General features: G+C 69.4%; 225 protein-coding genes and 2 riboswitches (2 of these 227 only partly in view). Of the genes, 115 read left to right on the top strand and 110 right to left on the bottom strand.

The genetic code is table 11. The features are described from left to right. A protein-coding gene (locus tag ND450_RS30220) for an AfsR/SARP family transcriptional regulator (protein WP_253321862.1) crosses the window boundary here: on the top strand, positions 1-1,344 show its final stretch. 1,419 nt of this gene lie to the left of the window's left edge; only the last 1,344 of its 2,763 coding nucleotides appear in the window; its start codon lies off the left edge, out of view; it ends in the stop codon at positions 1,342-1,344. A gap of 143 nt (positions 1,345-1,487) precedes the next feature. Here the strand turns inward: ND450_RS30220 and ND450_RS30215 are convergent, their stop codons facing one another. Then, positions 1,488-2,273, bottom strand: coding sequence for an SGNH/GDSL hydrolase family protein (locus tag ND450_RS30215; protein ID WP_253321861.1), 786 nt, complete (start codon positions 2,271-2,273; stop codon positions 1,488-1,490). 220 nt (positions 2,274-2,493) lie between these two features. Between ND450_RS30215 and ND450_RS30210 the strand changes: the two genes are divergently transcribed. Continuing rightward, on the top strand, positions 2,494-2,901 hold the full coding sequence (locus ND450_RS30210) for a hypothetical protein (protein WP_253321860.1): 408 nt from the start codon (positions 2,494-2,496) through the stop codon (positions 2,899-2,901). A gap of 206 nt (positions 2,902-3,107) precedes the next feature. Here the strand turns inward: ND450_RS30210 and ND450_RS30205 are convergent, their stop codons facing one another. Continuing rightward, positions 3,108-4,118, bottom strand: coding sequence for an N-acetylglucosamine kinase (locus tag ND450_RS30205; RefSeq protein WP_253321859.1), 1,011 nt, complete (start codon positions 4,116-4,118; stop codon positions 3,108-3,110). Between the two features lie 5 nt (positions 4,119-4,123). Further along, on the bottom strand, positions 4,124-5,392 hold the full coding sequence (locus ND450_RS30200; RefSeq protein WP_253321858.1) for a 6-phospho-beta-glucosidase: 1,269 nt from the start codon (positions 5,390-5,392) through the stop codon (positions 4,124-4,126). Positions 5,393-5,457: 65 nt separating this feature from the next. Here ND450_RS30200 and ND450_RS30195 point away from each other — a divergent pair, with 65 nt between their 5' ends. Continuing rightward, on the top strand, positions 5,458-6,690 hold the full coding sequence (locus tag ND450_RS30195; RefSeq protein WP_253321857.1) for a transposase: 1,233 nt from the start codon (positions 5,458-5,460) through the stop codon (positions 6,688-6,690). Here ND450_RS30195 and ND450_RS30190 read toward each other — a convergent pair. Genes ND450_RS30190 through ND450_RS30175 form a run of 4 tightly spaced genes read right to left on the bottom strand, consistent with a single transcriptional unit; the run spans position 6,680 to position 11,109 of the window. Continuing rightward, the gene (locus ND450_RS30190; RefSeq protein WP_089908478.1) at positions 6,680-7,573 is read right to left on the bottom strand and encodes a carbohydrate ABC transporter permease; all 894 of its coding nucleotides are present in this window, start codon (positions 7,571-7,573) and stop codon (positions 6,680-6,682) included. The genes ND450_RS30195 and ND450_RS30190 overlap by 11 nt on opposite strands. Beyond that, entirely contained in the window at positions 7,570-8,544 is a 975-nt protein-coding gene (locus tag ND450_RS30185; RefSeq protein WP_253321856.1) for a carbohydrate ABC transporter permease, read from the bottom strand. Before ND450_RS30185 ends, ND450_RS30190 begins: the two co-directional genes overlap by 4 nt. 11 nt (positions 8,545-8,555) lie before the next feature. After that, complete coding sequence (locus ND450_RS30180; RefSeq protein WP_253321855.1) at positions 8,556-9,881, bottom strand: ABC transporter substrate-binding protein; 1,326 nt, start codon at positions 9,879-9,881, stop codon at positions 8,556-8,558. A gap of 16 nt (positions 9,882-9,897) precedes the next feature. Continuing rightward, positions 9,898-11,109, bottom strand: coding sequence for an ROK family protein (locus ND450_RS30175; protein ID WP_089908484.1), 1,212 nt, complete (start codon positions 11,107-11,109; stop codon positions 9,898-9,900). Positions 11,110-11,236: 127 nt separating this feature from the next. Between ND450_RS30175 and ND450_RS30170 the strand changes: the two genes are divergently transcribed. Further along, the gene (locus tag ND450_RS30170; RefSeq protein WP_253321854.1) at positions 11,237-11,884 is read left to right on the top strand and encodes a DUF3159 domain-containing protein; all 648 of its coding nucleotides are present in this window, start codon (positions 11,237-11,239) and stop codon (positions 11,882-11,884) included. Position 11,885: 1 nt separating this feature from the next. On the opposite strand, the gene ND450_RS30165 is transcribed toward ND450_RS30170, so the two are convergent. The 9 genes from ND450_RS30165 to ND450_RS30125 form a co-directional block, all read right to left on the bottom strand. After that, entirely contained in the window at positions 11,886-13,079 is a 1,194-nt protein-coding gene (locus ND450_RS30165) for a hypothetical protein (protein WP_253321853.1), read from the bottom strand. Further along, positions 13,076-14,167 (bottom strand): hypothetical protein, encoded by a 1,092-nt coding sequence (locus ND450_RS30160; RefSeq protein ID WP_253321852.1) that lies wholly within the window; start codon positions 14,165-14,167, stop codon positions 13,076-13,078. The genes ND450_RS30165 and ND450_RS30160 overlap by 4 nt, the downstream gene beginning before the upstream one ends. 209 nt (positions 14,168-14,376) lie before the next feature. Next, positions 14,377-14,703, bottom strand: coding sequence for a hypothetical protein (locus ND450_RS30155; RefSeq protein WP_143091413.1), 327 nt, complete (start codon positions 14,701-14,703; stop codon positions 14,377-14,379). Then, positions 14,703-15,221 carry a YbaB/EbfC family nucleoid-associated protein gene (locus tag ND450_RS30150; protein ID WP_253321851.1) on the bottom strand — a complete coding sequence of 173 codons (519 nt, stop codon included), beginning with the start codon at positions 15,219-15,221 and terminating at the stop codon, positions 14,703-14,705. Before ND450_RS30150 ends, ND450_RS30155 begins: the two co-directional genes overlap by 1 nt. 42 nt (positions 15,222-15,263) lie before the next feature. Then, on the bottom strand, positions 15,264-15,434 hold the full coding sequence (locus ND450_RS30145) for a DUF397 domain-containing protein (protein ID WP_253321850.1): 171 nt from the start codon (positions 15,432-15,434) through the stop codon (positions 15,264-15,266). Next, a complete protein-coding gene (locus ND450_RS30140; RefSeq protein ID WP_253321849.1) occupies positions 15,431-16,267 on the bottom strand; it encodes a helix-turn-helix transcriptional regulator in 837 nt (278 codons plus the stop codon). Before ND450_RS30140 ends, ND450_RS30145 begins: the two co-directional genes overlap by 4 nt. Before the next feature lie 23 nt (positions 16,268-16,290). After that, entirely contained in the window at positions 16,291-17,676 is a 1,386-nt protein-coding gene (locus tag ND450_RS30135; RefSeq protein WP_253321848.1) for a class I adenylate-forming enzyme family protein, read from the bottom strand. A 1-nt stretch (position 17,677) separates the two neighbouring features. After that, positions 17,678-18,751, bottom strand: a complete 1,074-nt coding sequence (locus tag ND450_RS30130; RefSeq protein ID WP_253321847.1) for a 3-dehydroquinate synthase II — start codon at positions 18,749-18,751, stop codon at positions 17,678-17,680. After that, positions 18,748-19,542, bottom strand: coding sequence for a 2-amino-3,7-dideoxy-D-threo-hept-6-ulosonate synthase (locus tag ND450_RS30125; protein WP_089908513.1), 795 nt, complete (start codon positions 19,540-19,542; stop codon positions 18,748-18,750). The genes ND450_RS30130 and ND450_RS30125 overlap by 4 nt, the downstream gene beginning before the upstream one ends. Before the next feature lie 205 nt (positions 19,543-19,747). On the opposite strand from ND450_RS30125, the gene ND450_RS30120 reads away from it, so the two are divergent. Beyond that, on the top strand, positions 19,748-20,656 hold the full coding sequence (locus tag ND450_RS30120; protein WP_253328035.1) for a LysR family transcriptional regulator: 909 nt from the start codon (positions 19,748-19,750) through the stop codon (positions 20,654-20,656). An 18-nt stretch (positions 20,657-20,674) separates the two neighbouring features. Here ND450_RS30120 and ND450_RS30115 read toward each other — a convergent pair whose 3' ends face one another. Continuing rightward, entirely contained in the window at positions 20,675-21,598 is a 924-nt protein-coding gene (locus ND450_RS30115) for an N-acetylglucosamine kinase (protein ID WP_253321846.1), read from the bottom strand. Between the two features lie 49 nt (positions 21,599-21,647). Next, the gene (locus ND450_RS30110; RefSeq protein ID WP_305885182.1) at positions 21,648-24,464 is read right to left on the bottom strand and encodes a S8 family serine peptidase; all 2,817 of its coding nucleotides are present in this window, start codon (positions 24,462-24,464) and stop codon (positions 21,648-21,650) included. A gap of 112 nt (positions 24,465-24,576) precedes the next feature. Between ND450_RS30110 and ND450_RS30105 the strand changes: the two genes are divergently transcribed. Genes ND450_RS30105 through ND450_RS30065 form a run of 9 tightly spaced genes read left to right on the top strand, consistent with a single transcriptional unit; the run spans position 24,577 to position 33,112 of the window. Next, positions 24,577-25,431 carry a fumarylacetoacetate hydrolase family protein gene (locus ND450_RS30105; RefSeq protein WP_089908524.1) on the top strand — a complete coding sequence of 285 codons (855 nt, stop codon included), beginning with the start codon at positions 24,577-24,579 and terminating at the stop codon, positions 25,429-25,431. After that, a complete protein-coding gene (locus ND450_RS30100; protein WP_253321845.1) occupies positions 25,431-26,741 on the top strand; it encodes an enolase C-terminal domain-like protein in 1,311 nt (436 codons plus the stop codon). The genes ND450_RS30105 and ND450_RS30100 overlap by 1 nt, the downstream gene beginning before the upstream one ends. Continuing rightward, entirely contained in the window at positions 26,734-27,483 is a 750-nt protein-coding gene (locus ND450_RS30095; protein WP_253321844.1) for an SDR family NAD(P)-dependent oxidoreductase, read from the top strand. The genes ND450_RS30100 and ND450_RS30095 overlap by 8 nt, the downstream gene beginning before the upstream one ends. A 17-nt stretch (positions 27,484-27,500) precedes the next feature. Beyond that, positions 27,501-28,535 carry a sugar ABC transporter substrate-binding protein gene (locus ND450_RS30090; protein WP_253321843.1) on the top strand — a complete coding sequence of 345 codons (1,035 nt, stop codon included), beginning with the start codon at positions 27,501-27,503 and terminating at the stop codon, positions 28,533-28,535. Beyond that, positions 28,535-30,004, top strand: coding sequence for a sugar ABC transporter ATP-binding protein (locus ND450_RS30085; RefSeq protein ID WP_253321842.1), 1,470 nt, complete (start codon positions 28,535-28,537; stop codon positions 30,002-30,004). The genes ND450_RS30090 and ND450_RS30085 overlap by 1 nt, the downstream gene beginning before the upstream one ends. After that, positions 30,001-31,017, top strand: a complete 1,017-nt coding sequence (locus ND450_RS30080) for an ABC transporter permease (RefSeq protein ID WP_253321841.1) — start codon at positions 30,001-30,003, stop codon at positions 31,015-31,017. The genes ND450_RS30085 and ND450_RS30080 overlap by 4 nt, the downstream gene beginning before the upstream one ends. 12 nt (positions 31,018-31,029) lie before the next feature. Further along, positions 31,030-31,332, top strand: a complete 303-nt coding sequence (locus ND450_RS30075) for an L-rhamnose mutarotase (protein WP_253328034.1) — start codon at positions 31,030-31,032, stop codon at positions 31,330-31,332. Continuing rightward, complete coding sequence (locus ND450_RS30070; RefSeq protein WP_253321840.1) at positions 31,329-32,285, top strand: aldo/keto reductase; 957 nt, start codon at positions 31,329-31,331, stop codon at positions 32,283-32,285. Before ND450_RS30075 ends, ND450_RS30070 begins: the two co-directional genes overlap by 4 nt. Then, positions 32,282-33,112 (top strand): amidohydrolase, encoded by an 831-nt coding sequence (locus ND450_RS30065; RefSeq protein WP_253321839.1) that lies wholly within the window; start codon positions 32,282-32,284, stop codon positions 33,110-33,112. The genes ND450_RS30070 and ND450_RS30065 overlap by 4 nt, the downstream gene beginning before the upstream one ends. On the opposite strand, the gene dapA is transcribed toward ND450_RS30065, so the two are convergent. Then, positions 33,109-33,966, bottom strand: coding sequence for a 4-hydroxy-tetrahydrodipicolinate synthase (gene dapA / locus ND450_RS30060; RefSeq protein WP_253321838.1), 858 nt, complete (start codon positions 33,964-33,966; stop codon positions 33,109-33,111). The two genes, ND450_RS30065 and dapA, sit on opposite strands and share 4 nt — an antisense overlap. A 71-nt stretch (positions 33,967-34,037) precedes the next feature. Here dapA and ND450_RS30055 point away from each other — a divergent pair, with 71 nt between their 5' ends. Genes ND450_RS30055 through ND450_RS30040 form a run of 4 tightly spaced genes read left to right on the top strand, consistent with a single transcriptional unit; the run spans position 34,038 to position 35,965 of the window. Beyond that, complete coding sequence (locus ND450_RS30055; protein WP_089908548.1) at positions 34,038-34,916, top strand: LysR family transcriptional regulator; 879 nt, start codon at positions 34,038-34,040, stop codon at positions 34,914-34,916. Positions 34,917-34,964: 48 nt separating this feature from the next. Then, positions 34,965-35,105 carry a helix-turn-helix transcriptional regulator gene (locus tag ND450_RS30050; RefSeq protein WP_253321837.1) on the top strand — a complete coding sequence of 47 codons (141 nt, stop codon included), beginning with the start codon at positions 34,965-34,967 and terminating at the stop codon, positions 35,103-35,105. Beyond that, entirely contained in the window at positions 35,106-35,777 is a 672-nt protein-coding gene (locus tag ND450_RS30045; RefSeq protein ID WP_253321836.1) for a DUF5753 domain-containing protein, read from the top strand. It abuts the gene before it with no gap. A gap of 8 nt (positions 35,778-35,785) precedes the next feature. Next, a complete protein-coding gene (locus tag ND450_RS30040; RefSeq protein WP_371927440.1) occupies positions 35,786-35,965 on the top strand; it encodes a DUF397 domain-containing protein in 180 nt (59 codons plus the stop codon). Here ND450_RS30040 and ND450_RS30035 read toward each other — a convergent pair. Beyond that, positions 35,962-36,636, bottom strand: coding sequence for a FadR/GntR family transcriptional regulator (locus ND450_RS30035; RefSeq protein ID WP_253321835.1), 675 nt, complete (start codon positions 36,634-36,636; stop codon positions 35,962-35,964). The genes ND450_RS30040 and ND450_RS30035 overlap by 4 nt on opposite strands. Positions 36,637-36,825: 189 nt before the next feature. Between ND450_RS30035 and nagA the strand changes: the two genes are divergently transcribed. The 3 genes from nagA to ND450_RS30020 all read left to right on the top strand — a co-directional run bounded on the left by nagA (position 36,826) and on the right by ND450_RS30020 (position 39,941). Beyond that, positions 36,826-38,028, top strand: a complete 1,203-nt coding sequence (gene nagA, locus ND450_RS30030) for an N-acetylglucosamine-6-phosphate deacetylase (RefSeq protein WP_089908560.1) — start codon at positions 36,826-36,828, stop codon at positions 38,026-38,028. A gap of 247 nt (positions 38,029-38,275) precedes the next feature. Further along, a complete protein-coding gene (locus ND450_RS30025) occupies positions 38,276-38,875 on the top strand; it encodes a DUF4097 family beta strand repeat-containing protein (RefSeq protein ID WP_253321834.1) in 600 nt (199 codons plus the stop codon). A 31-nt stretch (positions 38,876-38,906) separates the two neighbouring features. Further along, positions 38,907-39,941, top strand: a complete 1,035-nt coding sequence (locus ND450_RS30020) for a serine hydrolase (RefSeq protein WP_253321833.1) — start codon at positions 38,907-38,909, stop codon at positions 39,939-39,941. A 56-nt stretch (positions 39,942-39,997) separates the two neighbouring features. On the opposite strand, the gene ND450_RS30015 is transcribed toward ND450_RS30020, so the two are convergent. From ND450_RS30015 to ND450_RS29995, 5 genes are read right to left on the bottom strand one after another with little or no spacing between them, the layout of a single operon-like run. Further along, positions 39,998-41,014 carry an SIS domain-containing protein gene (locus tag ND450_RS30015; protein WP_371927438.1) on the bottom strand — a complete coding sequence of 339 codons (1,017 nt, stop codon included), beginning with the start codon at positions 41,012-41,014 and terminating at the stop codon, positions 39,998-40,000. A 17-nt stretch (positions 41,015-41,031) separates the two neighbouring features. Continuing rightward, positions 41,032-42,450: a glycoside hydrolase family 3 protein gene (locus ND450_RS30010; protein WP_253321831.1), complete on the bottom strand. Its 1,419-nt coding sequence runs from the start codon at positions 42,448-42,450 to the stop codon at positions 41,032-41,034. 3 nt (positions 42,451-42,453) lie between these two features. Beyond that, positions 42,454-43,272 carry a carbohydrate ABC transporter permease gene (locus ND450_RS30005; RefSeq protein ID WP_253321830.1) on the bottom strand — a complete coding sequence of 273 codons (819 nt, stop codon included), beginning with the start codon at positions 43,270-43,272 and terminating at the stop codon, positions 42,454-42,456. Then, positions 43,272-44,270 carry a carbohydrate ABC transporter permease gene (locus ND450_RS30000; protein ID WP_089908576.1) on the bottom strand — a complete coding sequence of 333 codons (999 nt, stop codon included), beginning with the start codon at positions 44,268-44,270 and terminating at the stop codon, positions 43,272-43,274. Before ND450_RS30000 ends, ND450_RS30005 begins: the two co-directional genes overlap by 1 nt. 10 nt (positions 44,271-44,280) lie before the next feature. Continuing rightward, a complete protein-coding gene (locus tag ND450_RS29995; RefSeq protein ID WP_089908579.1) occupies positions 44,281-45,555 on the bottom strand; it encodes a sugar ABC transporter substrate-binding protein in 1,275 nt (424 codons plus the stop codon). 223 nt (positions 45,556-45,778) lie between these two features. Between ND450_RS29995 and ND450_RS29990 the strand changes: the two genes are divergently transcribed. Next, a complete protein-coding gene (locus tag ND450_RS29990; RefSeq protein WP_089910302.1) occupies positions 45,779-46,534 on the top strand; it encodes a GntR family transcriptional regulator in 756 nt (251 codons plus the stop codon). Continuing rightward, positions 46,531-47,991, top strand: a complete 1,461-nt coding sequence (locus ND450_RS29985; RefSeq protein WP_256557318.1) for an MFS transporter — start codon at positions 46,531-46,533, stop codon at positions 47,989-47,991. The genes ND450_RS29990 and ND450_RS29985 overlap by 4 nt, the downstream gene beginning before the upstream one ends. Before the next feature lie 77 nt (positions 47,992-48,068). Here the strand turns inward: ND450_RS29985 and ND450_RS29980 are convergent, their stop codons facing one another. After that, positions 48,069-48,983, bottom strand: a complete 915-nt coding sequence (locus tag ND450_RS29980; RefSeq protein ID WP_253321829.1) for a threonine/serine dehydratase — start codon at positions 48,981-48,983, stop codon at positions 48,069-48,071. Beyond that, positions 48,980-49,909 carry a threonine/serine dehydratase gene (locus ND450_RS29975; protein WP_089908585.1) on the bottom strand — a complete coding sequence of 310 codons (930 nt, stop codon included), beginning with the start codon at positions 49,907-49,909 and terminating at the stop codon, positions 48,980-48,982. The genes ND450_RS29980 and ND450_RS29975 overlap by 4 nt, the downstream gene beginning before the upstream one ends. 63 nt (positions 49,910-49,972) lie before the next feature. On the opposite strand from ND450_RS29975, the gene ND450_RS29970 reads away from it, so the two are divergent. Continuing rightward, the gene (locus tag ND450_RS29970) at positions 49,973-50,461 is read left to right on the top strand and encodes a hypothetical protein (protein WP_253321828.1); all 489 of its coding nucleotides are present in this window, start codon (positions 49,973-49,975) and stop codon (positions 50,459-50,461) included. A gap of 526 nt (positions 50,462-50,987) precedes the next feature. Then, entirely contained in the window at positions 50,988-51,971 is a 984-nt protein-coding gene (locus ND450_RS29965) for a S1 family peptidase (protein ID WP_371927437.1), read from the top strand. A gap of 51 nt (positions 51,972-52,022) precedes the next feature. Here the strand turns inward: ND450_RS29965 and ND450_RS29960 are convergent, their stop codons facing one another. Then, positions 52,023-52,943, bottom strand: a complete 921-nt coding sequence (locus ND450_RS29960; RefSeq protein ID WP_253321826.1) for an NADP-dependent oxidoreductase — start codon at positions 52,941-52,943, stop codon at positions 52,023-52,025. 49 nt (positions 52,944-52,992) lie between these two features. Between ND450_RS29960 and ND450_RS29955 the strand changes: the two genes are divergently transcribed. Beyond that, on the top strand, positions 52,993-53,556 hold the full coding sequence (locus ND450_RS29955; protein WP_253321825.1) for a TetR/AcrR family transcriptional regulator: 564 nt from the start codon (positions 52,993-52,995) through the stop codon (positions 53,554-53,556). On the opposite strand, the gene ND450_RS29950 is transcribed toward ND450_RS29955, so the two are convergent. Together ND450_RS29950 and thiE are read right to left on the bottom strand one after the other, a co-directional pair. Beyond that, positions 53,539-54,300, bottom strand: coding sequence for a dioxygenase (locus tag ND450_RS29950; protein ID WP_253321824.1), 762 nt, complete (start codon positions 54,298-54,300; stop codon positions 53,539-53,541). The two genes, ND450_RS29955 and ND450_RS29950, sit on opposite strands and share 18 nt — an antisense overlap. Positions 54,301-54,331: 31 nt before the next feature. After that, positions 54,332-54,970 (bottom strand): thiamine phosphate synthase, encoded by a 639-nt coding sequence (thiE, locus tag ND450_RS29945; RefSeq protein ID WP_253321823.1) that lies wholly within the window; start codon positions 54,968-54,970, stop codon positions 54,332-54,334. Between the two features lie 26 nt (positions 54,971-54,996). Further along, a riboswitch (TPP riboswitch) is annotated at positions 54,997-55,108 on the top strand. Between thiE and ND450_RS29940 the strand changes: the two genes are divergently transcribed. The 5 genes from ND450_RS29940 to ND450_RS29920 all read left to right on the top strand — a co-directional run bounded on the left by ND450_RS29940 (position 55,103) and on the right by ND450_RS29920 (position 57,988). Continuing rightward, positions 55,103-56,059 (top strand): FAD-dependent oxidoreductase, encoded by a 957-nt coding sequence (locus ND450_RS29940; protein ID WP_253321822.1) that lies wholly within the window; start codon positions 55,103-55,105, stop codon positions 56,057-56,059. It overlaps the preceding riboswitch by 6 nt. Then, entirely contained in the window at positions 56,056-56,256 is a 201-nt protein-coding gene (gene thiS / locus ND450_RS29935) for a sulfur carrier protein ThiS (RefSeq protein ID WP_253321821.1), read from the top strand. Before ND450_RS29940 ends, thiS begins: the two co-directional genes overlap by 4 nt. A 1-nt stretch (position 56,257) precedes the next feature. Then, positions 56,258-57,013, top strand: a complete 756-nt coding sequence (locus tag ND450_RS29930) for a thiazole synthase (RefSeq protein ID WP_089908617.1) — start codon at positions 56,258-56,260, stop codon at positions 57,011-57,013. Between the two features lie 76 nt (positions 57,014-57,089). Next, entirely contained in the window at positions 57,090-57,533 is a 444-nt protein-coding gene (locus ND450_RS29925) for a MarR family winged helix-turn-helix transcriptional regulator (RefSeq protein ID WP_245785840.1), read from the top strand. A 2-nt stretch (positions 57,534-57,535) separates the two neighbouring features. After that, a complete protein-coding gene (locus tag ND450_RS29920; RefSeq protein WP_253321820.1) occupies positions 57,536-57,988 on the top strand; it encodes a VOC family protein in 453 nt (150 codons plus the stop codon). Here ND450_RS29920 and thiD read toward each other — a convergent pair. From thiD to ND450_RS29905, 3 genes are all read right to left on the bottom strand, one after another. Further along, positions 57,931-58,746 carry a bifunctional hydroxymethylpyrimidine kinase/phosphomethylpyrimidine kinase gene (gene thiD, locus ND450_RS29915; protein ID WP_253321819.1) on the bottom strand — a complete coding sequence of 272 codons (816 nt, stop codon included), beginning with the start codon at positions 58,744-58,746 and terminating at the stop codon, positions 57,931-57,933. The genes ND450_RS29920 and thiD overlap by 58 nt on opposite strands. Beyond that, positions 58,743-60,383, bottom strand: coding sequence for a phosphomethylpyrimidine synthase ThiC (gene thiC / locus ND450_RS29910; RefSeq protein WP_253321818.1), 1,641 nt, complete (start codon positions 60,381-60,383; stop codon positions 58,743-58,745). The genes thiD and thiC overlap by 4 nt, the downstream gene beginning before the upstream one ends. After that, positions 60,375-60,498, bottom strand: a riboswitch (TPP riboswitch). It overlaps the preceding gene by 9 nt. 710 nt (positions 60,499-61,208) lie before the next feature. Beyond that, positions 61,209-61,811, bottom strand: a complete 603-nt coding sequence (locus ND450_RS29905; protein ID WP_253321817.1) for a LysE family translocator — start codon at positions 61,809-61,811, stop codon at positions 61,209-61,211. Positions 61,812-61,883: 72 nt separating this feature from the next. On the opposite strand from ND450_RS29905, the gene ND450_RS29900 reads away from it, so the two are divergent. Beyond that, positions 61,884-62,819, top strand: a complete 936-nt coding sequence (locus tag ND450_RS29900) for an aldo/keto reductase (protein ID WP_253321816.1) — start codon at positions 61,884-61,886, stop codon at positions 62,817-62,819. Here ND450_RS29900 and ND450_RS29895 read toward each other — a convergent pair. Next, positions 62,816-63,394 (bottom strand): peptide deformylase, encoded by a 579-nt coding sequence (locus ND450_RS29895; RefSeq protein WP_253321815.1) that lies wholly within the window; start codon positions 63,392-63,394, stop codon positions 62,816-62,818. The genes ND450_RS29900 and ND450_RS29895 overlap by 4 nt on opposite strands. 108 nt (positions 63,395-63,502) lie before the next feature. Between ND450_RS29895 and ND450_RS29890 the strand changes: the two genes are divergently transcribed. After that, a complete protein-coding gene (locus ND450_RS29890) occupies positions 63,503-63,781 on the top strand; it encodes a DUF3263 domain-containing protein (RefSeq protein WP_089910320.1) in 279 nt (92 codons plus the stop codon). Further along, positions 63,781-64,389, top strand: a complete 609-nt coding sequence (locus ND450_RS29885; protein WP_253321814.1) for a LytR C-terminal domain-containing protein — start codon at positions 63,781-63,783, stop codon at positions 64,387-64,389. The genes ND450_RS29890 and ND450_RS29885 overlap by 1 nt, the downstream gene beginning before the upstream one ends. Positions 64,390-64,656: 267 nt before the next feature. Here ND450_RS29885 and ND450_RS29880 read toward each other — a convergent pair whose 3' ends face one another. The 5 genes from ND450_RS29880 to glp form a co-directional block, all read right to left on the bottom strand. After that, positions 64,657-66,810 carry an AAA family ATPase gene (locus ND450_RS29880; protein ID WP_253321813.1) on the bottom strand — a complete coding sequence of 718 codons (2,154 nt, stop codon included), beginning with the start codon at positions 66,808-66,810 and terminating at the stop codon, positions 64,657-64,659. A 117-nt stretch (positions 66,811-66,927) separates the two neighbouring features. Next, positions 66,928-67,887, bottom strand: coding sequence for a CDP-diacylglycerol--serine O-phosphatidyltransferase (gene pssA, locus ND450_RS29875; protein ID WP_089908644.1), 960 nt, complete (start codon positions 67,885-67,887; stop codon positions 66,928-66,930). Next, a complete protein-coding gene (locus ND450_RS29870; RefSeq protein WP_089908648.1) occupies positions 67,888-68,583 on the bottom strand; it encodes a phosphatidylserine decarboxylase in 696 nt (231 codons plus the stop codon). 205 nt (positions 68,584-68,788) lie between these two features. Then, positions 68,789-70,213, bottom strand: a complete 1,425-nt coding sequence (locus tag ND450_RS29865; RefSeq protein ID WP_253321812.1) for a M48 family metallopeptidase — start codon at positions 70,211-70,213, stop codon at positions 68,789-68,791. Positions 70,214-70,240: 27 nt separating this feature from the next. After that, positions 70,241-71,437 (bottom strand): gephyrin-like molybdotransferase Glp, encoded by a 1,197-nt coding sequence (glp, locus tag ND450_RS29860; RefSeq protein ID WP_256557317.1) that lies wholly within the window; start codon positions 71,435-71,437, stop codon positions 70,241-70,243. A 29-nt stretch (positions 71,438-71,466) separates the two neighbouring features. Here glp and ND450_RS29855 point away from each other — a divergent pair, with 29 nt between their 5' ends. The 4 genes from ND450_RS29855 (at position 71,467) to groL (ending at position 75,589) form a co-directional block, all read left to right on the top strand. After that, the gene (locus ND450_RS29855; RefSeq protein WP_371927436.1) at positions 71,467-72,150 is read left to right on the top strand and encodes an AIM24 family protein; all 684 of its coding nucleotides are present in this window, start codon (positions 71,467-71,469) and stop codon (positions 72,148-72,150) included. 88 nt (positions 72,151-72,238) lie between these two features. Beyond that, positions 72,239-72,445 carry a cold-shock protein gene (locus ND450_RS29850; RefSeq protein WP_030470913.1) on the top strand — a complete coding sequence of 69 codons (207 nt, stop codon included), beginning with the start codon at positions 72,239-72,241 and terminating at the stop codon, positions 72,443-72,445. 92 nt (positions 72,446-72,537) lie between these two features. Next, entirely contained in the window at positions 72,538-73,761 is a 1,224-nt protein-coding gene (locus ND450_RS29845) for a serine/threonine-protein kinase (protein ID WP_253321811.1), read from the top strand. Between the two features lie 208 nt (positions 73,762-73,969). Continuing rightward, positions 73,970-75,589, top strand: a complete 1,620-nt coding sequence (gene groL, locus ND450_RS29840) for a chaperonin GroEL (protein ID WP_253321810.1) — start codon at positions 73,970-73,972, stop codon at positions 75,587-75,589. Positions 75,590-76,237: 648 nt separating this feature from the next. Here groL and ND450_RS29835 read toward each other — a convergent pair. Next, entirely contained in the window at positions 76,238-76,714 is a 477-nt protein-coding gene (locus tag ND450_RS29835; RefSeq protein WP_169746023.1) for a carboxypeptidase regulatory-like domain-containing protein, read from the bottom strand. 5 nt (positions 76,715-76,719) lie between these two features. Further along, positions 76,720-77,325 carry an RNA polymerase sigma factor gene (locus ND450_RS29830; protein ID WP_253321809.1) on the bottom strand — a complete coding sequence of 202 codons (606 nt, stop codon included), beginning with the start codon at positions 77,323-77,325 and terminating at the stop codon, positions 76,720-76,722. A gap of 345 nt (positions 77,326-77,670) precedes the next feature. Between ND450_RS29830 and ND450_RS29825 the strand changes: the two genes are divergently transcribed. The 5 genes from ND450_RS29825 (at position 77,671) to ND450_RS29805 (ending at position 82,774) form a co-directional block, all read left to right on the top strand. Next, positions 77,671-78,330 carry a copper homeostasis protein CutC gene (locus ND450_RS29825; RefSeq protein WP_253321808.1) on the top strand — a complete coding sequence of 220 codons (660 nt, stop codon included), beginning with the start codon at positions 77,671-77,673 and terminating at the stop codon, positions 78,328-78,330. A gap of 82 nt (positions 78,331-78,412) precedes the next feature. Beyond that, positions 78,413-79,690, top strand: a complete 1,278-nt coding sequence (locus ND450_RS29820) for an extracellular solute-binding protein (protein WP_253321807.1) — start codon at positions 78,413-78,415, stop codon at positions 79,688-79,690. Positions 79,691-79,692: 2 nt separating this feature from the next. Then, on the top strand, positions 79,693-80,577 hold the full coding sequence (locus tag ND450_RS29815) for a carbohydrate ABC transporter permease (protein ID WP_089908666.1): 885 nt from the start codon (positions 79,693-79,695) through the stop codon (positions 80,575-80,577). Continuing rightward, on the top strand, positions 80,574-81,407 hold the full coding sequence (locus ND450_RS29810) for a carbohydrate ABC transporter permease (protein WP_245785841.1): 834 nt from the start codon (positions 80,574-80,576) through the stop codon (positions 81,405-81,407). Before ND450_RS29815 ends, ND450_RS29810 begins: the two co-directional genes overlap by 4 nt. After that, entirely contained in the window at positions 81,404-82,774 is a 1,371-nt protein-coding gene (locus tag ND450_RS29805; RefSeq protein ID WP_253321806.1) for a beta-N-acetylhexosaminidase, read from the top strand. Before ND450_RS29810 ends, ND450_RS29805 begins: the two co-directional genes overlap by 4 nt. Here ND450_RS29805 and ND450_RS29800 read toward each other — a convergent pair whose 3' ends face one another. Next, entirely contained in the window at positions 82,775-83,005 is a 231-nt protein-coding gene (locus tag ND450_RS29800) for a PspC domain-containing protein (protein WP_253321805.1), read from the bottom strand. Here ND450_RS29800 and ND450_RS29795 point away from each other — a divergent pair. From ND450_RS29795 to ND450_RS29755, 9 genes are all read left to right on the top strand, one after another. After that, on the top strand, positions 83,004-83,915 hold the full coding sequence (locus ND450_RS29795) for a MoxR family ATPase (RefSeq protein ID WP_253321804.1): 912 nt from the start codon (positions 83,004-83,006) through the stop codon (positions 83,913-83,915). The genes ND450_RS29800 and ND450_RS29795 overlap by 2 nt on opposite strands. Continuing rightward, positions 83,912-84,886 (top strand): VWA domain-containing protein, encoded by a 975-nt coding sequence (locus ND450_RS29790; protein WP_253321803.1) that lies wholly within the window; start codon positions 83,912-83,914, stop codon positions 84,884-84,886. The genes ND450_RS29795 and ND450_RS29790 overlap by 4 nt, the downstream gene beginning before the upstream one ends. After that, on the top strand, positions 84,879-85,970 hold the full coding sequence (locus ND450_RS29785) for an XdhC/CoxI family protein (protein ID WP_089908680.1): 1,092 nt from the start codon (positions 84,879-84,881) through the stop codon (positions 85,968-85,970). The genes ND450_RS29790 and ND450_RS29785 overlap by 8 nt, the downstream gene beginning before the upstream one ends. Before the next feature lie 81 nt (positions 85,971-86,051). Continuing rightward, positions 86,052-86,585, top strand: coding sequence for a (2Fe-2S)-binding protein (locus tag ND450_RS29780; protein WP_253321802.1), 534 nt, complete (start codon positions 86,052-86,054; stop codon positions 86,583-86,585). Continuing rightward, positions 86,582-89,008 (top strand): xanthine dehydrogenase family protein molybdopterin-binding subunit, encoded by a 2,427-nt coding sequence (locus tag ND450_RS29775; protein ID WP_253321801.1) that lies wholly within the window; start codon positions 86,582-86,584, stop codon positions 89,006-89,008. Before ND450_RS29780 ends, ND450_RS29775 begins: the two co-directional genes overlap by 4 nt. Then, positions 89,005-89,829 (top strand): xanthine dehydrogenase family protein subunit M, encoded by an 825-nt coding sequence (locus ND450_RS29770; RefSeq protein WP_253321800.1) that lies wholly within the window; start codon positions 89,005-89,007, stop codon positions 89,827-89,829. Before ND450_RS29775 ends, ND450_RS29770 begins: the two co-directional genes overlap by 4 nt. Further along, positions 89,826-90,419 (top strand): SRPBCC family protein, encoded by a 594-nt coding sequence (locus ND450_RS29765; protein ID WP_253321799.1) that lies wholly within the window; start codon positions 89,826-89,828, stop codon positions 90,417-90,419. Before ND450_RS29770 ends, ND450_RS29765 begins: the two co-directional genes overlap by 4 nt. Positions 90,420-90,445: 26 nt before the next feature. Further along, positions 90,446-91,537, top strand: a complete 1,092-nt coding sequence (locus ND450_RS29760) for a CapA family protein (protein WP_253321798.1) — start codon at positions 90,446-90,448, stop codon at positions 91,535-91,537. A 78-nt stretch (positions 91,538-91,615) separates the two neighbouring features. Continuing rightward, positions 91,616-92,221, top strand: coding sequence for a Uma2 family endonuclease (locus ND450_RS29755; protein WP_253321797.1), 606 nt, complete (start codon positions 91,616-91,618; stop codon positions 92,219-92,221). Here ND450_RS29755 and ND450_RS29750 read toward each other — a convergent pair. From ND450_RS29750 to ND450_RS29725, 6 genes are all read right to left on the bottom strand, one after another. Further along, positions 92,211-93,143, bottom strand: a complete 933-nt coding sequence (locus tag ND450_RS29750) for an o-succinylbenzoate synthase (protein ID WP_253328029.1) — start codon at positions 93,141-93,143, stop codon at positions 92,211-92,213. The genes ND450_RS29755 and ND450_RS29750 overlap by 11 nt on opposite strands. Positions 93,144-93,151: 8 nt before the next feature. Continuing rightward, positions 93,152-93,709, bottom strand: a complete 558-nt coding sequence (locus ND450_RS29745; RefSeq protein ID WP_253321796.1) for a hypothetical protein — start codon at positions 93,707-93,709, stop codon at positions 93,152-93,154. Further along, positions 93,706-95,082 (bottom strand): HAMP domain-containing sensor histidine kinase, encoded by a 1,377-nt coding sequence (locus ND450_RS29740; RefSeq protein ID WP_253321795.1) that lies wholly within the window; start codon positions 95,080-95,082, stop codon positions 93,706-93,708. Before ND450_RS29740 ends, ND450_RS29745 begins: the two co-directional genes overlap by 4 nt. Beyond that, positions 95,079-95,759, bottom strand: a complete 681-nt coding sequence (locus ND450_RS29735) for a response regulator transcription factor (RefSeq protein ID WP_253321794.1) — start codon at positions 95,757-95,759, stop codon at positions 95,079-95,081. The genes ND450_RS29740 and ND450_RS29735 overlap by 4 nt, the downstream gene beginning before the upstream one ends. An 85-nt stretch (positions 95,760-95,844) precedes the next feature. Continuing rightward, entirely contained in the window at positions 95,845-96,273 is a 429-nt protein-coding gene (locus ND450_RS29730; RefSeq protein WP_253321793.1) for a hypothetical protein, read from the bottom strand. Next, positions 96,270-97,910, bottom strand: coding sequence for a DNA repair helicase XPB (locus ND450_RS29725; RefSeq protein ID WP_089908730.1), 1,641 nt, complete (start codon positions 97,908-97,910; stop codon positions 96,270-96,272). Before ND450_RS29725 ends, ND450_RS29730 begins: the two co-directional genes overlap by 4 nt. A 109-nt stretch (positions 97,911-98,019) precedes the next feature. On the opposite strand from ND450_RS29725, the gene ND450_RS29720 reads away from it, so the two are divergent. From ND450_RS29720 to ND450_RS29705, 4 genes are all read left to right on the top strand, one after another. Further along, entirely contained in the window at positions 98,020-98,604 is a 585-nt protein-coding gene (locus ND450_RS29720; RefSeq protein ID WP_253321792.1) for a hypothetical protein, read from the top strand. 50 nt (positions 98,605-98,654) lie between these two features. Next, positions 98,655-99,137, top strand: coding sequence for a hypothetical protein (locus ND450_RS29715; RefSeq protein ID WP_089908736.1), 483 nt, complete (start codon positions 98,655-98,657; stop codon positions 99,135-99,137). 141 nt (positions 99,138-99,278) lie between these two features. Beyond that, entirely contained in the window at positions 99,279-99,836 is a 558-nt protein-coding gene (locus ND450_RS29710; protein ID WP_253321791.1) for a hypothetical protein, read from the top strand. A gap of 86 nt (positions 99,837-99,922) precedes the next feature. Beyond that, a complete protein-coding gene (locus ND450_RS29705) occupies positions 99,923-100,792 on the top strand; it encodes a hypothetical protein (protein ID WP_253321790.1) in 870 nt (289 codons plus the stop codon). Between the two features lie 58 nt (positions 100,793-100,850). Here the strand turns inward: ND450_RS29705 and ND450_RS29700 are convergent, their stop codons facing one another. Further along, on the bottom strand, positions 100,851-101,828 hold the full coding sequence (locus ND450_RS29700) for an ABC transporter substrate-binding protein (RefSeq protein ID WP_253321789.1): 978 nt from the start codon (positions 101,826-101,828) through the stop codon (positions 100,851-100,853). Positions 101,829-102,311: 483 nt separating this feature from the next. On the opposite strand from ND450_RS29700, the gene ND450_RS29695 reads away from it, so the two are divergent. The 4 genes from ND450_RS29695 (at position 102,312) to ND450_RS29680 (ending at position 107,450) form a co-directional block, all read left to right on the top strand. Continuing rightward, entirely contained in the window at positions 102,312-105,647 is a 3,336-nt protein-coding gene (locus tag ND450_RS29695) for a nitrate- and nitrite sensing domain-containing protein (protein ID WP_253321788.1), read from the top strand. Further along, positions 105,644-106,063, top strand: coding sequence for a roadblock/LC7 domain-containing protein (locus tag ND450_RS29690; RefSeq protein ID WP_030470879.1), 420 nt, complete (start codon positions 105,644-105,646; stop codon positions 106,061-106,063). Before ND450_RS29695 ends, ND450_RS29690 begins: the two co-directional genes overlap by 4 nt. Positions 106,064-106,279: 216 nt before the next feature. After that, entirely contained in the window at positions 106,280-106,864 is a 585-nt protein-coding gene (locus tag ND450_RS29685; RefSeq protein ID WP_245785844.1) for a DUF742 domain-containing protein, read from the top strand. After that, a complete protein-coding gene (locus ND450_RS29680; protein WP_030470877.1) occupies positions 106,845-107,450 on the top strand; it encodes an ATP/GTP-binding protein in 606 nt (201 codons plus the stop codon). Before ND450_RS29685 ends, ND450_RS29680 begins: the two co-directional genes overlap by 20 nt. A gap of 140 nt (positions 107,451-107,590) precedes the next feature. Here the strand turns inward: ND450_RS29680 and ND450_RS29675 are convergent, their stop codons facing one another. Both ND450_RS29675 and ND450_RS29670 read right to left on the bottom strand, forming a co-directional pair. Further along, a complete protein-coding gene (locus tag ND450_RS29675; RefSeq protein ID WP_089908750.1) occupies positions 107,591-107,866 on the bottom strand; it encodes a hypothetical protein in 276 nt (91 codons plus the stop codon). Positions 107,867-107,986: 120 nt separating this feature from the next. Beyond that, the gene (locus ND450_RS29670; protein WP_253321787.1) at positions 107,987-110,239 is read right to left on the bottom strand and encodes a helicase-associated domain-containing protein; all 2,253 of its coding nucleotides are present in this window, start codon (positions 110,237-110,239) and stop codon (positions 107,987-107,989) included. A 101-nt stretch (positions 110,240-110,340) separates the two neighbouring features. Between ND450_RS29670 and ND450_RS29665 the strand changes: the two genes are divergently transcribed. The 5 genes from ND450_RS29665 to ND450_RS29645 all read left to right on the top strand — a co-directional run bounded on the left by ND450_RS29665 (position 110,341) and on the right by ND450_RS29645 (position 113,423). Beyond that, complete coding sequence (locus ND450_RS29665; protein ID WP_089910334.1) at positions 110,341-110,526, top strand: hypothetical protein; 186 nt, start codon at positions 110,341-110,343, stop codon at positions 110,524-110,526. A 107-nt stretch (positions 110,527-110,633) separates the two neighbouring features. After that, positions 110,634-112,016 (top strand): NAD-dependent malic enzyme, encoded by a 1,383-nt coding sequence (locus ND450_RS29660; protein WP_253328028.1) that lies wholly within the window; start codon positions 110,634-110,636, stop codon positions 112,014-112,016. Between the two features lie 35 nt (positions 112,017-112,051). Then, a complete protein-coding gene (gene moaC / locus ND450_RS29655) occupies positions 112,052-112,525 on the top strand; it encodes a cyclic pyranopterin monophosphate synthase MoaC (RefSeq protein WP_253321786.1) in 474 nt (157 codons plus the stop codon). Positions 112,526-112,542: 17 nt separating this feature from the next. Beyond that, positions 112,543-113,001, top strand: a complete 459-nt coding sequence (locus tag ND450_RS29650) for a molybdenum cofactor biosynthesis protein B (RefSeq protein WP_253321785.1) — start codon at positions 112,543-112,545, stop codon at positions 112,999-113,001. Continuing rightward, a complete protein-coding gene (locus ND450_RS29645; protein ID WP_253321784.1) occupies positions 112,998-113,423 on the top strand; it encodes a molybdenum cofactor biosynthesis protein MoaE in 426 nt (141 codons plus the stop codon). The genes ND450_RS29650 and ND450_RS29645 overlap by 4 nt, the downstream gene beginning before the upstream one ends. A gap of 273 nt (positions 113,424-113,696) precedes the next feature. On the opposite strand, the gene ND450_RS29640 is transcribed toward ND450_RS29645, so the two are convergent. Next, positions 113,697-114,341, bottom strand: coding sequence for a transglycosylase family protein (locus ND450_RS29640; RefSeq protein WP_253321783.1), 645 nt, complete (start codon positions 114,339-114,341; stop codon positions 113,697-113,699). A 426-nt stretch (positions 114,342-114,767) separates the two neighbouring features. On the opposite strand from ND450_RS29640, the gene ND450_RS29635 reads away from it, so the two are divergent. Continuing rightward, entirely contained in the window at positions 114,768-117,221 is a 2,454-nt protein-coding gene (locus ND450_RS29635; RefSeq protein ID WP_253321782.1) for a tetratricopeptide repeat protein, read from the top strand. A 17-nt stretch (positions 117,222-117,238) separates the two neighbouring features. Here the strand turns inward: ND450_RS29635 and ND450_RS29630 are convergent, their stop codons facing one another. Together ND450_RS29630 and moaA are read right to left on the bottom strand one after the other, a co-directional pair. Continuing rightward, positions 117,239-117,505, bottom strand: a complete 267-nt coding sequence (locus tag ND450_RS29630; protein ID WP_253321781.1) for a MoaD/ThiS family protein — start codon at positions 117,503-117,505, stop codon at positions 117,239-117,241. Next, positions 117,502-118,560 (bottom strand): GTP 3',8-cyclase MoaA, encoded by a 1,059-nt coding sequence (gene moaA / locus ND450_RS29625; RefSeq protein WP_371927435.1) that lies wholly within the window; start codon positions 118,558-118,560, stop codon positions 117,502-117,504. The genes ND450_RS29630 and moaA overlap by 4 nt, the downstream gene beginning before the upstream one ends. Positions 118,561-118,674: 114 nt before the next feature. On the opposite strand from moaA, the gene ND450_RS29620 reads away from it, so the two are divergent. The 5 genes from ND450_RS29620 (at position 118,675) to ND450_RS29600 (ending at position 122,888) form a co-directional block, all read left to right on the top strand. Further along, a complete protein-coding gene (locus tag ND450_RS29620; RefSeq protein ID WP_089910341.1) occupies positions 118,675-119,121 on the top strand; it encodes a MarR family winged helix-turn-helix transcriptional regulator in 447 nt (148 codons plus the stop codon). A 3-nt stretch (positions 119,122-119,124) separates the two neighbouring features. Further along, positions 119,125-119,925, top strand: a complete 801-nt coding sequence (locus ND450_RS29615) for an HAD-IIA family hydrolase (RefSeq protein WP_245785845.1) — start codon at positions 119,125-119,127, stop codon at positions 119,923-119,925. A gap of 82 nt (positions 119,926-120,007) precedes the next feature. Beyond that, a complete protein-coding gene (locus ND450_RS29610; RefSeq protein WP_253328026.1) occupies positions 120,008-120,793 on the top strand; it encodes a metallophosphoesterase in 786 nt (261 codons plus the stop codon). A gap of 14 nt (positions 120,794-120,807) precedes the next feature. After that, positions 120,808-122,403 (top strand): AMP-binding protein, encoded by a 1,596-nt coding sequence (locus ND450_RS29605; protein ID WP_253321780.1) that lies wholly within the window; start codon positions 120,808-120,810, stop codon positions 122,401-122,403. Between the two features lie 98 nt (positions 122,404-122,501). Next, on the top strand, positions 122,502-122,888 hold the full coding sequence (locus ND450_RS29600; RefSeq protein WP_253321779.1) for a VOC family protein: 387 nt from the start codon (positions 122,502-122,504) through the stop codon (positions 122,886-122,888). Here ND450_RS29600 and ND450_RS29595 read toward each other — a convergent pair. Further along, entirely contained in the window at positions 122,885-123,259 is a 375-nt protein-coding gene (locus ND450_RS29595) for a YccF domain-containing protein (RefSeq protein WP_089908784.1), read from the bottom strand. The two genes, ND450_RS29600 and ND450_RS29595, sit on opposite strands and share 4 nt — an antisense overlap. 22 nt (positions 123,260-123,281) lie before the next feature. Here ND450_RS29595 and ND450_RS29590 point away from each other — a divergent pair, with 22 nt between their 5' ends. Continuing rightward, positions 123,282-124,235: a Gfo/Idh/MocA family protein gene (locus ND450_RS29590; RefSeq protein ID WP_253321778.1), complete on the top strand. Its 954-nt coding sequence runs from the start codon at positions 123,282-123,284 to the stop codon at positions 124,233-124,235. Here ND450_RS29590 and ND450_RS29585 read toward each other — a convergent pair. Both ND450_RS29585 and ND450_RS29580 read right to left on the bottom strand, forming a co-directional pair. Next, positions 124,217-125,419 (bottom strand): Nramp family divalent metal transporter, encoded by a 1,203-nt coding sequence (locus ND450_RS29585; protein WP_253321777.1) that lies wholly within the window; start codon positions 125,417-125,419, stop codon positions 124,217-124,219. The genes ND450_RS29590 and ND450_RS29585 overlap by 19 nt on opposite strands. A 55-nt stretch (positions 125,420-125,474) precedes the next feature. Continuing rightward, on the bottom strand, positions 125,475-126,017 hold the full coding sequence (locus ND450_RS29580) for a TetR/AcrR family transcriptional regulator (RefSeq protein ID WP_177229534.1): 543 nt from the start codon (positions 126,015-126,017) through the stop codon (positions 125,475-125,477). Positions 126,018-126,069: 52 nt separating this feature from the next. On the opposite strand from ND450_RS29580, the gene ND450_RS29575 reads away from it, so the two are divergent. Beyond that, complete coding sequence (locus ND450_RS29575) at positions 126,070-126,687, top strand: HAD family hydrolase (RefSeq protein ID WP_253321776.1); 618 nt, start codon at positions 126,070-126,072, stop codon at positions 126,685-126,687. Here the strand turns inward: ND450_RS29575 and ND450_RS29570 are convergent. Next, positions 126,659-126,862 carry a hypothetical protein gene (locus tag ND450_RS29570; protein ID WP_253321775.1) on the bottom strand — a complete coding sequence of 68 codons (204 nt, stop codon included), beginning with the start codon at positions 126,860-126,862 and terminating at the stop codon, positions 126,659-126,661. The two genes, ND450_RS29575 and ND450_RS29570, sit on opposite strands and share 29 nt — an antisense overlap. A 213-nt stretch (positions 126,863-127,075) precedes the next feature. Here ND450_RS29570 and ND450_RS29565 point away from each other — a divergent pair, with 213 nt between their 5' ends. Then, positions 127,076-127,465: a cold-shock protein gene (locus tag ND450_RS29565; RefSeq protein WP_236221109.1), complete on the top strand. Its 390-nt coding sequence runs from the start codon at positions 127,076-127,078 to the stop codon at positions 127,463-127,465. A gap of 13 nt (positions 127,466-127,478) precedes the next feature. Then, positions 127,479-128,063, top strand: coding sequence for an HD family hydrolase (locus tag ND450_RS29560; RefSeq protein ID WP_253321774.1), 585 nt, complete (start codon positions 127,479-127,481; stop codon positions 128,061-128,063). On the opposite strand, the gene ND450_RS29555 is transcribed toward ND450_RS29560, so the two are convergent. The 3 genes from ND450_RS29555 to ND450_RS29545 are packed head-to-tail and all read right to left on the bottom strand — an operon-like array spanning position 128,060 to position 130,781. Next, positions 128,060-128,515 (bottom strand): DUF2771 family protein, encoded by a 456-nt coding sequence (locus tag ND450_RS29555; protein ID WP_253321773.1) that lies wholly within the window; start codon positions 128,513-128,515, stop codon positions 128,060-128,062. The two genes, ND450_RS29560 and ND450_RS29555, sit on opposite strands and share 4 nt — an antisense overlap. A gap of 10 nt (positions 128,516-128,525) precedes the next feature. Next, positions 128,526-130,025: an MFS transporter gene (locus tag ND450_RS29550; protein ID WP_253321772.1), complete on the bottom strand. Its 1,500-nt coding sequence runs from the start codon at positions 130,023-130,025 to the stop codon at positions 128,526-128,528. Between the two features lie 3 nt (positions 130,026-130,028). After that, positions 130,029-130,781, bottom strand: a complete 753-nt coding sequence (locus ND450_RS29545; RefSeq protein WP_371927434.1) for a glutaminyl-peptide cyclotransferase — start codon at positions 130,779-130,781, stop codon at positions 130,029-130,031. Positions 130,782-130,839: 58 nt separating this feature from the next. Here ND450_RS29545 and ND450_RS29540 point away from each other — a divergent pair, with 58 nt between their 5' ends. Both ND450_RS29540 and ND450_RS29535 read left to right on the top strand, forming a co-directional pair. Next, a complete protein-coding gene (locus ND450_RS29540) occupies positions 130,840-131,577 on the top strand; it encodes a DUF3027 domain-containing protein (protein WP_253321771.1) in 738 nt (245 codons plus the stop codon). Then, on the top strand, positions 131,574-134,348 hold the full coding sequence (locus ND450_RS29535) for a sacsin N-terminal ATP-binding-like domain-containing protein (protein ID WP_253321770.1): 2,775 nt from the start codon (positions 131,574-131,576) through the stop codon (positions 134,346-134,348). Before ND450_RS29540 ends, ND450_RS29535 begins: the two co-directional genes overlap by 4 nt. 110 nt (positions 134,349-134,458) lie before the next feature. Here ND450_RS29535 and ND450_RS29530 read toward each other — a convergent pair whose 3' ends face one another. Genes ND450_RS29530 through ND450_RS29520 form a run of 3 tightly spaced genes read right to left on the bottom strand, consistent with a single transcriptional unit; the run spans position 134,459 to position 137,679 of the window. Then, complete coding sequence (locus tag ND450_RS29530; RefSeq protein WP_253321769.1) at positions 134,459-135,721, bottom strand: MFS transporter; 1,263 nt, start codon at positions 135,719-135,721, stop codon at positions 134,459-134,461. A 58-nt stretch (positions 135,722-135,779) separates the two neighbouring features. Then, positions 135,780-136,205 (bottom strand): MarR family winged helix-turn-helix transcriptional regulator, encoded by a 426-nt coding sequence (locus ND450_RS29525; protein WP_089908822.1) that lies wholly within the window; start codon positions 136,203-136,205, stop codon positions 135,780-135,782. A 40-nt stretch (positions 136,206-136,245) separates the two neighbouring features. Further along, a complete protein-coding gene (locus tag ND450_RS29520; protein WP_253321768.1) occupies positions 136,246-137,679 on the bottom strand; it encodes an NCS2 family permease in 1,434 nt (477 codons plus the stop codon). Between the two features lie 16 nt (positions 137,680-137,695). Between ND450_RS29520 and ND450_RS29515 the strand changes: the two genes are divergently transcribed. After that, positions 137,696-137,962, top strand: a complete 267-nt coding sequence (locus ND450_RS29515; RefSeq protein WP_245785848.1) for a DUF2530 domain-containing protein — start codon at positions 137,696-137,698, stop codon at positions 137,960-137,962. 6 nt (positions 137,963-137,968) lie between these two features. After that, the gene (locus ND450_RS29510) at positions 137,969-138,733 is read left to right on the top strand and encodes an ABC transporter permease (RefSeq protein ID WP_253328024.1); all 765 of its coding nucleotides are present in this window, start codon (positions 137,969-137,971) and stop codon (positions 138,731-138,733) included. Between the two features lie 125 nt (positions 138,734-138,858). Here ND450_RS29510 and ND450_RS29505 read toward each other — a convergent pair whose 3' ends face one another. Further along, the gene (locus tag ND450_RS29505) at positions 138,859-139,482 is read right to left on the bottom strand and encodes a superoxide dismutase (RefSeq protein ID WP_253321767.1); all 624 of its coding nucleotides are present in this window, start codon (positions 139,480-139,482) and stop codon (positions 138,859-138,861) included. A gap of 86 nt (positions 139,483-139,568) precedes the next feature. Here ND450_RS29505 and ND450_RS29500 point away from each other — a divergent pair, with 86 nt between their 5' ends. Both ND450_RS29500 and ND450_RS29495 read left to right on the top strand, forming a co-directional pair. After that, positions 139,569-141,221, top strand: coding sequence for an ABC-F family ATP-binding cassette domain-containing protein (locus ND450_RS29500; RefSeq protein ID WP_253321766.1), 1,653 nt, complete (start codon positions 139,569-139,571; stop codon positions 141,219-141,221). Then, positions 141,218-141,628, top strand: coding sequence for a hypothetical protein (locus tag ND450_RS29495; protein ID WP_030467775.1), 411 nt, complete (start codon positions 141,218-141,220; stop codon positions 141,626-141,628). The genes ND450_RS29500 and ND450_RS29495 overlap by 4 nt, the downstream gene beginning before the upstream one ends. A gap of 74 nt (positions 141,629-141,702) precedes the next feature. On the opposite strand, the gene ND450_RS29490 is transcribed toward ND450_RS29495, so the two are convergent. Then, positions 141,703-143,199 (bottom strand): glutamate--cysteine ligase, encoded by a 1,497-nt coding sequence (locus ND450_RS29490; protein WP_253321765.1) that lies wholly within the window; start codon positions 143,197-143,199, stop codon positions 141,703-141,705. A gap of 209 nt (positions 143,200-143,408) precedes the next feature. Here ND450_RS29490 and ND450_RS29485 point away from each other — a divergent pair, with 209 nt between their 5' ends. After that, positions 143,409-144,200 (top strand): RNA methyltransferase, encoded by a 792-nt coding sequence (locus tag ND450_RS29485; protein WP_089908839.1) that lies wholly within the window; start codon positions 143,409-143,411, stop codon positions 144,198-144,200. Here ND450_RS29485 and ND450_RS29480 read toward each other — a convergent pair. The 3 genes from ND450_RS29480 to ND450_RS29470 form a co-directional block, all read right to left on the bottom strand. Next, positions 144,197-144,796 carry a DUF2537 domain-containing protein gene (locus tag ND450_RS29480; protein WP_253321764.1) on the bottom strand — a complete coding sequence of 200 codons (600 nt, stop codon included), beginning with the start codon at positions 144,794-144,796 and terminating at the stop codon, positions 144,197-144,199. The genes ND450_RS29485 and ND450_RS29480 overlap by 4 nt on opposite strands. 311 nt (positions 144,797-145,107) lie before the next feature. Next, positions 145,108-146,943 (bottom strand): ABC transporter ATP-binding protein, encoded by a 1,836-nt coding sequence (locus ND450_RS29475; RefSeq protein WP_253321763.1) that lies wholly within the window; start codon positions 146,941-146,943, stop codon positions 145,108-145,110. Continuing rightward, positions 146,940-148,637 carry an ABC transporter ATP-binding protein gene (locus ND450_RS29470; protein WP_253321762.1) on the bottom strand — a complete coding sequence of 566 codons (1,698 nt, stop codon included), beginning with the start codon at positions 148,635-148,637 and terminating at the stop codon, positions 146,940-146,942. The genes ND450_RS29475 and ND450_RS29470 overlap by 4 nt, the downstream gene beginning before the upstream one ends. Positions 148,638-148,836: 199 nt before the next feature. On the opposite strand from ND450_RS29470, the gene ND450_RS29465 reads away from it, so the two are divergent. Continuing rightward, entirely contained in the window at positions 148,837-149,061 is a 225-nt protein-coding gene (locus tag ND450_RS29465) for a hypothetical protein (RefSeq protein ID WP_253321761.1), read from the top strand. Here the strand turns inward: ND450_RS29465 and ND450_RS29460 are convergent. The 7 genes from ND450_RS29460 to ND450_RS29430 all read right to left on the bottom strand — a co-directional run bounded on the left by ND450_RS29460 (position 149,048) and on the right by ND450_RS29430 (position 153,531). Then, entirely contained in the window at positions 149,048-149,470 is a 423-nt protein-coding gene (locus ND450_RS29460) for a hypothetical protein (RefSeq protein ID WP_253321760.1), read from the bottom strand. The two genes, ND450_RS29465 and ND450_RS29460, sit on opposite strands and share 14 nt — an antisense overlap. Next, a complete protein-coding gene (locus ND450_RS29455) occupies positions 149,436-149,852 on the bottom strand; it encodes a hypothetical protein (protein ID WP_253321759.1) in 417 nt (138 codons plus the stop codon). The genes ND450_RS29460 and ND450_RS29455 overlap by 35 nt, the downstream gene beginning before the upstream one ends. After that, on the bottom strand, positions 149,849-150,262 hold the full coding sequence (locus ND450_RS29450; protein ID WP_253321758.1) for a hypothetical protein: 414 nt from the start codon (positions 150,260-150,262) through the stop codon (positions 149,849-149,851). Before ND450_RS29450 ends, ND450_RS29455 begins: the two co-directional genes overlap by 4 nt. 39 nt (positions 150,263-150,301) lie before the next feature. Further along, entirely contained in the window at positions 150,302-150,670 is a 369-nt protein-coding gene (locus ND450_RS29445; RefSeq protein WP_253321757.1) for a hypothetical protein, read from the bottom strand. Between the two features lie 16 nt (positions 150,671-150,686). Further along, a complete protein-coding gene (gene sepH, locus ND450_RS29440; protein WP_089908862.1) occupies positions 150,687-151,631 on the bottom strand; it encodes a septation protein SepH in 945 nt (314 codons plus the stop codon). Between the two features lie 101 nt (positions 151,632-151,732). Continuing rightward, a complete protein-coding gene (locus tag ND450_RS29435) occupies positions 151,733-152,875 on the bottom strand; it encodes a HAMP domain-containing sensor histidine kinase (RefSeq protein ID WP_253321756.1) in 1,143 nt (380 codons plus the stop codon). After that, positions 152,872-153,531, bottom strand: a complete 660-nt coding sequence (locus ND450_RS29430) for a response regulator transcription factor (protein ID WP_253321755.1) — start codon at positions 153,529-153,531, stop codon at positions 152,872-152,874. The genes ND450_RS29435 and ND450_RS29430 overlap by 4 nt, the downstream gene beginning before the upstream one ends. Positions 153,532-153,620: 89 nt before the next feature. On the opposite strand from ND450_RS29430, the gene ND450_RS29425 reads away from it, so the two are divergent. The 4 genes from ND450_RS29425 (at position 153,621) to ND450_RS29410 (ending at position 157,168) form a co-directional block, all read left to right on the top strand. Next, on the top strand, positions 153,621-154,112 hold the full coding sequence (locus tag ND450_RS29425; RefSeq protein ID WP_253321754.1) for a hypothetical protein: 492 nt from the start codon (positions 153,621-153,623) through the stop codon (positions 154,110-154,112). 8 nt (positions 154,113-154,120) lie between these two features. Further along, entirely contained in the window at positions 154,121-155,161 is a 1,041-nt protein-coding gene (locus tag ND450_RS29420; RefSeq protein ID WP_253321753.1) for a peptidoglycan-binding domain-containing protein, read from the top strand. After that, on the top strand, positions 155,158-155,808 hold the full coding sequence (locus ND450_RS29415) for an ABC transporter ATP-binding protein (RefSeq protein ID WP_253321752.1): 651 nt from the start codon (positions 155,158-155,160) through the stop codon (positions 155,806-155,808). Before ND450_RS29420 ends, ND450_RS29415 begins: the two co-directional genes overlap by 4 nt. A 247-nt stretch (positions 155,809-156,055) precedes the next feature. After that, positions 156,056-157,168: an ABC transporter permease gene (locus ND450_RS29410; RefSeq protein WP_253328023.1), complete on the top strand. Its 1,113-nt coding sequence runs from the start codon at positions 156,056-156,058 to the stop codon at positions 157,166-157,168. Between the two features lie 52 nt (positions 157,169-157,220). Here the strand turns inward: ND450_RS29410 and serC are convergent, their stop codons facing one another. The 5 genes from serC to ND450_RS29385 all read right to left on the bottom strand — a co-directional run bounded on the left by serC (position 157,221) and on the right by ND450_RS29385 (position 162,113). Continuing rightward, the gene (gene serC / locus ND450_RS29405; RefSeq protein WP_253321751.1) at positions 157,221-158,348 is read right to left on the bottom strand and encodes a phosphoserine transaminase; all 1,128 of its coding nucleotides are present in this window, start codon (positions 158,346-158,348) and stop codon (positions 157,221-157,223) included. Between the two features lie 262 nt (positions 158,349-158,610). After that, the gene (locus ND450_RS29400; protein WP_253321750.1) at positions 158,611-159,441 is read right to left on the bottom strand and encodes a hypothetical protein; all 831 of its coding nucleotides are present in this window, start codon (positions 159,439-159,441) and stop codon (positions 158,611-158,613) included. A gap of 223 nt (positions 159,442-159,664) precedes the next feature. After that, positions 159,665-160,267 carry a response regulator transcription factor gene (locus ND450_RS29395; RefSeq protein WP_253321749.1) on the bottom strand — a complete coding sequence of 201 codons (603 nt, stop codon included), beginning with the start codon at positions 160,265-160,267 and terminating at the stop codon, positions 159,665-159,667. Continuing rightward, the gene (locus ND450_RS29390) at positions 160,264-161,319 is read right to left on the bottom strand and encodes a sensor histidine kinase (RefSeq protein ID WP_253321748.1); all 1,056 of its coding nucleotides are present in this window, start codon (positions 161,317-161,319) and stop codon (positions 160,264-160,266) included. Before ND450_RS29390 ends, ND450_RS29395 begins: the two co-directional genes overlap by 4 nt. Further along, complete coding sequence (locus tag ND450_RS29385) at positions 161,298-162,113, bottom strand: ABC transporter permease (RefSeq protein ID WP_253321747.1); 816 nt, start codon at positions 162,111-162,113, stop codon at positions 161,298-161,300. Before ND450_RS29385 ends, ND450_RS29390 begins: the two co-directional genes overlap by 22 nt. Before the next feature lie 161 nt (positions 162,114-162,274). Between ND450_RS29385 and ND450_RS29380 the strand changes: the two genes are divergently transcribed. Continuing rightward, positions 162,275-163,489: a transposase gene (locus tag ND450_RS29380; protein WP_253321746.1), complete on the top strand. Its 1,215-nt coding sequence runs from the start codon at positions 162,275-162,277 to the stop codon at positions 163,487-163,489. A 10-nt stretch (positions 163,490-163,499) separates the two neighbouring features. Here ND450_RS29380 and ND450_RS29375 read toward each other — a convergent pair whose 3' ends face one another. After that, entirely contained in the window at positions 163,500-164,324 is an 825-nt protein-coding gene (locus tag ND450_RS29375; protein ID WP_089908883.1) for an ABC transporter ATP-binding protein, read from the bottom strand. A gap of 144 nt (positions 164,325-164,468) precedes the next feature. Here ND450_RS29375 and ND450_RS29370 point away from each other — a divergent pair, with 144 nt between their 5' ends. From ND450_RS29370 to ND450_RS29335, 8 genes are all read left to right on the top strand, one after another. Further along, positions 164,469-165,068: an urease subunit gamma gene (locus ND450_RS29370; protein WP_089908886.1), complete on the top strand. Its 600-nt coding sequence runs from the start codon at positions 164,469-164,471 to the stop codon at positions 165,066-165,068. Further along, complete coding sequence (locus ND450_RS29365) at positions 165,065-166,747, top strand: urease subunit alpha (RefSeq protein ID WP_253321745.1); 1,683 nt, start codon at positions 165,065-165,067, stop codon at positions 166,745-166,747. The genes ND450_RS29370 and ND450_RS29365 overlap by 4 nt, the downstream gene beginning before the upstream one ends. Then, complete coding sequence (locus tag ND450_RS29360; RefSeq protein WP_253328022.1) at positions 166,744-167,355, top strand: urease accessory protein UreF; 612 nt, start codon at positions 166,744-166,746, stop codon at positions 167,353-167,355. The genes ND450_RS29365 and ND450_RS29360 overlap by 4 nt, the downstream gene beginning before the upstream one ends. Then, the gene (gene ureG, locus ND450_RS29355) at positions 167,345-167,980 is read left to right on the top strand and encodes an urease accessory protein UreG (protein WP_342716577.1); all 636 of its coding nucleotides are present in this window, start codon (positions 167,345-167,347) and stop codon (positions 167,978-167,980) included. Before ND450_RS29360 ends, ureG begins: the two co-directional genes overlap by 11 nt. Then, positions 167,977-168,678, top strand: coding sequence for an urease accessory protein UreD (locus ND450_RS29350; RefSeq protein WP_253321744.1), 702 nt, complete (start codon positions 167,977-167,979; stop codon positions 168,676-168,678). The genes ureG and ND450_RS29350 overlap by 4 nt, the downstream gene beginning before the upstream one ends. Positions 168,679-168,834: 156 nt before the next feature. Then, positions 168,835-169,491 carry a pyridoxamine 5'-phosphate oxidase gene (pdxH, locus tag ND450_RS29345; RefSeq protein WP_253321743.1) on the top strand — a complete coding sequence of 219 codons (657 nt, stop codon included), beginning with the start codon at positions 168,835-168,837 and terminating at the stop codon, positions 169,489-169,491. 396 nt (positions 169,492-169,887) lie between these two features. Beyond that, a complete protein-coding gene (asnB, locus tag ND450_RS29340) occupies positions 169,888-171,822 on the top strand; it encodes an asparagine synthase (glutamine-hydrolyzing) (RefSeq protein WP_253321742.1) in 1,935 nt (644 codons plus the stop codon). A gap of 59 nt (positions 171,823-171,881) precedes the next feature. Next, positions 171,882-173,144 carry an MFS transporter gene (locus ND450_RS29335; protein ID WP_253321741.1) on the top strand — a complete coding sequence of 421 codons (1,263 nt, stop codon included), beginning with the start codon at positions 171,882-171,884 and terminating at the stop codon, positions 173,142-173,144. On the opposite strand, the gene ND450_RS29330 is transcribed toward ND450_RS29335, so the two are convergent. Further along, positions 173,128-173,922 (bottom strand): hypothetical protein, encoded by a 795-nt coding sequence (locus ND450_RS29330; RefSeq protein ID WP_253321740.1) that lies wholly within the window; start codon positions 173,920-173,922, stop codon positions 173,128-173,130. The genes ND450_RS29335 and ND450_RS29330 overlap by 17 nt on opposite strands. Positions 173,923-174,003: 81 nt before the next feature. Here ND450_RS29330 and ND450_RS29325 point away from each other — a divergent pair, with 81 nt between their 5' ends. Next, positions 174,004-175,398: an APC family permease gene (locus tag ND450_RS29325; protein ID WP_253321739.1), complete on the top strand. Its 1,395-nt coding sequence runs from the start codon at positions 174,004-174,006 to the stop codon at positions 175,396-175,398. Positions 175,399-175,401: 3 nt separating this feature from the next. Here ND450_RS29325 and ND450_RS29320 read toward each other — a convergent pair whose 3' ends face one another. After that, positions 175,402-176,118 (bottom strand): AAA family ATPase, encoded by a 717-nt coding sequence (locus ND450_RS29320; RefSeq protein WP_253321738.1) that lies wholly within the window; start codon positions 176,116-176,118, stop codon positions 175,402-175,404. Next, positions 176,115-176,891 (bottom strand): MBL fold metallo-hydrolase, encoded by a 777-nt coding sequence (locus ND450_RS29315; RefSeq protein ID WP_253321737.1) that lies wholly within the window; start codon positions 176,889-176,891, stop codon positions 176,115-176,117. The genes ND450_RS29320 and ND450_RS29315 overlap by 4 nt, the downstream gene beginning before the upstream one ends. A 38-nt stretch (positions 176,892-176,929) precedes the next feature. On the opposite strand from ND450_RS29315, the gene ND450_RS29310 reads away from it, so the two are divergent. Next, on the top strand, positions 176,930-177,817 hold the full coding sequence (locus tag ND450_RS29310) for an aldose 1-epimerase family protein (RefSeq protein ID WP_253321736.1): 888 nt from the start codon (positions 176,930-176,932) through the stop codon (positions 177,815-177,817). A gap of 168 nt (positions 177,818-177,985) precedes the next feature. Continuing rightward, positions 177,986-179,194: an amidohydrolase gene (locus ND450_RS29305; RefSeq protein ID WP_253321735.1), complete on the top strand. Its 1,209-nt coding sequence runs from the start codon at positions 177,986-177,988 to the stop codon at positions 179,192-179,194. Here ND450_RS29305 and ND450_RS29300 read toward each other — a convergent pair. Continuing rightward, complete coding sequence (locus ND450_RS29300) at positions 179,191-180,330, bottom strand: acyl-CoA dehydrogenase family protein (RefSeq protein ID WP_253321734.1); 1,140 nt, start codon at positions 180,328-180,330, stop codon at positions 179,191-179,193. The genes ND450_RS29305 and ND450_RS29300 overlap by 4 nt on opposite strands. Positions 180,331-180,412: 82 nt before the next feature. Between ND450_RS29300 and ND450_RS29295 the strand changes: the two genes are divergently transcribed. The 4 genes from ND450_RS29295 (at position 180,413) to ND450_RS29280 (ending at position 184,951) form a co-directional block, all read left to right on the top strand. After that, complete coding sequence (locus tag ND450_RS29295) at positions 180,413-181,003, top strand: TetR/AcrR family transcriptional regulator (RefSeq protein WP_089908927.1); 591 nt, start codon at positions 180,413-180,415, stop codon at positions 181,001-181,003. 5 nt (positions 181,004-181,008) lie between these two features. Then, a complete protein-coding gene (locus ND450_RS29290; RefSeq protein WP_253321733.1) occupies positions 181,009-181,941 on the top strand; it encodes a carbohydrate kinase in 933 nt (310 codons plus the stop codon). A gap of 225 nt (positions 181,942-182,166) precedes the next feature. Continuing rightward, complete coding sequence (locus ND450_RS29285; protein WP_253321732.1) at positions 182,167-183,480, top strand: citrate synthase; 1,314 nt, start codon at positions 182,167-182,169, stop codon at positions 183,478-183,480. A 226-nt stretch (positions 183,481-183,706) separates the two neighbouring features. Continuing rightward, positions 183,707-184,951, top strand: a complete 1,245-nt coding sequence (locus tag ND450_RS29280; protein WP_253321731.1) for a deoxyribodipyrimidine photo-lyase — start codon at positions 183,707-183,709, stop codon at positions 184,949-184,951. On the opposite strand, the gene ND450_RS29275 is transcribed toward ND450_RS29280, so the two are convergent. Both ND450_RS29275 and ND450_RS29270 read right to left on the bottom strand, forming a co-directional pair. After that, complete coding sequence (locus ND450_RS29275) at positions 184,941-186,122, bottom strand: ABC transporter permease (protein WP_253321730.1); 1,182 nt, start codon at positions 186,120-186,122, stop codon at positions 184,941-184,943. The genes ND450_RS29280 and ND450_RS29275 overlap by 11 nt on opposite strands. Further along, positions 186,119-187,027 (bottom strand): ABC transporter ATP-binding protein, encoded by a 909-nt coding sequence (locus ND450_RS29270; RefSeq protein ID WP_253321729.1) that lies wholly within the window; start codon positions 187,025-187,027, stop codon positions 186,119-186,121. The genes ND450_RS29275 and ND450_RS29270 overlap by 4 nt, the downstream gene beginning before the upstream one ends. A 129-nt stretch (positions 187,028-187,156) precedes the next feature. On the opposite strand from ND450_RS29270, the gene ND450_RS29265 reads away from it, so the two are divergent. Genes ND450_RS29265 through ND450_RS29255 form a run of 3 tightly spaced genes read left to right on the top strand, consistent with a single transcriptional unit; the run spans position 187,157 to position 189,640 of the window. Then, positions 187,157-187,609 (top strand): YbaB/EbfC family nucleoid-associated protein, encoded by a 453-nt coding sequence (locus tag ND450_RS29265; RefSeq protein WP_089910381.1) that lies wholly within the window; start codon positions 187,157-187,159, stop codon positions 187,607-187,609. Positions 187,610-187,631: 22 nt separating this feature from the next. Next, the gene (locus ND450_RS29260; protein WP_191303706.1) at positions 187,632-187,940 is read left to right on the top strand and encodes a hypothetical protein; all 309 of its coding nucleotides are present in this window, start codon (positions 187,632-187,634) and stop codon (positions 187,938-187,940) included. Next, positions 187,937-189,640 carry a WXG100 family type VII secretion target gene (locus tag ND450_RS29255; RefSeq protein ID WP_253328164.1) on the top strand — a complete coding sequence of 568 codons (1,704 nt, stop codon included), beginning with the start codon at positions 187,937-187,939 and terminating at the stop codon, positions 189,638-189,640. The genes ND450_RS29260 and ND450_RS29255 overlap by 4 nt, the downstream gene beginning before the upstream one ends. A 67-nt stretch (positions 189,641-189,707) precedes the next feature. Here ND450_RS29255 and ND450_RS29250 read toward each other — a convergent pair whose 3' ends face one another. Continuing rightward, positions 189,708-191,093 (bottom strand): glycerol-3-phosphate dehydrogenase/oxidase, encoded by a 1,386-nt coding sequence (locus ND450_RS29250; RefSeq protein ID WP_253321728.1) that lies wholly within the window; start codon positions 191,091-191,093, stop codon positions 189,708-189,710. Continuing rightward, a complete protein-coding gene (locus tag ND450_RS29245) occupies positions 191,090-191,665 on the bottom strand; it encodes a TetR/AcrR family transcriptional regulator (RefSeq protein WP_253321727.1) in 576 nt (191 codons plus the stop codon). Before ND450_RS29245 ends, ND450_RS29250 begins: the two co-directional genes overlap by 4 nt. Between ND450_RS29245 and ND450_RS29240 the strand changes: the two genes are divergently transcribed. Further along, positions 191,664-193,226 (top strand): FAD-binding oxidoreductase, encoded by a 1,563-nt coding sequence (locus tag ND450_RS29240; RefSeq protein WP_253321726.1) that lies wholly within the window; start codon positions 191,664-191,666, stop codon positions 193,224-193,226. The two genes, ND450_RS29245 and ND450_RS29240, sit on opposite strands and share 2 nt — an antisense overlap. A 46-nt stretch (positions 193,227-193,272) precedes the next feature. Here ND450_RS29240 and ND450_RS29235 read toward each other — a convergent pair whose 3' ends face one another. The 11 genes from ND450_RS29235 to ND450_RS29185 all read right to left on the bottom strand — a co-directional run bounded on the left by ND450_RS29235 (position 193,273) and on the right by ND450_RS29185 (position 202,213). After that, the gene (locus ND450_RS29235; protein ID WP_253321725.1) at positions 193,273-194,280 is read right to left on the bottom strand and encodes an NADP-dependent oxidoreductase; all 1,008 of its coding nucleotides are present in this window, start codon (positions 194,278-194,280) and stop codon (positions 193,273-193,275) included. Positions 194,281-194,375: 95 nt separating this feature from the next. Next, positions 194,376-195,089, bottom strand: coding sequence for a GNAT family N-acetyltransferase (locus ND450_RS29230; RefSeq protein WP_253321724.1), 714 nt, complete (start codon positions 195,087-195,089; stop codon positions 194,376-194,378). Beyond that, on the bottom strand, positions 195,090-195,533 hold the full coding sequence (locus tag ND450_RS29225; protein ID WP_089908965.1) for a hypothetical protein: 444 nt from the start codon (positions 195,531-195,533) through the stop codon (positions 195,090-195,092). It abuts the gene before it with no gap. Beyond that, positions 195,533-198,349, bottom strand: coding sequence for an FtsK/SpoIIIE domain-containing protein (locus tag ND450_RS29220; RefSeq protein ID WP_253321723.1), 2,817 nt, complete (start codon positions 198,347-198,349; stop codon positions 195,533-195,535). Before ND450_RS29220 ends, ND450_RS29225 begins: the two co-directional genes overlap by 1 nt. Continuing rightward, entirely contained in the window at positions 198,349-198,600 is a 252-nt protein-coding gene (locus ND450_RS29215; RefSeq protein ID WP_089908972.1) for a hypothetical protein, read from the bottom strand. Before ND450_RS29215 ends, ND450_RS29220 begins: the two co-directional genes overlap by 1 nt. Further along, entirely contained in the window at positions 198,600-198,860 is a 261-nt protein-coding gene (locus ND450_RS29210) for a hypothetical protein (protein WP_030481403.1), read from the bottom strand. Before ND450_RS29210 ends, ND450_RS29215 begins: the two co-directional genes overlap by 1 nt. Positions 198,861-199,101: 241 nt before the next feature. Then, on the bottom strand, positions 199,102-199,533 hold the full coding sequence (locus ND450_RS29205; RefSeq protein WP_253321722.1) for a hypothetical protein: 432 nt from the start codon (positions 199,531-199,533) through the stop codon (positions 199,102-199,104). 16 nt (positions 199,534-199,549) lie between these two features. Continuing rightward, entirely contained in the window at positions 199,550-200,026 is a 477-nt protein-coding gene (locus tag ND450_RS29200) for an alpha/beta hydrolase (RefSeq protein WP_253321721.1), read from the bottom strand. Then, the gene (locus tag ND450_RS29195) at positions 200,027-200,623 is read right to left on the bottom strand and encodes a DUF4232 domain-containing protein (RefSeq protein ID WP_253321720.1); all 597 of its coding nucleotides are present in this window, start codon (positions 200,621-200,623) and stop codon (positions 200,027-200,029) included. A gap of 65 nt (positions 200,624-200,688) precedes the next feature. Then, on the bottom strand, positions 200,689-201,651 hold the full coding sequence (locus tag ND450_RS29190; protein WP_253321719.1) for a gamma-glutamylcyclotransferase: 963 nt from the start codon (positions 201,649-201,651) through the stop codon (positions 200,689-200,691). A 250-nt stretch (positions 201,652-201,901) separates the two neighbouring features. Further along, positions 201,902-202,213 carry a winged helix-turn-helix transcriptional regulator gene (locus ND450_RS29185; RefSeq protein ID WP_371927433.1) on the bottom strand — a complete coding sequence of 104 codons (312 nt, stop codon included), beginning with the start codon at positions 202,211-202,213 and terminating at the stop codon, positions 201,902-201,904. Between the two features lie 107 nt (positions 202,214-202,320). Between ND450_RS29185 and ND450_RS29180 the strand changes: the two genes are divergently transcribed. Further along, entirely contained in the window at positions 202,321-203,082 is a 762-nt protein-coding gene (locus ND450_RS29180) for an SDR family oxidoreductase (protein WP_253321717.1), read from the top strand. A gap of 15 nt (positions 203,083-203,097) precedes the next feature. On the opposite strand, the gene ND450_RS29175 is transcribed toward ND450_RS29180, so the two are convergent. The 5 genes from ND450_RS29175 to ND450_RS29150 all read right to left on the bottom strand — a co-directional run bounded on the left by ND450_RS29175 (position 203,098) and on the right by ND450_RS29150 (position 209,813). Continuing rightward, a complete protein-coding gene (locus ND450_RS29175) occupies positions 203,098-204,048 on the bottom strand; it encodes a LysR family transcriptional regulator (protein WP_089908988.1) in 951 nt (316 codons plus the stop codon). A 188-nt stretch (positions 204,049-204,236) separates the two neighbouring features. Then, a complete protein-coding gene (locus tag ND450_RS46105) occupies positions 204,237-205,514 on the bottom strand; it encodes a PhzF family phenazine biosynthesis isomerase (protein ID WP_371927432.1) in 1,278 nt (425 codons plus the stop codon). A gap of 15 nt (positions 205,515-205,529) precedes the next feature. After that, the gene (locus tag ND450_RS29160) at positions 205,530-206,924 is read right to left on the bottom strand and encodes a hypothetical protein (RefSeq protein WP_253321716.1); all 1,395 of its coding nucleotides are present in this window, start codon (positions 206,922-206,924) and stop codon (positions 205,530-205,532) included. Continuing rightward, positions 206,921-208,720, bottom strand: a complete 1,800-nt coding sequence (locus ND450_RS29155) for a dynamin family protein (protein ID WP_253328020.1) — start codon at positions 208,718-208,720, stop codon at positions 206,921-206,923. The genes ND450_RS29160 and ND450_RS29155 overlap by 4 nt, the downstream gene beginning before the upstream one ends. Before the next feature lie 205 nt (positions 208,721-208,925). Continuing rightward, positions 208,926-209,813, bottom strand: coding sequence for an IniB N-terminal domain-containing protein (locus ND450_RS29150; RefSeq protein ID WP_253321715.1), 888 nt, complete (start codon positions 209,811-209,813; stop codon positions 208,926-208,928). A 220-nt stretch (positions 209,814-210,033) separates the two neighbouring features. On the opposite strand from ND450_RS29150, the gene ND450_RS29145 reads away from it, so the two are divergent. From ND450_RS29145 to ND450_RS29135, 3 genes are all read left to right on the top strand, one after another. Then, positions 210,034-211,248, top strand: coding sequence for an Hsp70 family protein (locus ND450_RS29145; protein ID WP_253321714.1), 1,215 nt, complete (start codon positions 210,034-210,036; stop codon positions 211,246-211,248). A gap of 2 nt (positions 211,249-211,250) precedes the next feature. After that, the gene (locus tag ND450_RS29140; RefSeq protein ID WP_253321713.1) at positions 211,251-213,569 is read left to right on the top strand and encodes a LuxR family transcriptional regulator; all 2,319 of its coding nucleotides are present in this window, start codon (positions 211,251-211,253) and stop codon (positions 213,567-213,569) included. Positions 213,570-213,952: 383 nt separating this feature from the next. Next, the gene (locus ND450_RS29135) at positions 213,953-215,998 is read left to right on the top strand and encodes a diguanylate cyclase domain-containing protein (RefSeq protein WP_253321712.1); all 2,046 of its coding nucleotides are present in this window, start codon (positions 213,953-213,955) and stop codon (positions 215,996-215,998) included. On the opposite strand, the gene ND450_RS29130 is transcribed toward ND450_RS29135, so the two are convergent. From ND450_RS29130 to ND450_RS29115, 4 genes are all read right to left on the bottom strand, one after another. Further along, positions 215,973-216,470, bottom strand: coding sequence for a DUF2165 domain-containing protein (locus ND450_RS29130; protein ID WP_089909008.1), 498 nt, complete (start codon positions 216,468-216,470; stop codon positions 215,973-215,975). The two genes, ND450_RS29135 and ND450_RS29130, sit on opposite strands and share 26 nt — an antisense overlap. Positions 216,471-216,511: 41 nt before the next feature. Next, positions 216,512-220,339 (bottom strand): hypothetical protein, encoded by a 3,828-nt coding sequence (locus ND450_RS29125; RefSeq protein WP_253321711.1) that lies wholly within the window; start codon positions 220,337-220,339, stop codon positions 216,512-216,514. Between the two features lie 261 nt (positions 220,340-220,600). After that, positions 220,601-221,500, bottom strand: coding sequence for an LCP family protein (locus ND450_RS29120; RefSeq protein WP_089909014.1), 900 nt, complete (start codon positions 221,498-221,500; stop codon positions 220,601-220,603). Positions 221,501-221,546: 46 nt separating this feature from the next. Continuing rightward, positions 221,547-222,488, bottom strand: a complete 942-nt coding sequence (locus ND450_RS29115) for a nucleoside hydrolase (RefSeq protein ID WP_253321710.1) — start codon at positions 222,486-222,488, stop codon at positions 221,547-221,549. 10 nt (positions 222,489-222,498) lie between these two features. Here ND450_RS29115 and ND450_RS29110 point away from each other — a divergent pair, with 10 nt between their 5' ends. From ND450_RS29110 to ND450_RS29095, 4 genes are all read left to right on the top strand, one after another. Next, a complete protein-coding gene (locus ND450_RS29110) occupies positions 222,499-223,017 on the top strand; it encodes a GNAT family N-acetyltransferase (RefSeq protein WP_253321709.1) in 519 nt (172 codons plus the stop codon). Between the two features lie 26 nt (positions 223,018-223,043). Then, a complete protein-coding gene (locus ND450_RS29105) occupies positions 223,044-223,526 on the top strand; it encodes a hypothetical protein (protein WP_253321708.1) in 483 nt (160 codons plus the stop codon). A 339-nt stretch (positions 223,527-223,865) separates the two neighbouring features. Continuing rightward, positions 223,866-226,607 (top strand): hypothetical protein, encoded by a 2,742-nt coding sequence (locus ND450_RS29100; protein WP_253321707.1) that lies wholly within the window; start codon positions 223,866-223,868, stop codon positions 226,605-226,607. A gap of 60 nt (positions 226,608-226,667) precedes the next feature. Further along, positions 226,668-227,053: the 5' portion of an NUDIX domain-containing protein gene (locus ND450_RS29095; protein WP_253321706.1), read on the top strand. Its footprint extends 190 nt past the window's final position; the window shows 386 of its 576 coding nt (coding positions 1-386); its start codon is at positions 226,668-226,670; its stop codon lies beyond the right edge, outside the window.

The following is a 227,053-nucleotide window of genomic DNA, read 5'->3' as shown; positions in this document are numbered from 1 at the left end:
GCGAAGCTCGTGATCAGTCCGGAGTGGACGGTCGAGGAGCTCGTGGGGGAGCTCGCCGACGACGGGCAGCGGATGCGCGGCCTCGACCTGCCGGAGGCGGGACTGGGGGTGTCGCGGGCACTGGACCTGTCGACCCGCGACCTGCCCTCCGAGCTCGGCGAGGTCTTCCAGTCCGTCGGCATGGCGCCCGGCCGGTGGATGTCGCCGCACGCCGTCGCCGCGCTGACCCGCACCCGCGTCGAGTCGGCGCGCTCGCGGCTGGCCCAGCTCGTCGGGGTGAACCTGCTGGTCGAACCGTGGCCGGACGGCTTCACCATGCACGAGCTGGTGCGCCTGTACGTGCGCGGCGCGGGCCGGGCGGACCTGGACTCGTTGCGGCGCCTGGTGAACTACTACCTCGTCGCGTGCGACCACGTCCGCCGGGCCATCCGGCCGGTGCGGGACGGGCTGGACTTCGCCCTGGGGGACAACGGTTCCACCGCGTTGCCGGAGTTCGGTGACCCGATCGACTGGTTCGACCAGGAGTGGCCCAACATCGTCGCGGTCGTGCACGCGGCGGCGGAAAGGGGCCTGCACGACCAGGTGTGGCAGCTCGTGAGGCTGCTGCACCACTACGCGACCGCGCGCGCACTCACCGGCGAGTGGGTGGCGTTGGTCGGGTTCGGCCTGGCCGCGGCCGAGGTGACGGGGAGCCGCCTCGGACAGGTCCTGATGCTGGACACGACCTACACGACGAACGCCCGGCTGGGACGCGCCGTCCTGCTGCCGGACGCCCGTCGGGCGCACCGGCTCGCGACCGAGCTGGGCGAGCGCCAGTACCTGGTGCTGACGCTCGCCCAGCTCGCCGACGTCCTGTTCCGGTTGGAGCTGCACGACGAGGCGCTGCTGCACTTCTGGGAGTCCGTGCAGCTCGCGCAGCAGTCCGGTGACGTGGTCGGCGAGGCCCACGGGCTCAACAACGTGGCGCAGGTCGAACAGGCCCGCGGACACGTGGAAGTGGCGCTGCGGCACCAGTCCCACGCCGTCGACGTCTACCGGCGCTCCGGGGACGACCTCGCGTTGATGCGCGGCCTCGCCAACCTCGCCGAGCTGCACCTGCAGGCCGGCGCGCTGGACCGGGCGGAGGCACTGGCCCGCCAGGTCGTCGACCAGGCCTCGGTGGCCGAGGTGACGTACCTGGAGGGGTTCGGGCGGCACGTTCTCGGCGGCGTGTTGCTCCGGCGGGCGGAACGGGTTGCTGCGGCAGCGGAATTGACGGAGGCGTTGCGCCTGTACGCGCAGGTCAACTCGGCGCGCGCGGTCGAGGTGCGGACCCTTCTGGACTCGCTCTCGTCCGAGGTTTAGCGCGCGTTTAGTCGACTGGTCCCAAAGCATGGGATGTTGGACGAGCAGGCTGCCGAGTGGGGGATTGCCGAGGGGGCAAGGCGTCTGCTTTGAAGAAGGCCCGACCGGCACTCGGGGGAGAATGCCGGTCGGGCCTTCGCCTTTTACTGGAAGTTCTCTTCGGCGCAACGCGCGAGTGGTAGCAACTCCGGCCGTTTCGGCGCGAGGCCGTCCCCCATCGACTCGCCCCGGAGCGTGCGGCCGATCCACGGCACCACGTACTCGCGGGCCCACTTCAGGTCCGCCTTGCGCTGGGTGACCCAGTCCGCCTCCTCGAGCGCGGGCCACGGCGCGTTCCACGAGTGGTCGTCGGTCAGGCCGAGCACCTCGGCGGCCTTGAGGGCGACCCGCTGGTGGCCCTCCGGCGAGAGGTGCAGCCTGTCCTCGCTCCACGCGCGACGGTCGTGCAGCGCGTGCATCGACCACAGGTCGACCATGCGGCAGTGGTAGCGCTCGGCGATCGACCACAGGTGCGCGTTGTAGATGGCGACCTTGCCGCGCAGGCTCCTGAGCAGCGGTGTCGCCTTGGTGTCGAAGCCGGTGAAGATCACGACGTCGGCCCCGGCCGCCCTGAGGTCGGCCACCGCCACCTCGTACACCTCGGCCAGCGCGTCCGGGTCGCTGTTCGGCAGCATGATGTCGTTGCCGCCACCGCAGAACGTCACCAGGTCCGGCTTGAGCGAGATCGCGAGCGGCACCTGGTCGTCGATGATCTCCTGCAGCATCTTGCCGCGGATCGCGAAGTTGGCGTACCGGAACTCGGGTGCCTGCCGGGCGATCATGCCCGCCAGCCGGTCCGCCCAGCCGACGTAGGTGTCTCCCGGGCCGGGATCGTCCATGCCTTCGGTGAAGCTGTCCCCCAGGGACACGAGACTGTTCCAACGCAGCACAACATCCCCCTTCTTCCGTGCGACGTACCTTGCTCCTCGCCGGCGGGCTCCCGTCCGGAGGCGACTAGTTAGCATGCACAATCAACCGGTGGTTACGCCACCGTCGGTTACGGCATCGTAGGTTTTGTCGCAGTGGGTGACGATTCTTTTACCACTCGATCGAGGGAAGCTTGAGGGGATTCCAGGGGATTCGTCTCAATGCCTCGCTAACTTCTGCCGGGTGCGTTCTGGTTTGCCGCTTCCGTTCCTTTCGCTCGGTGTAGCGCTTCTCACAGTCGGCGCCCTGGCCGCGGTCGTCCTGAGCGGACCGGTGTCGTCCGGGTCCGCGCCGGAATCCGGTGCGCCCGACGCCGCCCAGGTCGGGGGCGACCAGCCGCCGATGGAGTTCAGCCCCGAACCGACCGGCCGGTCCGCGGTCAGGCCGACCCCGCCCGTGAGGCCGTCGGTGCCGCCGTCGGGCGGGCCGGTCGCGGTCACCCCGCCGCCCCACTCGAACCCCGTCGTCACCCCGGAGGCCGCAGCGTCCCCGGAAAGCGTCGCCGCGACGACCGTGGTCCCCTCGGGCGCGGTGCCGGCGGTCTCGTCCGCCGCTCTGCCGATCGAACCCTCGTCCCTGCCCGCCACGTGAAAGACCCCCGCAGCGTCCTCGGCACGTGAGGTCGCTGCGGGGGTCGCCGGGCCTTTCCGAGGGGGACGCCGCCGCCGGTTCCACCCCTCGGAAAGGGTTGGGGCCACTGCTCGGGACGCCGCCGCCTGTCTGCCCCGAGCAGTGGGGATTGGGACCGTCTCAGGGGGTACCGCCGCCGATTCACCCCCTGAGACGGGGTCTTCGGGTCAGCCGGCGGCCACGTCCAGCGCGGCCGCCGGCACCTGTTCGCTGTACGCCGAGCGCAGCCTCAGCTCCGCGCCCGGCGAGGCCCCGATGTGGTCGAGGCCCAGAAGAGCCGCGCCCACCACGGGGGGCACGTCGACCAGGCGGACCTGGGCGAGCGGCGCGGCTTCGAGGATCTGCTGCCGGACGGGGCCGACCACGACCTCGCCGGTGTTGGTGAGGACCCCGCCGCCCAGCACCACGTCCACGGGCTCGTCCATCAGGTCGAGCTTGCGCATCGAGACCGTGGCGAGCAGGACGATCTCCTCGACGAGGCGGTCGACCTGTTGCAGCGCAACGGCATCACCCTGCGCGGCCACCTCGAAGACCAACGGGCAGAGCGCGTGCGGGTCCAGTTCGAGCTCCTCGAAGTGGATCTTCTCCACGACGTCGAAGATCGAGTTCTCGCCGTAGTGCTTCAGCAGCGCGGGCAGCAGCAGCGTCGGCTTGCCCCGGCCGTCCTCCGCGCGCACCGCGTGCCACAGGGCGTCGTTGCCGAGCTGGCCACCGCCACCCCAGTCACCCGAGATCGCGCCCAGCGCGGGGAACCGGTGCGTCCGGCCGTCGCGCGCCACGCCCACCGCGTTGATCCCCGCGCCGCAGACGACCGCCACACCCCCAGCGGCGGCGGTACCAGCCCTCAGCAGCGCGAACGTGTCGTTGCCGACGAACGTCGTCCTCGACCAGCCCCGCTCGGAGATCGCCCGCGTCAGGTCCTCCTCCTCGCGGGGCAGGTCGGCCCCCGCGAGGTAGGCGGACGTGTGCGCGGCGATCGGCTCGTCGGGGGACAGTCCCGCCTGAGCCGCGGCCTCGCGTGCCAGTGCCTCGAACACGTCGAGTCCGCGCTTCATGCCCACGGTCTGCGGCGGCGCACCGGGCCCGCGCACCTGCGCGAGCACCTTGCCGTCCGCGTCCACCAGGAGCACCGCGGTCTTGCTGTTCCCGCCGTCGATGGCGAGCACCCGGTCGGTCATCGTTGTCAGTTTCCCTTCACCCACGGCAGCAGATCGCGGTTCTGCGCGATCAGCTCGTCGGCCAGCCGGTCCGCGATCGCGTGCTGCCCGATGAGCGGGTGGGCGAGCAGCGCGTTCGCCACCCGGTCCCGGCCACCGTGCTTCGCGGCTTCCAGCGCCAGGTACTCGTACGCGGTGACGTGCGAGATCAGGCCGGAGATGGACGGTTCCACGGGGCGGATCGGCAACGGCCGTCCGCCATTTCCGTCCACAGTGGACGAGACTTCGACCACGGCGTCGTCGGGCAGGAAGGGCAGCGAGCCGTTGTTCTGCACGTTCACCACGTGCTTCTCGGCGCCTTCGCCCCCGGTCAGCGCGTGCACGAGCTGCACGGCCGCCTCGGAGTAGTACGCGCCACCGCGCTGTCCGAGCTGCTCCGGCTTCGTCACGACCGACGGGTCGCCGTAGATGTCGAGCAGTTCCTTCTCGACCGCCGCGACGACCTCCGCGCGAGGCGGCTCGTTGAGCTGCTTCTGCACGACGGCGTCGTGGTTGTAGAAGTAGTTCAGGTAGTACGACGGCACCATGTTCAGGCGCCGCATCAGGCCGCCGTCGATGCCGATGTGCTCCGCCAGGCCCTCGACGTGGTCCTCGAGCAGTTCCGGCAGCCGGTCCACGCCGTCCACGTACACGCCGCGTTCCCACGTGAGGTGGTTCAGGCCGACGTGTTCCAGCTCCACAGTGGACGGATCGACGCCGAGCAGCGCGGAGGTCCAGCGCTGGAACGTGATCGCCACGTTGCACAGCCCGATCGCCTTGTGGCCCTCCTGCAGGAGCGCCCGCGTCACGATGCCGACCGGGTTCGTGAAGTTGACGATCCACGTGTCGGGCCCGGCGAGCCTGCGCACCTTCTCGGCGATGTCCAGGACCACCGGCACGGTCCGCAGGGCCTTGGCGAGGCCTCCCGCGCCGGTGGTCTCCTGGCCGACGCACCCGCAGGTCAGCGGGAACGTCTCGTCCGAGGCGCGCGCCTTCTGGCCGCCCACCCGCAGCTGGAGCAGGACGGCGGACGCGCCTTCGACGCCCTCTTCGAGCGACGAGGTGGTGCGCACCTTCGCCGGGTGTCCCGCGTGCTCCAGCAGGCGCTGGCTGAACGGGCCGACGAGGGAGAGGCGGTGCTGGTCCGGGTCGACGAGGACGATCTCGTCCACCGCCAGGCTGGTGCGACGGCCGGCGATGCCGTCGATCAGCTCCGGTGTGTAGGTGGACCCGCCACCGACGACCGTGAGTTTCATGAGAAGTCCTTCGAAAAGACCCCGTCCGGCGAGGCGGGGAGGAACTGTTTGATACCGTCTGAACGGTGAACGCGCAGGTGAAGCGGGCGTTTCGGTACCGCTTCTATCCGACTGAGGCGCAGGCGGCGGAGCTGTCGCGTACGTTCGGATGTGTCCGCAAGGTCTACAACCTGGCGTTGCAGGAACGAATCGACGCGTGGACGCAGCGCGGTGAACGGGTCGGTTACGACGCCACCTCGGCGTTGCTGACCGCGTGGAAACGCACCGAGGAGCTGGCGTTCCTCAAAGAGGTGTCGGCGGTGCCGCTGCAGCAAACGCTGCGGCATCTGCAGGCCGCCTTCACCCACTTCTTCGCCAAGCGCGCGCGGCATCCGAGGTTCAAGTCGCGCAAGAGGTCGCGCGCCAGCGCCGAGTACACGCGCTCGGGCTTCCGCTGGCGCGACGGTGAGCTGATGCTGGCCAAGATGGCCGAGCCGCTGGACGTCCGCTGGTCGCGGCCGCTGCCGGACGGCGCAGTGCCCTCGACGGTGACCGTGTCGCGGGACGCGGCCGGACGCTGGTTCGTGTCCCTGCTGTGCGAGGACCCCAGCGTGACGCCCCTGCCCGCGGTGGACTCCGCGGTTGGGATCGACGTCGGCATCGATCACCTGCTGGTGCTGTCGACCGGTGAGAAGATCTGCAATCCGCAGCACGAGCGCCGGGACCGGGCGGCGCTGGTCCGGGCCCAACGAGCCTTGTGCCGCAAGCAGAAGGACAGTGTCAACCGGGCCAGGGCACGTGTCAGGGTCGCCCGCGTGCACGCCCGGATCGCCGATCGTCGTTCGGACTTCCTGCACAAGATCACCACTCGGCTCGTGCGTGAGAACCAAACGCTCGTGATCGAGGACCTGGCCGTGTCCAACATGGTTCGCAACCGGAACCTGGCTCGCGCCATCAGCGACGCGGGCTGGCGACAGTTCCGGCAGTTGCTGGAGTACAAGGCCGGCTGGTACGGACGGCAAGTGATCGCGGTCGATCGCTTCTTCCCGTCGTCCAAGTTGTGCTCGGCCTGCGGTGCGCTCGTCGCGACGATGCCGCTCCACGTGCGCACGTGGACCTGTGACTGCGGCACGACCCACGATCGGGACGTGAACGCGGCACGCAACATCCTGGCCGCCGGGCTGGCGGTGACAGTCTGTGGAGCTGGTGTAAGTCCTCAACGGAACACTCCGGGCGGGCGGTCGGCGATGAAGCAGAAACCCTGCGGCGCGAGCCTTGGGACTCTCCTCGTGCACGAGCGAGAGAAAGTCAACCTTTGACTCCCGTGAACGTAATGCCCTTGACGAAGGACTTCTGGGCGAAGACGAAGAGGACGACGGCCGGGATCATCGTCAGGAACGTCACCGCCATCGACGAGTTCCACTGCACGATGTGCATGCCCTTGAACGTCGCCAGGGCCAGCGACAACGTCCACTGGTCCTTCACCTCGCCCGTGTAGAGCAACGGCCCGAAGTAGTCGTTCCAGGTGAAGAGGAAGCAGAACAGCGCGGTCGCCGCGATGCCCGGCTTCGCCATCGGCACGATGATCCGCACCAGGGCCTGGAACTCCGAGCAGCCGTCCACCCGCGCGGCGTCCACGTAGGACTGCGGGATGGTCAGCATGAACTGGCGCAGCAGGAAGATGCTGAACGCGTCGAACAGGAAGTACGGCGCGATGAGCGGGACCAGTGAGCCGGTCAGGCCCAGCGACGACCACGTGTCGTACAGCGGCACGGCGACGACCTGCGGCGGCAGCATCATGGCGCCGATGACGAGGATGAATGCCACGTTCCGGCCCCGCCACTTGAGCTTCGCGAGCGCGTAGGCCGCCGGGATCGACGAGATCAGCATGCCCAGCGTCGCGAGCAGCGAGTACGTGAGGCTGTTGACCAGGTACTGGAAGAGCGGTGCCTTGTCGAAGACCTCGACGAAGTTCTCCCAGTGCCACTCGCGCGGCCACAGGTCCGCGGTGAACGCCTGGTTGTCCGACATCACCGCGGTGAGGAAGACGAACACAACGGGCGTGGCGAACATCAGGCCGAGCGCGAGGCCGATCGCGTGCGTCGCCACCCAGTTCAGGAAGCTGCCCGTGGAACGCTTCCGGCGCGGCTGCTCCGGTTCCGCGGGGACGTCGACCGGTGGTTTGGTCAGCGTGGCGGTCATGCTCCCGGACCCCCTTCCTCAGCCGTGGAGTTCTTGCGCATCCGCTGGACCAGGACGATGGTCACGGCGAACGAGATGACGAACAGGACCGTGGCCATGGCGGCCGCGTAGCCCATGTCGAAGTAGCGGAACCCTTGCGTGTACAGGTAGACCGGGAACGTCAGCGTGGAGTTGTCCGGAAAACCGAGGTACTTGGTCGATCCCGTCGCGTCCGCCGCTCCCGAGCCGGCCGACCCCGCGACGACCGCCTGCGTGAAGAGCTGCAACGCGAGGATCACCGAGTTCACGATGCCGAAGAGCAGCACCGGGGAGATCGTCGGCAGCGTGACGTGCCACCAGCGCCGGATCGCGCCGGCGCCGTCGAGCTCGGCGGCCTCGTACTGCTCCTGCGGCACGTCGAGGATCGCGGCGAGAATGATGATCATCAGGTCGCCGGAGATCCACAGCATGATCGCGGTGATGCCGGGCTTGGCCCAGGCCGGGTCGGAGAAGAACAGCGGTGCGTCGACGCCGAACCAGCCGAGGAACGTGTCGAGCGGGCCGCCGTTGGGGCGCATCACCATGAAGAACACGAGTGTCGCGGCCACCGGCGGTGCCAGTGAGGGCAGGTAGCAGAGCGTGCGGATCAACCCGACGCCCGTCTTGAGGCGAGCGATGACCGATGCCACGCCCAGCGCGAACACGGTCCGCGCGATCGTCAGCACCACGACGAACCAGAGCGTGTTCGTGATCGCCTTGATCAGCAAGGGATCCTTGAACATGAACGCGTAGTTGTCGAGCCCCGTGAACTCCGGTGCGTTGATCAGGTCGTACTTCGTGAAGCTGAAGACGACCGTGGCGATCAACGGGTACACGAAGAACAGGACGAAGCCGATGATGGCCGGGGCCATGAACCCGAGCACGGCGAGGCGGTGGCGGGCACGTGCCCGCCCCCTGCCGGGGGCGGGACGGGCGCCGAGCGTGGCGGTCATCTGACGAATCCCTACTTGCCGCTCTTGGCGATCTGGTCGTCGATGTTCTTGTCGACTTCCTTGAGGCCTGCCGCCAGGTCCGGGACCTTGCCGGACTGGTAGGAGACCGAGAAGTCGGTGACGGCCTTGATGTGCGCGTCACCGATGGGGGTGACCGGGTTGCCCTTGAGCTTGTCGCTCTTGGCGAGGTCGATGAACGTCTTGAACTGCTCGTCCACCTCGAGCTTCGGGCTCTCCATGGCGGCCTTGGTGCTCGGGACGTTCTTGATGGCGTTGGACAGGTCGACGATCGTGTCGGTGTCGAACGTCAGGTGCTTGATCAGCTCCCACGCGGCGCCGGGGTTCTTGGCACCCTTGGGAATGCCCATGATCGTGCCGGTGGTGAACGCCGTGCCGTAGGCGACGTCCTTCGCCGTCGGGAACGGGGCGGTGCCGAACTTGATCTGCGGTGCCTGCGCCTTGAGGAACGCGGTGCGGTACTCACCGTCGATCATGATCGCGATCTTGCCCTGGTGGAACGCGTGGTCGGCCGAGTACTCCTGGCCGAGGCCCGCGCGGAACCGCTCGAGCGCGTCGTAGCCGTAGAAGTCGACGAGCTTCTTCTGGAACGTCAGCATCTCGGTGAAGCCGGGGGAGCCGGCGAGGTTGGACTTGCCGTCCTTCTCCCACACACCACCGAACGTCGGCGCGAGGATGGTCGGGCGGTTGGCGTAGAAGCCCATCGTGGGCAGGTAACCCGCGACCTCGATGTCCCCGTTCGGCGCCTTCTTGGTCGCCTTCACGGCCGCGTCGTAGAGCTCGTCGAGCGTCTTCGGCGGGTTCGCGATGCCCGCGTTCGCGAGCAGGTCCTTGTTGTAGTACATGGCGTACACGTCGGTGAGCATGGGCATCGCGCAGCGGTTGCCCTTGTACTCGGTGTACTCCTGGACCGCGGGGGAGAGCTGGTTCAGGTCGACCTTGTCGCGGTCGATGTAGGCCTTCAGAGGCTGGAACGCGCCGGAGGAGCAGAACTGGCCGATGTTGTCGGTCGTGAACGACAGCGCGACGTCCGGCGTGTTGCCGGACCGGATGCCCGCGGTGATCTTGTCGTCGTCCTGCGAGCCCTCGTGCTTGATCTCGATGTTCGGGAACTTCTTGTTGAACGTCTTGAGGGCCTTGGTGACCTCTTCGAGCTCGCGGTCGGAGTAGTTGCTCCAGACCGTGAGGGTGAGCTTGTCGTCCTTGCCAGGAGCAGCTGCGGCACCGGTGTCGGCGCCACCACCCTTGCCCGCCGCACATGCGGTGAGGGTCAGCGCTGCGGCGACACAGAGCAAAGCAGCACGGGTGTGCTTGCGCATGTGCACTCCTTCTCGATCAACGTGGGGACCCGGCGACCACTGGGCCGCGGAATGGAGCCGTGGTGGCTGCCGGCAGGCCGAACACCTGTTCACGCGCCACGGCCAGGGCCGAGTGCAGTGCGCCGCTGCGCACCGGTTTCCCGGTCACCAAAGCCAGTTGGACAGGTGTTCTCGGCACCACCAGTTGCCGCAGTTCCGCGGCAACGAGGTCGTTCAGCGTGGTTCCGCCCGCCTGCGCGATGTCGCCGGACAGGAGGATGAGTTCCGGGTCGAGCACCGCGACGACGCTGGCCACGCCCGTGGCGATGCGCCTGGCGAGATCGCCCATGAACTCGCGGCCCGCCGGCCCCGCGGCCAACGCCTTGCGCACGGCCCCGTGGCCGTTGCGCGCGGCGAGCCCGTGGGCCCGGGCGAGCTTGCAGATCGACGTGTTGCTGAGCAGCTCGCCGAACGTGCCGCCGGAGCGGTCCGTGTCGGTGTCGGCCGCCGCGCGGTCGGGGATCATCAGCCCGTCGATCTCGCCCGCGCCCCCGGAAGCGCCGCGCAGCAGCGATCCGTTGACGACGACGGCGGCACCGACGAGGTCGGCGGGCCAGATGACGACGAAGTCGTTCACCTCGGTGGCCCGCCCGGCGACCATCTCCTCCAGCGCGACGAGGTTGACGTCGTTCTCGACGCTCACCGACGTCGCGAGCCGCTCCCGCAACCGGCCGGGCACGTCGAACCCGCTCCAGCCGGGCAGGTGGGGCGCGTAGCCGAGCTCGCCGGTCACGGGGTTCACCGCTCCCGGACAGCCCACCACGACGTGCAGCAACCGGTCGGCGCTCAGACCCGCTTGCCCGCAGGCCTTGCCGACCGCGCTGACGAACGCCTCCAGCACGCCGTGCTTCGCGGGCATCGGCGCCTTGTGCTCGGTGAGCACGGCACCGGAGATGTCCGCGATGGCGATGTCGACCGTCTCGGGGGTGAGATCGACAGCCGCGACGTGCGCCAGCGCCCCGTTGACCGACCACAGCTGAGCCCGAGGCCCCCGCCCACCGCCACGCAGCCCGTTGCGGACCACGGTGTCGGCGAATTCGAGGCGCGTGAGCAGCTGCGCGGTCGCCGGCTTCGAAAGACCGATCAGGCCTTCCAACTCCGACCTGGTCAGCGGCCCGTTGCGCAGCAGAGCCTCGATGGCTGCGCGGTCGTTGATCTCCCGCAGCAGTCGTGGGCTTCCGGCACGCATTAGGTCCGCTCCTGTCTGTTAACTTTCCAGACGATTTCGTGGAGACGGTAGTGACCTGGTTCACCGGGGTCAATCCCCGATACGGGTCCGTTACCTGAGTTAGGTTCGCCTAAGGCACCCTGGAACCATGACCGACGTGCGCCAGGAGTCGCTCGCATCACTGCTCGGAGGCCGAGGCGGCGCCCTCGACGCCTCCCTGCCGCCACTGGCGTTCGTGGCGGGGTGGCTGCTGTGGGGCCATTCGATCGGCGCGGGTGCCGTGGCGGCTGTGGTGTGCGGCTTCGTGATCGGCATCGTGCGTTTCGTGCGGGGTGACAAGCCTCGTGCGGTCCTGCTGTCCGTCCTGCTGGTGGTGGCCGCCGCTCTGGTGGCGCTCTACACCGGGCGGGTCGAGGACTTCTTCCTGATCCAGCTGCTGTCGAACGTGGCTTCTGCTTTGGCGTGGGCCGGGTCCATCGCGGTGCGGTGGCCGTTCCTCGGGCTGGTCGTGGGGACGCTGTTGGGGCAGAAGACTCGGTGGCGGCGGGATCCTGCGTTGTTGCGCGCCTACTCCGTGGCGTCTTGGGCTTGGGTGGGGCAGTACGTGTTGCGGGTGGCTGTGTTCACGCCTTTGTGGCTGGATGCACAGGTGTTTTGGCTGGCCACGTTGCGGGTGGCGTTGTCTTGGCCGTTGCAGATCGTGTGCATCTTGGTGTCGGGGTGGTTGCTTCGGCGGGCTTTGCCTGCTGGGCACCCCGGGTTCCGGCACCCGCAGGTGCCGGAGTCTGCCTCTTAGGTCAGCGCTTCTTCCGCTTCTTGCCGGAGCCGGGCACCGTGCCGGTCTTGGGCGGAGGCGGCGGTGGTTCCGGGAAGGCCTCGATGAAGTCCTGGGTCTTCATGGCGTCGAAGAAGGACCGGATCACGAAGCGGTTCAGCAGGTACAGGAACACGATCGAGCCGATTCCGAGCGTCGCGACCCAGATGGGGTCGATGACGCCGTTGAACACCTTGAACTGCCTCTGCATGCGTTCGGATCCGGTGAGCAGTGACAGGTAGGTCCCGCAGAGCATGAACAGCGGCGCCAGCAGGAAGGCTCCGATGACTCCCAACACATAGGGCCGCCTGTCAGTGGCGTACCGCCTGCCGCCGCGCGGCTGCTCGTCGTCGTATCGGGACACGCCGGCGCTGCGGCACCAGTCGTCGAATGCCGGCTGTTCCTGGTCGGGTTCGACTCCCGCAGATCTCGCCTCCACCGCCGCCAGCACGGTGCGGCCGGTCCGTGTGGTCACCGGAACGAGAAGCTCGCGCGCCGTGCCGATGACGTGCAGTGCCGGACCCGGCCGGATGTCGTACTGCCGGGAGTCCGGCTCCCTTCCTCCCGAGAACAGGAACACCGTGCAGGTCATCTCCTGCTCGACCTCGACCAGCTCGATGGAGCGCAACGCCGTCCACGGGATGGCGGCGACGTCGCGCGAGCGCTTGCGCCGCGAAGCGAGGCTGTCCAGGACGAGGCGGTCGGCCCGGACGCACAGCCTCGCCTTCAGATCCCGGACGGGAAAGGGGATCTCCAGCTTCGACGTGATCAGGCCGGGTGTGACGGGGCGTGTCGTGACGAGACGCACGGCCTCGCCCAGCGCCCAGCACAGAACGACCAGTCCCAGCCAAATGACGAGCGCGACGGGCTTGCCCCGGTCGCCCGCGAGCTGCGCGGATTCGAGGAACGCGGCGAACAGGCCGGTCACCGACGCCCAGCGGGACCAGACCGGCCACATCGTCACGCGTCGCCAGTGCCACCAGAGGCCTACGAGGACGATTCCCCACAGCAGCGTGCCGACTGCGGCGACTTCGCCGATTCCGAGCGCCTCAACCGACTTCCTCGCGGCGAGTGACTTCTCCCATTCGGACAGCCGAGCGGCGGTGACGACGGGCACCGCGGCCGCCAGGAAGATCAGCAACAACCCGCTCGCCCTGCGAACGAACAATTCGGTCACAGGTCGCCTTCCAAGCGCTTGAACGCCTTCGGCTGTTCCAGGTTCGTGCGCTGGCCCTCCCAGTACTCGCGCCAGGCCTCGTCCTTGTCGTTCTGCTTGACCTCGGCATCCGCTTCGCGGTGCGTCTGGTCGCTCCACTCCTGAACGACCGCGTTTCCGAGGACCTTGGGGTAGTTCGGCACCGAGAACGGCATCTCGTGGCCGAAGATCTTGGGGCTCAGCTCCCGTTCGAGCACGTCAGAGGCGTCTTTCAAGCGCGGGTCGCCGGTGCCCATGCGGTCGCGGAGGTTGTCGGCGCGGGTGTTGACAAGGTCGTCGATGACCTTCTTCTTGTCGCCCATCAACTCCTCGCCCCGCTCGCCGACTTCTCTCAACCGCTTGGCGTCATCGGCGTCCAGCTTGCCGGCCTCGGCCTTCTTGGCGAGGTGCAGAGCCTTGTTGGCGTGTTTTGCGGCGTCACGGTTGTAGTCGGTAACGGTCTTCTTCAAGTTCTTCGTCGTGCCTTTGAGCATGTCGCGCGAGTTCTTGGCTTCGTCCGACACCTTCTCGAGCTGTTTGACGACTTTGCTGACCTTCTTGGCGTTCTTACCCGCCGTGATCGCGCCTTGCGCAACGGTGTCGGCGATGAACGCCGCCTCGGATGCGCCGAAGGTGACCGGTGCCAAGGCGGTGGCGGCGGCGAACTTGATGATCGCGTTCGAGATGAAGGTCGCGATGGCATCCCGGATCGCGCCGCGGACCACGCCCACCGCGGATGCGGCGACGGTCATCGCCTGAGCGGCGGAGGTGGCATGACTGGCGCCCCCTGCCACGACGTTCGAGAAGTCCTGCACGGCCCTGCGGTAGCCGTCGATCGCAGGACCCTGCGCTCCGGACAGCGCACCGAGAGTGCTCGTGTACTTGTCCGCGGTCTCCTGCATGCGTTTGGCGATGTTCGTCCACGTCTCGGCGATGGCGTTGACCGCGTCCGGGTCACCCGCCACGATGTCGAGCGCTTCCTTGATGAACGCGATGTGCTCGATCAACCAGCCGATCCCAGCCGACAGCAGACTGCCGAGCGGGTTCGTCACGAACCCGAGCAGGTCCATGCCGAAGCCGGCCGCATCACCCAAGACGGCGGTCCAGTCACCCTTGATGCCGTCGTAGACCAGGTTCGCGGAGCTGCTGAAGATGCCCGCCGCGTCCCAAGCCTGAGTCGGGCTGTCGAAGTTGGAGAAGACCTCCACCCCGTCGCTCTCGGGCTCTCTGGTCGCGTTGAGCGGGTTCAGCTCACCGATGTTCTTCGGGCCGGGCTCGCTCACGACTGACCCCCGTCCAGACCATGGCGGAGCTTCTGGAACATCTGAACAGCGGCTTCTTCCTGGTCGGCATAGGTCTTGCACATGTCGGCGAACCGCTGGACCAACACGTCCCCCGCCTCCTTGACGGCGTCGACGTACTCGCTGGCGTCTCCTGTCCACTGGTTCATCAGCAGCGCGAAGGGCTGACCAGCGAGGCCCCAGGCCTCGAAGTTCCCGACGTTGTCGGCCCCCGCAGCCTTGGCGTCCGGGAGTCCGCTGATGAGCGCCTGCAGCTCTCGTCGGTGGACGTCGAGGATTTGGAGGTCGATGTGGAAGCCCGACATCACCAGCCACCTTCCTTCTTGAACACGCTGCGCTGGTCGAAGTCCGTGTCGTCGTCCTCGACGGGACGCCGGGCCGGACGCGGCGGAGGCGGTGGCTGGGTGGCGGCCGCGTCCTGCTGTTCCTCGTTCACCACGAACTGGCGTGGTGCGGTGGGTTCGGGTTCGTCCGGGACGTCGATCGGCGGGATCTGGGACTGGACGAACTGCATGGCCTCGCTGTTGTCGCCGATGAGCGGCGCCATGATCGTGGTGATCTGGCCTACGGCCTGGGCTTGGGCGCGTTTGGCCGTGGACAGGACGAGCGCCGCCAGGCGGTCCTTGGGCATCTCGTCGGCCTTCGTGCCGAACGACAGGCTGAGCAGCGCACCCCCTGCGCTGACGCTCACCGTCACGGCGCCGTCCGAGCTGGTGGCGGCGCCGGTCAGGTTCGCGATTTGAGCCTTGGCCTCTTCGGCCTGTTCCAGTAGCGCGGCGGTGCGCTGTTCGTAGTCCTCGATGAGCTGGTTCGGATCGGTCATGCGGGCCCCCTTGCACGTGCGTTAGGGGGACGCTACCGAGAGTTACCGCGTTTTGCCCGGGAAACGGGTGAAGCGCAGGAACGCTGACCAGGCTTCGGTGGAGAGTGGGAGGTGGGTCGTCGGCGCCTTGCTGTCGCGGATGCCGATGCCGTGGCCGACCTCGACGCAGTTGTTGCCGCCGCCGCTGAAGCTGCTCTTGCGCCAGGTGGTCATTGGAGACCCTCCAAGATGTTGTCGATCACCGCCCTCGATTCTTCCTCAGTCAGGGCGATTGCCGCGAGAGAGTTCAGGATCTCCTCGTGGATCTTGATGGTGTCCGGGTCGTCGAAGAACAGGCAGTAGTTCACGCTTTCGGCGTAGACGACCGGCGGGTACTTCGGGAACTTCATCATCCGGAAATCGCCGGCCGTGCCCGCGTGCATTCCTGCTGAGCGCGGAATGATCCGGATGCTGATGTACTTCCGCACCGACATCCGCAGCAGGTGGGCGAGTTGCTCCCGCCACACCTCCAGGCCGCCGACCTGGAGCCACAGCGCCTGCTCGTGCACGAAGAACGTGAACTTGCGGCCTGGTTCGAGGATGTTCGCCCGCGCGGCTCTGGCTGCGGCGACCTTCGGGACGTTCTCCGTCTCCACCGAGGGGGCGTGCTCGGTGACGACGTACCCGTATTCAGGTGTTTGCAGCAGGCCCGGCACGAGGATCATCGACCAGTCGATGATCTCCTCAGCGTCTCGTTCCTGGTCGATCAGCGTGCGCACCTGGTCCGGCAGGCCGTCGTCGGGCATCTGGAGCCACGCCTTGCCCGATTCCCGGAACAGGTCGAGCAGGTACTCGCGTTCCTCGACGGTGGCCTGGCAGTAGGCGAGCAGGATCTGGACCTCGACCTCGGACACGCCGCCCTTGCCGAGGGTCATGTCGGAGAGTTTGGCTTCCTGCCAGCCGAGGCGTTCGGCGAGCTGGCGGTGGGTCAGCCCGGTACGGGCGATGATCGTGCGAACGCCCGCACCGAACTCCCGCCCCGCCACGCTGGACGATCTTTTGGGCATGCGGGAAAGCTAGGGCTGGCAACTCATTTCGCGCCATTGTTTCCAGCCGAATGTGCCTGAAGGTAGGACGCATGGAGCGGCTCCATGCTGCGGACGATCTTGCCGGTGGCAGTGCGCGGAAGAGTGTCCATCACGTGGATGTGTTGCGGGAGCTTGAATTCCGCCAGCCTTTCCGTGCACCACTCGGTCAAGGCATCAGCGGTGAGTGCCGAACTCGACGTGCCCACGTAGGCGCGGATTTCCGATGGGCCCAGCGCCACGGCCTCGGTCACCAGCGGGTGTCCACGTAGGACGTGTTCCACCTCGGTCAGGTCGACCTTGTTGCCGCGCACCACGACGAGCGAGTCGGCGCGGCCCAGCAGGCGGAGTTCGCCGGACGGCGTGAACTCGCCGCGGTCGCCTGTGCGGAACCAGCCGCCGGAGTAGCGCGACGGGTCGTCCGAGGACAGGTAGGGCGTTTCCGGCAGGGCCACTTCCACCAGGCCGTCGCGCACTCGGGCGGTGATCCCCGGCATCAGCGGGCCTACCGACGGGCGGACGGTGCCGCCGACGGCCATGGTCAGGGCGCCGGTTTCGGTGGTGCCGAAGCACTCACCCACCGGGAAGCCGTACTCGGTGAGGAAACGGGAGGCCACCTCCTGCGGCATCAGCTCGCCGCCGGCGAACGCGCCCCGTGCGGAACTCAGGGCGGAACGGTCCGGGGAGTAGGCCAGGAGGTCGAAGTGGAACGGCAGGCCGGTGATGAAGTCGACCTCGAAGGCACGGGCCTGGCGCTGGACGTCCGAGGCGGCGGGTGATGCGGCGAAGACGAGGTGCACGCCTGCTGCCAGGGAATGCAGCAGGCCTCCGATCAGGCCGAAGCTGTGGGCCGGGGAGTTCAGGAGCAGCAGGCGTTCGCCGGAGCGGGGCACGCCCTCGCACGCCTCGAAGCGCGCCACCTCGTCGACCAGGGACGAGGTGCTGCGGCCGATCACCTTGGAGCGGCCGGTCGAGCCGGAGCTGAACTGCACCAGGCGGTGCGCGGACGAGGCGGGGGCGCCGTCGACCGGGGAGACCACCAGGCCGTACCGCTCCTGGAAACCCCGGGCCACCTCGCCGCTCGGGTGCACGAGGAACTGTGGGCGGGTCAACGCGTGCAGGGCGTGGGCCTCGGCGGGGCGCAGGCGGTGGTCGATCGAGATCACCTGTGCGCCGAGGGTCCAGAGTGCGAGGACGGCCTCCAGGTGGCTGAAGCTCGGGGGCACCTGGACGGCTACCGTGCTGCCTTCGCCGATGCCGACGGCCTCGAAACGGGCGGCGTGCGCTGAGACGTCCGCGCGCAGCAGGCCGTGCGTGACTGTGTTGCGGTGGCTGAAGATCGGGGTGGAGTCGTCGTGGCGGTGCAGGAGGCCGCTGATGAAAGCGCGCATGTCAGGACTCCTTGCAGAACTCGCCGATCGGCAGGCCCACGTGCCGTTGTTCGGAGGCGATGTGGCCCAGGAGTTCGTCGCCGGGGCGGAGTTCGGTCACGTTCAGCACCTTGCCGCCGGGGCCGAGGACGCGGACGTGCCAGTCGTCCTGGACCATCAGGTCGACCACGACGCCTTCCGGTGAGCGGGCGGTGATCGTGAGCATCGGGCGGGACTCGAGCTTGGCGCGGCCGACGGTGAGTTCGCGGGTGCGGCCGTCGGCGTTGACGGCGAGGACCTTGCTGCCGGACCGCAGTTCGGACAGGTAGTTCGTGCGGTTCGCCGGGCCGAGGACGTACGAGTGCAGGGCGCCCGCGTTGACGCGGAACGGGCGCGTCGGCATGTACGGCAACGGATGCGTCTCGCTGCAGCACAGCACGAAGCCCGAGGAGAACGAACCCACCAGGATGCCCTCGTCCTCGGCGAAGTGCGAGGCGGTGTCGACGCAGACGCGGTCGCCCAGTCCGTTGTGGGTCAACGACTCCACAGTCAGCGTGGTCAGGCTCAACGGCGGGGACGACACCTCCAGCAGTCGCGCCAGCTTGAACACCTCGGTCGCGTCGGCGGGGGCCATCAGGACGCCGTCCGAGCCGTGTTCCAGGCATTCCAGGACGATCGCGGCCTCGACCAGGTCGTGCACGACGGTGATCAGCTTGCCCGGAGCGCCGTCCGCCGCCGCGATCACGATCTCCAGCGGGATCTTGGTCGGGTCGGTGAAGTGCACGACGGTGTGGTCGAGCCGTTCCGCCGCGGCGCAGGCGAGCTTCAAGGTGCGGTCGTCGCTGACCGTCACGAACGCCGAACGCGACGGCAGCCGGTCGAGCCGGTCCTGGTCGTCCACCGGCGTGATCACCAGGTGCGGGCTGTCGAGCGGGGAGTCCACCAGCAGCACTCGGGTGATCGTCGGCGGGAGGCCGTCGAGGAGTGCGGGATCGTCCGCGACGACTCCGGCGACACGGCTGTGCACGGCCGCGTCGACCACGGCGGTGCGGTGCGCTTCCGGGACGGTCCTGAGGTCGATCCAGGCGAACTTCACCGGTTCTCCAAAGCTGTCAGTGCGTGGATGAGGCTTGCGTCGGTGGGGGCGTGCACGATCGACGCCAGTTCGGCGACCAGCGGCAGCGGCGCGGGGGAGGTGAAGACCCGGCGGCCGACGGCGAGGCCCGCGCAGCCGGCGGCCATCGCGGAACGCGCGTGGCCGGCCAGGCTGGTCGTGGAGGCCGGGCCCCCTGCCACCACAACGGGAACCGGGCAGCTTGCGACGACGTCCGCCATGTCCTCCGGGGTGTGCGCGAGGTTCGTCTTGACGATGTCCGCGCCCAGGTCGGCCGCGATGTTGACGACGTGCGCGAGCAGCGCGGGGTCGCGGGGATCGCCGACGCGCGGGCCGCGGGCGTAGGCCATCACGACCAGCGGGACGTTCCAGGAGTCGCACGCCGCCGCGACCGTGCCGAGGTCGGTGAGCTGGCGGGCCTCGGTGTCCGAGCCGATGTTGACGTGCACGCTCACCGCGTCGGCGCCGAGCCGCAACGCCTCGTCGACCTCGCCGACGAGCACCTTCGCGTTGGCGTCGGCCATGTGCGCCGTGCCCGCGCTGAGGTGGACGACCAGTCCGCACCCGCCGAGCACCGCCGGGTCCAGCATCCTCACGCGTCCTTTGTGGACGATGATGGCGTCGGCCCCGCCCAGCACGACGGACCGGATGAGGTCCTCCCACCGGTCGCGCGGTACCACCGGGCCGTCCGACACGCTGTGGTCCAACGGCACGAAGAGGTACCTGTCGTCGTGCGGACGGGAAAGGCGTCGCAGTCGCAACGCTTTCCTCATGGCGCTCACACCCCTGCGGTCGTTTGGTGGTCAACAGGAGCCTGGGGCAGGTCACGCGCGCAGCGGCAGGTGTGAGATGCCGATAACTCCCGAGTTATCGGCCTGATAGCGCAACCACGCCTACGACGGCCACGGAGCGTGATCTGGTGACACCCGCGTGGCCGATTTTGTGTCCCGTTCACTGCCCTAGGCTTCGTCAGTGCGAATGGAGCTGAGACATCTGCACGTGGTGCTCGCCGTGGCGCGTGCAGGGAGCATCAGCCGGGCGGCCTCCCAGCTGAAGATCGCGCAGGCCGGGCTGACCGCGCAGGTGCGCAGGATCGAGTCGAGTCTCGGCGGGCCGTTGTTCCTGCGCCGCACCGACGGCGTCGAGCTGACCGAACTCGGCCGCCACGTCGTGCTGCGGGCCCAGGACCTGGTCGAACGGTTCGACGACCTGCTCGTCACCTCGCACAAGCTGGCCGCCCGCGGCGACTCGGGCATCCGGCTGGGAGGCGTCACGGGCTCACCGACCGCGCTGCTCGTCGGGGTGGTGCGCGAGGTGCTGCCGAGCCTGCCGCAGACCACGCACGTCGAACGCGGCGGCGACACCGTGCTGGAACTGGTCCGCACGGGTGAGCTGGACCTGGCGCTGGTGGTGGAGTTCCCGCGCGCCCCGTTGCGGATCCCGGAGGCGGTCGGACTGCGCGGCGTCGTCACGGAACGCATGCTGGTCGGCGTGCCCGCCGGTCACCGGCTGTCCGGGCGCAGCGAGGTGCTGTTGTCCGAGCTCGCCGGCGAGGAGTGGGTCGTGCCGGACGAGAACCACGGCGGGCGCCTGAACCTCGAACTCGCCTGCGAGGCCGTCGGGTTCACGCCGCGGTGCGCGCACTTCGGCGCCGACCCGGTGGTGGCGGCCGACCTGGTGCGCTCGACCGGTGCCGTGGCGGGGTTCTTCCCCGGCCACGACCCGCCGGGCGTGCTGCTCAAGCCGATCATCGGCAACCCGGTGCACCGGCGGATCACGCTGGTGTGGAACGACGACGCGGCCAAGCACGTGGACGACGTGCACGCCGGGCTGGTGCGGGCCTACCACGAACGGACGCCGCACTCGGGCAGGCTGCTGGCGTCGTGACGAGCCGATCCCAGGACGTCAGGAACGGCTCGGCCTCGGCGCGTCCGGTCCCAGCACGTCCACGGCCGCCAGCCAGGCAGCGCCCGCCGCACCCTCCGTCGCCATGATCACCTGGGCGTTGCACCGGGTGAGCAGCTCCTGCTTCAGGTGCGTGCCGACGGGCGTCTTGATCAGGCTGCCCACCAGCACGATCGGCGAGGTGTCGGACGGCTCGCGGACCGCCGTGGCCGTGTCGGCGAGCAGGCGGGCGGCCGAGGCCACGATGGTCAGCGCGTCGGGATCACCGTGGTGGTAGGCGGAGCTGACCAGAGGAGCGAAGCGGGCCAGCGCGATGGGCGGCCGGTCGTTGACGGCGTTGATCAGCTGGCTGCGGTTGCGCACGCCCGCGGCGGTCAGCACGGCGGTGGCCAGGCCTTCCAGCGGTGCGTCGAGGTCCAGCAGCCGCAGGGTCGCGCGGACGGCCTCGCGGCCCAGCCAGAACGCCGAGCCGTCGTCGCCGATCAGCCAGCCGTAGCCGCCGGACTGGGCGACCATGCGGTGGCCCGCGATGCGGCCCGCGATGGAACCCGTGCCCGCTACCAGGACCGTGCCGTCCGGGGACGACGTGCCGGTGGCGAAGGCGGCCTCGCTGTCGGTGACCACGCGCATCGGGCAGTGCAGGCCCGCGCGTTCCCACGCCTCCTGGAACAGCGCCGCGACCGTCGGGTCCGCCAGTTTCGACGCCCCCGCCATGCCGAGGACGCCGGAGCGGACCTTGCGGGAGTCGAGGCCGTCCAGGGCTTCCGCCAGGGCCTCGCCGATGTGGCCCGCGGCGACGGAGGGCGGGTGCGAGTTGGGGTTCGCGCCGCCCGCCAGGCCCTGGCCCAGGCGGGCGCCGTCGAGATCGAGCACCAACGCCCTGGTCGACGTGCCGCCAGCGTCGAGTCCCACGACCAGATCCATAAGCGGAGTATGCCGAGAGACATCTGCCTTAGGCACGCCCAACCGGGTGTCACCTCACGAAAGCGCGGTTACCGCTTGCGTTGTGGTGGAACAACACCAACGATCCGGACGGAACCGGATCACCCGGACGAACCACAGTGGACAGTGCGGGAACGATCAAGCCGTAGTCGAAGGTCGCGCTGGGGGCGACGTCGACCAGGTCGTCCGGATCCGCGGGCCCGGTGTAACGGCTTTGCACGCCAACGGTGTAGGTGACCGGGCCGGATGGCAGCGCCGCGCGGGAGACCGGCAGCACCACGACGTCGCTGTCGAACAGGTTCGTGTCGGTCGATCCTTCGAAGCCGTTCAACGGCTGCTCGTCCACGACCTCGTCCGAGCCCGCCACGACGGTCCTGGCGAGCCAGACGTCGGCGGTCACGTCGCCCTCGGGACTGGTCGGCTTCACGGCGGTGGTCACGAAGTCCTTGCCGCCGACCGAGAAGCGCACCTCCGGCGCGGTGTTGCTGCCGAGGTTCGCCCAGGTGTCCCAGGTCGCGACGCCGAACGCCAGCAGGTCGTTCGTCGCCGTCGCACCCACGTACCTGAGGTCGCCGCCGCGGGCCGTGCGGTTGACGGCGCACTCGTCCTGCACGTCCGGACCGCAGTCGGGCAGCCGGTCGGAGCGCGCGCCGAGGGTCAGCACGGTCATCCGCGACTGGTAGCCCGGCTGGTCGAGGCCGCGTCCGGCGACCCTGCCACCGGCGAGCGACAGGCGCGACACCGGCTTCGGGGCCGCGTACAGGGGCACGTGCAGCGTCCGGTCGCCCGTGAACGTCACCAGGCCGGACGCCTCCGCCAGGAACTGGCGACCCTCGTCCAGCGAGACCGTCGGGTCGGGCGTCTTGCGCAACGCGGAGGGGTTCGAGATCCGCACCTTCACGGGCACCGACTCCGACCCGCCCGGCCGCAGCACGACGTACGGCTTGACGACCTGGACCGACACCCCGGGAACGGTGGTGATCGGCTCGTAGCCCGCGTTCAGGCGCACGGTCTGCGAACCCTTGTTGACCAGCCGCAACTCGCGGCGAACAGACGTCGGGCCGGCGGCCTCGACCGTGCCGAACGACGCGTCGCCCAGCACCAGCACGTCGGCCGACAGCGCGGCGAGTCCGTCCACCCGGCCGGCACCCACCCGCATCGGTGCCTCGCGCACTCCCGAGGCGTCCCGGACGACGCCGGACGCGGTGTTCACGAGCGCGGCCTTGACCTCGGCGACCGTCCACTCGGGATGGACCTCGCGCAACAACGCGGCGATGCCCGCGACGTGTGGTGACGCCATCGACGTGCCGCCCAGCGAGACGCCGGAGGACGCGGTCCCGGACGCCGCGGAGAAGATCGTGTCACCCGGCGCGGCCACCGCGATCGAAGACCGCGAGCGCGACGACGACGGCGTGATCGTGTCCGCGATCGACGGGTCGATGGACGGCACCGCGACCTTCAACGACGAGGTCAGGCGCACGGTCAGCGTCCCGGCCTCCAACGCCGGTCGCAGCTCGCGGGAGGCCGCCGCCGTCATCTGGAACGCCGGGATGTGGGCGTTCCCGGCGATCCCGGCCGCGAACACGGGCAGCGTGGTCGGCAGCAGCACGCCGGCCGCCCCGGCCTTCCAGGCGTTGTCCGTGCGGGCGCCCGACCCGCAGGCCCGCGTGGCGTCGCTGTCGTCCCACTCCAGCCAGACGACCTTGCCCGCCAGCGACTCCGGGATCGGCTGGCAACCGTCCACACCGGACGAGAGCCGCACGACGGGCCGTGTGAGGTCGAAGTCGTCCTTGAAGTTCTGGCTGTACTGCCCGGCCAGCTTCCTGCCGCCGACCTCAAGGCCGTCCAGCATCGAGAACGAGTCGCGGCTGTTCGCCACCGAGATCGCCTCGGGCGAGTTGCCGGGCGACCCGGACACGTCGTAGAAGTCACCGCCGTTGCCGGCCGCCGCGACCACGACGACGCCGTGCTCGACGAGCTTGCGCACGAACAGCGAGTCGGGGTCGTCCGGGGCACCGAAGTCGCTGCCCAGCGACAGGTTGACCACGTCGAGCCTGTCGGAGAAGTCGCCGTCGCCGTTGGGGTCGAGCGCCCAGTCCAGCGCCTTCGCGGTCAGGTTCGTGCCGCCCTCGCAGCCGAACACCTTCAGCGCGTACAGCGACGCGAGAGGGGCGGTCCCCGGTCCGATCTTGAGAGCGTCGAGGTCGACCGACGAGTACGGGCCGCGGTAGGTCGAGCCGTCCGCGTTGACGCCGTACCCGGCCGCGGTGCCCGCGACGTGCGTGCCGTGGCCCTGGCAGTCCACAGGGTCGGCGTCCGGCTCCGGGATCGCCCCGGTCGTGCCGGTGTAGTCGTCGCCCGCGAAGTCGTAGCCGCCGACGACCTTGGCGTTCGGGAAGGTGCCGCCGCCGAAGTCCGCGTGCCGGTAGTCGATGCCGGTGTCGATCACGCCGACCCGCACGCCCTCGCCGAAGCGGCCGAGCGACTTCCACACCTCGGACGTCCGGGTGAGCCGGACGGCGTGCGCGTTGGTGAGCTTCTTGGGGACCATCCGGTGGACAGCCCGGACCTCGGGCATGCGCGACAGCGCCGCCAGCCGGGACCGGTCCGCCGACAGCACGACGCCGGGCACCGCGTTGCTCGTTCGGGCGACTTCCCGGCCACCGGACCGCGACACGACCCGGGAGGCGTGCTCCGAGGTCCTGTCACGGGCGGACCGGGCTTGCGCCGAGCTGCCCGAATCGACCGCAGCGGCCGAGGTCAGCTCGACGAAGACGGTGACGTCCTCTCTCGGCCCGACCGGCGCTAGCAGTGCGCCCACCAGGAGAGACGTGGTCAACAGATGCATGTCCAACTCCTCCTATTCATCGGACGACTTCACGCCAAGCCCTAGACGCAGGTGGTCTCGCGGGGCTATACATCCGATGTATTTCGTGCGTGTGAGCAGAGGAGGAACGGCCGTGCAGTTCTTGCGCCTGGGGCCGGTCGGCGATGAGCGTCCTGCGGTCAGGACCGACGACGGGATCACGTACGACCTCCTGCCGATCACCCCGGACATCGACGGGTCGTTCCTCGCGAACGACGGCGTGGCGCGCGTGCGGGCCGCCCTCGACGCCGGTGAGCTGGAGGTCCTGGACACCGCGGACCTGCGCGTCGGGCCTCCGCTCGCGCATCCGGGCAAGATCATCTGCATCGGCCTCAACTACCGCGACCACGCGGAGGAGACCGGCGCCGACATCCCCGGTGAGCCGGTGGTGTTCCTCAAGACGCCGGACACGATCATCGGCCCGTACGACCAGGTGCTCGTCCCGCGCCGGTCCGTGAAGACCGACTGGGAGGTCGAGCTCGGCGTCGTCATCGGGCGCACGGCTCGTTACCTCGAGTCCGAAGAGGACGCTCTGGAGTGCGTCGGCGCGTACGTGCTCTCGCACGACGTCTCCGAGCGCGAGTTCCAGATCGAGCGCGGCGGCACGTGGGACAAGGGCAAGAACTGCGAGACGTTCAACCCTCTCGGTCCCTTCCTCGTACCCGCCGGCGAGATCGCCGACCCGCAGAACCTCGACATGCGGCTCTGGGTGAACGGCGAGATCAGGCAGAACTCGTCCACCAAGAACATGATCTTCCCGATCGCCGAGATCGTGCGCTACCTCAGCCACTTCCTTGTCCTTCGACCGGGTGACGTCATCAACACGGGTACACCCGCTGGGGTGGCGCTCGGGCAGCCGGAGCCGAAGCCGTACCTGCGCGCCGGCGACGTGGTCGAGCTCGAGATCGAGGGCCTCGGCAGGCAGCGGCAGATCCTCGGGCAGGCGTGATGCCGAAGATCACCGCACTGGACGTCCTCGACATCCGGTTCCCCACCTCGCGCGAGCTCGACGGTTCCGACGCGATGAACCCGGACCCGGACTACTCGGCCGCGTACGTCGTGCTGAGGACCGACGACGGGCCCGAGGGCCACGGGCTCGCGTTCACCATCGGCCGCGGCAACGACGTGCAGGCCGCCGCCATCAGGGCGCTGGCGCCGCACCTCGTCGGCAAGGACGTGCCGGAGGACGCGAAAGCCCTGGCGGAGCTGTACTTCGAGCTGATCGGCGACTCGCAGCTGCGCTGGCTCGGCCCGGAGAAGGGCGTCGCGCACATGGCGATCGGCGCCGTCGTCAACGCGGCCTGGGACCTCGCCGCCCGGCGCGCCGGGTTACCTGTCTGGCGGTTCCTCGCCCGGATGTCACCCGAGGACGTCGTCAGCCTCGTCGACTTCCGGTACCTCAGCGACGCGCTGACGCCGGACGAGGCGTTGCGGATCCTGCGCGAGGTCGAGCCCGGCAAGGCCGAACGCGCGGAAGCCGTGACCCGCGACGGCTATCCGGCCTACACGACGTCGCCGGGCTGGCTCGGCTACTCCGACGAGAAGCTCGCCGGACTGGCGCGGCAGGCCCTCGCCGACGGCTTCGACATGATCAAGCTCAAGGTCGGCGGCAGCCTCGACGACGACGTCCGGCGGATGAAGCTCGCCCGCGAGGTCGTCGGTGACGAGGTGCGGGTGGCCGTGGACGCGAACCAGCGCTGGGACGTCGACACGGCCGTGCGCTGGATGCAGGAGCTCGCGCCCTACCAGCCGTACTGGATCGAGGAGCCCACCTCGCCGGACGACGTGCTGGCGCACCGCGCGATCGGCGACGCGCTGGCCCCGATCCGGATCGCCACCGGCGAGCACGTGCAGAACCGCGTCGTGTTCAAGCAGCTCCTGCAGGCCGGCGCGATCGACGTGCTGCAGCTCGACGCCTGCCGGGTCGCGGGCGTGAACGAGAACATCGCGATTCTCCTGCTGGCGAAGAAGTTCGGCGTCCCGGTGTGCCCGCACGCCGGTGGTGTGGGCCTGTGCGAGCTGGTCAGGCACCTGTCGTTCTTCGACTACGTCGCCGTCTCCGGCGAGATCGGCGACCGCGTGATCGAGTGGGTCGACCACCTGCACGAGCACTTCCTGGACCCGGCCGTGGTCGAGCGCGGCCGCTACCTGGCCCCGGCCGAACCGGGCTTCTCCGCCCAGCTGAAGGACCGGACGCTGGTCGAGTACGTCTACCCGGGAGGTCCTGTGTGGACGGAGCTGGAGGGCGGCCGTGAGTGACTTCGAGGGACTCGTCGCCGTCGTCACGGGTGGCGCGTCCGGCATCGGCCTGGCCACCGCGGCCCTGCTGGCGAGCCGCGGTGCCACGGCCGTCGCGCTCGACCTCCAGCCCGAGGTGGAGGAACCGCTCGTCGGGATCCGCACGGACGTGTCCGACGACGAGAGCGTCAAGGCCGCGATCGACGAGGTCGTCGAGCGGTTCGGACGGCTCGACGTCGTGGTGAACAACGCGGGCATCGGTGCCCAGGGCGACGTGCTGGCCAACTCCGACGAGGAGTGGTCGAGGGTGCTCGACGTCAACGTGCTCGGCATGGTCCGCGTCTCCCGCGCCGCGCTGCCCCACCTGCGGAGGTCGCCGTCCGCGGCGATCGTCAACACCTGCTCGATCGCTGCCTGGGCCGGGCTCCCGCAGCGTGCTCTCTACTCGGCCAGCAAGGGCGCGGTGTACTCGCTGACCCTCGCCATGGCCGCCGACCACGTGCGCGAAGGCATTCGCGTCAACGCGGTCGCCCCCGGCACGGCGGACACCCCGTGGGTGGGCCGCCTGCTCGACTCGGCACCGGACCCGGAGGCCGAACGAGCCGCGCTGGAGGCGCGCCAGCCGCACGGCCGGCTCGTCTCCGCGGACGAGGTCGCGGGCGCCATCGCCTACCTGGCGAGCCCGCTCTCGGGTTCCACCGCCGGCACGATCCTCGCCGTGGACGGCGGCATGCACGGCCTGCGCTTGCGTCCCCAGCAGTGATGAAAGGCAACTCAACGATGAAGCGTCGCAACCTCACCGCCGCGGTGTGCCTCGCCCTCGCCGGTGCTCTGACACTGTCCGCCTGTGGTGGCGGGACCACCGGATCGGGAGCAGGCGGCGTCGGCCCGATCGGCGCCGACCACCCGCGTGCCGACACCGACTTCTGGAACTCCTACATCAAGTACTTCCCGGAGAAGGCCAAGGACCTCGGCGTCAACCTGCTGAACCCCACCAACTCCCAGAACAAGGTCGAGAACCTCGTCGCCAACGCCCAGTCGCTGCAGTCGCAGGGCGCCAAGGCGATCATCATGGCGCCGCAGGACACCGGCGCCATCGCGTCCACCCTGGACCGGCTGGAGAAGGCGAACATCCCCGTCGTCACCGTCGACACCCGTCCGGACAAGGGCAAGACCTACATGGTCGTGCGCGCGGACAACAAGGCGTACGGCGAGAAGGCCTGCAAGTTCCTCGGCGACAAGCTGGGCGGCAAGGGCAAGGTCGTCGAGTTCCAGGGCGCGCTGGCGTCGGTCAACGGCCGTGACCGCTCCGAGGCGTTCGCCGCCTGCATGAAGCAGAACTACCCCGGCATCACGGTGTTCGAGGAGCCGACGGACTGGGAGGGTCCGAAGGCGTCCGCGGCCCTGCAGACCCGCCTCAACCAGCACCCGGACATCAACGGCATCTACATGCAGGCCGGTGGCGCGTTCCTCACGCCGACGCTGCAGGTGTTGCGGCAGAAGAACCTCATCGTGCCGCCGACCGACCCGAAGCACATCTTCATCGTCTCCAACGACGGCATCCCGCAGGAGCTGGAGGCCATCCGCAAGGGCGAAATCGACGCGACCGTCTCGCAGCCGGCCGATCTCTACGCGCAGTGGGCGCTCTTCTACGCCAAGGCCGCGGTCGAGGGCAAGACGTTCCAGCCCGGCCCGACCGACCACGACTCCACCATCGTCGACACCGGCGGCGGCCGCCTGGAGGACCAGCTGCCCGCGCCGCTGATCACCAAGGAGAACGTCGACGACAAGGCGTTCTGGGGAAACCAGATCTGATGTCCGAGTTCGCGGCCGTCGCGCGAGGCGTGACGAAGAGGTTCGGGCAGACCCTCGCCCTGGACGACGTGGGCATCGAGGTCCGCGCCGGTGAGTCGCACGCGCTCGTCGGCCGCAACGGCGCCGGCAAGTCGACGCTGGTCTCGGTCCTCACCGGCATGCAGGTGCCGGACGCGGGCGAGGTGAGCTTCTTCGGCGAACCCGCGCCGCCCGTCGCCGACCGCTCGGCCTGGCGCCGGCACGTGGCCTGCGTCTACCAGAAGTCGACGGTCGTGCCGGAGCTGTCGGTCGCCGAGAACCTGTTCATCAACCGGCAGGACCTCGGCGGCGGCCTGATCAACTGGAAGAGGCTGCGCCTGCAGGCGGCGGAGTTGCTGGAGACCTACGACGTGGCGGTGCGGCCGGACGCGCTGGTGTCCACGCTGACCGTCGAGCAACGCCAGCTCGTCGAGATCGCGCGGGCGCTGTCGATCGGCTCGCGGTTCGTCATCCTCGACGAACCGACCGCGCAGCTCGACGGCCCGGCGATCGAGCGGCTGTTCGACCGGATGAGGTCGTTGCAGGACAAGGGGGTGACGTTCCTGTTCATCTCCCACCACCTGCAGGAGGTCTACGAGGTCTGCCAGACGGTGACGGTCTACCGCGACGCGCGGCACGTCGTCACCGCGCCGGTCGCGGAGATGTCCAAGCCCGACCTGATCGAGGCGATGACCGGTGAGGCCGGAGGGCTGAACGTGCCTTCCGGGGACGACCGGCCGTCTTCTGCCGAGGAGGTGCTGACCGTGTCGTCGTTGAGCGGGGACCACTTCTCGGACATCTCGCTGGCGGCGACGCGCGGCGAGGTCATCGGGCTCGCGGGCAGCGCGTCGTCGGGCAAGCACGAGTTCGCGGAGACCGTCTACGGGCTGCGGAAGCCGGTTTCGGGTTCGATCGCCGTGGACGGTTCCGTGGTGCGCGGCGGTGACGTTCCGGCTGCTTTGAAAGCCGGAATCGGCTGTGTGCCAAGGGATCGGCACCACCAGGGGCTCGTGCTCGACCTGTCGATCGCGGAGAACGCGACGATGAGCACGGCCGGCGGGTTCGTGTGGCCGTCGGCGCAACGGGCGGCCGGCAGCACCGCGATCGCCTCCTACGACGTGAAGGCCGCCGGGCCGGACCAGCCCGTCTCGGACCTGTCCGGCGGCAACCAGCAGAAGGTCGTGATGGCACGGGCCCTGGCCGGTGACCCGTCCGTGCTGGTGCTGATCAACCCGACCGCGGGTGTCGACGTGAAGTCCAAGGAGTCGCTGCTCGGGGTCGTCGACGCGCAGGCGCGTCGGGGCAAGGCCGCGATCGTCGTCTCCGACGAGCTCGACGACCTGCGGGTGTGCGACCGCGTGCTGGTGCTGTTCCACGGCCGGGTCGTGCGGGAGTTCGGCCGCGGCTGGCGTGACCAGGAACTGATCTCGGCGATTGAGGGAATGGAATGACCAAGGCCATCACACCGCCGGTCCCGGCACCGGCCGCGCCCGAGAAGCAGAAGTTCCGGCTGGCGCGCTACCAGGACCTCGCGCTGGTCCCGGTGATCATCCTGTTGCTGGTGATCGGGGCGGTCCTGTCGCCGATCTTCCTCACGCCCGCGAACCTCATCGCCGTGCTGACCCAGCAGAGCGAGCTGTCGTTGCTGGTGCTGGGCCAGGCGATGATCCTCATCGTCGGCAAGATGGACCTGTCGCTCGAGTCGACGGTCGGTCTCGCACCCGCGCTGGCCGTCGCGTTGATCATCCCGGCGTCGGCCGGCGGTCTCGACGTCGGTCTCGCGGCCTGGCTCGCGTTGCCGTTGTGCATCCTGATCGGCATCGCGATCGGTGGCCTGAACGGGTTCCTGATCCTCAAGGTCGGGTTGTCCGGGTTCATGGTGACGCTGGGCATGCTGACGATGCTGCGCGGTCTGCAGCTCGCGATCACCGAGGGCAAGTCGCTGATCGACGTGCCGGAGTCGTTCCTGTACCTGGGTTCCACGACGTGGCTCGGGCTGCCGGCGGCGGTGTGGATCTGCATCGTCTGTTACGCCGCGGGCATCTTCGTGCTGAAGTACCTGCGCGCCGGGCGGTCGTTGTACGCGATCGGCGGCAACTCCGAGGCGGCGCGGGCTGCGGGCATCCGGGTCGACCGGGTGGTGTGGACCGTGCTGATCATCGGCTCGGTGCTGGCGGTGGTCGCGGGCATCCTGATGACCGGACGGCTCGGGTCCGTCGCCGCCACGCAGGGCGAGGGCATGATCTTCCAGGTCTTCGCGGCCGCCGTGATCGGCGGCATCTCGTTGAACGGCGGCAAGGGCACGCTGTTCGGGGCGTTGTCCGGCGTGCTGATGCTGGGGCTGGTGGAGCAGATCCTGCGGTTGCAGGGTGTCTCCGGCTTCTACATCAAGGCGTCGTACGGTGCGGTGATCATCCTCGCGCTGATCGTGACGCGGTTCGCCACCGGGCAGAAGCAGGAGTGAGCGTTGGAGACCGTGGCGTTGCACACCCGGCTGCGCGAGGGGCGCGAGGCCGACTACGACCGCGTCCACGCGACGATTCCGACGGAGTTGGACGAGGCGTTGCGCGAGGCAGGCGTGCACTCCTGGCGGATCTGGCGTTCCGGGCGCGAGCTGTTCCACCTCGTCGAGGTCGACGACTACCGCGCGATGCGCGCACATCTGGCCTCGCACCCGGCCAACGTGCCGTGGCAGGCTCGGATGGCCGAACTGCTGGAGGTCTCCGACGACTACTCCGGCGCCGAACCGTCTGTGCGACTCGTGTGGGAGCTGCCGTGAAGGTCGCTGTTTCTCGTCTGGGCTTCGGCGGCGCGCCGATCGGCAACCTGTACCGGGCGATCTCCGACGAGGAGGCCGTCGGAGCGGTGGAAGCGGCCTGGCAGAGCGGTGTCCGGTACTTCGACACCGCGCCGCACTACGGCCTCGGGCTGTCGGAACGGCGGATCGGCGAAGCCCTCCGGGACAAGCCGCGCGACGAGTTCGTCCTCTCGACCAAGGTCGGGCGGGTGCTGGAGCCGTTCGACGGGGACGGGTTCGACGACGAGGGTTTCGTGGTGCCGCGGTCGTTCCGTCGTGTGCGGGACTACTCGGCCGATGGCGTGAAGCGGTCTCTTGAGTCCTCTTTGGAGCGACTCGGGACGGACCGGGTGGAGATCGTGTACATCCACGATCCGGACGACTTCTGGGACGAGGCCTTCGGCGAGGCCTACCCGGCGCTGGAGTCGTTGCGGTCGCAGGGTGTGGTGGGCGCGATCGGCGTCGGCATGAACCAGTGGGAGATGCCGGAGCGGTTCGTCCGCGAGACCGACGTCGACGTGGTGATGCTGGCCGGGCGGTACACGCTGCTGGAACAGCCTTCGCTGCCGTCGTTCCTGCCCGCGTGCGTGGAGCGCGGTGTGTCGGTGGTGGCGTGCGGGGTGTTCAACTCCGGGCTGCTGTCGAAGCCGGTCGTTCCCGCCGATGCCAAGTACAACTACGAGGACGCGCCCCCTTCGTTGATCGTGCGCGCCCGGGACATCGCCGCGGTCTGCGAACGGCACGGCGTGACGTTGCCCGAGGTGGCGATCCAGTTCGCGCTCGGCCACCCCGCCGTGGTGTCGGTGGTGATCGGGTCGCGCAACGCCGGGCAGATGACGGCGAACGCGGCCTCCTTCTCGGCTTCGATCCCTCCCGGGCTGTGGGAGGACCTGAAGTCGTCGGGGCTGCTGGGCGCGGAGGTGCCGACGCCGTGATCGTCGACGCGCACCACCACCTGTGGGACCTGTCCGTCCGCGACCAGGACTGGATCACCGATCCGCCGATGGGCGCGATCCGCCGGTCGTTCGCGGAGCCCGACTTCGTCGCGGCGGCACCGGAGGTCGCCACGTCCGTGCTGGTGCAGACGGTGTGCGTGCCGGAGGAGACGCCGGAGTTCCTCGCCGTGGCGGCTTCTTCGGACGTCGTCGGCGCGGTGGTGGGCTGGGTCGACCTGACGTCCGCGGGGGTGGGCGAGGCGTTGTCCGAGCTGGTCGACAGCCCTGACGGCTCGTGGCTGCGCGGGATCCGGCACCAGGTGCAGGGCGAGCCGGATCCGGAGTGGTTGTGCCGCAAGGACGTCCGGCACGGCCTCCAGCAGGTCGGCGCGCACGGGCTGGTGTACGAGCTGCTCACGTTACCGCGTCAACTGCCCGCCGCGCGCCGGACCGTGGCGGCGTTGCCGAACGTGGCTTTCGTGGTGGACCACTGCTCGAAGCCCGCGATCGGCACGGATCCGGGGGAGTGGGCTGAACTGGTTCGCTCGCTGGCGGCGCACGAAAACGTGACGTGCAAGCTGTCCGGCCTGGTCACCGAGGCCGACTGGACGTCGTGGAGCATCTCGGACCTGCGGCCGTACTTCGAGGTCGTGCTGGACGCGTTCGGGCCTTCGCGGCTCATGTTCGGCTCGGACTGGCCGGTCGTGCTGCTCGCGGCCACCTACGACGAATGGCTCGGGACCGCGCGGGAACTGGTGTCGGAACTGACGCCCGGCGAGCAGGCCGCGATCTTCGGGGACACCGCTCGCCGGATCTACGGGCTCTAGAACAGGGCCTTCAGCTCGTTGATCAGCTCGGGCGTGGCGCCCACGAGCGGCTCGCGGACCGGACCGGACGGCAGGCCGAGCAGGTTGAGTGCGGCCTTGACCGCGACGGCACCGGGCTCGCGGGTCATGATCGCGGTGATCACCGGCAGCAGCGCCTGGTGGCGGCGCAGCGCTTCCTTGTTGTCGCCCTCGTCGTAGGCGTCGAGCATCGCCTTGATCTCGTTGCCGACGACGTGACCGACGGTGCTGACCGTGCCGACGCCGCCGATCGAGTACAGCGGCAGGATCAGCTCGTCGTTGCCGGAGTAGTAGTCGAGGCCGGTTTCGGCGATCACGCGGGCGGTCGCGAGCAGGTCGACCTTGCAGTCCTTCACGCCGACGATCCGCGGGTGCTCCGACAGCCTGAGCAGCGTCTCGGTGTCGATCGCGGTGCCGGTGCGGCCGGGGATGTCGTAGAGCAGCGCCGGCAGCCCGGACGCGTTCGCCACCTGCCGGAAGTGGTTCTCGACGCCTTCCTGCGTGGGCTTGCTGTAGTACGGCGTCACGACGAGCAGGCCGTCGGCGCCGTTGGCCTCCGCCTGGTGGGCGAGCTCGATGGTGTGCCGCGTGGAGTTGGTGCCAACGCCCGCGAGGATCTGGGTGCGGTCGCCGACCGCTTCCTTCACGGCCTTGATGACCTGCGCCTTCTCGGCGTCGGTCGTGGTGGGCGCCTCGCCGGTCGTGCCGTTGACGACCAGCCCGTCCGCGCCGCCCTTGTCGACGAGGTGCGCCGCCAGCTCCTGCGCACCCTTGAGGTCCAGGTCACCGTCGGGGGTGAACGGGGTGACCATCGCTACCAGCACTCGTCCGAACATGACTCCAGCGTGGCTCCAGTTTTCGCGAAGTTCCAGTTAGAAGTTCTGCTCGGAACGTTAAGCTGAGCTTTGTGTTGGACGTACGGCGGCTTCGGCTGCTCCACGCTTTGTCGGTCCACGGCACGGTCACGGCCGCCGCCGAGGCCCTGCACGTGACCTCGCCCGCGGTCTCCCAGCAGCTCGCGGCCCTGGAACGCGAGGCCGGCGTCGCCCTGGTCGAACGGGACGGGCGTCGGTTGGCGTTGACGCGCGCCGGGCACGTGCTGGCCGCGCACACGCAACTGGTGCTGGACCAACTCGCCGCCGCCGAAGCCGACCTGGCGTCGTTGCGGACCTCGGTGTCCGGCGTGGTGCGCGTCGGGGCGTTCGTGTCGGTCGCCGCGTTGCTGCCGCGCGTGATCCAGGTGCTGCGGTCCGAGCACGGGTCCGATGTGGACCTGTTCGTGCACGAGATGGAACCGGAGGCGTCCCTGCCCGCGTTGCGGCGCGGGGACATCGACATCGCGGTCATCCACTCGTACAACATCATGCCGCGCTCGCTGCCGGAGTCGTGCGAGTCGTTCGAGCTGTTCGTGGAACCGGTGAACGTCGCCCTGCCGTTGTCGGATCCGTTGGTGCAGCAGGATTCCGTGGATCTTTCGGTGTTGGCGGACCGGCCGTGGATCATGCCGCGCACCGACGCTTCGTGCCACGAGCTGACGCAGCGGGCGTGTGGTGCTGCCGGGTTCGTGCCGCGGGCGCAGGCCTACTGCGACGACTTCGGGGTGATGTGCGGGCTGGTCGAGGCGGGTCTCGGGGTGGCGCTGGTGCCCTCGGTGGCTCGGCGGCCTGGGGTGGCGTTGCGGCCGTTGACGCAGCAGATCTTCCGGACTGTGTCAGCGGTGGTGCGGAACCGGGCGGACGGGCAGCCAGCCGTTCGGGTGGTCCTGGAACAGCTGCGCCAGGTCTAGGCGCGGTGAGAATCTCAGATTCCAGATCACGCCGATAACGTCTCATTCGTGTCCGAACCCACGTTCCGGCAGCGGCGCCTCGGCAGGGCCCTCCAGGCGCTGCGCGAGAGGGCGCGGCTCAGCCAGAAGGACATCGCCGAGCGGCTGCGCTACAACATCGCGAAGGTCAGCCGGATCGAGAACGGCTAGGTGCCGGACTACTCCGCGTTCGAGACGATGCTGGACGTGTACGGCGTGATCGCCGACGACCAGGAGCCGTACGTCGAGATGTGGCAGCTCGCGGACGAGAAGGCGTGGTGGCACCAGTACCGGCTGGAGGACCAGGGCTACATCAGCCTCGAACACGACGCCACGGTGATCAGGACGTTCGAGGCCAGTTACATCCCCGGCCTGGTGCAGACCAGGAAGTACATGCGTGCGCTGTTCGCCAGCGTGCGGGCGCCGCGGTCGAAGAGGTGGGTCGAGGATCAGGTCGCGATTCGAGGGCGCAGGCAGCAGCGCCTCCGTGGTGACCAACCGGTGGAGTACCACGCGATCATCACTGAGTCCGCGCTTCGGCATGCGGACCGCGAGCAGCTGCTGCACATCAACGAAGTGAGCGAGTTGCCCAACGTCACCCTGCAGGTCATCCTCGACTCGATCGGCCTGCACGAGGGGTACAACGGCTCATTCGCGTTGCTGGACTTCCCCTACCCCAGCGACCCTCGCGTGCTGTACGTCGAACACACCGAGGGATCGATCCACATCGAGGATCCGGCTCGGGTGAAGTCCGCTACCCTGACTTTCAAGCACCTCTCGAAGCTGGCGTTGACCCCGGAGGAGTCCGCCGCGTTGATCGAGAGGTTGGCTGCCGAGAGGTAGGGATCGACGTGTCCGTCGTGTGGCGTAAGGGCAGCCGCAGCAACAGCGGGGGAAACGGCAACTGCGTCGAGATTGCGCTGAACGGCGCCATCGCGCTGGTGCGGGACTCCAAGAATCAGGCTTCGACCATCGTCGTGCCCGGCTGGACCGGCTTCCTGGACGCCGTCAAGCGCGGCGACTTCGACTAAGCCAGGTCCGACAGCCACTGCTCGACGCCCGCCACGTGCACCGTGGACCAGCTGCGCGCGAGCTCCGGCTGGTGTGCGGCCAGCGCGTCCACGATGGCGCGGTGCTCGGCCACCGTGCGGTCCACGGCGTTCGACTGGGTGATGCCGCGCCAGATCCGCACCCGCACGGTGGGGCCGGCCAGGGTGTCGAGGAGCTGGGCCAGGTAGGCGTTGCCCGAGCACTCGGCGATGGCGCGGTGGAAGTCGAGGTCGTGCTCGACCAGCTCCTCGACGGACTTGGCGCTCTCGGCCGCGTCGCAGAGGGCGCGGAGCCTCACGATCTCGTCCGGTTCCACCCTTTGGGCGGCCATCGCGGCCGCCGCGGGCTCCAGGATGCGGCGTACTTGGAGGACCTCCAAGACGGAATCCTCGCCTCGGTGCAGGTCGAGCACGAAGGACAGAGCACCGAGCAGGTCGTCCGCGCGCAGTGACGAGACGTACGTGCCGTCGCCCTGGCGGACGTCGAGAACGCGCACCAGGGACAGCGCCTTGACGGCCTCGCGCAGCGAGTTGCGGGACAGTCCGAGGCGTTCTGCCAGGTCAGCCTCTCGCGGGAGGCGGTCGCCGGGCTTGAGTTCGCCCGAAACGATCATCTCCTTGACGCGCAGGATCGCATCGTCGGTGACTGCCACAGCACCCTCAACTCGTCGTAGACCTCGGATGTCTGGTGCCCAGTATGCGCCACAGATGGTCATCTTCGTGGCATGCCGGGCATTTCGGGCTTCATTCACCAAATGCTATGTGAGATGGTTATCTACTAACGACACGTGACGAGAACCGCAGTTGTGGCCATAATGGTCTGGACCATTCAAGGAGGGATCTTGGACGCCGTTGTCGCAGCACCGCGCGCATTGCTCGGTCGCACGATCGTCGGTCCTGCCTCGGTGCGGATCAGGGACGGCCGCATCGTCGAGGTGACCACCGGTGAAGCACCACCCGGCGCGGAGGTCCTGTCCGACGGCCTGCTGACGCCGGGCCTGGTCGACGTGCAGGTGAACGGCGCCGTCGGCGTCGACTTCGCCGAGGTGGACGCCCACGGGATGCGTTCCGTGGCCGAAGCTCTGCCGTCCACCGGTGTGACCCGGTTCTTGCCCACGTTGATCACCGCACCGGTCGACGTGGTCCTCAGGCAGGCCCGTGCCGTGCTCGCCGCCTCCGCCGCGCTGCCGGACGGGGTGGGTGCGCGGCCGCTGGGCGTGCACCTCGAAGGCCCCTTCCTGTCGCCCAAACGGGCAGGGGTGCACGACCCGTCGTTCATGGTCGAGCCTGGTCCGGACCAGATCTCGGCGCTGCTGGACGACGACCTGATCCGCCGCGCGCTGCGGATGGTGACGATGGCACCCGAGCAGCCGGGTGGTTTCGAAGCCGTTCGCAGGCTCGCCGAGGCCGGCGTGCTCGTCGCCGTCGGCCACTCGGACGCCACCGGCGAGCAGACGCGGGCCGCCGCGGACGCCGGTGCGCGGATGGTGACGCACCTGTTCAACGCCCAGAGGCCGTTGGGGCACCGCGAACCCGGTGTGCCCGGCGTGGCTCTGGTCGACGAGCGCTTCACCCTCGGTCTCATCGCGGACCTGGCCCACGTGGGCCCGGACGTGTGCCGCCTCGTGTTCAACGCGGCCGGTGCACGGGTCGCGCTGGTCACCGATGCCGTCGCCGCCGCGGGGATGCCGCCCGGCCGCTACCACCTCGGTGGCGCGGACGTGCTGCTCACCGAGGACGGCGTGCCGCGTTCGCCGGAGGGCACGATCGCCGGCTCGGCGCTGACGCTGGACCGCGCCGTGCGGAACATCGTCTCCGTCGGTGTGCCGGTGGCCGACGCCCTCGCCTCGGCGACGATCGTGCCCGCCGAGGTCATCGGCGAGTCCGGTCTCGGCCGCCTCGCGCCGGGTGCCGTCGCGGACCTCGTGTGGTGGGACGACGACCTGCGGCCCAAGAAGGTCTGGGTCGACGGCCGGGTCGTCTTCGACGCGGAGGTGCCCGTCGCACCGCCCGTCGCGGCCGGGTACGCCACCGCGGGCCAGTAGAACACCGAACGACCGAGAAGGGCGCCTCCCCGCGCGAACCGGGGGAGGCGCCCTTTTTTGGTGCGCCCGCAGCATTCAGAATCAATCCATTGCAACGCAACGTTGCGTTGAAAATCCAGACCGTTGCAACGATATTGCTGCTTTGAGGTGCATAAACAAGGCTTTCGTGCAACGAACCTGTTGGCCAGATTTGGAAACGCAACGTAGCGTTTCGCTCATCAGAAACACCGAGCCACAGGAGCCAGAGATGCAGACCTTCGCCACCCCCGTCCCCATCGCCACCGTGCTCGACATCCCCGCGGGCCGGGTCCAGTTCATCGCCGCCGACCGCACCGACACCTCCGTCGAGGTCCTCCCCGCCGACGCCTCCCGGGGCCGCGACGTGAAGGCCGCCGCGCAGGTCGAGGTCGACTTCACCGACGGCGTCCTGCGCATCACGTCCGAGGCCGGCGGCAAGGTCCTCGGCCCGTCCGGTGCCGTCGAGGTCACCGTCGGACTGCCCGCCGGATCGCGGGTCGAGGCCAAGGTCGCCGCAGCCGAGTTCCGCGGCGTCGGACGTCTCGGCGACATCGCGTTCGAGGCCGCGCAGAGCGACATCAAGATCGACGAGGCCGCCGACGTCCGCCTCACCACCCAGGCCGGTGACGTCACCGTGGGCCGCCTCAACGGATCCGCCGAGATCAGCACCCTCAAGGGCGACATCACCGTCGCCTCCGCGCGGTCCGCCTCGCTCGACGCCGGCACGTCCCACGGCCGCGTCACCAACTCGCTGCGCAACGACGGCACGGACGGCATCACCATCCGCGCCACCACGTCCTACGGCGACATCACCGCCCGCAGCCTCTGACCACCACCTCGAAACCGTTAGGAGCACGACGATGCAGAAGATCGCCCAGGAAATGGTCGACGCCGCTTTCACCGGTGTGGAGCTGCGCCTGCACGACGAATCCGGTGACAGCACCTGGAGGGCCGGGCGCAGTGAGATCGACGGGAACGCGGAACCCCCGCCGAACGGGCACGTGCGGATCGGCAGCAACACCAAGACGTTCGTCGCGGTCGCGGTGCTGCGGCTCGTGGCGGACGGCCTGGTCGAGCTCGACGGCCCGGTGGACGACCACCTGCCCGAGTTCGGGATCGACCGCCGGATCACGGTCCGGATGCTGCTCCAGCACACCAGCGGGCTGTTCAACCACACCGGCGAGTACTACGAGGACGGCACGGTCGCGCCGGGAATCCTCTGGCAGGGCAAGGAGTTCGTGGAAGCCCGGTTCCAGTCGCACAAGGCGGAGGACCTGGTGCGGTTCGCGCTGTCCAAGCCGGTGCGGTTCGAGCCGGGGACGGACTGGAGCTACGCCAACACCAACTACGTGATCGCCAGGCTGCTGGTCGAGAAGGTCACCGGCACGCCGATCGCCGAGGCGATGCGGAAGCTGGTCCTCGACCCGCTCGGGCTGAACGACACGTCGGTGCCGACCGGTCCGGAGATCGCCGAGCCCCACGCCCACGCCTACTACCGCTACGACGACGGCGGGGAGCGGATCGTCGACGTCACCCGCATCGACCCGTCCTGGGTCTCGAGCGGCGGCGACATGATCTCGACGACCGCGGACCTGGGGACGTTCATCCGGGCGCTCCTGCGCGGTGAGCTCCTGCCGGCACCGTTGCTCGCCGAGATGCTCGAACCGCACCCGAAGGTGCCGTACGGCCTGGGTGTGTTCGTGACGGAAACGGGCAGCGGCAAGGTGATCAGCCACAACGGCGGCGCGATCGGCCACGGCGCGCTGATGTACGCCACGGCCGACGGCGGCAAGTCCCTGACCGCCGCGTTGAACTACGTCGACGACGCGGACCTGTCGCTGGCGCAGGCGTTCCAGGAGATCACGGCGAAGCTCGTCGCAGAAGTGTTCGGCTGAGTCACCAGAGAAGAGCCCGCCTGGGGGGACCAGGCGGGCTCTTCCGGTGGTGCGGCTCAGAGCGTGCGGGTGACCTTGTTCAGGCCGCGCGGGCTGTCCGGGTCGCCACCGCGGGCCAGCGCCAGGCCGTAGGCCAGGCGTTGCACGGGCAGGATCTCCAGCACCGGCGCCACTTCCTCGGCCGTCTCCGGGATGCCGATCGACAGCGTCGCCCCGACCTTCTCCGAGGCCGAGCCGACCGCCACGACGTCCGCACCGCGCTGGTGCACCACGTCGAGGGCGTCACGCAGCGAGTCGCCGCCCTTGCCCAGCGACGTGATCGCCAGCACCGCGGTTTCGCCGTCGACGGCGGCGACCGGGCCGTGCAGCAGGTCGGCGCCGCTGTACGCGCGGGCCGCCAGGTAGGAGGTCTCGGCCAGCTTCAGCGACGCCTCCAGTGCCGTGGCGTAGGAGTAGCCGCGGCCGGTGGTCAGGACCCGGTCCACGAACCGGTAGCGGCGCACCGCCTCTTCCACGGTCGGAGCCGACGCGTCGAGCGTGACCTGGGCCAGCTCGCCGAGGTTGGCCGCCGCCTCGCCGTTGCCGCCGCGCACCGCGTCGACCAGCAGGTACAGGGCCAGCAACGTCGCCGAGTAGGTCTTGGTGGCGGCGACCGCGTGCTCGACGCCCGCCGAGACGTTCACCGAGAGCTCGGCGGCCGCGTTCAGGGGCGAGTCGGGCGTGTTCGTCACGGCCACGGTCAGCGCGCCGCGCCTGCGGTAGGAGGCGGTGACCTCCAGCAGGTCGGGGGAGCCGCCGGACTGCGACACCGTCACGAGCAGCACGTCGCGCAGGTCCGGCTCGGCGCCGTACAGGGTGGTGGTCGACGCGGAGACCAGGCCCGCCGGGAGCTCCAGCAGGACCTCGGTCAGGTACTTCGCGTAGATCGCGGCGTGGTCGCTCGAGCCGCGGGCCGCGAACAGCACGAAGCGCGGCGCGCGTTCGCGGATCACGGCGGCCACCTCGGCGATCGCCGAGCGCGACTCGTAGAGGGACGAGAAGATCGACGGCTGGGCGGCGATCTCCGCTGCCATGTGACGGCCTGGCGTGGTCATGTCGTGCCTTTCAGGATCAGCTCGGCCGCGGCTCGGAGGCTCACCCGAGAACCGCCGTGGGTGTCGATGCGGGCGACGCTGCCCAGGTCCGGACCTGGCACGCCGGTTTCGACGTGCACGACGTCCAGCTCCAGATTAGTTAAGTTTGTTACCAGTTGTCGAGCGCTCGTGTGGCGGTGCGCGTCCCGGGTCACGACCACAATCGTGCGGTCACCCGCGACTTCCGCAACTTCGGCCGCGGAGACGTCGCGCACGGCGATGATCTCCGCGCCCGGCAGCACCTCGTGCAGGTACGGGCCGAGGCCCCACGGGACGTCGCCGACCGCGATCGACGGGTCCACCACGAGGTCGACGACGACCGGGTTCGGACCGACACTAACCCGGCCGCGCACCTCGATGGCACGCCGAGCGGCTGTGAGACCGATCTCGGCGTCATGCGCGTCCACTGTGGACGGCGGCAGTCCGAGCGCCAGCGACCGCGCGGCCGCCTGCGTCAGCCGTTCCTCGGAGAGGTCACCGGACTTGACCGCCGCGACGATCGAGTCGATCAGCCACTGCAGATCGTCGTCGTCCAACGCGATCCCGCCGAGGCAGAGCGCGTCCACGCCGGCGGCCAGTGCGCGCACGGCGCCGTGGGCCAGGTCTCCGCCGACGGCCTTCATGTCCAGGCCGTCGGTGATCAGCGCGCCGGTGAAGCCGAGTTCGGTGCGCAGCAGGTCGATCGCGTGCTTGTTCAGCGTCACCGGCTGCGGACCCCACTCGGGGACCACGAGGTGGCCGGTCATGATCGAGCGGACGCCCGCGTTCACGGCCGCCCGGAACGGGACGAGCTCCACGGCCCGCAGCTGCTCCTCGGTGCGGGGGAGCACCGGCAGCTGCTCGTGCGAGTCCTCAGTGGACGCCCCGTGGCCCGGGAAGTGCTTGGCGCAGGCGGCGACGCCCACGGCCTGCAGTCCCTCGACCCACGCGGCGACGTGCCGGGCGGCGAGCACCGGGTCCGAGCCGAACGCGCGGACGCCGATGATCGGGTCGTCCAGCGTCAGCACCAGGTCCGCGGACGGCGCGAGGTTGAGCGAGATCCCGCACTTCGCGAGGCGGGACCCGATGGACGCGGCGACGGACCTCGTGAGGTCGAGGTCGTCCGCCGCGCCCAGGGCGTGGTTGCCCGGCACCTCGGAGCCGCGGCCCGCGTCGAGACGCGTGACGTCGCCGCCCTCCTCGTCGATGCCGATCACCGCGTCCGGGCGCACCGAACGCAGTTCGCCGCAGAGCGCGGTCACCTGGGCGTCGTCGACGACGTTGCGCCCGAAGAGCACAACGCCGCCGAGGCCGTCAGCGACCCGCCGCAGCAACCAGTCGGGGGCGGTCGTTCCGTGGAAACCGGGAAGCAGAACGGCAGCGGCCAACTGATCCACGCGTCATCCCTTCACGGCACCGGCGGTGACACCGGCGACCATCTTGCGCTGGACGATCAGGAAGAACACCAGCGCGGGCACGGTGAACAGGACGGACGCGGCCATCGCGCCACCCCAGTCGGTGCCGAACGCGGTCTGGAACCCGGACAGCCACACGGGCAGCGTCTCCAGGTCCTGGCTGCGGATCAGCACCTTGGCGAACAGGAACTCGTTCCACGCGGTGATGAACGCGAAGACCGAGGTCGCCACGAGACCCGGACCGAGCAGCGGCAGCGTCACCTTCTGGAACGCCTTCCACCGGCCGCACCCGTCGACCATCGCGGCCTCCTCGAGCTCGATCGGGATGCCGTTGACGAACCCGCGCAACGTCCACGCGCAGAACGGCAGCGTCACCGCGAAGTACACGAGGATCAGCGACGACAGGTGTTCGTAGAGCTGGAGGTCGCGCATCATCAGGAACATCGGGATCAGCAACGCCTCGAACGGCGCCATCTGCGCGACCAGCATCAGCAGCACGAAGCTCTTGCGGCCGCGGAACGCGAAGCGCGACATGGCGACCGCCGCCGTGATGCCGATGACGATCGCGGCCAGGACCGCGGTCAGCGTCACCAGGAGGCTGTTGCCGAGCGACGACAGGAAGCCCGGCTTCGTCCACGCGGTGACGAAGTTCGAGAACGTCACCGAGAACGGGACGAGGTCGTAGTCCGACGTGATCGTCGAGCCCTTGGGCTTCAACGCCGTCGTGATCATCCAGTACGTCGGGAAGAGGAAGAACAGAGCGAGTGCGAGACCAGCGACGTTGGCCGCCGACTTCTTGAGCATCAGATCTTCCCCTCCTCGGTCTGCAGGAGCTTCCGCAGGTACTGGAACGTGATCAGGCCCAGGATGACCATCATCAGCACGGAGATCGCGGCCGCGACGCCGAAGTGGCTCTTCGCGATGCCCTCCAGGTACTGCAGGACCGGCAGCGTCGTGCTCTGCCCGCTGGGACCGCCCTCGCGGAACACCCAGATCTGGGCGAAGACCTTGAAGTCCCACAGGGTCGAGAGGAACGTCACCATCATCAGCAGCGACTTGATCTCCGGCCACGTCACCGCGCGGAACGTCTGCCACGGCGAGGCGCCGTCGATGCCCGCCGCCTCGTAGAGGTCGCGCGGGATGCCGACGAGTCCGGCGTACAGCGAGAAGGCGAGGAAGGGGATCGCCTGCCAGATGATCAACAGGCCGACGACGGACAGCGTCGACGAGCCCGAGGAGAACCACGAGTAGCCGGCGAACGAGTCGAAGCCCAGCTGCACCAGCGTCTTGTTCAAGATGCCGTAGTTCTGGTCGAACATCCACTGGTAGACCGTGGTCGACGCGAGGATCGGCATGGCCCACGCGCAGAGCATCGCGATCTGCAGGGCGATCCGCACCCACGGCGTCAGCACGCGCATCAGCAGGGCGATGCCGAGGCCCGCGCCCACCGACGCCCCGACGACGGAGACGGTGAACACGACGGTCCGCAGCGAGACTTCCCAGAAGCGCTCGTCCTGCAGCACGGTCGTGTAGTTGTCGAGGCCCGTCCACACGATCTCGCCGCGAACCAGCTCGCCGAGGTTCAGCTGGCGGAAGCTCGTCACGAAGACGGAGACGACCGGCCAGCCGATCAGCCAGAGGATCGCGATGAGAGCGGGAGCGAGCAGCAGGTAGGGCAGCGCCCGGTCGAAGGCGCTGCCCCGGCGGCGGCGCTTGCGCGCCCCACCCGTCACGGCAGGCGGCAGCGCCGGAGGGATGTCCCCTGCCGGCGCTGCCGTTTCGGTCGTTTCGACGGCCGTCATCTCAGCTTGGCTAGGCCATGGCCTTGGTGATGGCGTCGCTCGCGTCCTTCGTGGCCTGGTCCAGCGACTTCGCGCCGGTCAGGTACGCGGTGAGAGCGTCCTTCAGCGGGTTCTGGCCCGCCTCGACGGCCGCCCACTTCGGGGTCACCGGGGTGACCTTGCCGTTGGGGGACGAGTCCGCCATGGCCTTGCCGATCGCGTTGCTCGCGAGCTTCGCGGTGTCCTTCGAGGTGCCGGGAACCGCGCCGCCCTCGGCGAGCATGTCCTGGTACTTCTTGGACGACAGCAGGGCCAGGTACTTCTTGGCCGCGTCCGCGTTCTTGGAGGACGCCGGGATGGCGAGGTTCGAGCCGCCGAGGAACACGGGGGCGGACGAGCCGGCCTTCTTGGACGGGATCGGGAAGGCCGCGGTCTTGGTGGCCAGGTCCGCGTTCGCCTTCACGGCGCCGCCGAGCTCCCACGGGAGGCCGACCATCATGCCGACGTTGCCCGTGCCGAAGACCTCCATCTGCTGGGGCTTCGCCTCGTCGATGTCAGCCGGGACCTTCTTGGTGGCCGACGCGTCGTAGATCGCCTTGTAGGCCTCGAAGCCCGCCTTCGCCTGCGGGGTGTCGAGCGTGCCGGTCCACTTGCCGCCGTCCTGCTTGGCGATGTCGCCGCCCTCGTCCCAGATGAGGGACAGCAGGAAGTACCAGGACTGACCGGGCAGGTACAGGGCCTGGAAGTCCGGGTTGGACGCGTTCGCGGCCTTGAGCTTGTTGATCGCGTCGATCCACTCGGCACGCGAGGTCGGCGGCTGCGCGACACCCGCGGCCTGCAGCAGGTCGGTGCGGTAGATGACCGTGCGGTTCGCGGCGTAGAACGGAACGCCGTACTGCTTGCCGTTCAGCGTCAGCGAGTCCTTGAGACCGCCGAGCCACTCGCCACCGTTGAACTGGCCCGCGTCAGCGGTCAGGTCGGCCAGCGTGCCCTGGTCGGCGAAGGACGCCGTCTGGGTGTTGCCGAGCTCGATGACGTCCGGCGGCGTGCTGCTGGCCAGCGCGGTGGTCAGCTTCTCCTGGATGCCGGTCCACTTCTGGACCTCGTACTTGACCTTGATGCCGTTCGCCGACTCGAACTCCTTGTTCAAGGCGTCGGTCAGGGTCGGCGCCGCGGAGCCGTCCATGAGCCACACGGTGATCTCTTTGGTCTCCGTGCCGCCACCGCTGCTCGTGCTCGTGCCACAACCTGACACGGCCACTGCCAGCGCGGCGGCACCGACAGCGAGTCCTCTCCAGCCCTTCACAGTTCGCGCCCTTTCACCAAGCCCGGCTCTCGGCCGGAACGTCCAAGTGGTGTAGACCAATGCGGAACAGCGTGTGCTGCGTCACCGCGTCTGTCAAGCGCGTGACCAAGACGTTGCGAAGTCATCGGACGAATTTCGGGACGGATGTCGGGGGTTCGGACGCACGAATCGACACGGACAAGGCATCCTTGTGATGCGTGACATGGAGTGCGAGGAGGAGGCCATGCTGGAGACGACGCCTGCATCAGGCGTGGACGCCAGGACGCGTGCGCAACGCGAACCCAAGTACTGGGGTCTCAAGCGGCACCTGCTCGACCTGTTGAGGGCGCTGCCGCCCGGTTCGCCGATCCCGACGGAACGGTCGCTGGCCGCGGAGTTCGACGTCTCCAGGACGACCGTCCGCCAGGCGCTCGCCGAGCTCACGGTGGAAGGCCGGCTGCTCCGTGTGCAGGGCAAGGGCACCTTTGCGGCGGAACCCAAGGTCGCCCAGAGGTTGCAGCTGTCTTCGTACACAGAGGACATGCGCGCCCAGGGCCGCGTGCCGTCGTCCAAGCTGATCGAGGCCTCCGAGATGCCCGCGGAGGCCGAGCTCGCGCGGCTGCTCGGCGTGCGTCCCGGCGCCAAGGTCCTGCGGCTGCACCGCCTGCGCCTCGCCGACAACGAGCCGATGGCCATCGAGACGACCCACCTCGCGCTGGGCCGCTTCCGCGGGCTGCGCCGGTACCTGGCGCCCGGCGCCTCGCTGTACCAGGTGCTGTCCGAGCGGTTCGGTGTCGAGATGGGACACGCCGAGGAGACGATCGAGACCGCCCTCGCGTCGCCTGAAGAGGCAGAACTGCTCGGCGCGGACATCGGCCTGCCGATGCTGCTGCTCTCACGGCACTCGTACGACACCGACGGCAATCCGATCGAGTGGGTGCGTTCGGTCTACCGCGGCGACCGCTACAAGTTCGTCGCCACGCTGAACCGGCCGTCTTGATCGCCTGGGGCACGCCACGCGCCCGCTGGGTGCTGACCACGACGATCCTCGGGTCGGGCATGGCCATGCTCGACGGGACGATCGTCAACGTGGCGCTGCCCAGGATCGGCGCGGAGTTCGACGCGTCGGTCACCGACCTGCAGTGGATCCTGAACGGGTACCTGCTGGCCCTGGCCTCGCTGATCCTGGTCGCCGGCTCGCTCGGCGACCGGTTCGGACGTCGTCGCGTCTACGTCGTCGGCGTGATCTGGTTCGGCGTCGCGTCGCTGCTGTGCGGTGCCGCGTGGAACGTCCCGGTGCTGGTGGCGGCCCGTGTGCTGCAGGGCGTCGGCGCCGCGTTGCTGACACCCGGCGCGCTGGCGATCCTGCAGTCGTCGTTCAACCGCGAGGACCGCTCGCGGGCGATCGGCGCGTGGTCGGGCCTCTCCGGCGTGGCCACCGCCGTCGGGCCCCTGGTCGGCGGACTGCTCGTGCAGGCCTGGTCGTGGCGGCTCGCGTTCCTGGTGAACCTGCCGGTGGCGGCCCTGTGCGTGGTTCTCGCGCTGCGGTTCGTGCCGGAGTCGCAGGACGACGAGGCGGGCCACCCGAACTACCTGTCCGCCCTGGTCGGCGCCCTGGGCCTCGCGCTGCTGACGGGCGGTCTGGTCGAGCAGTCCTACCTGGTGGCCTTCGCCGGACTGGTCGCGATGATCGCGTTCGGCGTGGTGCAGAAGCGGTCGTCCGACCCGCTGGTGCCACCGGAGCTGTTCCGCAACAGGACGTTCCTGGTCTCGAACGTCCTGACGTTCCTCGTCTACGCGGCGCTGGGCGGCGTGATGGTGCTGCTCGTGCTGCAACTGCAGATCTCGCTGGGCTACTCGCCGACGGCGTCGGGCCTGGCCAGCGTGCCGATCACGATCATCATGCTGCTGGCCTCGTCGACGTCCGGGCGCATCGCCCAGCGCTACGGTCCCCGGTTGCAGCTGATCGTCGGGCCGATCCTCGTCGGTGTGGGCATGCTGTTGCTGCGCAACGCCACGCCTGGTGCCTCGTACGTGACCGGTGTGCTGCCCGGTGTGCTGGTGTTCGGCGTCGGCCTGGCGATCGTGGTGGCCCCGGTGACCGCGACCGTGCTCGCCTCCGCCCCTGATCACCACGCGGGTGTGGCTTCCGGCGTGAACAACGCCGTGGCCCGCACCGGCGGCCTGCTCGCGACGGCCGTGCTGCCCGCGGCCGTCGGGTTGACGGGCGACGACTACACGAACCCGGCCGTCATGACCGCCGGGTGGGAGATGGCCCTCGTGCTGTGCGCGGTGGCCGCGATCATCGGTGGCGTGCTGGCCTTCGGCGTGGACAACCGGGTGCTGGCGGCGGCGCCGGAGCAGCAGGAGGCGCCGCACCCCGGCGAGTGCCTGCACTGCGGGGTGGAGGGGCCGCCGACGCACATCCGGTCGGGCGGGGAGAGGGCGCCGCTGTAGGGGCCGGTGCCTGCGGCACTCCGCACCTACCACCTACCACCTACCGCCTGCTGCCAGCCGCAGCCCGGCGTCCCAGCTCAGCCCGCCAGCAGCCTCGCCAGCAGCGCGGGCTCCACGTTCCCGCCCGACACCACCGCGACCCCGCCCCCGCCCCCGCCGATCTTCTCCTGCGCCGCCACCGCCACGGCCCCACTGGGCTCCGCGACCAGCCGCGCCTGCCGGGCCAGCCGCGCCATCGCCCCGAAGATCTCGTCCTCCGACACCGTGACCACGTCGTCCACGTACCGGCCGATGTGCTCCCAGGTGAGCGCCGAGGGCTCATCCCTCAACGCGTCAGCGGCCGTCTGAGCGCGCTTCAGCGGGTCCCAGCGCACCAGTTCGCCCGTTGTGAGCGATTCCGCGATGTCCGCGGCCAGCTCGGGTTCGGCGCCGAGCACGCGGACGTCCGGGCGCAGCGACTTGATCGCCGTCGCCACGCCGGAGATCAGACCGCCGCCGGACATCGGCACCACGACGGTCTCTACGTCCGGCAGGTCCTCGAGGACTTCGAGGCCGATGGTGCCCTGGCCGGCGATCACGTCGGGGTGGTCGAACGGCGGGATCAGGGCCGCGCCGCGGTCCGCGACCAGGGCTTCCGCGCGTTCGACGCGTTCGGTGATGCCGACGATGAAGACCTCGGCACCCAGCGCGCGGGTGGCCTCGACCTTGACCGCCGGGGTGTTGTCCGGCATCACGATCGCGGCCGGGACGCCGTGCAGGCGGGCCGCGTAGGCCACGGCCTGGGCGTGGTTGCCGCTGGAGTACGCGACCACGCCGTTCGACCTGTTCTCCAGGCGTGCCAACGCGTTCAGCGCGCCGCGGAGCTTGAACGCGCCGATCGGTTGCAGGTTCTCCGGCTTGATCCATCCAGTTCCGAACGGCAGCAGCGGCGTTCGCACGACGTGGGGCGCGATCACCGCCGCCGCCGATCGGATGTCTGGGAGCGCGATCATCCGAGGATCGACGCCAGGAGGGTGGGCTCGATGTTGCCGCCGGAGACCACCGCGACGGCCGGACCGTCCGGCAGCTTCGCGTTGAGGTACGCGGCGACGGGCACGGCGCCGCTCGGCTCGGCGACGACCCGCGTGCGGCGCGCGATCTGGTTCACGGCGTCGCGGATCTCGTCCTCGGAGACGGTGACGAAGTCGTCGACGAGCTCGCTGATGTGGGCCCAGGTGAGTTCCGACGGCTCGGCGCGCAGGCCGTCCGCGATCGTGCGGGCGCGGTCGTGCGCGTTCCAGCGGACCTGCTTGCCCTCGGCGAACGACGCGGCGGCGTCGCCGGCGAGCTCGGGTTCGACGCCGATCACGCGGACGTCCGGGCGCAGCGCCTTGACCGCCACCGCGACGCCGGAGATCAGTCCACCACCGCTCACCGGCACCAGAACCGTTGCCACGTCGGGGAGATCGGCGATGATCTCCAGACCGGCGGTGCCCTGGCCGGCGATCACGTCCGCGTGGTCGAACGGCGGGATCAGCGTGGCGCCGCGCTCCTCGACCAGTTCGTACGCGCGGGACTCGCGCTCGGTGATGCCGACGACGAACACCTCGGCGCCGTGCGCGCGCGTCGCGTCGATCTTGAGCTGCGGGGTGTTCTCCGGCACGACGATCGCGGCCGGCATGCCGAGGGTCTTGGCCGCGTAGGCGACCGCCTGCGCGTGGTTGCCGCTCGAGTACGCCACGACACCGCGTGCCCGGTCCTCGGAAGGTATGCGGGACAACGCGTTCACGGCACCGCGGATCTTGAACGCACCGATCGGCTGCAACGACTCGGGCTTGATCCACAGGCCGGAGTCGAAGGGGAGCAACGGGGTGCGGACGACATGCGGGGCGATGGCGGCTGCGGCCGCGCGGACGTCTTCGAGGGTCACCAGGCGCATGGGTCGATGATGCACGTCACCGGGGCACAACCGGTGAACTGTGCCCAACGTCCTACGGGTGTCATGTCTGAGAAGGAGAAGATCACCCCCGTCAAGCTCATCGCGAGTGTGCTCGCGGCCACCACAGCAGCCGTTCTGAGCCTTCGCCTCAACCTCGTCGGCACCATCGTCGGTGCGATCCTCGCGAGTGTCGTCACGACCGTCGGCGCCGTGTTCTACCAACGGTCGATGGAACGCGAAAAGCGTTGGCAGGTAATAGCTGTCGGCGGTCTGCTCGTGTTCGTCGTGACCGTCCTCACCGCGACGAGCGTCCAGCTCGTGACCGGCAAACCCGTGACGGCCGATACGGGCAAACCGTCCACAAGCACCCATACCGAGACGCACACCGAGACGACGAAGACCGAGACGGTCACCGTGACGGTCCCGCCGAGCGCGTCCACCCCGTCGTCGTCGGGCAGCACGACGACCACCGAACCCACGACGACGTCGACAGGTTCCGGACAGCCGAGCGACAGTCCCGCGCCCTCCTCCAGCGCCGACCCCATTCGGTGATCAGTTCACTACGTTGAGCGATAGTTAACTGTCAATGGCTACGCACCGGAGTTGATCTGTCGTGAGCTGTGACACACTTCGTTCACGTTCGAGGCGGGGCGTCATAGCCAAGAGTTCCGCAACTTCACTCGAACGGGCGAAGTAAATCGGTCATAACAGACCGGGAGGAGGCGCAATGAGGCTCGTGGTACGTCCGCTTGAGCCCGGCGCCTGCCGTGGACTCGCGTTGCGACCGAGGACGGGAGGGGTGGGGCGACCCCTGCCGCCGCCCCACCACCCGTCCCCCTAGAGCCCCCGAGAGAGGTCCCTGCAACCGACTCTCGGGTTCCCCTGCACCCGAAAGTGAGGGAGACGCTTGATGAACCGCACGAGTGCGGCCCGTGTAACCGGTGCCGTGTTGCTCGCCACCGGAGTCGTCACTGCTCTCAGCGTACCGGCGTTTGGCGCCCCTGCCGCACCAGTCGCCCCAACCGGTTCCGATACGGAGAGCTACCCGGCCGAATTGCTCCAAGCGGTGGAGCGTGATTTGGGCCTGAACGCTGACCAGGCCCGCGTCCGGTTGGCCTCTGACCAGAAGGCGAGCGAGGTCGCGGAGTCCGCCAAGGCGTCTCTGGGCGACGCGTTCGGCGGAGCCTGGATCGACCAGGCGAGCGGCAGACTGACCGTTGCCGTGACCAAATCAGGACTCTCCGTGACCGGTGCGGACACCCAGGTCGTGAAGAGCTCGCTCGCCCAGCTCAACGGGACCAAGTCGGTCCTCGACATGATGAGCGCGCCCAAGTCGATCACGAGCTGGCGCGTCGACGAGAAGTCGAACGCCGTCGTGGTCGAGGTCAACAAGAACGCGCGGGACGCGGCGGCGGACAGCTTCATCGCCACCGCGAAGTCCATCGGCTCGACCGTCAAGGTCGAGGAGGTGACCGAGAGCCCGACGCCGCTGTACGACTCGCGCGGCGGTGACGCCATCTACATGGGCGGCGGCCGCTGCTCGCTCGGCTTCTCCGTGACGGGCGGCTACGTCACGGCCGGCCACTGCGGCACCACCGGCACCGCGGTCTCCGGCTTCAACCGCGTCGCCCAGGGCACCTTCGCCGGCTCGGTCTTCCCCGGCAACGACTACGCGTGGGTCCGCACCAACGCGAACTGGACCTCGCGGCCGTGGGTGAACCGCTACAACGGCACGAACGTCGTCGTGAAGGGTTCCACCCAGGCGGCGGTCGGCTCGCAGATCTGCCGTTCCGGTTCCACCACGGGCTGGCGCTGCGGCACGGTCCAGGCGTTCAACCAGACCGTGAACTACCCGCAGGGCCAGGTGCGCGGCCTCACCCGCACCAACGCCTGTGCCGAGGGTGGCGACTCGGGTGGTTCGTGGGTGGCGGGCTCCGGCTTCGGCCAGGCCCAGGGCGTGACCTCCGGCGGTTCGGGCAACTGCTCGTCCGGCGGCACCACGTACTTCCAGCCGGTCAACCCGATCCTGTCGCGCTACGGCCTGACCCTCACGCGGGGCTAGTCCTGAGCTGAGAGCGCCGCGGCACCTGCTGGTGTCGCGGCGCTCTCGCGTTCATCGGACCAGCACGATCTTCCCGTGGGCATGGCCCGTCTCGCTCAGCCGGTGCGCGTCGGCGGCCTCGGCGAGGGGGAAGACCCCGGCGAGCGGCACGGTGAACGAGCCCCGCTCCGCGAGCGCGGCCGCGATGGCGAGACCGTGCAGCGCTTGAGGATCCGAGCCGGGACCGCCCGCCGTGTGGGTCAGCCGAACCCCGTGCTCGCCGGACAGGTCGGCGATCGTCACCACGCGGTCCGGCGAGCCGGCGATCGCCACCAGGTCCGGCACCGGGCCCGCGCAGTGCAGGACGGCATCGACGGCCCGGTCGGCGGAGAGCGCCGAGACCCGGTCCGCCAGCCCTTCGCCGTGGACCACCGGAGTCGCGCCCAGTTCCGCGACGAAGTCCTGCGTGGACGGCCCGGCCGTGCCGATCACGTTCGCTCCCCGCGCCGCCGCCAGTTGGAGCGCCACCGTTCCGACGCCTCCCGCCGCACCCGCGATCAGCACCGTCAGGCCGTCGCGCACGTCCAGCAGGTCCAGCGCCCTGGTGGCGGTCTCGACGTTGGCCGCCGCTCCGCCCGCCTGCTCCCAGCTCAGCGCCGACGGCCTGGGCGCCCACGCCGCCAGCACCGCGAACTCGGCGTTGGCGCCGCCGAGCCGGGCCAGGTCGACCATCCCGAACACCTCGTCGCCCACCTCGACACCGCTCACCCCCTCGCCGACCTCGTCGACGACCCCGGCCGCGTCCACGCCCGGCACGTGCGGGAGCGACAGCCGCGCGCCGAACCGTCCCGCGCGCAGTCCGGCGTCGGCGGGCGTGACCCCGGATGCCCGCACGGCGATCCGGATCTGGCCAGGGCCCGCGTGCGGTTCGGTGACCTCGGCGACGTGCAGCACGTCGGCGGGCCCGTACTCGGTGAACTGGAGTGCTCGCATGGCCGCGAAATTAGTGGAACAGGGCGTCCGCTTAGAGGAAACTGAGACGGTGACGGCGAATCTGACCCACAACCTGCGTTCGGACGCCCAGGACAACCGCGACCGGATCATGGCGGTCGCGCGCGAGGCGTTCGCGACGGAGGGCCTGGACGTGCCGATGCGCGAGCTCGCCCGCCGGGCCGGGGTCGGTCCGGCGACCCTCTACCGCCGCTTCCCCACCAAGGAGGCGCTCGTGGTGGAGGCCTTCTCGGAGCAGATGGCGGCGTGCACGGCCGCGGTCGACGACGGGCTGGCGCACCCCGACCCGTGGCTCGGCTTCTGCCACACGGTGGAGGAGATCTGCCGGCTGCACGTGCTCGACCGCGGGTTCGCGGCGGCGTTCACGACCGCCTACCCGCGGGCGATCGACTTCGGCGTCGTGCGCGAGACGGCGTTTCACAAGCTCACCGAGCTGATCCGCCGGGCCAAGGCGACCGGGAGGCTGCGCGCGGACTTCTCGGTCGACGACCTGGTGCTGCTGCTGATGGCGAGCGGGGGCGTCCGCAACGGGACGCCCGCGATCGCGCGGCGGCTCGCCACCCTGTTCCTCGAAGGCTCAGCTGAACTGCACTGATCGCTTCGAGAGCCCGTACCAGAAGCCCTCGACGCTGGTGCGCGCCTTCTCGTCGCTCGCCGCGCCGAGGGCGACGAACAGCGGTGCGAAGTGCTCGGTCCGCGGGTGGGCGATCCCGGCGGCGGGCGCCTTCACCTGGAAGTCCAGCAACGCGTCCACGTCACCGGCGGCCAGCTGCCGGTGCGCCCAGTCGTCGAACTCCTTCGACCACGACGGCGGCTCGTAGTCCGGTCCGGCCGGGAAGTTCACGCAGCTCAGGTTGTGCGTCATGAACCCGCTGCCGACGATCAGGACGTTCTTGTCCCGCAACGGCGCCAGCTTGCGGCCGACCTCGTGCAGCTTGCGCGGGTCGAGCGTGGGCAAGGACATCTGCAGCACCGGCACGTCGGCGTCCGGGAACATCTCCTTGAGCGGCACGTAGGCGCCGTGGTCGAGGCCGCGTTCCTCGTCCTGCTCGACGTGGCCGCCCAGCAGCTTGCGGACGTCGTCCGCGAGCTCCGGCGCGCCCGGTGCCTCGTAGGTCACGTCGTAGTACCGCTGCGGGAAGCCCCAGAAGTCGTAGACCAGCGGCACGGTCGTGGTCGCGCCGATGGTCGTCGGCGCCTCCTCCCAGTGCGCGGAGACCATGAGCACGGCCTCCGGGCGCGGAAGGGCGGCGGACCAGTCCTTGAGCTCTCTGGTCCACGTCTCGTCATCGGCCAGCGGGGGAGCCCCGTGGCTCAGGTACAGCACAGGTGCGCTCACGTCTTCGAGCGTACGCCTTTTAGTTCAAATTTCAACGATCAAGTTCGGATTTGAACAACTCGGCGGCGCGGCGGGGGTCCTCGGCGTCCGTGATGGCCCTGACCACGACGACCCGGGTCGCGCCGGCCTGCTTCACCTCGTGCAGGTTCGTCAGGTCGATGCCGCCGATCGCGAACCACGGGCGATCGGTCCTGGTGGCGCGGACGAGGTCGAGGCCCGGTGCGGGGCGGCCCGGCTTGGTCGGGGTCGGCCAGCAGGGGCCGGTGCAGAAGTAGTCGACGCCGGGTTCCCCGGCGGCCGCCGTCATCTGGTCGACGTCGTGGGTGGAGCGGCCGATCACCACCTCGTCGCCGATGATCCTGCGGGCGAGCGGCACGGGCAGGTCGTCCTGGCCGAGGTGCAGCACGTCGGCGTCGACGGCGTGCGCGATGTCGGCGCGGTCGTTGACGGCGAGCAGCTTGCCGTGGCGTTCGGTGGCCTCGGCGAGGAGCTCGATCGCCTCGATCTCCTGCTTCGCCTCCAGTGACTTGTCCCGCAACTGGATGATGTCGACGCCGCCCGCGAGGGCCGCGTCCGCGAACTCGGCCAGATCAGGCCGGTTCGGCGTGCAGAGGTAGAGGGTCGCGTCGGCGAGTCGTTGCCTGATCAGGTTTCCGTCGAGTCCTGGCACGCACGCACGTTAACCGTTATGTTGAAGGCGGTCCGCACGGGAGCCTGGAGAACACCGGGCTGAGAGGGAGCGTGGTTCGCTCCGACCGTCGAACCTGATCCGGGTCATGCCGGCGCAGGGAGCGTGAATGCCTTGAGCAGTGTGGAAGTGGCCGTCCTGGGTGGCGGCGTCATCGGTCTGTCCGCGGCCCTGTCCGCGGCACGGGCCGGGTTCTCCGTCTCCGTCACGGACCTGGGCTCGCCGCACGCGGGTTCGCGGGTCGCGGGCGGGATGCTCGCACCGCTGACGGAGGCGTGGCCCGGCGAGGAAGCCGTGGTGGCGCAGGGTGTCGAGGCCCTCGCGCTGTGGCCGTCGTTCGCCGCCTCGATCGGCGTGCCGCTGTTCGACGCCGGAACGCTGGCCGTCGGCACGCAGCCGGGCGACCTCGCCGACCTGCGGCACGCGGGGGAGTTGCTGACCTCGCGGGAGATCCGGGCCCTCGAACCCTCGCTCGGGCCGGCGGTGCGCGGTGGCGTGTACGCGTCCGGTGACCTCGCCGTCGACAACAGGCTGCTGCTTTCCGCACTGCGGAAGGCTTGTCGCGAGGCCGGTGTTCTCTCCGATGTGGACGGACGGGTCACGGTGATCGCGGCCGGGGCGTGGAGCGGGTCGCTGCACCCGGCTCTGCGGGACGTGATCCGCCCGGTCAAGGGCGAGATCCTGCGGCTCACACACCGCCCCGGAGCGTTGCCGCCACCCCGTCACACCATCCGCGCGCTGGTCTCCGGCCGTCCCGTCTACCTGGTGCCGCGCGACGACGGACTGGTCGTCGGCGCGACCCAGTACGAGGCCGGGTTCGACACCGACGTGTCCGTCGCGGGCGTGCGGGACCTGTTGCGCGACGCGGAAACCGTGCTGCCGGGCATCGCCGAGTACGCCCTGACCGAGGCCGCCGTGGGGTTCCGCGCGGGCAGCCCGGACAACGTCCCCGTCGTGCGGTGGCTGGAGCCCGGCGTGATCGCGGCGACGGGTCACCACCGCAACGGTCTGCTGCTGGCCCCGCACACCGCACAGGTCGTGGTCGAGCTGCTTCGAGGAGGAACTTCGTGAGGGCACAGGTGAACGGGACCTCCCGCGACCTGGCCGAGGGCACGTCGGTGGCCGCGGTCGTGACGCTGGTGGGGGCACCCGAGAAGGGCGTGGCGGTGGCCTTGGACGGTGCCGTGGTGCCGAAGGCGTTGTGGGACTCGACGATCGTGCCGGACGGTGGCGTCGTCGAGGTGCTGACCGCGGTCCAGGGAGGCTGACGTGGACGATCCGCTGATCATCGCGGGCCGGGAGTTCCGCTCCAGGCTCATCACCGGCACGGGCGGAGCCGCGAACCTGTCGGTGCTGGAACGGGCCCTGGTCGCGTCCGGCACCGAGCTGACGACCGTGGCGATGCGCCGGGTCGACGCGGCCGGGCAGACCGGCGTCCTGGAGTTGTTGCGGCGCCTTGGAATCGAGGTCCTGCCGAACACCGCGGGCTGCCGCACCTCCGCCGAGGCCGTGCTGACCGCGCAGCTCGCGCGGGAGGCGCTGGAGACGAACTGGGTCAAGCTCGAGGTCGTCCACGACGAGGAGACCCTGCTGCCCGACCCGGTCGAGCTGCTGGACGCGGCGGAACGGCTCGTCAACGACGGGTTCGTCGTCCTGCCGTACACCAACGACGACCCGGTGCTGGCGCGGAAGCTGGAGGACATCGGGTGCGCGACGGTCATGCCGCTGGGTTCTCCCATCGGCACGGGGCTGGGAATCCGCAACCCCCACAACATCGAGCTGATCACTTCTCGTGCATCTGTTCCAGTAGTTCTCGACGCGGGCATCGGCACGGCCTCGGACGCCGCTCTCGCGATGGAACTCGGCTGCTCAGCGGTCCTGTTGGCGACCGCCGTCACACGAGCCCAGGACCCGGAACGGATGGGCGCCGCCATGCGTTGTGCGGTCGAGGGCGGACGGCTGGCGCGCTTGGCCGGACGGATTCCGCAGCGCTTTTGGGCCCAAGCGTCTTCGCCGGGTCTCTGAGTCGCTACCTTGGGTACTCACGTGTTGGGGGATGATTGAGCACTAGCTGAATTCCCGCCGAGGAGGACGACAAGCCGTGACGGCCCCCATTGACGCCGAGGTCGAGGACGCGACCGCGCGCCTGTACCTGGCGATCGGCCGGCTGGCCCGGTTGCTGCGACGCACCGGTTCCCCCGGCCTCGGCCCCGGCGCGGTCTCCGCGCTCGCCACCCTCGCCCGGTGCGGCCCCATGCGTCTGGGCGACCTGGCGACCAAGGAGGGCGTGGCGCCCCCGACGCTGTCCCGCATCGTCGCCGCGCTGGTCGAGGCCGGGTACGTGAAGCGCGAACCCGACCCGCAGGACGGCCGCGCCTGGCTCGCCACCCCCACGCCCGAGGGCGAGACGATGGTGTCCGGCGTGCGGTCCGCGCGGGTGCGCGAGCTGCAGCGGCGGATCGAGCAGCTGACGCCCGAACACGTCGCCGCGCTCGTGAGCGCCCTGGACGCGCTGGAGACCCTGGTGGGCGAGGAGTCCAAGTAGCCGTGAAGTCGCGGACCGCCGGCATGTGGTGGGGGACGTCGATCGAAGCCCCCGACCCCGGTGCCCTGGCGCGGTTCTACGCCGAGCTCCTCGGATGGCACGTCGGCCACGAGGAGCCGGGCACCGCGATCGTGGCGGCCTCGCCGAACGGTCCGTTCTTCGTCTTCCAGCAGGCGGACGGCTACCGGCCGCCGGTCTGGCCACCCGAGGACGGGCGGCAGCGCCCGATGATGCACTTCGACTTCCAGGTCGGTGACCTGGAATCGGCCGTCGCCGAGGCGGTGGCGCTGGGGGCGGTTCTCACGGAGTTCCAGCCGCAGCCGCACGTCCGGGTGCTGCTGGATCCCGCGGGTCACCCCTTCTGCCTGTGCCTCGACGAGGGTGCGCAGCAGGGTCCTCAGCCGCCGAGCCTCCAGAACGGTGACACCGGTCCCGAGCCCGCGCCCAGCGGGTAGGCGGCCTCGACGGACTTCACGATGAAGTCCTTGCCGAACCGCACCGCCTCCGGCACCGAGGCACCGCGGGCGAGCGCCGAGCTGATCGACGACGCCAAGGTGTCGCCACTGCCGTGCGTGTGCTCGGTGTCGTAGCGAGGCCCGGGCAGTTCGATGAACTCACGGCCGTCGTAGAGCAGGTCGAGGCACTCCGGGTCGTCCCACATGTGGCCGCCCTTCACCAGCACCCACTGCGGACCCATGGCGTGCAACGCCTCCGCCGCCACGCGCTGGTCCTCGCGGTCCTTCACCGCGATGCCGGTGATCAGCCGCACCTCGTCGAGGTTCGGCGTCACCAGCGTCGCGCGCGGGAACAGCAGGCCCCGCAACGCGTCCAGGGCGTTGTCGGCGAGGAGTTGGTTGCCGTGCATGGAGGCCGAGACCGGGTCGACGACGAGCGGGGTCCTCCCCGCCCCGATGCCGACGCGGTCCAGCGCGGGCGTGACGGCCTCGATGATCTGCGCCGACGCCAGCATGCCGGTCTTCGCCGCCTGCACGCCGATGTCCTCGGCGACCGAGACGATCTGCGCCGCGACCGTGTCCGCCGGGATCTCGACGACGCCCGTGACGCCCAACGAGTTCTGGACCGTCACGGCCGTCAGCGCGACACAGCCGTGCACTCCGCACGCGAAGAACGTGCGGAGATCGGCCTGGATGCCCGCACCACCGCCGGAATCGCTTCCGGCGATGGTGAGCACCCGCGGGGGTGCCTCGGTCACGAGGTCTCCACGACCGGCAGGTAGACCTTGTTGCCCGTGTCGGCGAACTCGCCGGACTTCTCGGCCATGCCCGCCTCGATGGCCTCCACTGTGGACAGTCCGCGTTCCTCGGCGTAGCGCCGCACGTCCTGCGTGATCTTCATGGAGCAGAACTTCGGCCCGCACATCGAGCAGAAGTGCGCCGTCTTCGCCGGCTCCGCGGGGAGCGTCTCGTCGTGGAACGAGCGCGCGGTGTCCGGGTCGAGCGACAGGTTGAACTGGTCCTCCCAGCGGAACTCGAAGCGCGCCTTGGACAACGCGTCGTCCCAGTCCTGGACGCCGGGGTGGCCCTTGGCGAGGTCCGCGGAGTGCGCCGCGATCTTGTACGTGATCACGCCGGTCTTCACGTCGTCGCGGTTCGGCAGGCCGAGGTGCTCCTTCGGCGTGACGTAGCAGAGCATCGCCGTGCCGAGCCAGCCGATCTGCGCCGCGCCGATCGCGGACGTGATGTGGTCGTACGCCGGCGCGATGTCCGTGGCCAGCGGCCCGAGGGTGTAGAACGGCGCCTCGCCGCACCACTCCTCCTCGAGCCGGACGTTCTCGGCGATCTTGTGCATCGGCACGTGGCCGGGGCCCTCGATCATGACCTGGACGTCCTTGGCGCGTGCGATGTGCGTGAGCTCGCCGAGCGTCCGCAGCTCCGCGAACTGCGCCTCGTCGTTGGCGTCCGCGATGGAGCCCGGCCGCAGCCCGTCACCCAGCGAGAACGTCACGTCGTAGGTGCGGAGGATGTCGCAGAGCTCCTCGAAGTGCGTGTAGAGGAAGCTCTCCCTGTGGTGCGCGAGGCACCACGCGGCCATGATCGACCCGCCGCGCGAGACGATGCCCGTGACGCGCTTGGCCGTCAGCGGCACGTACCGCAGCAGCACGCCCGCGTGCACGGTCATGTAGTCGACGCCCTGCTCGCACTGCTCGATCACGGTGTCGCGGTAGACCTCCCACGACAGCGCCGCCGGATCGCCGTTGACCTTCTCCAGCGCCTGGTAGATCGGCACGGTGCCGATCGGGACGGGCGAGTTGCGCAGGATCCACTCGCGCGTCTCGTGGATCCGCTTGCCGGTGGAGAGGTCCATGATCGTGTCGGCGCCCCACCGGGACGCCCAGACCATCTTCTCGACCTCGTCCTCGATCGACGACGACACCGCGGAGTTGCCGATGTTCGCGTTGATCTTCACGAGGAACTTCTTGCCGATGATCATCGGCTCGGCCTCGGGGTGCTTGCGGTTCAACGGGATCACCGCACGCCCGATGGCCACCTCGTCGCGCACGAACTCCGCGTCGAGGTTCTCCCGCGTCGCGACGTAGCGCATCTCCGGGGTGATGATCCCGGCCTTCGCGTACGCGAGCTGGCTGACAGCTCCGTTGATCGGTTCCCGTGCGGCGATCCACTCCGACCTCAGGTCGGGCAGTCCACTGTGGACGTCGATCGTCGCGTTGTCGTCGGTATACGGACCGGAAGTGTCGTAGAGATCGACATGCTCGCCGTTGGTCAGTTCCACCCTGCGGAAAGGCACACCATCGCGGTACACCTTGCGCGAGCCCGAGATGGGGCCCGTGGTCACACTGGGCTTGACCGAACGGTCGTCAAGTGCCGTCACGACATTCCTCCCTACGCCGGCATTACCCGGTCAGGTTCAGGCGGTCGGTGACACCGGCACGACGGCCAGTCACCCTCTCAGCCCGCTTCAGGCGCGAGCTCCCGCGTTCTGTGTTGAGTTGTCGAGAACCGACCATAGTCAGCGCGCGCCGCTGCTGCCAAGGCCGCGTTTTACCCCTAATCTCTTCCCGTGGCTGATCACCAGCCGTTCCCGCCCGGCGCGCGTCGCGGTCAGCGCCCCGCCGTGGTCTCGGCATGCCCTTCCTGCGGTGAGCTGGCGGGCCGGGGCTATCCCGACTGCGGCTTCTGCGCGGAGCTGCTCGACCAGTTCTGGCTCGCCGACTGGGAGGCGCTGCGCACGTCCTCGCAGCTCGCCGACCGGGAGCTGGCCGAGCTGGTGACCTCGGCGGACGTCGGCCAGTACCCGTGGACGTGCGTGGACTGGGCGATGACGCTGCTGGCGTGCTCGCGCTGCGGTGCCGAGCTCGGCACCGGGCCGGTCGAGTGCGTGCGGTGCGCGGTCACCGAGGAGCGCCGGTGGAACTGGGACCACGCGGCGCACCCGTCCACGATGAGCGCGAACGAGCACCTGCTGCGCGTGGCCCGTGCCGCCCTGCGCGCCCCTCACCGGCGTCGTCCGGCCGTCGTGCAGGCCTGGCAGCTGGTGCTGCCCTTCCTGATCGCCGGTGAGGTGATCGAGTTCGGCCGCCTGGACCGCATCCGCGCGCACGTGCTGGCGGGCGGCTACGCGTCGATGGCCGCCTGCCACACGTTCGCCGAGCTGGCGGGGCTGCCCGAGCTCTTCTGGCGCCGGGGCAACCCGAACTCAACGCGGGTCGAGTACCAGCCGGACTCCGAGCGCCAGCAGCACGCCGCCCGACAGCTTCTCGAGCGCGGGACGGACCCGCGGCCTGCTCAGCCAGCCGCGAACGGTGTGCAGGACCGACACGATGATCAGGTACCAGACGGTGTCGATCAGGACCCACCCGACGGCGAGGAAGAGCAGAACCCCCTGGCCGGCCTCCCCGGCAGGCACGAACTGCGGTAGGAACGAGATCGCGAACACGCCGAGCTTCGGGTTGGCGAGGTTCACGACCAGGCCGCTGCGGAACGCGTGGCTCGCGGGCGGCGGCTCGGCACCGGGCAGGCTCTTGCTGATCAGGGCCTTGACGCCCAGGTAGATCAGGAAGACCGCGCCCGCGATCCGGAGCCCGTGGTAGGCGATCTCGGACGCCGTGAGCAGGACGCTGAGGCCGAGAGCCGCGGCGACCGCCCAGCAGGCCACGCCGACCTCCATGCCGAACACCGTCGCCAGCGCGGCCTTGCGCCCGTGCACCGACTGTCGCAGGACCATGGCCGTGCCGGGTCCTGGCGACAGTGCGATGAGGAACGAGGCCGCGACGAAGGCGACGATGTTTTCGAGTGGCATGCCTCTGATGGTCGCCGGTCGCCGCAACTCGTTTCTTGACCTGGAGCGCGGTCCAGGATGTTCGGTGGTGCCATGACCTTGGAACTGGGGAAGTTGGGTTTCGGCACGTGGGCCATGGGTGGCCCGATGACGTTCGAGGGACAGCCCGTCGGCTGGGGTCCGACCGACGACGAGGAGTCGCTGAAGGCGTTGCGCAGGGGCTTCGACCTGGGAGTTCACCTGGTCGACACGGCGGACGTCTACGGCTGCGGCCACTCCGAGGAGCTGGTCGGGCAAGCGTTTGCGGACGTGCGGGACGAGGTGGTGATCGCGACCAAGTGGGGCGACGAGTTCGACCCTGCGAGGCGCGAGCTGACCGGGTACAACGGGACGGTCGAGTACCTGCGCCGCGCCGTCGAGGGGTCGTTGCGGCGGCTGGGCACCGACCGGATCGACCTGTACCAGCTGCACCTCGGTGGCCTCGAGCTGGAGCAGGCGGCGCTGCTGCGCGACGAGTGCGAGGCGCTGGTGGCCGCGGGCAAGATCCGCGCGTACGGGTGGAGCACCGACGACCCGGAGCGGGCGCGGTTCTTCTGCGAGGGTGAGCACGGTGTGGCCGCGCAGGCCGACATCAACGTGCTGTTCGACAACCCCGAGATGTACGCGGGGGAGTACGCGGTGCTGTGCAGGCGCCCGCTGGCCATGGGGCTGCTGGCGCGGGAGACGTTCGCGCCGCTGCCGGCGGACGACGTGCGCGTCTCGGACCCGGCGTGGCTGCTGTTCTTCGAGGACGGCAAGCCGACGCCCGCGTACTTCGAGGCGCGCGAGGCCGTGCGGGACGTGCTGACTTCAGGTGGCCGGACGCTGGTTCAGGGTGCGCTGGCGTGGTTCTGGGCGCGCTCTCCCCGCCTGGTTCCGATTCCGGGGGTCCGGACGGTGGCCCAGGCCGAGGAGAACGCTCGTGCTGTGGAGTTCGGTCCGTTGAGCGCGGACGAGTTGAAGCAGGTGGAGGCGGTGCTCCGGCCCTAGTCCTCGTCGTCGTCGAAGTTGGCCGGGTCGTTCGGGTCCCACGAGAGGCCCGGCTGGTTCCACTCGTTGTCGCGGAGCATCCGCTTGGCCTCCTTCTTGTACCGGCCGATGAGGCGGTCGGTGTAGAGGTAGCCGTTGAGGTGGTCGGTCTCGTGCTGGAGGCACCGCGCGAAGAAGCCGGTGCCCTCGACCTCGAACGGCTGACCGTCGAGGTCCACCCCGGTGACCTTCGCCCACTGGGCGCGTCCGGTCGGGTACGCCTCGCCGGGCACGCTCAGGCAGCCCTCGAAGTCGTCGTCCGGGTCCGGCATGGTCTCGGGGACCTCGGACGTCTCGAGCACGGGGTTGCAGATCACGCCGCGGTGCTGCACCCCCTGGTCGTCCGGGCAGTCGTAGACGAAGACCCGCAGGTCGACGCCGATCTGGTTGGCCGCGAGCCCCACTCCGCGAGCAGCCGCCATCGTCTCGAACATGTCGTCGACGAGGGTCTTCAACTCGGTGTCGAACTCGGTGACCTCGCGCGTCGGGTTGTGGAGCACGGGGTCGCCGGCGATGCGGATGCGGTGGACGGCCATGGCTGAACTTTAAGCCGTCCAAAACTGTCGGTGTCGCGCGGTAGGTTGGAACGATCACGTGATTGAATTGCCCGCACCTGAGATGGTGTGGCGACCGTGGGGAGCCAGATGGATCACGCCGAGACGCTCACCTCCGCTGACGGGCTGACCAGCCGCGAACGCACGATGCTCGCGTTCGAACGCCAGTGGTGGAAGTACTCGGGATCCAAGGAACAGGCCATCAGGGAACTGTTCGACATGTCCGCGACCCGCTACTACCAGCTGCTCAACGCGCTCGTTGAATCCGAAGCCGCCCTGGCCGCAGATCCGATGCTCGTCAAGCGGTTGCGCGGTGTCCGGACAGGCCGCCAAAGGGTTCGCGCCCGCGCCAGGAGCACCGAGGACTGATGACCTCCCCCGAGTCCGCAAGCCCGTCCCGTCCGGCCAAGGCAGCAGGCTTCGCCCTGCTCGGCGTCGCCGCCGTCGCGTTGGTGATCGGAGTCGTCTCGCTGTTCGGCGGAGGCTCCTCCTCCGACGACACACCGCCCGTGGCGGAGGGGTCGTCGACCGCGCCTCCGGTGGCGACTTCCGCTTCCGAGCCGCCTGCGTCCACGCCGTCTTCCGCGCCTCCTGTGACCACGACGGCTTCGCCCACCGTGCCTTCCGCGCCTGCGTCGTCTGTGGTGCCGCCTCCGCCTGTCACCCAGCCCGGGGTCGCCAAGGCTCCTGTTCGGGTTTACAACAACTCGACGATCACCGGGTTGGCTTCGAAGGCTTCTGACGAGGTTCGGGCCAACGGGTGGGAGGTCGCTGAGACCGGCAACTACTCGGGCGGGACGATTCCGACCACCACCGTTTACTACCGGCCTGGGACTGAGGAAGAGGCTGCGGCCAAGGAGTTGGGGTCGGTGTTGCGGGCTCGGGTGGAGCCCCGGTTCGACGGGATCCAGTCTGCTGCGGCTGGGGTCATTTTGATCGTGACCAACGATTATCAGGGTGCTTCTAAGAACAAGTAGCGGGTTTGGGCTGGTGGCTGCTTTGCGGCGGCCTGGTCGCTTTGCGTGCTTCCCTGGGGGCTCTGCCCCCAGACCCCCGGCAATCTGAGATGGGGGCCAGCGCTGGGGGCAGGTTGATGGCACGCCTGTTGCTCAGAGCGGCTGCCGGTTGAGTTGTTTGGTTGCGGTGGCGGACCCCACCGCCGGTTCCTCATTGCTCAGGACGGCTCGCCTTCGGCGTCGCACCGGTCATGCGGTCCACCCTCAGCGGCCCAGCGGGCCTCGCCCTCAGCGGTTCTGGGCGTAGGCCGCCAGCGATGCCAGCTGGGCCGGGTCCAGCGACGGCCGCACCACCTCGCGGGCCTTCGCCAGGTGTGCCTGCGTCACCTCGGCCGCCTCCAGCGACTCGCGCATCGCCGTCAGCGCCGCCTCCCTGACCAGGGCCGCGCAGTCCGCCGCCGAGTACATGTCCAGCTCACCGGCCAGCGCCGCCAGGTCCACGTCACCTGCCAGCGGCGTGTTGCGGGACGAGGCCTTGAGGATCTCCGTGCGTGCCTCGGCATCGGGCGGCGGGACGTAGATGATGCGTTCGAGCCTGCCTGGGCGGAGCAGCGCCGGGTCGATCAGCTCGGGGCGGTTGGTGGCGGCGATGACCACTACGTCGCGGAGGGGTTCCACGCCGTCCAGTTCGGTCAGCAGGGCCGCTACGACTCGGTCGGCGACGCCTGAGTCCGAGGACTGGCCTCGGCGTGGTGCCAGGGCGTCCACCTCGTCCAGGAAGACCAGGGCCGGGGCGGCGTCGGCTGCTCGGCGGAAGAGTTCGCGGACTGCTCGTTCCGACTCGCCCACGAACTTGTCCATCAGTTCGGCGCCCTTGACGGTCAGGACGTTCAGTTGGCCCGTGCCCGCCAGCGCGCGGACCAGGAACGTCTTGCCGCATCCCGGCGGGCCGTAGAGGAGGAGGCCTCGCGGGGGTTCTACGCCCAGGCGGGCGAACGAGTCCGGGTAGCGCAGGGGCCAGAGGGCCGCCTCCGTGAGGGCCTGCTTGACCTCTTTCATGTCGCCGACGTCGTCGAGCGTCAGACCGCCCGTCTGGACGGTGTCCGAGGCGGACATGGAGATCGGGCGGACCGTGTTCAGGGCGCCCAGCAGGTCTTCCTGTCCCACGCGGGGTTCCGGCACCTCGCGCTGGCGCAGGGCCGCCCGGACTGCTGCCTCGCGGCGCAGGGCGCAGAGGTCTGCCGCGACGAAGCCCGGGGTGCGGGCGGCCACTTCGCCGAAGTCCACATCGGACTCCAGTGGGACGTCGCGCAGCAGCACGCGGAGCAGTTCCGTGCGGCCCGCGGCGTCCGGGAGGGGGAGCGTCAGCTCGCGGTCGACCAGGTCTGGGGCGCGCAGGCGGGCGTCCACCGACTCGGCTCGTGCCGAGGTGACGACGAGGGCCAGGTTCGGGCGGGAGATGGCGGTGCGCAGGATGTCCAGGACGACCGTCGCGACCGGGGGCGGTGCGGTGGGCAGCAGCGCGTCTACGTCGGTGAGGAGCAGGACCGTGGGCTGCTCGGGGACGCCCGCGATCGCGTCGCCGAGCTGCTTCGCCATCGCGCCCGGTTCCAGGACCGCGATGCTCGGCGCGGCCAGTTCCACGACCGTGGCGTCGACGGAGCGGGCCACCGCGCGGACCAGGGTCGCCTTGCCGACGCCTTCCGGGCCGCTGACCATGGCCGCGAGGCGGGCCGAGGCGCCCAGTTTCGTGAGCAGGTCGGGCTGGCGGAACATCAGCTCCAGCCACTCCGTCAGCCGCCGCGCCTGCTCACGCTGACCCACCAGATCCGCGACGGGCAACGCCTCGTGCTTCTCCTGCACCACCACCGGCGTCACCTCGGCGGCGGGAGCCGATGCCGAACGCCACCCGACGACGCTCGACGGCTGCACGGCCACCGGGCCCGCGGGGTCGGTGGAGGTGATCGTGATGAGCTCGTTGGTCCACGTCATGCCGATGGCGTTGGACAGCTTGCGGCGCGTCTCGGACACGTTCGCACCGGGCGGCGGCGCGAGGTCCTGGGGGAGCAGCGAGACGTTGTCGCCGACCGTGAGGACCTTGCCCGTCAACGCCATCCGCACGTGTTCGGGAGTCAGGGCGGTGGTCGCGAGCCGCGAACCGGCGACGGTGATCGACCGCGCGGCGGTCACCTGGACGGGGGCCACGACGATCTCGGAACCCTCGACCACGCCGAGGTTCGTGAGCGTCACGTCGTCGACCAGCACCACACCAGGCGGCTGCTCACCGGACGCCGCCAGGGCCGCGCTCACGCGGGCGCCGGTCAGCTTCACCGCGTCCCAGGCGCGCAGGCCCAGGGCGTCGAGCACCTCGGGGTGGAGGCGGACGACGCCGCGCCGGGTGTCCAGGGCGGACGGGGACAGGCGAGCCGTCAGCGTGATCACCCCGACGACTCTAGTTCCTCACGGCGAGCCGGACGCGGCACGAGCACGAGCTCACCGCCGTTCGAACGGCAAAGGGCCGGACACGATGAACGTGTCCGGCCCTTTACCTCAGCACAGTCAGCGCTTCGGCTGGCGCCTCAGACCCAGTTGCCGCCAGGAACGACGGCGTCCGTTGGTGGAAGGCGCAGCGCCCTCCACAGTGGAACCATCACGCCGAGGCCGACGCACGGCCCGCATGGCCGCACCGGCCACACGGCCGCGCAGGGGCTGGCGCAGTCCGAGCCGGCGAGCCGCCACCCCGTGCGCGCGCTTGATCGCGCGGCGGTCCGCACCGGTGACGGTCCAGGCCTCAGGGTGCTTGGAGAGCCACATGTACCGCCGCACCGAGTAGGGCAGGTGCCCGAGGTACACGACCATCGCGATGATCAGCGCCACCAACGGGTACGTGATCACGGCGGCGGCCAGCAGTCCGACCGCGACCAGCAGGGGCGCGACCGCGCGCGGCGGCACCTTGACGGTCTTCACCGACAGCGTCGGGATCCGCGACACCAGCAGCATCGCCACCAGGACGGTCCACGCGCCGACGACGTAGGAGTTGTTCCACCAGCCGTCCGACCGGACCTGCTCCTCGATGATCAGGGGCAGCAGCAGCAACAGGCCGCCGGCCGGAGCCGGGACGCCGACGAAGAACTCCTTCGCGAACGGCGGTTGTTCCTTCTCCAGCAACGTGTTGAAGCGGGCGAGGCGGACCACCATGCAGACCGCGAAGATCAGCGCGATGACCCAGCCGGCCCGGTTGCCCTCGAACTTCCAGAGGTAGATCGCGAGTGCCGGTGCGACGCCGAAGGAGATGGCGTCGGCCAGTGAGTCGAGTTCCGCGCCCATCTTCGACGTCGCGTCCAGCAGGCGGGCGATGCGGCCGTCGAGGCCGTCGAAGACGGCCGCTGCCCCGATCGAGGCGATGGCCGCGCCCCACATGCCGACGTTCGCGAAGTGCACGGCCGACAGGCCCGAGCACATGGCGAGGACCGTGATCGCGTTCGGCAGCAGGCGAACGCCGGGCCCGCTGGGTGCCACTTACGCCTCCGGGAGTTCGGCGAGAACGGTCTCGCCGCCGATGGTGCGCTGGCCGGCCTCGACCAGGACGCGGCTGCCGCGCGGCACGTAGAGGTCCACGCGCGAGCCGAAGCGGATCAGGCCGTAGGTCTGGCCTGCGGTGACCTTCTCGCCCTCGGCGACCTCGCACACGATGCGGCGGGCGACGAGGCCGGCGATCTGGACGACGACCAGGTCGTGGCCGTCGACGGTGCGCAGCCACACGGTGTTGCGCTCGTTCTCCTCGGAGGCCTTGTCGAGGTCGGCCGAGAGGAACTTGCCGGGGTGGTACGAGACCTGGACGACCTCGCCGTCGGCGGGCACGCGCTGGACGTGCACGTCGAAGACCGAGAGGAAGACGCTGACGCGCGTCATCGGCTGCGAGCCGAGGCCGAGTTCGGCCGGCGGGACGGCGTCGACCACGTGCGAGACGGTGCCGTCGGCCGGGGCCACGGCGAGGTTCGGACGGGTCGGCGTCACGCGCTTCGGCTCGCGGAAGAACCACGCCACCCACGCCGTGACCAGCGCGAGGACGACGCCCAGGCGCTTGAAGCGCAGCCGGACGAGGAGGGTCGCGATCGCCGCACCGGCGACGAACGGGCGCCCTGCCGGGTGCATCGGCGGCACCATGCCGCGCGCGAGTTCGAGGAAGTGGGAGACGGGCTTCTCGCTGCTCATCGTGTCTGTGGGTTCCGTAGCTTCCGTGGATTGTCGGGCGGCATCACGCTACGGCAACACCGCAAACCGCCCACCGGGACTGCCGGAGAAGACAAGTGGCCGGTAGGCCCGTGCATCCCCCGACGAACGCACGGGCCGACCGGCGCCTGCGGGCAGTGTAATCCCCGTCACATGGCGTTAACAACGCCGCTGGGTGAGCGTTCCGTCACAATCCGTTGACGCCGAGGTTCTGCAACGCGGAGCGCACTTCGGGCACCCGATTAGCGTCACGCACGGCGGGGGCGACCACGTCGTCCGGATAGACCGCAGCTCCGTCCGCCATCCGCAGCACGAAGAGTCCGCCCCAGTTGAGTTCCAACCTCGCCCGGTTAGCCGTCACGAGCAGGTCGGCCACCATGCAGCCGAGGAGTTCCGTCACGGCCTCGACGGCGGCGTCGTGCACCTCTTCGCGGGTCAGCGAGGCGTCCACCGGAGCTCCCGTGAGCTTGTGCAACTGCGCGCCCTCCAACGCCCTGAGGACGTCCGCGATCGTCTCGCCGACCTTGCTCACCCGGCCCGCGTGCCGCAGCAGGTCGGCCTGCCGCCGCACCAGCACCGGCCCGGCCAGCGCGGCGAGCTCCTCCCAGCCGATCGGCGGCCCCTGCACACCGACCAGCGCCGCGACCTGCTCGGGCGGCAGGCCGTCGAGCAACGGCCACGAGGACCGTTCGTCGACCGCCTCGGCCACCCCGCCGCCGAGCTGGGAGAACCGCGCGATCGTCGCGACCCGCTCCCGGATCGGCGGGTGGCTGTCGAACACCGACTTCGGTTCCTGCGCGGCCAGCAGCGGTTCGATCTCGCGCAGCTGGTGGACGCGGCGGGGGTGGTCGAGGTAGGCGCGGAAGCCCTCCAGCAACGGCGGCGTGCGGCCGGCCACCACGGCCAGTGCCACGTACCAGCTCTTGTAGTCCTGCCACGCCACGCCGAGCGGGCCGCCGCGCAGCAACGACCGCACCGACGCCTCGCGCCCGGACGCCGCGACCGACACCTCGTCGGCGAACCGCTCGTGCTTGCGGCTTTCCGAGGCCGCGACCAGCGCGTACAGCCTCGCCCACCCGTACAGGACGCCGAAGAAGGCGAAGTCCTGCCGCGACGCCATGCCGAGGGCGTGCTGCGCGCGCGAGGTGAGCGCGGAGAGCCGGGTGTGCCCGCCGCCGTAGTGGCCGAGTTCGTGCGCGAGCACCGAGCGCAGTTCGCCGATCGTCATCCCGGCGAGCCACGGCAGGCCGAGCTCCATGTACCGCGTGCCGCGGCGCTCCCAGACGCCCGCGTTCGCCTTGGCGACCAGCCGGATCTCGTCGGGGCTGCGGGTGCCCGCGATCCTCGCGAGCTCGTCGACGTGCCGCCACAGCTCCGGGTGCGCCGACCGCGTCAGCTCGGCGCCTTCCGCCCGCGGACGCGCCCAGAACGCCGTGACCACCGCGAACAGGATCGGCCCGCCCACGACCAGCGCCAGTGCCAGCAGCCACCAGCCGCCCGAGTCGTCGCCACGCTCGAAGAGGACGGCCGCCAGCACGCCCAGTCCCGCCACGATGCCCACCGCGAGCACGAAGAACCCCGCCAGCATCACCAGCGCGAGTGCCGCTCTCATGTCCTGCTTCCCCCAGATCGTCCAGAACTACTGCAGGTATCTCACGACGACCTCGGATCCCGCAGCCAGTTCGGTGACGTCCTCGGGCACCTCGATCAGGCAGTTGGACAGCGCGAGCGCCGACAGCAGGTGCGACCCCGGCCCGCCGACGGGCGTCACGACCTGGCCGGACGACGGGTCGTGCAGGCCGCGCCGGAACTGCGTCTTCCCGGCGGGGGACGACAGGCCCGTCGTGATCGCCGCCCGCGCGGTGGGGCGTTCCGGCCGCGGGTGGCCCATCGACGCCAGCAGCGCCGGCCGCACGAACACCTCGAACGACACCTGCGCGCTCACCGGGTTGCCCGGCAACGACAGCACCGGCACGCCCTCGTAGCGGCCGGAACCCTGCGGCCCGCCCGGCTGCATCGCGACCTTGGTGAACTGCACCTCGTGGTCCGCCAGGGCGTCCTTGACCACCTCGTACGCGCCCGCGCTCACGCCGCCGGACGTCACGATCACGTCCACCGCTCCCAGGTAGGGCTTCAACGCCTGGTGGAACGCCTCGACGTCGTCCGGCACGAACCGCAGCTGCGTGGCGACGCAGCCCGCGTCCCGCACGGAGGAGGCGAGCATCATGCCGTTCGACTCGTAGATCTGGCCCGGCTGCAGCGGCGTGCCCGGTTCGACCAGCTCGGAGCCCGTCGACAGGACCAGCACGTGCGGGCGGCGGCGCACCGGCAGCTCGGGCAGGCCCAGGGCGGAGGCGAGGCCGAGCGTGGACGGGCGCAGCACCGTGCCCGCGGCCAGCACCGCGTCGCCCTTCCGCACGTCGTCGCCGCCGGTGCGGATGTTCTGGCCGGGCACGACGGCCCGGTTGATCGTCACGGTGTCCGTGGCGCCGTCGGTCCACTCGACCTGCACCACCGCGTCCGCGCCGGGCGGCACCGGGGCGCCGGTCATGATCCGCTGCACGGTGCCGGGCTCCAGCGCGTTCAGCTCGGTGCGGCCCGCCGGGATGTCGTCGGCCACGCGCAGGCGGACCGGCAGCTCACCGGCCAGGTCGGCCGCGCGCACCGCGTACCCGTCCATCGCGGAGTTGTCGAACGGCGGCAGGGGCAGCGGCGCGATGACGTCGGCGGCGAGCACGAGCCCGAGGCACTCGTCGAGCGGGAGCTGCAGCACGGGCATCAGCCCGACGAGCTCCGCGACGCGCTTGCGGTGTTCGGCGACAGAGGTGGGGGACACGACTGCATACTGCCAACGTCGCGGCGACCGTGACGACCGCGTTGCCCCGTTTCACCCCGGAGGTGTTGTTCGTGCAGGTCAGGACCAGGCACACGCCGACGTTCGGCGTGGCGAGACTCGTCCTCGCACCCGGCGAGGCGGTGCTGGTCGACCCGCTGACCATCGCGGCGACGAGCTACGGGCTCGTGGTCGAGGTGAAGGGACCGGGGACGAAGGCGGTCGCGCTGTGCACGGCCGGCGCGGAGGGCGGCTGGCTCGACGCGACGCCCGTGCTGCCCGGCGACCTGCACCAGCTCGAGCTCGACGGCACCCACGGCTGGTGCGTGTCCCGGCACGGCTGGATCGCGTCGAGCAGCACGGTGGCGATGAACCCGGAGGCGCCGCCGATGCAGGCGATCTTCGGGGGCGCCGAGGGCTTCATGAACTACGCGCACGGCAAGGGCGCCGTGGTGATCGCCTGCTACGGCGCGCTCGACCTCGTGACGCTCGCGGCCGGGGAGGCGGTGACCATCAGCAGCGACCACGTGGTGGCGTTCGCGGACACCGTGCAATGCCGCCTCCGGCCGTCAGTGCCCGATGGCGTGCAATCCATTCAGACGGGTGAGGGCCTGGTGTTCGACTTCGCCGGTCCCGGGGCCGTGCTGACGCAGACGCGCGGGCCCCGGCGGCTCACCACCTGGTTGCGCGCCAACGGAGTCAGCCGGAGTTCATGACTCCGTAAGGAGGTATCCGCGTGAGATTTCTTCTTTTAGCGTTGCTCTCTGCGCTTTGCGTGAGATGCGTGATCTGAAGGAGGACGTCTTGGCTCTCGGTACCGTCAAGTGGTTCAACTCCGAAAAGGGATACGGCTTCATCGCGACCGATGGCGGGCCCGACGTGTTCGTGCACTACTCGGCGATCCAGATGGAAGGCTTCCGGACGCTCTCAGAAGGCGACCGGGTGGAGTTCGAGGTGCAGGCCGGACGGGACGGGCGCAGCCAGGCGTCGGACGTGCGCCGGGCCGGGTAGCGCCGCGCGGGACGCCCGCGCCCGAGTCCCTCTGATCACAGCTTTGGCCAACCCGGAGCAAGCCGATCTCGCCGGACGTTAGGCTGCCTCGCGTGTCGGAGGACCTGAGCGGACGGCGAATCGCGCATTACCGGATCGACGGAGTGCTCGGCCGCGGTGGCATGAGCGTGACGTACCGGGCCACGGACGTGAGGCTCGGCCGGAAGGTCGCGCTGAAGGTCATCGGTGAGCACCTCGCACCCGACGCGGAGTTCCGCGAGCGGTTCGTGGACGAGGCGCGCAACACCTCGGCGATCGACCACGCCAACATCGTGCCGCTGTACGACTTCGACGAGGTCGACGGCCTGCTCTACATCGCGATGCGGCTCGTGGACGGCCAGGACCTGGCCGGGCACATCAAGGAGGGGCCGCTCACGCCCGCGCGCACGTTGACGCTGCTCGCCCAGGTGGCCGAAGCGCTCGACATGCTGCACGGCAAGGGCCTCGTGCACCTCGACGTGAAACCGGCGAACGTGCTGGTCACGCAGAAGGAGGGCGTGCGCGAGCACGTCTACGTCGCCGACTTCGGCCTGACCCGCCGCGGCGCCACCGGCCACCGCACCCGGACGGGTGATTTCCTCGGCTCGCCGACCTACGCGGCGCCGGAACACCTGCGCGGCGAGCCCGTCGACGGCCGCACCGACCAGTACGCGCTCGCCTGCATGCTCTTCGCCTGCCTCTCCGGCCGCCCGCCGTTCCAGGGCGGTGTGCAGGAGGTCATCGCGGGCCACCTCAGCACGCCCGTTCCGGCGTTGTCGCAGGTCGTGGCGTTGCCTCCGGCCATCGACGAGGTGATCCGCAAGGGCACGTCGAAGGACCCGGCGCAGCGGTTCGCGAGCTGCGCCGAGCTCATCGCCGCCGCCCGCGTCGCTCTCGCCGGGGTCGCGCAGGGCTCGGCTCCCGATCGACTCGGGCCGCAGTCCGGCTCGTTCCCCGCCCAGTCGCCGGTGTCCGGGCCGATGCCCGCGCAGCAGGGCCAGTTCCAGGGCGGCGGGTACCAGCAGCCGTTGCAGGACCCGGTCCGGCTGCGCCCGCCGAACCAGGTGGGCGTGAGCGCGTTCACGTCCGGCAAGAAGGAACGGCCCGCGTGGTTCGCGCCGGTCATCGCGGCCGCGGTGGCGATCGTGGTGATCATCATCGTGGTGGTGATCCTGTCGCCGGGCGACGAACCCGCACGCCAGCCCAAGACGAGCTCCGCGCCGTCGCTGAACATCGGCGACGAGCCGACCTCGCGCAAGCCGCTGCCGACCTCCGTGCCCGTCCGCACCTCACCCTGAGTGCGCTTGCACTCGCCGTGCCCGAGTGCTAAACACGAACTAGCACTCGGCTGAGTCGAGTGCCAAAGACAGTGAGGCTAGGACTGGTGAGGCCCTCTCGGGGGTCGTCCGTCGCGGGCACCACCCTGGTCACTCGCACCGTGTTCCGCTGTGGGCTCTGCCGGCCCGCAGTGGCCCAGAATCCACAAAGGCGGAGGAACACACCGCAATGGCCAAGATGATTGCGTTCGACGAGGACGCCCGCCGCGGTCTCGAGCGGGGTATGAACACCCTCGCTGACGCCGTCAAGGTGACGCTCGGCCCGAAGGGCCGCAACGTCGTGCTCGAGAAGAAGTGGGGTGCGCCGACGATCACCAACGACGGCGTCTCCATCGCGAAGGAGATCGAGCTCGAGGACCCGTGGGAGAAGATCGGGGCCGAGCTCGTCAAGGAGGTCGCGAAGAAGACCGACGACGTCGCCGGTGACGGCACGACGACCGCGACCGTTCTCGCCCAGGCGCTGGTCCGCGAGGGCCTGCGCAACGTGGCCGCCGGCGCCAACCCGCTGGGTCTGAAGCGCGGCATCGAGCAGGCCGTCGAGGCCATCGCCGAGCAGCTGCTGAAGAACGCCAAGGAGATCGAGACGAAGGAGCAGATCGCTGCTACCGCGTCCATCTCCGCCGCTGACCCCACGATCGGCGAGCTCATCGCCGAGGCGATGGACAAGGTCGGCAAGGAAGGCGTCATCACCGTCGAGGAGAGCAACACCCTCGGTCTCGAGCTCGAGCTCACCGAAGGCATGCGCTTCGACAAGGGCTACATCTCCGGTTACTTCGTGACCGACCCCGAGCGCCAGGAAGCGGTCCTCGAGGACCCGTACATCCTGCTGTTCGGCTCCAAGATCTCCACGGTCAAGGACCTGCTCCCGCTGCTCGAGAAGGTCATGCAGGGCGGCAAGCCGCTCCTCATCATCTCCGAGGACGTCGAGGGCGAGGCCCTGGCCACGCTGGTCGTCAACAAGATCCGCGGCACCTTCAAGTCCGTCGCCGTCAAGGCCCCGGGCTTCGGTGACCGTCGCAAGGCCATCCTCCAGGACATCGCCACCCTCACCGGTGGCCAGGTCATCACCGAGGACGTCGGCCTGAAGCTGGAGAACGCCGACATCTCGCTGCTGGGCAAGGCCCGCAAGGTCGTCGTCACCAAGGACGAGACGACCATCGTCGAGGGCTCGGGCGACGCGGAGCAGATCCAGGGCCGCGTCAACCAGATCCGCGCCGAGATCGACAAGTCGGACTCCGACTACGACCGCGAGAAGCTCCAGGAGCGCCTCGCCAAGCTCGCCGGCGGCGTCGCCGTCATCAAGGCGGGCGCGGCCACCGAGGTCGAGCTCAAGGAGCGCAAGCACCGCATCGAGGACGCGGTCCGCAACGCCAAGGCCGCCGTCGAGGAGGGCATCGTCGCCGGTGGTGGCGTCGCGCTGCTCCAGGCCGCCGAGGCCGCCTTCGCGGGCCTGAAGCTCATGGGCGACGAGGCCACTGGCGCGAACATCGTCAAGGTCGCTGTCGAGGCCCCGCTGAAGCAGATCGCCGTCAACGCCGGCCTCGAAGGCGGCGTCGTGGTCGAGCGCGTCAAGTCCCTCCCCTCGGGCGAGGGCCTGGACGCCGCGACCGGCGAGTACAAGGACCTGATCAAGGCGGGCATCATCGACCCGGCCAAGGTCACGCGCTCCGCGCTGCAGAACGCCGCGTCCATCGCCGCCCTGTTCCTGACGACGGAAGCCGTCGTCGCGGACAAGCCGGAGAAGAACGCCGCGCCGGCCGCGCCGGACGCCGGCGGCATGGACTTCTGAGTCCACTCCGCAGGACGCACCACTCCTGAAAGGCCCGGCTCGCCTCGGCGAGCCGGGCCTTTCGGTGTCTCCGGGGTGGTGGCGCGGGGTGGGGGATGGGGCGGGGTCGCACGAGAACGAGGTGTGGCGGGCTGGTGGGGAGTGAGGCCGCGTGACGAGGCATGGTGGGCCGCTGGGGCCGGGGCCGACACCTGGTGTGATGCGGGCGATGGAGCGGCGTGAGGGGGCTGCCGGGTTGGCGGGGCGCTTGGCGAGGGCAAGGTCCGCGAGGGGCGAAGCCCGAGGCTGGCACGAACTCACGCGCGTGACGAGGCATGGGTCGGCGCCACCGAGCCGCCCGGCGCAATGGCGAAGCCGAGCCGTATGAGGCATCAGCTCTGATCAGCGGTAATGACTCAACCCCGACGGCGATCGGGGCTTGACTTCGGGTGCGAGGCCTTGAACTTGACCACTCGGCCGGGCTTCACATGCCCGGCTTTTAAAAGGCCGGGAAAGGCCTCGCAAGGGCCCCGAAGTCAAGCCCCAATCGCGATCGTCGCGAAGCGGCGATGAATCAACCCGGCTCGTCACGACACACGCAACCACCTGCGCAAGCCGGCCCCGCCGCAAAACCCCAGAACCCCAGAAAGCCGCCGCCTCAAAAACAACTCAAAGCATGATCGTGGGCGTAACCACAGTCCGCCCAGGTTCCCCACGAGAATTCACCAAATGCACCAAAATCTGCGTGGTCCCAGCCGGCACGTCGGGCAACACGAACCGCCCCCCGTCATCGGCCCGCGTGCACGAGGACTGGTGATCGGCCACCCGAACCTCCACCTCGTGCTCCCCGGCCGGCACCAGCCACCCGTCGATCCGGTGCCGTGACCCGGTCGAGGTGAAGTTCACCATCAACGTCAGGTTGTCCACGGTGAACGTGATCGTGCCGGTCTGCCCGCCCCGCACCCCGGCGAACGACCCGGCCCGTTCCCACCGCGCCACTTCCACGTCCAGCGACTCCAGGGCGATCGCGAACTTCACGCGGTCGACCAAGTCGGCCGGCGGCGGGTCCAGTTCGTCGACGAGCCTGTTCAGCTCTGAGAGGACTGCGGTGTCCTCGGGGCCCCTGCGGTCGTCGCGCGGGTCGATCTCGTTCACCGCGATCCTCCTTCCGTCTCCAGGTAGTTGCGCAGCAGTGTCAGGCACCGTCCCCTGGTCGGACCGATGCTGCCGTGGGGCATGGCGAGCGCCTCTGCGACTGCCCGGTACTCCGCGCGGCCCGCGAGCACGGTGAGCCGCAGCAGTTCCTGGCACCTCGTGTTCAGGCGGCCGAACGCGAGCCACAGGCGGCGGTCGCGGTCGTCCGTCAACATGACGTCCTCGGGCAGGCCGGTGTCGGACTCGAGCTGTTCGGCGTATTCGTCGGACAGGTGCGTCTCACGCTTGTTGGGTGTCCAGGTTCGGCGCGCTTCACGCCTCGTCGTGACCACCAGGTAGCCGACCAGGGCTTTCGGCTCGTTGATGTTCGTGATGTTCTTCAGGAACGCGAGCCACACGGTCTGCACGACGTCTTCCGCCGCGGCCCTGTCCAAGCCCTGGCCACGGGCGACGTGCCACAGGAGCGGCGTCAGCTCGGTCACCAGGACGTTCGTCGCCTCGCGGTTGCCTTCGCGTGCGGCTTCCACGCACACCGCATGACGTTCGGTGCCTTCAAGCCCGTCCCACGGCGGACGGTCATCCGCCGTGTGCAGCTCGTCCATGCAGCACCTCCGATCGGCCGCCCTTGTCAGCGCCGTCCGCCAACACATGAAGGGCTAACTGGGCGGTAGATACAAAATTCACTCGATTGGAGCAGCATCACCGCCGGGTCGCCCTCATCTTCCTCCGGGTACGCCAGCGGCCCGTGATTCCCCCTCCGAGTCACGGGCCGCCAGTGGTGGGAGCCGCGCCGGCCGGCACCCCTCGAACCGGCTGACGCGGACTCCACGCCTGAACACTGCGCTCACCAGGTAAGGAGCGGTGCTCAGGCGAGCAGATACAGCCTCTGACGCAAGGGGCGGCGTGAAGGCTCCCGATTCACGAAAGCACACGTTATGGTCTAGACCATGCCGATTCTCGAAGTGATCGCACTGGACGCGAAGGACGCCGAAGCCGCGCAGGCGGGCGGTGCCGACCGGCTCGAACTGGTCGCCGACATGGCGAGCGACGGGCTCACGCCGTCGGTCTCCACCTTCAGGGACGTCCAGAAGGCCGTCGACATCCCCATCCGCGTGATGCTCAGGGACGCCAGGGGGTTCGCGCCCGGCAACCTCAAGCACCTGCGCCGCCAGGCCTGGGAACTGAGGGAGGCGGGCGCCACCGAGTTCGTGCTCGGCTTCCTCGACGCGGGCGGTGAGGTCGACGAGGGCGTCACGCTCAACCTCCTCGCCGAACTGGAGGGCTGCGCCTGGACCTTCCACCGCGCCCTCGACAACTCGAACGACGTCTTCCGCTCCTGGGGGGTCGTCAAGACCCTCGGCTGCGACACCGTGCTCGCGGCGGGCAGCGCCAAGGGCGTCGAGGACGGGATCGAGAACCTGAAGGAGCTGGTCACCCAGGGTCCGCCCGCGCTGCTCGTCGGAGGCGGTCTGCAACAGCGGCACGTGCCGGAACTGCTGGCCGCGGGCGTGAAGGGTTTTCACGTCGGCAGCGCGGTCCGTCCGTCCGGATGGGACTCGCCGGTCGATTCGGCATCAGTTCGGGAATGGGTCAATCGTCTGGTCTAGACCCTTGACGTAGTCCGTTCTACAGTCACGTTGCTTCCTGTGAAATAGCTGTTGCAACATACGCAACGTGGAGGGCGCGACGATGCGGTTGAAGACACTCGCGGCGGTGCTGGGCGTGGGCGCGGTGGTCGCCTGCGCCCCGGTGCAGTCGGGACCGACGAACTCCGGCACGGACGAGCAGACGGGGCAGCTGCGGGTGTGGCTGTTCGACGAGGTCAACCGGGCACCCAAGGAGGCCGTGGTCAAGGAGGCGATCTCCGAGTTCCAGGGCAAGCACAGCGGCGTCACCGTCGACGTGCAGTACATCCAGGTCTCCAGCCGGGCGGAGCGCTTCAAGGCCGCGTTCAGCGACCCGAAGAGCGCTCCGGACGTGGCCGAGTTCGGCAACACCGACCTCGCGGGCTACGTGTCCGCCGGTGGCTTCTCCGAGCTCGACCTCGGCAAGTGGGACGAGTCCAAGGACCTGGTCCCCACGATCCTCGACACGGCCAAGGTCGACGGCAAGACGTACGGCGTGCCGTGGTTCGTCGGCGTGCGCGCGTTGTACTACCGCACGGACGTGTTCACCGAGCTCGGCCTGCAGCCGCCGACGACGCTGGACGAGATCGCCACGACGGCCCGTGAGATCAGGCAGAAGAAGCCGGAACTCATCGGCATCTCCGCGGGCGGCAAGTACCTGTTCGCCGCGCTCCCGTTCATCTGGGCCAACGGCGGGGACATCGCCAAGTCCGACGGCGGCAAGTTCAGCGCCACGATCGACAGCGCCGAGGCCAAGGCCGGTGTCGCCGAGTACACCGAGCTGATCAAGGACGACATCTGCCCGCCCGCCACCTGCGCCGGCAACGGCGGTGACGCGAGCGTCGAGGCGTTCCGCGCGGGCAAGGCCGCGATGACCATCGGCGGCGACTTCAACCGCAAGTCCGTCGACGCGTCCAGCGCGGCCGGCAAGTACGGCGTCGTGCCGCTGCCCGGCAAGGACAAGGGCTCGGTCGCGCCCGCGTTCGCCGGCGGCAACCTGCTCGGCGTCATGAAGGGCACGCAGCGCAAGACGCTCGCCACCGAGTTCACGCAGCTGCTCGCGTCGAAGAAGTACCAGCAGAAGATGTACACGGCGATGGGCAACCTGCCGACGTTCTCCGACGTGCAGGAGCAGGTCGCGGACTCCGACAAGTTCCTGGAGCCGTTCACGAAGACGCTGCAGTCCGGCACGAAGTTCGTCCCCGTCACGCCGGCGTGGGCGAAGATCGAGGCCCAGGCGGTGGTGCCGACGATGCTCCAGGAGATCGTCACCGGCGCGAAGAACGTCGACACGGCCACCGCCGACGCCGCCAAGACGATGAACGCGGCCTTCACGTCGTGAGCATGACCGCCAAAGGCCAGGGGCGGACCGCGTTCGCCTACCTGGCTCCAGCGCTGCTGGTCCTGGGCGGCCTGCTGGCCTACCCGATCTACCAGCTGGTGCTCATCTCGCTCTTCGACTACGGCCAGGAACAGGTGAGCGGCGGCGCGCCGCTCGAGTTCCTCGGTCTCGGGAACTACCAGAAGCTGCTGGGGGACCAGCAGTTCTGGACGGTGCTCGGGCAGACCGTCGGGTTCGCGGCGGTCTGCGTGGTCGGCACGTTGCTCGTGGGCGCGTTCCTCGCGATCCTCGCCACGAGGGTCCGCACCTGGGTCCGGATGACGTTGTTCCTGGCGGCGCTCGGTGCGTGGTCCACGCCCGCCGTCGCCGGGTCGACGATCTGGCTCTTCCTGTTCGACGCGAACTTCGGGTTCGTGAACGAGGTACTGGGCATCCAGGGCTTCTCCTGGACGTTCGACAAGTGGACGGCGTTCGGACTCGTCGCCGCCCAGGTGATCTGGTGCTCGTTCCCGTTCGTCATGGTGACGCTCTACGCGGGCATCAAGGCGATCCCGGGCGAGGTGCTGGAGGCCGCGGCACTGGACGGCGCGTCGGCGTTCCGCACGGCGTGGAGCGTCATCCTGCCGTTGCTGCGGCCGATCATCCTCGTGGTGACGATCCAGTCGATCATCTGGGACTTCAAGGTCTTCACGCAGATCTACGTGATGACCAACGGCGGCGGCATCGCCGGGCGCAACCTCGTGCTCAACGTCTACGCCTACCAGCAGGCGTTCGCGGCGTCGGAGTACGGCCTCGGCGCGGCCATCGGTGTCGTGATGACCGTGCTGTTGCTGGGAATCACGATGTTCTACCTGCGTGCACTCAAGCGGTCGGGGGAGGTCCTGTGAGGCGCTGGCTGACCGAGGGCTTCGTCCTCGTCATCGCCGCCGTGGTGGCGTTTCCGCTGTTCTGGATGGTCCTGTCCGCGTTCAAGCCGGAGGACGAGATCATCTCGGCCGACCCGGTGCCGTGGACGACGCGGCCGACGCTCGACAGCTTCACGCGGGCGCTCACGGTCGCGAACTTCGGGCGCTACTTCGTGAACAGCATCGTCGTCGCGTTGATCGTGGTGGCGCTGAGCATCCTGATCTCGTTCCTCGCGGCGACCGCGCTGACCCGCTTCCGGTTCCGCAGCCGCACGACACTGCTGATCATGTTGCTGGTCGTGCAGATGGTGCCGGTCGAGGCGTTGACCGTGCCGCTGTTCTTCCTGATGCGGTCCGTGGGCGACTCCGTGCCGGTCTTCGGCCTGAACCACCTCGGCTCGCTCGTGCTGGTGCACCTCGCGTTCAGCCTGCCGTTCGCCATCTGGATGCTGCGGGGTTTCGTCGCCGCGGTGCCGGTGGAACTGGAGGAGGCCGCCACCCTGGACGGCGCCTCGCGGTTCCGGTTCCTGTGGCAGGTGCTGTTCCCGCTCGTCGCGCCCGGCCTGGTGGCGACGAGCGTGCTGTCGTTCATCCACGCCTGGAACGACTTCCTGTTCGCCAAGACGTTCATCATCTCGGCCGTGGAGAACCAGACCCTGCCTCTGGCCCTCCAGGTGTTCGTCAAACCCGACCAGAACGATTGGGGCGCGATCATGGCGGGCTCCACCCTGATGACCATCCCTGTGCTGATCTTCTTCATCTTCGTGCAGCGTCGTCTGGTGTCCGGTCTCGCCGGGGCGGTGAAGGGATGAACCTCCTCCCGCGCCCGGTGTCCTACGTGGACGGTGGACGGCTCTGCGAGTACAAGGGCTGGGAGACCGTCCTCGTCGACGGTCCTCCCGGCGGCTACCGGTTGCTCTCGTCCGACGACGGCGTGCTGATCGAGGCGCACGACGCGGAGGGGGAGATGAACGCGCTGCAGACGTTGCGGCAACTCCTGGGCGCACAGGCGTTCCGGGCCGCCGGTGACAAACCGTCGGTCATCCCGGCGTGCGAGGTCGTCGACTACCCGAGGTTCGGGTGGCGCGGCGTGATGCTCGACGTCGCGCGGCACTTCCTGCCCAAGCGGGAGGTGCTGCGGTACGTCGAGCTGCTGTCCGTGCACAAGCTCAACGTCCTGCACCTGCACCTCACCGACGACCAGGGCTGGCGCTTCGAGGTCAAGCGCTACCCGAAGCTCACCGAGGTCGGGTCGTGGCGGGAGGACTCGCGGTTCGGCGACCGGCGCTCCGGCGGTCTGAAAGGCCGTCCGCACGGCGGTTTCTACACGCAGGACGACCTGCGCGAGATCGTCGCGTACGCGCGGGCGCGGCACATCGCGGTGATCCCGGAGATCGACATCCCCGGGCACTCGCAGTCGGCGATCGCGGCCTACCCGGAACTCGGTGTGCACGGCGGCGGTGTCTGGACCGACTGGGGCGTCAACGAACGCGTGCTCAACACCAATGAGTCCACAGTGGACTTCTACCGGAACGTGTTCGACGAGCTGATGGACGTCTTCCCCGCGGAGGTCATCGGACTCGGCGGCGACGAGGCACCCGGTCACGAGGACGGCGTGCTGGTCCGTGCCATCGCCGAGCACGTCGTCAGCAGGGGCCGGCGGCCGTACGGGTGGGACGAGGTCCTGGACGCCCGTCCGCTGCCCGCGAGCACGGTCGTCGCGTCGTGGCGCGGGGTGGAGGGCGGCATCACGGCGCTGGGCGACGGCCACGACGTGGTCATGTGCCCCGAGCAGCACGTCTACCTGGACTACCGGCAGTCGGACTCGCCCGGCGAGCCGATCCCGGTGGGGACGCTGACGACGCTCGAGGACGTCTACGCGTGGGACCCGGTGCCCGGAGGCCTCACCGGCGAGGAGCCGGGGCGCCTGCTGGGCGCGCAGGCGAACATCTGGACCGAGCACCTCGACTCGGCCCGGCGGGTGGACTACGCGGCGTTCCCGAGGCTGGCCGCGTTCGCCGAGGTCGTGTGGTCCCCGGCGGAGAAGGACCCCGGGTTCGTGCGGCGGCTCGAGGAGCACCACCTGCCGAGGCTCGACGCACTGGGGGTGGAGTACCGGCCCCTCACCGGACCCCACCCGTGGCAGCGGCTCCCCGGAGTTCCTGGTTTTCCACGGTGATCACACGGCCGGCTCTTCCTCGGGCATGAGGATCCAGGCGGCGACGTAGAGGATCGCTCCGGTGCCGAACCCGAGCAGCGTCGCCGCCACGAGGATGATCCGCAGGATCGCGGCGTCGACGCCGATCATCTTGGCGACACCGCCGCAGACGCCGGCGAGCATCTTGTCGCTGCGGCTCCTGCGGAGCTTCTTGACCTGGGCCGTCGCGTCGTTGAGCACGTTGTTCGTCATGGCTCAAGACTCGTCGTTCTCGACGCCCGGCACATCGGTGACCACCCCGAATCCGACCCTGAGTCGTACTCTGAGGGTCATGGAGTCCCCCGAGGAGCTGGCGTCAGGGCTCGACCGCGCGGGCTACCTCCCGGACGGCGGGGTGGCCACGGCGGCGTTCCTCGCGGTCCGCATGGGGCGGCCGCTGTTCCTGGAGGGCGAACCCGGCACCGGCAAGACCTCCCTCGCGCTGGCGCTGGCCAAGGCGATGGACGTCCCGCTGATCAGGTTGCAGTGCCACGAGGGCATCGACGCCACGCAGGCCCTGTACGACTGGGACTACCCGCGTCAGCTCATGCACCTGCGCGTGCTCGAGACCCGCGGCGAGGTGGACGAGGCGTCCCTCTACACGCGACGGTTCCTGCTGGCCAGGCCGCTGTTGCAGGCGCTGGAGAACGCGCCGTGCGTGCTGCTCGTCGACGAGATCGACAGGGCGGACGACGAGTTCGAGGCGTTCCTGCTGGAGGTGCTGTCCGAGAACGCCGTGAGCATCCCCGAGTTCGGCGAGATCAGGGCCACGACACCGCCGCTGACCGTGCTGACCTCGAACCGCACCCGCGAGGTCCACGACGCGCTGAAGCGCCGCTGCCTCTACCACTGGCTCGAGCACCCGGCACTCGACCGCGAGGTGGCCATCCTGCGCCGCACCCTGCCCGGTCTCGACGAACGGCTCGCGCGCAAGGTCGCCGAGGCCGTCGGGAAGATGCGCGGGCTCGACCTGCTCAAGCCGCCGGGCGTCGCGGAGTCGCTGGACTGGGCGCGGGCGTTGCAGGCGCTGGGGCGCACCGAGCCGGACGCGGAGACGCTGGGCGCGGTGCTGAAGTACCGAGAAGACGCGGAACGCGTCATCGGGAGCACAATCGTGGGGTGACGGAAGCCTGCGTGGGGTTCACGAGCGTCCTGCGGGGCGCCGGACTCCAGTGCGGGCCCGACCGCGTCCAGGCGTTCCTGCGGGCCACCGAGCACGTCGACCTGTACTGGGCCGGGCGCCTCACGCTGTGCGCCGACCCGGACGACCTGCCGCGCTACGACGCCGCCTACCGCGCGTACTTCGGCGGCGCCCCGCCCCGTCCACGCACAACGGTCGAGCTGGACTCGGTGACCGTCGGCGTCGCCGCGTCCGACGTGGAAGTGCTGAAGCACAAGGACATCTCCGAGTTCGACGCGGCACCGCTGATCGCACGGCTCACGCCACTGCCCCCGAGGCGCCGGTCGCGCAGGCTCCGCAAGGCCCGGCGCGGGCGGATGGACCTGGCCCGCACGGTCCGGGCGATGATCGAGACCGGCGGCGAGATCGCGTTGCCGCGCCACCGCCGCCGGGGCGAGAAGGCCCGCCGGCTCGTGCTGCTGATCGACGTCTCGGGCTCGATGGCCGCCTACTCGGACGCGCTGCTGCGGTTCGCGCACGTCGTCGCCCGCGCCGTGCCCGCCGAGGTCCACACGATCGGCACCAGGCTGACCCGCGTGACCCGCCAGCTCCGGGAACGCGATCCGGAACGCGCGCTGCGGGCGGCGGGCAGGGCGATCCCCGACTACGAGGGCGGTACGCGCCTCGGCGATGCGCTGCGCCGGTTCAACCAGCGGTGGCGGCAACGCGGTGCCGTCGTCGTGCTGTTCAGCGACGGCTGGGAACGCGGTGACACCACCCTGCTCGCGGCGGAGATGGCGCGGCTGCGGCGGCTGAGCCACAAGGTCATCTGGGCCAACCCCCATGCGGGCAAACAGGGTTATCGTCCATTGCAGGGCGGTGTGGTGGCGGCGCTCCCGCACGTCGACACCATGGTCGCCGGACACAGCGTGCACGCGCTCGAAGAACTTCTGAAGGAGGTACGCCGTGCGTGATGTGCTCTTCGACCTCGCCGAACGGGTGGCGAACGGTGAGACGGTCGGGGTCGGCACGGTGGTCGCGACCTTCAGCTCGGCGCCCAGGCCGGCGGGCGCGGCGATGCTCGTGACGCAGGACGGCGAGGCGGTCGGCAGCGTGTCCGGCGGCTGCGTCGAGGGCGCGGTCTACGACCTCGCGCAGTCCACCGACACCCCGGTCCTGCAGCGGTACGGGGTGAGCGACGACGACGCGTTCGCGGTGGGGCTGACCTGCGGCGGGATCATCGACATCTTCGTGGAGAAGGTCGACGCCGAGACGTTCCCGCAGCTCGCCGAGGTGGTGGAGACCGTCCGCGCCGAGGCGCCCGTGGCCGTCGCGACGGTCGTCGAACACCCGGACGGCGTCGGCCGCCGCATGGTCGTGTGGCCCGACCGGCGTGACGGCACCCTCGGCAGCGCCCGCATCGACGACGCCGTCGCGGACGACGCCCGCGGCATGCTCGCCTCGGGCCGCAGCGGCGTGCTCCAGTACGGACCGGACGGTCAGCGGCGCGGCGAGGGCCTGAGCGTCTTCGTGAACTCGTTCGAACCGCCGCCGCGCATGCTCGTGTTCGGCGCGATCGACTTCGCCGCTTCGATGGCACGGCTCGGCGCGTTCCTCGGTTACCGGGTGACGGTCTGCGACGCACGGCCCGTGTTCGCCACACGCAGCCGTTTTCCCGAAGCGGACGAGGTCGTCGTGGACTGGCCGCACCGGTACCTCGAACGCGAAGCGTCCAAGCTCGACGAACGCACGGTCATCACGGTGCTCACCCACGACCCGAAGTTCGACGTGCCGTTGCTGGAGGTCGCGTTGCGGCTGAAGGTCGGCTACGTCGGCGCGATGGGGTCCCGCCGGACGCACGAAGATCGACTGAACCGGTTGCGAGAAACGGGAATGACCGAATCCGAACTTGCGGCGCTGTCGTCGCCGATCGGGCTCGATCTCGGCGGCCGAACGCCTGAGGAAACCGCAGTTGCGATTGCCGCGGAGATCATTTCCTTGCGCTGGAAGGGAAGCGGGCGGCGGCTGACGGAGATCGAACTGCCGATTCATCGTTGATCGGGTTGTTGAACCCGCAAACAGGGAGCAAGCTGGAGTGACCCTCGTCACTTCATGGCCCACCACCCTGGGAGGGTTTCAATGCACATCTCGGTCAACGTCGACGGAGTGACATACGCCGACGAGGTCGAACCCCGCCTCCTGCTCGTGCACTACCTACGGGAGCGATTGAGCAAGACCGGCACCGTCGTCGGGTGCGACACCGGCAACTGCGGTGCCTGCACCGTCCACCTCGACGGTCACAGCGTGAAGTCGTGCCAGATGTTGGCCGTGCAGGCGAACGGCCACGACGTCACCACGATCGAAGGGCTCGCTCGCGACGGCAAGTTGCATCCCGTGCAGGAGGCTTTCCACTCGAACCACGCGCTGCAGTGCGGTTTCTGCACCCCCGGCATGATCATGCAGGCGATCGACCTGCTCGCGGACGAGCCGGACCCCGACGACGAGACCGTGCGCAAAGGCCTGGAGGGCAACCTCTGCCGGTGCACCGGCTACCAGAACATCGTGCGCGCGGTGCAGGACGCCGCCCAGCGGATGAAGCCCGGCGCCGGACCTGACCAGGAGCGGCACAGCGACGAGCACGTCACCGCGAAGCAGCCGGTAGGTGGCGAATGACCGCCACGGCCGAGCCGGAGGTCGGGAAGGCCCGGCTCCGCAAGGAGGACGCCCGCCTCATCACCGGCCAGACCAGGTGGACCGACAACATCCAGCTGACCGGCATGCTGCACATGGCCGTGCTGCGCAGCCCCGTCGCCCACGCCCGCATCACGAACATCGACGTCAGCCGCGCGACGGCGATGCCCGGTGTGGCGCTGGTGCTGACCGGTGAGGACTTCGCCGCCGAGCAGGGCTCCCTGCCGTGCGCCTGGCCGATCACCGAGGACATGAAGTCGCCCCCCGCGCCCGCGATGGCCGTCGACCGGGTCAACTTCGCCGGCGAGGCCGTCGCACTCGTGATCGCCGACAGCGCCTACCACGCGGCGGACGCGCTGGAGGCCATCGACGTCGACTACGAGGACCTCCCGGTCGTGCTCGATCTGGAAGAAGCGTTGCGGGACAACGACCTCGTGCATCCGGACCTGGGCACGAACAAGTGCGCGACGTGGATCTTCGACTCCGCCGAGGCGGGCGCGGGGACGAACGTCGAGGACGAGATCGCGGCCGCCGACGTCGTGATCGAGCGGACGTTCCGGCAGCAACGGCTGATCCCGGCGTTCATGGAACCGCGCTCGGTGGTCGTCGACTCGACCGCGGGCATGTTCACCGTGTGGTCGGCGACGCAGATCCCGCACATCCTGCGGTGGATGCTGTCGGCCGTCACGGGCATCCCCGAGCACCGGCTGCGCGTGATCGCACCGGACGTCGGCGGTGGCTTCGGCGGCAAGCTCCAGGTCACGCCGGAGGAGCTGCTCTGCCTGCTGGTCGCCCGCCGGATGGGGCGTCCGGTCAAGTGGACGGAGACCCGCACCGAGTCGATGCTGTCCGCGCACCACGGCCGCGACCAGCTGCAGAAGATCACGTTGGCCGCCCGCCGCGACGGCACGGTGACCGGCCTGAAGGTCGAGCTGCTCGCCGACATGGGCGCCTACCTGCGCCTGGTCACACCGGGCGTGCCGATCCTCGGCGCGTTCATGTTCAACTCGATCTACAAGTTCGCCGGCTACCGCTTCGAGTGCACGAACGTGTTCACGAACAAGGTGCCGACGGACGCGTACCGCGGTGCCGGACGGCCCGAGGCGACGTTCGCGATCGAGCGGATGATGGACGAGCTCGCGGTCGAGCTCGGCATGGAGCCGATGAAGCTCCGCGAGATGAACTGGATCAAGCACGAGGAGTTCCCGTTCACCACGGTCGCCGGACTCACCTACGACTCCGGCAACTACGAGGCCGCGACGGCCCGTGCGATGGAACTGTTCGGGTACGACGAACTGCGCGAGGAGCAAGCGCGGCGCCGTGCGTCCGGTGACGTCAAGCAACTCGGCATCGGGATCTCCACCTACACCGAGATGTGCGGCCTCGCGCCGTCACGGGTGCTGGGCGCTCTGCGGTACGGCGCGGGCGGGTGGGAGACCGCGTCGATCCGCATGCTGCCCACCGGCAAGGTCGAGGTGATCACCGGGACCTCGCCGCACGGGCAGGGCCACGAGACGGTGTGGTCGCAGATCGTCGCGGACCGGCTCGGCGTGCCGTTCGAGGACGTCGAGGTGCTGCACGGCGACACGGCGACCTCGCACAAGGGCATGGACAGCTACGGGTCGCGTTCGCTGGCCGTCGGCGGCACGGCGCTGGTGTACGCGGCGGACAAGGTGCTGGCCAAGGCCAGGACGCTGGCCGCGCACATGATGGAGTGCGACGAGGCGGACGTGGAGTTCGCCTCCGGTTCGTTCTCCGTCCGCGGCACGTCGACCGCCCGGACGCTGGGCGATGTCGTGCTGGCCGCGCACGTCGCGCACGACCTGCCCGAGGGCATGGAACCCGGCATGGACGCCGATGCCACGTTCGACCCGGACAACTTCTCGTACCCGCACGGAACCCACCTGTGCGCGACGGAGGTCGACACCGAGACGGGCATGGTCAAGATCGTGCGGTACGTGGCCGTGGACGACGTCGGCACGGTCGTGAACCCGTTGATCGTCGACGGTCAGGTGCACGGCGGACTGGCGCAGGGCATCGCCCAGGCGTTGTACGAAGAGGCCACGCACGACGAGATGGGCACGCTGACGTCGGCGACGTTCGCCGACTACCTCGTGCCGTGCGCGGCCGACCTGCCGGCGTTCCTGACGGACCGCACGGCGACACCGGCGACGTCGAACCCGTTGGGCGCCAAGGGAGTCGGCGAGGCCGGCACGATCGCCTCGACGCCGGCCGTGGTGAACAGCGTGCTGGACGCCGTGCGGCACCTGGGCGTGCGGGACATCGAGATGCCGATGTCGCCGGAACGCGTGTGGACCGCGTTGCGCGGTCGTGAGGATTCGGGTGCGGGCGAGGTCGCCGCGGGCGGGCTCGGTTCGATCGACGCGCAGGGAGGGCAGTCGTGATCCCGGCGGAGTTCAGGTACCTGTTCCCGTCCACTGTGGACGAAGCCGTGCGGATGCTCGCGGAGGAGGGCGAGGACGCCAAGGTCATCGCGGGCGGGCAGTCGCTCGTGCCGGTGCTGAGGATGCGGCTCGCCGCGCCCACGGCGTTGATCGACATCGGTGGCCTGACCGAGCTGACCGGCGTGCGCGACGACGGCGACTCGTTGCTCATCGGTGCCATGACCACGCACTACGAGGTGCAGCGTGATCATCTCGTGCAGGACCACGCGTTGCTGTTGAAGCTGGTCACGGACACCATCGCGGACCCGCAGATCCGGCACCGCGGCACGTTCGGCGGCTCGCTGTGCCACGCGGACCCGGCCGGTGACCTGCTGGCGCCCGTGCTGGCGCTGGACGCCGTGATGATCATCGCCGGGCCGTCCGGGCGGCGTGAGGTGCCCGCGTCGGAGTTCTTCGTCGACTACTTCACGACGGCGCTCGGCCCCGCCGAGATCCTGCTCGACGTCCGGGTGCCGAAGTACACCGGCTGGAGCGCGCACTACGAGAAGCTCAACCGGGTCGCGCAGGCGTGGTCGATCGTCGCCGTCGCGGCCGCCGTGCAGGTGCGCGACGGTGCCATCGCCGCGGCCCGGGTCGGTCTCACGAACGTGGGCTCCGGTCCGGTGCGCGCCACCGAGGTCGAGGAGGCGCTGGTCGGGCAGCCCGCTTCGGCCGACGCGATCTCGGCCGCCGCCGTGCGCGCGTCCACGGGTGACGGTTACAAGGACAACCTGGCCCGTGTGCTGACCGGACGTGCGTTGACGGCGGCGGTCGCGGGATGAAGCTGACGCATTCGTTCCCGTCACCGGCGCCCGCCGAGGAGGTGTGGGAGGCGCTGCTCGACCCCGAGCGGGTGGCGCCGTGCCTGCCCGGCGCCACGCTGACCTCGGTGGACGGCAAGACGTTCAGCGGAGAGGTGAAGGTGAAGCTCGGCCCGGTGCAGCTGCTGTACCGGGGGAGCGGCGAGTTCGTCGAGATCGACCCGGTGCTGCGCCGTGCCGTCATGAAGGCCGCGGGCAAGGACACCCGCGGCAACGGCACGGCGTCCGCCCTGGTGACCTTCGTCGTCGGCGACACGGTCGAGGTGGAGACCGACCTGGCGATCACCGGCCGTCCGGCGCAACTGGGCCGCGGGCTGATCGCCGAGGTCAGCGGCAAGCTCGTCGACCAGTTCGCGGAATGCCTGGCGGGCACGCTGGTATCCGTGGATCCTGACGAGGTGGCGCAACAGCAGCATCTCCGAGTGGTCCCCGACGAGCCGATCGACCTGATCGACACGGCAGGCGTGCCGGTGTTGAAGCGCGTGCTGCCCGTCGCGGCGGCACTCGCCGTCGTGGCGTTCGTGGTCCTGCGACGCAGGCGGCACCGCTGAGGCGTGTGGTCCGGTGGCCGGCATCCGTGCTGGCCACCGGCCTTTTGCTGTCCGCGTGCACCGGCTCGCCGACGGTCGTCACCTCGGCACCCGCGGTGCCCGCGCCGACTTCCTCCAGCCCGCCGGCCGCGCGGTCCTTCGTGCTGACCGCGGGCGGGGACATCCTGATCCACCCGGCGCTCACCGACCAGGCCGTGGCCGACGGGGGCGCGGCCGGGCGCGACTTCCTGCCGTTGTTCTCGGGCATCAAGGAGACGCTGAAAGCCGACCTCTCGCTGTGCCACCTGGAGGTGCCGCTGGGCCCGAAGGAGGGCCCGTTCTTCGGCTACCCGGCCTTCCTCGCGCCGCCCGAGGTGGCGAAGGGCCTGGTCGACGTGGGGTACGACTCGTGCTCGACGGCCTCGAACCACACGCTGGACCGCGGTGTCTCGGCGATCGGCACGACGCTGGACGCGATGGACGCCGTGGGCCTGAAGCACACCGGCTCCTACCGCACGCCGGAGGAGGCTGCTGCCCCGCACATCCTGGACGCGGGCGGCGTGAAGGTGGCCCAGCTGTCGTTCACCTACGGCTTCAACGGGATCCCGCTGCCGCAGCCGTGGCGGGCGAACCAGATCAACGCCGACAAGATCCTCGCCGACGCCCGTGCGGCCCGTGCCGCCGGCGCCGAGGTCGTCGTGCTGTCCGTGCAGTGGGGCAACGAGTACCAGCACGAGGCGACCGCGGAGCAGAAGGCGCTGGCCCGCCGGTTGCTGGCCGACCCCGCCCTGGACCTGATCATCGGCACCCACGTGCACGTGGTGCAGCCGTTCGAGAAGATCGGCGGCAAGTGGGTCGCGTACGGGCTCGGCAACGAGGTCGCCCGGCACGCCGAACCCCGCGGGGTGACCGAGGAGGGCGCGATCGCCCGGTTCAAGTTCGAGCAGGGGCCGTCCGGGTGGTCCGTGGTGGAGGCCTCCTACACCCCGACCCTGGTCGAGCTGGGGCCGCCGATCCGGCTGGTGGACCTGACCCGCGTCCCGGCCACCGAGCGGCGGACGCAGGCGATCGACCGGACCGAGGGGATCGTGTTCAGCATGGGCGCGGCCGAGCAGGGGTTAAAGCGCGGCAAGCCGTAGATCGCTTGAAGATGTGTAATTGCGTCGGGAATTGGAGCTTCTCCATGTGCGACGGTGGATGAGACGGAAGGAGACGCGGTGACCGCGCTACCCGACAGGCCTCCGAGGCGTCTGCTTGCTGTTGCGGCGGGTCCTATGACCGTTGCTCAGTACGCCGCGCTCGGAGAAACCGAAGACGGCTACACGGAATTGGTGAACGGCCGTCTGATCATGTCCCCCAGCCCCATTCGCAACCACGTCGCTGCCGGCGTCAGTCTGGTCGTGCAGCTCGCGGGTCAAATTCCCCATGATTTCGAAGTTCTCTACGACATAGACGTGAACCTGGAGTTGTCCCCGCCGGGTATGCCTGGCTATGTGCGGCGCCCCGACCTGGTCGTGGCCAAGCGCAGCGCCGGGATGCGGCAAAACGCCGAAGGCGGTTTGATCAGGGCTGATGAGGTCGTGCTCGCTGTCGAGGTGATGTCACCGAGTTCGCGGCAGATCGACTATCGCGCCAAGCGCGATGAATACGCGTGGGCCGGCATTCCGCATTACTGGATCGTCGACTTGGATGAGCCGGTCTCGCTGGCGGCGATGCACCTGGCCGGTGAGTTCGGCTACCAGGAACGGCCTGCGGTGAGCAGAATCTACGAGACGACCGAGCCGTTCTCGCTGAAGATCCACGTGAACCGACTCATCGACTGAGGACGTTCAGCACCCTGCCGTACCGATCAGTCCAGGCCTTTTCGAGCACATCGCTCCTGAACTCCTCGATGCGGTCCGGCACGGGTGCCTTCGTCAGCACCGGCAGGTATCCGTCCACGGGCAGCAGCGGGTCACTCGTGACGTCACCGTCCAGCAGCTGCAGCGTGGCGAGCCCGCACGCGTAGTCGAGCGTTGGCAGCGCGGCCGCGAGGGCGACCCCGGCCGCCATCCCGACCGAGGTCTCCAACGCCGACGACACCACACACGGCAACCCACAGGCCTCCGCGACCTCGAGGGCCTTCCGCACCCCGCCGAGCGGCGCCACCTTGATCACCGCGATGTCCGCGGCCCCGGACACGGCCACCTTCACCGGGTCGTCGGCCTTGCGGATCGACTCGTCCGCCGCGATCGGCACGCCGACCCTCCGCCTGACCGCGGCCAGCTCGTCCAGCGTGTGACACGGCTGTTCCACGTACTGGAGCCCGCCGGCGGCCTTGTCCATGGCCTTGATCGCCGCGACGGCCGTGTCGACGTCCCACAGCATGTTCGCGTCGACCCGGATCGCCCCTCGCGGCCCAAGCGCGTCCCGCACGGCCTCGAGCCGCGCGCAGTCGTCTTCGAGCGTCGACTCGGCGACCTTCACCTTGGCCGTGGAACACCCGGACCGCGTGACGATCTCGTGCGCCCGCTCCGGACCGACCACGGGCACGGTGCAGTTGACCGGGATGCGGTCGCGGACCGGCGCGGGCCACCCGTCGTTCGCGGCCTCCAGCGCACACGCGAGCCAGGCGGCGGCCTCGGCGTCGCCGTACTCCTCGAACGGGCAGAACTCGCCCCACCCGGACGAACCTTCGAACAGCAGGCCGGTGCGCCGGGTGATGCCGCGGAACCGGGCGCGCATCGGGATGGAGTAGACGTGCACGGCCCGATTCAAGCGCACTTGAGGAACTCCAGCGAATGCCCGCCCCCACGCAGGTTGACCGAGCCGGCGGGCTGGATGCCGAGCACCGTGCAGACGATCTGCTGCACGGCAGCGGCACTGAGCTGCGAGACGTCGGTGGACAGGGTCACGTCGAGCCCGCTGGCCACCCGGTCGACGGTGGCGGGCACGGCGTCGAACGGCACCTCGGTCGTGAGCCCGCGGGCCTGCTCGGCGCCGGTCGGGCCCTGGGCGAGGAGTCCCACGACGTCGAACCCGCTCAGGCTGCCCTCGGGGCGGGGGACGGGCAGCACCCCGGTTCGGGAGACCCAGTAGAGCGACGGGGAGGTGTTCTCGACGGGGCCGGTGGGGGCTTCGAGGCCGGGGATGGGGTCGGTGGGGCGGATGCCGCAGGCGGTCAGGACGGTGAGGGCGGCGAGAACGAGCAGTGCGGGGCCGAGCTCACGAAGGGGCCGGGGCCTGCGCCTGGCAGCCGGCACGTGGCGGACTTCCGGCCCATGCCGGACGTCCAACGCCCGCCCGCTCCCCAACGCCCACCAGCGCTTCACCCCTCACCGCCCAACGGCAGCCGCAGCGTGAACAACGCCCCGCCCCCGGCCCGGTTCGCCGCCGTCAGCGTCCCCCCGTGCAGCCGCGCGTTCTCCCAGGCGATCGCGAGCCCCAGCCCCGACCCCTCCGACCGCCCCCGAGCCGAGTCGGCCTTGTAGAACCGCGCGAACACGTGCGGCAGCACCTCCGCCGGCAACCCGGGCCCCGAGTCCGCCACCTCGATCACCAAGAACCCCGAAGCGACCGACAGCTCCAACGACACCGGTGGTGAGCCGTGCCGCAGGGCGTTGCCGACCAGGTTCGCCACGACCACGTCCAGCCGCCGCGGGTCCAGGCGCGCCCGCACGCCGTCCGGCAGGGAGGCGGACACCTCGGAGAAGCCGCGCATCCGCAGGCAGGTCCGCACGACCTCGGCCACGTCGACGTCGTCCAGCGCCAGTGCCGCGGTCCCCGAGTCGAACCGGGTGACCTCGATCAGGTCGTTCACCAGCCGGGTCAGGTTCTGCGTCTCCCGGTTCACCAGCCGCGCGGCCTGGCCCGCCACGCCGGGCAGGGAGGCGGTCTCGGCGTCCAGCACGTCCGTCACGGCCGTCATCGCGGCCAGCGGCGTGCGCAGCTCGTGCGACACGTCCGCCACGAACCGCCGCGCGTCCGCCTCCATCCGCCGCAGCTCGCCCACGTGGTGCTCCAGCGAGGAGGCCGTGCTGTTGAAGGTCGACGCGACGGACGCGAGTTCGTCGCGGCCGCGGACCGGTACCCGCGCTGAGAGTTCGCCCTGGCCGAGCCTCCAGGCGGCCAGCTGCAGTTCGCGGACGGGGCGCAGGACACCGCGCGCGGCCAGGAAGGCCAGGCCCAGGGCCAGGACCAGCACCGCGCCGCCGATCAGCCACGCGTTGCGGGCCAGCTCGCCGACGAACGCGGCCTCCGACGTGAACGGTCGCAGCACGTACACCTCGATGCCCGGCGAGGCGCCGGAGGTGACCCGCACCTGCATGCCCACGACGAGCCAGACGGAGTCCGCGTACGACACGCGCTGCCAGCCGACACGTCCCGAGGACACCAGGGACCGCAGTTCGGCGGTGATCACGGACGGGTCCATGCCGCCCGCGGAAAGTCCGTTGCCGTAGGCCAGGGCCGAGCCCTCGCGGCCGGAGACGCGTCCCGCGACGCGTTCCAGGAGGGCGGTGTCCACGGGACGGGCGGGCAGCGGGTAGAGCTGCTCGACGCGGTTCGTGGTCTCGATGACGGCGTTGTCCTGGGCGCGTTGCACGATCGCGTCGCGCGCCCGCACGTAGCCGGCGCCGGCGACGGCCGCGGCGGTCACGATCGTCAGGAACGCGAAGGCGAGCAGCAGCCGCAGGCGCAGCGTCACAGCGGTCCGAAGCGGTAGCCGAAGCCCCGCACCGTCTGGACGTACACGGGGGCCGCCGGGTCGTTCTCGATCTTCGACCGCAGCCGTTGCACGCACGCGTCGACCAGCCGCGAGTCGCCCAGGTACCCCTGGTCCCACACCGATCCCAGCAACTGCTGGCGCGACATCACGCGGCCCGGTGACGAGGAGAGTTCCAGCAGCAGGCGCAGTTCGGTGGGCGCGAGCGAGACCGGCTCGCCCGACCGCGTCACCACGAGTCCCTCGCGGTCGATCGTCAGGTCGCCGTGGCGCTCGGCCACCACCTCGGCGACCGGGGCGGACGAGCGGCGCAGCACGGCGCGGATGCGGGCCTCCAGCACGCGGGCCTGCGCCGGCTTGGCGACGTAGTCGTCGGCTCCGGCCTCCAGGCCCGCCACCACGTCGATGTCGTCGTTGCGCGCGGTCAGCATGATGATCGGCAGGTCACCGGACGCGCGGATGCGGCGGCACACCTCGAAGCCGTCCACGCCCGGCAGCATCAGGTCCAGCACCACGACATCGGGCGTGACGCTGCCCAGCAGGTCGAGGCCCTCCTCGCCGGTGCGCACCGCGTCCACGGTGTGCCCCTGGTAGGTCAGGGCGAGCGACAGTCCCTCGCGGACCGCCTCGTCGTCCTCGATCAGCAGTACGCGCGGCATGCCCTCCAGCCTTCCCGACGGGTCTCATGAGGACGTTCGTGCCACGTCATCGTTGCGCAACGATCATCAAGCCGGCCTGACCTGCCTAGTCCAACGCGGCGGTGTGGCGCAGCTGCTCCGGCGTCGGGTCCGACACCAGCACGCGCAGGGCGTCCGCGAACCGGTCGAACCGCCGGTCCAGCTCGGCCAGCTCGCGCGACGGCTCCGCGACCAGCGCCGCCCGGCCCGCCCTGGGTGGCGCGGTCGCCAGCGCGTCACGGACGGGCTGGGCCCGGCGCAGCGCCACGAGCAGCGTCCAGAGCCGCTGCTCGACCAGCGCCACCTGCACCGGGTCACCGGAGACGCGCAGGAAGTCCGTCCGCACGGCCGTGGCCCGGCGGCGCTGCGCCGGGCAGGTGAAATCAGCGGACCGGACGACCTGCGCGTCCGGTGCCGAGCGGGCGAGCGACTCCTCCGACCGGAACCGGCGCGTGGGCGCGGTCCCGGCCGGGTTCCACATCCACCAGCCGGTCATCCGACCAGGTCGTCCGCGTCGACGATCTTGTACGCGTACCCCTGCTCGGCCAGGAACCGCTGCCGGTGCGCCGCGTAGTCGGTGTCGAGCGTGTCGCGCGCGACGACCGAGTAGAAGTGCGCCTGCCGGCCGTCGCCCTTGGGTCGCAGCAACCGGCCGAGGCGCTGCGCCTCCTCCTGCCGCGACCCGAACGTGCCGGACACCTGCACGGCCACCGACGCCTCGGGCAGGTCGATGGAGAAGTTCGCGACCTTCGACACCACCAGCGTCCGGAGCTCGCCGCGGCGGAACCGGTCGAACAGCTCCTCGCGCTCCTTGTTCTTCGTCGACCCCTTGATCACCGGCGCTCCCAGTTCCTCGCCCAGCTCGTCCAGCTGGTCCAGGTAAGCACCGATCACCAGGGCCGGCTCGTCGGGATGCTGCTCCAGCACCCGGCGGACGACCGGGATCTTGGTCCTCGCCGTCGAGCAGAGCTTGTAGCGCTCCTCGGGCTCGGCCGTCGCGTACTGCAGGCGCTCGTTGTCGGTGAGGGTCACCCGGACCTCGGTGCACTCGGCCGGCGCGATCCAGCCCTGCGCCTCGATGTCGCGCCACGGCACGTCGTAGCGCTTCGGGCCGATCAACGAGAAGACGTCGCCCTCCTGGCCGTCCTCGCGCACCAGCGTCGCGGTGAGCCCGAGGCGGCGGCGGGACTGCAGGTCCGCCGTCATCCGGAACACCGGCGCGGGCAGCAGGTGCACCTCGTCGTAGACGATCAGGCCCCAGTCGCGCGAGTCGAACAGCTCCAGGTGCTTGTACTCGCCCTTCGACTTGCGGGTGATCACCTGGTAGGTCGCGATCGTGACCGGGCGGATCTCCTTGCGCTCACCCGAGTACTCGCCGATCTCCTCCTCGGTGAGCGACGTGCGTGCGATCAGCTCCCGCTTCCACTGCCGGCCCGCCACGGTGTTCGTGACCAGGATCAGCGTGGTCGCCTGCGCCTCGGCCATCGCCGCCGCGCCGACGAGCGTCTTGCCCGCGCCGCAGGGCAGCACGACGACGCCGGACCCGCCGGCCCAGAACGCCTGCGCCGCCAGCCGCTGGTAGTCGCGCAGCTTCCAGCCGTCCTCCGCGAGTTCGATCGGGTGCGCCTCGCCGTCGACGTAGCCGGCCTCGTCCTCGGCCGGCCAGCCGACCTTGAGCAGCAACTGCTTGAGGCGCCCGCGCTCACTCGGGTGCACGACGACCGTGTCGTCGTCGATCCGCGCCCCGAACATCGGCGCGATCTTCTTGTTGCGCAGCACCTCTTCGAGCACCGCTCGGTCGTTGGTGTGCAGCGTCAGCCCGTGGGCCGGGTGGTTGGTGAGCACCAGCCGCCCGAACCGGCTCATCGTGTCGACCACGTCGACCAGCAGCGGCTGCGGCACCGGATAGCGGCTGAACCGCACCAGCGCGTCGACCACCTGCTCGGCGTCGTGCCCGGCCGCCCGCGCGTTCCACAACGCGAGCGGCGTCACGCGGTAGGTGTGCACGTGCTCGGGAGCCCGCTCCAGCTCGGCGAACGGCGCGATGGACGTGCGCGCGTCGTCGGCGAGCGGGTGGTCGACCTCGAGCAGCAGCGTCTTGTCCGACTGGACGATCAAAGGGCCATCGGTCACGCCGACAAGTCTCCCTGACGACGCCAAATGCGTTCGACCTGCGTCAACCGGTGACGACAAGTGTGAGTCGACACACCAAGCCAACACGACGTGTCGTACGTTCTCGGCCATGAGCAGCGAGTCGACTGATCCCGTCGAGCCCCCGGCCGTGGTGAACCCGGCTCCGGACGAGGCCGAGACCGACGAGGCGCCCCAGAAGAACAACTGGCTGAAGTTCGTCATCGTCGGCGTGCTGGCCGTCGTCCTGGTCGGTGGTGGCGTGTGGGCGCTGACGTCGCTCAACAGCACCGGGGCCGGCGACTGCGTGAGCGCCTCGCCGAAGAACGCGGACCAGCCGGACGGCGAGTGGAACCTCTCGTCGGAGGGCTGCAACGACACCGCGGCCACGCACCGGGTCGCCGTCGTGCTGAAGAACGCCGAGGACCAGTGCCCGGCCGAAGGCCTCTACGAGCCGGTCAAGTCCGGCAACGAGACGCTCTGCCTCATGCCCAACCTCATCGAGGGCAAGTGCTACAACTCGGGCGACGACGGCGTGTTCAAGCAGGAGGCCTGCACCCCCGAGTCGCCGGTCAAGATCGTCAAGAAGGTCGACGGCCTGCCCGAGGAGGGCACGGTGTGCCCCGAGACCGCGGGCGAGTGGCGCTTCAGCGAGCCCGCCTCCGTCTACTGCATGGGTGTCCCCGAAGGATCCTGATCGGGTGAACTCGGTTGAGTTGAGCCCCCTCTGACGCCGATACCCAGGCCATGAAGAAGGTCGGCCTGGGTTTCGCCGTTGTCCTCGCCCTCGTGCTGCTCGGCGGGTTCGTGCTGAACCAGCTCGGCGACGTGGCGAAGTCGGCGAAGGCCGGCGACTGCGCGCGGATCTCCGGCGCGCTCGACAACCCGCGCTACCAGGCCCTCGACTGCGGGTCGGACCAGGCGAACGTCAAGATCGCCAAGGTCCTCGACTGGAACGAGAAGGCGTGCCCGTCCGGCGGCATGGACTACTCGACGTTCACGGGTGACTCCACCCTGTGCCTCATGCCGAACTTCGTCGAGGGCTCCTGCTACGGCCAGGACACCGACGCCGGCATCGCGAAGGTCGCCTGCGCGACCAAGGACTCGGTGAAGGTCGCCAAGGTGTTCACCGGCAAGGCCGACCGCGCTGCCTGCGGTTCCGCGCGCGCCGCGGTCTTCCCGGAGCCCGCCGTCACCTTCTGCCTCGAACGCGGCGACCAGCAGCAGTGACCTGCGCAGCTCTCCAGGGGATCCAAGACGCCGTAACGTTTCCGTAAAGCCCGAGCGCATCTCCGCGCCGCGTGGCACTCTCTGCTCCGGCTGTGTCGGGGGGCATGGGCCATCTGGGGTATTCGGAAATGAGAGAACCGCATGAGCACGACTGAATCCGCTTCGCCCGCGCACGCGCCGGAGCCCGCTCAGGAACCCGCGCCGAAGAAGTCGAGCATCGGCAAGCGGATCCTGACCTACGTCGTCGGCCTGGTGGTCGTCGGTGCCGCGTTCTACGCGTTCAACTACTTCACCAGCGACGTCGCCCAGGCGAAGGTCGGTGACTGCGCCGCGGTCACCGGCACGTCGACCAGCCCGGAGTACAAGCAGGTCGACTGCGGCGCCGCCGAGGCGAACTACGTGGTCGGCAAGGCCGGCGGCACCAGCGAGGTGTGCGGCGACGGCTACGACGAGTACACGCAGACGCAGCGCCGCGGCCCGAAGACGAAGCTGTGCCTCGCGCCCGTCCTCGCCGAGGGCAAGTGCTACGCCGAGAACACCGGTGGCATCGGCGCGAAGGCCGTCGAGTGCGGCGAGTCGGCCGCCTTCAAGGTGACCAAGGTCGTCAAGGACGCCGCCGCGCCGCAGTGCGCGGAGGGCGAGCAGCCGCAGTCCTTCCCCGAGGCGAAGCTCCAGTACTGCCTCGGCGCTCCTGCCTGACGAGGTCCGGCCTCATGAAACCGGAGTCGTGTCCCACGGCTCCGGTTTCGCTGTCTTTCGCGTGACCTGTCCGAGAGGAATCCCCGATGACCGACCCCAACCAGCCGCAGCAGCCAGGGCCCTACGGGCCGCCTCCCGGCGGACAGCCGCAGCCGTACGGCCAGCCGAACCCCTACGGTCAGCCGCCCCAGCAGGGCTACCCCGGCCAGCCGGGGCAGCCGGGCGATCCGTACGCCCAGCCCGGCCAGTACGGGCAGCCGGGCCAGCCCCAGCCGGGCCAGTACGGCCAGCCGGGTCCGTACGGCCAGCCCGGACAGCCCGGTGACCCGTACGCCCAGCAGAACCCCTACGGCCAGGTGCCCGGTCAGCCCCTGGGCCAGCCGATGCCCTACGGCCCGCCGCCCAAGAAGAGCGGCGCCGGCAAGGTCATCGGCTCGATCGTCACCATCGTCGTGCTCGTCGGCGTCGGCATCCTGGTGAAGGCCCTGATCAGCGGTGGCCTGAGCAGCATCGGCGAGCCCTCGGCCAAGCCGGGCGAGTGCGCGAGCGTCACGGGCACCACCTTCAAGCCGAACTACAAGAAGGTCGACTGCGCCGCGCCCGAGGCGAACTACATCATCGCCAAGGCCATGAAGTCGACGACGGAGGCGTGCCCGAGCGACGACTACGCCGAGTACACCGAGTCCGGCCGGCGCACCTCGTCGCTCAAGCTCTGCCTGGTGGAGAAGCTCGAGGAGGGCAAGTGCTACCAGGAAGAGCTCGTGAAGATGAACATGGAGGGAATGAAGGTCGTCGACTGCTCCAAGGGCAGCAACGAGTTCGCCGTCCAGAAGGTCCTCAAGATCGAAAAGGTCGTCAAATCGGCGACCGCGGACTGCGGTGAAGCGACCGCCATTTCGTACACCGAACCCTCACCGGGCCTCACTTACTGCGTAACGGCACTCGGCGGACAGTGACGAACGAGAAATGGCGGGCTGCAACTTGCAGCCCGCCATTTCCTATGCGTAAAAGCAACTAATTCGTCGTTCCCGGCGGCAGCAGCTGCTGCACGTCCAGACGCCCGGACAGCACGTCCTCGGTGTCCATCATGTCGGCGACGCGCTGGAGCCGGATCGGGTTCAGCGACAGCGGGAACGTGCCCACGGACACGAGCGCGGCGGTCGGCTGGTCGATGTCGGCGTAGCTGGTCAGCGAGTCCTGCACGCTCAGCTTGTTGGCCTGGGCGCGCTGCTGGGCCTCGCGCAGCACGTCCCGGAACACCTTCAGCGTCTTCGGGTTGGCCTCGGCGAACTTCTTCGACGACGCGTACCCGGACATGGGGAAGTCCAGTGTCGGGCCGCGCGCGGTGTCGGTGACGATCTTCGCGCCGATCTTGCGCTGCGCCTTCGTGATGAAGGGCTCGATCATGAAGGCCGCGTCCACCGTGCCGGACGTCAGCGCGCCCTCCATCTCGGAGTACGGCATGGTCTTGAAGTTGATCTTCTGCTTCTCGACCGCGGCGGTGTCCAGCACGGCACGCGTGGTCAGCGCGCCGACGTCGTCCTTGCTGGGTACGGCGATGGTGGGCGCCGACTTCTTGCCCGGGTCGTCGTAGTCCGAGCCGGCCGCGGCGACCAGCGCCATCGAGTTCGGACCCGCCTGGTAGGCCTCACCCTGCAGCTGCAGCTCGGTGCCGCTCGCGACCGCGCGGAAGAAGTTCACGTGGGTCGCCCACGTGAGGTCCAGCGTCGAGTCGAGCTGCTTGATGGCCTCGTCCTCGCTGGGCTGGGGCACCAGGGTGACCTGCAGGCCGTTCTTCTCGAACAGCTTCTCGTTGAGGGCGATCCGCAGCGGCGCCACGTCGACGACCGGCAGCACGCCGATGCGGATGACGTTGCGTTCCATGTCCGCCGCGCCGCCGTCCGACGAGCCTCCGAACAGGCCGCAGCTCGCGGTCAGAACACACGTGATGAGCACTGCGACAAGCCGCAGAGCTTTGGCTCGGGTAGCCATGGCACCTCTCGCCGGTAGGCCTGGGTAGCTTCGAATTGATCAGTGAGTGTCACCACAGACCAGGGCGTCCGCAGTCCGAACTGCGCGTTCGGACGGACGTGGGGTGTGCCGACAACCGGGGATGTTAACCACCTGAACGTATGAAACGACACCCCATCTCGATACGGTGAGTGCTTCTGGAGACTTCCCCAACTGAGGGGGTGACCATTACCCTTCCCGCTCGGGTGGCACAGGTCGTAGTAGGCCCACGTGTCTTCAGACGGGGTAGGGCGCCTCACCGGGCGAACAACCTCTGTGCTGCAATTCGGCCCGTTTGACGAGTCCATGCTCGGTCCTGGGGAGAGACCGGGACACTGCTGCTGGAAGAGGAAGCCCAGAGTGGCCCGACGTGAGAGAGGTCCCAGCCAGTTTGGCGTGGGTGACACCACACGCTCCGAAAGGCCCGAATCGGGTGACGGACTGGCTGCGCTGGGTAACGGACCGATGGACGTGACACCGGACCCGGTGAAGCACGACAACGGTGCCGGACCCGGTTCAGGATCTGCCCGATCCGCGGGATGGCGCCTGCGCAACTGGCGGTTGCGCACGAAGCTGCTCGCCGTTCTGCTCATCCCGACGGTCTGTGCGCTCGCCCTGGGTGGTCTGCGCGTGCGCACCGACCTCCAGGCCGCGACGGAGTTCAACAACCTCGCGAACCAGATCCGCCTCGAGACCGCTGTCGCGGACCTGGTGCAGCAGCTGCAGCGCGAACGCGACCTGTCGGTCAGCTACGTGGCCTCGAACAAGAAGGTCGACAGGGTCGTCCTGGAGCGCCAGCTGCGCCGGGTGAACGACACCAGCGAGGCTTTCCGCAACAAGATCTCCGAGCTCAGCTCCGACCTGAACCCGGCTGCCGTCGAGCGGTTCCAGGTCGCGTTCAACCAGCTCGAACGCCTGAACAGCCTCCGCAACTCGGTGCGCGACACGCAGTACCCCGCCGAGGCCGTCCAGCGCACCTACTCGGAGTCCGTCGAGACGCTCATCAACCTCGGTGAGCAGACGATCTCCGAGATCAACGACCCGGAACTGGTGCGACTGCACCTGACCACGAACGCCATCGCGCGCATCAAGGAGCAGGAGTCGCTCAAGCGGGCGATCCTCCTCGACGTCTTCCAGCGCAAGGCGTTCACCCCGTCCCAGCTGCGGTCCCTGCAGGCCGCGGACGCCGAGCTCGAAGCCGCGCGGAACGACTTCCGCAAGGCCGCGACGCCGGAGCAGGCCAAGATCTACGACGACACCGTCACCGGCCTCATCGTCGACAACGCGAACGACATGCAGGAATCGGCGATCAACCAGCAGGCGGGCGCGAAGGACTTCACGCAGGTCACGCCCGAGAAGTGGGACATCGCCGCCACGCTGACGGTCAACCTGACCCGTGACGTCGAGAACCTGCTGGTCGAGCAGCTGCAGACGAAGACCGACGACCTCGCCGGCGACACCCGCACCAGGGCGTACGTCGAGTCCGGCATCGTGCTCGCGATCCTCGCGCTCGCGTTGCTGATGGCGCTGTTCGTCGCCCGCTCGATCCTCAACCCGCTGCGCACGCTGCGCCGCACCGCCCTCGACGTCGCCGACCACGGTCTCCCCGACGCGGTCGAGCGGATCCTCGCGGACCCGGACCCGGAGAACGCGGCGAAGAACGCCGTCGAGCCGGTGCCCGTGCACACGCGGGAAGAGGTCGGCCAGGTGGCGCGCGCGTTCGACGCGGTGCACGGTGAAGCGGTGCGACTGGCCGCCCAGCAGGCCCTCCTGCGTGACAACGTCAACGCGATGTTCGTCAACCTGTCCCGCAGGTCGCAGGCCCTGGTCGAGCGCCAGCTGAACCTGATCGACCGGCTGGAGCAGGACGAGCAGGACCCGGACCAGCTGGCCTCGCTGTTCGAGCTCGACCACCTCGCGACCCGCATGCGCCGCAACTCGGAGAACCTCCTGGTCCTCTCGGGCACGGACCTCTCGCGTCGCCTGACCCGGCCGGTCCCGGCCGCCGAGGTCCTCGGCGCCGCGGTCTCCGAGGTCGAGCAGTACGCCCGCGTGCAGGTCGGCCAGACCCCGGACCTCACGGTCCAGGGCCGCGCGGTCAACGACCTCGTGCACCTCATCGCCGAGCTGCTGGACAACGCCACGGCGTTCTCCGACCCGGTCACCAAGGTCACCGTTCGCACGGCGAAGACCCGCAAGGGCGAGCTGGCGATCGAGATCCAGGACCGCGGCGTGGGCATGGGCGACCAGGAGATCATCGACGCCAACGAGCGCCTGGCGGACCCGCCGGACGTCGACGTCGCCGTCTCCCGCCGGATGGGCCTGTACGTGGTCGCGCGGCTCGCCAAGCGCCACGACATCAAGGTCCGCCTGCGCGGCAACGAGGACATCGAGGGCGGCACGACGGCACTGGTGATCGTGCCGGAGACGCTCATCGCGATCCCCGGTCAGGCACCGTCGTCGACCCCGCCGTCCGGCTCGGGCTCGCTGGCGTCCGCGTTCGGCATGTCGCCGACCGCGTCCTCGCCCTCGATGCCGCCCGTGCCGATGTCGCCGGCGGAGCACACGACGGAGATCGGCAGCACCGCGACGAGGGCCAGCGGCATCGCGGGCGCCTTCGGCGGCGCGACCGGTGTCCAGCCGCGGGTCGACGAGTCGAGCCCGAGCATCCCGGTCAGCTTCGTGCCGAGCGGAATCACCGACACCGGTGCGGGCGCGACGGCGATCCCGGTCTACAGCGACCCGCCGATCGAGGACGTGACACCGTCCGAGCGGTGGCGCCGCGACCAGCTCGCGGCCGTGGAGCCGGAGGGTTCGTTCGGCGAGCCCACGCTCTTCACCGCGTACGAGGACCGCAACGAGGAAGCCGGCGAGATCTCGTTCGAGCCCGGCTACGAGACCACCCAGTTCGTGCCGATCCCCCCGATCGAGGACGAGCCCGCCTCGTCCAACGGCGTCTCGCGCGCCTCGGTCGACGAGGGCCGGCTGGACATCGGGATGGGCCACCGCAACGGCACCTCCGAGTCCTCGCGCAAGAAGATCGAACACGACCTGGACGCTCCGACCGAACGCCTCCCGATCTACGAGGCCGTCCTGTCGCAGTGGTTCCAGGCCGTGGGCAGCGAGACGTCCGCATCGGCCGCTCAGCCGGTCCCTGCGGCCGCTGAGGACGACGCACCGGCCGCCACCAACGGTCACGTCGAGTCGAGGCTCGGCGGGACCGACAAGGGCTCGGTCGAGTACATCGACGAACCGCCGACGACCCCTCCGCTCTCGGACGGGCCGGAGCCGGAGCTGCCGACCCGAACCCGCAAGCCCGTTCCGGCGGTGGCACCCACCACCACGTCGGCCGCTGGCCTTCCGGTGCGCACGCCGCGCTCGAAGATCCAGAAGGCGGTCGAGGAAGTACCCGCACCCGCCGAGCAGGAGCGAGTTGTGGAACCCGAGCCCGTTGTGGAGGAGACTCCAGCGGCGGCACCCGTCTCCGAATCGGCTTGGCAATCGCCTGCCGATGAGGGATGGCACGCGGCTCAGGCGTTGTTGAACAAGACGCCGGAGACGAAGACCACGGCAGGATTGCCGAAACGGACACCGAAGGCTCAGCTCGTGCCAGGATCTGCTGCACCCAAGCAGTCGCCCCTGTCCACGACAGCGCAGCGCCCGCCGCTGCCGCCCCGCACCGCCGACGCGGTGCGCGGACGGATGTCGAGCCTGCAAAGTGGTGTCAAGCGAGGCCGGCACGCATTGATCGAGGCATACGCTGGTGACCAGTCGAGCCGGCAGAACGAGGAGCAGGAGTGACGACCGCAGCGCAGCCAGGCAGCTTTGGTTGGCTTATCACCGACTTCGTGCGGAGGGTGCCCGGCGTGGCACATTCCGTTGTGGTGTCCGCGGACGGGCTGTTGCTCGCGGGTTCCCAGGGCTTGCCCCGGGACCGCGCAGAGCAGCTTTCCGCGGTCGCGTCCGGACTGGTCAGCCTCACCCAGGGTGCTGCCCGCTGCTTCGAGGCAGGCGGGGTCAACCAGACGGTCGTCGAGATGGAGCGGGGCTACCTGTTCCTCATGTCGATCAGTGACGGTTCTTGCCTTGCCGTCCTGGCGGCACCCAACTGCGACATCGGCCTCGTGGCCTACGAGATGACGCTGTTGGTGGAGAGAGTCGGTCAACAACTCACCCCTGAGCTGCGCGCGCAGCTTCAGGGCGTGGTCCGTCGCTAGACCTCATCTGAAGTTCAGGGGTGAGAACAAATGGCTGGTAGATCTGGCGCTAGAGGCCGGGGCTTCGGTAGGAACTTCAACTACCAGGAGTGGGCTTCTGGCGGGTTTCAGTTCGACGAGCCTGACGCGATACCCCAAGAATCAGAGGAAGCTGAGGACGCACCCCTCGATGAGCGGGTTACAGGGCAAGGGCTAGGCGATATGTCTCAGCGTGAGGTGGACGACTCGTCGTCGTACCCGTACGACGACGTGCCGAACCGGTTCGACATAGACGGGTACGGCACCGGGTTGTTCGGTGGACCCGGTGCGGACCTGTTCGGCCAGCACGAGATGCCGGACGCCGTGCCGGAACAACTGCCGTACACGACGGGCTCCCACCCGGTGTACAGCACCGGCGGGCAACCGGCGTACAGCACCGGTGCGCAGCCTCAAGTGCGCCCGGAGGAGAATGCTTCCGCGGACTCGGGTTCACTGGTGCGGCCGTACACGCGCACCGGTGGACGCACACGACCCGACTACGACCTTGCTATCGAGGCGCTGATCTCCACCAGCGAAAAGGGCCTCGAACGGGATGCGGCAGTGCTTCCCGAGCACAGGTCGATCTGCGGGCTGTGTGTCGACACGCGGTCGGTGGCCGAGGTCGCGGCACTCCTACGCTTGCCACTTGGCGTCGTGCGGGTGTTGATCGGCGACATGGCAAGCATGGGTTTGGTTTTGATTCACCAGGGCGGTCTGGTCGTGGGGGACCGGCCTTCCATGGAATTCCTGGAGAGGGTGCTCAGTGGGCTTCGCAGGCTCTAGTCCCCAGGGCGCCGAGGGCGCACGGAAGCCGACGACCTCCGCCAAGATCGTGGTGGCGGGTGGCTTCGGTGTGGGCAAGACGACGTTCGTCGGCTCGGTGTCCGAGATCGTCCCGTTGACCACCGAGGCGGTGATGACCGAGGCCAGCGCGGGGGTGGACGACCTCTCCGCCACGCCCAACAAGGTCACGACGACCGTCGCGATGGACTTCGGCCGCGTGTCGCTCGACAGCGACCTGATCCTGTACCTCTTCGGTACACCGGGTCAGCACCGGTTCTGGTTCATGTGGGACGACCTGGTCCGTGGTGCCATCGGCGCCATCGTGCTGGTCGACACCCGCCGCCTGGCCGACGCGTTCGCCTCGATCGACTTCTTCGACGACCGGCAGCTGCCGTACGTCGTCGGCGTCAACTGCTTCGACGGCCTCCTGCACCACAGGCTGGAGGACGTGCGCGAAGCGCTGACGATCGACGAGTCGGTGCCGATCGTGACGTGCGACGCGCGCAACAGGCAGTCGACGAAGCAGACGCTCATCACGCTGGTGGAGCACGCGATGCGCCAGTGGATGTCCGTCCGCGCGGGCTGAACTCCTTCCGCCGGAGTCACCACCGCACACGACCGCGACGAGGCGAGCGCCACCTTCGGGAACGGCGCTCGCCTCGTCGTTGCGGTCTGATTCAGCTCGGGTCTGCGGTCAAGCGGTGATCCCTTCGCCGCTGGTCGTGGCTACCCGATGACCAGGCCGAGCCCGATGCCGATGCCGAGCAGGCCGCCGTGGTGGTGGTGCCAGCCGTGGTCCCAGTCGTCCCAGTCGTCGTCGTCCCACTCGTCCCAGTCGTGCCAGTGGTGTCCGGTGCTGATGCCGACGCCGAGCCCGATGCCGATGTCGTCGACCTTCTGCTGATCCGTGTCGGCCGACGCCGTGCCGGACGAGAACAGCAGGGCGAAAGCCAGGGCTGTGAAGGTTGCGGCGGTGCTGAGCGCCGCCCTGGGGCTGACCATCGTGGAAATCCTCCTCGGTCGATGCGGACGTCTCTCGGGAACGTCCACGTCAACCGACGCTAGGTCGCGCCACGACCACGTAAGGGTGATCAGCGGTCCCTTTCGGGGGATGACGGCGTGTCAGTCCTCGTCCACCAATGCGGCGGACGTGACGCGGTGAAGAGGGAACCTGAGCACCTCTCCGTAGCTGTGGTCGTAGCCTTCGAGCACGCCACCCCCGACGACGTGCGGTTCGATCACGCGCTGTGCCGCCGTGCCGTGGGAGTCGACGAACCCGACGAGCACCCTGCGGCGCGCCCGTGCGGCCTGCTGGAGCAACGACAGGGTGGCCGACGGACCGGCGCCCAGGTTGCCGGGGACGGCCACGCGTTCACCCCGTGGTGTCGCTGCGGCGCGATCACCGGCCCGGACCAGCCGGACGAGTTCACCCAGCCGCTCGACGGTGGGCACGGTCGGTGACGCCGGTTTGCGGGCGCTCCGCTGTCTCGGCGTGGTTCGGCGACCACCCGGCCGCAGGTCCAGCACCTGGCCGTCCGGACCCTCGGCCGCCGGGGCGAACCCGGCCGAGCGCAGCCCGTCCAGCACGTCGGCCAGCGGCAACGGGCTGACGACCACGGTCGGGGCGATCCGGCGCAGTTCGAGCCGCATGGCCTCCGGGTGCGCGAGGACCTCGCTGATCAGCACCGGGTCGTCGCAGCGCAGGAACGACCCGGCCGCTCCGCCGCGCAACCTGCCGTGGCGGCGCGCGGCGTCGTCGATCAGGTACGTCAGCGACTGCGGGACGGGCGTGCGCGAGCGGACCTTGAAGAGCTCCTGCAGTTCGTCGGCGGTGCGCCCGGCGTCGAGCGCGCGCCGCACGGTGGTCTCGCTGATCCGGTAGACCGTGGCGCTGCCGGCCGACTCGACGTCCGCGACCAGCGCCATCTCGTCCGCGAGCTCCGGTTCGAGGCGACCGGGGGCGACGACGGTCAGGTCGGCCTGCACCAGCACGTGGTCGAGCGGTTCGGGCAGGGCGTCGCCCAGCGTCTTCGCGGCGTGGCCGGGCCCTTCGTCGAGCAGCACGCGGCCGGCGCTGGTGATCGCGCCGAGGGCCAGCACGCCCACCGCGGTGCCCTCCTCGACGGTCCAGCGCACCAGCTCGTCGCGCTGGCGCCCGCCCCGGCGCGGGGCCCGCCAGCCGAGCAACGCGGCCAGGTCGGCGGGGTTCGCGATCGCGGTGCCCTTGGGGAACGCGGTCAGCGTCTCGAGCACCCACCGGCGGTCGCGCGGCGCCTGGGCGCGGCGGATCTCGTCGGCGAGGGGGTTGAAGAGCTTGTCCTTCTCGTCGCGGCGGCCGACCAGCGCGGGCAGCCGCGGCAGTTCCAGCCAGGCGTGCGCGAGCGTGGACCAGCGGACCTCGGTGGTCGCGGCGAGCCAGACGTCGGCCTTGGTCGTCGGCACCCACTCCGGCTCGGTCGCCTCGGTGTTCGCGACCAGGTCGGCGCCCACGACGAGCTCGATCAGCAGGGCCGCGCGCTGCTCGTCGACGCCCAGGTCCTTGGCAGCCTTGCGCAGGTCGCGGACGCCCAGGCCGCCCGTCCGCAGCACCGGCGGCGGTTCGGCGGACCAGCTCGTGATCAGGTTCTCGACGTGCCGGACCAGTTCCAGCGCCTCGCCTCCGCCGGTGGCGTCGACGCCGTCCTGCTGCAGTGCGGTGGTCTTCGGCTTCGGCTCGGTGACCTGGATCGGGCCCAGCGGGCGTTCCCCGCGCAGTTCGAGGCCGATCTCGCGCGGCAGTTCGACGGTGCCGGGATCGCGCCGCAGCAGCAGACCGCGGGCGAGCAGGCGTTGGACCGGCGTCTCGGCCTTGTCTAGGGGCACGACCCTGGACGCGTCCTTGGTGTCGCCGATCGGTGGCCCCGCGGCGAGCTTCTGCAGGACCCGCTGCTCGCCCTCGCTGATGCCGCCGAGGTCGTAGGTCTGCCCGGTCCTGCGGCCCAGCCCGCCGGGGTAGGCGCCGAACGCCTCCCTGGTGACCGGCGGCACGGACAGCGCGTCGTCGTCACCCCAGGCCAAGGCGAACGACCTGAGCCTCGCGACCGCCTGCTTGAGCGGCTTCGGCTTCACGTCCGGTCCGAGCAGCCGGCCGAGTGTGGGCAACGCCACGGGCTCGACGTCCGCGCCCTCGACCACCAGCGCCTCGAGCACCGCCAGCGTGAACGTGTCGAGGTCCTCGCAGGCGCGCGCGATCGACGCCCTGGTGCCGACCCGTGTCGCGAGCACGGACATATCGGCAGGTGGGGGCGTTGCCAGGTCGGGACGCGCGCGCAGCAGCGCGACGAGAGCGGCGTCGTCCCGGGAGCGCAGCCAGTCGGCGAGAGTGGTGCCGGACATTCTCACCACGGTATATGGGCCGCCGGGATCTCATCGTCGCCCAGGTGAAAACGGGTCTGTCACACTTGTGCCCGTCAGCAGGCACCACCGAGGAGGAGATCGTGGCGAAAGGACGCCCTGGACGGGTCGACCCGCACTGGCCGGAGGGTCCCGACGGCGGTCACCCCGTGACCGAACTGACCAGTGACGTGCAGGGAGCGCTCTCGCCGTTCGGCACGGTGACGTTCCCGCTGCCGGTGGACACCCTCCCGTACACGCACCCCGTGACGGAGATCAACAAGTCCTGACGCGACTGTCAGGGCGGTCTTAAGACTGTCGAGTCGCGTGAGTACCGCAAAGGGCCCGGGGATAGGCTCACTTCCCGCTTGAGCTGCACTTCGTGGGAGGAAAGACGATGCCGGTCCCCGGCCCTGGTTACTCGATCACCGTTCGTCTGGAGGCGCCGCCGTCAGCGAGCGCCGCGGGTGACCTCACCTCGGCCGTCGGCCGCGCCGGTGGCGTGATCACGGCGTTCGACGTCGTGGAGTCGCACAACGACCGCGTCGTCATCGACCTCACGTGCAACGCGCTCTCCGCGAACCACGCCAAGGACATCACCGACACGCTGGAGACGTTGCCCGGCATCGTCGTCCGCAAGGTGTCGGACCGCACGTTCCTCGTGCACCTCGGCGGCAAGATCGAGATTTCGTCGAAGGTGCCGCTGCGCAACCGCGACGACCTCTCCCGCGCGTACACGCCGGGTGTCGCCCGCGTGTGCGAGGCCATCGCCAAGAACCCGGACGACGCGCGCCGACTGACCATCAAGCGCAACACCGTCGCCGTGGTGACGGACGGCTCCGCGGTCCTGGGCCTCGGCAACCTCGGCCCCGCCGCCGCCCTGCCCGTGATGGAGGGCAAGGCCGCGCTGTTCAAGAAGTTCGCCGGCGTCGACGCCTGGCCGGTCTGCCTGGACACCCAGGACACCGAGGAGATCATCCGCGCGGTCGAGCTCATCGCTCCCGTGTACGGCGGCATCAACCTCGAGGACATCTCCGCGCCGCGCTGCTTCGAGATCGAGGCCCGCCTGCGTGAGAAGCTCGACATCCCCGTCTTCCACGACGACCAGCACGGCACGGCGATCGTCGTCGTTGCGGCCCTGCGCAACGCCCTGCGCGTCGTGAACAAGGACATCAAGGACTGCCGCATCACCGTGTGCGGTGTCGGCGCCGCGGGTTCCGCGATCATCCGCCTGCTGCAGGCGCAGGAGCCGGGCGACATCATCGCCGTGGACGTCGACGGCATCGTGCACCGCGACCGCCCGGGCCTCGACTCGAACCTGAAGTCGATCGCGGCCTCGACCAACAAGGACAACCAGTCCGGCCGCCTGCACGACGCCCTGGTCGGCTCCGACGTCTTCATCGGCGTCTCGGCCCCGAACCTGTTCGGCGCGGACCAGGTCGCGACCATGGCGAAGGACGCCATCGTGTTCGCGCTGGCCAACCCGGACCCGGAGATCGACCCGATGGAGGCGCAGCAGCACGCCGCCGTCGTCGCCACGGGCCGTTCGGACTTCCCGAACCAGATCAACAACGTGCTGGCGTTCCCCGGCGTCTTCCGCGGCCTGCTGGACGCCCACGCCAAGACCATCACCGACGCGATGCTGCTGGCCGCCGCGCAGGCCATCGCCGACGTGGTGGACGGCGACAGGCTGAACGCGTCGTTCATCGTGCCGTCGGTCTTCGACAACACTGTCGCCCCCGCGGTGGCCGAAGCGGTGCGCAAGGCCGCCACTTCCTGAAGGTTGGAGGGTGAACTCAGGCATACGATCGCCGTATGACCAAGCAGTTCACCCACCTGGACTCCCACGGTGCTGCCCGGATGGTCGACGTCTCCGGCAAGGAGCAGACCACCCGGACCGCCGTGGCCACCGGGATCCTGCACACGACCGCCGAGGTGGTCGAGTTGCTGGGCGCCGACGGCCTGCCCAAGGGCGACGCCCTGGCCACGGCCAGGATCGCGGGCATCATGGCCGCGAAGCGCACCTGGGAACTAGTCCCGCTGTGCCACCCGATCGCGCTGTCGTCGGTGAAGGTGGACCTGGCCCTGGCGGACTCCGCCGTGCTGATCACCGCCACCGTCCGCACCACCGACCGCACGGGCGTGGAGATGGAGGCCCTGACCGCGGTCTCCGTGGCCGGCCTGACCCTGCACGACATGGTGAAGTCGGTCGACCCGGCCGCCTCCCTGGACGCGGTGCGGGTGGAGCGCAAGGAAGGCGGCAAGTCCGGCCTGTGGGAACGCCCGTGACCGCGTATAGGGCAGTCGTGATCACCGCGTCGAACCGCGCCGCCGCCGGCGTCTACGAGGACCGCAGCGGACCGGTCATCGTCTCGTGGCTGTCGGAGCGCGGCTTCTCCGTGTCGTCGCCGGTGGTGGTGCCGGACGGCGAGCCGGTCCGCGCGGCACTGGTCTCCGCCGTGGAGTCCGGCGCCGACCTGGTGCTGACCACCGGTGGCACCGGCATCAACCCGACCGACGGCACCCCCGAGGCCACGCGCGCCGTCGTCGACTACGAGGTGCCCGGCCTCGCCGACGTCATCAGAATGTCGGGGTGGCCGCGGGTGCCCGGTTCCGTTCTGTCGCGCGGCGTGGCCGGCGTGGCGGGACGGACGCTGATCGTGAACCTGCCCGGCTCGACCGGCGGCGTGAAGGACGGCCTGGACGTGCTGGCCTCCGTTGTGGACCATGCGCTCGACCAACTGCGTGGAGGTGACCACCGATGAGCGTCGTGCTGCGGGCCGTCGTGACTTCGGAGCCGTTGTCGGTGGAGGAGCACGCCTCGCTGGTCGAGTCCGACCGGGCCGGGGCCGTGGTGACCTTCTCCGGGGTGGTGCGCGATCACGACGGCGGGCGCTCGGTGGTGGAGCTCGAGTACCACTCGCACCCGTCCGCTTCGGACGTGGTCGCCGAGGTGGTCGAGTCGTTGGCGTCGAAGTACCCCGGGGTGCACGGGATCGCCGTGTCGCACCGGGTGGGGCCGTTGAAGATCGGGGACGTGGCGCTGGCCTGCGCGGTGGCGGCCGAGCACCGCGGGGAAGCGTTCTCCCTCTGCTCCGACCTCGTCGACGAGGTCAAGGCCCGGTTGCCGGTGTGGAAGCGGCAGGTGTTCGTCGGGGGCGACGACGAGTGGGTCAACTGCCCCTGAGGGTTCTGGTGTCCGTTGGGCCGGGATGAGGGCCTGCTCGCCTGCGCCAGTGCGTCTGTGGTGCGCGACTCGCGCGCCCCGCCTGGTGTGCGCGTGCTTGCGTGCCCAGCCCGCTCGCCCAAGCCCCACCCACCCACCTCGGCGGCCACCGCACCCGCAAACGCAGGCAGGGACCTCACCGTCGGGGGGTAACGGTGAGATCCCTGGTCCTGTGTCAGCCCGACTCGACAGGGCTGGCGATCATGCGGCCTGTCCGGCCCGAGCCCGCGGGGCTCAGATCAGGATCTTGTGGCCCGGGAAGATCAGGTCCGGGTTCGTGAGGAAGTTCTTGTTCTTCTCCACGATGGCCTGGTAGCCGCCTTCGACCTTGTTGGCGTCGGCGATCTTCGACAGGGTGTCGCCCGGCTTGATCTCGTAGTTGCCGTCCGGGTTCGACTTCGACGCCGGGGCGGCGGGTGCCTGCTGCACCGGCGCGGCGGCCTGGCGCTGCTGCGGCTGGGCCTTGCGCTGCTGCGGAGCGGCCTGGGGCTTCGGGGCGGTGCCCGCGGTGCCCGAGGTGGCGCCCAGCTTGCGGCTGCAGGCGGGCCAGGCGTTGTTCAGGCCCTGGCCGGCGGCGACGCGCTCGGCGACAGCGATCTGCTGTTCGCGGGAGGCGTTGGCCGGGTTGCCCTGGCCGCCGTAGGCGTTCCAGGTCTGCTGGGTGAACTGCAGGCCGCCGTAGTACCCGTTGCCGGTGTTGGCGCCCCAGTTGCCACTTGCCTCGCACTGCGCGAGCGCGTCCCAGTTCACGGGGGCCGCGTTGGCGGTGCCAACGGCGAGGCCCAGAGGGGCGCCGGCGATGATGCCGGCGACCGCGACCTTGGCGATAGTGCGAGCGGCGGAACTCTGCTTGCCCTGCTTGCCACGGTTGAAAGCCATGTGCCTCTCGGTCCACCACACCTGCTGCCAGGAACTCGGGTTCGGGGCCCGGTGCGCTCCTGCGTCCCAGTCCGGCGGTTTCTCTCGCTCGGGGTTGTTCCGGAGTACCCGTCGGACTGGGTTCGGTGCTGGGTGCTCCGGTCTAGCTCGCGGCTGGTTCGGGCCAGCCGAGGAGCGACCGTACGTAACCGCCGAGGCCGAATCCAAATGTTTCGAGCTGTGATGCGCATCACAGTAACAGTTTGGAAAGTTGTGCTGGGGCTACAAAAGCGCTGCTCAAAAGCTACGTTATCGGTCCGTTTCCATTCTGAGATCGGCCGAGATCTATCACGGAAAGTGAGGCGTGGCTCACGTGTGTTGGGCCATCGGGGACGCCTCGGTCACGGTCGAGCGACGCCTCGCCGGTGACTGGTTGATGATGTTCGGATGAGCAGGGAGTCACGGCAGGCCGCTCTGCACCGCGCGTTGCTCGCGAAGGCCGGCGAGCCCGTGTTGTTCGGTGACCTCGTCCGCGAGGTCTGGGGCGACGAGCCTCCGGTGAGACCCTTGCCCGCGTTGCGCAACCTCGTGCGGCGGCTGCGGCAGTCGGTCGGCGACGAGATCGTCACCGACGCCTCCGGCTACCGGCTCGTCGTGCGCAGGCCCGGCCCGGCCCAGTTGCCCGCCGACCTGCCGGACTTCGTCGGACGGGAGCGGGAGCTGGCCGCGCTCGCCGGGTCGGACGCCCGCGTGCTCGCGATCACCGGCCCTCCCGGCGTCGGCAAGACCGCGCTCGCCGTGCGCCTGGCCCACCGGATCCGCGACCGGTTCCCCGACGGGCAGCTGCACGTCAACCTGCGGGGGTTCGCGGCGGCACCGCCGGTCACGCCCGAGCAGGCCCTCGGCCGGTTCCTGCGCGCGCTCGGCGTGGCCCCGGAGAACGTCCCGCTCGCACTCGACGACCAGGTCGCGCTCTACCGCGAGACCTTGCGCGGCCGCCGTGTGCTGGTGCTCCTCGACAACGCCACCGAACTGAGTCCGCTCGTGCCGGACGTCGAGGGCTGCACGGCCATCGTGACCAGCCGCAACGCGCTGCGGGCGGGGGAGGTCGGGCTCGACGTCCTCAGCGGCGGCGAGGCCGGGGAGCTGCTCGACCGGCTGGGCGTCGACGGTTCGTCGCACGAACGCGCCGAACTGATCAGGCTCTGTGCCCACCTGCCGCTCGCGTTGCGGATCGCGGGCGCGCACCTCGCCGACCGCCACCTGCCCGACTACCTCGCCGACCTGCGGGGTGACGGCCGGCTCGACGCGCTGGAGATCGAGGGCGACGCGGCGGTGCGGGCGACGTTCGAGCTCTCCCACCGGGCACTGCCCGAGCGCGCGCAGGAGCTGTTCGGGCTGCTCGGCCAGGTCCCCGGACCGGACTTCGGCGTCGAAGCCGCCTCGGCGCTGCTCGGCGAGGACGCGAGCGGACCGCTCGGCCAGCTCGTCGCCGCGAACCTCGTGCACCGCGCCGGCACCCGCCACAGCCTCCACGACCTGCTTCGCGAGTACGCCCTGGGCCTCGGCGCGCCCGTGACGTCCCGGCTCGGCGAGTACTACCTCCTCAACGCCGACGCTGCCGCCCGCACGCTGAACCCGGAGCTGCACCGCCTGCCGGTGCCCGCGCTGCCGCGGGACCTCCCCGCGCACGACCTGAGCGACATGGCGAGCGCCCTCGCGTGGTTCGAGGCGGAACGGGCCAACGTCGTCGCGGCCGTGCTCACGGCGGGCGCCAGGCCGATCGCCTGGCAGCTGACCGACGCCATGCGCTCGTGCTTCCTGCACCACACCGGCAACGTCATCGACTGGTTCACGACCGCCCGCGCCGGACTGGCGGCCGCCCGCGCGCTCGGCGACGTCGGCGCGGAGGCGGCCATGAGCGCCTCGCTCGGCCTCGCGCACTGGCGGTCGAGCCAGTTCGCCGAGGCCCTGCCCGAGTACCGGCGTGCCGTGGAGCTCACCAGGCAGCGGGACGACCCCGGGGCGCTCAAGTCGTTCCTCGGCAACCTCGGCATCATCCACTGGGAACTGGGCGACCTGGCCGAGGCGGCGGAGGCGATGCGCGCGTCGCTCGCCATCGAGTCGAGCCCGAACGCGCTGTACAACCTCAGCTGCGTGCTGCTGGACCTCGGACCGCTCGACCTGGCCGTGTCCTACGGCGAGGAGGCGCTGCGGGTCTCGACGGAGCTGGGCCTGACCGCGGGCATCGCCTTCTGCCTGCGGGGGCTCGCCGTAACGCACCTGTTCACCGGCCGGCACGACCTCGTCGCCGAGTACCAGGACAGGGTGGCGGAGGTGGCCACGGCCGAACTGGGGCCCGTGTTCTTCGCGAGGGGCACGGAGACCCAGGCGTTCCTCCGCCTCGAACAGGGCCACCTCGACGAGGCGGAGGCCCTGGCGCGCAGGTCGATCGAGATGGGCGTCGAGTGCGCGGACGACATCGTCGAGGTCGACGGCCGCATCACGCTCGGCATGGTGCTGGAGCGGCAGGGCCGGGCGCGGGAGGCGGCGGACCAGCACGAACACGCGCTGGCGATCAGCAGGAAGTCGGCCTTCGCGCGGGGCGAGGTCCAGTCGCTCACATGTCTGGCGGCCGACCACCGGGCGCTGGGAGACCTGGCCGTGTCACTGAGGTGCGCCACCGAGGCCGACGAACGCGCCGAACGGGGCCAGCTGCGCGTTCGCCAGGTGCAGGCGGTGGGGGAACTGGCGTTGACGAGGGAGGCGTTGGGAGACCACGAGGAGGCCGAACGCCAACGGCTGCGGGCGGTGGAGCTGGCGCTCGCGACCGGCCGCAGGGGAGTGGGGACGACGGTGGCCCGGCTGGGGCTGCCCCAGCCGCCCGCGAACGGCGGCTGAGGAGAGAAAGCGCCCGCTCAGCCGCCCGCGAACGGCGGCAGCACGTCCAGCTGGGAGCCGGCGGGCACCCGCGTCGACGTGTCCCGCACCGCGATCCCGTCCAGCAGGAAGCTCGACGCGGCGAGCACCTTGCCGAGCTTGCCGCCGTGCCGTTCGCCGATGGCCGAGACCACGAGCGCCACGGTCGGTTCGGGCGCGTCGAGCAGCAGGTCCTCGTCGGCCACCCCGGCCGCGGCCCGCGCTCCCGCGAAGTAGCGGACGTTCACGGCGGTGCTCACTGTCATCCTCCGATGGCGCTCATGGGGCGGTCGGGCTGCGTGAAGCCCTCGTCGTTGATGCCGTGGCCGGCGGCCTTGACCCACATGTTCGCGCGCCAGGCGTCGGCGATCGCGGAGTCGGGGGAGCCGTCGCGCAGCAGCGCGCGCAGGTCGGTCTCGCCGCTGCTGAACAGGCAGTTGCGGATCTGGCCGTCCGAGGTGAGCCTCGTGCGGTCGCAGGCCGCGCAGAACGGCCTGGTCACCGACGCGATCACGCCGACGACCGCGGGGCCGCCGTCGACCAGCCAGCGCTCGGCCGGGGCGCCGCCGCGGGGGACCTCGGACGGGGTCAGCGTGAAGGCGGACGAGAGCATCGTGAGGATCTCATCGGCCGTGACCATGTTCGTGCGCGTCCAGCCGTGCTGCGCGTCCAGCGGCATCTGTTCGATGAACCGCAGCTGGTAGCCGTTCTCCACGCAGAACCGCAGCAGCGGGACGGCTTCCTCCTCGTTCACGCCGCGCATCAGCACGGAGTTGACCTTGACCGGCTCCAGGCCGGCCTCGCGGGCGGCGTCGAGGCCGTCGAGCACGTCGGTGATGCGGTCGCGCCTGGTCAGCGTCGCGAACTTCTCCGGGTCGAGGGTGTCGAGCGAGATGTTGATCCGGTTCAGGCCGGCGTCCTTCAACGACCGCGCGCGCCGGGCGAGGCCGATGCCGTTGGACGTCATGGACATGCGCGGACGCGGTTCGAGCTCGGCCGTCGCGGCGATGACCTGCTCGAGGCCGCGGCGCAGCAACGGCTCGCCGCCGGTGAACCTGATGTCGGTGATGCCCAGGTCGACCACGGCGATGCGCATGAGCCTGATCAGCTCGGCGTCGGTGAGGAGCTCGTCCTTCTCCAGCCAGTCGAGGCCCTCGGCGGGCATGCAGTAGGTGCAGCGCAGGTTGCAGCGGTCGGTCAGCGAGACCCGCAGGTCCTTCGCGACCCGGCCGAATCTGTCGACGAGCTGAGGCGTGTCCGGACGTGCGGAGGTGTCCGGGGTGCCGCGCAGGACGGGGATGCCCAACTCCACTGCTGTCACCCTGTTCAGCTTAATGAACAAGTCGTTGTAGATGCATCCAACAACGAGCTTTCTCACGTTCCGCCCGTTTGGAGCACCTCACGAGGAATTCTCTTACTGGCTAAGATGTTCCACATGGAACCAGAAGTGCTGGAGAGGTTCACCTGGTACATGCGGGAGCAGAGCGCCCTCACCGTCATGTTCCACGCGCGGGTCGCCGAGCAGATGGGCCTGTCCGCGACCGACGAGAAGTGCCTCGATCTCGCCATGCGGGCGGACGGACCGCTCACCGCGGGCCGGATCGCCGAACTCTCCGGCCTCTCCACCGGTGCCGTCACGGGCGTGATCGACCGCCTCGAACGTGCCGGATACGTCCGCCGTGTCCGTGACCCGCACGACCGCCGCAAGGTCCTCGTAGAGGTCACGGTGGGGGACGTCGACAAGTTCGGCGCGCCGTTCGAGAAGGCCCGCGACAGCCTGGTCGAGGTGCTCGGGCACTTCGACGACGCCGAGCTGGAAGTGATCGAGCGTTATCTCCAGCTCCAGATCGGTACGTTTCGCAAGCGCGTGATCGATACTTAGACCATGTGGCACTACTTGATGGACATGGACGGCGTCCTCGTGCACGAGGAGCACCTGATCCCGGGAGCGGACGAGTTCGTCGCGGAGCTGCGTGCGTCCGAGACGCCGTTCCTCGTGCTCACGAACAACTCCATCTACACGCCACGGGACCTGCGGGCACGCCTGCAGCGCACCGGCCTCGACATCCCGGAGAAGTCCATCTGGACCTCCGCGCTGGCCACGGCCAAGTTCCTCGACTCGCAGCGCCCGAACGGCTCGGCGTTCGTGATCGGCGAGGCCGGCCTCACCACCGCGCTGCACGAGATCGGCTACGTGCTGACCGACCGCGACCCGGACTACGTGGTGCTCGGCGAGACCCGCACCTACAGCTTCACCGCGATCACCAAGGCCATCCGGCTGGTCGAGGAGGGCGCGAAGTTCATCGCGACCAACCCGGACGCCACCGGCCCGTCGCGCGAGGGCTCGCTGCCCGCGACCGGTGCCGTCGCGGCCCTGATCGAGCGCGCCACCGGACGTGAGCCGTACTACGTCGGCAAGCCCAACCCGCTGATGATGCGCTCGGCCCTGCGCACCCTGGGCTCGCACTCCGAGCAGGCGCTGATGATCGGCGACCGGATGGACACCGACGTGCGGTCGGGCCTCGAGGCGGGCCTGTCGACCATCCTCGTGCTGTCCGGTGTCTTCAGCGCCGAGTCCGCCGAGATGTTCCCGTACCGGCCGACGCGCGTGCTGAAGTCGATCGCGGAGCTCGTCGGTCACTCGCAGGACCCGTTCGGTGACTGGAACGCCGCCGTTCAGGCCTGACGCGAGCGCTGATCCGGGCAGACCACTGACGCGCGACGGTTCATCACCTATCGTCGCGGAGGTGGACACGGATCGACGCCCGATGTACGTCGTGGGAGACGTGCACGGGCACCTCGCAGAACTGATCAGGGCGCTGCACGTCGCCGGGTTGTGCGACGAGGAAGGGCACTGGATCGGCGGCGAGGCCGAGCTGTGGTTCCTCGGCGACTTCGTGGACCGCGGGCCCGACGGCGTGGGCGTGATCGACCTGGTCATGCGCCTCGGTGACGAGGCGGCGGAGACGGGTGGCTCGGTCAACTCGCTGATCGGCAACCACGAGATCCTGCTGCTCGGCATGTACCGGTTCGGCGACGAGCAGGTGCCGGACAGCCTCGGGCCGCGGTCGTTCGCGCGCAGCTGGCTGCTGAACGGCGGGCTGCGCAGCGACCAGGACCGGCTGACCGACGCGCACGTCGAGTGGCTGACGACGCGACCGGTGCTCAAGCTGCGCGACGACCACCTGCTGATGCACTCCGACACCGTGGCCTACCTCGAATGGGGGGCCTCGATCGAAGAGGTCAACGAGGCCGTCCGGCACGTGCTCAAGAGCGACGACCTCGTCGACTGGTGGGAGTGCTGGCGCAAGATGACGACCCGGTACGCGTTCCGGGGTCCGCAGGGGCCCGAGATCGCGGACGAGCTGCTCGCGACCCTCGGGGGCACCCGGATCGTGCACGGGCACAGCGTCATCGCCGACCAGCTCGGGGTGCCGCCGGACGAGATCGACGGGCCCCTCGTGTACGCCGACGACAAGGTCCTGGCGATCGACGCGGGCCTCTACAGCGGCGGTCCGTGCCTGGTCGTGCCCTTGCCATACGCCGAAGCCTGACTACCGTCTGGGGGATGACCGCCAGCTACTCCTCGGGCACGTCGGCCGCCCCGCTGCTGGGCGACACCATCCACGCGAACCTCGCGGCCACGGTCGCGCGGTTCGGCGACCGCGAGGCACTTGTCGACAAGGCGACAGGTCGACGGTGGACGTACGCGGAGCTCTCCCGCGAGGTCGACAGGGCCGCCGCCGGACTGCACGCGCTCGGGGTGCGCAAGGGCGACCGGGTCGGGATCTGGGCGCCGAACTGCGCCGAGTGGGTGTTCGTGCAGTACGCGACGGCCCGGATCGGCGCGATCCTGGTCAACGTCAACCCGGCCTACCGCGTGCACGAGCTGGAGTACGTGCTGAACCAGGCGGGCATCCACACGCTGGTGTCCGCGCGGTCGTTCAAGACCTCGGACTACGCGGCCATGATCGAGGAGGTCCGGCCGCGCTGCCCGGAGCTGGAGCACGTCGTCTTCACCGACGATCCGCAGTGGACTCCCGGTGAGCTGCCGGACGTCGAGCTGGACCGGGACGACCCGATCAACATCCAGTACACGTCCGGCACCACGGGCTTCCCCAAGGGCGCGACGCTCTCGCACCACAACATCCTCAACAACGGCTACTTCGTCGGCGAGCTGATCAACTACACCGAGCACGACCGCATCTGCGTGGTGCCGCCGTTCTACCACTGCTTCGGCATGGTCATGGGCAACCTCGCGGCGACCAGCCACGGTGCGTGCGTCGTGATCCCGGCGCCTGCGTTCGACCCGGCGAAAACCCTTGCGGCCGTTCAGGAAGAGAAGTGCACGTCGCTCTACGGCGTGCCGACGATGTTCATCGCGATGCTCGACCTGGTCGACGGCTACGACCTGAGCAGCCTGCGCACCGGCATCATGGCGGGCTCGCCGTGCCCGGTCGAGGTCATGAAGCAGGTCGTCGAACGAATGGGCATGAGCGAGGTCTCGATCTGCTACGGCATGACGGAAACCTCGCCCGTGTCGACACAAACGCGCGTCGACGACTCCCTCGACCGTCGCGTCGGGACGGTCGGCCGCGTCGGCCCGCACCTCGAGGTCAAGATCGTCGACCCGGAGACCGGCCTCACGGTCCCGCGCGGCGAGCCGGGGGAGCTGTGCACGCGCGGCTACTCCGTCATGCTCGGGTACTGGAACGAGCCGGAGAAGACCGCCGAGGCCGTCGACGGCGCGGGCTGGATGCACACCGGCGACCTCGCGGTGATGGACGACGACGAGTACGTCAACATCACCGGCCGCATCAAGGACATGGTGATCCGCGGCGGCGAGAACATCTACCCGCGCGAGATCGAGGAGTTCCTCTACACGCATCCGGACGTGCTCGACGCCCAGGTGATCGGCGTGCCCGACGCCCGCTACGGCGAGGAGCTGATGGCGTGGGTGCGGCTGCGCGACGGGGTGTCGGGGCTGACCGCCGAGGCCGTCCGCGAGTTCTGCACGGGCAAGCTCGCCCACTACAAGATCCCGCGGTACGTGCACGTGGTCGAGGAGTTCCCGATGACGGTCACCGGCAAGATCCGCAAGGTGGAGATGCGGGCGAAGTCGGTGGAGCTGCTGAACCTCGACGACAGCGCGCGACACGCCTGACAGTGGTCGCGGGACTACGGGGCGATGAGGCGTAAAGACCCTGGTGAACGGGCATGCGGCGAGCGCAGCATCGGTGGGTCGGAGCACAAGGAGGCATCATGCTCACCGCCACCAGGACCACCACGATGCTGCCCGTCGAAGACCCGGAGCGCGCCGAGCGCTTCTACGCGGACGTGCTCGGTCTCAAGCCCGTCGCCACGAACCCGGACGGCACGCGGATCTTCGCGCTCGGCCAGGGCGACGCGCTCGGCCTGATGCCCGCGGAGAAGGGCTCGCAGACCGCGCACACCGTGCTCAGCTTCGAGGTGCCGGACCTCGAAGCCGAGATCCGCGAGCTCGAGGGCAGGGGCGTGCGGTTCGAGGACTACGACCTGCCCGACTTCAAGACCAGCGGACACATCGCCGTCATGGGCAACGAGCGCGCGGCGTGGTTCCTCGACACCGAGGGCAACATCCTCTGCCTGCACGAGCTGCTCGAAACCTAAGGCAGCTCGACGATCTCCTTGCCGAGCGGCACCAGCGAGACCTTCACCAGCTTGAAGTTCGCGATGCCGAGCGGGATGCCGATGATCGTCACGCACAGCGCGATGCCGGTGACGACGTGGCCGATCGCGAGCCACAGGCCGGCCACGATGATCCAGATCACGTTGCCCAGCAACGAGCCGGTGCCCGCGCCGGGCTTGTCGACGACCTCGCGGCCGAACGGCCACAGCGCGTAGTTCGCGATGCGGAACGACGCGATGCCCCACGGGATCGTGATGATCAGGATGCAGCAGATCAGGCCGGCGACCGCGTAGCCGACGGCCATCCAGAAACCGGCGAGCACCAGCCAGATCACGTTCAGGATGAGGCGCATGCCTCCAATCTAAGCTGATCGCATGAAGTGGGGTGTGATCGCAACAGGCGGAATCGCGCAGGCCGTGACCGCCGACATGCTGAAGGTCGAGGGCGTCACGGTTCTCGCGGTGTCCTCCCGCGACGTCACGAAGGCGCGGGCGTTCGCCGACCGCTTCGGCATCGAGCGCGCGTACGGCGACTACCGCGAGCTGCTCGCGGATCCCGACGTGGAGGTCGTCTACGTCGCGACGCCGCACGGCCAGCACCACGAGGTCACGCTCGCCGCGCTCGACGCCGGCAAGCACGTGCTGTGCGAGAAGGCCTTCGCCCTCTCGGTGGCGGACGCGGAGGAGATGGTCGAGCGGGCGCGGTCGAAGGACCTCTTCCTCATGGAGGCCATGTGGACGCGGTTCAACCCGCTGGTCCGCAAGGCCCACGACGCCGTGCGGAACGGGGAGATCGGCGAGGTCAGGCTGATCCGCGCCGACTTCGGCTTCCGGCACGCCTTCAGTGACGGCGACCGCCTGTGGGCCAAGGAGGCAGGCGGTGGCGCGACCCTCGACCTCGGTGTCTACCCGGTCGCGCTCGCGCACCAGTTCCTCGGCGTGCCGGCACACGTCCACGCGCACGGCAGCCTCGCACCGACCGGAGTGGACGCCGACGCGGGCATCCTGCTGGCCTACGACAACGGCGCGCACGCGCTGCTCAGCTGCTCGCTCGTCGCCGGCACCGGCGCCCGCGCGGAGATCATCGGCACCGAGGGCCGCATCGAGCTCGTCGACCCGATGTTCAACCCGACCGCCGTCGTGATCAACGGCGTCGAGCACGCGATCGAGGACGAGGGCTACGCGCACCAGATCCGCGCTGTTGAGGAGAGCATCGCCGCCGGGCTCACCCAGAATCCGTCGATCACCTGGGACAACACCCTGGAGGTCATGCGCACGCTGGAAGAGGCGCTGCGCCAGATCGGCGTCAGCTACACCACCGTCAGGTAGATCAGCGCCACGTTCAGCACCACGACCGCGAAGGCCACGGCCCACGCGGCGCACGTGACGACGCGCCGGTTCGTGTGCGAACCCATCACGGACCGGCGCGCGGTCAGCCAGACCAGCGGCACCAGTGCGAACGGGATGCCGAACGACAGCACGACCTGCGACAGCACCAGCGCGAACGTCGGGTCGACCCCGAACGCCAGGATCGCGAGCGCGGGCACCAGCGTGACCAAACGCCGTGCCAGCAAAGGAATCCGCACGTGCAGCAGGCCGTCCATCACCACTGCGCCGGCGTAACAACCCACGGCCGTGGACGCAAAACCCGACGCCAGCAAGCCGAGCGCGAACAGCAGCGCGATCCCGCCGCCCAACGTGGAGCCGACGGCCGCGTGCGCTCCTTCCAGCGTGTCAACGCCTTCACGGCCCTGCAAGGCGGACGCCGCGAGCAGCAGCATCGCCATGTTCACCGCGCCGGCGAGCACCATCGCCACCACGACGTCGACCTTGGTCGCGCCGAGCACCGACGGGTTCCTGCCGTGCCGGTCGCGGGCGAGGGCGGAGTGCAGGTAGACCGCGTGCGGCATCACGGTCGCGCCGAGCATGCCCGCGGCGAGCAGCACGCTGTCGGCGCCGTCGAAGCGCGGCACCAGCCCGGAGACCGCGCCCGCAACCGACGGCGGCGCAACGAAAAGCCCCGCCACGAACCCGACCGCGATCACGACCAGCATCGTGGTGATCACGCGCTCGAACGGCTTCTGCCCGCGCCTGTCCTGCACCAGCAGCAGGAGCGTCGACACCACACCGGTGATCACGCCGCCGAGCAGCAGCGGCAGGTCGAACAGCAGGTGCAGCGCGATCGCCCCGCCGAGCACCTCGGCCAGGTCGGTCGCCATCGCCACGACCTCGGCCTGCCCCCAGTAGGCGAGCCGCACGGGCCGCGGCAGGTGGTCGCGCACCGCCTCCGGCAACGACTTCCCGGTCACCAGGCCGAGCTTGGCCGACAGGTACTGCACGAGCCCGGCCATGACGTTCGCGACGACGAGCACCCACACCAGCAGGTACCCGTACGTCGCGCCCGCCGCGGTGTTGGTGGCCACGTTCCCCGGATCGACGTACGCGATCGCGGCGACGAACGCCGGACCGAGCAACGCCGCACCCGCGCGCAGACGCGCCGAGACAGCGACCACCAGGACACCTCCCCTTGTCGCCAGATTATGGCAACAAGGGGCCGCAGGACCTAACTCATGCGTTCATCGTCACTCGGGCGACCCGCACGACGGCGTCCATCGCGCCGTCCAGGTCGCCGCTCGGCATCAGCAGGTGGCTCAGGGCGAGCCGCACCGTCGTCTCGGCGGTGAATCGCACGTGCCTGCCGGGGAAGTGCCGGCTGAGGTGCTGCTCCACGACCTCGGTGGCGTGGAACAGGATCGGATGGCCGCGGATGGTGATGAACGGCAGCAGGTCCTCGGCGTTCTGCCCGGTCAGCACGGCCGAGACCAGTCTGTCCTTCTCGGTCTGCTCGAAGGTGAAGCGGAACGCCGACCGCATCGCCTCCCACGGGTCGGGGTCCTCCCGGAGCCGGGTGGCGATCCCGGTCAGGTACTCCTCCGTCTTGTGGACCGCGACGGCCTGGACGAGCCCCTCCTTGTTGCCGAACTCGTTGTAGACGGTCTGTCTGCTCACCCCGGCGCGACTGGCGACCTCGATCATGCGCAGCCCGTGGAAGCCCCGGGCCGCCAGCAGGTCGGCGGCCGCGTCCAGTAAGAGCTCGGTGATGTCGCTCACTCGTTCACCTTTACACAGTTACATTTTTTGTAAAGACGTAGAGTCGGGTTCTGTGCCGTTCACCGTGGGTTTCGACCTGGACATGACCCTCATCGACCCGCGACCGGGCATGGCCGCCGTGCTGAACGAGGTGGGCGCCCGCACCGGGCACGACCTCGACGGCGAGCACTTCGCGTCGAACCTCGGCCCGCCCCTCGACATGGTCTACCGCGAGATGGGCGTGCCCGAGGAGGAGATCCCCGAGATGGTCTCGCTCTTCCGCGCGCTGTACCCGGACGTCGTGATCCCCGCGACGGTCGCCCTGCCCGGTGCCGCGGCGGCGTTGCAGTGCGTGCGGGAGCTGGGCGGCCGCACCATGGTCGTCACGGGCAAGTACCGCAAGAACGCCGCGCTGCACCTCGAAGCCATGGGCTGGGAGGTCGACCACCTCTACGGCGAGCTGTGGTCGACGGGCAAGGCCGAGTCGCTCAAACTGCACGGCGCGAGCGTCTACGTGGGTGACCACATCGGCGACATGCGCGGTGCCGCGGCGGCCGGAGCGCTGGGCGTCGGGGTCGTCACCGGGCCGTGCTCCCGCGCGGAACTGGCGGAGGCGGGCGCGGCCGTCGTGCTGGAGGACCTGCGCGAGTTCCCGGAGTGGCTCAGGACCTCTTCTGGCGTGACTTCCTGACCACGGCGATGATCCCGAGCCCCAGGCCCACGGCCGGCAGGTAGGTCGCGAGGACGTTCAGCCACACCGGCAGGTCGCTGTGGCCGGCGGCGAAGAGCACGAAGACCGCGATGATCGCCAGTACGCCCACGGCGAACAGGCCGATGGCCAGCGGCATCAACTTCGGAGCGGTCATACCCCCAGGGTAGTGCCCTGACCACCGTCCTCACCGCCCGCGTCCGGTGCTCAGTGGGGCACCTCACGGCGCCGCCGCGAGGGTTGGTGATCAGGGCACCAGTCGCGCTAACGGAGGTGCCTTCGCCCTGGTCTTCTGGCTACTCTGGTGGAACGCGTCCTGGGTGCGCCCCGGGCGCGTTCGTTGTGCAGGAGTAAGGGAATGGTGAGCGCGGTGCCGACCGGCAAGGTCAAGTGGTACGACACGGAGAAGGGCTTCGGATTCGTCACCCAGGACGGTGGCGAGGACGTCTACGTCCGCAAGGCCGCCCTGCCTCCGGGTGTCACCGGTCTGAAAGCCGGCCAGCGCATCGAGTTCGGCATGGCCGAGGGCCGTCGCGGCCCGCAGGCGCTGTCCGTGCGCCTGATCGACCCCGCGCCGTCCGTCGCCGAGGCGCGCCGCCGTCCCGCCGAGGAACTGCACGGCCTGATCGACGACATGATCAAGCTGCTGGAGAACAAGGTGCAGCCCGACCTGCGCCGCGGCCGCTACCCGTCCGACAAGAAGAACATGAAGCTCATCGCCGAGGTCGTCCGGGCGGTGGCGCGGGACCTCGATCCGTAAAAGGATCGGCGTCATGTCTGACGCGGATCGGATCGTCGAGTTCGTCTACGAGGTCGGCCAGCTCAAACGCCTGCCCAGAGCGGGGTGGCTCTTCGCCGGGGTGCAGCACCCCGAGTCGGTGGCCGCCCACTCGTTCCGGGTGGGCGTCCTGGCGTTCGCACTTGCCGTGCAGGAGGGCGCGAACCCCGACAGGGCGGCCACGCTGGGCCTCTTCCACGACGTGCCGGAGACGCGGATCGGTGACATCCCGTACGTCGGCAAGCTCTACCTCGACGTGAAGGTGCCGCCGGAGGCCGTGGCGCGTGACCAGGTCCAGCACCTGCCCGCGCCGCTGGCCGCGCACATCGAGGCCCTGGTCGCCGAGCACGAGGCGGCCAAGGACATCGACCACACGCCCGAGGCGCGCTGTTCGCGTGACGCGGACAAGCTCGAGCTGTTGTTGCAGGCCAGGGAGTACCAGGCCGCGGGCATCTCCAAGATGGAGCGGTTCATCCAGACCATGCAGGGCTCGGTGGTCACCGACACCGGCAAGGCGCTGATGGACTCGGCCCTGCGGATCGCGCCCACCGAGTGGTGGGAGGCGTTCGGCCGCCGTTAGTTCGTGACCTCGACCGCCCAGTAGCCGCGCAGCAGCGGCTGACCGGTGTCGAGCACGGCCGCAGCCGCCTCGTGGATCTCGATGCCCTGGAGCTGGTCGCCCTTGTCGGGCAGGGCGAGGGTGTAGGTGAAGTTCTCGCCCTTGCCCAGCAGGCCGGTGCCCGTGGTCGTCTGCTCGCCGTTCGCCTTCTTGTAGAGGAACACGGCCTCCCAGAGGCCGTCGGCGAGCTGGCCGTCCACCGAGATCTGCACGACCTTGCCCGCGGGGACCTTCAGCTGCGCGGGCTTGGTCCGCTCCGCGCAGTTGTTGCCCTCGATGTCGCAGTAGACCGCCGGCTCGACCCTGATCGTCTTGCCGTTCGCGTGGAACGTGACCTCGGGGTAGTGGCGGGGCAGCGCGCACCCCGTCAGCACGAGAACGCTGGCAGCAATGACTGAAGCAAGTCGACGCACGTCAGGCAGCCTACGGGGTCACCGGGGCGGGCCTGCGGACCAGCCTGTGCAACGAGGTTCCGTTGCGGTACATCCACGTCTGCGCCAGGCCCAGCGCGAGCAGCACGGACAGCACGGTGAACCCGATCCAGAACGTCGCGGGCAGCAGCACGCCCAGTGCGCCACCGAACACCCACGCGAGCTGCAGGATCGTCTCGGAGCGGCCGAACGCCGACGCGCGCGACTCCTCCGGCAGATCGTCCTGGATCACCGCGTCGAGGCTGATCTTCGCGAGCGACGACGCCGTGGCGCCCAGCAGGCCGACGATCGCGGCGGTGACGAGACCGGGCAGCGCGGCGGCGACGACCGTGGCCACCAGCGCCGTGGCGACGCAGGCGATGACCACCTCGTCGGGCTTGCCGAAGTGCTGGCGCGCGCCGATCGCGTTGCCGAGGAAGCTGCCCACGCCCGCCGCGCCGGCGATCACGCCGAGCAGCAGCAGCTGCCGGACCGCGTCACCCTCCGTCTGCTCGCGCACCACGAAGGCCGCGAACAGCGTCAGGAAACCCGTCAGCATGCGGATGGACCCGTTGCCCCACAAGGAGACCGCGACGTGCCGCGAGATGCGCTGCCTGCGGGGTCTGGACGTCAGCGACGCGGGCACCTCGCCCTCGGTCACCTCGACCCACGACGGGATCTTCATGCACAGCCACGCGTTCACGCCGCACAGCACGGCGGTGAACCACAGCGCGCCCGGTGAACCGAACACGTTCGCGAAGCCCGCGGCCAGCGCGCCGAACACGCCGCCCGCCGCGAGCCCGAAGACCGTCATCCGGGCGTTGGTCTTGGACAGCGTGATCTCCGGCGGCAGCACGCGCGGGGTGATCGCGGACTTGAGCACGGTGAACGACTTGGAGAGCACCATGCTGCCGAGCGCCGCCGGGTACAGCAGCCAGTTGTCGAAGTTCAGCGCCATCACGACGCTCAGGCCGATCCTGAGCACGCACGACGCCGCCAGCGCGAGCCGGCGCCCGCGCTGGATCCTGTCGAGCAACGGGCCGATCACCGGCGCGATCAACGCGAACGGCGCGACCGTGATCAACAGGTAGAGCGCGACCTTGGTCTTGGACTCCGCACTCGCGGCGGAGAAGAACAGGGTGTTCGCCAGCGCGACGGCCATCGCGGCGTCGGCGGCGTAGTTCATCATCACCGCGTAGGTGACCGACGTCATGCCGGACTTCCCGGCGCCGTCGGCACGGGCCGCGCGCCGGAACGCCGCGATCGCCTGCTGCGAGAGCTGCTTGCTGCGGAACCACGCGACGCGCGTGACCGTGAGCTTGCGCGGCGGTTTGGGCGTCGGGGTCGTCTGCTGGTCCTGGTTGGGCAGCGGACGCGTGTTCTGCGGGCGTGGCGGCGGCTGGAATCCGTGTTCGGACGGCGTCTCGCGGCGCTCCCGCGGCCGGTACTCGTCGTCCTGCCACGGGTAGCGCTTCGGAGCCGGCTCGTCACTCCACCCGCGGTCGCCCGTCACACGTCAATCCTGCCCCATCCCGTTGAACCTCACCCGGAAGATGGTCGGCCAGTTCTTGCCTGTGACCAGGAACTCGTTGGTCCCGGGGACGTGCGCGATGCCGTTGAGGACGTCCACGTCACCGCTCGGCTTGAGCGAGGACAGGTCGTAGGTGTTCGTCACCTGGCCCGTGGCCGGGTCGATGCGGACGATCTCGTCGGTCTTCCAGACGTTCGACCAGACCTTGTCGCCGACGCACTCCAGCTCGTTCAGCTGGGTCAGCGGCTTGCCGTCGCGCGTGACCTGCACACTTCCGGTCTCGGCGAACGTCTTCGGGTCGCGGAACGTCAGCTTCGCGGTGCCGTCGCTCATGACCAGGCGCCTGCCGTCGTCGCAGATGCCCCAGCCCTCGCCCTCGTAGGAGACGCGGCGGAGCTCGTCCAGCGTCTTGCGGTCGCGCTCGATCGCGACGCCGTTCTGCCACGTGATCTGCCAGATGGTGTCGCCGACGACGGTGATGCCCTCACCGAAGAAGTCCGGCGGCAGGTCGACCTTCTTCTGCACGTTGCCGGTCGACGGGTCGAGCGCGCGCATCGTCGACTCGCCCTCCAGGCCGGTGCCCTCGTAGAGGACGCCGTCGACCAGTTCCAACCCCTGGGTGAACGCCGACGTGTCGTGCGGAATCTTCTGCAGGACTTCTACCTGCGGCTTTGCTTCTTGAGGCGTCGAACAGGCGGCCAGGACCGCGACGACGACCAGCCAGACGGGGGAGCGCACCCCACGGAGGGTGGCACGAGTTTTCGTCCCGGCGAAGACCTGCGGCACAATTCATGACGTGACCGCGACTGAGATGCTCCTCGACGCCGTAGACCTCGCCCGCGCAGCCGCGCAGGAAGAGGCCGGTATGGAACGTGTCGGCGCTCATGTGGGGGTGTCCACCGAGGACGAGCACTCGGTGACCCACCTGTTCGAAGCCGAGCACGCGGGTTACCGCGGCTGGACCTGGGCGGTGACGGTCGCCCACGCGGGCGAGGGCACGCCGGTCTCGGTCAGCGAGGTCGTGCTGCTGCCCGGCCAGGACGCCCTGGTCGCTCCCGAGTGGGTCCCGTGGAGCGAACGCGTTCGCGCCGGTGACCTGGGCGTCGGCGACCTGATGCCGCCCCGCGAGGACGACCCGCGCCTCGTCGAGGCGTACGTGCAGTCCGACGACCCGGCGGTCGAGGAGGTGGCGCTGGAGATCGGCCTCGGCCGCACCCGCGTCCTGTCCCGCGAGGGCCGCCTCGACGCCGCCGACCGCTGGGCCTCCTCCGACTTCGGTCCGCGCTCCGACATGGCCCGCAGCGCCCCCGCGCACTGCGGCACCTGCGGTTTCTACACCCGCGTCGCCGGCGCGTTCGGGTCGGCGTTCGGCGTCTGCGCCAACGAGATCTCCCCGGCGGACGGCCACGTCGTGCACGTCGAGTACGGCTGCGGCGCGCACTCGCAGGTCGAGGTCGACATCAGCCCGATGGTGCCGGTCGCGGACCTGGTCTACGACGACGCGCAGCTGGACGTTCTGGACGTCTCGGAGTGACCGATCCGTTCGGCACCGAGGCCCTGCGCACCTCGGTCCTCTCGGCGTGGCGTGGTTCGCCCACCCGCTTCCGCGAGGACGCGAACGCCGAGGAGGACCTGCGCCTCGGCGGCTACCGGGACCGCCTGCTCGTCGAGCTCGCCCAGAACGCGGCCGATGCCGCTGGTTCTTCGCCGGGTGTGTTGCGGATCACTCTCGTGGACGGTGAGCTGCGCGCGGCCAACACGGGTTCCCCGCTGACCGCGGCCGGGGTCGCCGCCCTGGCCTCGCTCCGCGCGTCCTCGAAGGAGTCCGGGGTCGGGCAGTTCGGCGTCGGCTTCGCGGCCGTGCTGGCCGTGTCGGACGCACCGCGCGTGGTGTCTGTTTCCGGTGGCGTCGAGTTCTCCGCTTCTCGCACTCGTGCCGAGGTGCCGGAGCTGGCTTCCGAGCGCGGCGGTGACGTGCCGGTGCTGCGCCTGGTCTGGCCGGTCGTCGAAGAGGTGCCGGACGGGTTCACGACCGAGGTCCGGCTGCCGCTGAAGGTCGACCTGTCGCTGGACGACCTGGCGTCGGAGGTGCCGGACCTGCTGCTGGCGCTGCCCGGGCTGCGCCGCATCGAGGTCGGCTCGCAGTCGTGGGAGCGCTTCGTCACGGCGGACGGTGTGGTCACCGTCGGCTCGTCGCGCTGGCTGGTGGAGCGCACCGTCGGTGAGCTGCCCTCCGAGCTGGTCCAGGGCGTCGAACACCGTCCTCAATGGACTGTGTCGTGGGCGTACCCGCTGGACGAGCCGCTGGGCGAGGACGTGCTGCACGCGCCGACCCCGACCGACGAACGCCTGTCGCTGCCCGCCCGCCTGATCGCGACCCTGCCCGTCGAGCCCTCGCGCCGCCGGATCCTGCCGGGCCCCGCCGCGTGGTCGGTGCTGGACGCCGCCGCAGCCGCCTACCCGGAGCTGGTGGCGCGCGTCCCGGCCATCGAGCGCACCGCCCTGGTGCCGCTGCCGGGCTTCCCGCTGTCCGAAGTGGACGACCGCCTGCGCACGGCCGTGCTGCGTTCGCTGCGCACCTCCGCCTGGCTGCCGCTGGCCTCCGGCGAGTGGATCGAACCCGCGCGCGCCCGCGTGCTCGACGTCGGCTCCGAGGAGCTCGTCGACCTCGTCGAGGACGCGCTGCCCGGCCTGCTGGACGCCGAGCTCTCCGCTCCCGTGCACGCGCGTGCGCTGGCAGCACTGGAAGTTCCGCGCGTCACGACCGCCGAGGTCGTCGCCGCGCTGGCCGAGGTCTCCGGCGACCCGGGCTGGTGGCGCGACGTCTACGCCGCCTTCGCACCGCTGGCCGAGGTGGACCCGGACGTCCGCGAGGCGTTGGCTTCACTGCCCGTCCCCCTGGCCGACGGCCGCGTCGTCACCGGCCCGCGCACCACCCTGATCGCCGACGAGCCGCTGCCCGGCCTGCGGGTCGTGCACCCGGACGCCGTGCACCCGCTGCTGGTCCGCCTGGGCGCGGTCGAGGCGGGCGCCGCCGAACTGCTGGCCGACCCGACGCTCCGCGAGAACGTGGCCAGGTCCGTCGAGGACGCCGAAGCAGGCCTCGACGGCCTGGAGCTGGTCGAGACCGTGCTGCGCCTGGTCGACCTGGCCGGCGTGCGCTCCGGCGAGGAACCGTGGCTCGGCGCCCTGGCCCTGCCGGATGCCGACGGCGAGTGGCACCGCGCCGACGAACTGCTGCTGCCCGACTCACTGCTGGTAGGCGTGGTCGAGGCGGACGCGTTCCCGTTGCTGTCCAAGGAGATCCTCGAGACGTACCCGCGTTCCGCGCTGGTCGCCGTCGGGGTGGTGGACGGTTTTTCCTTGGTGGTCGACGACGAGCCGTCCGGCCCGGACCACGACCTGGCCGACGAGTCCGCGTGGTGGTCGTCCGTGCCGGACGAACCGCGGCGCGTCGTGGCCGTCCGCGACCTGGACCTGGTGGCCGACTGGCCCGCCGCGTTGCGCCTGCTGGCCTCCGACCCGGTGACGTGGCGCGCGGTGACCGAGCCCGACGGCTACACGGGCTGGTGGATCGCGCGGCACGCGCTGTTGGCGGGCAAGCCGCCGCGTTCGTACCGGCTGGCCGGGGCCTCGTTGCTGGACGGGTTGTTCGACGAGGTGCCTGATCTGGAGCTGCCTGACCATGTTCTGAGGGCGGCGGGTGTGCGGTCGTCGCTGGAGATCTGGGACGACGAGGACGCCGAGTTCGTGCTGGACCGGCTCGGCGATGCCGACCGTGTGGTCGCGGACGCTGTCGTGTTGCGTGCGTATGCGGCGTTGCCCGAGTTGGACTTCGCTCCGCCTGAGCGGGTTCGGGTGTTGAGCGGGGACGTGGTCGCTGCCGACGACGTGGTCGTTTTGGACCATCCCTGGTTGTTGGGGGTTGTTCCCGCTTCTCGTGTGTTGCTGGCTGACGGGTCGGAGGAGTTGGCCGATCTGTTGGACCTGGCGTTGGCGTCCGAGGAGTTCGACGGGTTGCCGGATCACGTCGGTGAGGTTGTGGCGTGGGGTGATCTCGGGGCTGTTCGGATGGCCTGCGAGTTGCTCGAGGTCGCTCTGCCGGACGGTGTCGTGGTTGTGCACGAGTCGTTGGTGGTCGAGGGGCAGCGGGTTGAGTGGTGGATGGTGGACGGGGTTCCTCACTCCGCTGACACGCCTGAGGGGTTGGGGCGGGCCCTGGCCTGGGTTTCCGGGCGGTGGGGGGATCGGCACACGTTCGTGGCCTTGATCGGGGATCCGACTGCTGCGACGTTGCTGGGCTGACTTCGCCTGTTTCGCGGGTGACTGCTTTGCGCGCGGCCTGGTCGCCCTGCGTGCTTCCCCTGGGGCTCCGCCCCAGGCCCCGGCAATCTGAGATGGGCCTCCCCCGGGGCCTAGCTCGCCACCTCTGCCGGTTCCGGCAGCGCCTCCGCCGGTGCCTCCCGCCGCCTTCGCAGCCGGGGCTTCGCGATGTCCCCGCGGCGCACCAGGATGATCCACGCCGTGATCGTCACCAGCATCGACACGGCGCCGCCGATGATGATGGGCGCGCGGCCGTTGATCTCGCCCAGCCAGCCCATCAGCGGGCCGCCCACCGGGTTGCCGCCCAGGAAGACCAGCATGTAGATGCCCATCACGCGGCCGCGCATCTCTGGTTCGACTGCCAGTTGGATGGTGGCGTTGGCGGTGGTGTTGAACGTCATCATCGCCACGCCCACCGGGATCATCATCAGGCCCGTCAGGAGGATCGTCGGCATGAAGCCGGAGACGATCTCCAGGGCGCCGAAGACGATGCCGGAGCCGATGAAGACGGTCATCTTCGGGGTCTTGCGCTTGGCTGCCAGCGTGGCGCCTGCGAGGGTGCCGACGGCTATCAGGGTGGAGAGCAGGCCGTAGGCGTCGGCGTCGCCGCCGAAGACGTTGCGGGCCATGATCGCGAGGGTCATGTAGAAGTTCATGCCGAAGGTGGCGATGAAGAACACCAGCAGCATGACCGTCATGAGGTCCGGGCGGCTGCGGACGTAGCGCAGGCCCGAGAGGAGTTGGCCCTTCTCGCGCGGTAGCGGGTCCGAGCGGAGGAGTTGGGCTGTTCGCATCAGCCAGATGCCGCCCACCACGCCCACGAAGCTGATGGCGTTGGCCAGGAAGACCCAGCCGGTGCCTATCGCCACGATCGTCACGCCCGCTATGGCCGGGCCGATGATGCGGGCCAGGTTGAACATCATCGAGTTGATCGCCACGGCGTTGGTGAGCTGGTCACGGCCGACCATTTCGACGACGAACGACTGGCGCACCGGGGTTTCCACTGCCGAGAAGGCGCCCAGCAGCAGGCAGAGGAGGTAGACGTGCCAGAGCTCGACCACGCCGGTGACGTCCAGCAGTCCCAGGGCCAGGGCGCAGATTCCCAGGGCGGACTCCAGCCAGAGCAGGAGTTTGCGCTTGTCCATGCGGTCGGCGAGGACGCCGCCCCACATCGAGAGCAGCAGGACCGGGAGGAACTGCAGGGACGCGGCGAAGCCCAGGGCCACGGGGGAGCCGTTGGAGAGTTCCAGGACCAGCCAGTCCTGGGCCACGCGCTGCATCCACACGCCGACCAGCGAGATGATCTGGCCGGACGCGTAGAGGCGATAGTTGTAGATGCCCAAGGATCCGAACATTCCGGTACGACGAGGTGGCGCACTGTCTGCTCCACCACCCGCGTAACCCGACACGTTCTTACTGACCCGCCATCCTGTCGATGATGTCGGCGGCCCTGGCGAGCAGTTCCCGTTCCTCCGGGTCCAGCTCGGCCAGCCGCTTGTCCAGCCACGCCTCGCGGGCCGTTATCTCGTCCCGCAGGTACGACAAGCCTTCGTCCGTGAGCTCGACGATGGCTTGACGACCGTCGGTGGGGTGCGGGCTGCGCGTCGCGAAGCCGAACTCCTCCAGGGCGGCGATCACGCGCGTCATCGACGGCGGCTGCACGCCTTCCTTCGACGCCAGTTCGCCCGGGGTCAGCGGTCCGCACTTGTGCAGCGTGGACAGGGCTGACACCTGCGTGAGCGACACCGCCGAGTTGGTGCGCTGTGCCCGCAGGCGGCGGTTGAGGCGCACGACGGCAAGCCTGAGCCTGCTCGCCAGTCCGTGCTGATCGGTCGCCACGTAGTTAGCATACCTCACGAAATAGTTTCCTGCCGAAAGGTCACGACAGGAGGCTTTGGATCGGTCCCAACGAGAAGTAGACGACGAAAGCCGCCGCCACGATCCACATGAGCGCGTGAATTTCGCGGGCCTTGCCGGTGAGGGCCTTGAGCAGGACGTAGCTGACGAAGCCCGCGCCGATGCCGTTCGCGATCGAGTAGGTGAACGGCATGACGACGATCGTGAGGAACGCGGGCAGGGCGATGGTGAAGTCGGTGAAGTCGATCTCGCGGATCTGCATCATCATCAGCGCGCCGACGATCACCAGCGCGGGCGCGGCCGCCTCGATCGGCACGACCTCGTAGAGCGGCGTGAAGAACATCGCGAGCAGGAACAGCACGCCGGTCACGACGTTCGCGAGACCGGTCCTGGCGCCTTCCGCGATGCCGGACGCCGACTCGATGTAGACGGTGTTCGACGAGCTGGAGGCGGCACCGCCGGCCACGGCGCCGAGGCCGTCGACGAAGAGGGCCTTGCTGACGTTGGGCAGCTGGCCGTCCTCGTCGATCAGATCCGCTTCCTTGCCGAGACCGGTCATCGTGCCGACGGTGTCGAAGAAGTCGGTGAGGACGAGCGTGAAGACGATCAACGCGGCGGCCAGCGCGGGCAGGCGGGTCCAGGCGCCGAACGACACGTCGCCGAGCAGGCTGAGGTCCGGGACGCCGAAGACCTGGTCGGGCAGGGCCGGGTAGCCGAGGTTCCAGCCCTTGGCGTTGACGCCCGCGGACGGACCGGCCTTCACGAGCGCCTCCAGGACGATCGCGAAGATCGCCGTCGAGACGATGCCGATGAGGATCGCGCCCTTGACCCTGCGCGCGAACAGCACGCCCGTGACCACGAGCCCGACGACGAAGACGAGCGTCGGCCAGCTCGCGATCGACCCGTTGATGCCGAGGCCGACGGGCACGGTGGTGTTCGCGGCGTCCGGCAGGCGGCGGACGAACCCGGCGTCCACCAGGCCGATGAACGTGATGAACAGACCGATGCCGACCGCGATCGCGGCCTTGAGCTCGTTCGGCACGGCGTTGAACACCGCCGTCCGCACACCCGTGACGACCAGCAGCAGCACGACGAGGCCGTTGACCAGGATGAGGCCCATCGCCTCGGGCCAGCTGACCTTCGCGGCGACGCTCACCGCCACGAACGAGTTGATGCCGAGCCCGGTGGCGAGGGCGAACGGGTAGTTGGCGATCAGTCCGAACAGGATGGTCATCACGCCGGCGACCAGCGCCGTCACCGCGGCGACCTGACCGACCGGGAGGATGTTGCCGAGCACGTCGGGGTGCGATCCGGGACCCGACGGCGCGAAGCTGCCGATGATCAGCGGGTTCAGCACGACGATGTACGCCATCGTGAAGAACGTCACGACACCACCGCGCACTTCCCGCGCCACGGTCGACCCGCGCTCGGAAATCTTGAAGAACCCGTCCAGCATCTGGTCTCCTTACGACGTGTCCGAACGCGACTCCGCCCCACCGCACCCGCCGGCGCTGCCGCACGGGCTGGCAGACCCCGTGCCGGTCGTGCTGGGGGGAACCGCGCTGTGGTTCCTCGGATTTCTGGTGGTGCTGGTCCTCGACCGCTCGAACAGCACCCTGCTCTGGACGACCCTGTCCGGAGGTCTGCTCGGGATCATCGGGTACGGAGTCTTCTACTGGCAACGGCGGGCGGCGAGGCGCGGGTCACGAACTGCGCAGCGGGGCCTCGACGACGCATAGTTGCTCATGGTTCTGGCCACCGACTGGGTCCGCCTGCTGATCGTCTGCGTCGTCTTCGTGGCCGCGGCCTGCGCCATCGTGCGCTTCACCGGCCTCACCACCCCGAAGCCGTTCCTCACGGCGGCGGCCCGCGCCGTCCTCCAGCTCGCGGCCGTCAGCGCCGTGATCACGTTCGTCCTGACCCACCTGGGCCTCACGTGGGCCTTCCTCGTCGTCATGGCCGTCGTGGCGACCGCCACCTCCGCGCGCCGCACCGGAGCGGGTCGCAAGGGTGTCTGGGTGGCGGCGTCGATCCTGGTGGGCACCGTGCCCGCACTCGTCTTCCTGCTCGCGATCGGGCTGCTCCCGGCGAAGGGCATCGCGCTCATCCCGGTCGGCGGCATCCTGATCGGGGGCGCGATGACCGCCACGACGCTGTCGGCGCGCAGGGCCCTCGACACGCTGCACGAACGCTTCGGCGAGTACGAGGCGGCGCGCGCCATGGGCTTTCGCGAGCGCGACGCCGTGCGCCTGATCATCCGCCAGCCGTCCGCGGAGGCGCTGCTGCCGCCGCTCGACCAGACCAGGACGGTCGGGCTGGTCACCCTTCCGGGTGCTTTCGTCGGGATGCTCCTCGGCGGCGCGCCGGTCTGGCAGGCGGGCGCGCTCCAGATCGTGGTGCTCCTGGCATTGCTGGCCGTCGAAGCCGCCGCCGTGGCAACCGTCGTGGAGCTCGTCGCGAGAGGTCTGGTCAGGAGGGCTTCCCAACCAACCGAAGTTAGGCTAACCTAAGTCTCGTCGCTTCGTGGTGGGAGCGGCAGTCAGTTCGGGAACGGACGAGGCCCCCGCTCTGGGCAGAGCGGGGGCCTCGTCGTGTTCGGCGGTGGGCGCTTGTCGGAGCATCCACTGCCGAAGGATCAGGGCAGCAGCAGGCCGTTCTGGCCCGAGCGTGCCGCCTCGAAGCGGGCGGAGACGTCCTCCCAGTTGACGACGTTCCACAGCGCCGAGATGTAGTCGGCCTTGAGGTTGCGGTACTGCAGGTAGTACGCGTGCTCCCAGATGTCGAAGGCGAGCAGCGGCGTGACCGCGATCGACAGGTTGGAGTGGTGGTCCTTCAGCTGCAGCGTGATCAGCTTCTGCGCGATCGGCTCCCAGGCGAGGATGCCCCAGCCGGAACCCTGGATCGACGACGCGGCGGCGTTGAGCTGGCCGCGGAACTTGTCGAACGAGCCGAAGTGCTCGTCGATCGCGGCCGCGAGCTCGCCGACCGGCTTGTCACCGCCGTGGGGCGAGAGGTTCTTCCACCACACCTGGTGCAGCGCGTGACCCGCCAGGTGGAACGCGAGCGTGGTCTCGAGGCCGACGATCGAGCCGAAGGCCTCCTTGTCGCGGGCCTCCTCGATCTGCTCGATCGTGTCGTTCGCGCCCTTGACGTACGCCGCGTGGTGCTTGCCGTGGTGCAGCTCGTTGATCTCGCCGATGATCGCCGGCTCGAGGTCGCCGTAGTCGTAGTCGAGATCCGGCAGCACGTACTGGCCCATGACATCTCCTGCAATCTCTTGGTACTTGCAACCTACTAGCAATAAGGGTCAGTAAACCAGTTGCGGGTGGTCGTACCTTCGAAAGCGTGTCCGTGCTGACAGCCAGGAACATTTCGCTGTCGTTCGGTCCGAGGACCGTGATCTCGGAGGTTGATTTCAGTGTTTCGCCTGGTGACCGCGTCGGTCTGATCGCGCCGAACGGCGTCGGCAAGTCCACGTTGCTCCGCCTGCTCGCCGGTGAGCTGCCACCGGAAACCGGTTCTGTCTCAAGCACCGGGACCGTCGCCCACCTGACCCAGGAGACCCTCCACCGAGCTGGAGAGTCGCTGCGGGACCACCTCGCGCGCCGCACCGGCGTCGCGCGGGCCGAGCAGTGGCTGCAACGGGAGGCCGAGGCCCTCGCGGAGGGCGGCGGCGCCGAGTACTCCGACGCGTTCGACCACTGGACCGCCATCGGCGCCGGTGACTTCGACGAGCGCGCGGACGCCGTCTGCGAACGCCTCGGCCTGCGGGCGGACCTCCTCGACGGCCGGGAGCCCGACGAGCTGTCGGGCGGCCAGCAGGCGCGCCTGCGGCTCGCGGCGGTCTTGCTCACGCGTGCCGACGTGCTGCTGCTCGACGAACCCACGAACGACCTCGACGCCGCCGGCCTCGACCTGCTCGAGAACCACGTCAACGGCTACCAGGGCGCGATCGTGCTGGTGAGCCACGACCGGGAGTTCCTCGCGCGCACCACGACCGCCATCGCCGAGCTCGACGAGTTCAGCCACGGCATCACCGTCTTCGGCGGTGGCTGGGACGCCTACGTCGAGGAGAAGGCGAACGCGGAACGCCGTGCCCACGAGGAGTACGACGCGTACTCGGCGAAGCGCGACTCGCTGGTGCAGCGCAGCCGCCAGGTGAAGGAGTGGTCGCGGCAGGGCGTGCACCGGGCGAACAGCGCCAAGGCGCGCCGGGACGAGCCGGACAAGAACATCCGCGCCGGCCGCACGCAGGCAGCGGAGAACACGGCGTCCCGATCGTCCGTTGTGGACCGTCAGCTGGCGAGGCTGGAGGAGGTCGAGGAACCGCGTGAGGCGTGGCAGCTCCGGCTCACCCTGCCGTCGGCGGGGCGCGGCAGCTCCGTCGCGTTCACGTTGCGGCAGGCCGTGGTCCGCCGCGGCGACGTGACGCTCGGACCGGTCGACCTCACGATCGGCGCGGGCGAGCGGTGGCGGATCACCGGGCCCAACGGCTCCGGCAAGTCGACGTTGCTCGGCGCGCTGCTCGGCCGCCTCCCGCTGCTGGAGGGCGACCGCTCGATCGGGCCGGGCGTGGTCGTCGGCGAGGTCGACCAGCTGCGGGCCGAGTTCGCGAGCGACACCAGCGCGCTGCGGATCGTGGCGGACGCGTCGGGACTCCAGGACGTCGAGGTGCGCACGCTGCTGGCGAAGTTCCGGCTCGGCGCGGACGCCGTGCTGCGGCCGGCGCGCGAGCTCTCACCGGGCGAGCGCACCCGCGCGGGACTCGCCCTGTTGCAAGCCCGTGGCACGAACTGTTTGGTGCTCGACGAACCGACGAACCACCTCGACCTCCCGGCCATCGAACAGCTGGAACAGGCGCTCGAGAGCTACGCGGGAACGTTGTTGCTGGTCACGCACGACCGGCGGCTCGCTTCGGCCGTGCGGGTGGATCACGAGATCAACGTCCGCGACCTTCTCACGTTTCCTCGTGTGAAGGGTGGAAGATATGGGTCATGACCACCGAGGAGGACTGGCCGGTCGAACAGACCTGGTCGATGCGCAACACCCACTGGCACGCCTATGTGGAGCACACGTCACTCGACCACGCCTCTCCTCGACAGGTCCGGCTCGAACGCACCCCTGAGGAAGTGCTGACGTCGCCGGCCGAGGTCGCCGCGTGGCTCGAGGTCAACCTCCGCAGCGCGACGAGGCCCGAGGAGACGGGCAAGAAGCGCGTGAAGGACGAACGGGACTTCACCGACTCGAACCGGGTGCACGCCTCGCTGGCGTCGCGCGGCGAGTCGATCTACACGGGCGTGAAGGGCGAGCTCACGCTGGCGGTCGAGGCCGTGACGCCGGACGAGTGCCGGATCTCGCACGACGGTGCGGACGTGGCGCCCCTGAAGGCCGGCCGCCGCCGCTAGCTCGAGCCGGTGCGGGCAGGCCTGTCACGAGGACATGCCTGCCCGCACCGGTTGCTCGTCAGGGCTCCGGGCGGCTAGCCGACGTGCCAGGTGTGCACGGGCTCGCCCGCGTGCATCAGCTCCATGTACCGCTTGAGCATCCCGGACAGCGCCGCGTCCCTCGACAGGCCGCGTTCCTCCAGCAGCGCAACGGTTTCCCGCTGCCACGACGAACCCGTGCGGCGCGCGAGGCAGCGCTGTTCGATCACGCCGAGGTAGCGCTCGCGGGCCTCGTCGGAGACGCCGCAGTCGCGCAGGCCGTCGTGCGCCATCGGCAGGAGCCTGCGCAGCACCAGCTCGTCCGGCGGGATCCAGCCGATGCCGGGCCAGTACAGCTGGGCGTTCATGCCGTGCCGCGCGCCGGTGTAGAGGTTCTCCTCCGCCGCCTGGAACGACATCTGTGTCCACAGTGGACGTTCTTGTGAGGTGAGCGCGCGCTGGGCGCCGTAGAAGAACGCGGCGTTGGCCATCGTGTCGAGCACCGTGGGGCCGGCGGGCAGCACCCGGTTCTCGACGCGCAGGTGCGGCACGCCGTCGACGACGTCGTAGACCGGCCTGTTCCAGCGCCAGATCGTGCCGTTGTGCAGGCGCAGCTCGGAAAGTCGAGGCGCGCCACCGGCTTCCAGGACCTCCAACGGGTCCTCGTCGTCGGTTTCGGGCAGCAGGCTGGGGAAGTAGCGCACGTTCTCCTCGAACAGGTCGAAGATCGACGTGATCCACCGTTCACCGAACCACACGCGCGGGCGCACGCCCTGGTTCTTCAGCTCGTCCGGGCGCGTGTCCGTGGCCTGCTCGAACAACGGGATCCGGGTCTCGTGCCACAGCGCCTTGCCCAGCAGGAACGCCGAGTTCGCGGCGATCGCGACCTGCACGCCCGCCAGGCACTGCGCGGCGTTCCAGTGCGAGGCGAAGTTCGTGGGCTCGACCTGCAGGTGCAGCTGCACCGACGTGCACGCCGCTTCCGGCAGGATCGACTCCGCGTAGCTGTACAGCTTCTCCGGGCCCTTGCCCGGCATCGCCGGGCCTTCCATGTGCAGCACCATCTCCTCGCCGCGGGCCTTGAAGATGGTGTCGTTGAGCAGCGCGTACCGCGGCGACTCGGAGAGCCATCTGCGGTCGAAGTGCCGCTCCCGCAACGTGGGCAGCACACCGATCATGGCCAGGTTGGCGCCCACGTCGTTGGCCTTGGAGTCCGCGCTGTCGAGCGACTGGCGCAGTTCCTCCTCCAGGCCGAGCATCTCGCCCCCGGCGAGCTCGCGCGGGGGGACGTTGATCTCGAGGTTCTGCTGTCCCAGCTCCAAGGTGTAGGAGGGATCGTCGATCTTCTCGAGGACCTCCGAGTTCGCCATCGCCGGACGCATCGCGTCGTCGACGAGGTTCAGCTCGATCTCGAGCCCCATCTGGCGACGGGGGAAGGAGAACGTGTCTTCGGCCAGCATCGTGGCCAGTGCGTCGAGACTCCGCTGCATCTTCTCCCGATAACGCTGGCGGTCGTCTCTGGTGAAAGTGCGGCTGGACACTTCACTTCCCATGCCGCTACCCCTTCGCTCGGCGCCGGTGGGCGCGGGCCAGGCGGAACGCCAAACGTGACACAGCGGAAACCTGCTTTACATCGCCCAAATCGGTGCTCTCTGTCACGTCGAGGTAACAACCAGCGATCATCCGCTGGTCGGGCGCGTGCGGTTCCGCCCTCCGGACTACCTGGGCTGTTCCACGACGGGTCGGATGCGAAACTTCCCGCGTGGCTGACGTGATCGAGATCAACGACCCGGCCGACCCCCGGCTGGACGACTTCCGCGACCTGTCGACGGCCGACCGCAGGCCCGACCGGCCCGGAGGACGCGGTCTCGTCATCGCCGAGGGCGTCGTCGTGGTGGAACGCCTGCTGGCCTCCCCGTACCCCGTGCGCGGACTGCTCGGCGTGCGCCGCCGGATCGAGGCCCTCGACCTCGCTGACCTGGACGTTCCCGCCTACGTGACGTCAGCGGAGGTCATGGCGTCGGTGGTCGGTTTCCACCTGAACCGGGGCGTGCTGGCGGCGGCGGACAGGGCTCCCGCGGTGTCGTTCGAGGAGCTCGCGGCCGGCTCCCAGCGCCTCGCCGTGCTGGAGGGCGTGGGCGATCACGAGAACCTGGGTTCGATCTTCCGCAACGCCGCCGCACTGGGCGTGGACGGCGTCGTCCTGGGCCCCGGCTGCAGCGACCCGCTGTACCGCCGCAGCGTGCGCGTGTCGATGGGCCACGTGCTGCGCGTGCCGTTCGCTACCACGGATGAGTGGCCCGCGGCGCTGAACCTGTTGCGGCAAAAGGGTTACACGGTTGCCGCTCTGACACCCCGCCCGTCCGCCCTGCACCTCGCGGACGCGGGCCTGCGCGGACGGCGCGTGGCGGTGCTGCTCGGCTCGGAGGGCCCTGGGCTCACCGACGAGGCGATCGACGCGGCCGACCTCGCCGTCCGCATCCCGATGTCGTCGGGCGTGGACTCCCTGAACGTGGCGACCGCGGGCGCCGTGGCGTTCTACGCGTTGCTCTAGAGGAGCGTGAGGATCAGCGCGAGCCAGGCGACGCCCACCCCGGTCACGACGCCGTAGGCGACCCAGCGCCACACCGGCACCTTGCGCCCGAGCCACACGCTCGGCGCCAGGCCACCGACCACCAGCACGTTCGCCACGAGCGCGAGCCACCGGCTGGTCTCGCCCAGACCCAGCGAGAGCGACACGACCGTCACCGCGACGATCGCCGCGGTGATCACGCTGACCGTGAGCCCGGTGCCCCACGGGGTGGGCTCGGACTCCTCCTGCTCCTCCGCGCCGGCTTCGGCTTCGGCAGGCGCCTCGGGCGCTTCGACGGTGAGCAGGTCGCCGCTCACCGGGTCGGTGTAGCTGACCGGGGAGTTCATGACCGCCGCGATCCTGCCGGCGAGCTGCCTGCCCCGGCGGGCGACCAGCGCGTTGGCCACCCCGTCGGCAGGCGTCTCGGTGCGCACCACGGCGTCGGCGACCTTCGCCCACTCGTGCAGCGCCTCGGCCAGGTCCGAGCCGAGGGGCAGGCTGTGCGGGTCGACCTCGCGCTCACCGGACTCGTCTTCGCCGGCGAGCACGGCGCGGCCGTCCCGGACTCGCAACTCCACTGCGCCTCCTCGGTCTGGAGCTTTCCGGCTGGAAACCTATCGGACTGGTGGGGTGGGGAGAACGGACGTCGGCCGGCGCCGGGGTGGGAGGGCGGCCAGAGAGGCCGGAAAAGCCGGGGTGGCGGGGAAGGTTGGGATTGGGGGAGGACGGGGTGGCGGAAAGCCGAGTTGGCAGCGAGCACGGGTGGAGCCGCGACCTGATGCCACCACCCTCGGCGGCCTCGCCGCCCCACAGCCGGAGCCGTCCCCACCAGAAGTCGTGAGGTCGCGTTCGCGCCAGATCCCCATTGGCGCGAACGCGACCTGCAGGCCTAGGCGAGCGAGTCGCGCCAGGCCGTGTGCAGGGCGGCGAACCTGCCCCGCTCACCGATCAGCTCCTCGGGGGAGCCGTCCTCCACCACAATGCCACCATCGAGCACCAGCACGCGGTCCGCGATCAGGACCGTCGACAGGCGGTGGGCGATGATGAACGCCGTCCGGTCCGCCAGCACCGTTTCCAGCGCTGCCTGCACGGCGCGTTCTGTGGGCACGTCCAGTGACGACGTCGCCTCGTCCAGCACCAGCACCGCCGGGTCCGCGAGGAACGCGCGGGCGAAGGCGACCATCTGGCGCTGGCCCGCGGACAGGCGGCCGCCTCGCTTGCGGACGTCCGTGTCGTAGCCGTCGGGGAGGGCCGCGATGAACTCGTGCGCACCCACCTCGGCGGCTGCCGCCTCGATGTCCGCCCTGGTCGCCGACGGGCGGCCCAGGGCGATGTTGTCGGCCACGGAACCGGAGAACAGGAAGTTCTCCTGCGTCACCATCGTGACCGCCCGGCGGAGGTCCGTGTCGGCGACCGTGCGCAGGTCGGTGCCGTCGAGCTGCACCGAACCCGTCGACGGGTCGTAGAAGCGGGCCACGAGCTTCGCCACGGTCGTCTTGCCGGCACCGGTCGCGCCCACCAGGGCCACGGTCTGGCCCGCCGGGACGTCCAGCGAGAAGCGCGGCAGCACCAGGCGGGTCGTGCCGGGGTACTGGAACTCCACGTCGGCGAACCGGACGGCGCCCCGCGCGTGCGGCAGCGCCACCGGCGAAGCCGGTTCCGGGACCGACGGCTCCTCCTCCAGGACGCCCGAGATCTTCTCCAGGGCGGCGGTGGCGGAGGAGTACGAGTTCGCGAACATCGCCAGCTCGTCGAACGGGTCGTAGAACCGGCGCAGGTACACGGTGAACGCCGTCAGCACGCCCAGTTCCAGGGAGCCGCCCGCCACGCGGTAGGCGCCCCAGGCGAGGACCAGCGCCAGCGACACGTTGCCGATGGCGCGGACCGACGACACGAACGTCGCCATCACGCCCAGCGCGTCGGTGTTCGCGTCGCGGAACTGGCCGTTGAAGCCCTTCATGATCTGCTCGTTGCGGGGCTGGCGGCGGAACGCCTGCACCGCGCGGATGCCGTTCATGGACTCCACGAACTGCACGATGATCTTGGCGATCGCGCCGCGCGTGCCGCGGTAGGCGTCCATCGAACGCCGGCGGAACCAGCGCCAGATGAAGTAGATCGGCACGAAGCCCGCGATCACGACCAGGGCCAGTGGGACGTCCAGGTACAGCAGGATGATCGCGATGCCCGTCACCGACAGCGCCGCGTTGAACAGGCTGTCGAGGCCCTCCTCCAGCAGGTCCTGCAACGAGTCGACGTCGCTCGTCAGTCGCGAGATGACCTTGCCGGACGTGTAGGACTCGTGGAACCCGACGGACAGGCTCTGCGAGTGCCGGAAGATCCGGCCGCGCAGGTCCAGCAGCACGTCCTGGCCGACCCGGCCGGACAGGCGCAGGAACGCCCAGCGCAGGAACGTCATCAGCACCGCGGAGACCGCGTACCCGGCGACGCACCAGACCAGGGTCGCCGCGCTGCCGCCGATCGCGGACGGGATGCCGTCGTCGATCGCGACCGCGATCAGCAACGGGCCCGCGAGCGCCGCCAGGTTGCCGCCCACCACCGCGGCGATCGCCAGCGACACGAGGCCGACGTGCGGGCGCAGCAACGATCCCAGCAGCCTGCGCGAGCGGGCCTGCAGGCGCAGGCCCGTCGAGTGCGTGATCTCCTCGATCTCCTCGGCGGCGACGCCGCGCCACTCTTCTTCCTGTGCCACAGCCACTTCACTCACGACGCCACCTCCTCTTCGATCAGGTCGTCGTCCATTGAGGACAGAAGACGCTTGTACTCCTCGTTGGTGTCCAACAGCTCCCGGTGCGAACCGATCGCCTCGATCCTGCCGTCGACCAGCAGCGCCACCCTGTCCGCGAGCTGCACGGTCGACGACCGGTGCGCCACGACCAGCGCCGTGGTGTCGCGCAGCACGCGCCTCAGCGCGCCCTCCACCTCGGCCTCGGTGTGGACGTCCAACGCGGACAGCGGGTCGTCCAGCACCAGCACCGCCGGCTTGCCGACGACCGCGCGGGCCAGCGCCAGCCGCTGCCGCTGGCCACCGGACAGCGACAGGCCCTGCTCGCCGATCCGGGTCGCGAGCCCCCACGGCAGCGCGTCCACGAACTCCTCCGCCTTGGCCACCCGCAACGCCTCGCGCACGGCGGCCTCGGACACGTCCGGCACGCCCAGGCCCACGTTCTCCGTCACCGACGCCGAGAACAGCACCGGTTCCTCGAACGCCGTGCCCACGACGGTCCGCAGGTCCTCCAGCGAGAAGTCCCGCACGTCGACGCCGTCGATCGTGATCCGGCCGCCCGTCACGTCGGCGAGGCGCGGCACCAGCGCCGTCAGGGTCGTCTTGCCCGACCCCGTCGCGCCGACCAGCGCCAGCGTCTCACCGGGACGCAGGTCGAGGTCGACACCCGAGAGCACCTCGCGGCCGTCCTCGAACGCGAATCGCACGCCCTCGAAGCGGACGTGCCCGCGCAGCGGCACGGGCAGCGGCGCGGGCTTGGCGGGGCCGGTGATGGTGACGGGGGAGTCGATGACCTCCCAGTACCGTTCCAGCGCCGAGGCGGCCTGGTTCGTCTCCGCCAGCAACCAGCCGATGGAGTCGATCGGCCAGCGCAGGTACGCGCTCACCGCGACCGCCGCGACCAGCGTGCCGACCGTCATCCAGCCGTTCACGATGCCGATCGCGCCGACGCCGAGCATGCCCGCGATCGACAGCTCCGGCAGCACGATCAGCACCGACCACAGCGACGCCAGGATCGAGATCTTGTGCAGTTCCGTGGTCCGCAGCTCGCGCGCCTGCGCCAGGAACCGCTTCGACAGCTCCGGCCCGCGCCCGAACGCCTTCAGCACCCGGATGCCGAGCACCGACTCCTCGACCGTCGTCGTCAGGTCGCCCGCCTGGTCCTGCGCCTTGCGCGCGACGACCTTGAACTTCGCCTCGAAGAAGTACGAGATGACGATCAGCGGCAGCGCGCCGCACAGCGACACGATCAGCAGCCACGGCGACAGGGCCGCGATGATGCCCAGCCCGATCAGCACGACCAGGCTGTTGACGATCAGGAAGACGATCGCGAACGCCACGAACCGCCGCACGGTCGTGAGGTCGTTCGTCGCGCGCGAGAGCAGCTGGCCGGACTGCCACCTGTCGTGGAACGCCACCGGCAGCCGCTGAAGGTGCTGGTACAGGTCGAACCGCATGCGCGCCTCGACCTCGGCGGCCGGCCGGGCCACGACCTTGCGCCGGATGTAGAACAACACCGCCTCGCCGAGCCCGAGCAGCAGCACGCCCAGGATCAGCCACGGCAGCGGGCCGGTCTCCTTGTTCTGAATCGGACCGTCGACGATGCGCTGCGTGAGCAGCGGGATGCCGAGACCGCACAGCATCGCGAGCATCGTCGCCGACAGCACGACAGTCATCCGTGCGCGGTGCGGCCGCACGTACGGCCACAACCTCCGCAAGGTCTGAATTGTCGAGTTACGTTGATCGCTCACGCGACGAGCCCCCTCCAGGTCCTCTCCAAAGTACGAAGGAGGACCGACAGTCAGCATCCGGTTTTTCTCCCCACCGGAGCCTCCCGGCTCGACTTAGGTCGAGGTCAAGGGCACGATGACCACCATGACGCGGTTTCTGCGAACCGAGCAGACGATGGCGTTTCCACACGGACGGCTCATCGCTTCACGCGACGGGGTGAACTACGTGCTCGCCCCCGACGGCTGGGATCACCTGGCGGGTCCACGCCCGAGGAAGGCGGTGCTCGTCTCCCGGGAGGACGCCGAGGACTGGTGCGAACGCGAGGGCTGGGACCTGAACCTGCTCGACGAGGTGCCTACGCCCTCTTGAAGGTGAACAGGCCGACGAGGCCGTAGGCGACGGCCGCGAGCAACGCCTCGGCGTGGTGCCGGTTGGTGAACCACGCCATCGCGGGTTCGTGCAGCTTGAAGTAGAGCCCGACGCCCAGCACGACCGGCCCGAGCAGGATGATCGGCCACACCGGCCGCACCCCGAAGACCCACAGGAGCGGCCCGGCCAGCACGAGGGACGACACGAGCGCGATCGGCAGTCCGATCAGCACCAGCAGCAGGAACGTCGACATCGACGTGCTGTCGAGCCACGACTTGAGGAAGCCCGACTCGTAGGCCCACGTCCACCCGAGCACCAGCCCGGCGCCGACGGCCATCGACAGCACGACCCGGAACAGCAGCCGGCGTCCCGTCCTACCCGTCCTGCCCGCGGTGCTCTGCTCCGTCACGCCTCCCACGGTAACCAGCGGTCACCACCGAGGCCAAGGCGTAGGCGCAAGCCGTCGCGATCGCCACCACGAAGATCCCGCTGGACTCCGGCAGCTGGATCCGCACGAACCGCAGGCTGAACGTGCTGATGATCAGCAGCAACACGGCACCGGCGGTCCCCAGCGCGGCGGTCCGCCCGGCGACGGGGAACCGCACGAGCCGCAGCAGCCCCCATCCGACGACACCCCAGACGACCACGAGCGCCGGAAGGAGGATGAACAACGCGAAGAGGGCGCACCCGAGCCCGCTTTCGGGGCACGGCAGGTCACCGGCGGGCTCGACCGACGCGAACCACCCAGCCCCGCACACCGCCCCGACGCCCGCTGCCCACGCTTGCCTCACACGGCCTCCCGCCTCGATCCGCTGATCATGCCCGCGAACCCGTAGGCGACGCACGGCACCACGACCGCGGCACCCAGGACGAAGAAATCCCCGTCCTCCTGGACCAGGTCCAGGTAGGTGTACCGCAACCACAGGACCGCCAGGAGCAGAACGACCCACAGCACGCCGCCGATCGAGGTCGCGAGCCACCCGCGTTCCTGCCGCGCGACCCGGAACCCCGCCCAGATCAACACCCCGGCGATCACCATCCAGGCACCGAAGGTCAGGGGGAGGGCCAGCAGCTGCGAGTCGCCGCACCCGGTGCGGCCCGGGCGCAGGTAGCAGTACCTCGTGAGTGCCTCGAGCGTCAGCGCCACCCCGGCGCCCGCGACCGCTCCGGCGCACGCCCCCACGACTGTGCGTGACAACATGCGCCCAGAACTACTCGATCAAGGCGCTTCGCGGGCAGATCAGCCCGAAGTCTCCACAGGACCTTCACGACGCGCGCCCGTCAGCACGGCGATCAACGCGTACAGCGCGGCGAACACCGCGAACGCCACGAAGGTGACGCCCAGCAACAACACCATCGCGACCACCGCCATGAGGGTCGCGGGCACGGCCACCAGCCATGCCCGCGACACCTTCAGTGATCGCAGTGCGAGCCCGCCCACCACCGACCCCGCCACGGCGAAGACCGGTATCGAGGTCACGAAGGCCCCGAGGCAGCCCCAGTCGTCCTTGGTGCACACAGCTCCCGAGGCGAGGAGCTCGAACAGTCCCCACCAGGCCAGCCCGAGGAGTGCACCCACTCCGGCAGCCAGCGCGACACGACGTCCCACGGCGTCAGCTTCTCACTCAGCGGTTCGACCGCACGCCCAGTAAAACGTCTTCCCACGAAGGAACGATGGGGTGGTTCTTCTTCCCCCGCTTCGGAGGAGGGTCCTTGCGGACCGGCTTCTCCGCGGCGGGCTCCTGCTCCTTCTTCACCGGCGGTGCCGGTGCGGCGGGAACGGGAGCGGGCTCAGGCTCGGGCTGCTTCTCCTGGACGACCGGCTTCTCGGCGACGACCGGTGCCGCCACGGGGGCGGGCGCCTGCGCCGGAACCGTCGGTGCCGGCGGCTCCTCCATCACGGGGATGGGAGGGAGCACCGGAGTTGCTTCGAGGGCCTGTCGCGCGAGCTGCGTCACCGGACGCACCGTGCGCAGCGTGCGGTTCGGGTTCGGGTCCATCAGGTCGACGGCCGCGTCGTCGAGCGCCGTGACCGTGCCGCCCTGGGCACCCGGGTGGAACGCCCAGTGCGCGCGGTTGTCCGAACGCCCGGTCGTCCAGTGCAGCTGCACGATCCAGCGGCCGTCGTCGCCCTTCCACGAGTCCCACTTCGTGTCGGACAGGTCGTGGCCGCGCAGGCCGAACGAGTGCGCGACGACCTCACCGAGCGTCTGCACGTCCGGGCCGTCCTCGCGGACCGGGTGCGCGCGCTGGGCCATGTCGGCCGTGCGCGAGCGCTCCAGCAGGACGGGGTAGGCGAAGCGCTCGATGCGGTGCGCCGGCATGCCCGCAGCGGCCGCGACCTGCTCGATCGACTCGCCGGCGCGGATGCGGGACTGGATCTCGCGCGGCCGCATCTGGGCCTCGCCGGACTCGATCTGCATCTGGCCGAGGCGCGCGAGGTCACCGCGCAGGGCCGCCCGAAGACGCTCGTCCGCGGGGAGCGTGAAGCGCTCGCCGCGGTTTTCGGGGTCCTCGAGGATGACGGACTTGCCGTCCTCGTCGAGCCCGATGACTCGCAGCGCTCGCATCGTGGCCTCCCTGAATTCGCACCTCGCCAGCAGACAACGTTAGGACAACGAGCCCTCCACGAGTGGGAGACTCGCCGATATCTCTACGTGATCTTGCCAGTTCACGAGGGTTGCCGCACGCCCGTTTCCGGAAGGTTCACGTGGACCACCAGTCCTCCTCCCCCGTTCGGACGAGCCTTCACCGAACCGTGGTGAGCTCTCGCCACGGACTGCACGATCGACAGCCCGAGGCCCGATCCGGCGGTCCCCGTCCGGTCGCGCAGACGTCGGAAGGGTTCGAACAACCCGGGTACTGCCTGGGCAGGCACGGTGGGACCGGTGTTGGAGACGATCAGTTCTCGATCAAGCTCGACGGTGACGGAGCCGCCCGGCTCGTTGTAGAGGACCGCGTTGCGCAACAGGTTGCCGACCAGGTGGGCAAGTAAGACCGGATCACCGTCCACCAGATACCTGCGCGACCGAACTCCAAACGTGACCTTTTTCTCCGCGGCGAGTGCCGCGCACGTCTCGATTTCGTCGTCGAGCACCTCGTCCAGCCACACGAGCTCACGCGTGGCGAGCCCGCGGTCACTGCGAGCGAGCAGCAACAGCCCGTCGATGAGCTTCTCGCTCCGTTCGTTCGTGTCGAGCAGGTGCGCCCCGAGGCGGCGGATGTCGTCGGACGCGTCCGGAGCGCCCAGCGCCACCTCGATCAGCGTCCGCTGCACCGCCAGCGGCGTGCGCAGCTCGTGCGAGGCGTTCGCGACGAACCGCTTCTGGCTGTCGAACGACGACGCGAGCCGGTCGAGCATGCCGTCGAAGGTGTCCGCCAGCTCCTTGAGCTCGTCCGGCGGCCCGTCCAGCTCGATCCGCCGGTCCAGCTGCTCCGCCTCCAGCCGGTGGGCGGTGGAGGTGATCGACTGCAGCGGCGCCAGCACCCGTCCGGCCACGACCCAGCCGAGCCAGACCGCGATCACCGCGGCGACCAGCAACGCGATGACCGACTGCCACAGGACGGTGTTCATCGTGTCCGCGGCGAAGTCCGCGCCGCTGACCACCAGGGTGTCCGCGGGCAGGCCCCCCGCCTCGACCGCCGCGACGCCGGGGTACGTCGCGCCCGCCTCGGTGGGCAGCGCGCGGGACACGGCCATCCCCTCCAGCGGCATCCACTCGGCGAGCAACCAGTAGTTGAGGCCGATCAGCGCGATGCCCGCGATCAGGAACACCCCGGCGTACCAGGCCGTCAGCCTGGTCCTGAGCTTCACGAGCCGAACCGGTAGCCGGCGCCGGGCACGGTCTCGATGACCTGCGGCGCGCCCAGCTTGCGGCGCAGCGTCATCACCGCCACCCGCACGGCGTTGGTGAACGGGTCCGCGTGCTCGTCCCAGGCCTTCTCCAACAGCTCCTCGGCACTCACGACGTTGCCCTCCGCCCGCATCAGCACCTCCAGCACCGCGAACTCCTTCGGCGAGAGGGGCAGGAACCTCCCCTCCCGCATCGCCTGGTGCCGCGGCAGGTCGAGCGTCACGCCCGCCCGGTGGAGCACCGGCGGCAGCGCGGGACGAGCCCGGCGGCCCAGCGCCTGCACACGGGCCACGAGCTCGGCGAACGCGAACGGCTTGGTCAGGTAGTCGTCGGCGCCGAGCCCCAGCCCGGCCACCCGGTCGTCCACCTCGGCCGCCGCCGTCAGCATCAGCACCCGCGCCTCGCCGCCGGTCGCGTGCACCGCCTTGCACACCTCGTCCCCGTGCACGAGCGGCAGATCGCGGTCGAGCACCACGACGTCGTACGCGTGCACCCCCACGCGTTCCAACGCCGCCTCGCCGTCGTAGCAGACGTCGACCGCCATCGAGAACCTGCGCAGCCCCTCGGCGATCGTGTCCGCGAGCAGCTGTTCGTCCTCGACCACCAGCACACGCATGACGCCCATTTTCCGGGGAACGGGCATAAGCGCCGGATAAGCCCTTTCGCTTAACGCCGCCGAATGACGGCCTCCGTAGACCTGTCGCCATGAAAACCACCATCGCAGTGCTGCTGGGCCTGCTGCTGGCGCTCACCGCCTGCGGGTCGAAGGACCAGCCGGCCGACGCCGAGAAGGACGAGAAGGGCGACTCGATCCAGTTCGCCAAGTGCATGCGGGAGAACGGTGTCGACATGCCGGATCCGAGCGAGGACGGCGGCGGTGTCGGCATCACGATCGGCGGCGAGGGCGGGCTCGACCCGGAGAAGATGAAGACCGCGCACGAGGCGTGCAAGAAGTTCCTGCCCAACGGTGGCGAGTTCAAGCCGCCGTCGCCCGAGGACCAGGACAAGATGCGCCAGCAGGCGAAGTGCATGCGGGACAAGGGCTACAACTGGCCGGACCCGCAGTTCGAGGGTGGCGTCGGCCAGCCGCTGGAGCCGATCGAGCTGCCCGACATGGAGGACGAGAAGGTCAAGCAGGACATGAAGGACTGCGGCCTCGGTGAAGGTGGCATGGTCGCGGCGAGGCCCGTCGGATGAAGCGCCGCGTGAACAGGAAGATCGTCATCGCCGCTCTCGTCGCCGCCGTGGTGCTCGGCACCGGCGGGGTCGTGGTGCTCACGAGGATCGCGTCCAACCAGGCCAACGCCGCCCCGTTGCAGAACGACCCGGCGAAGACCGCGGCCGTGAAGAAGACGAACCTCGCCGACCAGCAGTCGGTGACCGGCCAGCTCGGCTTCGGCGCGGAACGGCCACTGGCCAGCCGGAAAAGCGGCACGGTCACCGGCCTGCCGAAGCAGGGCGACGTCATCGAGCAGGGCAAGCCGGTGTTCCACGCGGACGCCAAGCCGGTGCCGCTGTTCTACGGCCAGATGCCGCTCTACCGCGACCTCGAGCAGGGCATGTCGAACGGACCCGACGTCAAGGTGGTGGAGGAGAACCTCGCCGCACTGGGGTTCAAGGACTTCGGCGCCCCCGACGAGAAGTTCACCTACTACACGGCCACCGCGCTGAAGAAGTGGCAGAAGGCCAACGGCCTGGAGCAGACCGGAAAGCTCGGCTCCGGCGACGTGATCGTGCAGCCGGGAGCGGTCCGCGTCGCGTCGGTGACGGGCCAGCTCGGCGCCCCCGCGGGCGGTGACCTGCTGAAGGTCACCGGCACCGAGCGCGCCGTGACCGTCGAGCTCGACTCGGCCAAGCAGCGCCTCGCCAAGCAGGGCGAGAAGGTCGAGCTGTCGATCTCCGGCGGCAAGCCCACCACCGGCACGATCACCGGCATCACCCGCACCGCGGGCGACCCGAACCAGGGTTCCAAGCCGAAGATCGTGCTGACGATCTCCGTCGACGACCCCAAGGCGGCGGAAGGCCTGGACACGGCCAACGTGACGGCGTTGTTCACGGTGTCGAAGAAGCAGGGCGTGCTCGCGGTCCCGATCGGCGCGCTGCTCGCGTTGAACGAGGGCGGCTACGGCGTGGTCACCGAGGACGGCAGGACCATCCCGGTCACCGTCGGCATCTTCGCCAAGGGACAGGTCGAGGTGCAGGGCGAGGGCCTGGCCGAGGGCATGAAGGTGGTGACCACGGAGTGATCACCGTCGACCACGCGAGCAGGACCTACCCCGGTGGCGTGCAGGCGTTGCGCGACGTCTCCCTGACCGTCGGGGGCGGGGAGCTGCTCGCGATCGTGGGGCCGTCCGGGTCGGGCAAGTCGACGCTGCTGCACCTGATGGGCACGCTCGACAAGCCGACCGCGGGCAAGGTCGAGATCGACGGCCACGACATCTCGACCATGTCCGACAACGCGTTGTCGGCGCTGCGGGCCCGCACGATCGGGTTCGTGTTCCAGCAGTTCTTCCTCACCGAGGGGCTGTCCGCGATCGAGAACGTGGCCGCGGGCCTCGTCTACGCCGGTGTGCCGCGCTCGAAGCGACGGGCTCTCGCGATGTCCGCCCTGGACAGGGTCGGCCTGATCCACCGGGCGCTGCACAAGCCGCACGAGCTGTCCGGCGGCGAACGCCAGCGCGTCGCGATCGCCCGCGCCGTCGTGAACACGCCGGGCATCCTGCTGGCCGACGAGCCGACAGGGAACCTGGACACGAAGAACGGCGCCGGCGTGCTGGAGTTGTTGGAAAGCCTCAACTCCGACGGCACGACGGTCGTGATGATCACGCACGACCGGGACATCGCGGCCTGGGCGCCGCGCCGCGTCGAGGTCCGCGACGGGGTGATCGTATGACTCCCACGCTCCGGGCCTTACCGCCTGACAGCAGCTCCGCAGGCATCGACGGCGAGCAGGGCCGCCGATCGCACCAACAACGTGCTGGTGCGATGCAAGAAGTCGTGCCACGCGTCTCGCACCTCGCGGTGGGCACGGGTGCCCTTCGCCTTGTGCCGGTTGTCGCTGCCACGGCGGCGACCTCCCGGACGCGGGTTCTCGTCGGGAGGGCGTTGTGATCGACCTGCTGCGACTCGGTTTCTTCGGGATGCGGACCCGCCCGATCCGCGCCGTGCTCTCCGCCCTGGGCATCGCGATCGGCATCGCCGCGGTGGTCGCGGTGGTCGGCATCCCGGCCTCCAGCGCGGCGGCGTTGCAGGAGAAGATGTCCAGACTGGGCACCAACCTCCTGACCGCCGCGCCCGGCCAGGACTTCTTCGGCCAGGACGCGAAGCTGCCGGAGACGGCGGTGCCGATGGCCAAGCGGATCGGCGCGGTGTCGGCGGCCAGCGCCACCGGCAAGATCTCCGCGAACGCCCGCAAGAACGACCTCGTGCCGGCCAGCGACACGCTCGGCCTGCAGGTGCAGGCGGCGGAGCAGGACCTGCTGAAGGTGCTGAACGCCGAGGTCCGCGCGGGCCGCTGGCTGTCGTCGGGCGAGAAGGCGGTGGTGCTCGGGGGCACCGCGGCCTCGCGCCTCGGCATCGACGAACCCGGTGTGCAGCTGTGGATCGACGGGCAGTGGTTCACCGTCGTCGGCGTCCTCGGCCCGCTGCCGCTCTCGCCGGAGATCGACCGCTCGGTGCTGATCGGCTGGGACGCGGCAAAGGAGGCGTTCGGGTTCGAGGGCCACGCGAACACGGTCTACGTGCGCACGACGCCCGACCAGGTCGACAACGTCCGCACCCTGCTCGGCCCGACGCTGAACCCGGAGAAGTCCAACGAGGTCAAGGTTTCCCGGCCGTCCGAGGCGCTGGAGGCGCAGCAGCTGGCCGAGAGTTCCTACAACGCGCTGTTCCTGGGCCTGGGCGGAGTCGCGTTGTTGGTGGGTGGCGTCGGCGTGGCGAACACGATGGTGATCTCTGTGCTGGAACGCCGGAGGGAGATCGGTCTGCGGCGGGCGCTCGGGGCGACCCGCAGGCAGATCAGGTGGCAGTTCCTGACCGAGTCGGTGCTGCTGTCCGGCCTCGGCGGACTGGTCGGCGTGATCGTGGGAATCGCGGTCACGGCCGGATATTCGATCAGTCAGCACTGGCCTGCGGCACTGCCGTGGCCGGCCCTGCTCGGGGGAGCGGGCTCGGCGGTCCTCATCGGCGCCATCGCCGGCGTCTACCCGGCGGTGCGGGCGGCACGCCAGTCGCCCACGGAGGCACTTGCCTGAAAAGCCCTGGGGCGCACCGGAAACTCGGTGCGCCCCAGGTGTGCTCGCGGTGTCAGAGCTGGCCGACGACCCAGTCGATCGCCTGCGTGAGGATCGTGACGTCGTCCGGCTCGATGGCCGGGAACATCGCGACGCGCAGCTGGTTCTTGCCGAGCTTGCGGTACGGCTCGACGTCCACGACGCCGTTGGCGCGCAACACCTTCGCCACGGTCGCCGCGTCGACGTCGTCAGCGAAGTTGATCGTGCCGACCACCTGCGACCGGTCGGCGGCCTTCTCGACGTACGGCGTGGTGTACGCGGTCTTCTCGGCCCACGAGTACAGCCGGTCGCTGCTGTCCTTGGTGCGCGCGACGGCCCAGTCGAGGCCGCCGTTGCCGTTGATCCAGTCGATCTGGTGCGCCAGCAGGAACAGCGTGGCGACCGACGGCGTGTTGTACGTCTGGTCCTTCGTGGAGTTGTCGAGCGCCGTCGGCAGCGACAGGAACTCCGGCACCCACCGGTCCTTCAGCTCCTCGACGCGCTCCAGCGCCTTCGGCGACATCAGCGCGAGCCACAGACCACCGTCGCTCGCGAACGACTTCTGCGGCGCGAAGTAGTAGACGTCGAAGTCCTCGGCCTTGACCGGCAGACCACCGGCACCGGAGGTGGCGTCGATCGCGATCAGCGCGTCGCCCGAACCCTCGATCCGGGTCACGGGCATCGCGACACCGGTCGACGTCTCGTTCTGCGCCCAGCCGACCAGGTCGGCGCCCTCGGCGTAGAACAGCTCGGGCGCGGTGCCCGGCTCGGCCTTGGTGACCAGCGAGTCCTTCAGGAACGGCGCGGTCTGCGTGACCTTCGCGAACTTGGAGGAGAACTCACCGTTGGTGAAGTGCTGGGCGGTCTCGCGCACGAGCCCGAAGGACGCCGCGTCCCAGAACGCCGTGGTGCCGCCGTTGCCGAGCACGACCTCGTAGCCCTCGGGCAGCTGGAACAGGTCGCGCAGTCCGGAGCGGACACGGCCGACGAGGTTCTTGACGGGCTTCTGCCGGTGCGAGGTGCCGAGCAGCGCGGCACCCTCGGTGGCGAGGGCCTGCACGGCCTCGGGACGCACCTTGGACGGTCCACAGCCGAAGCGGCCGTCAGACGGCTTGAGCTCGGCTGGAAGCACCAACGAGGTCGGATCGGCGGTCTGGGTCATGTGGTCACGCCTCCGGGGCGGTGGACGAGCTGAACGGGACCTGACCGGCGCCGTTGCCGGAGTTCACAGTGTTGCAGGCCGGTGGCCGGCAGGTGACAGCCGGGTGTCCTGGGTCACTTCGGGCCCCGCCCCCAAGTTGATCTTGTGTGCGAACCCTGCTAGATGTTATCGGTCAAAATTTCCACGAGCTACGGAGAACGCTGGTGTCGAGGCTGTGTGTAGGCGGCAATAGTGGGACGTCCGACGAAGACGAGTGACCACTTCACCGCGACCTCGATGGGCGGCGTGACTCCTTCAACTGCAACCGAATCCCGCCGCGTTGACGTATGGGTAGCTCCGACAGCTTGAAACTGATCGTTTCTCTGCCGTCGTCGTCCACTTTTCGTCGCCATCGAAGTCCAGAAACAACTTCGGTCCTGCCATAAGGTTCGACGACCACCTCGATTCCCTTCGGCAGTACCACCCGATAGGTCGCGCGCCTGATCGGTTGCCGGTACATGAGTCCGAACTCGTCGGGTGTGCCGTTCAACAACGGCGCGCACCTCTTCGGCCAATCGAGGTCGATGTCGATCGACACCTCGGAGTTCGCCGGTGGTGGCGTGTGGAAGTGCACGATCGCCGCCATGGCCCCGTCTCTCGGCCATGATGACGTGGTGCGCAAGGTGGTCCCTGCCGATCCGTCGACCAGCAGGTTGCGCACCGTCATGCGGACTCGGTGCCGGTAGCGGGACGGCTGAGGCCATCCGCTGTCGAAGCGCATCCTGATGAACCACAGGTCGTCGTGCGCCGCCTTGACCCTGATCTTCATCCTGGTGTGCGCGTCGCCGTTGTCGTCGATCGTGATCGTCTCGTCCCAGTCGACGACCTCGTACGAGGGTCGCGTGGCGTCGAGGAGCTTGCAGTAGTGGGACACCAGGTCTTTGTGGACCTCGAGGTCGCGTTGTCCTGACTTGAGACGCGTCACGAGTGCGATCCCGGCTGCGGTGATCACGAGCACGGCGGTGACCAGAGCGCCGGCTTTCACGGCTGTGCTGCCGAGAACCGCGCCGATCAGCACGGCGAACGACATCAGGCCGACAGCGGCTTTCGCCACTGCCGGCGGGCCGTGAGCGCGGAGGAATTCCTCCAGGAAGAGAATCGTCTCTCGCAGCACCTGTCCCCCCGACTGATGTTGCGAACAGTGCGATCACTGCCCGTTATCGTCGAATGAACAGATTGTCGCGCCGATTTCCGGTTCGTCAGACGGCGGCACTCGAACGGTCGCCTGGGCGGCCTGGTGTTTCACTGATCTGCCGTAGCTCCATCACGTTCCGCGTCTACTGCAGCATGCCGCGATCCATCGCGGTGGTGACCGCCGCCGTGCGATCGGAGACGCCCAGTTTGTTGAACACCCGCAACAAGTGGGTCTTCACCGTCGCCTCGGAAATGAACAGACTCCGTCCGATCTCAACATTGGACAACCCCTTGGCGACCAGTTTCAGCACCTCCACCTCCCGAACTGACAGAGGCGGCGTCCTGACCTGCCCGACCACCTTCGCCACCATCGAAGGAGCCAGCACCGTCTCCCCGCGCGCCGCCGCCCGAATGGCCGCGATCAGGTCCTCGGTGGTCGAGTCCTTCAACAGGTACCCGGAAGCCCCAGCTTCCACCGCGCGAAGAATGTCCGAATCCGTCTCGTACGTCGTCAACACGAGAACCCGAGGCCCCGTCCCCACGATCCGAGCGGTCGCGGCCACCCCGTCCATCTCGGGCATCCGCAGGTCCATCAGCACCACGTCCGGCTTCAACGAGGCGGCCTGAGCGATCGCCTCCTGGCCGGAGCCCGCGTCCCCGACCACCTCCAGGTCGTCCCCCACGAGCATCCCGCGCAGCCCCTGACGCACCACGGGGTGGTCGTCCACGAGCAAGATCCTGATCACAGCGGTACCTCCACCAACACTGACGCCCCCTCGTCCGAAGACAGCGACAGCGTCCCACCGACCTGTTCGAGCCGTGCACGCATGCCCCGCAGGCCGAAGCCCTCCGGGGCGTCGCCGAAGCCGCGGCCGTCGTCGCGCACCTCCAGCGAGACACCGTCCTCGTCGAACCTCATCACCACGTCGACGCGGGACGCCCCCGAGTGCCTCACCACGTTGGTCAGCGCCTCCTGCGCGGTCCGCAGCAGCACCACCTCGGCCGAGGTGGCCAGCGGGCGGGCGTCGCCGATCACGCGGAAGGTGGACGGCAGTGAGACGCCGGAGACCAGGCGCCGCAACGCGTCCTCCAGCGAGGAACCGTCCAAAGGCGACGGTGCGTTGGACGCGACGAGCGCTCGGGCCTCGCGGAGGTTCTCCCGGGCGGTCTGCAAAGCGAGTTCCACGTTCGGTTGGGCGCCCTGCAACAAGGTGATGATCGACGTGAAGCCCTGGGCCAGGGTGTCGTGGATCTCGGCGGACCAGCGGGCGCGTTCGGCTTCGAGGGTCAGCGCCTCGATGCGTTGCAGGAGTTCGCCGCGTTGCTCGTTCTGCTGCGCGATCCGGCTCACCGCCCAGCCGAACGCCTGGGAGAAGCCGACGATCAGCAGCGCGCCGGGCCACGGGAGCGCGGGGTCGGCGCCCGCCAGCCAGGTCAGCAGCTGCGGCGTGAAGACGAAGACCACCATCGGGAAGAACGCCCACGTCACCGGCATCATCATGTAGATCTGCGGAACGAGGCCGAACAGCGCGAACGTGGCGTTGCCGGTCAGCCAGACCGCCGGGGCCCAGAGGGCGAGCGAACCGGCCGCGTAGACGAGGCCCCGCCAGTCCTCGGCGCCCTTCCTCATCAGCCGCAGTCCGAACGCGACGAACCACGCGGAGTTCAGGACGAGCAACCCCGCCGCCGTCAGCCGGTCGGCGAGGGGGTTGGCGTCCAGCAGGACGAGGGTGATGGTGGTGACCTGGGTCAGTGCGAAGAGCACGTACCAGGTCGTCAGCGGCTGGTGTTGCTCCACTTGAACGTCCTGCTGACGAGGGCCAGGCCCACGATCGTCCACGCCCCGAGCACCAGCGCGACCTTGCCGAGCTCCCATGATCCCGCCGCCTCCATGACCGCGTAGCCGTCGTCCAGTGCGAACACCGAGCGGAAACCCTGACACACCCACTTCAGCGGGAAGAGCGAACCCACCGTGCGCAGCGACTCGGGCAGGGCCGACTGCATGATGAACACGCCGCTGAGGAACTGCAGCACGACGTACGGCAGGTTCAGCACGCCCGCCGCGCTGCGGGTGGACTTCGCGATCGAGCTCAGCGCCACGCCGATCAGCGAGCACGCGACGACGCCGAGGGAGAAGACCCAGGCGAACGTCAGCCACTTCTCCGCGCTCGAAGGCAGTTCCAGGTCGAACCGCAGCAACCCGACCACGACCAGCAACACGGCCTCGAAGAGACTCGACACGAAGACCAGGACGATCTTGCCGATGAAGTAGGACGTGAACGGCATCGGCGTGCCGCGCAGGCGCTTGAGCGTGCCGTCCTCGCGGTCGGCCACGACGCTCATGCCGAGTCCGACGAACGACGTCGAGATGATGCCGGCGCCGATCATGCTGGCCGCGAACATCTGCGCGGCGGCGGGTTCCTTCACGTACACGGTGCCGAGCAGCAGCATCAGCAGTGCGGGCAGCGAGACGGTGAAGAGGAGGTTCTCCTTCTGCCGGAAGAACTCCCGCAGCTCGCTCCCACCCCTCGCGAGACCGAGCGACAGCAGCGAGGGCAGGGCGGCCGCCTTGGACGCGACAGCGGTGGTCATGTGAGGCCTCTTTTTCTCGGATGCCCGGCCCTCGGGCCGGAGAAGAATCGATGATCCTGCGGAGCAGGGCTTGATGCGGTGATCAGTGGTCGGGCCGGCTTGCCGTGCTCGTGGATCGACCTGCTCTCAGAGCAGCGATCCGAGTGAGTACGTTGTGGAAGGTGATCGGCAGGCCGGTGAATCGTGCGTTCCGGTACCGCTTCTACCCGACCGGGGCGCAGGCGGCGGAGCTGTCGCGCACGTTCGGGTGTGTGCGCAAGGTCTACAACCTGGCGCTGCAGGCCCGCACCGAGGCGTGGACACTGAGGCAGGAGCGGATCGGCTACGCCGACACTTCGGCATTGCTGACCGCGTGGAAGAAAACCGAGGAGTTCGCGTTCCTCAACGAGGTGTCGTGTGTGCCGTTGCAACAGACGCTGCGGCACTTGCAGGCGGCGTTCACGAATTTCTTCGGCAAGCGGGCGAAGCATCCTCGGTTCAAGTCGCGCAAGAGGTCCCGTGCATGCGCGGAGTACACGCGCTCGGCGTTCCGATTTCGCGACGGACAGGTGACGCTGGCGAAGATGGCCGAGCCGCTGGACATCGTGTGGTCGCGGCCGCTGCCAGGAGGGATGGTGCCCTCGACGGTGAGCGTGTCGCGTGACGCGGCCGGTCGCTGGTTCGTGTCCCTGCTGTGCCAGGACCCGAACGTGACTGCGTTGCCCGTAGCGGACTCGGCGATCGGGATCGATGCCGGGCTGGAGCACCTGCTGACCTTCTCGACCGGGGAGAAGATCACCAACCCCCGGTACGAAGGGCGTGACCGCGAGCGGCTGGCCAAGGCTCAGCGTGCGTTGTCGCGCAAGCAGAAAGACAGCAGCAACCGGGCCAAGGCCCGGCGCCGGGCGGCGCGGATCCAAGTCCGGATAGCCGATCGGCGGCGTGACCACCTGCACAAGGTGACCACTCGGCTCGTGCGTGAGACTCAAACGCTCGTGATCGAGGATCTCGCCGTCCGCAACATGATGTCGAACCACAATCTGGCCAGGGCGATCGGGGACGCGTCTTGGTCGCAGTTCCGGAGCATGCTGGAGTACAAGGCGAACTGGTACGGCCGCACCGTGATCGCGGTGGACCGCTGGTTGCCGTCTTCCAAGCTGTGCTCGGTCTGCGGCACGCTCACCGCGAGCCTGCCGCTGCGGGTACGGACGTGGGCCTGCAGTTGTGGAGCGGCCCATGATCGGGACGTGAACGCGGCACGCAACATTTTGGCCGCCGGGCTGGCGGCGACGGTCTGTGGAGCTGACGTAGGACCTCAACGGGACACTCCGGGCGGGCGGTCGGCGATGAAGCAGAAAATCCCACGGCGCGAGCCGCAGGAATCCCCTCGTTCGTGAGGGGAAGATGTCAATTGATGAGCTCCAGGTAGACGTCTTCCAGCGACGGGCGGGTGACGGTGAGCTCGGCCAGCTCGCCGTGGCGGGACAGGTCGGCGATCACCTTGGTGGGCTCGGAGGTCCTGATCTCCTGGTGGCCGCGGTCGGACAGCCAGCGGACGGTGGCGTCGGCGTGTGCGCGGCCCCCGAGGGTCCGCGGCGTCCCCTCGGCGACGATCCGGCCGCCCGCGAGCACGGCGACGCGGTCGGCGAGCGCCTCGGCCTCGTCCAGGTAGTGCGTGGTCAGCAGGATCGTGGTGCCCTCGGAGGCGAGCAGCCTGATCAGGCCCCAGAACTGGCGCCGCGCCTCGGGGTCGAACCCGGTGGTCGGCTCGTCCAGGAACACGAGCTCCGGGCGTCCGATGATGCCGAGCGCCACGTCGAGCCTGCGCCGCTGGCCGCCGGACAGCGTGCCGGCGCGGGACTTCGCCTTCTCGGTGAGCCCGACGAGGTCGATGACCTCGTCCGGGTCACGCGGGTCGCCGTAGTACCTGGCGTAGTGGCGGACGGCCTCGCGGACCGACAACGTCGCCGCGTCGGTCGCGCTCTGCAGGACGATGCCGAGCTTCGAACGCCACTCGCGGCCGCCCCTGGCCGGGTCGACGCCCAGCACGCTGACCTCGCCGGCGTCGCGGTCGCGGTGCCCCTCCAGGATCTCGACGCTCGTGGTCTTGCCGGCGCCGTTCGGTCCGAGGACCGCGAAGACCTCACCGCGGGCGACGTCGAGGTCCACCCCTGCCACCGCCTGGTGGCCCTTGTAGGCCTTCACCAGGCCCCTCACTCGGATCGCGTTCATGTCGTAAATCCTGCGTTTTCGAGGGGGTCGCGCGGGACGACCGTGCCGCTGACCCCGGTTGTCAACCGGTCGGTGGACACGCGGTCGTGTTTCGGCCGTGTTTCCACTCCGGGAAAGCGCGCTCGCGCGTGTTAGAACGGCGGGGTGCATCTGACGCCGCATGAACGCGACAAGCTCCTCGTGCACGTCGCCGCCGACGTGGCGCGGCGGAGGCTCGAACGCGGGGTGCTGCTCAACTACCCCGAGGCGGTCGCGTTGATCACCGACCACGTGCTGGAGGGCGCGCGGGACGGCCGCACGGTCAGCGAGCTCATGGAGAGCGGCCGCACGGTGCTCGCGCCGGAGCAGGTCATGCGGGGCGTCCCGGAGATGATCGACTCGGTGCAGGCGGAGGCGACGTTCCCCGACGGCACGAAGCTCGTCACCGTGCACCACCCGATCGCGCCGTCCGCCGGTCCGGCGCCGGGGGAGGTCGTCGTCGGGTCCGAACCCGTCGAGCTCAACCCCGGACGGCCGCGCGTGACGATGGTCGTCGTGAACACCGCCGACCGGCCCGTCCAGGTCGGGTCGCACTTCCACTTCGCCTCGGTCAACACGGGGCTCGAGTTCGATCGCGAGGCCGCGTTCGGCTACCGGCTGGACATCCCGGCCGGCACGGCCGTGCGGTTCGAGCCCGGCGTCGAGCGCGAGGTCACGCTGGTTCCGCTGGCAGGCTTGAGGATCGTCCGGGGGTTGCAGCGATGATCGACCGCGAGCGTTACGCCGAGCTGCTCGGGCCGACGGTCGGCGACCGCATCCGGCTCGCCGACACCGACCTGTTCATCGAGGTCACCGAGGACCTGAGCCGTGGTGCGGGCTCGGGTGACGAGGTGATCTTCGGCGGCGGCAAGGTGGTCCGCGAGTCGATGGGGCAGGGCGTCGCGACCCGCGCCGAGGGCGCTCCCGACCTGGTCATCACCGGTGCCGTGGTCCTGGACCACTGGGGCGTGGTGAAGGCCGACGTCGGTGTGCGGGACGGGCGGATCGTCGCGATCGGCAAGGCCGGCAACCCCGACACGATGGACGGCGTGCACCCCGCGCTGGTGATCGGCCCGTCGACGGAGATCCTGTCCGGCAACGGGAAGATCCTGACCGCGGGCGGCATCGACTGCCACGTGCACTTCATCTGCCCGCAGATCGTGGACGAGGCTTTGGCGTCCGGGCTGACGACGCTGGTCGGTGGCGGCACCGGTCCCGCGGAGGGCACGAAGGCCACGACCGTCACGCCGGGGGCCTGGTACCTCGACCGGATGCTGACGTCGATGGACCACATGCCGGTCAACGTCCTGTTGCTGGGCAAGGGGAACACGGTCTCCGAGGAGGGGTTGCGCGAGCAGCTCGTCGGTGGCGCCGGCGGGTTCAAGCTGCACGAGGACTGGGGCACGACGCCCGCCGCGATCGACGCCTGCCTGCGCATCGCGGACGAGTCCGGGGTGCAGGTCGCGATCCACACGGACACGTTGAACGAAGCCGGGTTCCTGGAGTCCACTGTGGACGCCATCGCGGGCCGGTCGATCAACGCCTACCACTCCGAGGGCGCGGGCGGCGGGCACGCGCCGGACATCATCCGCGTGGTCTCGCTGCCGAACGTGCTGCCGTCGTCGACCAACCCGACGCGCCCGCACACCGTCAACACCCTCGAAGAGCACCTCGACATGCTGATGGTGTGCCACCACCTCAACCCGTCGGTGCCGGAGGACCTGGCGTTCGCGGAGTCGCGGATCCGGCCGACCACGATCGCGGCCGAGGACCTGCTGCACGACCTGGGCGCGATCTCGATGATCTCGTCGGACTCGCAGGCGATGGGCCGCGTCGGCGAGGTGATCATCCGGACCTGGCAGACCGCGCACGTCATGTCGTCGCGCCGGTCGATGGACGCGAACCTGCGGGCGCGGCGCTACGTCGCCAAGTACACGATCAACCCCGCCGTGGCGCACGGCATCGCGGACGAGGTGGGTTCGGTCGAGGTCGGCAAGCTCGCGGACCTCGTGCTGTGGGAGCCCAAGTTCTTCGGCGTGCGGCCGTCGGTGGTGTTGAAGGGCGGGTTCATCGCGTGGGGCGCGATGGGCGACGCGAACGCCTCGATCCCGACGCCGCAACCGGTGTGGGCGCGGCCGATGTTCGGTGCGACGGCCGGTGCCGCGTCGTCTGTGTTCTTCGTGGCGCCCGAGGCCGTGGAGGCCGGGATCGCCGACCGCTACGCGCGGCGGGTGCTGCCCGTGTCCTCCACGCGGTCGGTGACCAAGGCCGACATGGTGCTGAACGACGCGATGCCGGACGTGCGGGTCGACCCGGACAGCTTCGCCGTGCACGTCGACGGCGACCTGGTCGAGCCGTCACCGGTCGCGGAACTGCCGATGGCGCAACGGTACTTCCTGTTCTGATGCTGACCGCGCTGATCCTCGCCGACTCCCGCTTCCCCGGCGGCGGCCACGTGCACTCCGGCGGGCTGGAGGAGGCCGCCGCGCGCGGGCTCGTGTCCGACGAGCCCTCGCTGCGCTCGTTCCTGCACGGCCGGTTGGCCGGTGCGGGGTTGCTGGCGGCGGGGTTCGCGGCCGCGGCGGCGCGCGGTGAGGACCTCGACGTGCTGGACGCGGAGCTGGACGCCCGCACGCCTTCCCCCGCCCAGCGCGAGGCTTCGCGGGCCCAGGGGAGGGGCATGCTGCGGGCGGCCCGCCGGGCCTGGCCGTCCGAACGGCTGGCGGCGCTGCCCAAGGACCCGCACCAGCCGCTGGTGATCGGCGTGCTGGTCGGTGACCCCTTCGAGGCCGCCCTGACCTGCGCCTACCTCGCGGTGAGCGGACCCGCGTCGGCGGCGGTGCGGTTGCTGGGGCTGGATCCGTTCGGGGTCAACGCGATCGTGGCCGACCTGCCCGTGGAGGACGTTGCTTCGCGGGCGTGCAAGGAACTGCCCGCGCTCGGTTCGCCAGCCCTGGACCTGCTGGCCGAAGCACATCTACGACGTGAAGGGGTGCGTCTCTTTGGGAGCTAACCACGGGCCCGACCCACATGATCACCACCACGGCGCCGCGCCGCGCATCGGCATCGGCGGTCCGGTCGGCAGCGGCAAGACCGCGCTGACCGCGGCGCTGTGCCGGGCGCTGGGGTCACAGCTGTCGCTGGCGGTCGTCACCAACGACATCTACACGACCGAGGACGCCGACTTCCTGCGGCGGGCGGGCGTGCTCGACCCGTCGAGGATCGAGGCCGTGCAGACCGGGTGCTGCCCGCACACCGCGATCCGCGACGACATCACGGCGAACCTGGACGCGGTGGAGCGGCTGGAGCATCGTTTCGACGGACTGGACCTGGTGATCATCGAGAGCGGCGGCGACAACCTGACGGCGGTGTTCTCGCGCGGGCTGGTCGACCGGCAGATCTTCGTCGTCGACGTCGCCGGCGGCGACAAGGTGCCCCGCAAGGGCGGGCCCGGCGTGACGACGGCGGACCTCCTGGTCATCAACAAGATCGACCTGGCGCCGTTCGTCGGCGCGGACATGGACGTGATGATCTCCGACGCGCACCGGATGCGCGGGGAGCTGCCCGTCATCGCGCAGTCGCTGGTGGAGACCCCGGAGGCGCCCGAGGTGGCGAAGTGGGTGCTGGCCCAGCTGTGAAGGCCTCGGCTCGGCTGGTGGTGTCGCCGGACTCGCACGGCAACAGCGTCGTGCGGGTCCTGCGGTCGATGACACCGTTGACATTGGTGCCGGCCCGCCGGGTGGGGCCGGTTGCCTTGGTGCACCTGGTTTCCTCGGTGACGGCACCTCTCGGCGGCGATTCGTTGTCGTTGACCGTCGAAGTCGAACGCGGAGCTTCCCTGGAACTGCGAGGTGTTGCGGCGACCCTGCTGCTGCCCGGTTCGTCCGGTGCGGAGTCTTCGTCCCTCGTGCGTTTTCACGTTCAGGGAAACGTTTGTTACAAGCCCGAACCGACCGTCGTGACCGGCCGGGCGAACCACACCGCAGTCGTGGAGGCCGAATTGGACGGTCACGCACAGTTGCGGACGCGCGAGGTCCTCGTGCTGGGCCGAGCCGGTGAGGCGAGCGGCGCGCTGTCGTCCACGGTGCGCGCAACCCGTTGCGGCAAGCCGTTGTTGCACCAGCAGCTCGTCGTCGGCTCGCCGTCGGTCGACGGATCGCCCGCCGGTCTGGCGGGCAAACGGGTCGTCGGAACGGAACTGGTCCTGGACTCGGTGGCGCGCGAGTCGGACGGCGGTGAGTGGTGGAGCGTCGTTCCTTTGGCAGCAGGCGGAACCCTCGCCACCGCACTGGGTGAAGACGTGGTCACCGTCACACGTGTGCTCGATGCCATCTGACTCGATCACGGACTCGATCCAGAACTGTTCTTTGCACGGACAGTCACCGTTCAGGTGGTGGTCATCACCGCGCAGGCGGTTTCGGGATCCGTTGTCCGTGCGTATGGTCGCGGGTCCAGGGACCACGAGTTCTGCCCGCCGCTTGGAGGTTCGCCGATGACGGAGACCACGAACATCGCACTGCCGGCGATGCGCGTGTCCTACGAGCAGGGCTCGCTCAGCGAGTCCGAGCTTGCCGCCACCTGGCACGACCAGCTCCAGCTCTGGCTGGACCAGGCCTCGGGTGCGGGCCTCGCCGAACCCAACGCCATGGTGCTGGCGACCACGGACGTGAAGGGCCGTCCGTCGTCGCGGACGGTGCTGGCCAAGGGCCTCGACGCTCGCGGGCTGGTGTTCTTCACCAACTACACGTCGAACAAGTCGCACGACCTGATGGCCACGCGCTACGCGTCGGCCACGTTCCCCTGGTTCGCGATGCAGCGGCAGGCGCACGTTCGCGGCGTGGTCGAGAAGGTCGGGCCCGTGGAGACCGCCGAGTACTGGAACTCGCGTCCGCGCGGATCGCAGATCGGGGCCTGGGCCTCGCCGCAGTCGCGTGTGGTGAACGGGCGGTCCACTTTGGATTCCGCGCTGCACAAGATCGAGCGCCAGTTCGCCGACACCGAGAAGATCCCGGTGCCGCCGCACTGGGGTGGGTGGCGGATCCGGCCCGAGGAGGTCGAGTTCTGGCAGGGGCGGCGGGACCGGATGCACGACCGGCTGCGGTTCCGGCTCGGGCGGGACGGGTGGTCATTGGAGCGAGTAGCTCCGTAGGGTTTGGCTTGTGCTTGGGGCGCTTCCTGTGGGCGGGAGGCGCCCCTTTTCGTGCGGGTCGGCTTGGGGTGCGATCGGGCTGGACCTCGAGCCTCTGGCGGGCTGCTCGACGGCCGGAGAAGGCCGGGCTGAAGAGCGCCCGGCCGTGCCAGTGGGGTAGCACCCCGGGGCGGCGGTCCGGTCGGCGCCGCGCGCCGGGCCTGCGTGCGTGGTTGCGGTGGGTGGGCGAGTGCGGTCGGCCATGGGCCTCCCACCCTGCTCCCGGCCATCGCTGCCGTGGCGCACCTCGCGGAACCTGACCTGGGGTTCGGGCGTCCTTCGGGTGGCGCGAATGTCCGATACCGGACTCGTCATACTGGGAATTCGGCAACAGCTAGCTACGAGGTGCGATTAACCGTGTGCGGAGTGCTCGGACTCATCTGTTCCACCGAAGCCACTGCGGCGTCCGCGCGTGCCTCGGTGGCTTCGGCGTTGCGTTGTCAGCGGCACCGGGGGCCGGACGAGCAGGACACCTGGGCCGACAAAGAGGTCATCTACGGGTTCAACCGGCTCGGGTTCATCGACCTCGAGCACTCGCACCAGCCGCTGGTGTGGGGGCCGCCGGAGAACCCGACGCGGTACACGCTGAACTTCAACGGCGAGATCTACAACTACAAGGAGCTCCGGGCGGAGCTCATGCGCAAGTTCGGCGCGCAGTTCCGGACCAACGGTGACGGCGAGTCCATCGTCGCGGGGTACCACTACCTCGGGGCGGACTGGGTCAAGATGTTGCGCGGCATGTTCGCGTTCATGATCTGGGACGCGCAGGAGCGGGTTGTTTTCGGAGCCCGCGACCCGTTCGGGATCAAGCCGCTGTATTGGGCCGCCGGGCCCGGTGGGGTCGGGTTCTCGTCCGAGAAGAAGAGCCTGCTGCAGCTGACCGGTGTGCTGGGGATCAGCCAGGAGCTGGACCAGACGGCGTTGCAGCACTACCTGGTGCTCCAGTACGTGCCGGAGCCCGAGTCGCTGCACAAGGCGATCCGGCGGGTGGAGTCCGGCACGTCGTTCAAGGTGTCGCCGGGTGGGCAGGTGCTGTTCAACCGGTACTTCAAGCCCGTGTTCTCGCCGCGGCCGGTGAACGGGGCGCACGAGGCCGAGGCGCTGCACGAGCGCATTGCCGACGTGATGCGCGATTCGGTGGCCAAGCACATGATCTCCGACCCGGACGTCACGGTCGGTGCGTTCCTGTCCGGCGGTATCGACTCGACGGCCACGGCGACGCTTGCGAAGCAGCACAACCCGAACCTCATCGCGTTCACCAGCGGGTTCGACCGGCAGGGGTACTCGGAGGTCGACGTCGCGGCGGAGACGGCGGCGGCGATCGGGGTGCGGCACGTCGTCCGGACGGTGTCGCCGGACGAGATGATGGAAGAGCTGCCGCTGATCATCTGGTACCTCGACGACCCGGTGGCGGACCCGGCGTTGGTGCCGTTGTACTTCATCGCCAAGGAGGCGCGGAAGTACGTCAAGGCCGTGCTGTCCGGTGAGGGCGCGGACGAGCTGTTCGGCGGGTACGTGATCTACCACGAGCCGCTGTCGCTGTCGCCGTTCGAGAAGGTGCCGGGCGGCGTGCGCAAGCTGATGGGTGCCGTGTCGAAGTCCATTCCGGAGGGTGTGCGCGGCAAGGACCTGCTGCGGCGCGGGTCGCTCCGGCTCGAGGAGCGGTACTACGGCAACGCCCGCAACTTCAGCGACGCGCAGGTGCGCGCGGTGTTCCCCGGCTACGTCGAGGGCATCGGCTTCCAGGACGTCACGGCGCCCTGGTACCGCGAGTCGGAGTCGTGGGACCCGGTCGCGCGCATGCAGCACATCGACCTCTTCACGTGGCTGCGCGGCGACATCCTGGTCAAGGCCGACAAGGTCACCATGGCCAACTCGATCGAGCTGCGCGTGCCGTTCCTCGACCCCGAGGTGTTCCGGGTGGCGGCCGAGGTGCCGCTCGACCAGAAGCTCACCGAGGGCACGACGAAGTACGCGCTGCGCAAGGCGTTGGCGAAGATCATCCCCGCGCACGTGCTGAACCGGCCGAAGCTCGGGTTCCCGGTGCCGATCCGGCACTGGCTGCGCGCCGAGATGTACGACTGGGCGCGCGGGATCATCAACGACTCGCAGACCGGTCACCTGCTCGACAAGAACGCGGTGCTGGACCTGCTCGCCGAGCACAAGTCGGAGCAGTTCGACCGCAGCCGGCAGCTGTGGAGCGTGCTGTGCTTCATGATCTGGCACGGGATCTTCGTCGAGGGCCGGATCAGCCCGAAGGTGCCGGAGCCGGTGTACCCGGTGCGCCTCTGACGAGTGGTCTTGGCGACAAGTCCACGAAATGGGCTTGTTAGTTGCCATAGGCTAACCAAGTGACCACTGCGGGGAGAAGCACGCGCTCGGCGTTCGTGATCGACACGCGACCGTTGAAGATCGTCGCTTATCGCCGGTTGTGGATCTCGACGATCATCACGGCGGTGGGCTCCCAGCTCACCGCCGTCGCCGTGCCGAAGCAGGTCTACGACCTCACCGGGTCGTCGGCGTGGGTCGGCATCGCGGCCGGTGTCGCGCTCGTCCCGCTGCTGGTCTTCGGGCTGTGGGGCGGCGCGATCGCGGACACGGTCGACCGCCGCAAGCTGCTGCTCGTCACCAACACCGGCATCGCCCTCTCCTCGGTGCTGCTGTGGGCGCAGGCGGCGATGAACGTCGGCTCGGTGTGGCTCGTGATCGCGTTGCTCGGCCTGCAGCAGGTGTTCTTCGCGGCCAACGCGCCCGCGCGGTCGGCGTCGATCGCCCGGCTGGTGCCCGCCGAGCTGTTGCCGTCGGCCGCCGCGCTGGGGTCGACCGTCATGCAGTTCGGTGCGGTGCTCGGGCCGTTGCTCGCGGGTGCGTTCATCCCCGTCGTCGGGCTGTCGACGCTGTACCTCGTGGACGCGATCGCGCTCGTCGCCACCGTCTACGCGGTGTGGAAGCTGCCTCCGCTGCCGCCGCTCGACGGAGTGGTGCGGCGCGCGGGGCTGCGGGACGTGCTGGACGGGTTCGTCTACCTCTGGGCCCAGAAGGTGCTGATGGCGAGCATGCTGCTGGACATCATCGCGATGGTGTTCGGCATGCCGCGGGCGCTGTTCCCGGAGATGGCCCAGCACACGTTCGGCGACCCGGCGGGCGGTGGGTTCGCGCTCGGCGTGCTGTTCGCGGCGATCCCCATCGGTGCCGTCCTGTGCGGCCTCACGTCCGGCTGGATCTCCAACGTCAGCAGGCACGGCGTGGCGCTGACGCTCGCCGTCGTGGGCTGGGGCCTCGCGATCGCCGGGTTCGGCCTCGCCGGTTCGCTGTGGGTCGCGGCCGCGTTCCTCGCGCTCGCCGGCGCCGCCGACATGGTGTCGATGGCGTTCCGCGGCGCGATCCTGCAGTCCGCCGCGACGGACGAGATGCGCGGACGGATGCAGGGCGTCTTCATCGTGGTCGTGGCCGGTGGGCCGCGCATCGCGGACCTGTTGCACGGCACCGGTGGCGCGGCGTTCGGCACGGCCGCGGCGGTGTCGGTCGGCGGTCTGCTGGTGGTCGTCGCGAGCGTGGTCATGGTCGCCGCGCTGCCCGCGATCTGGCGCTACCGCGTCAACTCCGAGAGCTGATCTCCGCCGCGTTCGGCGCCGCGATCGCCACCTCGTCGCCCCAGCCGGAGAAGCGCGCCTCGTCGACGATCCGGGCGCCCTGGAACTCCGTGTAGAACGCGATGCGGACGGGCAGACCGCTGCCGTCCAGTTCGATCTCACCGGTGGCGCCGGGCACGTTCTGGTCCAGCGCGAGCTTGAGTTCGGTGCGCAGGCCCTCGTCGGTGAGGGCGTCGTAGGCCTTCCGGTAGTCGACGGAGATCGAGTACCGGGTCGTGCCGCCGATCTGCGCGGTCACCTTGATCTCACCGCCCGCCTCCATCACCGGCAGGTGGTACGTCGTGAACGCGGCCTGCTGGAAGACGACGTCGTGGAACCCGAACAACGTCGTGGTGAAGTCGTCGTCGACGGCCCGGTCCAGCTTCACCCACGGCTTGTCCGCGGGCAGCCCGAACACCGCCGCCGGGAGCTTCACGAACGCGCTGTCCCGCGTGGTCGACACCAGCCGCAGCTCCACCGCCTCGCCGCCGCTCTGCACGGGACGGGTCGTGGTCGCGTCCATGGCGGGCACCTCGCCGCCGAGCCGCACGGCGCCGCTCGACGGGTACCGCACGCCTCCGCCCGCGGCCGGCGGGGCGATGGTGAACCGGTAGGTCTTCTTCTCGCCGACCGACTTGGTCACCGCGGCCACCAGGCTCTTCACGTCGCGGTACCGGCCGTCGCCCTGGCTCGCGGGTTCGGACGAGGAACAGGCGGTCAGCGCCAGGGCGGCGATGATCGCGGTTGCCGCGAGTCTCATCGTGCGATTGTTACACCAATTGGGTGAGGTGGGCGTCCGTTCGTGCCTGGTGGCCAGGCGAAACGGGCAGAATCTTCGGGCATGGCTGAAGCGACTCCACAAACGGAGCAACCAGAGCTGAACCGGGCGATCGGCCCGAAGCTCCTGCTGTTCTTCGTCGTCGGCGACATCCTCGGCACCGGTATCTACGCCCTCACCGGCAACGTGGCCGGCAAGATCGGCGGTGCTCTCTGGCTGCCCTTCCTGCTCGCGTTCGTGGTGGCGTTCCTGACCGCGTTCAGCTACCTCGAGCTCGTCGGCAAGTACCCCAGGGCCGCCGGCGCCGCGCTCTACACGAACAGAGCGTTCGGGATCCACTTCCTGACGTTCATGGTCGCGTTCGCCGTCATGTGCTCCGGCATCACGTCGGCGTCGTCGGCCGCGCTCGCGTTCGGCCGCACGTACCTGCGGCAGTTGCTGGTGGAGTTCTTCGACGTCTCGTTGCGGCCGGAGTCGCTCGTCATCACCGGCATCGCGATCGTCTTCATCGCGGCGCTGGCGGTCATCAACTTCCGCGGCGTCTCGGAGTCGGTCAAGGCCAACGTGGTCCTGACCTGCATCGAGCTGTCCGGCCTGGTGATCATCATCCTGATCGGCATCTGGGCCGTCGTGAACGGCGACGGCGAGCCCGGCAGGCTCACCGAGATCCACGTGCCGGACGGCAGCAGCGTGCTGCTCGCGGTCACCTCGGCCACGGCGCTCGCGTTCTTCGCGATGGTCGGCTTCGAGGACTCGGTCAACATGGCCGAGGAGTGCAAGAACCCGGCCAAGATCTTCCCGCGCGCGATGCTGATCGGCATGGGCGTCGCGGCCCTGATCTACGTGCTGGTCGCGATCACGTCGTCGCTGCTGATCCCGTCCGACGAGCTCGCGAAGGCCGGCAGCAGCGCGTTGCTGAAGGTCGTCACCGTCGGCGCGCCCGGCTTCCCGCTGTGGATCTTCGCGTTGATCGGCCTGCTGGCCGTCATCAACTCGGCACTGATCAACATGCTGATGGCGTCGAGGTTGTTGTACGGCATGGCGAACGAGAAGATCATCCCGTCGTTCTTCGGCACGGTGCACCCGTTCCGCCGCACGCCGTGGATCTCGATCGTCTTCACGACCGGCGTCGCGGTGATCCTGGTGTCCACCGCGGACATCGGCAAGCTCGGCGGCACCACGTCGTTGCTGCTGCTGATCGTCTTCACCATCGTCAACGTGGCGTGCCTCGTGCTGCGTCGCGAGAAGTCCGAGCACGAGCACTTCCGCGCGCCGACGTGGGCCCCGGTCCTCGGCGCGATCACGTGCGCGTACCTCGCCATGCCGGTGCTCTCGGGCCGTCCGTGGGACGACTACAAGATCGCGGGCTGGCTGCTGCTCGCCGGCCTGGTGCTCTGGGGCATCAACCGCGTGCTGCACGGCAAGGTGGAGACCCACCCGGAGAACCTCGGCAAGTAGGCCCTAGTCGAGCAGGTGCTTCAGGAACCGGTCCGGATCGCCCAGGAAACCTCGGGTGAGCCGGACCGGTTCCGCTGTGTCGTAGGAGATCTCGTCGATCGTGTCGGTGATCTCGAGGATCGTGGCCCGCGGCGCCGCGAGCAGGATCGGCGAGTGCGTGGCGATGATGAACTGCGAGCCCTCCTCGACGAGCTCGTGCATGCGGCGCAGGACCGTGAGACAGCCTTTGACCGACAGCGCGGCCTCCGGCTCGTCCAGCACGTAGAGACCCTTGCTGCCGAACCGGTGCGTCATCAGGTCGATGAAGCTCTCGCCGTGTGACCGCTCGTGCAACGACTTCCCGCCGTACGACGCGTGGATGCCCTCGCCGATCCGGTCGATCTCGGTGGCGACGTTGTAGAACGACTCGGCCCTGAGGAAGAACCCCGTGCGCGGCTTCCTGGTGCCCCAGCTCAGGATCAGGTGGTCGCCGAGCGACGACTCCGTCGCCTTCGTGGCGAAGCGGAACGACTGCGTGCCGCCCTCCGCGTTGAACCCGGCCGCCACCGCGATCGCCTCGACCAGCGTCGACTTGCCCGCGCCGTTGTCGCCCGTGAGGAACGTGATCGGGCTGCGGAGCTCCAGCGGGTGCCTGATCAGGTGCTGGACGACCGGCAGCGTGAACGGGTAGCGGTGCGTGTCGCCGGCCTGGTCGAGGCGGATCCGGTGGACGAACGTCACGCGAGGCGCGCCAGCTCGACCGGGTCGTGCGCGGAGAACACCTCGACCTCGCCCCGGGCCTTGAGTTCACGCAGACGCTCCACATTGGACATGCGCTGCTGGTTGATCATCGCGGTCTGCTTCCCGAAGAGCTTGAGCGCGAAGACGTCGCTGGGCGGCGTCTCGACCTCGCCGCGGTAGAAGTACGCGTCGCCCGCGTGCAGCAGCCAGCCGTCGCCGGACCGGACCGCGATGCCCGTGTGGCCCTTCGTGTGCCCGATCAGCGGCACCATCAGGACGTCCTCGGGCAGCCCGTCGATGCTCTTGACCGCCTCGAACCCGAACCAGTCCTCACCCTCCGCCTTGTGCGTCCGGAAGGTGACACCCTCGCGCTGCTTCTTCGGGTACCGAGCGCGCTCCTTGGCGTTGCGCGGGTTGGTCGCCGCCTCCAGCTCGGTGTCGAGCACGTGCACGGTGGCCTTCGGGAAGTCGCGCAGCCCTCCGGCGTGGTCGAGGTCGAGGTGGGTCAGCAGCACGTGCCGCACGTCGTCGGCGGTGTACCCGCGCTTCTCGACCTGGCTGATCGCCGTCTCGGTGATGTCGAGCGCCGGCCGCAGCAGCTTGCGGCTCAGCCCGTCGATCGTCGCCTTCGGGTCCGTCACCTCGTTCATGCCGAAGCCCGTGTCGACCAGCACCAGCCCCTGGTCGGACTCGATGAGCAGGCAGTGGGCCACCAGCCCGCCCGCGACCAGGGGCGGCCGGAACGTGGCGCAGTTGAGGTGATGAACCTTCATGGGCAAATCCTTCCACCGGCCCCGTAGGCTTCAGCCTCATGTTGGGGATCTCGTACGAGGGTGCCACCGCCGTGATCACGACTGTAGGGGCGGGCCTGCGGTCCTTCGAGGTGGACGGCGTCCCGTACGTGGAGACGTTCGGGCCCGACGAGAAACCGCCGATGAGCGCCGGCGCGGTGCTGGTGCCGTGGCCCAACCGGACCGCCGGTGCCACGTGGGAGCTCGGCGGGGTCGTCCAGTCGCTGGAGGTCACCGAGCCTGCTCGGGGGAACGCGATCCACGGGCTGGTGCGGCGGCGGCCTTGGGCCGTTCTCGAGCACACCGGGTCCTTGGTGTCGTTGCGGACTTTGATCGAGCCTCAGGCCGGGTGGCCTGCTGCTTTGGACGTGACCGTTTCTTATGCGTTGGATGATCGCGGGTTGACGGTGACCCACGGGGTTACCAATGTCGGGGATGTGGCCACGCCTTTTGGGGTTGGTACGCATCCTTATCCGCGGGCTGGCGCCGCTTCCACCGAATCGTGTGTGTTGACGTTGGCTGCCACGACTGTGTTGCCGTTGGACGTCGAGCGGATGGTTCCTTCTGGGCCGGCTGTTCCAGTGGAGGGGACCGAGTTCGACTTCCGGAGCGGGCGGTCGTTGGCCGAGGTTCGGTTGGACACGCCCTTCGGCGGGTGTGAACCTGGGGCTGACGGGCTGGTGCACCACACGCTCGTGGCCGAGTCGGGTGGGGTTGAGGTTTGGGCCGATCCTGCTTTTCGGTGGGTGCAGGTTTTCACGCCTGATTCGTTTCCTGGGCGGGGGTTGGCTGTGGCTGTGGAGCCGATGACCTGCCCGCCTGATGCCTTGAACTCCGGGGTGGATCTGATCTGGGTCTCTCCCGGGGAGTCCTGGGGGGCTCGGTGGGGGATTCGGCCGTTGGGCTGAGTCCGGTGGGTGGCCGCTCGTGCGGGCGGTGGGGTTGAGGGCCGCCGGTACCTCTCGGGTGAGGACGGTTCGCCCGCGGCATCACACCGATCACGGCTCGGCCCACACGCCGGCCTCGCGGCCGTTCGGGGTGGCCGTCTCCCGCCCTAACCGTTAGCGTTGCTAACCATGAACATCGCGATCACCGGTGGCTACGTCGTGCCCGTCGACGGCGAACCCGTCGAAGGCGGCACTGTCCTCATCCAGGACGGGAAGATCGTCGCGGTCGGCTCCGACGTCGACATCCCCGAAGGCGTTCAGGTCGTCGACGCGGACGGCGCGTGGGTGCTGCCCGGATTTGTGGAGGCGCACGGGCACATCGGTGTCCACGAGGAGGCCGAGGGGTGGGCCGGGCAGGACACCAACGAGATGACGGACCCCGTCGGGGCTCGCATGCGGGCGCTCGACGCCATCAACCCCGCTGACCTCGGCTTTGCCGACGCGCTCAGTGGTGGTGTGACGACTGCGGTGATCAAGCCCGGGTCCGGCAACCCCATCGGTGGGCAGACGGTCGCCATCAAGTGCTGGGGGCGGACCGTGGACGAGATGCTCGTCAAGGAGCCCGTCAGCGTGAAGAGCGCGCTCGGGGAGAACCCGAAGCGGGTGTACGGCGAGAAGGGGAAGCTGCCGTCCACGCGGCAGGGGGTGGCGGCGGTCATTCGCGACCAGCTGACCAAGGCGCAGGACTACGCGGCCAAGAAGGCCGAGGCGGAGAAGGACGGGAAGCCGTTCGACCGCGACAACACCATGGAGATCCTCGGCAAGGTGCTCAGCGGGGAGCTGGGGTGGTGCCAGCACGCGCACCGGGCCGACGACATCGCCACGGCCATACGGTTGTCCGAGGAGTTCGGGTACCGGTTGATCCTCAACCACGGCACCGAAGGGCATCTGATCGCGGACGTCATCGCGGACAAGGGGATTCCGGTCATCATCGGGCCGCTGTTCACCAGCCGGTCCAAAGTGGAGCTTCGCAACCGGGGGTTGCGCAATCCCGGGATTCTCGCCCGGGCCGGGGTGGAGCTGGCCATCACGACCGACCACCCCGTCGTGCCCATCCACTTCCTGGTGCACCAGGCCACGTTGGCGGTGAAGGAGGGGCTGGACAGCGACGTCGCGCTCAGGTCCATCACCACGAACCCTGCTCGGATCATGGGGCTGGACGACCGGGTCGGGTCGTTGAAGCCCGGGCTCGACGGTGACGTCGTGATCTGGTCCGGGGATCCGCTCGACGTGATGAGCCGCGCGCTGCACGTGTACGTGCAGGGGCGCGAGGTCTACACGTGGAACGAGGAGAAGGGTGAAGGGGTCGTGGCCGACCCCTTCTACCGGGAGGGCTAGCGGAGTCCCCGGCCGATGACGAGGCGCTGGATCTGGTTGGTGCCCTCGAAGATCTGCAGGACCTTGGCCTCGCGCATGTAGCGCTCGACCGGGAAGTCGCGGGTGTAGCCCGCGCCGCCGAGCACCTGCACGGCGTCGGTCGTCACCTTCATCGCCGCGTCCGTGGCGACGAGCTTGGCGATCGACGCCTGCTGGCGGAACGGCAGGCCGCGGTCGCGGCGGCGGGCTGCCGAGATGTACGTGGCGCGGGCCGACTCGACGGCGGCGGCCATGTCGGCCAGCAGGAACTCGAGGCCCTGGAACTCGATGATCGGGCGGCCGAACTGGGTGCGGGTCTTCGCGTACGTCACGGCCTCGTCGAGGGCCGCCTGTGCGAGGCCCACGGCGCAGGCGGCGATGCCGAGGCGGCCCGAGTCCAAAGCGGACAGTGCGATCTTGAGGCCGTCGCCCTCGTTGCCGATCAGGCGGTCCGCGCCGAAGCGGACGTCGTCGAACGCCAGCTGCGCGGTGATGGAGCCGGTGAGGCCCATCTTGCGTTCGGGGGTGGCCGCCGTGAGGCCGTCTGCCTCGCCCGGTGCGAGGAAGCAGGAGATGCCCCTGCCCGCGTCGGGGGACGTGCGGGCCATCAGCGTGTAGAAGTCGGCGGCGCCGGCGTGCGTGATCCACGCCTTGGTGCCGTTCACGACGTAGTCGGTGCCCTGGCGGACGGCCCTGGTCGACATGGCGGCCGGGTCGGAGCCCGCCTGGACCTCGGAGAGGGCGTAGCCGCCGAGCAGTTCGCCCTCGAGCATCTCCGGCAGCCAGCGGTCCTGCTGCTCGCGGGTGCCGAACGTGGCGAGGCCGTAGCACGACATGACGTGCACGGAGAGGCCGACGGCGACCGTCATCCACGCGGAGGCGACCTCTTCGAGGGCCTGCAGGTACACCTCGTAGGGCTGGTCGCCACCGCCGAACTCCTCCGAGTACGGCAGTCCGAGCAGGCCGGACCTGCCCAGCAGGCGGAACGCGTCGCGGGGGAACTTCTCGTTCTCCTCCGCGTCCGCGGCGTGGGGCTTGAGCTCGTCCCGCGCGATCTCCTTGACCAGCGCGATCAGGTCCTCGGCCTCTTGCGTGGGGAGCAACCGCTCGGCGGGCATCGTCGACCTCCGTTGAGTACTGTTAGCAGTACTCTAGTGCTCTGTGCAGTACAGCAGCCAGTGAATGTGGCAGGGTCGTCACATGACGCGGGCTCTCACGCAGCGGCAGGCCGAGCTGCTCACCCGGTTGGAGGCGCTGTTCCTCACCGAGGGCTTCGGGCATTTCACGCTGGACGACATCGCGGGCAGGCTGCACTGCTCGAAGTCCACGCTGTACGCGCTCGCCGGCAGCAAGGAACAGCTGGCCGTGCGGGTCGTCGGCCGGTACTTCAAAGGCGCCGCCGAACGCATCGAGAAGCGCATCGCGGGCCTCAACGACGTGCGCAAACGCATCGGCAGCTACCTCGCGGGCGCCGCGGAGGAGCTGAGCAAGGCCTCGGCGGCGTTCATCGCGGACGTGTCCGACTTCCCGCCGACGCGCGCCACGTACGAGCGCAACGCGCGCGCTGCGGCCGATCGCATCAAGTCGTTCATCCAGGACGGGGTCGAGCGGCACGTGTTCCGCGAGGTGCACGCCACGTTGTTCGCGGAGATGGCCGGCCTGCTCATCGAGGGCATCCAGACCGGCGTCCTCACGAAGCGGGCAGGCGTTTCGGACGCCGAGGCGTTCACCGCGCTGGGTGAACTGCTGTTGGATGGGCTGCAGAGGACGGGCGCTTCCCCGAAGGAGTAGAACGCGTGATCGTGGTTGCAGGCGAGGCACTCGTCGACATGGTGCCGGTGGGGGACGACGAGCTCACTCCGCTCGCCCCGAAGCTCGGTGGCGGGCCGTACAACGTGGCCGTCGCGCTCGGCCGGCTGGGCGTGGCGACGGGGTTCCTGTCGCGGGTCTCGACCGACCACTTCGGCGAGCAGCTGGTGAAGCGGCTGCACGCGTCGAACGTGGGGACGGAACTGGTCCAACGTGGACCGGAGAACACCACGCTCGCCGTCGTGGGCCTCGCCGAGGACGGCAGCGCGCGGTACGCGTTCTACGTCGACGGCACCGCCGACCGGCTCGTCGAGGACCCCGGCCCGCTGCCCGCGGACGCGAAGGCCGTGTCGTTCGGCACGCTCTCGCTCGTCCTCGAGCCCGGCGCCTCGGTCTACGAGACGGTGCTGCGGCGGGAGAGCAAGCGCTTGTTGACCGCGCTCGACCCCAACATCCGGGCAGGGCTCATCCACGATCCGGGCGCCTACCGCGCGCGGTTCCGGTCGTGGCTGCCGGACGTCGGGCTGCTGAAGCTCTCGGTCGAGGACGCGCAGTGGCTCGCCGAAGAAGATGACGTGATCGAGATCGCAAGGACGTGGATTTCACAGGGACCGGCGGCCGTGATCCTGACGAAAGGTGGCGACGGTCTCTCCGTGATCACCGCCACCGAACAGGTCGACGTGCCACCCGTGAAGGTGGACGTGGTCGACACGATCGGGGCGGGCGACACCGTGCAAGGCGCCCTGCTCGCGTGGCTGCACGACCACGACGCGCTCGGCGCCGAGAAGATCCGCGGCCTCTCGACCGAGGAATGGACCGCCGCATTGACGTATGCGGGTGCGGCCGCCGCGATCACATGTTCCCGTGCGGGTGCCGAACCGCCCTTTGCGAGCGAACTCACCGCCGCGTTGGCTGGATAAAACGACGGATCGGACTACCGTGGGGTAGCCGCGCTAGAAACTGGCATTACGGATGTGATGCCGGTCCCATCTCACAGAATCGGTTCACACCGCTGCTGCGAGGCGGGCCTTCCGCCGACTAGCGTGAGTGGACTTGAAGACTCAGATCCCAACGGGGTGGTCCGAGACGACGGCAGGCCCAGCGTGGACTGCCGCCACCCCGTCCGAGCGTTGAGAGGGACTTGAATGCCCGACGCGACGACTGCGCCGACCGACCCCCAGACCGTCGCGCTGCGCCACGGGGACGCAGAGCTCGAGATGAAGGTGGTGCGGGCGTCCGAAGGCGCGTCCGGCATCGATCTCGGCAAGCTGCTGTCGACGACCGGTCTGGTAACCCTGGACACCGGCTTCGTCAACACGGCCTCCTGCTCCTCCGAGATCACCTACATCGACGGTGACGCAGGCATTCTGCGTTACCGCGGGTACCCGATCGAGCAGTTGGCCGCGCGTTCGAACTTCGCGGAGGTCTCGTACCTCCTGATCTACGGCGAGCTTCCGACCGCCGCTCAGCTCGAGGACTTCACCTCCAAGATCAGCAGGCACACCCTGCTGCACGAGGACCTCAAGCGCTTCTTCGACGGCTTCCCGCGCGACGCGCACCCGATGCCGGTGCTGTCGTCCGCGGTCTCCGCGCTGTCGACCTTCTACCAGGACTCGCTGTCGCCGTTCGACGCGAACCAGGTGGAGATCTCCACGATCCGCCTCCTCGCCAAGCTGCCGACCATCGCGGCCTACGCGTACAAGAAGTCGGTCGGCCAGCCGTTCCTCTACCCGGACAACTCGCTTGGCCTGGTGGAGAACTTCCTGCGGATGACCTTCGGGTTCCCGGCCGAGGCCTACGACCTCGACCCGGACCTGGTCCGCGCGCTCGACCTGCTCTTCATCCTGCACGCCGACCACGAGCAGAACTGCTCCACGTCGACCGTGCGCCTGGTCGGCTCCTCCGAGGCGAACCTCTTCGCGTCCATCTCCGCGGGCATCAACGCCCTGTTCGGCCCGCTGCACGGCGGCGCGAACAGCGCGGTGCTGGAGATGCTGGAGAAGATCAAGAACGACGGCGGCGACGTGAAGTCGTTCGTCAACAAGGTGAAGAACAAGGAGGACGGCGTCCGCCTGATGGGCTTCGGCCACCGGGTCTACAAGAACTACGACCCGCGTGCCGCGATCATCAAGAAGACGGCCGACGAGATCCTCGGCAAGCTCGGCGCCGACGACCAGCTGCTCGACATCGCGAAGCAGCTGGAAGAGGCCGCCCTGAGCGACGAGTACTTCATCTCCCGCAAGCTCTACCCGAACGTGGACTTCTACACGGGTCTGATCTACCGGGCGATGGGCTTCCCGACCAAGTTCTTCACCGTGCTGTTCGCGCTCGGCCGGCTCCCCGGCTGGATCGCGCACTGGCGCGAGATGATCAACGACCCGGCCACCAAGATCGGCCGCCCGCGGCAGATCTACACCGGCCCGACCGAGCGCGACTTCATCGCGATGGAGAACCGCTGATCACGGGCTAGCTCCGGCTGGTTGAAGGGCGCGTCACCCGAGGGTGGCGCGCCCTTCGCGTTGCCGGGGGTGGGGAGAGGACCAGGCGGGAGGGTGGGATGGAGGGGGCGGAGAGCTGCCCGAGCTCGGAGTGCGCCAACGCCGCGGCAGCGCGCCGCCCACAGCCCGTCACCCGGCCGAGGCCGCCTGTCATGCAGACCCGTCCGGCCCGTTTTAGCGTCGATCCGTGAGTTCCGAACCCTCGATCGTCTGGTTTCGCCGCGATCTGCGGACATCCGATCATCCCGCCATTCTCGCGGCCGCGGAAAGATCACCCCGCGCACTCGCGCTGTTCGTTCTCGACGACAGGTTGCTGAAACCGTCGGGGCAGCCGCGAATCGATTTCCTGCACCGCTGTTTGCACGCCCTGAACGACGAACTCGGCGGCCGCCTGATGGTGGTCCACGGAGATCCGGTGAAGGTCGTTCCGCGCATCGCGAAGGAAATCGGGGCGGGCAGCGTCCACATCTCCGCGGACTACGCGCCGTACGGGCGCCGCAGGGACGAGGCCGTCGAGGAAGCGCTCGGGGACGTCGAGCTCGTCCGCTCCGGCTCGCCGTACGCCGTGGCGCCGGGCCGGGTGCGCAAGCAGGACGGCACGCCGTTCAAGGTCTTCACGCCCTTCCGCAATGCCTGGCTGGAGCACGGCTGGCGCAAGCCCGCGGACACCGACGCGTCCACTCTGGACTGGATCAAGCCGGAGCACAGCGAGGAAATCCCCGAGGCCCAGGAGAAACTCCCCGACGCGCAGCAGCTCTGGGAGGAGTTCCGCGACGAACGGCTCCACGACTACGACAACACCCGCGACCGGCCCGACCTCGACGCCACGAGCCGGCTGTCGGCGTTCCTGCGGTGGGGCGTGCTGCACCCCCGCACGCTGCTCCAGGACTGTGACGGAACGTTCCGCAGCGAGCTCGCGTGGCGCGAGTTCTACGCCGACGTGCTCTGGCACAAGCCGGAGACCGCGCGGCAGAACCTCGACCGCAAGTTCGACCGCATGCGGCTCGACGACGACAAGGAGCTGTTCGAGGCCTGGAAGCAGGGGCGCACCGGGTTCGGCATCGTGGACGCCGGGATGCGGCAGCTGCTCCAGGAAGGCTTCATGCACAACCGGGTGCGCATGATCGTGGCGAGCTTCCTGGTCAAGGACCTGCACCTGCCGTGGTGGTGGGGAGCGCGGCACTTCATGAACCACCTGATCGACGGCGACATCGCCTCGAACCAGCACAACTGGCAGTGGGTCGCGGGGTGCGGCACGGACGCCTCGCCGTTCTTCCGCGTCTTCAACCCCCTGACGCAGGCCAAGAAGTTCGACCCGGACGGCGTGTACGTCAGGAGGTACGCGCCGGACTCGCACGAGATCACGCCGATCGTGGACCACGCGGTCGAACGCCAGGTGGCGCTCGACCGCTACCAGGCGATCAAAGCCTGAGGGCCTCGCGGAGCTTGACGCGAGCGCCGGTCCTGAGCACGGCGTTCGCGTAGACCTTGCCGCCCAGCCACGTGATCGCCGCGATGGCCAGCAGCGCCAGCACGACGGCGAGCAGCACCTGCCAGGCCGGTGCGACGCCCAGCGCCATCCGGCCCGGCATCAGGATCGGTGCGAACGGCGGCAGCAGCGACAGGACGGTGACCGTCGTGCCGGACGGGCTGCCGATCATCAGGTTGATGCCCGCCACGAACGCCACGATGATCGTCATGCTGATCGGCGTCAGCACCGACTGCAGCTCCTCCTGCCGGGACACCAGTGAAGCGGCGGCCGCGAACACGGTGGCGTACAGGAAGAAACCGAGCAGGTACCACAGGACACCGGTCAGCAGCGCGGCGCCGCCCAGCGTGCTCACGTCGACGACGTCGAACGCGGACGACAGTCCCAGGCCGACGGTGGAGATCGCCACCAGCTGCAGCAGGCCGACCGCGCCGAGGCCGATCACCTTGCCCAGCAACAGCTGCCACGGCCGCAGGGTCGCGAGCAGGATCTCCACGACCCGGCTGGACTTCTCCTCGACCACGCCCTGCGCGACCATCGTGCCGTAGACCAGCAGCGAGTAGTACAGCAGCGCGGCCACGATCAACCCGATCGCGAGGCGCTGACCTCGTTGCGGGTCAACGGGTTCGAGCGCGGTGACGTCCACGCTGACGCCCGCGAGGCTCTGCGCGACCTCCTGCGGCGTGGTGCCCGACTCGGCGAGCTGCGCGATCAGCACCTGCTGGCGCAGCACGTCGTTCAGCGCCGTCGTCAGCATCTGGTCGCCGGAGTCCTTGACGATCATCTTCAGCGCGGGCGGCGCGCCGGTGACGAGCGCGTCCAGCGAGCCGTCGCGCACCTGCTGCTCGGCGTCGCCCGCGGTCGTGACGTCACGCGTCTCCAGCTCGATGCCGAACGCGCCCGCCTTCTCCTTCAACGGATCCGCGAGCTGCGTGGCCTGGCCGGACAACCCGACGACGCTGCGCTGCTGGTCGTCGAACAGGACCGACTGCAGCACCACGTACCCGGCGAGCACGGCGATGATCACCGCCGTGCCGATCAGGAACGACCTGGTGCGCACCTTCGCGACGAACTCGCGCTTCGCCACCAGCGAGACCGCTCGTGCCGACGTCATGCGCTCCTGCTCTCGGTGGTCACGACGTTGCGGAACAGCTCGGTCAGCGACGGGCGCTGCCGGGAGAACTCGTGGACGGGACCCGCCGCGAGGGCCGCGTGCAGCACCGCCTGGTCGTCCACGCCGTCGGCGAGCTCGAGCACGCAGCGCGTCCCGTTCTTCTCGATCACCCGCACGCCACCCAGCGTGGCAGCCCAGTCGGTCGTCGGCGACTCCACGACGAGGCGGGGTGTGCCGCCCGACCGGAGTTCATCCACTGTTCCGCTCGCGACCATCGACCCGGCGCTCACGATGCCGACCCGGTCGCACAGCCGTTCCACCAGGTCGAGCTGGTGGCTCGAGAACACCACGGGCACCCCCGAGGAGGCCTTCTCGCGCAGCACCTGGCTCATCACGTCGACCGCGACCGGGTCGAGGCCGGAGAACGGCTCGTCGAGCACCAGCACGTCCGGCTCGTGCACCAGCGCGGCGGCCAGCTGCACGCGCTGCTGGTTGCCGAGGCTCAGGCGCTGCACCTCGTCCGCGCGGCGGTCGCGCAGGCCCAGGCGCGCGATCCAGTTCTCCGCGCTCGTGTGGGCCTCGTTGGTGCCCATGCCGTGCAGCTCGGCCAGGTAGACCAGCTGGTCGAGCACCTTCATCCGCGGGTACAGGCCGCGCTCCTCCGGCATGTAGCCGATGCGGCGCCGCGTGTCGAGGTCGACGGTTCTCCCGTTCCACCGCACCTCGCCGGAGTCGGCCGCGAGCACGCCCAGCGCGATGCGCATGGCCGTGGTCTTCCCGGCGCCGTTGCTGCCGACGAATCCGAAGAGCTCGCCGGCGCGCACGTCGAAGGACATGTCCCGCAGGGCGACGACCTCCCCGTAGCGCTTGGAGATCCGGTCGACCTCCAGCACTCCCTCAGGCACGGTGAACCCCTTCGTTAGCCCGGATGGCGGTAATCGCACTGAAAGTATCGATGAGCAGGGAACGGGTGAAACGATACGGGCGTCTACGGCGAATCGAACGAACGACCAATTCACTCAACGGGGGTGACCATGCAGCCCATCGACCCGGATCAGTGGCTCAAGCAGTACGGGACCAAGATCGAGCAGGCCAAGCAGAACGCCGAACAGGCCCGCGACCAGCTCGGTGGTGTGGGTGGCAGCGCCAGCTCGCCAGACGGCCTGATCACGGTGACAGTTAACGCAACAGGTGTGCTCACCGATCTCCAGATCAAGCCCGAAGCGCGCGGCATGGACCCCGGTGAGATCGCCTCCGCGGTGCTCACTGCCTCGGCAAAGGCCCAGCGGGACGCCTCCGGGCGGGTGGTGCAGATCATGACGGACTTCGTCGGCGACAGCCCCGCGCTGGAGTTCGTGAAGGCCCAGATGCCGAACGGGTACAAGGGCGACGGAACCGACGAGGAAGAACCGAAGTCGGAGTTGGAGCGCAAGGACACGCGGCCCGACGACGAGTACTTCACGAACCCGCCCGACGTCATGGCCTGAGTGCAGGAGGAGGGGGCACGGCATGCAACAGCACTTCAACATCGACCTCGACGAGCTGAGAACCCACGCCGCCAGTGTGGACCGGCTCATGGAGCGGATGCGCAAGGCCACCGAGACGTGCGACCCGGGGGCCCTCACGACCGAAGCCTTCGGCGTCTTCCTCGGGTTCCTGGCCTCGAAGGTCCTCCAGGAGGCCGGCCTGTCGCAGGACATGCTCGGCAAGGCCGCGAACTCGCTGATGGACATGGGTAACGGGCTCAAGAAGACCGTCGAGCAGTACGAGCAGGTCGACCTCGACAACATGTTCGGCTTCAAGGGAGGCCGGGGATGAACGCCCCCGCGACGCAGTCCAGCAGCGGTGACACCGCGCAGCTGTTCAACAACGTCTCGAACGCCTACAAGTCCATCGAGAGCGGCGACTGGGTCAGCGGCGGCCTCGGCATCGCGAACGCGGCCATGGGCATCGTCGGCATGTCCGCGAACCCCCTGAGCGGGTTCCTCTCCGCCGGCTTCAGCTGGGCCATCCAGCACGTCGACTTCCTGCGCGAACCGTTCGACGTCCTGCTCGGCAGCCCCGAGTCCATCGCCAGGATGTCCGAGTCGTTCAAGAGCGCGGGCAAGCAGGTCAAGGGCATCGCGGCCGAGTACGAGAAGATCTGCGTCTCGCAGACCCGCGAGTGGCAGGGCAGGGCGGCCGACGGCTACCGCGCCGCCGCCAAGCGGCACGCGACCGGCCTCGAGACCCTCGCGAAGTCGGTCGACGGCATCGCGGGCGCGGTCAAGGGCGCCGGTGAGCTGGTCGGCACCGTCCGCAAGATGATCATGGACCTGATCAGCCAGGCCGTGTCCGACATGGTCATGAAGATCATCCAGTGGCTCGCGGCCTCGTTCCTGACCTTCGGCGCGGCCATCGCGGGCGCGATCGCGGACATCGTCACGACCGCGGTCAACTACGCGAAGAAGCTCGCCGACTTCCTGCAGAAGCTCGTCGGCTCCGTGCAGAAGCTGCTGAAGCTGATCCAGTCGGTCTCGCAGATCGCCAAGGCCGCCGAGTCGATCATCGACGCGATCTCCTCGCTCGCGAACGGCGGCAAGGCCGGTGGCGGCGCCGGACCCGTGCGCAACACGGCGGGCGGCTTCGACGGCATCCGCGGCGGTGACCAGGACCGCGCCTCGTCCGGTGCGGGCGGCACGTTCACCAGTGGAGCCGGTGGCGGTTACGCCGGCGGCCCGCTGCCCGCCGGTGGTGGCGGCGCGCAGGTCTCGCCCGGCTGGCAGAGCCCCGGCGACCAGGGCGGCTACGTGAGCCCGAACGGGCCTGGCGGCGGCGCCGGGGCCGGCACCCCGGTGCGTCCCATCTACACGCCTCCCGGCACCCCCACCGGTCCCGTCTACACCACTCCCGGCAATCCCGGTCCCGGTGGCGGTTCCGGCGGCTACGTCCCGCCCGGCACCGGCACGGGTCCCGGCACCGGCACCGGCACCGGTGGTCCCGGTCGCTGGGTCCCCGGTCACTGGGAGCCCGACACGACCACGACGGCCGGCGGCAACACCGGCACGAAGCCCCCGGTGATCGGTGGCCTGCCGACGACGCCGAACACCGACTGGTACCGCCCGACGACCACCGACCACGCCGCGACGGCCGCCTCCGGAGGCGCCGGTGGTGGCGGAGGCGGCGGCGTGCCCAAGGGCATGGGCGGCGGCGGAGGCGGCGGCATGCCCGCAGGCCTCGGCGGTGGTCCCGCCGGTGGCGGTGGCGCCGGTGGCACCGCGGCCACCCAGTTCGGTGGTGCCGCGGGCGTCATGGCGTCCGGCAGCGGTGCCGGTCCCGCCGCTCCCGCGGCCGCCGGTGGTGCCGGTGGCGGCGCCAAGGGCGGCGCGGGCATGGGCGCCGGCATGATGGGTGGCGCTCCGATGGCCGGTGCCGGTGGCCAGCAGGGCGGCAGCAACGAGCACAAGCGGAAGGTCCGGATCGAGGGCGAGGCGCTGGTCGACCCGCCCAAGGCCGCGAAGCCGGTCATCGGCGAGTGACCTCGCCGGTCCTGCACTGAGATCCTTGCGCCGAGAAGCGGGGCGTCCTCCGGGGCGCCCCGCTTCTTCACGCGTTGGTCAGGAGTTCCGCGATCTCGGGTGCGGCTTTCGCGCGGTCCCGCGGCACCAGTCCGATGCGGGTGCGCCGGTCGAGCACGTCGTCGGCGTCCAGCGCGCCCTCGTGCCGGATCGCGTGGACGACGTCGGCCTCGGTGACGCCGGGCGCGATCGGGGTGGTGGGCGCGGGCCTGTCGTCGACCAGACGGATGTCCTTGGTGCGGCAGGGAATCCGGGTCAAGTTCGTGGCGTTCACGGCGTCTGCCGCCATCCTGCGGTAGGTGGTGAGCTTGCCGCCGACGACCGTGATCACGCCGTTCGGTGCCGTGAGCACGGCGTGGTGACGTGACAGGTCCGCGGTGCTGCCCTCGGCCTGGAGCAGCGGGCGCAGACCCGCGTAGCTGCCGATGACGTCGGCCCGGGTCAGATCCCGTTGCAGCACCTGGGAAGCGATCGTGAGCAGGAAGTCCACATCGGACTCCGGCACGGCCGGCACGTCCGGGACGTCGTCCACCGGCTCGTCGGTGAGACCGAGGTACGCGCGGCCGTTCGCCTGGGGCAGCAGGAAGGCGTAGCGGTGGCGCTCGCCGGGGACCGGGATGGTCAGCGCCGTTCCGGTGAGGCCGGCCGACTGCGCGTCGACCACCAGGTGCGAGCCGCGGGACGGGCGCAGGTGCACCGGGGCGAGCGTGCCCGCCCACACGCCGGTCGCGTTGATCACGGCTTTGGCGCGGACGGTGAACGTGGTGCCGGTGAGCGTGTCCTGTGCTTCGGCGCCATCTCCTTGCAGCGTCGAGACTTTCGCACGGGTGATGATCCTCGCGCCGTACCCCGCCGCCGTGCGGGCCAGTGCCACGACGAGCTTGGCGTCGTCGACGAGCTGGCCGTCGTAGCTCAGCAGTCCGCCGGTGAGCCCGGCCGGGTCGAGTCCGGGGACCAGCGCCAGGGCTTCGTGCCTCGGCACCCGGCGGGGACCCGGCAGCACGTCCGACGGCGTGCGGGCGGCGATGCGCAGCGCGTTGCCGGCGCGGAAGCCGGACATGACGACGTGGCCCGCCGTGGAGTGCAACGGGAAGAGCATCGGCAGCGTGCGGGTGAGGTGCGGTGCCGTCCTGGTCATCAGGATGCCGCGCTCGACGGCGCTCTCGTGGGCGAGCCGCACGTCGCCCTTCGCGAGGTAGCGCAGACCGCCGTGGACGAGCTTGCTGGACCAGCGGGACGTCCCGAACGCCAGGTCGTGCGCCTCCAGCAGCACGGTCTTCAGGCCCCTCGACGCCGCGTCGAGCGCGACACCGGCACCCGTGACGCCGCCGCCGATCACGAGGACGTCGGCCACTTCCCGTTGTGCTGCTTCGAGGTCGTGCTCGCGCCGGGCGGCGTTCAGGGACGTGTTCACGGCTTCAGGGCTCCGTCCAGCTGTTTGGCGAGCTCGTCGAGCAACGCGGTGAAGTCGAGGCCGGACGTGGCGGGCCTCGTGCTCAGCACCATCGACTGCGTGCTCAGCAGCACGACGCGCGCCTGCGTCTTGGCGTCGCCGAACCGGATCGACCCGTCGAGGTGACCCGCCTCGACCTGGGCGACGAGGAACTGCTCGACCAGCCGCTGCGTGCTGCCGAGCCGGTCCGTGAGGTACGGCAGCATCAGGTCCGCGTCGAGCTGCAGCACCCGTTGCATCAGGGGGTTGGCGTCGAGCAGCCGGATGGCGTCCACGGCCCGCTGAACGAGCTGCTGACGGGCGTTCCCGTGGCCGCCGGCCCGTTCCACCGCTTCGAGGATCGCGGCGAACTCACGGGTCATCAGGGCCCGGACCAGGTGGTCGACGTCCGGGTAGCGGCGGTACAGCGTCATGCGGCTCACGCCGCCCCGTTTCGCCACGTCGGTGAGGGTCGTCCGGCGGACTCCGACCTCCAGAACACACTCACGGGTGGCGTCGAGCAGAGCGTCGTGGGTGTGACGTTGAGACGTCATGTGTAACACTGTAGCAGTGACCAGGGCTCGATGGACCACCGAAACCGTGCCGTTGCCGCCGCATGCGCTGGCGTGGCTCAGCCAGCGCGTCGGGCTGGGCGAGCCGTTCGCCGAGGTGCCGGTGCAGGCGCCGCCGTCCGCGCTGTCCACCGACGCCTTCACGGCGTTGGAGGCGGTCAGCGCCATCTCGCTGGAGCCGGAGGACCGGCTCGGCCGCGCGGGTGGCCTGTCCTACCTCGACCTCCTGCGCCACCGCGGGCACGGGGAACTCGCGGTGCCGGACGCCGTCGTGCGGCCCGCCTCGCCCGAGGAGGTCGCCGAGGTGCTCCAGGTCTGCGTCGAGCACGACGTGGCCGTCGTCCCGTTCGGCGGCGGCACCTCCGTGGTCGGCGGGGTCGACGCCCTGCGCGGGTCCAAGTCCGCGGTCGTGGCGTTGGACCTGGCCGGGCTCGGGGCGCTCGTCTCCGTCGACCCCGTGTCGCGGGTCGCCGTGCTGCAGGCCGGCCTGACCGGGCCGGAGGCCGAGAGGTTGCTGGGAGAGCACGGTTTCACGCTCGGGCACGTGCCGCAGTCGTTCGAACGGGCGACGATCGGCGGTTTCGCCGCCACCCGCTCCGCCGGTCAGGCGTCCTCCGGGTACGGGCGGTTCGAGGACGTGGTCGAGTCGGTCCGCGTCGCCACACCCGTGGGGGAGTGGGTGGCCGGTGCCGCGCCCGCGTCGGCCGCCGGACCCGACCTGAAGCAGCTGGTGCTGGGCAGCGAGGGACTTTTCGGTGTCATCACCGAGGTCTCGGTGCGCGTGCGCCCCAAGCCGTACGGGCCGCGGTACGAGGGTTTCGTGGTCGACGGGTGGGATGCGGGCGTGTCGCTCGTGCGGTCGCTGGCCCAGGCCGGAGCGCTCGCCGACATCACCCGGCTGTCCGATGTGGACGAGACCGAGGTGGCCCTTGCGCTGGCCGGGTCCAAGGCCGACGTCGTGAAGAAGTACCTGAAGCTGCGCGGGGTCAAGCAACCCGGCCTGGTCATCCTCGGCTGGGAGTGCCGCTCCCGCTCCGCGACCATGAGCGCGTTGAGCGGGCACAAGGTCGTGCGGCTCGGCCGGGCCATGGGCGCCTCGTGGCTGCACGGGCGGTTCAACGGGCCGCGGCAACGGGACGCGTTGCTGGACGCGGGCGTCTGCGTCGAGACGCTGGAGACCGCCACCCACTGGTCGCGGGTCTCCGAACTGCGTGACGCCGTGCGGGACGCGCTGGTCGCCGAGCTCGGGAACCCCGTGGTGATGTGCCACGTCTCGCACGCCTACGAGACCGGGGCGTCGCTGTACTTCACCGTGCTGGTGCCGCGGGACCTCGACGACCCGGTGGGGCAGTGGGCGAAGGCGAAGGTCGCCGCCTCGGAGGCGATCTCGCGGCTCGGCACGATCACCCACCACCACGCCGTCGGGCGGGACCACCTGCCGTGGCTGGAGAGGGAGATCGGGGCGGTCGGGGTGGACGTGCTGCGCGCGGTGAAGGACCGGCTGGACCCGACCGGGATCCTGAACCCCGGCAAGCTGATCTGAGGGGACTCGCGGCGGCGGGAAGAACCCGCCGCCGCGCACCCGTGCCTCAGAACTTGACGAGCATCTTCCCGGTGTTCTCGCCCCGCAGCAGCCCCAGGAACGCGGCCGGCGCCTGCCGGACCCCGCCCTCGACCACGGTCTCCGAGTACTTCAGCTCACCCGACTTGATCCACGCCGCGACCTCCGCGACGAACTGCGGCTGGAGCGCCTGGTGGTCGCCCACCAGCATGCCGCGCAGCGTCAGGCGCTTCGAGAGCACCTGGATGATGTTGCGCGGGCCCGTCGGGGGCTTGTCGGCGTTGTACTGCGAGATCGCGCCGCAGATCGTGACGCGGCCGTTGAGGTTCAGGGACTCGATGGCGGCCTCGAGGTGCTCGCCGCCCACGTTGTCGAAGTAGACGTCGATGCCGTCGGGTGCCGCCGCGGCGAGCTGCTCGGCGACCGGGCCGTCCTTGTAGTTGAAGGCGGCGTCGAAGCCCAGTTCCTCGGTCAGGTACTTGACCTTCTCGGCGGAACCGGCGGAGCCGATGACCCGCGAGGCGCCCTTGAGACGGGCGATCTGACCCACGATCTGGCCCACGGCACCCGCGGCGCCGGAGACGAAGACGACGTCGCCGGGCTTGAACTCCGCCGTGACGAGCAGGCCCGCGTAGGCGGTCAGGCCGGGCATGCCCAGCACGCCGAGGTAGGTGGTGAGCGGGGCGACGTCGCCGTCGACCTTCGCGGCGCGCTTGCCGTCGACGACGGCGTACTCGCGCCAGCCCAGGCCGTGCAGGACGTGGTCGCCCACGGCGAAGCCCTCGGCGTTCGAGGCCACGACCTCACCGACCGCGCCGCCCTCGAGCGGGGCGCCCACCTGGAACGGCGGCACGTACGACTTCACGTCGTTCATGCGGCCGCGCATGTACGGGTCGACGCTCATGACCACGTTGCGCACCAGGATCTGGCCTTCGCCGGGGGTGGGGACCTCCACCTCGGCGATCTCGAAGTTCTCGTCGGTCGGCCAGCCCTTCGGACGGGACGCGAGCCTGACTTCGAGTGCGGTGCTGGTCATGGTCGGACCATCTCCATTCGTCTGGGTTCCGGATATTTTGCGGATCACTTATCCGTTTCAACCGCCTGTCGTTGACGACTGTTCCGCACTGTGACCTAAGCCGCAGGAAGAAGTGTGGTGACGTCGCGGTACGCGAAACCGAGCTTGCGGTACAGGGCGATGGCCGGAGCGTTGTAGTTCTCCACGAAGAGCGCGCACGTGCCGTACAGCGTCAGCAGCGAGGACGTGACGAACTGGCACACGCGCTGACCCAGGCCCTGGCCGGTGTGGGACGGGTGGACGGCCACGCCCATCATGAAACCGACGTCGGCGGACGACCAGGCCTCGGCCGCGGTGGCCACCAGCTCCCCGCCCACGTGCACGCCCGCCCAGCGGCAGACGCCCTTCTCGCCCGGCCACGCCCAGGAGTCCGGGTTGGCCTCGTGCAGCAACGCCTCCACGCCGTCCGGTGCCCCCAGCCAGCAGGCCTCGGCGGGCAGGTCCAGCGTGCCCGAGCGGTCCATCCAGCCGAAGGGCTTGTCCTCGACCCACGGGGTCGGCATGACGGACATGACGTCCAGCGCCAGCGGGCGTTCCAGCAACGGCCGCAGCTCCACACCGCGACCGTGGGCGGCGAGGAGGGACGCGACACCCTCCGCCGGGCCGGAGAGGACCAGCCGGCGGCGTCGCGTCAGCACGGGGGCGTGCACGGCCACGGCGCCGTTGTGCTCCCAGGCGGCACCGCCCGACGACAACGCCTGGGCAGCCCAGCGGACCAACGGGTCGTCACTGGCGTCCTGGACGTCGGCGGTGGTGCGTAAGCGGCGCACTCAGTCCTTCTGCTTGCGGCGCAACAGGGTCCGCTTCGCCAGCGCGTCTTCCAGGCCCTGGTACGCGAGGTCCATCGCCCGGTTGTACTCGCCCTGGGGACGCGGCGGGACGGACTCGTCGGGGCGCGGCGGTGTGGTCATCTGCAGCCAGCGCTCGTTCCAGAGCTGCTCGACCGCGGCCTCCCAGTGCAGCGCGGCGCCCATCCGCACGACCCGCTCGCGATCGCGCACCTCGGCGATCTCGTGCTGGGTCGCCGCGATCCGCTGTGCGAGTTCGGCGCACCGCACCTCGTCCAGCTTGCGCTGGCGAGCAGCCGCGTCCGCGGCGATGGCGATGATCTCCTTGTAGCGCTCGACCGCGGAGATCGCCGGCACCTCGATCACCTCCCCGCTCTGACGCTGTGACGGGACCGGGTCGAACATCGTGGTCATCATCGGGTTCATCACGCTTCTCCTGTGTCGAACGGGATGATCACTTGCGGTCGCGAGTGCTCGAACCGGTCGAAGAACAGGCCTCGCCGTGGTCGCGGCGACCACGCCATCACCTGCTCCGGCCCGAGCGACAGCAGTTCCTTGCCCTGGACGTCGAACGCCACCCAGGCGCCGATGTCGTCGTAGACGCCGGGCGGCAGGCTCGCCTTGAGCCTCGTCACGCCGCGCCACCAGCCCAGCACGTGCGTGCGGTTCTCCGGGCCGTGCTTCAGCACCGTCCGCAGACTGTCCACCCCGGACGTCCGCGTCACCGGATCCTTCTGCTCCAGCAACGTCTGCGCGGCGTCGACGCCGTACAGCACCAGGTAGTGCGGCTTCAGCGGCGCGTCGGCCTGGCCCGTGTTGATCGCCTGCAGCTCGGCGGCGGTCCTGGCCAGCACGTCCTTGATCTCGTTCATGCCGATCACCGAGGCGTCGTGCCCGTCGGAGTTCAGGCGCTTCATCAGGTGCAGCGCCGAGGGCATCGCCTCTTCCACCAGGCAGGCCAGCGTGAACACCGCCTCGTGCGGGTGGTGCTGCCTGCCCAGAGACGCGGCCGCTCCGCCGAGCACGGCGGCCGCGTCCTGGACCACGGAACCGATCACCGCGATGTTGCGGCCCGGCGTGCGGGCGAACCGCACCCGTGCCGCGCTGCCCGCGACGTCGATCACCTGCCCGAGAAGCACGGTAGGCGATGCCTCGCCGGGCCGCAGAACGGAGAAGTCCGGGACGGCGTCGATCAGGGGGATCTTGCTGCCGTCGAACAGGCTCGGTGCCCGTCCGGGTTCGCGGCGCCACAGCTCCGTCTGCAGGAAGTCCATGGTGCCCTTGGACGTCGAGTCCGGGATGCGGCAGATCTCGTTGCCGGGCTTCACACCCGACTCGTGGTTGATCACCGCGTGCCAGCGCGGGAGCTCCACCGCGGCGTCGTTCTGCGGCTCGGCCAGCACCCGGCGCGCCTTGGGCAGCGCGATGCGGACGGTGAACTGCTCGAAGATCGCCGACTTGCCCCAGAAACCCTCGATGCCCGAGACGTCCTGCGACGACAGCACGAGGTGGATGCCCTGCGAACGGCCGCGGCGCGCCACGTCCTCCAGCAGTTGCGTGGCGGCGGCGGTGACCTGGTCGCGTTCGCCGAAGAGGTACTGGAACTCGTCGATCACCGCGACGATCCGCGGCCAGCGGCCGGACGGGTCCTCGGCGCGCAGGTCCTGCAGCTTGGTGACCTCGTGCTGCTTGGCCGCGTCCGCACGCCGGCGCATCTCGTCGGACAGGTACCGCAGCAGCGCCACGCCGAACTCGCGGTCGGTGTTGACGTTCACGCCGACCAGGCGCGCGTGCGGCAGCCACGACGGGTCCTTGCGGCCCGGCGCGAACTGCGCGAACGACACGCCTTCCTTGAAGTCCAGCAGGTAGAGCTCCAGCTCGTCCGGCGAGTACCGCGCGCACAACGAACCGAGCATCGCGTAGAGGAAGTTCGTCTTGCCCGAACCCGAGGGACCACCGATCAACGCGTGCGGCGAGGTGTCGCCGAGCTGCACGCAGACCTGTTCACCGTCGTCGAACCCCACGGGCGCGATGACCCCGGCGGACGAGTTCTCCGTCCACGGCCGGTCCGGCAGCAGGTCGCCGAACGTGCCCATGCGCGACCGCCGTTCCTCGCGCTTCTCCGCGATGGCGGCGCAGGCGCGCGGCACCAGGGTGCGCGGCAGGGCGGGGTCCAGCGTGACCGTCACGTCCTTGCCGGTCATCGTGCAGGTCGCGGAACCACCGCTGCGCAACGACACCGTCTCGACCGGCGAGTTGATCGTGATCGGGATGTCCACGATGAACAGCTGCACGCCGCACGCCAAACCGTTGCGCGCCACGCGTTGCAGCTGCTGCTGGTGTTCTTCCTTCAACGCCTTGCGGTTGCCGAACAGCACGGCGATCCGCCACGGCTCGGTGCGCCGGCCCTCACCGCTGACCGACCGCACCGTCAGGTGGCCGTCGACCAGGACCTTGGTGTGCACCTGGCGGATGTGCTCGGACAGCTCGTCGAGCAGCTCGTGCAACCGCGCCGGGTCGTGCACCGTCAGCAGGTTCGCCCGCGTCAGCGGGTACAGGCCGGGCAACGACCCGGTGAGCTGGCCGACGTCCCACACGTGCACGTGCACGAGCCCCGGCTGGAAGTGCGACAGCACCCGCAGCAACAGCGTCTCCACCAGAGAGTCCGCGAGCTGGCGGGTGTCCGAAGTGGACGAGATGTGCAGGTGCGCCTGGTCCAGCAGCGGCACCGCGACGGGGAACGGGGCGGCTTCCGGCGCCGACGTCACCACGCCGGTGCCGATCCGCCACAGCTCCGGCACGCCCTCGCTGCCGTCGTGCGTGCCGGGGTCACCCAGCCACGACTCGTGCGGCCACGAGGCCGGCCCGGCGGCGACGGAGTTCACCAGTTCGGTGATCTGGTCGGGGCCGGAGGAGGTCCACTCGTGGAACGACTGCCGCCAGTCGTACTCGATCTGGTCGAGCCGCTCCCTGAACTGGGCCATCGAGAGCGGTGCCTGGCGCGGGTTCTTCGTGCGCTTCTCGTCGACCGTGAGGAACGCCGTCACGTCCCTCAGCGCGGGGTCCTGCAACGCCTTGTCGACGCCCATGCCGCGCACGGTGAACTCGAACATGTCCTTGGCGTGCTCGGTGGCGAGCGCCCGGTGCTCGCGCGCCACGGAGCCCAGCGCGGCCGAAACGGCGCGCTGGAACTCCAAGAAGGCGTTCTCGATCCTCGCCCGCCGGTCGTCGCGCCTGCTCATCACAGCTCCACGGTGAGTTGTTGTATGCGCTCCAGGGTTCCCACCATCAGCTCCAGCTGATCGGGGAATCTTTCCTTCGCGCGCACGAACTCCGGTGGAAGCAGCGACTCGTGGTGGTTCTCGCTCGACTCGGCGAGGATGGCGACCGCCTCGTCGAGGCCCTCCTGCGCTGATCGCACGTTGCGGTACGACTCACGCAGGATCTCGCTCGCCTGCTCGAGCGCGGCACGAACCTCGCCGATGGACGCCATCAAAGCCTGCTGTTGATGCCCTCGGCCCCGGAGATGCCGGCGCCGAGGTAGTTCTGCAGCTCGCTCACGCCGGACACGACCTGGGCGAACTGCGCGTTCGTCGTCTCGACGTCCGCCTGCACGGAGCCCTGCGTGACCGATGTCAGCAGCTGCTGCGCGTCCTCGGCGAGCTCAGCCGCCTGCTGGAGGGCCGACTGGCTTTGCGCAGCCTTGTCGATCGCCTGGGCAATTGCGGCACGGACCTCTTCGATGCTGGCCATGTCGGCTCCCGAACCCTCCGGAACACAAGATGGTCTGACGACCACCCTTGGTAGAGATTGTGCCCAGATTTTCACAGTTGAGAGCGAAGATCGGCTAACCGGGTGGATGCCTGAATTCGCTCGAACGGGCCTTGATTTAATGATCAGTTGAGCGCGCGGCTGGCCCCTCGTCCACGGGTGTAGCAACTCTCACACCGACGCCTACAGCCTGTCGTGGATTCATGCCTACCGGCCGGGTGAATCAAGACGGTCTGCTGGGCGAGTTGTCACGCGGAGTGCCTGCCCTGAAAGGGTCATCTCCTGCCCACGCCTCGACCAGTACCCGTTCGGCCCCCGGCACGAGGCCGCTGATCAACTCGGGTTCGTCCAGGACGGTCCACGCCGTCGGCGGCTCGCACGCCACCCGCGGCGTCGGGAAGCCGTCACCCAGTCCGCGCACGAAGGTGCGAACGGCCCGCGCCAGCGCCGCCGAGACGTTGTGGGTGGCCTTCTCCGTGCTCGGCCGCGTGATGACGACGGCCCAGCAGCCGGGCTCCTCGTCGGAGCAGTCACGGGCGTCCACGATCTGGGCGTCGGCACGCTGCAGGAGCGCGTCGCACGCGGCACGCGCCTGGGGCTCGTTCGCCGCCTCGACCACCACGGTGATCAGCAGCACGAGGTCGTCTTGTTCCATGGCAGCAGAGATGGTGTCAGACGACCCGGCGCGCGAACTCCAGCACCTGGGTGACAACCTCTCCGTCAGTCAGCAGGCCCGGCACGACGTGCTCCTCGAACCTGAGCCCGCGGATCCGGTCCGTGCCCGCCCGCGTGGCCGCGATCGGCACTATCTCGTCGTCCGACCCGTGCAGCCACAACGTCGGCAGGTCGCCCAGCGCCGGCCCGAGAGCGACCTCGTCCATCAGGTCGGCGAGTTCGGCGGAAGCGCCGTCCCACATGCCGAGCACCGGTGAGACGAGGACGAGGGCGGCGAGCCCCGAATGCGTTTGCGCGTAACGAATCGCGGCGGGAGCTCCGGTGAAGTGTCCGATCAGGACGACCGGCGCCCCGGCGCCTTCCACCGCTTCCGCGATGTCGTCGACGCGCACGGCCGGAACGCCCGCGGCGCGCAGCGACAAGGCGATGCGCTCGCCGTGCGGGAGCACGGCGAGCCATCCGGGTTCGTGCATCTAGGAAGCGTAGAAGGCGCTGATCTCGATCCGGCCACCGGAACAGACGGGGCCAAGGGTCCACGGCACGCTGAGCGGCGCCGTCTCGTTCGGCGGGATCGCCGCCACCTTCGACGGCTCCGGCTGGCAGGCGCCCTCCACCGGCTCACCGCCCGCGGGCACGACGCTCCAGTGCAGGTTCGCCGAGGCCTTCGCGCCGGGCGCGAGGGTCAGGGTGGCGGGACCGGGGTCGGCCTTGCGCTCCAGCTTGGTCGGCACCGCGCCGGAGCCGTTCTCCAGCTGGAAACCGCTGTAGCCGTTCAACGTGCACGGCGCGCTTCCGGTGTTCGTCACCACGAACTTGCCGTACCTGTTGCCCGCGCCGGCGTCCGTGGGGGTGATCTCGCCCTTCAACGTGGCCGGGCCGCAGCGCGCGACACCACCGGCGGCCGCGCCGGGGTTGTCCGTCGCGGGAGCGGACGAGCTGGACGAAGCGGTCGACGAGGGCGTCGACGGGGCCGTCGGCAGCGTTTGCGACGCGTTGTCCGGTGTTCTCGTCCCGCAAGCCGTAACGGAAGCGAGCACCAGCAGTCCGCAAGCGATCAACCGTCGAGTCATGGGTGCACCTCCTACCACCGAGGATGTTCCCAACTGACGAGTCGCTCATGCACCGTGCCGGAAATTCACCGTATCTGGTGGACGTCCCATCCGTCCGGAAGCTCCGCCATGCCCTCCAGGGCCGCGGTCCAGATGTAGGTCCAGGCGATCCGGCCGTCGGGCAGCACGACGCGCACGCGGCGGTAGTCGCCGCCCTCGTACTCGTCGAGCAGCGGCAGGGCGTCCTCGGGCGAGCGGAGCCGCAGCACGAAGCCGGGCACGCCGAGCCCGGCGCCGGGACGCAGCGCGGGGTAACCCAGGCCCGTGTCGAACAACGTGCCGGGCAGGTGGGTCTCCTCGGACTCCACGACGTGCGGCTCCATCAGGTGCCAAGCGCTTGCGCCCGGCTGGAGCGTGCCGTAGACGAACAGCAGCTCGGGCCAGTCGTCCGCGGACGGCTCGCCGTGGACCTCGGTCACGTCCAGTCCATCGCTCATCGCAGGCCTCTCGCCCAGCACCCGAGCGCCTCGCTGCGAGACGTCCGCGCACCGGACCATGCGGCCGTTGAAGAGCACGGGCATCCGCTTCTTGGACCCCGCCGTGTACGCCAGAACGCTGTCGATGACGCCACCGTTGTAGAGCACCACACGGCCCGTGTGCACACGTACGAGCCGATAGCGCAGCCCGCGTCCCTCGCACCGGTCCAGCACGCGGAGCTGCTCGGGCGTGGCGAACCAGATGGAGTGCTCCTCGGTGACGCCGGGTGCGCCCGCGAGGGTCGCCGGCCGCTGCCCGTCGCGCATCCGCAGGCCCGCGGCCCAGACAGCAGAAAGGCCCTCGCACCGTGCGCGGAGCACGACAGCGGGGCCTTCGAGACCGAGCTCCTCGCGGAGCCAGGTGAGCTTGCTCGGATTGGCGTTGGAGCCGTAGCCGAGCACCGGCATCCGGCCCGCCAGGGGAGGCTCACCGTGGTTCGCGAGCCATTGGTCTAGATCGATGTTCTCCGGCTCAACACGCCATCCCGACTCCATCGTGAGGTCCGGTCGCACTGGCCAGCCTGTTTCGTCCACGTGAACGAAACAGTGGTCTGGACGAGTGCCCGGATAGGGCTCCGCCGGATGGCTTTCGTCGGTGAACGGTTGGGCCATTGGTCCATTGTGCCAGTCCAAGGCTGTGAATGGCGCCCCCTAATCGTGACCCATCCGATCTCCAGCCCGAGATACAGGCGTCGGAGTGACCACCTTCACTGCGCAATCGGGTGACTGACCCGATGTCTGGTCGATTCCGCTCCGGCGGACCTCAGGAGAAGTCATAGCGCGCCTGCGCTTGGGCGACCTCGGGCTGGTTGTCCGCGATCCACGACGCCAGTGCCACGAGGTGCCCGGCCGCCCCCTTTCCGAGGGGCGTCAGCCAGTACTCGACGTGCGGCGGGATCACCGGGTAGACCTCCCGGTGCACGAACCCGTCCCGTTCCAGCGTCCGCAGCGTCTGCGTGAGCATCTTCTCGCTGGCCGGCTCCAGCTCGCGCCGCAACTCGCTGAACCGCCACGCCTCCCCGTTCGACAGCGCCTGCAGGACCAGCACGCCCCACCGGCTTGTGACGTGCTCCATGATCGCTCGCTCGGGACACATCGTGACCTGCATGCTCACCTCCGCGTAAGTACCCCACTCTCAAGTGGGTACTTACGAAAGGTTAGCGCTTTCTCCACTATGGGTGCATGACGATCCTCATCACCGGTGCCACCGGCCAGCTCGGCAGCGCAGTCGTCCGCCACGTCCTCGCCCGCACGGACGAACAGGTCGTCGTGTCGGTCAGGGACCCGAAGAAGTTCACCACCGAGGGCGTCGAGGTCCGCCAGGGCGACTTCGACCAGCCCGGGACCCTGAACTTCCAGGGCGCGGACAAGCTCCTGATCGTGTCCGCCGAGGCCCCCGACGCCGCCGCCCGGATCCAGCAGCACGAGAACGCCATCGCCAAGGCCGTGGAGCACGGCGTGGGCCACATCTTCTACACGAGCATCACCGACGCCGACACCTCCACCGTCGGCGTGGCCGTCGTGCACAAGGCCACCGAGGAGGCCATCCGCGCCACCGGCATCCCGTTCACCTTCCTGCGCAACGGCATGTACCACGAGAACTACCTCGGCGTGCTCGCCGGCGACACCGTCGCGATCTCCACCAAGGACGGCCGGGTCGCGAGCGCCGCCCGTGACGACTTCGCCCAGGCGGCCGCCGTCGCCCTCACCACCCCGGGCCACGAGAACGCCGTCTACGAACTCACCGGCTCGACCACCTGGTCGTTCCCGGAGCTGGCCGGGGACCGGTACCAGGACGTCTCCGACGAGGACCTGGTCGCGGCCGGCGTCCCGGCGATCTTCGTGGACTTCTTCAAGGCGATCCGCGAGGGCGTGTTCGCCGAGGTCCGCCCGGACCTCGAGAAGCTGCTCGGCCGTCCGTCGACGCCCATCAAGGTCGGCTGAGGGGACGCGCGGGGCTCAGGTGAACTCGGGATGCGCCTCCGGATGCGCATCCCACCACTTCCGGTACTCCGGGTTGCGGTCCAGCACGGACCGGTAGGCCTCGGCCGCGCAGGCGAACACCTCGTGCGCCCGCCCGGCCGCCGGCGAATCCCGCCGGGTGGCCACGAAGATGTCCGTCATCAACGGCATCCCCCGCAACCGCCGGATCACGATCCCCTCGCCGGTCCGCGACGGCGCGGCGGCGAACGAGACGCACCCGCCCGCCACCAGCCCGCGAGCCATGCTCGCCTCCCCGGTGTGGTGCGTGAGCCGCGGCACGAACCCGGCGTCCGCGCACACCTGGAACATCTGCGTCCGGCTCCCGATGTGCTGCTTGGGCGGCGTGACCCAGTCCCGGTCGGCCAACTGGGCCAGGTCGACCTCCTCGAGCCCGGCCAGCGGGTCCGTCTCCGACAACGCCACGAAGGCCGGTTCGGTCACGAGCTTGCGCAGCTCGATGCCGGCCAGGTCCCGCGCGTGCATGCCGTCGAAGAACTCGAACAACGCCACGTGGACCTGCCCGCCCTCCAGCATGTCCACGATCTCGGCGGACGACGGCCGGACCTCCGCCCGCACGTCGGCGTTGAGCCCGCGCAGCCCCTCCACGAGCCGCGCGAAGTACAGGATCGGGATGCACCCGAAGATGAGCGGCCCGCGCCGGTCCGCGGCCGGCGTCGTGCTCATCAGCTGCGCCATCTCGTCCAGCACGAGACGTGCGGTCCCCAGCACGCGGCGGCCCAGGTCCGTTGGGACGCAACCGTTGCGCGTCCGGTCGAACAGCTGGCCGCCGACCAGTCTCTCCACCGTGCGCAGCTGGGCCGACAGGGCGGGTTGGGTGAGTCCGAGCCGCGTCGCGGCCCTGGTGACGCTGCCTTCCTCGGCGATCGTTCGAACCGCGCGGAGGTGGCGTAGCTCCAGCTCGGGCATAAAGACCTTCTATCCCCGTTCTGAATGCGCCGCCACCCTTCGATCGGGGCATAGTGACTTCGATCGATCTTCCGGCCCGGCGCTTTGCGGCAGCGCACAGGGGTCCGGCGCGGGAGGGTGCGCACCCCTCGTTCGACGCTGCTGCCGTGGTACACCCTGCGCACTGCGGCAGCAGCGTCGAGCACAACTCAGGAAATGACGACGGCGGCACCGGTCACGGTGACCCGCCGGTCCTCGCGGGTGGCGTCGACCTCCAGCCGTGACGGCCGCCCCATGTCCTCGCCCTGCAGGATCACGAACCGCTGCGGCCCTTCGAGATCACGCAGGTAGCCGCCGAACGCGGCCGCCGCGGCACCGGTGGCCGCGTCCTCCACGACCCCGCCGACCGGGAACGGGTCCCGCGCGTGCACGACGTCCGCCGACTCGCGCCAGTACAGGTGCACCGTCGTCAGGTCGTGCTCCAGCATCAGGTCCCGCAACGCGTCGAAGTCGTACTCCAGGGCAGCGAGCTGCGCGCGGTCCTTCATCGGGACCAGCAGGTGCCGTGCGCCGCCGAACCCGATGTGCACCGGCGCGTCCCCGATCTCCGCGTACCCCAACGCCTTGAGGGCCGCGGAGACCAGCGCGGGGTCGGCGACGGCGGACGAGGTCGGCACGCTGGTCAGCGATGCCGTGCCGCCGGAGGTCTGCACCGCCACCTCGCCGGCCGGGGTGAAGAAGGTCAGCGGCCCGTCCCCGATCCGCTCGGCCAGCGCGACGCCCGTGGCGATGGTGGCGTGCCCGCAGAACGGCACCTCCGCCTTGGGGCTGAAGTACCGGACGTCGAACGCCCGTTCCTCGGCCCGCGGCACCACGAACGCCGTCTCCGAGTACCCGACGCGCGCGGCGATCGCGAGCATCTCCTCGTCGGTCAGGTCGCTCGCGTCGAGCACCACCCCGGCCGGGTTGCCGCCCGCCGGGTCCTCCGTGAACGCGCTGTAGCGCAAAACCCCCGTGTCGCTCATGCCACGCTGCAACGCGTAATGGTGCTCGAGTCTTCCGCCCCGGTACCTGCTGGTGAAGTACGTCAGTCCGGCCTTCTCGAGCACGCGCCCGGACGCGGTGTTGTCCGCCTGGTGCGCCGCGACGACCCGGTCGGCGATGGCGAGCGCCTTGTCCCGCAGTTCGGTGGCGACGACCGTGGCGATCCCGCGGCCCCACCACGCCGGGTCGATCCAGTAGCCGATCTCGATCTGCCCCAGGTCGCCGTCGAGCATCTGCCCCAGCCCGACGCCGACGCCGTCCTCGACCACCAGGTGCAGGCCGAAACCGTGGTCCTCCCAGTGCTTCAGCGCCTGCTCGTGGCGTTCGGTCACGTAGTCCGGCGTCCAGGGCATGCCGTTGCCGACGTGTGCCGTCATCCGGGGATCGGACGCCCACCGCAGCATGTAGCCGAAGTGGTCAGGCTCCCACCGCACGAGTTCCATGGGCCCCATCGTGCCTCAGCCGAACTGGGCGAGTAGCCCCTCGCACGTGCGCACCACGATCTGGGCGGCCTTCCGGTGGTCGTGCGACGCGTGCACGTCCGCGGCCTGCGCCTGCCACCGCACCAGCGCGTCGAGCAACGCCTCGCGCAGCTCACGGCCGTCGGCCTCGTACTCGAACCCGAGCCGCGCCGCCGGGGCCACGCCCTCGGCGCCGACGAGCCGCAACGCCTCGGTCTGCAGCTCGGCGGGCAGTTTCGTGCGTCCCGACTGCAGTGCGGCGATCAGCCGGAGCTCGCGGAAGTCGTGCGCGGAGGCGACGACCCGTTCGAGGTCGGCCACCAGCTTGCGGGCGTTCTGCCGCGGCTCCATCCGGAACAGCACGTCGAGCGCCAGCAACGCCGACCGCGCCTTGAGCACCTCACGCCGTTCGGTGAAGTGCACGGCGATCGAGTCGCGCAGCTCGCCGAGCCCGCTGCGCTGCACCAGTTGCCCGGTCAGCTTCACCTGCGAGTCGAAGCCCTGGCGGATCAACGCGGTGATCAGCCGCACGCCGAAGATCCCGAAGCGTTCCAGCAACGCCTGCCGCACAACGGGTTCCATCGTCAGCGGGAACTGGTCGCCGGCGAACCGGTCCGCCGACAGCAGGTGGTCCTCGAGCTCCTCCCGCCCCAGCGACGACAGCAGCCGCAGCGCCGCGAACTCGTCCTCCCGCAACGTCCTCGCCGCCACCGCCAGCAACCCCGCGACCGAGACCACGTTCTGGCACAACGGTTGCACGGCCGGGTCGCGGCGGTAGCGGCGCGCGATCTGCTTGGCCGACGACAGCGCGTCGATCCGCCCGGCTCCGATCTCGTCGGCGCGCGCGAGCACCGCGACCGTGTGGACCGCGGCACTCCGCGCGATGGGATGGTCGTTGGCGGACTGCAGGAACTTCAGGTCCTCGTCCTGCACGTGCCGCATCAGGTACACCAACGCGTCCGCGTCCCCGAGCACCTGCTCCGGTGTCGCCTCGGACGGGGTGTCGATCAGCACGACGTCGCGCAGCGTCCGCGCCGGCCAGTCCACGACGACCCGGTCGGCGCGGTCGAACTGGCCCGCCTCGACGTGGTGGCGGTGGCCGCGCCTGCCGAGCGCGAGCTCGTGCGGACGTCCGGGACCGGTGAACACGTGCGCACGGGGCTCGGCACCGCCGCGGTACCAGACGAACGAGGCCTGCGGCGTGAACTCGTCGCCGATCAGCGCGTTGACCACGGTGGACTTGCCGATCCGCGACCGGCCGGCCACCGCGATCCGCACGGGTTCGGTGTAGCGCTCGGCGTGCGAGCGCAGCCAGGCCGTGGCGCGGGGGCTGTCGCGGTAGACCCCCATCGCCTCCTGCAGCATCGACCAGACGACGCGGTCCAAGGTCACGCGGTGAGCTCCATCGCGGGACCCCCGAGCGCCTGAACCCTCTTGTAGAGCGTGACGAGCTTGTCCAGCTCCTTGCGGCCCTCCCGCATCCTGCGCTCGCGGTCGGTCTGGTCGTCCTGCACCGCGCGCTTGGCGCTGCGGGCCGACTCCAGCAACGTCTCCTGCAGCTCCTCGGCGAGGGTGCTGAAGTGGTTGCGCAGCGAGCGCTGGATGTGCCGCCCGGAGTCGCGGACGTCCTTGGAGAACTTCATGAAGAAGTCGTCGACGTGCCGCTGCGCGGCGGCCTTCGCGGCGGCCTGGCGGCGCTTCAGCCGCTGGTCCGACTCGTCCAGGATGGACTTCCCGCCGAACAGCGCGCCAGCGCCGAGCGAGATCACGTTGATCAGCGGCATGCCCGCCAGCGACGTGACCAGACCGAACATCAGCACACCGCCGTAGGAGCCGCGCAGACCCGTGAAGAGCTTCTGCGGCACGGAGAACGGCTCGATCTTCGGCTTCTCCAGCTTGCTCGCGGGCTCCAGCAGGTCGTCCGGCAGCACCGAGCCGGGGATCAGGTCCTCGCGGTAGACGGGGAAGTTCCGCGCGACCTTCGCGGCGACCCACTCCGCGCGTTCCATGAGCCAGGCGAAGTTCGTGGTGGCGGCCTCGTTGAGGTTGTCCTCGAGCCACTGCTCGAACTTGTCCCAGCCGATCGCGGGATCGGCCTCGTCGTAGGTCTTGTCGACCTCGCGCAGGATCTTGCGCGTGCGGTCGCGCAGGTCGTACTCGACGTCGGAGATCAGGTCGGCCATCTCGTCGTTCAGCACGTTCTGCCAGCGCGCGGACCGGCGCCGCAACTCGTCGACGCGCCGCTGGGCCTCCTGCAGCGTCGAGATCGTGGCGACGGTGCGGGACGAGTCGTGGGCCGTCAGCTCCTCGCGCAACGGCGTGACGAGCTGCGTGAGCGCACTGGACGCCACGACGGCCACGGCGCGGCGGGCCAGCAGGTCTGCGCTCGCCACGATGTCGCTCTGCACGCACGACACCAGCTCGGGGAAGCCGGACTCGGTGTTGAGGCGCTGGTCGCCGGTCTTCGCGGCGCGCAGTCGCAGCGCGCTCGACACGGGGATGAGCTTCGCGCGGACGCCGGCCCTGGCCAGCAGCACCCGGTTGCGCTCCACGACGCTGCGCCAGCTCGGCACGAGGTCGATCTTGGTGACGACCACCGTGACGTTCGGGCAGGCCTCCATGACCTTCTTGAGCAGCGTCATCTCCGCCGCGGTCAGCTCGCCGGTCGCGTCGGACACCAGCAGCACGGCGTCCGCCTGCATCAGCGTCGCGAAGGTGCTGGCGGTGTGCGCGGAGCGGGTGTCGCCGACGCCGGGCGTGTCGATCAGGACGAGCCCGCTGTCGAGCAGCGCGCGCGGGATGCCGATCTCGGCGCGCACGACGTGCTGGGCGGCGGCCTGTTTCGTCACCTGGTCGATCGGCACGGCGATGCGCTCGGTCGGGGTGTGGAAGATCGACCCGCCCGCGGACGCGTTGCGGACCAGCGCCGCCGACGGCGTGTCGGCGTGCTGGACGAAGGTCGGCACGGTCGTCGTGATGTCGTCGCCCACCGCGCACACGGGGGCGTTGAGCAACGCGTTGACGAGCTGACTCTTGCCTTGTTTGGACTCGCCGACGACGAGAACGCGCAACTTGGGGTCCAGTTGCTGTGCCCGCTTCTCCCGCAGCCGGGCCTCCAGGTCGGGCCTCCGGTGCGTGACGCAGGCCCCGATCGTCTCGTCGAGCACGTCGAGCCAGGGCGGTGCCATCACCTGACTCATAGTGCCGTGTTCACCCCCTTGGGTGAAAGCCTCGAATGCGATAGCGGGTTTGTTCGGGCTGGTGGGCCTGTTCGGGAGGACCGTGACGTTGCTCACCAGATGAGACGTGAACCGCTTTGATCTTTTTGTCAGCCGAGACGACGAACCGGCCCTGTCCGCGAAAGACAGGGCCGGTCCGCGTGGGGAGGGTGGCTCAGCCGAGCAGGCCCAGGTCCAGGTCGCCGACGACCGGGACGTTGTGGGTCACGTCGGTGACGGTGCCCAGCACGTTGCCGACGCCCGCGTCGCCGACCAGGCCGGTCGCGGTGCCGGTCGCCGTGCCGACGACACCGGTGACGGTGTTGTGCACGTCCGCGACGGTCTCGGTGGAGTGCACCGCGACGTTGCCGGTGGACAGGGTGTCGATGCCGCCGGCGTGCAGGCCGCCCAGGAGGACGTCGCTGCCGCCGAGCACGCCCAGGGCGTCGTGGGCGAGACCGGTCACGCCGGTCAGCTCGCCGAGCACGCCGTCCACGGCCGGAACGGTCGAGGTGACGCCCTCGAGCGGCGCGTCGACGGTCGCGGTGGCCGTGTCGGCCACGTCGAGGACGGTGCCGGTCAGCGGGGACGTGGTCTGGTCGAGCACCGAGGTCACGTCGCCGACGACGGAGAAGTCGCCGCCCAGGCCGAGGCCGGCCGAGGTGATGTCACCCAGGGTGTTGTTGCCGATCAGGAGGTTGAGACCGTCCGCATCGGCGGCGAGCACACCCGCGGAGGAGGTGTGGAGGTCGCTGAGGCTCACACCCGACGAGGTCAGCTGAGACGCGACGGCCTGCAGCTGGCTGATGGCGCCGAGCGGGCCTTCGGCGAGCAGGTCGTCGGCCGGCAGGTTCAGGTCGAGGCTCTCGATGGTGGGCAGACCGTCGACAGCGGGGACCAGGTCGAGCACCAGCGGGATGACTTCCTGCACGTCGACTGCCGTGATGTCGGCCAGCCCGGCCTGCTCCAGGGTGCCCTGGGCGTCGTTCGCGAACGCGGTCTTCAGGGCGGGGTCGCTCAGGAGGCTGAGGACGAAGTCGTGGAGCGTCGTGGGCTGGATCATCGAAGGAACTCCTGTTGTGGCACGTAGCTAGGTCGGGGTGTGCGGCTCGAAAGCTATGAGAGCGGGGCGTCTACCTGCATCGGGGATCACTCCCAGTGAATCCCCGTTCCCCAATGGGGTGACGTTCGTTGACCCCCTAGGGGATTAGGGGCCTCGCTTGAGCGTCTCTCATTCACCCGTGTAGGTAGTGCTCGCTGCTGCGAACAGGTGAGGTAGGGACTTGGCGTACGTACTCGGAGTCGATGTCGGGACCACCCGGACGACGGCTGCCGTGTGCCGCCTCGACGGTGCCCGGGATGCCGAGATCGCCCTGGTCGTGCCGTCGCTGCTGCAGCTCACGGATGCCGGCACGTTCTCGGTCGGCGACCGTGGCGCACCCGGCTGGACGGCCTCCGGTTTCGCCCGGCGGGTCGGCGACGCGGTGCCGTTCTCGCTGGGCCCGGAGATGTGCCCGGCCGAGGAGCTCACCGCGCTGCTCGTGATGTGGGTCGTCGGCGAGGTGGTCGCCCGGGAGGGTGAGAAGCCCCGTCATCTGGCGGTGAGTCACCCTGCCGGGTGGGGCCCCTATCGCCGAGGGCAGCTCTACGCGGCGTTGCGGGCCGTCGGCCTGCACGACGTGACGCTCGTTCCCGAGCCGTTGGCGGCCGCCGAGAACCACGCCGTGCGCGCACGGGTGGTGCCGGAGGCGACGTTGGCGGTGTTCTCGCTGGGCAGCCACGCGTTCTCCGCGTCGGTCGTCCGCCGCGCGCAGAACCGGACGTTCGAGCTGGTCAACCACGTCGAAGGCGTCGACCACCACACCGGCGCCGACTTCGACGACCTGCTGCTCGGCCTGGTGCGCGGGCGGCTCGGCAAGGACGGCCGGGTTTCGGCCGCCGAGTGCGAGGCGGCGAAGCGCGCGTTCGGCCCGTCCGTGGTGGTCAGCGGCGTGGAGATCACGCGCGACGAGTTCGTCGACGAGGTCCGCCCGTCCGTCGACCACCTGGTCGGCACTTTCGTCCGGGCGCTCGGACCGGCGCAGCCCGACGCCGTGCTGCTCGTCGGCGGCGGCTGCCGGCTGACCGTGATCGGCGACGCGCTGTCGTCGTCGGTCGACTGCCGCGTGCTGGCCGAGGCCGCCCCCGAGCACTCGGTCGCCAAGGGCCTCGCCGTCGCCGCGCGCCTGGTCCTGCTGGGTCCCGAGGTCGAGCCCGAACCGCTCGAGACCTCGGTCCTGGTGCACACCCGCGAAGCGTCGTTGCGCTTCCCCGTCGGCGAGGTCCCGAACCCCGACGACGACGAGTTCTCCGCGCCACCGCCCCGCCCCCCGGTGGACGTGTCCCCGCTGGAACTGCCGCCGAGGCGGGTGAAGCGCGTCACGAGCGCGCTCAAACCCGCCGGACGCCGCGCCGGTTCCGGCTCCCGATCCCGAGACGATGATGAGGACGGCCGTTGAGCGTGACCACGCGAGACAGGTTGGTGCTGGACGCCCCCGTGCGGGGTGTCCTCGACCGGATCAACGACGCCGACGCCGGCACCCGCCTGCGCGTCGTCGTCGCGGCACCTGGTGGTTACGGCAAGACAGCGCTGCTTTCGGAGATCACCAACACCGCTGTGCGCGTGGTGGACGACGCGCACCTGCTGGACGATGCTTCGTTGCGCGCCCTTGCCGCGGAACCGCTTCTGGTGCTTGCCCACCGCCCCTGGCCACGCCGCGCGGCGCTGGCCGAACTGACCCACGGCGCCGTCGTCGTGCCGTTGGCGCCCCTGACCCGTGACCAGGTCCGCGAGCTGCTGAACGCCGGTAAGCCCGTCGCGGACTTCGTGTACGCGCAAACCCTTGGCGTGCCGCGGTTCGTGGAACGCCTCGGCGCCACGTCCGAGGTCTCCGCCGACGCGCTGGCCGCGTTCCGCGCCGAGCTCGACTGGCTCGACCCGGACCTGCAGAAGTTCCTGATCGCCGCCGAAGCCGGCGCGGGCCAGCGGCTCGATCTGCTGTCCGCGTTGCTGGACAAGGACTTCGACGAGGTCAGCGACATCATCGAGGCCGCCCGCGCCACCGGCATGCTCGCCGAGGACGGCACCCTGCTGCCGCTGGCCCTGCGCGCCGTCGGATCCCTGACCCGCACCGAACGCCGCATCGCCGTGCGCCAGAAACTCGCCCAGCTGCAACTGGACCGCGGCGGCCCCGTGCTCGACCTCGTCCGCCCCCTGCTGGACACCGGCATCGGCGGCCCGGTGTTCGTCGCGGCCGCCCGCGAGGCCCTGTCGTCGGACCCCGCCCTGGCAGCAGGCCTGTTCAAGGCCTCCACCGGCGGCGGAACCCCGTCCGCCGAAACCGCCGCCTCCTGGGCCACGGCCTCGGCGATGGCAGGAGACCTGGACGGCGCACTGCGCCTCGCGGACCTGGTCATCAGCGCCCCGGACTCACCCCACCGCAGAACCGCGGCCGAGGTGGCGGCCGTCGCCCTGGCCCACCGCGGCCAGCTGGCCCGCAGCACCGAACTCTTCCGCTGGGCGGCCACCCCCTACGCCGCCGCCTTCGCCGGCATCGGCCTGATCGGCACCGGCCACCTGTTCGAGGAGACGCCCCCGCAACCCCCGACGATGCTGGGCGGCGCGGCATCGCTGATGCTGCAGGGCGTCCGCCAGTCGGTGGCGGGAGCGGAAACAGCCGCACTGTCCACTTTGGTCAGAGCATCCTCGATGCTCGAACCCGCCGGCGGAGCCGTGCTGCTGCCGGACAGCCCAGCCGCCCTGGCAGCCCTCGTGGCCCTGCACTGCGGCGAGCCGAACGTGGCCGAGTCCGTGCTCGACCGGGCCGTCGAGAACGGCACCGGCGGAGTGCTGATGTCCGTCCGCCACCGCCTGTTGCAGGCCTGGCTGCACATGCTGCGCGGCAACCTGGCCGTGGCCCGCGAGACCCTGCTGTCCGTCCGGGGCGCTTTCGAACCCCGTGACTGGATCTTCGCGGTGGCCCTGGAAGTGGGCGTCGCCCGGCGCAACTCCGACCTGGCCACGTTGCGCCGCACCTGGGAACAGGCCTGCGAGGCAGTGCTGCGGCACCCCGTGGACCTGTTCAGCCTGCTGCCGCTGGGCGAGTTCGCCGCCGCGGCGGCCCGGCTGCGCGACCAGGAGCGGCTGGCGCCGCACCTCGCGCAGGCCTCCGCTCTGCTGCGCTCCCTGGGGAACCCGCCGTTGTGGGCCGCGCAGATCCACTGGGGGTTGCTGCACGCGGCGATCATCGACGAGAACTCCGCTGCTGCGGAGGAACACGCGGCCGCTTTGGCTGCCTGCCGGGATTCCAGCCGGTATTGCCTGATCCTGTCCGGTGCCGCTGAGTGCTGGCTGGACGTCGTCGCCGGGAAGGTCGACGCGGATCGGGTAGAGGAAGCTGCCCGCAGTCTGCATGCGGTCGGGCTGTGGTGGGACGCCTCGCGGTTGGCCGGGCAGGCTGCTATTCGGACGTCTGACCGGCAGGCGATGGTGCGGTTGCTGGACTGTGCTCGGTTGTTGCAGGGGCGGCCGGTTTCTGCTCGGCGGGCTTCTGAGGCCGCGGATGTCGTTCCTGTCGCTGAGGATGCCGGGAAGTTGAGTGATCGGGAGCGGGAGGTGGCTCAGTTGGTGTTGGAGGGGATGACCTATCGGCAGGTGGGGGATCGGTTGTTCATCTCCGCCAAGACCGTTGAGCACCACATGGCTCGGATGAGGCAACGGTTGGGGTCCACGTCGCGGTCGGATCTGCTGGGGCAGTTGCGGCACATCTTGGGAGCCTGATCGCTGCTTTCGCGGCACGCCTGTTGTTCGGAGCGGCTGCGCGTTGCCTGGTTCGGTCGCGGTGGCGATGGGACCCCTCCGCCGGTTCCTCCTCGCCGAGGACGCCCCACCTCGCTGTCCCGCCCTGCCCGCCCCACCCCGCCCTGCCGTCACCCACCGCCGTTCACCGTTGCCAAACCTCCGTTGGTCGCCTCTGCCCCGATCGTGGGTCGAGGGTTGCGCCGCGTCGTGAGAAAATTGGTCCGATTGAGCGAGTAAAGGGTGTAACACTCAGACATCGCTATACCCCCGTTGGGGGGAACGGCCCCGCGCAATGGGACGGTGTGGATTGCTGGCGGTAGGCTTCCGCACCGTTGCTCGCCGAGCAGGTCAGGTGGAACGGATTGCCGAGCCAGGACGACGCGAGACCGTCACGCCCTCTGGGACGTGACGAGCTGGCGCGCGACTGGGCGATCAAGGTCAGTCGGACCGCGTACGTACCGTTCTCCGCGGCCAAGCTGATCGAAGAGTTGCACGAGCTGCTCAACGTGGTGGCCGAGGCGCTGGTCGAGGAGCCCGACGTCGCCTCGCGGGTGGGGACTCGGCTGGTGGAGATCCACTGCGTGGGCGCGGACAGTCTGCGGGTGTCGCTCGACTTCCTTGCGCGTTTCGTCGCTCGGGAGGGGGCGGATGCCGAGCGGGCCGCGTTGGTGATCGGGGCCGTGTCGGCTGCTTATACCGCCGCGATTCAGGCATTCGTGCTGGAGCAGCAGGAGAGTGTCAGCCAGGCCCTGTTGCGGGCCAATCGGGCTGTGCAGCTGGATTTGCAGGCCAGCGAGGAGCGGTTCGAGGACATTTTCACGCACTCGTCGACCGGAATTGCGATGGTCGGCCTCGACGGGTCGCTGGAACGGGCCAACGAGGCCTTGTGCACCATCCTGCGGCGCGAGGACATCGCGGGGATGACGCTCACCGATTTGATCGCGCCCGCGGATCTGCCGCTCGTCAACGACGCGCTGATGAGTCTGCGGTACGGGCGGATGCGGCGCGTCGAGGAACGGCCCCGGCTCATCGATCGGGATGGCGAGCACTTCCGGGTGTTGATGGCGGCCACCATGCAGAAGGACGCCGAGGACAACCCGCGGCACTTCGTGTTGATGATCGACGACGACAGCCAGCTCACGTTGCTGGGTGGGCGGTTGCAGTACCAGTCGTTGCACGACGCGTTGACCGGGCTGCCGAACCGGCAGTACCTCACGACGCGCCTGGAGTCGTTGCTGCACAGCGACATCGAGTTCGGCGTGACGCTGTACCACCTGGACCTCGACGCCTTCGCGGTGATCACGGACGGGCTGGGGCGCGAGGTCGGCGACAAGGTGTTGAAGCTCGTGGCGGAGCGGTTGAGTTCCGTGTTCTCCGCCGAGAAGGCGATGGTCGCGCGGCTCGAGGGTGACGAGTTCGCCGTGCTGGTCGAGAACGGGCCCGAGACGCCGGACGTCGACACGACGATCCGGACGATCGAGCACGAACTGGCCGAGCCCGTCTACTTCGGGGAGCACGGGGTGGCGGTGTCGGCGACGATCGGGGTGTTGCCGCGGCTGCACCCCGGTGATCATCCCGCCGAGGTCTTACGGGCCTCGGACATGACGTTGCGGCGTGCCCAGCGCATCGGGCGGCGGCAGTGGGGGCTGCACGACGCCACGCAGGACAAGCGGGAGCAGGAGGAGTTCGCTCTCGCCGCGGTCATGCCCGGTGCCTGGGAGAGCGGCGAGATCGACGTCGTGTTCAACCCCGTCATGAAGCTCGACGGGACGGGGCGGATCTGTGTCGAGGCCGAGCTCAACTGGCGGCACCGCGACGTCGGGCTCATCCCGAACGAGAAGTGCGTGGCCATGGCCGAGCACACCGGGCTGATGCTGCCGCTCGGCGAGTGGATGTTGCGGACGGCCGCGGAGACCGCGTGCCTGCACGAGGAGAGGCTCGCCGTCTGCCTGACCGAGAGCATGGCGAACAGCCCGGACCTGGTGCGGGACGTCCGGCGCGTGCTCGCGGACACCGGGCTGCAGGCCGGGCGGTTGCTGCTCGGGTTCCCCGTCCACGTGCTCGCGGCGGAGGACAGCGAGGCCGCCGACAACCTGATCCTGTTGTCGGACATGGGAATCCACATCGGCGCCCGCGACTTCCAGGGCTCCACCGCGGAGATCGAACTGGTGCGGTCGCTCGGCGTCACGGCCGTGCGGGTGAAGGGGCGTTGCCAGAAGCCGGACGAGCTGGTGTCGCACGTGCTCAGCGACCTCATCGGGTTCGTGCACGAGGCCGGTGGGCTCGTCGTGGTCGACGCGATCGAGGACGCCGAGCAGCGCGACTGGTGGACGGCACTCGGCGCCGACGCCGGGGTCGGGCCGGTGTTCTGCGTGAAGCCGACTACGGAGTGGCCCGACGCGGGTTGAGGTGCACGAGGATCAACGCGAAGCCCGCGATGGTCACCATGCGCAGGGCGGCGCTGATGCCGTTCCAGTCCTTCGACTGCCACATCGCGAACCACTCGCCGCCGATGGTGATGAAGCCACCGAGGAACAGCGCCACGACCATCAGCAGACCGGCGGACGCGAACCTGCGCGCGCTGTCCTCCTTGTCGCGGAGGTAGGCGATGGTGCCCGCGGTCAGCAGGACGGCGGAGACCGCCTCCCACGCGATGATCGCGACGTAAACGATCGTGACGACGGCCGGGCTCGTGATCGCCCGCCACTTCAGGCCTTCGCCGAACGTCGTGTCCATCGCCAGGACGTGCCGCACGAACGCCTCGTTCGTGCCGTAGTCCGTGACGTTGCCGAGCACCACGAGAATCATGTTGAGGGCGATGAACCCCACGGTCACCGCGACGACCGCGCGCAAGCTGCCGACCCGAGCAAGAAGACCCATGGAGCGGACAGTAATCGATGGAGTGCTGTCGGTGAGGCGGTTCAACAAGGGGAGTGGAACTCGACCTGCGGAAGGCGCGTCCGCCACACCTCCTCCGTGAGCGCACCGCGCGTCGTGGCGCAGATGCGCTCGGCCTCGTGGGAGACGTCGACGTCCCACACGCGCAACAGACCGTCGCCCGCGCCCGACAGCACCAGCGCCCGGCTGCCCGGCCGGAACTGGACGCCCGGCTCCGCGCCGGACGCGAGCGCCATCGGCGTGCCCAGCGCCTTCGCCTCGGCGGGATTGCTCATGTCCCACAGGCGAAGCGTTTTGTCCGCGCTGCCGCTCACCAGCATCCTGCCGTCCGGTGTCACCGCCAGCGAACTGACCTGCTGGGTGTGGCCGGTGAGAACGCTGAGCGCCTGCGGCTTCTCGCGGTCGCGGACGTCCCACAGCCGGATCGCCCTGTCGGTGCCGCCGGTGACCAACGTCCTGCCGTCCGGCGTGAAGACGGCGCGCTGCACCGGTTCGCGGTGGTCGCCGATCGGCTTGCCGAGCAGCCTCGGTCCCGCCGGGTCGGACACGTCCCACAGCCGGAACATGCGGTCGCTGCTCGCGGTCACCATCGTCCTGCCGTCGGGGCTGAACGTCGTGTCGTTGACGTATCCGTCGTGCCCGGTGAGAGGAGCGCCGAGCTTGACCGGCTTCGCGGGATCGCCGACGTCCCACAGTTGCACGGACTCGTCGTCGGCGCCGGTCACCATGACCCGGCCGTCGGGGGAGAAGACGATCTGGTTGGTGAACCTCGTGCCGAGCGGCATCGGCGGCGTGAGCGGTACGACGCGCGCGGGATCGCTCGCGTCCCACAGCTGCAACACCTTCTCGCCCGCGTAGGTGCCGAGCACCTTGCCGTCCGGCCGCAGCTGCACCCGCACGGAACCCTTGTCCGGGCTCACCTTCACCGAACCGAGGAGCTTCGGCGTGAACGGGTCGGAGGTGTCCCACAACCGCGCGGTCTTGCCCTCCTTGCCGCCGTTGCCGTCGGCCGTCACGAGCAGCCTGCCGTCTTTGCTGAACGACGTCACGCCGGCGTTCCCGGTGGGCGTCCTGGCCACGTGCTTCGGCAACGACCACAGCCGCACCGAGTTCTCGCCCGCGCCCGTGGCGAGGGTCTGGCCGTCCGGTGTGAAGCCGACCGCGAACACGCCCCCGCTGGGCGCCGCGAGCGGTTTGCCGATCTGGCCCGCGCCGGCCGGGTCGGTGACGTTCCACAGCCGCGCGGTGCCGTCGCCGGCACCGGACGCGAGCATCTGCCCGTCGGGGCTGAACTTCACCGACCACACGCCGGCGGTGTGGCCGACGAGCGGGTCGCCGACCGGAGCCTGCGCGGCCGGGTCCCAGAGCCGCACCGTCGTGTCGTCGGCGGCGGACGCGAGGAGCCTGCCGTCCGGGCTGAACGTCACCGAGTGCACGCCGGCGGTGTGGCCGGGCATGGGTTTGCCGATCGACGTCCTCGTGGCGACGTCCCAGAGCCGGATGATCTGGTCGTCCCCGGACGTGGCGAGCGTCCTTCCGTCCGGGGAGAACGCGAGCGTGCGCACCGCCGCCGTCGCGCCGCGCAACGGTTCGCCGAGAGGCTGCGGGTTCGCCGGATCGCCGACGTCCCACAGCCTCGCGGTCCTGTCCTCGTTCGCGGCGGCCAGAGTCCTGCCGTCCGGGCTGAACTCCAGCAGGTAGCTGGTGCCGTTGCCCGTCTCGATCGTCTTGAGCGCCTTGGGGTGCGCCTTGTCAGTGACGTCCCACAGCCGGATCGTCCTGTCGTTGCCGGTGGTCGCGAGCACGCTGTCGTCGGGCGAGAACACCGCCGACGTCAGCCAGTCGTCGTGGCCGGTGATCACCGCGAGCGGCTTCGGGTTCGAGCGGTCCCGCACGTCCCACAGCCGGGCGGTGCGGTCGTAGCTCGCCGTCGCGAGAACCGTGCCGTCCCTGGTGAACGACGTCAGGTAGACCGCTCCGGTGTGCCCCTGCAACGGCACGGCGAGCGGGGTCTGCTGGTTCGCGAGCAGCCGGGAGCCGACCTCGGCGTCGTCGGGACGCATGCGGTGCGCGGCGAGGAGCAGCTGGGCGGCGAGCGACGGGTCGGTGTCGGCCAGCCTGTCGGCCTCGGAGACGACCTGGCGGAACTGCGCGTCGTCGCGCTGGTTCACCGCTATCACCGCCGCACCCGCCGCGATCAGCGCGAACACCGCCACCAGCGCGACCGCCGACCTGCGCAGCCAGACGCTCTTGCGGTGCTGGCGCTCCGACGTCCGCACGAACTCCTTGGCGATCGTGGTGACGTCCTGCTGGTGGCGCACGCCCTCCAGCCGTGCGCCGCGGTAGAGCAGTGAGGAGTCGTGGTCGTTCTCGGACCACGCCGCCGCGTCCTCCTCCAGGCGCTGCCGGGTGAGGTTGCCGGCCCTGTCCTCGTCGATCCAGCTGCGCAACCGCGGCCAGGCGTGCAGCAACGCCTCATGGGTGATCTCGACCGAGCCCGCGTCCGTGGTGATCAGACGGGCGTGCGTGAGGACCTCGAGCGCGCGTTCCGTGGCGGGCAGGTTGGTGCTCGCCTCCAGCAGGCTGCGCCGGGTGGAGCGGCGGCGCGTGTCCTGGGTGTCGTCACCGACCCTGACCAGGCGCAACAGCAGCTGCCGCGCGGCGGCCCTGGCCGGTTCGTCGAGATCGGACCAGGCGCGTTCGGCGGTGGCGGCGACGGCGCCCTGGATGCCGCCCGCCGCCCGGTACCCGGCGATCGTGAGGCGGCCCGCCTGCCTGCGCTGCCACGTGACCAGCAGCGCGTGACTGAGCAGGGGGAGCGCGCCCGCGTCGTAGGCGTCCTTGCCGCGGCGGTTGTGCGTGCCGAGGTCGCGCAGCACCAGGTCGACCAGACCGGCCTCCAGCTGCAGGCCCGCGGCCTTGGCCGGGTTCGTCACGGCGTCGCGCACCTCGGCCGCCGACATCGCGCCGAGCACCATCTGCCTGCTCTGCAGGGCCTCGGCGAGCTCGGGGAAGTCGAGGCAGCGGGCGTAGAAGTCGGCCCGCACGCCGAGCACCACCGACGTCTTCCCCGCGGCCGCGTGCAGGGCCTGCACGAAGATCCGCAGGCGGTTCTCGTCGCCGCCGAGGGTGAAGGCCTCCTCGAACTGGTCGACGACCACCACCCGGTCGCCGACCGCGGCCTGCACCTCGTGCGCGAACTCGGCGAGCGCGTCCGCGTCGGCCGCCTCCAGGGTGTGGAGCAGCTCCGGCACCTGGAGCGCGAACTCCTTCAGCGGGTCGGTGCCGGGGGAGAAGACGACGGCGTCCTTGCTCAGCCGGGGCAGGACGCCCGCCTTCATCAGGCTCGACTTCCCCGCCCCGGACGCGCCGACGAGCATTGTGATGCCGTTGTCGTCCAGCCTGTCGAGAAGTGCGTTCGTCGCCCTTTCCCGGCCGAAGAACCAATTCGCGTCCTGCGGCCCGAATTCGCTCAGACCCATGTACGGGCAGACGGAGCTGTCTTCTGGGACCTGCGTTCCGGAATCCGTCACGGGACTCGCGAGCGCCTCTTCCCAGAGAGCACGCCACGCGTCGAGTTCGTACAGGCCGTCGATCGCCGGCTGGGGCCTGCGCTTGCGGGCCTCGCCGACCAGGACCTCGAGGACCGCGCTCAGCCCGCTGAACCTGGCGGGGACGTTGCGCCCGCGCCGCCAGTCGCTGACGCGCTGGGCGGGCACCCGCAGCGGACGCCCCCGTTCGTCCGTCCGGCGGGCACGGGCGACCGACTCCGTGACTCGTTTCAGAGGAGGGTCGCCTGCCTCCGCGTAGAGCAGCGCGAAGCGCTCCGCGAAGACGCCACGGGGTCCCAAGCAGCCCTCCTCCTCGTCCGGTCCGGAAAACGCGTGCTGCCCGCCTGAGCTGCGGCGCACGCACCGGACAGGTGGTCAGAACCCCACCATAACGAGGCGGTCTGACAACCTCGACTCCACGTCCTTCACGAGACCGGGAGACCGACGAAGTGAGAGTGGCTGACTGGGGCACGGCGTCCACGGCTGAGGGGTTCCGGGGGTTTCCTCAGCCGTGGACCGCAGGTTCGGTTCGCCGCGAGTGGCAGGGCGCGGCCTGCTAGCTCAGGCGGCCTGCCAGAGCGCGTCCGCCTCGGGCTGCTTCGGCTGGACCCGGTTCGGATCGGGTGGGTAGGTCTCGGTCGGCAGCGTCACGTACGTGATGGCGTCCGGTTTCAAAGCGGTGAGCTTTCCCGCCAGATCGGCCAATTTCGGAATCGAGCCGATTTCGCTGTCCGTGACGATGGACTTCGTCAGGATGTCGGCGAGTTCGAGCGTTTTCGCCGGGCTGCCGAGCCAGTTCTCGTTCGCCAGTTTCTCGCTCAGCGCCCGCATGAACAGCTGCTGGTTCTTGATCCGGTTCAGGTCGCTGCCGTCACCGATGCTGTAGCGGGTGCGCACGAACGCGAGCGCCTGCGTCCCGTCCAGCCTGGTCGGCCCGGCCGGCACGTGCAGCCCGCTCTTGTCGTCGTCGATCGCCTCGGGCAGCGTGACGTCGATGCCGCCGAGCCGGTCGATGACGTCCCGGAAGCCGTTGAAGTCGATCTGCACGAAGTGGTCGATCCGGATGCCGCTCAGCTGCTCGACCGTCGCCACCGTGCAGGCCGCGCCACCCGTGGTGAACGCGCTGTTGAACATCGCGATCGCGGCCGGCGGGTTCGTCCCGCACCTCGGCCGCGGCACCATCGTGTCGCGCGGGATGCTGACCACCCGCGCCTGGTCGCCCTTGGCGTTGAGCTGCACGACCATGGCGGTGTCGGACCGCCCGTCATCTTTGCCGAGGAGGAGGATGTTGAGGGGCCGGCCAGGCGTCGACGGAGGCCTGGGGTGGGTGATCTCCTTGGCGAGATCGACGGTCTGGAGATTGCTCTCGAGCCGCCAGTAGGACCCCCCGGCCACGACGCCCGCCGCGATGACCACCGCGGCCCCCGAGACCACGAGCCATCGTTTCAAGTGGACGTTCATGCCTCCCACGGTCCCCGGTGTTTGTCCAGGTCGCGTTGGCGGTTCGTCATGGTTGTGTTACAGCGTGCCTCAGCTGGTCGAGGAACGTGGCGTGGTCGGCCGTGACGGCGTACCTGGCCTTCGTGCGTTCGGTGGCGATGTCCCGCCCGAACGGGCTCCCCGGCGCCAGGAACCGTTGGTCGGCAACGATCTTGCCACGCGTGTACCGCCCGGTGAGCTCGATCGCGAACCGGTCCTCGTGGTACGTCGCGAGGCCGGGTTCGAGCAGGACCGCCGCCGCCAGCGGGTCGTGCGGCACGAAGCCGGCCTTGCCGAGGAAGCTGCCGTAGAAGTCCGCGTAGAAGCCGAGGATCTGCCGCGGATAGCAGTCGTGCGGAAGCGCGTCGAGCCACTCCTGCGGCGCGTGGCTCGCCATGGTGACGTCGAGTCCGACGATCGTGAGGTCCTCGAAACCGGCCGCCAGAACGAGGTCCGCCGCCTCGGGGTCGTGCCAGAAGTTGGCCTCGGCGTGCGAGGTGATGTTGCCGGGAACGTTCAGCGCACCGCCCATGACCACGACCTTGTCCAGCAACTCCGGCAGCCGCGGCTCGATCTGCAGGGCCAGCGCGACGTTGGTGAGCGGCCCGATCGCGAGCAGGCTCAACTCACCGGGGTTGCTCCGCGCCAGACTCGCCAACTGCTCGGCGGCACTCTCTTTCAAGTGGCTGGTCTTCGGCTCGTCGCCCGCGTACCCACCAAGACCGTCCTCGCCATGCACGTCCTCCGCGGTCATGAGGGGCTGCGCGAGCGGTTTCGCGGCGCCCATGGCCACGGGCACGTCGAGGTTGAGGCGCTCGACGAGCCTCAACGCGTTGGCGGTGGCCTGCTGCACCGGCACGTTGCCGTGGACCGTGCCGATGGCGACTATTTCGGTGTCGGGCCGCGCGCGCAGGTAGTACAAAGCAAGGGCATCATCGATGCCGGGGTCCGCGTCGACGATGATCCTCATACTTTCGATCATGCCACCGGGGGATGCCATGACGGTCCGTCCCGCACTCCTCTCCGACGCTCCGGCTGTCGCATCGGTGCACGTCCGAACCTGGCAGTCGGCCTACCGCGGCCTCGTCCCGGACTCCGAGCTGGACGCCCTCTCGCTGGAACAGCGCACCGCGATGTGGCAACGAGCCATCCCCCGCGGCGGCGTGTGGGTGGCGCTGGTCGACGACACCGTGGTGGGCTTCGTCGCGGTGGGCCCGTCCGACGAACCGGACGCGGCCTTCAAGCTGTACGCGATCTACGTGCTCCCCTCGGCGTCCGGCACCGGCCTGGGCCAGGAGCTGGCACGCGCGGCCCTCGCGGGCCAGCAGGACGTGATCCTGTGGGTGTTCGAGGAGAACCCGCGAGCGCGGCGCTTCTACGAACAGCTGGGCTTCCGCGCCGACGGCGCCGTGCAGACCGAGACCCTCGGCGGCGTAGAACTCAAGGAAATGCGCTACCGGTTCACCGCCACCACGTCGATAAACTCAGAACCCGCCTGAAAACAGCACCGCCACGTGGAGCCACCATGGTGTTCCGACCAGCGTTCCGCAGAGCCCTCGAAACACACGAGGTCTCGCTGGCCCACGAGGTGTTCGGCGACGCCCTCGACATCAGCGCCCTGACCCTGGCCGAGGGCGGCGTCCTGGGCAGCTTCGGCGTGGCCCGCACCCTGCCCCGCCTCGTCACCTTCCCCAAGGGCGTCCTGACCACGCCACAACACCAGGCCCGCTACGAGCGCTGGCTGGTCCACGAACTGACGCACGCCTACCAGTACCAACACGGCCGGAGCGTGTTCAGTCTCCTACCTACTGCCATCGCCGGCTTCTTCAAGAAGAGCCTTTACGACTACGGCGGCGCGGAAGGCCTGCACGGCAAGACGTTCGGTGACTTCAACACCGAACAGCAGGCCAACATCATCGCCGATTACTACTACCTCAGCCGGTACGAGCCGCACCGCGATCTGACGGCCTACGAGCCCTACATCGCGCACGTCCGGTCGGGTGGATGATCGCCTTGGAAAAGATCAAGCTCCGACCGCGTTGCCGCTGGTCAGAGCTTGATTTCACCCGGCGAAAGGTGGTGCCCCAGGCAGGATTCGAACCTGCGACACACGGTTTAGGAATGTGCAGATCGAGCCCAGAGTGGACTTCTACCTGCGGCGATGTGGATAAGCTAGGTCGCACCATGCCCTGTGTTGTCTCGGTTTGGCCACAGTTCGCACCATGACTCGCACCACGAGCCGGGGACGCTCGCGGGCAGCGTGCGTACCAGCCGTGCGGCTGGACTGCAGCAAACTCGCGGGGATGAACTCAGAGTTCGCGACGTAGCAAGGCTCTAGAATCGGGCGATGTTGGAGACCGTGGCGCGACGCTACCGGCAGATGATGACGTGGCCTATTGTCGGTTCGTACATCGTGATCATCGTACTTGGAGTCGTCGGCGCCCGGTATGTCAACGTCGACTTCGTTGCGCATCTAGCCCCAAACTCGAAAGATGCGCTCAGCGTCATGTGGCAAGTGCACGCTGCCGTTATTTCGGTCGGATTTACGGGCCTTGCTATCGCGTTTCAGCTCCTCGCAGATCCGCAACTATCACCCGGACCCGCTCGCCGAGCAGTGATTCGACGAATCCGATTCAATCAGCTATTGGCCGTAGGTATCAGCTCGGACATAGCAACCGGAATGGCGGCTATCTGGTTTCAAAGTCACGCCAACGTCCTCCTGATGTTTCTTTTTGCGTTCGTTCCGAGTGTGCTGGCGATCGGAATCACGTATGCGTACTCCGCGTATCTGTTCGGTCGACCTCACGAGGTAGAAAAGCTGACTATCGAGGACCTGGTCTCCACTGTCCAAGCGACAGCTAAGCAACTTGCCGGCTACAACGAAAAGGCGCGGGCACTGGCTGAGTCTGCGAGCTTGCTCTCCAATGTCGTCCTGGAAAGCCCGGGAAGTGACAAAGCTAAATCGGTGATGAGCGTGCGCCTTGCAGGGCCGCCGCAAGGCGGCGTTGTGCAGGATGTAGATCTAAAGAAGATCGAGCAGATCTCTGTTTTGCTTTCGTCCACTATTTCGCTGGAAAAGATGGAAGCCGAGGCGGATGACCCAATAGAATTCGTTGAAGCAGATGGCCCGATAGCGTTTATCAAGGCTCAGCCTGGAAGCAACGCGTCTGCGGGAGCGAGCATCGTTGACGTTTATGGCATCGACAAAGTTCCTCTCAGGGCTCGCAATCAATTGCAAAAGTTGGCGGTAAGCGCGGTCTTGGTATCAAGTTCTGTTGATGATCCAGCAGAATTGCTGCTGCGGGCTCTCGAAGACCTCCAGGAGGTTCTAATGAGCGCTATGCAGGCGGCGAGGTATCCAAGCATAAAACGCGGGTTTAAACACTATAGAAGAATCGTTCTTGCGGTCCGTGAAGTGATGGAAGAGTCAGGAGATTTGACCACCTCCTCGTACGAAACTAACTGGAGGTGGTTGAGTACTCACGTTTGGGAACTTAACGACGTTGCGGCTAGGGTTGGCGACCGGGTTGCGATGGAGGCTACCGGTGCCATATATGGGCGCTGCGTTGACGCCTTGTCGAGCACGGATATCGGATTCTTCGTTGCTCAAGCCCAGAACTATTTTCAGATCTGGTCGGTACTCCTCCTGAAGGCGAAAGAGAATGAGAACGCGCTAGAGCACCTCTTGGTTTCGTTGCAAAACCTTACTGAATACACGGTTCCCTATAGTGGGAACCACAATAGGCAGCACGTCGATCGCTTGGCTGGCGCTGCGCTTGAAGTGTGGACAACCATACTTAGGGATGCATACGATAAGGGTGAGAGTGTTTGGGCGACTCGGGCGCTGGGCTTTCAGTCCAGGCTGTTTCGCTTCGCGTCAGAGTCTGTGAAGATGAGATCGCGTGTTCATCAATCTTCGATCTTGGTCATTGCATGGCTTCTGTATCGCCAAGAAATCCTGGAAGATGACACCGGTGCCGAGGTTGGTGAAGTTCTTGCGAGTATCCAGCCCGACTTCATGTATCCAAATAGTGTTCTCCTTGCGGCCGTAGAAGCTCGGCGCGAAGACAGCTACGAGCTGATCAGGCGTTGGGAGATGTCCACGTCTCTGCCGCTAGAAATGCGGGTGGTACGCGCCGGCGACTTCGTTCTCAGGGCGGGCCTGCTTCTCCTTGCCAAGTTTCCCCCCTTGGCTCCTGGGAGCGTTCCGCGGGAAGTCTATGACTTTTCTCTAGCTGCCAATCAGCAAGTTGGACCATTGAGGGAATCGTTCGACATTCGATGGGGTATAAGTAAGGATACTCTTTCGAATGTGGATATGATCTTGGGTCTGCTTATTGAGCGCTATCAAGGTGAATCGCAGCAACAGTTGAAGATTGCGGCTCTGGATGATGAGCGCATCGCTAAATTTACTGAGGCCGTTTCGGCTGAAGTTCAGAAGGTCAGCAATCTTGTTCGATTTATCGATGCCGAACAGGTGATCCACGACCCTGCTAATTCGCGAGTTTGGGGGCATCGCCTGACGGTTGCAAAGCTGTTCTTTGTCGAGACTGAAGTGCTCGGTGACCCAGGATTTCTTGGGCAGCAGGTAGGGCGCATGATTCGTGCCAATGAGGAAGCCCTCGCTCTCACGCAGTTGCTGGCATGGGGTACATCGACATCCCTAAGTTTCGCCAGAACCGTTCAGAAGATTTCAAAGTGGGTGGCAACGGCCTCAGATCCGCTTGTGGTGATCTTTGGATCTTATGAGGCTGCCTCGATGCTCAATTTCAATCATGAAGGCTCTTCGGTGACAGTCGGTGGAGCAACCGTAGCTGCGATGCAGCTACTTGTTCACGACGATATTGAGGAGCATATCGCACTTTTGGATCGAACTAAGATTCCTCGTCTCGCTCGTTTTCCTGAGGTGGGCGGAGTGTTGAAGCCGATCGATGGGGACCGAATATCATTGTCTGTAGTGGATAAGGGGGAAGTCGACTCAGACGGCGCGCCTGCGGTTGAGATTGAGTTTGGAAGCTCGATCCAGACGATTCATCCTTCCGATATTGTGGTTGATTTCATCCGTATCGATGACTTGCCCGCCGACTAGACCTATGTCCGTTCTATTCGATCTTGTGCAGTTTGGCGCGTAAGCGCTAGGCTGCGCATCGTGACGGAATACCCGGAAGAACTGACGTGGAAAATCTACGGTGAGCGAACCGTCTACGACGACAGATGGGTGAAGCTCAAGCTGGTTGATGTCGGACCTCCAGATGGTTCAAGGTTCGAGCATCATGTCGTCAAGCTCGACGCCGTAGCGGTTGCTCTTCTGCTAAATGATAATGAAGAAGTTCTGACGCTGTGGCGTTATCGGTTCGCGGTAGACAAATGGGGGTATGAGCTTATTGGAGGGCTCGTTGAGGCTGGCGAACTTCCAGCAGCGACGGCCGCTCGTGAAGCCGAAGAGGAGACTGGCTGGCGACCAGTCGGAGAACCTGAGCACATCGCTACTTTCCAACCTCTGCCTGGCATCATCGACGCCCCCGTGGACGCTTA

Origin of the sequence: Lentzea sp. HUAS12 (assembly GCF_024125735.1) — a bacterium.
GTDB lineage: Bacteria > Actinomycetota > Actinomycetes > Mycobacteriales > Pseudonocardiaceae > Lentzea > Lentzea albida.
This window is presented reverse-complemented; position numbering and strand designations above follow the sequence as displayed.

Bases quoted from the DNA above. Each gene is read 5' to 3' on its own strand.
- ND450_RS30205 (WP_253321859.1), bottom strand. From the start codon at position 4,118: ATGACCGACCGGGTGCTCGCCATCGACGGCGGGAACAGCAAGACCGCG.
- ND450_RS30200 (WP_253321858.1), bottom strand. From the start codon at position 5,392: ATGAAACTCACGGTCGTCGGTGGCGGGTCCACCTACACACCGGAGCTG.
- ND450_RS30190 (WP_089908478.1), bottom strand. From the start codon at position 7,573: ATGACCGCCACGCTGACCAAACCACCGGTCGACGTCCCCGCGGAACCG.
- ND450_RS30185 (WP_253321856.1), bottom strand. From the start codon at position 8,544: ATGACCGCCACGCTCGGCGCCCGTCCCGCCCCCGGCAGGGGGCGGGCA.
- ND450_RS30180 (WP_253321855.1), bottom strand. From the start codon at position 9,881: ATGCGCAAGCACACCCGTGCTGCTTTGCTCTGTGTCGCCGCAGCGCTG.
- ND450_RS30175 (WP_089908484.1), bottom strand. From the start codon at position 11,109: ATGCGTGCCGGAAGCCCACGACTGCTGCGGGAGATCAACGACCGCGCA.
- ND450_RS30170 (WP_253321854.1), top strand. From the start codon at position 11,237: ATGACCGACGTGCGCCAGGAGTCGCTCGCATCACTGCTCGGAGGCCGA.
- ND450_RS30160 (WP_253321852.1), bottom strand. From the start codon at position 14,167: ATGGACCTGCTCGGGTTCGTGACGAACCCGCTCGGCAGTCTGCTGTCG.
- ND450_RS30155 (WP_143091413.1), bottom strand. From the start codon at position 14,703: ATGTCGGGCTTCCACATCGACCTCCAAATCCTCGACGTCCACCGACGA.
- ND450_RS30150 (WP_253321851.1), bottom strand. From the start codon at position 15,221: ATGACCGATCCGAACCAGCTCATCGAGGACTACGAACAGCGCACCGCC.
- ND450_RS30145 (WP_253321850.1), bottom strand. From the start codon at position 15,434: ATGACCACCTGGCGCAAGAGCAGCTTCAGCGGCGGCGGCAACAACTGC.
- ND450_RS30140 (WP_253321849.1), bottom strand. From the start codon at position 16,267: ATGCCCAAAAGATCGTCCAGCGTGGCGGGGCGGGAGTTCGGTGCGGGC.
- ND450_RS30135 (WP_253321848.1), bottom strand. From the start codon at position 17,676: ATGCGCGCTTTCATCAGCGGCCTCCTGCACCGCCACGACGACTCCACC.
- ND450_RS30125 (WP_089908513.1), bottom strand. From the start codon at position 19,542: ATGAGGAAAGCGTTGCGACTGCGACGCCTTTCCCGTCCGCACGACGAC.
- ND450_RS30120 (WP_253328035.1), top strand. From the start codon at position 19,748: ATGGAGCTGAGACATCTGCACGTGGTGCTCGCCGTGGCGCGTGCAGGG.
- ND450_RS30115 (WP_253321846.1), bottom strand. From the start codon at position 21,598: ATGGATCTGGTCGTGGGACTCGACGCTGGCGGCACGTCGACCAGGGCG.
- ND450_RS30110 (WP_305885182.1), bottom strand. From the start codon at position 24,464: ATGCATCTGTTGACCACGTCTCTCCTGGTGGGCGCACTGCTAGCGCCG.
- ND450_RS30100 (WP_253321845.1), top strand. From the start codon at position 25,431: ATGCCGAAGATCACCGCACTGGACGTCCTCGACATCCGGTTCCCCACC.
- ND450_RS30090 (WP_253321843.1), top strand. From the start codon at position 27,501: ATGAAGCGTCGCAACCTCACCGCCGCGGTGTGCCTCGCCCTCGCCGGT.
- ND450_RS30085 (WP_253321842.1), top strand. From the start codon at position 28,535: ATGTCCGAGTTCGCGGCCGTCGCGCGAGGCGTGACGAAGAGGTTCGGG.
- ND450_RS30080 (WP_253321841.1), top strand. From the start codon at position 30,001: ATGACCAAGGCCATCACACCGCCGGTCCCGGCACCGGCCGCGCCCGAG.
- dapA (WP_253321838.1), bottom strand. From the start codon at position 33,966: ATGTTCGGACGAGTGCTGGTAGCGATGGTCACCCCGTTCACCCCCGAC.
- ND450_RS30025 (WP_253321834.1), top strand. From the start codon at position 38,276: ATGCAGACCTTCGCCACCCCCGTCCCCATCGCCACCGTGCTCGACATC.
- ND450_RS30020 (WP_253321833.1), top strand. From the start codon at position 38,907: ATGCAGAAGATCGCCCAGGAAATGGTCGACGCCGCTTTCACCGGTGTG.
- ND450_RS30015 (WP_371927438.1), bottom strand. From the start codon at position 41,014: ATGGCAGCGGAGATCGCCGCCCAGCCGTCGATCTTCTCGTCCCTCTAC.
- ND450_RS30005 (WP_253321830.1), bottom strand. From the start codon at position 43,272: ATGCTCAAGAAGTCGGCGGCCAACGTCGCTGGTCTCGCACTCGCTCTG.
- ND450_RS30000 (WP_089908576.1), bottom strand. From the start codon at position 44,270: ATGACGGCCGTCGAAACGACCGAAACGGCAGCGCCGGCAGGGGACATC.
- ND450_RS29990 (WP_089910302.1), top strand. From the start codon at position 45,779: ATGCTGGAGACGACGCCTGCATCAGGCGTGGACGCCAGGACGCGTGCG.
- ND450_RS29980 (WP_253321829.1), bottom strand. From the start codon at position 48,983: ATGATCGCGCTCCCAGACATCCGATCGGCGGCGGCGGTGATCGCGCCC.
- ND450_RS29975 (WP_089908585.1), bottom strand. From the start codon at position 49,909: ATGCGCCTGGTGACCCTCGAAGACGTCCGCGCGGCCGCAGCCGCCATC.
- ND450_RS29970 (WP_253321828.1), top strand. From the start codon at position 49,973: ATGTCTGAGAAGGAGAAGATCACCCCCGTCAAGCTCATCGCGAGTGTG.
- ND450_RS29960 (WP_253321826.1), bottom strand. From the start codon at position 52,943: ATGCGAGCACTCCAGTTCACCGAGTACGGGCCCGCCGACGTGCTGCAC.
- ND450_RS29905 (WP_253321817.1), bottom strand. From the start codon at position 61,811: ATGCCACTCGAAAACATCGTCGCCTTCGTCGCGGCCTCGTTCCTCATC.
- ND450_RS29900 (WP_253321816.1), top strand. From the start codon at position 61,884: ATGACCTTGGAACTGGGGAAGTTGGGTTTCGGCACGTGGGCCATGGGT.
- ND450_RS29895 (WP_253321815.1), bottom strand. From the start codon at position 63,394: ATGGCCGTCCACCGCATCCGCATCGCCGGCGACCCCGTGCTCCACAAC.
- ND450_RS29890 (WP_089910320.1), top strand. From the start codon at position 63,503: ATGGATCACGCCGAGACGCTCACCTCCGCTGACGGGCTGACCAGCCGC.
- ND450_RS29885 (WP_253321814.1), top strand. From the start codon at position 63,781: ATGACCTCCCCCGAGTCCGCAAGCCCGTCCCGTCCGGCCAAGGCAGCA.
- ND450_RS29870 (WP_089908648.1), bottom strand. From the start codon at position 68,583: ATGAGCAGCGAGAAGCCCGTCTCCCACTTCCTCGAACTCGCGCGCGGC.
- ND450_RS29865 (WP_253321812.1), bottom strand. From the start codon at position 70,213: ATGAGAGCGGCACTCGCGCTGGTGATGCTGGCGGGGTTCTTCGTGCTC.
- groL (WP_253321810.1), top strand. From the start codon at position 73,970: ATGGCCAAGATGATTGCGTTCGACGAGGACGCCCGCCGCGGTCTCGAG.
- ND450_RS29830 (WP_253321809.1), bottom strand. From the start codon at position 77,325: ATGGACGAGCTGCACACGGCGGATGACCGTCCGCCGTGGGACGGGCTT.
- ND450_RS29825 (WP_253321808.1), top strand. From the start codon at position 77,671: ATGCCGATTCTCGAAGTGATCGCACTGGACGCGAAGGACGCCGAAGCC.
- ND450_RS29820 (WP_253321807.1), top strand. From the start codon at position 78,413: ATGCGGTTGAAGACACTCGCGGCGGTGCTGGGCGTGGGCGCGGTGGTC.
- ND450_RS29815 (WP_089908666.1), top strand. From the start codon at position 79,693: ATGACCGCCAAAGGCCAGGGGCGGACCGCGTTCGCCTACCTGGCTCCA.
- ND450_RS29805 (WP_253321806.1), top strand. From the start codon at position 81,404: ATGAACCTCCTCCCGCGCCCGGTGTCCTACGTGGACGGTGGACGGCTC.
- ND450_RS29795 (WP_253321804.1), top strand. From the start codon at position 83,004: ATGGCTCAAGACTCGTCGTTCTCGACGCCCGGCACATCGGTGACCACC.
- ND450_RS29800 (WP_253321805.1), bottom strand. From the start codon at position 83,005: ATGACGAACAACGTGCTCAACGACGCGACGGCCCAGGTCAAGAAGCTC.
- ND450_RS29780 (WP_253321802.1), top strand. From the start codon at position 86,052: ATGCACATCTCGGTCAACGTCGACGGAGTGACATACGCCGACGAGGTC.
- ND450_RS29775 (WP_253321801.1), top strand. From the start codon at position 86,582: ATGACCGCCACGGCCGAGCCGGAGGTCGGGAAGGCCCGGCTCCGCAAG.
- ND450_RS29765 (WP_253321799.1), top strand. From the start codon at position 89,826: ATGAAGCTGACGCATTCGTTCCCGTCACCGGCGCCCGCCGAGGAGGTG.
- ND450_RS29735 (WP_253321794.1), bottom strand. From the start codon at position 95,759: ATGCCGCGCGTACTGCTGATCGAGGACGACGAGGCGGTCCGCGAGGGA.
- ND450_RS29730 (WP_253321793.1), bottom strand. From the start codon at position 96,273: ATGACCGGCTGGTGGATGTGGAACCCGGCCGGGACCGCGCCCACGCGC.
- ND450_RS29720 (WP_253321792.1), top strand. From the start codon at position 98,020: ATGAGCAGCGAGTCGACTGATCCCGTCGAGCCCCCGGCCGTGGTGAAC.
- ND450_RS29715 (WP_089908736.1), top strand. From the start codon at position 98,655: ATGAAGAAGGTCGGCCTGGGTTTCGCCGTTGTCCTCGCCCTCGTGCTG.
- ND450_RS29710 (WP_253321791.1), top strand. From the start codon at position 99,279: ATGAGCACGACTGAATCCGCTTCGCCCGCGCACGCGCCGGAGCCCGCT.
- ND450_RS29705 (WP_253321790.1), top strand. From the start codon at position 99,923: ATGACCGACCCCAACCAGCCGCAGCAGCCAGGGCCCTACGGGCCGCCT.
- ND450_RS29700 (WP_253321789.1), bottom strand. From the start codon at position 101,828: ATGGCTACCCGAGCCAAAGCTCTGCGGCTTGTCGCAGTGCTCATCACG.
- ND450_RS29695 (WP_253321788.1), top strand. From the start codon at position 102,312: ATGGACGTGACACCGGACCCGGTGAAGCACGACAACGGTGCCGGACCC.
- ND450_RS29675 (WP_089908750.1), bottom strand. From the start codon at position 107,866: ATGGTCAGCCCCAGGGCGGCGCTCAGCACCGCCGCAACCTTCACAGCC.
- ND450_RS29670 (WP_253321787.1), bottom strand. From the start codon at position 110,239: ATGTCCGGCACCACTCTCGCCGACTGGCTGCGCTCCCGGGACGACGCC.
- ND450_RS29660 (WP_253328028.1), top strand. From the start codon at position 110,634: ATGCCGGTCCCCGGCCCTGGTTACTCGATCACCGTTCGTCTGGAGGCG.
- moaC (WP_253321786.1), top strand. From the start codon at position 112,052: ATGACCAAGCAGTTCACCCACCTGGACTCCCACGGTGCTGCCCGGATG.
- ND450_RS29645 (WP_253321784.1), top strand. From the start codon at position 112,998: ATGAGCGTCGTGCTGCGGGCCGTCGTGACTTCGGAGCCGTTGTCGGTG.
- ND450_RS29640 (WP_253321783.1), bottom strand. From the start codon at position 114,341: ATGGCTTTCAACCGTGGCAAGCAGGGCAAGCAGAGTTCCGCCGCTCGC.
- ND450_RS29635 (WP_253321782.1), top strand. From the start codon at position 114,768: ATGAGCAGGGAGTCACGGCAGGCCGCTCTGCACCGCGCGTTGCTCGCG.
- ND450_RS29630 (WP_253321781.1), bottom strand. From the start codon at position 117,505: ATGACAGTGAGCACCGCCGTGAACGTCCGCTACTTCGCGGGAGCGCGG.
- ND450_RS29620 (WP_089910341.1), top strand. From the start codon at position 118,675: ATGGAACCAGAAGTGCTGGAGAGGTTCACCTGGTACATGCGGGAGCAG.
- ND450_RS29615 (WP_245785845.1), top strand. From the start codon at position 119,125: ATGTGGCACTACTTGATGGACATGGACGGCGTCCTCGTGCACGAGGAG.
- ND450_RS29610 (WP_253328026.1), top strand. From the start codon at position 120,008: ATGTACGTCGTGGGAGACGTGCACGGGCACCTCGCAGAACTGATCAGG.
- ND450_RS29605 (WP_253321780.1), top strand. From the start codon at position 120,808: ATGACCGCCAGCTACTCCTCGGGCACGTCGGCCGCCCCGCTGCTGGGC.
- ND450_RS29600 (WP_253321779.1), top strand. From the start codon at position 122,502: ATGCTCACCGCCACCAGGACCACCACGATGCTGCCCGTCGAAGACCCG.
- ND450_RS29595 (WP_089908784.1), bottom strand. From the start codon at position 123,259: ATGCGCCTCATCCTGAACGTGATCTGGCTGGTGCTCGCCGGTTTCTGG.
- ND450_RS29590 (WP_253321778.1), top strand. From the start codon at position 123,282: ATGAAGTGGGGTGTGATCGCAACAGGCGGAATCGCGCAGGCCGTGACC.
- ND450_RS29570 (WP_253321775.1), bottom strand. From the start codon at position 126,862: ATGACCGCTCCGAAGTTGATGCCGCTGGCCATCGGCCTGTTCGCCGTG.
- ND450_RS29560 (WP_253321774.1), top strand. From the start codon at position 127,479: ATGTCTGACGCGGATCGGATCGTCGAGTTCGTCTACGAGGTCGGCCAG.
- ND450_RS29530 (WP_253321769.1), bottom strand. From the start codon at position 135,721: ATGTTCGGATCCTTGGGCATCTACAACTATCGCCTCTACGCGTCCGGC.
- ND450_RS29520 (WP_253321768.1), bottom strand. From the start codon at position 137,679: ATGCTGGACGGGTTCTTCAAGATTTCCGAGCGCGGGTCGACCGTGGCG.
- ND450_RS29510 (WP_253328024.1), top strand. From the start codon at position 137,969: ATGGTTCTGGCCACCGACTGGGTCCGCCTGCTGATCGTCTGCGTCGTC.
- ND450_RS29505 (WP_253321767.1), bottom strand. From the start codon at position 139,482: ATGGGCCAGTACGTGCTGCCGGATCTCGACTACGACTACGGCGACCTC.
- ND450_RS29495 (WP_030467775.1), top strand. From the start codon at position 141,218: ATGACCACCGAGGAGGACTGGCCGGTCGAACAGACCTGGTCGATGCGC.
- ND450_RS29490 (WP_253321765.1), bottom strand. From the start codon at position 143,199: ATGGGAAGTGAAGTGTCCAGCCGCACTTTCACCAGAGACGACCGCCAG.
- ND450_RS29470 (WP_253321762.1), bottom strand. From the start codon at position 148,637: ATGACTGTCGTGCTGTCGGCGACGATGCTCGCGATGCTGTGCGGTCTC.
- ND450_RS29465 (WP_253321761.1), top strand. From the start codon at position 148,837: ATGACGCGGTTTCTGCGAACCGAGCAGACGATGGCGTTTCCACACGGA.
- ND450_RS29450 (WP_253321758.1), bottom strand. From the start codon at position 150,262: ATGTTGTCACGCACAGTCGTGGGGGCGTGCGCCGGAGCGGTCGCGGGC.
- sepH (WP_089908862.1), bottom strand. From the start codon at position 151,631: ATGCGAGCGCTGCGAGTCATCGGGCTCGACGAGGACGGCAAGTCCGTC.
- ND450_RS29430 (WP_253321755.1), bottom strand. From the start codon at position 153,531: ATGCGTGTGCTGGTGGTCGAGGACGAACAGCTGCTCGCGGACACGATC.
- ND450_RS29425 (WP_253321754.1), top strand. From the start codon at position 153,621: ATGAAAACCACCATCGCAGTGCTGCTGGGCCTGCTGCTGGCGCTCACC.
- ND450_RS29410 (WP_253328023.1), top strand. From the start codon at position 156,056: ATGCGGACCCGCCCGATCCGCGCCGTGCTCTCCGCCCTGGGCATCGCG.
- serC (WP_253321751.1), bottom strand. From the start codon at position 158,348: ATGACCCAGACCGCCGATCCGACCTCGTTGGTGCTTCCAGCCGAGCTC.
- ND450_RS29385 (WP_253321747.1), bottom strand. From the start codon at position 162,113: ATGACCACCGCTGTCGCGTCCAAGGCGGCCGCCCTGCCCTCGCTGCTG.
- ND450_RS29375 (WP_089908883.1), bottom strand. From the start codon at position 164,324: ATGAACGCGATCCGAGTGAGGGGCCTGGTGAAGGCCTACAAGGGCCAC.
- ND450_RS29365 (WP_253321745.1), top strand. From the start codon at position 165,065: ATGATCGACCGCGAGCGTTACGCCGAGCTGCTCGGGCCGACGGTCGGC.
- pdxH (WP_253321743.1), top strand. From the start codon at position 168,835: ATGACGGAGACCACGAACATCGCACTGCCGGCGATGCGCGTGTCCTAC.
- ND450_RS29330 (WP_253321740.1), bottom strand. From the start codon at position 173,922: ATGAGACTCGCGGCAACCGCGATCATCGCCGCCCTGGCGCTGACCGCC.
- ND450_RS29325 (WP_253321739.1), top strand. From the start codon at position 174,004: ATGGCTGAAGCGACTCCACAAACGGAGCAACCAGAGCTGAACCGGGCG.
- ND450_RS29315 (WP_253321737.1), bottom strand. From the start codon at position 176,891: ATGAAGGTTCATCACCTCAACTGCGCCACGTTCCGGCCGCCCCTGGTC.
- ND450_RS29310 (WP_253321736.1), top strand. From the start codon at position 176,930: ATGTTGGGGATCTCGTACGAGGGTGCCACCGCCGTGATCACGACTGTA.
- ND450_RS29305 (WP_253321735.1), top strand. From the start codon at position 177,986: ATGAACATCGCGATCACCGGTGGCTACGTCGTGCCCGTCGACGGCGAA.
- ND450_RS29300 (WP_253321734.1), bottom strand. From the start codon at position 180,330: ATGCCCGCCGAGCGGTTGCTCCCCACGCAAGAGGCCGAGGACCTGATC.
- ND450_RS29295 (WP_089908927.1), top strand. From the start codon at position 180,413: ATGACGCGGGCTCTCACGCAGCGGCAGGCCGAGCTGCTCACCCGGTTG.
- ND450_RS29285 (WP_253321732.1), top strand. From the start codon at position 182,167: ATGCCCGACGCGACGACTGCGCCGACCGACCCCCAGACCGTCGCGCTG.
- ND450_RS29275 (WP_253321730.1), bottom strand. From the start codon at position 186,122: ATGACGTCGGCACGAGCGGTCTCGCTGGTGGCGAAGCGCGAGTTCGTC.
- ND450_RS29265 (WP_089910381.1), top strand. From the start codon at position 187,157: ATGCAGCCCATCGACCCGGATCAGTGGCTCAAGCAGTACGGGACCAAG.
- ND450_RS29260 (WP_191303706.1), top strand. From the start codon at position 187,632: ATGCAACAGCACTTCAACATCGACCTCGACGAGCTGAGAACCCACGCC.
- ND450_RS29255 (WP_253328164.1), top strand. From the start codon at position 187,937: ATGAACGCCCCCGCGACGCAGTCCAGCAGCGGTGACACCGCGCAGCTG.
- ND450_RS29240 (WP_253321726.1), top strand. From the start codon at position 191,664: ATGTGTAACACTGTAGCAGTGACCAGGGCTCGATGGACCACCGAAACC.
- ND450_RS29245 (WP_253321727.1), bottom strand. From the start codon at position 191,665: ATGACGTCTCAACGTCACACCCACGACGCTCTGCTCGACGCCACCCGT.
- ND450_RS29235 (WP_253321725.1), bottom strand. From the start codon at position 194,280: ATGACCAGCACCGCACTCGAAGTCAGGCTCGCGTCCCGTCCGAAGGGC.
- ND450_RS29225 (WP_089908965.1), bottom strand. From the start codon at position 195,533: ATGAACCCGATGATGACCACGATGTTCGACCCGGTCCCGTCACAGCGT.
- ND450_RS29220 (WP_253321723.1), bottom strand. From the start codon at position 198,349: ATGAGCAGGCGCGACGACCGGCGGGCGAGGATCGAGAACGCCTTCTTG.
- ND450_RS29215 (WP_089908972.1), bottom strand. From the start codon at position 198,600: ATGGCGTCCATCGGCGAGGTTCGTGCCGCGCTCGAGCAGGCGAGCGAG.
- ND450_RS29210 (WP_030481403.1), bottom strand. From the start codon at position 198,860: ATGGCCAGCATCGAAGAGGTCCGTGCCGCAATTGCCCAGGCGATCGAC.
- ND450_RS29205 (WP_253321722.1), bottom strand. From the start codon at position 199,533: ATGGAACAAGACGACCTCGTGCTGCTGATCACCGTGGTGGTCGAGGCG.
- ND450_RS29200 (WP_253321721.1), bottom strand. From the start codon at position 200,026: ATGCACGAACCCGGATGGCTCGCCGTGCTCCCGCACGGCGAGCGCATC.
- ND450_RS29195 (WP_253321720.1), bottom strand. From the start codon at position 200,623: ATGACTCGACGGTTGATCGCTTGCGGACTGCTGGTGCTCGCTTCCGTT.
- ND450_RS29185 (WP_371927433.1), bottom strand. From the start codon at position 202,213: ATGGAGCACGTCACAAGCCGGTGGGGCGTGCTGGTCCTGCAGGCGCTG.
- ND450_RS29180 (WP_253321717.1), top strand. From the start codon at position 202,321: ATGACGATCCTCATCACCGGTGCCACCGGCCAGCTCGGCAGCGCAGTC.
- ND450_RS29175 (WP_089908988.1), bottom strand. From the start codon at position 204,048: ATGCCCGAGCTGGAGCTACGCCACCTCCGCGCGGTTCGAACGATCGCC.
- ND450_RS46105 (WP_371927432.1), bottom strand. From the start codon at position 205,514: ATGGAACTCGTGCGGTGGGAGCCTGACCACTTCGGCTACATGCTGCGG.
- ND450_RS29155 (WP_253328020.1), bottom strand. From the start codon at position 208,720: ATGGCACCGCCCTGGCTCGACGTGCTCGACGAGACGATCGGGGCCTGC.
- ND450_RS29150 (WP_253321715.1), bottom strand. From the start codon at position 209,813: ATGATCCAGCCCACGACGCTCCACGACTTCGTCCTCAGCCTCCTGAGC.
- ND450_RS29130 (WP_089909008.1), bottom strand. From the start codon at position 216,470: ATGGGTCTTCTTGCTCGGGTCGGCAGCTTGCGCGCGGTCGTCGCGGTG.
- ND450_RS29120 (WP_089909014.1), bottom strand. From the start codon at position 221,500: ATGAACGTCCACTTGAAACGATGGCTCGTGGTCTCGGGGGCCGCGGTG.
- ND450_RS29115 (WP_253321710.1), bottom strand. From the start codon at position 222,488: ATGAGGATCATCGTCGACGCGGACCCCGGCATCGATGATGCCCTTGCT.
- ND450_RS29110 (WP_253321709.1), top strand. From the start codon at position 222,499: ATGCCACCGGGGGATGCCATGACGGTCCGTCCCGCACTCCTCTCCGAC.
- ND450_RS29105 (WP_253321708.1), top strand. From the start codon at position 223,044: ATGGTGTTCCGACCAGCGTTCCGCAGAGCCCTCGAAACACACGAGGTC.
- ND450_RS29100 (WP_253321707.1), top strand. From the start codon at position 223,866: ATGTTGGAGACCGTGGCGCGACGCTACCGGCAGATGATGACGTGGCCT.